A 227,063-nucleotide genomic window follows, 5' to 3' on the forward strand; every position below is an offset into this window, starting at 1 on the left:
AACGCCTTCTGCAGCAGCAGCACCACGGCACCTCCCACCCGAGGACAACGTCACGACAGACGTTGCCCCTCGGGTGGGTCGAGATCTATCAGCTGTCGGCGCCGGGCACCTTGTCGGTGACGTCCTCGTACGTCTGGGTGCCGGGCAGCTCGCTGGGCGCGTAGACGAGGCGTGCGACACCCGTGGGGAAGATGTCGGAGCGCAGCAGCCGCAGGGGGTAGATGGGCTCGCCCTCGTCGAACAGCCGCTCGCCGTGGCGGGCGGCGACGGGGTGGACGAAGAGGCTGAGCTGGTCGACGAGCCGGGCGGCGAGCAGCTGCCGGACGATCGAGATCGACCCGGCGACGAGGATCTTGCCGATGGTCGGGTCCGCCTTGAGCGCGGTGACGGCCTCGACGAGGTCGCCCTGGACGGCCTCGGCGTTCCGCCAGCCGAGGTCCTGGCTGCCGCGGGTGGCGACGACCTTGCGGACGTCACCGAGCTGGGCTGCGAACGTCGCGTCCTCCCCGCCGGCGGCCTCACGGTCGGGCCACGCGCCGGCGAAGCTGTCGTACGTCACGCGCCCGAGGATCATCACGTCGACGTCCTCGTAGTCCTCGCCGACCGCGGCGCCCATGTTCTCGTCGAAGTACGGGAAGTGCCAGGCCGGGTCGATCTCGGCCACGCCGTCGAGCGAGATGAACAGGCTGGAGACGATCGTCGCCATCGGGGTCCTCCAAGGCTCGGGGCCGCGCACGAGCCGCGCGGTCGCTCGACACGATCAGACCGCACACCACCCACATCCGGCCACCCCGGCTCAGCCGACGGGCACCGCCGCGAGGAACGCGCGGATGTCCCCGGCCAGCTCGTCGGGTCGTTCCATCGCCGGGAAGTGCCCTCCCCGGGGGTGCTCGGCCCAGAACGCGAGGTGCCCGTCGGGGTCGAGGATGCGTCGCATCAGTGGCTCCTCGCCGAACGCGACCATGCCCTGGGGGCGGTCGTGCGCGCGGCCCCAGGCGACGGACGCGTGCGCGGCCTCGTAGAGCAGGTTCGCGCCGCCGTCGCCGCCCCGCCCGAACCACGCCACGGAGACGAGCGTGAGGAGGTGGTCGAGGTCGACGGCGTCCTCGGGCAGCGCGCGCTCCGGGTCGGTCCACTCGCGGACCTTCTCGACGATCCACGTCAGCTGCATGACGGGGGAGTCGGTGAGGCCGTACGCGACGCTCAGGGGCCGGGTCGTCTGCACCTGGAGGTACCCGAAGTCCTCCGCGCGGGCCGCCTTCAGGCTCTCGTGCCGGGCCTTCTCCTCGTCGGTCAGGTGGTCCGTGGGCGGGGTGTACGCGGTCGCGATGGCGCCCGGGTCGGTGGTGACCAGCGAGGCGATCACCCGGTCGCCCGCGTCGAGGCACAGCTGCTCGCTGATCCCGGCGCCGACGTCCCCGCCGACCACGGCGTACCGCTCGTAGCCGAGCGCGCGCATGATCCGGTCGAACGCCTCGGCGGTCCGGGCGATGCCCCAGCCGTGGCCCGTGAGCGGGGTGGAGAACCCGAAGCCGGGGATCGACGGCGCCACGACGTGGAACGCCGGACCGTCCTGCGGGTCGGCCAGCGCGGGCGCGAGCGCGGCGAACTCGACGAACGACGCGGGGTAGCCGTGGCACAGGAGCAGCGGTGTCGCGTGCTCGTCGCGGGACCGCACGTGCAGCCCGTGGACCGGCTGGCCGTCGACGTCGGCGAGGAACTGGGGCATGCGGTTGAGGCGTTCCTCCTGGGTGCGCCAGTCGAAGCCCGTGCGCCAGTGCTCGGCGAGACGTCGCGCGTAGGTCACCGGGGTCCCGCGCTCCCAGCCCGACGTGAGGTCGGCGGGCCAGCGGGTGCGGCCGAGCCGCTCGGCCAGGTCGTCGACCTGCGTGGTCGGGATCGCGATCTCGTACGGTCGGATGTCCATGGCGTCGGTCCTCTCCGTCGGCGTGGTGCGTGCGGTCCGAGCCAACCGGAGCGCCGACGGGGTGTCTTGAACGGGGACGACACCGTCAGACGGGCTCGTCGCGGCCCTGCGACTGACCGGGTGTGAACCCCGTCAGCCGTTTGAGCTCCCGTGTCAGGTGGGACTGGTCCGCGTACCCGAGCCGGTGGGCGACGTCCGCGATCGCCTCGCCTCGCTGCAGACGCGCGACGGCCTCGCGGGCCCGGGCGATCCGCCGCACCTCGCGCGGGCTCATCCCGGTGGCGTGCGTGAAGTGCCGCTCGACCGAGCGGGGCGACAGCGGCACCGGGCCGCCGTCGAGCGCTGCCTCCACGACGTCGTCGCGGGAGAGAAGCCCGTCGTGGGCGAACGACTCGACGAGGGCGTCGACCAGCGTGTCGTCCGTCCCGGGGAACGGCCACAGCGACCCGCCCAGGAGGAACAGGCCGGGCGAGGGCATCGGCAGCCGCTCGGTGCGGTCGCGCATCGTGCCGACGGGGACGTGCGTGAAGTAGGCACCGGGGGCGAACCGGATGCCGACGTTCCTGTTGCCGGCGGTGTAGGGCACCGGGGTGGGTTGCGTCGACGGGCCGCTGAGCAGCACGCGGTGGCCGTCGGCGGTGAGGCTGAAGATCAGGTCCCAGCGTGCGTCGGCGGACGCGAGGTACGTCCCGTCGCTCGTGTCCTGGGTGTGCCACACGACGTCGACGAACACCGACGCCGAGGCTCGCTCCTCGTAGCGGAAGCTCATGCCCGTCGAGCGTAGACCGGGCGCCGGATCCGCCCCTGTCCGCGCCTGGGGACCTGGTCTACGGTCGATATCGCACCACACCGGACATCGACTCTGCAGACCAAGGAGCTCTTCATGTCGGACGACCAGCCCACCGACGTCGTCGCCGCCCTCTCGGACGGTGCGTACACCCTCTTCGTGGCCGACTTCGCGGACACCGACACCGCTCTGGCGGCGTACGAGGCCCTCAAGTCGATCGAGGACGGCAGGACGCTCGAGATCGACGGTGTCATCGTCGTGTCGCGTGCCGCCGACGGGACGCTCGAGATCCAGAAGGCGACCGACCACAGCACCCGGCACGGCCTGACGTGGGGCGTCGTCGGGGGCGTCGCGCTCGGTCTGATCTTCCCGCCGTCGATCATCGGGAGCGCTGCGGTCCTGGGTGCCGTGGGTGCGGCGACCGGCAAGGCGCGTGAGCTCAAGCACCGCAAGGGGCTGGCGGAGGAGCTGCAGGACGCGATCCCCCCGGGGCACTCCGGCCTCCTGGCGCTGGTCTCCGACCCGGGCGCGGTCGAGATCCGCAAGGCGCTCGACAAGGCGGACGCCATCGTCGAGAAGGCGATCGACAAGGTCGAGGCGGACGAGATCAAGGCAGCCGCGGAGGCGGCCAAGGCCGAGGCCGGCTGAGTCTAGGCCGCGGTCCCGAAGTCCGTGCTGGACGACCGTCGGCGGTCACCCAGCACGACGTCGCGGTCGGCGACCCGGGCGTCGACGGCGACCCGGGCGCCGGCGGCGACGACCACGCCCGCGCCGATCCGGGCGTTCGCGCCGATCCGTGCGCCGTCGCCCACGCGTGATCCGGATCCGAGGTGCACGTTCTGGCCGATGGTGACGTCGTCGCCGATCGTCACGCCGGACTCGATCCAACAGCCGGCGCCCACCCGGGTGGCGTCGCCGAGCACGGCGTCGGCCTCGACGTACGCGGACTCGTGCACCGCCGCACCGTCGGCCACCGTCGCGGTGGTGTCGACCAGACCGCCGCCGTTCCGGTGGCGCCGGTACAGGCGGACCTCACCGTCGGCACCCTCGATCGGGACGGTGCGTCCTTGCACGTCGTCGACTGTCACGTCACGCTCCTGGTCTGCTTGTTCGCCGGTCCTGCCATCATCCGAGGCGGCCGGCCGGCCGGCCAGTGACCAAAGGCCCGCTGGCGACCGGGCGGGTCGCGGGTGACGATCGAGTCGTGCCCAAGACGACACGATCCGGAGCCGCCAGGCAGAGCGAGCTGCCGAGCACGCTGCAACGCTCCGACGAGCTCGCGCAGCGCACCTTCGCGCACGCGTACGACGCGGCGATCGAGCAGTACGACGGCGACGAGGAGCGCGCGCACCTCGTCGCCTTCGCCGCCCTCAAGCACTCCCACGAGAAGGTCGGCGACAGCTGGCGCCCGAAGGTGGAGTACGGGCCGTCGGACCAGCACGCCGAGGAGGGGTACGGCTCGGACGCGCCGACGGCCGGCGGGGTCGACGCGAACGCGAGCAAGGCGCACCTGTACGACGTCGCGACGGAGCTCGGCATCGCGGGGCGCTCGCGGATGCGCAAGGAGGAGCTCGTCGTGGCCATCGCGCAGGAGAACGACCGCCGGAGCCGGGAGGCGCTCCGGTGACGGAGCGGATGGTCGAGGTGGCCGACGGCGTCCGGCTGTGCGTCGACGTCTCCGGTGCCGGGGAGCCGTTGGTGCTCGTGCACGGCGCGGGGTGCTCGTTGGTGGCGTGGCCGGACGGTCTGGTCGACCTGCTCGGGCGGCGCCACCGGGTGCTGCGCTACGACGCGCGCGACCAGGGTCGTTCGACCACGTGGCCGGTGGGGGAGCCGGGGTACGGGATGAGCGACGTGGTGGCGGACGTGCTCGCCCTCCTGGACGACGAGGGTGTGCCGTCGGCGCACGTGCTCGGGGTGTCGGGCGGCGGGATGGTCGGGCAGCTGCTGGCGCTCGACCACCCGGCGCGGGTGGCGACCCTGACGCTGGTCAGCAGCACGCCGGGCTCGGCGGACCTGCCGGGGATGTCCGACGACCTGCGCACGTTCTTCGACGGCGGTGCCGACGAGCCCGACTGGGCGGATCGCGAGGCGGTCGTCACGTACCTGACCGAGCTTGAGCGGCCGTTCCAGCGCGGCGGCTTCGACGAGGCGCTCCAACGGGTGATCGCGGTGCGGACGGAGCGCCGGTCGAACGACCTGCGGGCGGCGACCACGAACCCGTTCCTCGTCGACCCCGGTCCACCGTGGCGGGACCGGCTCTCGGACCTCGCCGCGCCGACGCTCGTCGTCCATGGCGCGGACGACCCGCTCTTCCCCCTCGCGCACGGGGAGGCGCTGGCGCGCGAGATCCCGGACGCCGAGCTCGTGGTGTTCCCCGACGCCGGCCACGGGGTGCCGCCGCGGCGCGCGTGGCCCGAGCTCGTCGCTCGGGTGGAGCGACTCACGAATCAGTCACGATAAGGTGACATCGGTCCGATGTAACGATAGTGTGCCATGGACGCCATGACACGATATCCGCACACGGAGGACCGATGGAGACCACTCCCACCGCCTGGGCCTGGGTCACCCGCCCCACCGACCTGGGCGACTTCCTGCGCGACCGACGACAGCAGCGCGGACTGACCCAGGCCGAGCTCGCCGACGAGCTCGGCATCTCCCGTCGCTACGTCGTCGAGATCGAGCAGGGCAAGCCCAGCCTGTACACCGACCGACTCTTCGCCGTCCTGCGCGAGCTCGACATCGTGCTCAAGGCCGAACAGCGATGAACCATGCCCTCGACCTCTGGCTCTACGGCACCAGAGCCGCGACCGTCACCAGCCACGACGACCGGCTCCACCTCGTCTGGTCGGACGCCGCCGTCCAACGATGGGGGGTCGGGTCCCGCGTCGCCTCGCACCTGCTCCCGCTCGCCACCGCCGACGGGACCCACCCCGCACGCGTCAGAGCCTGGCTGGAAGGACTGCTCCCCGAAGGGCGCACGCGCACCGCGATGGCCGTCGAGCACCGCATCGACCCCGACGACACCCTCGGCGTCCTCGGCGTCTACGGCAAGGACACCGCCGGCGCACTCGTCTTCGTCGACGAAGGAGCACCCGACCCCGCCACGACCGCGCACCTCGAGCCGATCGACCGGGACCAGGTCGCCGAGATGCTGCGCCGTTCGGCGTCCTACGGGACCGCGGACGGCCGCCTCGACTCCTTGACCTCCCTCGCGGGCATGGAACCCAAGGTCGCCCTCGCCCGGCACGCCGACGGCTGGGCGCGCGTCCGCGCAGGAGCCGCGTCGACCCACATCATCAAGCTCTCCCGCCCGGCGCAGTCCCCGACCCACGACCTCATCGACACCGAGGCCGCGTCGCTCGACCTCGCCCGGCGCATCGGCCTGACCAGCGTCGACGCCACCATCGAGCAGTTCGACGACGTGCGCGCGATCGTCGTCTCGCGCTATGACCGCGTCGTGTCCGACGGGCCGACCGACCGGATCCACCAGGAGGACCTCGCCCAGGCGCTCGGGATCAGCACGTCCGACCCCGAGCGCAAGTTCCAGCGCGGACGCGCGCTCCCGTCGTACACCGCCGCCGCCCGCGTCCTCACCGACGGCGGCGCCCGCACCGACGACCTCCTGCGCCTCGTCACCTTCACCGTCGCGATCGGCAACACCGACGCGCACGCCAAGAACCATTCGTTCGTCCGGCACCCCGACGGTGCACGCCTGCACCTCGCCCCGGCCTACGACGTCTCGATGCACGAGCACACCACCGTGTCCTCCGGACGCCTCGCCCTCGACGTCGCAGGCAAGAGCACCATCGCGTCCATCACGGCCGAGGACCTCGCCGACGAAGGACGGTCCTGGGGGATGGCGCCCCAGCGGGCGCGACGGGTCGTCGCCCAGACCGTGCAGGCGCTCGACGACGCGCTCGCGGTCGTCGACCGGGACGCCCATCCGGGGGTGTCGTCCGCGGCGTGGGAGAACGTCCAGCGCCGGGCCGGGCGGCTAGCGGGGCAGCTCGCGCGTCTCTGACGTCAGGGCACCGCCGGCGTCGCCGGTGTTCTGCGTCCCGGCGAGCTCCACCAGCAGCGCCGACACCTCCTCGTCGGCCCGGGGACAGTGCTCGACGCCGCGCGGGACGACGTAGACGTCCTGCGGACCGAGCACGACGTCGCCGTCGCGCAGCTGGAGGGTCAGGACCCCGGAGACGACCACGAACATCTCGTCGGTGTCCGGGTGGGTGTGCCAGACGAACTCGCCGTGCAGCTTGACCACCTTGACCTCGTGATCGTTGAGCCGGGCGAGCAGGTGGGGCTGCCAGGGCGCGGGAACCTGGTCCAGGGCGGTCTGGATGTTGCGCAGCGTCATGCGTCGAGCGTAGGAGTCAGCGGCGGGACGAGCAGCAGCGGGTCGGTGGCCAGGTCGACCACCTGGGAGCGGGCGGGCGGGGTGTCCACGCTCTCGAACCTGACCGTCGCCTGCCGTCCCCGGACGTGCACCACCCAGCCCCGACCGAGGGTGTCGTGCTCGACGTCGAGGCCGGGGCGCGCGTTCTCCTCGGTCAGCAGCCCGAGCGCGAGCGGCACGTCGGGCACGTCGTCGACGGCGGCGGCGGGTGCGGGCTCGTCGTCGTCCCAGGGCAGGGTCAGCTGCGCATGGGGTGACAGGTTGTGGAACGAGACGCCCAGCAGCCGGACCGAGTCGTTGATGCCGGCCGCGCGTGCGGCCTGGTGCGCGGCGGCCCGCAGCTCGGCGGGCTCCGCGGTCGGCTGCGCGAGCGTGACCGACCGCGTCAGCGTCGTGAAGTCGGCGAACCGCACCTTGGCGACGACCGTCCGGGCGCCGCCCCCGTGCGCGGTCAGCCGGCGCAGCGCCTCGTCGGTGACCCGGTCGACGGCCGCGGCGATCAGGTCGGCGCCGAAGATGTCCTGCGCGAACGTCCGCTCCGCACCCACCGACTTGCGCTCCGTGCTGGGCGCGACCGGCCGGGGGTCGATGCCGCGGGCGAGGCGGAACAGGTTGACGCCCGACGACTCGCCCACCGTCATCGTGAGGATGTCGAGCGGCTGCCGCCGCAGGTCCGCGACCGTCCGGACGTCCAGCCGCTCCAGTGCCGCCGCCGTCGCCGGACCGATGCCGGGCACCGCGCGCACCGGCAGGGGCAGGAGGAAGTCGTCCTCGTCGGCGGGCTCGACCACGAGCAGGCCGTCCGGCTTGCCCGCGTCGGACGCCAGCTTCGCGACGAGCTTGGTGCGGCCGATCCCGATGGAGACCGCGAGGCCGGTGACCTCGCGGATCCGCGCGCGCACCTCGGTGGCGGCGCGGGCAGGATCGTCGGCGAAGGGGCCGGCCTCCAGGTCGACGAAGGCCTCGTCGATGCTGAGCGGCTCGACCAGCTCGGACAGCGTCGCGAGCGTGGCCATGATGAGGCGGGAGTACGCCGAGTACGCCTCGAACCGGGGGAACAGGACGGCGGCCGCGGGACTGAGCCGACGCGCACGGCTCATCGACATCGCCGAACGCGCCCCCGCCCGGCGTGCCTCGTAGGACGCCGTCGAGACGACGCCGCGCGGGCCGGTCCCCCCGACGAGCACCGGCCGACCGCGCAGGGACGGCTTGTCGCGCTGCTCGACGGCGGCGAAGAAGGAGTCCGCATCGGCGTGCAGCACGGTCGCGCGGGTCCGCAGCCGGGAGGCGTCGGCGAGCTGTGCGGGGTCCACGCCCCTACTGTGCCTCCCCGGACGGCCAGGTCACGCGAGGGCGAGGCCGCCGCGGTGCCGCAGCTCGTGCAGGGCGTCGAGCAGGATGCGGTTGAAGGCGACCGGTGCGTGGGCGTTGACGTCGTGACCCGCGCGCGGCACGACCATGAGCCGCGTGCCGGGACGGGCCTCGAGGTAGCGGCGCTCGTCGAGCCGCAGCGGGTCGCGACGACCGTTCACCAGCCAGACGGGCACCGCGGTACCGCGCAGGTCCGCCAGCGGCGAGTAGCCCGCGAGCGCGGTCAGCATGTCCGTCACCACGTGCCAGTCGGGGCCGCCGAGGCGCAGCGCCCGCGCGAGCACGCCGGAGGCGCGTCGGTAGGCGGCGAGGGGCTTGCCCTTGATCTCCGTCGAGCAGCCCGCCAGGACGACGCCCGCGATCCTGTGCTCGTTGCGGCGCGCGTACGCGAGGCTCGTGTAGCCGCCCAGGGAGAGCCCGACCAGCAGCGGGGGCTCGGTGCAGGACCGGACGGCGTCGTCGATGGCGGCCATGGCGCCGTCGAGGCTGAAGCGTTCGTGCGACCGTCGGCCGTGTCCCGGCAGGTCGATGGCCACGGTGAGGTGACCGGATCGCTCGAGCGCGTCCACCTGCCGGCGCCAGATCACGGACGAGGTCCGGGTGCCGTGCACCAGGACGATCGGGCGACGGTGGATGACGGCTCCTGACAGGGTGGCGGTGGCGACGTGCAACGGTACGTCGTCCGCCGGGGAGTTCCGGGGTGAACTCTGCGGACCGGGTGTGAAGGCTTCGGTCAGACGTCCGGTGCGCACTCGCCCGCGCCGAGAGCCGCGAGCCCGGCACGGTCACCGGTGCCGAAGACGGTCCGGGTGACGTTCGTGCTCGGGTACATGAGCTGCGTCGGGTCGTCGACGTGGTCGAGGCCGACCAGGTGGGCGACCTCGTGCGTGACGATGCCGAGCGCGGTCGCCCGGGTCTCCGGACGGGCGGCGAGCGCACCGATGTCCTCGGCGTCGAGGGTGACGGACCCGGTGACGTAGACGCTCCGTCCGGCGCGCGTGACGGAGGCCGAACCGGCGATCCCCGCGACGTCGGCGGCGAGCTCCGGGGTCTCGGCCGCAGTTGACCACACGACGAGCACGGGTGCCCAGCGGCGTCCGTACACGTCGGGCTGGTAGGCATCGCGTTCCGTGTCAGGGGCTTCCTGCGTCGGGCCGTCCTCCACGAACTGCAGACCGGTCGCGGCGGACACCTGGGCGACCGCGGTCCGGATCAGCTCCGCACCGCCGACGGGTTCGCCGTCGGGCCGGACGACGTAGTGGATCGGTCGGCACGGGCTGTAGGCGACCGGTCCGGCGCCGTCGGGCTGCATCGCGGTGAACGTGAATCCCGTGGTCGCGGTCTGACCCAGCGGCGGCGCGCCCAGGGGCGCGGCCGCCTCTTCCCGACCTGCCGGCGGACCGAGCTGGCCCGACGACCACATCCATCCGTAGGCCGCCGCGGCGACGAGCCCGGCCAGCAGCACCGTCAGGAGGACGACGCCCGGCCGCGGCCCGCGGCGCACCCGGACCGCGGGGCCGAGGAACCGCACCGCGGCCTCCTCGGCGGGGGTGCGCGGGTGCGGCAGGAGGAGGGGGTGCGGGTGGGCTCCGCGCGCGTCGACCCAAGGGTTCAGGCCCTGGGGGTCACCAGCGCTCACTGCTCCACCCCCTGCGTCCGACGTCGGTCGCCGCAGGATCGCATACGCTGCCGCGAATCCGGAACGAGCATGCGAGTGAGTGGGGGCGATCGGTGCCGGGTGTGGTCGTCCCCGCGATCCTGCGCGACGGCGTCGGCCGGACGCGCGGCGGAGCCGAGTGGATCGACCGGCTCCCGACCCTGGTCGCCGACGCCACGCGGCGGTGGGGGCTGCGTCTCGGTCCACCGTTCACCGACGGCGCTGCGTCGTGGTGCGCACCGGCCACCCGGGTCGACGGCCGACCGGTCGTCCTGAAGCTCTCGTTCCCGCACGACGAGGCGCGGCACGAGGGGGCGGCGCTGCGGGCGTGGCACGGGCACGGCGTCCCGCAGCTCCTCGCGGCGCACGAGGAGGACTGGGCGCTGCTCCTCGAACGCATCGACCCGGGCACGCCGCTGTCGCGCGCGCCGGGGAGCCCGCGCGAGCGCCTGACGGCGGCGGCGGACGTCGCCCGGTCGCTGTGGTCCGTCGGGGACGAGGTCGAGGTGCCGGCGATGGCCGACGTGTGCGCCGGCTGGGCGGACCTCCTGGAGGACCGCGGGTCGCGACGCAGGATCGACGTCGCCGATGCGGCGGACCTGCTGCGGACGCTGCCGACGTCGACGGGCGTGCTCGTCCACGGTGACCTCAACCCCGGGAACATCCTGGCGGCGGGAGGTGGGCGGTGGCTCGCCATCGACCCGAAGCCGATGCGCGGCGACCGCGCGTACGACCTGTGGCCGCTGCTCGAGCAGGTCGACGACCCGTTCGAGCACCCGGACCCGGAGGTCGTGCTGCGTGACCGTGTGGTCCTGCTCGCGGGGCTGCTCGACCTCGACCCCGGCCGGGTGGCCGCCTGGGGCTTCGCGCGCTGCACCGAGTCCGCCTTCTCGGTGTGGGACCGGCTCGGCGACGAGGCCGGCGCTCGGGCGGTCCTCGGGCAGGCCGCGGTCTGGGCGCGGGTGGCCGGCTGATCAGATCGACGCGGTCCCGGGGGCGTGCACGTGCTCGAACACCAGGCTGGTCTGCGTGTGGGCCACCTCCGGGCGGGTGCTCAGGTGTTCCAGCACGAACGCACGCAGCTCCGGCGAGTCGCGCACCGCCACGTGCACGAGCACGTCGTCGACCCCGGCGAGCAGGTACACGTCGCGCACCTCGGGCCGCTGCGCCAGCCGGTGCGCCACCTCCGTGAGGCGGGCACGCGCGGACGGCTGGAGCCGCACCGCGATCATCGCCTGCAGCCCGCGTCCCACCGCCTCCGGGTCGACCTGCGCGTGGAAGCCGCGCAGCACGCCCGACTCGCGCAGGGCCCGGACCCGGGCGTGGCACGTCGACGGGGCGATGCCGGCGAGCGCGGCGAGGTCCTTGTTGGAGATCCGCCCGTCCCGCTCCAGCTCGCCCAGCAGGCGCCGGTCGACGTCGTCGAGCTCCACCGCCCCGAACGCCATTCGGCGCGAACCGGCTGGGACGGCCTTCGACGAATCTGCGACGGACATGACGCGAATCTAGCGAATCATCCGTCATTGTCATCCGTTCGCAACACAGGAAGTTCAGAATGGTGAGATCTGCCGAAGCCCAGCCCGGACGGAGACCACCATGAAGGTCGGCATCCCCAGCGAGGTCAAGAACCACGAGTACCGCGTCGCGCTCACCCCGGCGGGCGTGCACCAGCTGGTCGGTTCCGGGCACCAGGTGCTGGTCCAGGCCGGCGCCGGGACGGGCTCGGCCATCACGGACGAGCAGTTCGCCGCCGCAGGTGCGACGATCCTCGCCGACGCCACCGAGGTGTGGGGGAGCGCCGACCTCGTCTGCAAGGTCAAGGAGCCCGTCGCGTCCGAGTACGGCCACCTGCGCGACGACCTCGTCCTGTTCACCTACCTGCACCTCGCCGCGGACCGGCCCGCGACCGACGCGCTGCTCGCGGCCGGGACCACCTCCATCGCGTACGAGACCGTGCAGCTCCCCGACGGGTCGCTGCCGCTGCTCGCCCCCATGAGCGAGGTGGCCGGGCGCCTCTCCACCCAGGTGGGCGCCTACCACCTCATGAAGAACGAGGGCGGCACCGGGGTCCTCCTCGGCGGCGTCCCCGGTGTGGACGCCGCGAAGGTGGTCGTCCTGGGCGGCGGGGTCGTCGGCCGGCACGCCGCCGAGATCGCCGTCGGGATGCGCGCCGACGTCGCCGTCCTCGACCTGTCGATGCCGCGGCTGCGGGACACGGACTCCGCGTTCGGCGGCCGCGTCCGCACCATCGCGTCCAGCGCCTACGCCATCGAGCGCGAGGTGCTCGACGCCGACCTCGTCATCGGCGCGGTGCTGGTGCCGGGGGCCCGCGCGCCGCACCTCGTCACCAACGAGCTGGTCTCCCGCATGCGACCGGGGTCCGTCCTGGTCGACGTCGCGGTCGACCAGGGCGGCTGCTTCGAGGACACCCGCGCCACCACGCACGACGACCCCACGTTCCTCGTGCACGGCTCCGTCTTCTACTGCGTCGCCAACATGCCCGGAGCCGTCCCGGTCACCTCCACGCGGGCCCTGACGAACGTGACGCTCCCGTACCTCACCGCGCTGGCGAACCTGGGGTGGACGGCGGCGACCGCGGCCGACCCGGCCCTCGGCGCGGGGCTGACCACGCACGACGGGCAGCTGTACAACCTCGCGGTCGGCCAGGCCCACGGGTACCCGACGCACGCGACCGCGGCGAGGGCCCTCGCCTAGCCTCGTCCCATGGCGACGGCACTGGTGATCGGTGGCAGCGGGCAGATCGGCCGGGCCGTGGTGCCCGCCCTGCTCGACGACGGCTGGGACGTGCGGGTGCTCGCCCGGCACGACGCGGACGTCGGCGGCGCGCGGCTCGTGCGGGGGGACCGGGAGGACCGCGACGCGCTCGACGAGGCCCTCGCGGGTGGGGTGGACGTCCTGGTCGACGTCGTCGCGTACGACGACCGGCAGGCCACCGCGCTGACCGAGCGGGCCGACCGGATCGGCTCGGCGGTCGTGATCTCCACCGCGGGCGTCTACGTCGACGACGCGGGCGACGGGTTCGAGTCCGACGAGTTCGGGTCGTTCCCCGTCCCGCTCACGGAGGACCAGCCGACCGTCGGACCGGGCCGCGACTCCTACGCCACCGGGAAGGTCGCCCTCGAGCAGGCGTGGGCGGCGTCCCCCGTGCCGACCACGGTCCTGCGCCCGGGCGCCATCCACGGCCCCGGGTGCGTCCAGCCGCGGGAGTGGACGTTCGTGAAGCGGGTGCTCGACGGTCGCGACGTCCGCGTGCTCGCCTACGACGGCCTCAGCCGCTTCCACACGACCTCGACCGCGGTCCTGGGCGAGCTGGTGCGCCTGTCCGCCCGGCAGCCGGGGGACCGGGTGCTGAACGCCGCCGACCCGCAGGCGCTCACCGTCGCCGAGATCGCCGCGGCGGTCGACGCGGTCATGGGCGTGACGTCGCGTCTGGTCACGGTGCCGGGCGGCCCGGTGGACGGGGTCGGGCTGACCCCCTGGTCGGTACCCCGTCCGCTCGTGCTCGACATGCGGCGCGCGCAGGACGAGCTCGGGTACGTCGCCCCCGGTGGGTACGCGGACACGGTCGGCGCCTGCGTCGAGTGGCTGGTCGAGGCCGCGGCCGCCCGCGACTGGCGCGAAGCCTTCCCCGGGTTCGTCCGGATGGAGGCGATGGGCGACTTCTTCGCGTACGGCGCCGAGGACGCGTTCCTCGCCCGCACGTCGTGAGGCGCGGACGACCGACCCGTCGGCGATGATGTCGGGCATGCACCCGACCGACCTCCCCGCCGACAACCCCTTCGGCGTCCCGTCCACCCTGCCCTACGGCCTCCCGGACTTCACCACGATCCGTGAGGAGCACTACCGCCCGGCCCTGCTCGCCGGGATGGCGCAGCAGCGCGCGGAGATCGACGCGATCGCGTCCGACCCCGCCGCGCCGACCGTCGAGAACACCCTGGAGGCGCTCGAACGCTCCGGCCGCCTGCTGCACCGCGCGGTCGAGTGCTTCTACAACCAGTCGAGCGCCGACTCCACCCCGGGGCTGGAAGCGATCGAGCAGGAGCTCGCGCCGCAGTTCGCCGCCCACCTCGACGCGATCTACCTCGACGCCCGCCTGTTCGCCCGTGTCTCCGCGCTGCAGGCCGACGTCGACTCCGGTGCGCTGGAGCTCGAACCGAACACGGCCTGGCTGCTGCACCGCACCCACACGAGGTTCGTGCGCTCCGGCGTCGGGCTCGACGACGCGTCCCAGGAACGGCTGCGCGCCCTGAACGCCGAGATCATGAGCCTCGAGGCCGAGTTCGGTCGCCTCCTGCTGGCGGCCACCAACGCCGCGGGCGTCCTGGTGACGGACGAGCACGAGCTGGACGGGCTGCCCGAGGACGCGCGGGACGCCGCCGCTGCCGCCGCCCGCTCGCGCGGCCACGAGGAAGGCTGGTTCCTCGAGCTCGCGCTGCCCACCCAGCAGGCCCCGCTGGCCGCGCTGCGTGACCGCGGCCTGCGGGAGCGGGTCTTCCGCGCGTCGGCCGGCCGGGGGGCGTCCGGCCCGCACGACACGCGGTCGACGCTGCTGAACCTGGCCCGCACGCGTGCCGAGCGAGCCCAGCTCCTCGGGTACGCGCACCACGCGGAGTACGTGGCCGCCGACGCGACCGCGACGACCGCGCAGGCCGTCTCGGACATCCTCGAGCGCCTCGCCCCCGTGGCCGTGGCCAACGCCCGCGCGGAGGGCGCCGACCTGGCCGAGGCGCTCGGTCGCGACCACCCGGACGCCCGCCTCGAGCCGTGGGACTGGCAGTTCTACGCCGAGCAGGTCAAGAAGGAGCGGCGTTCGCTCGACGACGCGATCCTGCGGCCGTACCTGGAGCTGGAGCGCGTGCTGGCCGACGGGGTGTTCCGCGCGGCGTCCGAGCTGTACGGGCTGACGTTCGCGGAGCGCCACGACCTGGTGGGCTACCACCCGGACGTGCGGGTGTTCGAGGTGTTCGACGCGGACGGCAGCGAGCTCGGCCTGTTCCTGGGCGACTTCTGGACCCGGGAGTCCAAGCGTGGCGGCGCGTGGATGAACAGCCTCGTGGACCAGTCGACGCTGCTCGACGAGCGGCCCGTGGTGGTGAACAACCTCAACATCCCGAAGCCGCCCGAGGGTGAGCCCACGCTGCTCACGTGGGACCTCGTGATCACGCTGTTCCACGAGTTCGGCCACGCCCTGCACGGCCTGCTCTCCGCCGTGCGGTGGCCCTCGCAGTCCGGGACCGCCGTCCCGCGGGACTTCGTCGAGTACCCGTCGCAGGTCAACGAGATGTGGGCGTGGGACCCGTCGATCCTCCGGTCGTTCACGCTGCACCACGAGACGGGCGAGCAGATGCCGTCGGAGTGGGTGGACACGCTGCTCGCGGCCCGCCAGGACGGCGAGGGGTTCGCGACCACCGAGTACCTCGCGGCCGCCCTGCTCGACCAGGCCTGGTACCGGCTGTCCCCCGAGGAGGTGCCGCGGGACGTCGACGAGGTCGAGGCGTTCGAGGCGGCCGCCCTGCAGCGCGCGGGGGTCGACTACGCCCCGGTGCCGCCGCGGTACCGCTCCACCTACTTCAACCACATCTTCGCGAGCGAGTACTCGGCCGGGTACTACTCGTACATCTGGTCCGAGGTCCTCGACGCCGACACGGTGGAGTGGTTCCGGGAGAACGGGGGACTCGACCGGACGAACGGTGACGTCTTCCGTGCGCGGCTGCTGTCGCGTGGCGGGTCGCTCGACCCGATGGCGGCGTTCCGCGACCTGCGCGGCCGTGACCCGCTGATCGACCCGCTGCTGGCCCGCCGGGGCCTGCTGGGAGCGTCCACCGGCTGACGTTCCGCCCGCTCCGGGGGCCGGTACGGTGGACGGCATGCCCGTCACCCACCCGGCCTCCGGCGCGCCCGGCAACGGTTCGCTCTCCGCGCAGGACGAGGTCGTGCAGATCTGCCGCGACCTCATCCGCTTCGACACGTCGAACTACGGCGACGGCTCCGGGCCGGGGGAACGGGCCGCCGCCGAGCACGTCATGGGGCTGCTCTCCGAGGTGGGTCTGGACCCTGAGCTCGTCGAGAGCGCGCCGGGCAGGGCGAGCGTCGTGGTGCGGCTGGAGGGTGAGGACCCGTCGCGTCCGGCGCTCGTGCTGCACGGTCACCTGGACGTCGTGCCGGCGCGGGCCGACGACTGGTCCGTGGACCCGTTCGGCGCCGAGGAGGTCGACGGCCTGGTCTGGGGCCGCGGTGCCGTGGACATGAAGGACATGGACGCGATGATCCTGTCGGTCGTGCGACAGATGGCCCGGGAGGGGCGCAAGCCGGCGCGGGACGTCGTCGTGGCGATGTTCGCGGACGAGGAGGCCGGCGGCGCGTTCGGGGCGCGATGGGCGGTCGACCACCGACCGGACCTGTTCGAGGGGGCCACGGAGGCGATCAGCGAGGTCGGCGGGTTCTCGGTCGACGTCGACGGCCGTCGGGCGTACCTGCTGCAGACCGCCGAGAAGGGCCTGTCGTGGATGCGGCTCGTCGCCGACGGTCGCGCGGGGCACGGCAGCCAGGTCAATGCCGACAACGCCGTGACGCACCTGGCCGAGGCGGTGGCGCGGCTGGGTCGGCACGCGTGGCCCTTGCAGCTGACGCCCACGGTCCGTGCGCTCCTCGACGGGGTCGCCCAGCTCACCGGGCTGCCGTTCGACCCGGAGGACCCCGAGGGTGTCGACCGGCTCGTGGCCGCTCTCGGCCCGGCGTCGAAGTTCGTCGGCGCCACCCTGCGGCACACCACCAACCCGACCCAGCTGACCGCGGGCTACAAGGCGAACGTCATCCCCGGCTCGGCGGAGGCGACGGTCGACGGCCGCTACCTGCCCGGCCTGGAGGACGAGTTCGTGCGGACCGTCGCCGAGCTGGCCGGTGGGCACGTGCGCATCGAGCGGATCCACCACGACACGGCGCTCGAGGTGCCGTTCAGCGGTGACCTCGTCGACCGCATGGTCGACTCGCTGCTGGCCGAGGACCCCGACGCGACGGTGCTCCCTTACACGCTGTCGGGGGGCACGGACAACAAGTCGCTGTCGCGGCTCGGCATCCGCGGCTACGGCTTCGCGCCGCTGCGCCTGCCCGCCGACCTCGACTTCGCCGGCATGTTCCACGGTGTCGACGAGCGCGTCCCCGCCGACGCCCTGCGCTTCGGCACCCGCGTCCTGGACAGGCTCCTGCGCACCTGCTGACCCAGCCGGACCACCAGCGCCGCGTGCTCGTCGGACGGCACAGGGAGCCGCCCGGCCGGCGGACGAGGACGTGCCGCTCGACGCGCTCTAGCCCGAGGTCTCCGCCAGGGTGCTACGCACGCGGATGATCTTGCGCCGCAGCCAGACCTTGCGCTCACCGCCGGCGAACAGGAGCGTCCGCGACAGCTCCCAGCGGCCCAGCTCGGCCTGCTCGGTCAGCATGCGGCGCGCATCGTTGCGGGACGTCGCCGCCGGGATCCGCAGCACGCGGTACTCGTACTGACCGCCTTGCGCGACCCAGTCGGGCCGCTTCGTCCGTGTCTGACCGATTGCCATTCGCCACCCCGTCCCGTGACGGCGTTCGCGCCGCGACGATAGAGAGTCCGAGCCTCGTGCCGGAGAACCTTACGCGCTGCCATTGTGCCCCGTAGACGACTACGGTCGTCGCATGACCGTCGACCCGCGTGCCGCGCTGGACCGCCTGATCGCAGCCCTCGAGGCCCACTACACCGCCGTCGCCGCACCGCACGGCGAGGACGACCCTGCGGTCGACGACGCGTACGACATCCTGGCCGACGCCTTCGAGGTGTACGACGACGCGCTCGGCACCGTCCACGGCGAGGCCACGCCGTTCTACCTCGCCGAGGAGGACGACGGTGAGGACGACGACGAGGACGAGGACGAGGACGACGAGGACTACGACGACGCGGACGTCGACGACCTCGCCGACGAGGCCAGCCGGTAGCTAGAAGCGCTCGGGATAGCCGAGCGTCGGGGCGCTGACCTCGTCGAGCGCCCTGCGCAGCTCGTCGGGCAGCACCAGGTCCTGCGCCGCGATCGAGGCGCGCAGCTGCGTCGCCGTGCGGGCACCCACGATCGCGGACGCGACCCCACGTCCCTGCACCCACGCCAGCGCCACCTCGAGCGGGGTGCGCTCCAGACCGGTGGCCGCCGTCGCCACCGCCTCGACGATCGTCGCCGACGCCCGCGCGAGATAGGGCTCGACGAAACCCGCCAGGTGCGGTGACGCGGCCCGCGAGTCGGCCGGGATGGTCCGGCGGTACTTGCCGGTCAGCACCCCGCGACCCAGCGGCGACCACGCGAGCACGCCCACCCCGAGCGCGACGGCCGCGGGCACCACCTCACGCTCGATCCCGCGCTGCAGCAGCGAGTACTCGGCCTGCACCGCGGTCAGACCGACCTCGCCCTCGAGCAGGCTCGCCGCGCGGGCCACCTGCCAGCCGGCGTGGTTGGCGAGCCCCACGTACCGGGCGCGGCCGCTGGTGACGGCCAGCCGCAGCGCGGACACCGTCTCGTCGAGCGGGGTGCGCGGGTCGGGCGTCTGCACGAGCCACAGGTCGACGTGGTCGGTCTGCAGGCGACGCAGGGACCCGTCCAGGGACGCCAGGAGGCCGCCGCGCGAGGCGTCGACCACACCGCCCGTGCTGGTGCGCCGGATGCCGGCCTTGGTGCACAGGACGACCTCGTCGCGCGGGACGACGTCGTCGAGGAGCTCACCGAGCAGCTCCTCGGCGCCCCCGTCGGCGTAGGAGGCGGACGTGTCCACCAGCGTTCCGCCCGCGTCCGTGAAGTCGCGCAGCTGCTCCGTCGCGTCGTGCGCGTCCGTGTCGCGGCTCCAGGTCATCGTGCCGAGCCCGAGCCGGGAGACCCGCAGACCCGTGCGGCCCAGGTGGCGCTGTTCCATGAGGCGCAACACTAATCGGCGCGCGCAGGTCTGCTGCGGCAACGCACCCGGCTATCGTGTCCGCTCGTGACAGAGGCCATGGGACTGGGCGAAGCGATCCTTCTGGGGCTCGTCCAGGGGTTGACCGAGTTCCTCCCGGTGTCGTCGAGCGCGCACCTGCGCATCGTCGGCGACCTGTTCGGCTCCGACCCGGGCGCCGCGTTCACCGCGATCACGCAGCTCGGCACCGAGACCGCCGTGATCCTCTACTTCCGGCGGGACATCGCCCGGATCGCCACCGCCTGGTGGCGCGCGATCCGGGGGGACCACGGCACCGACTGGCGCTCACGCGCGGGCATGCCGGTGGGGCGGCGGGCCGACCACGACGCGCTCATGGCGTGGTTCATCGCGCTCGGCTCGCTCCCGATCGTCATCCTCGGCCTGGCGTTCCAGGACGCGATCGAGCAGACGTTCCGCAACCTGTGGCTCGTCGCCCTGACGCTCGCCGGCTTCGCGCTCGTGCTCGGCTGGGCGGACGGCAGGGGAGCCAAGCAGCGCGAGCTCACCGAGCTGACCGGCAAGCACGCGCTCCAGTTCGGGTTCTGGCAGGCGCTCGCGCTCGTCCCCGGCGTGTCGCGGTCGGGTGGCACCATCACCGGCGGGTTGCTCATGGGGTACACACGCGAGGCCGCTGCGCGGTACTCGTTCCTGCTGGCGATCCCCGCCGTGTTCGGGTCGGGGCTGTTCCAGCTGGCCAAGAGCGTCGACGACTTCGGGAAGGGCGGCACCCCGGGCTTCGCTGCCACGCTCGTGGCGACGCTCGTCGCGTTCGTCGTCGGGTACCTGGTCATCATCGTGTTCCTGAAGATCGTCTCCACGTTCAGCTACAAGCCGTTCGTGTACTACCGGCTCGGCCTCGCCGCGCTCGTGGTGCTCCTGCTGCTCACGGGCGTGCTCGACGCCAACAGCGCACCCGTCACGACGTAGCGCCCGTCGCGCTCAGAGCCAGCCGGACCGCCGGAAGAGCCGGTACAGCGAGTAGCAGACGGCGCCCATCGCCGCGATCGCCAACGGGTACCCGTACGTCCACGTCAGCTCCGGCATGTGCTCGAAGTTCATGCCGTAGATGCTGGCGACCAGGGTGGGTGCCGCCGCGATGGCCGCCCAGGACGAGATCTTGCGGACGTCCTCGTTCTGCCGCACCGACACCTGCGCGAGGTGCACCGAGAGCATGTCGCTGAGCAGGTCGTCGTACCCGTCGAGGTGCTTGTCCAGACGGTCGACCCACGCCTCGGCCCGGCGCAACCACGGCTGCGAGCTGCGACGGCCGGACCCTTCCTCGGCCTCCGCCATCAGCTCGGGCAGCACCGACGTGACCGGACTCAGCGCACGACGCGCCTCCGCGATCTCGCGCTTCAGGTCGTAGATCTCCTCGACGGGACTGCTGTGCCGGCTCGTGGAGAACACCAGCCGCTCCGCGTCCGCGACGGCGTCGCCGAGGCCGATCTCGACGTCGGAGGCCTCGGCGACGAGCGTGAGGACGACGACGGCGAGGACCTGGTGGACGCCCTCGTCTGGGACTGGGAACCCGCCGGTCAGCTTGGCGAGGGCGCGGTCGAGCACGTGCGCGGCGCCGATCTCGGCCATGAGGACGACGTCGGTGCCGATGACGGTGGTCAACGCACCGGTGTGCACGTCGTGCGTGTCCTCGACGTACGACAGGGTCGGTGTCGTCAGGATCAGCTCCCCGTCCGGGGACCGGTCGAGCCGGGCACGCTGCGCGTGGTTCGGGGCCGGCGGGTGCGCACCGGGGATGCGGTGCTCGAGGAGCGTGATCGCGCGCTCGCTGATGCCGTACCGGCGCGAGGCGTCCGACAGGTCGTCCATCGAGTCCACGACCACCCACCGGGCTCCGTCGGTCCGGGCACCGTCCCCGGCGAGCTCCCACCCGTCGGACGTCTCCACGCAGACCCGCTCGCGGTGGGCGTCGGTCGATGTCTGGTGCGTCACCTGGGCATTGTGGACCTCGGAGCCCGGTTAGGCTTCCGGCGTGCTCACCTGGCCACCCCCGTACATCCCGCAGCTCCCCGGACGTGGCCTCCCGGTCCAGGTGCGGGACTCCTCGACGGACCAGCTGGTCGTCGCTGCGGCAGGCCCCGACGCCACGCTCTACGTCTGCGGGATCACGCCGTACGACGCGACCCACCTGGGACACGCCGCGACGTACGTCGCGTTCGACATCCTGGGGCGGGCGTGGCGCGACGCGGGCCACACGGTCCGGTACGCGTCCAACGTCACGGACGTCGACGACCCGCTGCTGGAGCGCGCGGCGGCGCTCGGGATCGACTGGCGGGACCTCGCCGCCGAGCAGACCCAGCTCTACGCCGAGGACATGACCGCGCTGGCCGTCATCCCGCCCGACGTCTACTCCGGCGTGGTCGAGGTCATCCCCGCGGTCGTCGAGGCCGTCGAGGTGCTGCTCGCCGCCGGTGCCGCGTACCGCGTGCCGTCGCCCGACGCGCTCGCCGACGACGGCCTGGGTGACGTCTACGCCGACCTGACGGCCGACATCGACTTCGGCGCGGTCGCTGGCCTCGACGACGACACCATGCGCACGCTCTCGGCGGAGCGCGGTGGAGACCCCGAGCGGGCCGGCAAGAGAGCGCCCCTCGACCCCTTGCTGTGGCGCCGTGAGCGCGCGGGCGAGCCCGCCTGGGACGGTGGTGCGCTCGGCCGAGGTCGTCCTGGCTGGCACATCGAGTGTGCGGTCATCGCCCGGGACGCCCTCGGGCTGCCGTTCGACGTCGAGGGCGGCGGGTCGGACCTGCAGTTCCCCCACCACGAGATGAGCACGTCGCACGCCCGGCTGCTCGACGAGGGCCGCGGGGCGCGGGTCCATCTGCACACCGGCATGGTCGGCCTCGACGGGCACAAGATGAGCAAGTCGCTGGGCAACCTCGTGCTCGTCTCCCGGCTGCGTGAGCAGGGCGTGGACCCGATGGCGGTCCGGCTGGCCATCCTGGCGCACCGCTACCGCGACGACTGGGACTGGACGGACGAGGGCCTGCGCGCCGCGCAGGAGCGCCTGGAGCACTGGCGCGCGGCCGTCTCCGGCAACGGTGGCCCCGACGCCGACGACACGCTCGCCGCCGTGCGGGCGGCGCTGGCCGACGACCTCGACACGCCCGCCGCACTGGCCGCGATCGACGCGTGGGCAGACCTGTCCCTGGCGGGCACGGCGAACCCGGTGGAGGGCGCCCCCGGCGTCATCGGCCGCACCCTCGACGCCCTCCTGGGCATCCGCCTCTGACGGGTCAGCCGCCGGTGCCCTTGTCGCGGCGGCGCAGGTAGCGCTCGAACTCCTGGGCGATGGCCTCGCCGCTCGCCTCCGGGAGGTCGGCCGTGTCCTTGGCCTCCTCCAGCTGGTGCACGTACTCGCCGATCTCGGCGTCCTCGGAGGCCAGCTCGTCGACCCCGTGCTGCCACGCGGCCGAGTCGTCGGGCAGCTCGCCCAGCGGCACCGGCTCGCCGAGCAGCTGCTCGATCCGGTGCAGGATCGCGAGCGTGGCCTTGGGCGACGGCGGGTGCGCGACGTAGTGCGGGACCGCCGCCCACAGGGACATCGCGTGCATCCCGCGCGCCGCGGCCTCGTGCTGGAGCACCCCGACGATGCCCGTCGGTCCTTCGTACGTGTTGGGCTCGAGCCGGAGGAGGTCGCGGACGCCCGCGTCCTCGCTCGTCGTGTTCACGGGGATGGGGCGCGTGTGCGGGACGTCCGCCAGCAGGGCGCCGACGGTGACGACGGTGTCGACCCCGAGCCCCGCGGCGATGTCCAGCAGCTCGGTGCAGTACCGGCGCCACCGCATGGACGGCTCGATGCCGTGCACCAGGACCACCCGCCTGCCGCTCACCGGCGCGGTCGCGACCGCGACCGCCGTCGTCGGCCAGGTGATCTCGCGACGGCCGTCGGCGCCGGGACCGACCACCGGCCGGTTGACCTGGAAGTCGTGGTACTCCTCCGGGTCCAGCTCGTCCACCTGCTCGGCGTCCCAGACCTCGTGCAGGTGCTCGAGCGCCTGGGTGGCGGCCGACCCCGCGTCGTTCCAGCCCTCGAACGCCGCGAGCAGCACGGTCTCGCGGACGGGGAGGTCGGCCGGGGAGGTCTCACTCATCGGCCCAGCGTAAGGCGCGCCGTCGCAGCGACAGCGGACGGGCCCGCCCGCGCGCGTCGGGAGGTCGTGACGGTCCCTCGTACGATGGACCGATGCCCAGCGCCTTCACCGACCTCGTCGCGCCGTCCGCCGTCCTGTGGGACATGGACGGCACCCTGATCGACACCGAGCCCTACTGGATGGCTGCCGAGACCGAGCTGGTCGAGGCGCACGGCGGTGTGTGGACGCCGCAGGACGGCCTCGCGATGGTGGGCAACCCGATGTCGGTGTGCGCCCCGATCCTGCGGGCTCGGGGCGTGGACCTGCCCGACGAGGAGATCGCCGACTTCCTCAACAGCCGGGTCGCCGCGGGCGTCGCGAGCGGGATCCCGTGGCAGCAGGGTGCGCAGGAGATCCTCGCCGCGCTGCACGACGCGGGCGTGCCGATGGCGCTCGTCACGTCCTCCTTCCGTCGGCTCGCCGAGCCGTTCGCGGCAGCGGTCGGCCTGTTCGACGTCGTCGTCAGCGGCGACGTCGTGACGCGGCCCAAGCCCGACCCGGAGCCGTACCTCACGGCGGCGCGGCTCCTGGGCGTCGACGTCGCCGACTGCGTGGCCGTCGAGGACTCGCACGCGGGCGTCGCGTCCGCCGTCGCGTCGGGCGCCCACGTCGTGGCCGTCGAGGTGATGCAGGCGCTCGCGCCGCGGCCCGGTCTGAGCCGCGTGGCGTCGCTCGCGGACCTGACCGTGCCGGACTTCGCCCGGATCGCCGGCGGTGTCGTGCTGGACCTGCGCCGCGCCAGCTGAACGCTCAGGCGGCCGGCACGACCCCGATCGACCGCTCGACCGCGCCCGCGGGGATCTCGGGCGGTGTGCCGCCGAACGCGGGGCACAGCGCCTTGAACGAGCACCAGTCGCACAGCTTCGAGGTGCGCGGTCGCCAGTCCCCGGACCTCGCCGCGTCCTCGATGCCGCCCCAGATCGAGCGCACCCGTGCCTCGACGGTCGCCATCTCCGCCTCGGTCGGCTCGTGCGTCAGGATCACGCCGTCGCCCAGGTACTCGAGCTGGAGCCGCTTGGGCAGCACGCCGCGGGTACGCCAGATGACGTACGCGTAGAACCGCATCTGGAACAGCGCGGAGCTCTCGAAGCCCGCCCGCGGTGAGCGGCCCGTCTTGTAGTCGACCACCCGGACCCACCCGTTGGGCGCGACGTCGACCCGGTCGATGATGCCGCGCAGCTGGGGACCGTCCTCGTCGAGCTCCGTGGACACCAGCAGCTCGCGTTCCCGCGGCTGGATGCGCGTAGGGTCCTCGAGCGTGAAGTACGTCGCGAGCAGCGCCTCCGCGCTGGTCAGCCACTCGGCGAGCTCCGTGGGGTCCGCGAACAGCTCGCCGATGGCGGGGGAGCGCTCGAGGAGCGTGGCCCACTGCTCGGGCAGGAGTGCGTGCGCCGCCGCCAGGGTCCGCTCGGGGGCGGGCAGGTCGAAGAGGTGCTCCAGGACCGCGTGCACGAGCGTCCCGCGCGCGGCGGCCGAGCTGGGCGGCTCGGGGAGGCGGTCGATCACCCGGAACCGGAACAGCTGCGGGCACTGCAGGAAGTCGTTCGCGCGCGACGGGGACAATCCGGGTCGCGACGGAGGTCGCACCTCGGCAGCCGCCTCGACCGCGACCTCGACCGCCTCCTCCACCGCGTCGTCCGCGAGGGTGGCCGACGGGAGGTCGGGGGTGTCCTGGTCGAGGTGCTGCACTGTCACGCCTCGAGAGTAGGCGCGGGCGCCGACACGACCGGCCAGCGACCCACCTACTCTTGAGCCGTGAGCGCCACCCGACCCCCCGCACGACGATCCTCCGGCTGGGTGATCGGCCGAGCGGTCGGCGCCCCGATCATCCTGGCCCCCAGCTGGCTGATCGCCGCGGTCGTGCTCACCCTGATCTTCGCCCCGACCGTCCGCGCCCGGGCGGACCACCTGGGCGCGCTCGTGTACGTGGTCGCCCTGGGGTTCGTCATCCTGCTCTTCGCCTCCGTCCTGGTGCACGAGCTCGCGCACGGCCTCATGGCGCGCGCCCGCGGACAGCAGCCGCGCGAGTTCGTGCTCACCCTGTGGGGTGGGCACACGGCGTTCGGCGGCGCGACGCCGACACCCGCCAGCAGCGCGCTGATCGCGGTGGTCGGCCCCATCGCGAACCTCCTGCTCGCGGCCGGGTTCCTCGCGGTCGCGCAGGGCGTCGAGACGAACAGCCTCGTCGGGCTGCTCGTGTGGTCCGGGTGCCTGACCAACGCGTTCGTCGGGTTGTTCAACCTGGTCCCCGGCCTGCCGCTCGACGGTGGCTTCCTGCTGGAGGCCGCCGTCTGGGCGGCCACCAAGAACCGGCACACCGGCACCGTGGCGGCCGGGTGGGTCGGACGGGTCGTCGCCGTCGGCGTCTTCGCGTGGGCGCTGCTCCTGCCGCTGGTGCAGGGCCGCCAGCCCGAGATCTACGACGTGGTCTGGGCTGCCCTCATCGGGGCGTTCCTCTGGTCCGGCGCCTCCGCGGCCGTGCGCGGCGGCCGCACGCAGAAAGCGGTCGGGCTTCTCACGGTGGCCTCGGTCGGCCGCCGGGCGACCGGGGTGGGGCACACCGAGTCCCTCGCGCACGCCGGGGCGCTCGCCGCAGCGGCCGGCGCGGAGGAGGTCGTCATCCTGTCGCCCGACGGCCGCCCTGCCGCGTACGTCGACCGCGCCGCCGCGGCCTCGGTCCCCGCCGACGTCGCCGGGGCGACCCCGGTGACCTCCGTGGCCGTCCCGCTGCCCGGCGGTGCGGTGGTCGACGGGCTGCTCACCGGCCAGGAGCTGGTGGCCGCCGTCGCCCGCGCCACCGAGCACTCGCCCGTCGTCGTCGCGGTCGTGGACGGCCGCGTGGTCGGCCTGATCCGCGCGATGGATGTCGTCACCGCCATCCGCTCCTAGACTCGGGCACCGTGAACCCCGACCAGCCGTCCACCGGGGCCGCGCAGCGCCGCGGCCTCTTCCGTGCGGGCGACCGCGTGCAGCTCACCGACCCGCGGGGTCGGCTGCACACGATCACGCTCGCCGAGGGCGCCTCGTTCCACACGCACCGCGGCTACCTGAACCACGACCAGCTGCTCGGCGCGCCCGAGGGGTCCGTCGTGCGCAACACGGCTGGGATCGAGTACCTCGCGGTGCGGCCGCTGCTCGCCGACTACGTGCTGTCCATGCCGCGCGGCGCCGCCGTGGTCTACCCCAAGGACTCCGGCCAGATCGTCGCCATGGCGGACATCTACCCCGGCGCGCGGGTCATCGAGGCGGGCGTCGGGTCCGGTGCGCTGACGATGTCGCTGCTGCGCGCGGTCGGCGACGGCGGCTCGTTGCACTCCATCGAGCGGCGTGAGGACTTCGCGGCGATCGCCCGCGGCAACGTCGAGGGGTTCTTCGGCGGGCCGCACCCGGCGTGGCAGCTGTCCGTCGGCGACCTCTCCGACGTGCTGCCGACCGTGGCGGAGCCCGGCTCCGTCGACCGCGTCGTGCTCGACATGCTCGCGCCCTGGGAGAACCTCGACGCCGTCGCCGAGGCCCTGGCGCCCGGCGGCGTGTTCATCTCGTACGTCGCGACGACCACCCAGCTGTCCCGGCTGGCCGAGGACATCCGCACCGACGGCCGCTACACCGAGCCCGAGGCGTGGGAGTCGATGGTGCGCGGCTGGCACCTCGAGGGGCTCGCCGTGCGCCCGCAGCACCGCATGATCGGGCACACCGGCTTCCTGCTCACCACGCGCCGGCTCGCCGACGGGGTCGAGGCACCGCAGCGCCGTCGTCGACCCGCGAAGGGCGCCTACCCGGTCGCGCCCGACGGTGCGCCCGCCGTGGACGACGCCGAGCTGTGGTCGCCCGAGGCGATGGGGGAGCGGCTCGTCTCCGACAAGAAGCTGCGCCGCGCGCGCCGCGACGTCGGTCAGGCTCCGACGCCTCCTGCGCCGGCCGACTGACGTGTGTCCGCTGGTCGAGAACGCTCCGCGCGCGTCGGCGGCCCTGTGTTGACACTGGTGGTTAGGGTCGTCGGACCAGCAGGCACAGAGCCGTGCACGGTGGGGACGGAGTGACGACCACGCGCGACGCGGAACGGAGGCCGACGAGATGACCGATTCGGCAGCCCCTGGACGGGACCTGCACCGAGAGCTGACCGTGCTCGCTGCCAAGAACGAGCGGCTCAGCGACGCGCTCGTGGCGGCGCGCGAGCAGATCGTGGACCTGAAGCGCCAGGTCGACGACCTGGCCAAGCCGCCCGGCACCTACGCGACGTTCCTCGGCGCCCGCGCCGACGGCACCGTCGACATCGTCTCGTCGGGACGCAAGATGCACGTGGGCGCCAGCCCGTCGCTCGACGTCTCGCGCCTCCAGCCCGGCCAGGAGGTCATGCTCAACGAGGCCCTGACCGTGGTCGAGGCGGGCGGCTACGAAGAGGTCGGCGAGCTGGTCACCGTCAAGGAGCTGCTGGGCACCGACCGCGCGCTGGTGGTCGGCCGTGGCGACGAGGAGCGGGTGGTGCGCTTCGCCGGGCAGGTCCGGGACGCGCACGTGCGCATCGGCGACGCCCTGACCATCGACTCGCGCAGCGGCTTCGTGTTCGAGGTCATCCCGCGCGCCGAGGTCGAGGAGCTGGTCCTCGAAGAGGTGCCGGACATCGACTACGAGGACATCGGCGGGCTCGGACCGCAGATCGAGGCGATCCGCGACGCCGTCGAGCTGCCGTTCCTGCACCCGGAGCTGTTCCGCGAGCACGGCCTCAAGCCACCGAAGGGCGTGCTGCTGTACGGCCCGCCGGGATGCGGCAAGACGCTCATCGCCAAGGCGGTCGCGCACTCCCTGGCGGCCACGGCCGCGGCGGCGCGCGGCGAGACCACGGCCGACACGAAGAGCTTCTTCCTCAACGTCAAGGGTCCGGAGCTGCTCAACAAGTACGTGGGAGAGACCGAGCGGCACATCCGGCTGATCTTCGCGCGAGCCCGGGAGAAGGCGTCGCAGGGCCACCCCGTCGTCGTGTTCTTCGACGAGATGGAGTCGCTGTTCCGCACCCGTGGGACCGGCGTCTCCAGCGACGTCGAGACGACGATCGTTCCCCAGCTGCTGAGCGAGATCGACGGCGTCGAGCGGCTCGAGAACGTCATCGTCATCGGTGCCTCGAACCGCGAGGACATGATCGACCCGGCGATCCTGCGGCCCGGCCGCCTCGACGTGAAGATCAAGATCGAGCGTCCGGACGCCGAGGGCGCGCGGGAGATCTTCGGCAAGTACCTGGTCCCCACGCTGCCGATCCACCCGGACGACATCGCGGAGCACGGGGGCTCCGCCTCGGCGGCCGTCGAGGCGATGATCACGCGGGTCGTCGAGCGGATGTACACCGAGAGCGACGAGAACCGGTTCCTCGAGGTCACCTACGCGAGCGGTGACAAGGAGGTCCTGTACTTCAAGGACTTCAACTCGGGCGCGATGATCCAGAACGTCGTCGACCGTGCGAAGAAGTCGGCCATCAAGGACTTCCTCAGCAGCGGTCAGCGCGGCATCCGCGTCGACCACCTGCTCACGGCGTGCGTCGACGAGTTCCGTGAGAACGAGGACCTGCCGAACACGACCAACCCCGACGACTGGGCGCGCATCTCCGGCAAGAAGGGTGAGCGCATCGTCTTCATCCGGACCATCGTGCAGGGCAAGAAGGGTGCGGAGGGTTCGCGCACCATCGAGAACGTCACGAGCACCGGGCAGTACCTGTAGCCGGACACCGGGACAGGCGCGCGGTCGCGGGACCCTAGGGTGGGTCTCGTGACCGTGCGCCGTGTGATGGGGATCGAGACCGAGTACGGGATCCTCCAGCCCGGACGCCCGCTGGCCAACCCGATGCTCCTGTCGAGCCACGTCGTCGCGGTGCACGCCGCGGCCCGCGAGGGCACGCGGGCGAAGGCGCGCTGGGACTACGACGACGAGGACCCGCTGCACGACGCCCGCGGGTTCCACCTGCAGAGGGCGTCCGCCCACCCGTCGCTGCTCACGGACGACCCCGAGAAGCCGGCGCCGTCGGGCGACGGGCCGCAGGCGCTCCCGCGAGCGACCACCGAGGAGTACGAGGACCCGGGCGCCGCCAACGTCATCCTGACGAACGGCGCTCGCCTGTACGTCGACCACGCGCACCCGGAGTACTCCTCGCCGGAGGTCACCAACCCGCTCGATGCCGTCCGCTGGGACCGCGCCGGCGAACGCGTGATGCTCGCATCGGTCCGGGCCCTCGCGTCGACCGCCGCGCTGCCGGACGTCGCGCTCTACAAGAACAACGTGGACGGCAAGGGCGCCACCTACGGCATGCACGAGAACTACCTGGTGGACCGGGCGGTTCCCTTCCACGACCTGGCCGCGCGGCTGATCCCGTTCTTCGTCACCCGTCAGGTGTTCACCGGTGCGGGCCGGGTCGGTCTGGGCCAGCGCGGCGAGGAGCCGGGCTTCCAGCTGTCGCAGCGCGCCGACTACATGGAGGCGGAGATCGGCCTGGAGACCACGCTGCGTCGCCCGATCATCAACACGCGCGACGAGCCGCACGCCGACCCGGACAGGTGGCGACGGCTGCACGTGATCATCGGCGACGCGACGATGCTCGAGGTCGCCACGTACCTGCGGCTGGGCACCACGTCGCTGGTCCTCTGGCTGATCGAGCGCGCGGTCGCCGAGAGCGGCTCCGGGGGTGCGCTGGCGACGATCGACCGGCTGACGCTGCGCGACCCCGTGCAGGCCGTGCACGTGGTCAGCCACGACGTGACCCTCACCGCCCGGCTGGAGCTCGCGGACGGGCGCCGCCTCACCGCGCTCGAGGTGCAGCGCGAGTACCTCGACGCGGTCCTCGCGACGCTGGAGCACTCCGGCGACGAGCCCGACGAGCAGACCACCGACGTGCTGGCCCGCTGGGGCTCGGTGCTCGACCGGCTCGGGTCGGACCCGGCGTCGTGCGCACGCGAGGTCGAGTGGCTGGCCAAGCTCCGCCTGCTCGAGGGCATGCGGCGCCGCGACCGGCTGGCGTGGGACCACCCCCGCCTGGCGGCGATGGACCTGCAGTGGTCCGACGTGCGCCCGGAACGCGGCCTGTACCACCGGCTGGTCCAGGCGGGTGCGGTCGAGCTCCTGGTGAGCGCCGACGACGTCGCCGACGCGGTCGTGCACCCACCCCGGGACACCCGGGCGTACTTCCGCGGCGAGGCGGTGGCGCGGTACGGCGGCGAGATCTCGGCGGCCAGCTGGGACTCGGTCGTGTTCGACGTGCCCGGGGCGGCGACGCTCCAGCGGGTGCCGATGCGCGACCCGCTGCGGGGGACGCACGCGCACGTGGGCGACCTGCTGGACCGCAGCCCCGACGCCACCGCGCTGCTGGACGCGCTCGGGGCGTAGTCGTCACCCGTCGGTCGTCCGCCGCAGTCCGTACTGCGGGCGCGGGGGCCGGGACCGTCGGAAGATGGGCCTAGGGTGGGCGACAGCAGGTCGGCTCGGCTCTTCGGGAGGTCACCATGGCTGGTCAGGAACACGTACGCCCGCGTCGCGAGGACGCGGAGCCGGACGACGGACCGGAGACGCCCGCCCCCGTCGCGCCGGCCGCCCAGGCGCGCGACGCGGAGGTGGACGCGCTGCTCGACGAGATCGACGACGTCCTGGAGTCCAACGCCGAGCAGTTCGTGCGCGGCTTCGTCCAGAAGGGCGGTCAGTGACCGCCGATGAGCTCATCCGACACGTCCGCTTCCGGGCGGCTGCCGCACGCGTTCACCACCCCGGGTTCGTCGTCGTTCATGGAGTTCCTGTCCAGCCACGCCCCGCAGCTGCTGCCGGGTAACCGGCCCGCCTCGGACGTGCACGCACCGCACGGCACCACGATCCTCGCGCTCGCGTTCGAGGGCGGGATCGTCATGGCCGGGGACCGCCGCGCGACCATGGGCTCGATGATCGCGAGCCGGGAGATCGAGAAGGTCTTCCCCGCGGACGAGTACTCGGCGGTCGGCATCGCGGGCACTGCTGGCCTCGCCGTGGAGCTGGTCCGCCTGTTCCAGCTCGAGCTCGAGCACTACGAGAAGATCGAGGGCAGCCTGCTCTCGCTCGACGGCAAGGCCAACCGGCTCGCGACGATGATCCGCGGCAACCTCGGCATGGCGATGCAGGGGCTCGCGGTGGTGCCGCTGTTCGGTGGCTTCGACCTGGACCGCCGCATCGGCCGCATCTTCTCCTACGACGTCACGGGCGGCCGCTACGAGGAGCACGACCACCACGCGGTCGGCTCGGGGTCGGTGTTCGCGCGCGGCTCGCTCAAGAAGCTGTGGCGCCCCGGCCTCGACGCCGACGCCGCGGTGAAGGTGGCCGTGGAGGCGCTCGTCGACGCCTCCGACGACGACTCCGCGACCGGCGGCCCGGACCACACCCGCGGGATCTGGCCGGTCGTCGCGACCGTGACGGAGTCGGGGTACCTGCGCGTCAGCGACACCGACCTCGCTGCCGTGGCCGAGACGATCGAGCAGGAGCGCCGACGCGGCCACGCGGGTCACCGCGACTCGAATGGTGGTGCGCGATGAGCATGCCGTTCTACGTCTCGCCCGAGCAGCTGATGAAGGACCGGGCGGACTACGCACGCAAGGGCATCGCCCGCGGCCGGTCCGTCGTGGTCCTGCAGTACGACGACGGGATCGCGTTCGCCACGGAGAACGCGTCGCGTGCGCTGCACAAGATCTCCGAGATCTACGACCGCATCGGCTTCGCGGCCGTCGGCAAGTACAACGAGTTCGAGAACCTGCGCGTGGCCGGCGTGCGCTACGCCGACCTGCGCGGCTACTCCTACGACCGCGAGGACGTCACCGCCCGCGGGCTGGCCAACGCGTACGCGCAGACGCTCGGGACGTCGTTCACCACGGAGTCCAAGCCGCTCGAGGTCGAGATCGTCGTCGCCGAGGTGGGCCGCGCGGCCGCGGGCGACCAGATCTACCGGCTCGCGTACGACGGCTCGGTCACCGACGAGCACGGCTACGTCGTCATGGGCGGCCAGGCGGACCGGCTGGGCGGCCTGCTGGCCGAGCAGTGGCGGGCGGGCCTGACGCTGCCCGAGGTGCTGGCGCTGGCCGTGCGGACGCTCGGCGCGGCGGAGGACGGCGGTGAGCCGCGCGCGATCCCCGCCGCCCAGCTGGAGGTCGCCGTGCTGGACCGCACGCGTCCCCGCAGGACGTTCCGGCGGCTCGCCGGTGCACTGCTGGAGGACCTGCTCGACGCAGACTGAGCACACGGCACGGGGGCGAGGGAGGAGCACGGCGATGGACAGACGGATCTTCGGTCTGGAGACGGAGTACGGCGTCACGTGCGCCGCCCAGGACGGTCGAGGGCTCTCCGCGGACGAGGTCGCGCGGTACCTGTTCCGCAAGGTCGTCGCGTGGGGGCGCTCGTCGAACGTGTTCCTGCGCAACGGCTCGCGGCTGTACCTCGACGTCGGCTCCCACCCCGAGTACGCCACCGCCGAGTGCGACGACGTCCGGCAGCTGGTCACGCACGACCGCGCGGGCGAGCGCATCCTCGAAGGGCTGGTGGCGGACGCCCAGCAGCGGCTCGAGCACGAGGGCCTGCCGGGCACGATCCACCTGTTCAAGAACAACACCGACTCCGCGGGCAACTCCTACGGTTGCCACGAGAACTACCTGGTCCGCCGGCAGGGTGACTTCTCCCGGCTGTCGGACGTCCTGGTGCCGTTCCTGATCACCCGCCAGATCCTCACGGGTGCGGGCAAGGTGCTCACCACGCCGCGGGGAGCGGTGTACTGCCTGTCGCAGCGCGCGGACCACATCTGGGAGGCGGTCTCCAGCGCGACCACCCGGTCCCGGCCCATCATCAACACGCGCGACGAGCCGCACGCCGACGCCGAGCACTACCGACGGCTGCACGTGATCGTCGGCGACTCCTCGATGTCCGAGGCGACGACGATGCTCAAGGTCGGCACGACAAACCTGCTGCTGCGGATGATCGAGGCAGGGGTCCCGATGCGGGAGATGGCCCTGGAGAACCCGATCCGCGCGATCCGGGAGATCAGCCACGACCTCACCGGCATGCACCCGGTCACGATGGCGAACGGCCGGACCGTCACAGCGATCGACCTGCAGGAGGAGTACCTCACGCGGGTGACCGACTTCCTGGCCTCCGAGGGTGGTCCGAGCCCGGAGAACAAGCAGGTGCTCGACCTGTGGGAGCGCGGGCTGCGGGCCATGCGCACCGGGGACCTGTCGCTCGTGGACCGCGAGCTCGACTGGGTGATCAAGTACCGCTTGATCGAGCGGTACCGCGCCAAGCACGGCCTGGAGATGTCCGACGTCCGGGTGCAGCGCCTGGACCTGGCGTACCACGACATCTCCCGCACGGAGGGTCTGTACAACCTGATGGCCGCCAAGGGGCTGGTGGAGCGGGTCACGACGGACCTGGAGATCTTCGAGGCGACGGCGGTCCCGCCGCAGACCACGCGAGCCAAGCTCCGGGGCGACTTCGTGCGGGCCGCACAGGACGCGCGGCGCGACTACACGGTCGACTGGGTGCACCTCAAGCTCAACGACCAGGCCCAGCGCACGGTCCTGTGCAAGGACCCGTTCCGCAGCGTCGACGAGCGGGTGGACCGGCTCATCGAGTCCATGTAGGACGAGCTCGACAGCGTCGCGCCGTACAGTGTGGCCCGACTTGCAGTCCCACAGGACTGCGGACCGAGGTCCGGGGGGACGACCCACGAGCTGGAGGAACGACGTGCGACGAGTGCAGGGCCGTGCCCTGGTGGCCGGTCTGGCGACCGCACTGCTGGCCCTTGCCGGGTGCAGCGAACCGGTCTCGGAGCCGGCTGCGGTGACCGTGTCGGGGGAGCCCGGCGAGGCGCCGACGATCACGTACGTCACCCCGCTGCAGGTGGACAAGACCCGGACCGAGCAGATCTGGCCGGGCACGGGGGACCAGCTCGTCGAGGGTGCGCCGGTGCTCATCGACTTCCGGCTGGAGGATGCGACGGACGCGACCCTGGTCAAGGAGAGCTACTCGACCAACCCGACCGCGATGCTCCTGACCGAGGAGGACCTCGGCACGGACCTGTACGAGACGCTGCGCGGCCAGCAGGTGGGCGCCCGGATGCTCCAGGTCAGCCCTGGCAGCGGTGCGGGTGCGACGGACTACCCGACGGTCACGGTGGTCGACGTGCTGCCCACCCGCGCGGACGGCGAGGTCAAGCCGCCGCGGGCCGACCTGCCCGCGGTCACGCTGGATGCGTCCGGCGCACCGACGATCACGCCCACGGGCACCGAGCCGCCGACGTCGCTCGTCGCGCAGCCGCTGATCCGCGGGAGCGGTGAGCAGGTGGCGGCGACCGACGTGGTGACCGTCCAGTACACGGGGTTCGCGTGGACGACGGGCGAGGCGTTCGACTCGACGTGGACGCACGGGCTGCCGGTGTCGTTCTCGCTGCAGGACGTGCAGGCGTGGGCCGAAGGTCTGGTCGACCAGCCGGTCGGCAGCCAGGTGATGCTTGTCGTCCCGCCCACGTACGCCCTGGGCGTCACCGAGAGCGAGGAGCTGGCCGGTCAGACGGTCGTCTTCGTGGTCGACATCCTCGCGACCGGGCACCCGGAGCAGGCGGCCGGCTAGCGGGAGGGGAGCACGGCCTCGATCGTCGCGACGTCGTCCGCGTCGCCCTCGACCCGGACGTCCGCCGCGGCACCCCGCCCGAGCAGGTACAGGACGAGCTCGCCCGTGTCGCCGCGGACGATGACGGTGCCGTGGTCGGCCTTCGGTGCCCGCAGGTGGTGCCGGATCCCGTCGTCCCGGACCAGCACCACGCCGACGGGGACCGGGCGCAGCCGTCCGGAAGCGGCGCGCGGCAGGTGCGACCACAGCGCCTCCACGAGTCCGGCGTCGAGCTCGCGTGCGGGGACCGGACCGGCGCCCCGGCGGACGTCCTCGGTGTGCACGAAGAACTCGACCACGTTCGCGGACTCCCCGACCCACGAGGCGGGGTGCCAGCGGGCGGGCCGGTCGGCGACCCGCGCCACCAGGTCCCGGTAGGCGCCCTCGGTCGCGGCCTGGTCGGCGAGCCTCGTGATGGCGGCCTCGGCGCGGTCCGAGAGGGCAGGGACGGCGATGCCCGCGCTCACCATCGGTGAGCGCTCCCGCAGCACGACGTGCGCGGCGAGGTGGCGCGCCTGCCAGCCCTCGCAGAGGGTGGGTGCGTCGGGCGTCACGTCCAGGAGGGCCTGCGCCAGCTGCGCGCGCTCGATCTCGTGCCAGGTCATGACCGCAGGATCCCATGCGTTCCCGTGGCCTGCGGCCCGACGGAGGTGCGGGTAAGCGCTCGCACCCACATGAGAGAATGAGGAGAACCCCACGAGCTCCACGGAAGGTCCTGTCGTGCCCACGCGAGACGAGTCGCCCCGGTCGATGGCGCTCACCGGTTCCGTGCCCCGCCGCGCGGTCCAGCTGCTCGGTCGAGGGCTGCGCTCGCATCCCCGCACGTACGCGCTGGCCATCGGGACGTCCGCGCTGTTCGGCGCCCTCACCGTAGGGGTCAGCCGGGTCCTCGGTGCCGTGACCGACCAGGTCGTCGTCCCCGCGCTGGCCGGCTCCAGCGAGGCCCGGGACCGCATCTGGCTCGCCGGGGGCGCGATCGCGCTGGTCGCCGTGACGCTCGCCCTGACGGTTGCCGCGCGCCGGATGTCCGCGGGCCGGGGGTTCGCGCTGATCCAGGAGGACCACCGCACCGCCGTCACCCGCCAGTACCTGCGGCTGCCGATGTCGTGGCACCGCGAGCACCCGACGGGCCAGCTGCTCTCGAACGCGAGCGCGGACGTGGAGGCGGCGACGTCGATCTTCAACCCGCTGCCGTTCGCGATCGGCGTCGTCGTGATGATGGTCGTCGCGACCGTCGAGCTGGTGCGCACCGACATCTGGCTGGCGCTCGCCGCGCTGGTCGTCCTGCCGCTCGCGGTCATCGCGAACGTCGTGTTCCAGAACCGGATGTCGCCCGCGGCGATCCGTGCGCAGCAGCTGCGCGCCGAGGTCGCGGACATCGCGCACGAGAGCTTCGAGGCCGCGGTCCTCGTCACGTCGTTGGGCACGGAGGCGCGCGAGGAGGCCCGGTTCGCCGAGCGGGCCACGCAGCTGCGCCACGCGAACGTCCGCGTCGGGGTGGTGCGTGCCTTGTTCGACCCGGTCATCGACCTGCTGCCGAGCCTCGGGACCCTGCTCGTCCTGGTCGTCGGGACCGTGCAGATCAGCGAGGGCCGGGTCGGCACCGGCGACGTCGTCGCCGCGGCCTACCTGCTGACCCTGCTGGCGGTGCCCGTGCGGGCGTTCGGCTGGGTGCTCGGTGAGCTGCCGCGCGCGCTCGTAGGCTACGACCGCATCGCCCGGGTGGTCGACTCGCACGGTGCGCTGAGCGTCGGGAGCGCCCCGTGGACGCCCGTCGGTGGCGCGCGGGTGGAGCTGCGGGACGTGGGTCGTTCCGTGGCGCTGCCCGGCGGCGGGGAGCTGGAGCTCCTGCACGGTGTCGACCTCGACGTGCCCGCCGGACGCACGATCGCGGTGGTCGGGCCGACGGGCGCCGGCAAGACGACGCTCGTCTCCCTGGTGAGCAGGCTGTACGACCCCTCCCACGGCTCGGTCCACGTCGACGGGCTCGACCTGCGGGACGTCCGACCGGCCGACGTCGCGCGCCACGTCGCGCTGGTCGCGCAGTCGACGTTCGTGTTCGAGGACACGGTGCGCTCCAACGTGACGCTGGCCGACGAGGGCCAACCGGGGTCGCCCGACGACGACGCCGTGTGGGAGGCCCTGCGCCTGGCCCGGGTCGAGGACGTCGTGCGTGCCCTGCCCGGCGGCCTGGACGCGCCCCTCGGCGAGCGGGGAGCCAACCTGTCGGGCGGCCAGCGCCAGCGCCTCGCGCTCGCCCGCGCACTGGTCCGGCGCCCGGCCGTCCTCGTGCTCGACGACGCGACCTCCGCCGTCGACCCCCGCATCGAGCAGGCGATCCTGCGCGGTCTGCGCGGCGACGGCACGTCGACCAGCCCGACGGTGCTGCTCGTCGCGTACCGGATGTCGTCCGTCCTGCTGGCCGACGAGGTCGTGCACATCGACGGCGGCCGCATCGTCGACCGCGGCACGCACGACCAGCTCCTCGCCCGCGACCCCGGCTACCGCGAGCTCGCGACCGCGTACGAGCAGGAGACCGCGCGCCGCGTGGCCGAGGCCGCGGACGAGGCCGCTCTCGAGGTCGTGGAGGACCTGGCATGACCGAGCCGAAGGGCGGGCACCGGTTCGCGCCCGCCAGCACCCTGGGGGTGCTCGCGACGCTGCGCCGCGGCGTCCAGGTCTCCCCGCAGCTGCTGGTCGGCTGGCAGCTCACCGTCCTGCTGGCGGTGGTCGCGTCGATCGGGCGCGTGCTGGTGCCGATCGCCGTGCAGCAGACCGTCGACACGGGGATCCTCGCGGACGGCGGCCCGGACATCTCCCGGGTCGCGGCGCTCGCCGGTCTGGCCGCGATCGGTCTCGTGATCGCCGCGGTGTGCTCGGCCTACGTCAACGTGCGGCTGTTCCGGTCGAGCGAGAGCGGGCTGCTGGCGCTGCGCACCCGGGCGTTCCGGCACGTGCACGACCTGTCCGTGCTGACGCAGAACACCGAGCGGCGGGGGTCGCTGGTCTCGCGCGTGACGTCCGACGTCGACACGATCTCGCTGTTCGTGCAGTGGGGCGGCATCATGCTGCTCGTCTCGGTGCTGCAGATCGGCGTGGCGACCGTGCTCATGGCGGTCTACTCCTGGCAGCTGACGCTCATCGTGTGGGCGGGCTTCGTGCCGCTGTTCATCCTCCTCCAGCCGCTGCAGAAGCGGGTGAACAGGCGGTACACCGCGGTGCGTGAGCGGGTCGGCGCCATGCTCGGCGCCATCTCGGAGGCCGTCGTCGGTGCCGAGACCATCCGGGCGTACGGGGTCGCCGAGCGCACGCAGCGCCGGATCGACGCCGCGGTCGCCGCGACCCGGGCGTCGATGGTGCGGGCGCAGAACCTGGTCGCGGCCGTGTTCTCCAGCGGGGTGCTCGTCGCGAACCTCGTCCTGGCGGTGGTCGTGGTCGCCGGGACGTACCTGGGCATCGCGGGGGAGATGTCGGTGGGCCGCCTCCTGGCCTTCCTCTTCCTCGTCCAGCTCTTCACCGGCCCCGTGCAGATGGCCACCGAGATCCTCAACGAGCTGCAGAACGCCGTCGCGGGGTGGCGTCGCGTGCTCGGGGTCCTGGAGACGCCGGTCGAGGTCGTCGACGCCGGCGCGGACGGCGTGCCCAGCCCGCGCGGCCCGGCGCACGTCGAGCTGCGGGGGGTGGACTTCTCCTACCCGGACGGCCCGCCGGTGCTGCGGGAGGTCGACGTCGCGATCCCCGCCGGCACGTCGGTCGCGGTCGTGGGTGCGACCGGGTCGGGCAAGACGACGATCGCCAAGCTGGTCGCGCGGTTCATGGACCCGACCGGCGGCTCCGTGCTGCTCGACGGGGTGGACCTGCGGGACATCCCCGTCGCCGACCTGCGACGCCGGGTGGTGCTCGTTCCCCAGGAGGGCTTCCTGTTCGACGGCACCCTCGCGCAGAACGTGGCCTACGGTCTGCGGCACGAGGACGGCACGACCGCGGCGGACGACGACGACGAGCGGATCCGCGCGGCCATCGAGGCGCTCGGCCTGGACGGCTGGGTCGACGAGCTCGCCGACGGGCTCGACACACCCGTCGGCCAGCGCGGCGAGTCCCTGTCGGCGGGAGAGCGGCAGCTGGTGGCGCTCGCGCGGGCCTACCTGGCCGAGGCGGACCTGCTGCTGCTCGACGAGGCGACCTCGGCGGTGGACCCGGCCACCGAGGTCCGGATCGCGCGCGCCCTGGACTCGCTCACGCGCGGTCGCAGCACCCTGACGATCGCGCACCGCCTGTCCACGGCGGAGGCCGCGGACACGGTGGTGGTGGTCGACGCGGGCCGCGTGGTCGAGGTCGGGCACCACGACGACCTCGTCGCACGCGACGGGCACTATGCGGCGATGCACGCCGCCTGGGTCTCGCAGACCCGCTGACGCCTGGTGGGACGGGTCCTTCCCGCCCGTGGCTGCGTGGCAGGATCGGTCCGTGTCTTCCAGCCCCGCACCGACCCTCGACCCCGCAGTCGCCGAGCTCCTCACGCACGACGACCACGGCCTGGTGGCGGCGATCGTGCAGCAGCACGACTCGCGCGAGGTCCTCATGCTCGGCTGGATGGACGACGAGGCGCTGCGCCGCACGCTGACCACCGGCCGCGTCGTGTTCTGGAGCCGGTCGCGCCAGGAGTACTGGCGCAAGGGCGACACGTCCGGTCACGCCCAGTACGTGAAGTCCGTCAGCATCGACTGCGACGGCGACGCGCTGCTCGTCGAGGTCGACCAGGTGGGTGCCGCCTGCCACACGGGTGCCCGCACGTGCTTCGACGCGGGCGGACCGCTCCCGGCCGCCGTCGGCTCCCGCCCGAACGAGAACGAAGGATCGTCATGACCGCCCAGACTGTGCCCACGGACGTCGCTGCGGCGGAGGTTCCCTGGGGCGCGACGTGGCCGTCGCTGGACGTGTTCCGCGGTCTGGCCCGGGACCGCCGGGTCATCCCGGTCGTGCGTCGGCTCCTCGCCGACGACGTCACGCCCGTCGGCCTGTACCGCACGCTCGCGGCGGGTCGCCCGGGCACGTTCATCCTCGAGTCCGCCGAGGCCGCCGGGAGCTGGGACCGATACTCGTTCGTCGGGGTGCGCTCCCGCGCGACCCTGACCGTGCGCGACGGGTCGGCCGTCTGGGTCGGTGACGTCCCCGTCGGCGTCCCCACCGACGGGGATGCCCTGGACGTGCTCGAGCGCACGCTCGACGCGCTCCGCACGCCGGCGGTCGCCGGGCTGCCGCCGCTGACCAGCGGGCTCGTCGGCGCCCTGGGCTGGGACATCGTGCGGCACTGGGAGCCGACGCTTCCGGCGAACGCCCCGGACGAGCTCGGCGTCCCCGAGCTGACGCTCCTGCTGGCCACCGACCTGGCCGTGGTCGACCACCACGACGGGTCGGTGTGGCTGGTCGCCAACGCCATCAACTTCGACGACACCGACGAGCGGGTCGACGACGCGCACGCCGACGCGGTCGCCCGGATCGAGGCCATGGAGGCGGCGCTGCTGCAGCCGGCCGAGTCCGCGGTCGCGGTCCTCGCGGACGTCGCCGAACCCGAGCTGGCGTTCCGGTCCACGCGCCAGGAGTTCGAGGACGCGGTGCGCACCGGCCAGGAGGCCATCCGCGACGGCGACGTGTTCCAGGTGGTCCTCTCGCAGCGCCTGGACCTCGACTGCCCCGCGGAGCCGATCGACGTCTACCGCGTGCTCCGCACCGTCAACCCGAGCCCGTACATGTACTACCTGCAGCTGCAGGACGCCGACGGTCGCGACTTCGCCGTCGTCGGATCGAGCCCCGAGACCCTGGTGAAGGTGACGTCGGGGCGCGTCGTGACGTTCCCCATCGCCGGCTCGCGCCCTCGTGGTGCGACGCCCGACGAGGACCGCCGGCTGCAGGACGAGGTGCTCGCCGACCCGAAGGAGCGGGCGGAGCACATCATGCTGGTCGACCTGTCCCGCAACGACCTGGTCAAGGTGTGCGAGCCGGCCAGCGTCGAGGTCGTCGAGTTCATGGCGGTCAAGAAGTACTCCCACATCATGCACATCTGCTCGACCGTCGTGGGTCGCCTGCGCGAGGGCGCGACCGCCCTCCAGACGCTCGTCGCGACCTTCCCCGCCGGGACTCTCTCCGGTGCACCCAAGCCGCGCGCGATCGCGCTCATCGACGAGATCGAGCCCGCCCGCCGCGGCATCTACGGCGGCACCGTCGGCTACTTCGACTTCGCGGGTGACATGGACATGGCCATCGCCATCCGCACGGCGCTCATCCGCGACGGGCGGGCGAGCGTCCAGGCGGGCGGCGGCATCGTCGCGGACTCCGTGCCCGCGCTGGAGTACGAGGAGTCGCGCAACAAGGCGGCCGCGGCCGTCCGGGCCGTGCAGATCGCGTCCCGGCTGCGCCGAGCGGGCGCGTGACGGTCCCGCAGCCGGTCGACCGTCGCCGTCCGGGCCGAGGTCGCGCGGCGGGCGTGCTGCTCGTCCTGGCGGGCGTGACGGCGGTCGTCGCGGTGCCCACCTGGTTCACGACGACGGGCACCACCGCTCTGCAGGGCGTGGTGACCGTGGAGGTGACCGGCACCCAGGCTGCCCCCGCGGTCCTCGCGGCCGCGGTCGCGGTCCTCGCGGCCGTCGCGGCCGTCGGGCTGGTCGGTCGGGTGGGCCGCTGGGTGGTGGCCGTGGTGGTGGTGGCGTGCGGCGTGCTCGTCGCGGCCACGGCGCTCGCCGTCACGGCGGACCCGGTCGCCGCGGTGACACCCGTGGTCGCCGCCGAAACGGGGGTGGGCACCCTCGCCGGACCGGTGGTGACGAGCGTCTGGCCGTGGGTCGCGGTCGGCGTCGGGGTCCTCGACGTCGTGGCCGGCGTCTGGTTCGTGCGCGCCTCGCGGGCGTGGTCCGGGCCCTCGCAGCGGCACGAGCCCGCGCCGGGTGGTGCCGCCGCGCCCCCTTCCGGCGAGCCCGACGAACGGTCCGACTGGGACGCGCTCAGCCGCGGTGACGACCCGTCCTGACGTGCGGCGGCACGTGCCTGGCCGCGTCGGGAGGGTCGGATAGGGTGAGCGCAGAACCGAGCACGAAGGGCACCCCACTGATGGCTGACAACACCCTCGCGCACCGCGCGCAGAACGCCACGACGACCGAGACGATGCACCTGCCGCCGACCGCGGCCCCGACCAACCACGGGAAGACGCTCGCGGCCTGGGTCACCACGTACTCGGTCGTGATCGCCTTCACCATCGCGGGTCTCGGCGTCCTGTTCGCCATGGTCTGGCTGTTCTGGGTCGGCATGGCGCTCGTCGTGGCCGGTCTGGTCGCCGGCAAGGTGCTGCAGGCCTCCGGGCACGGCCAGGGCGGCGACAAGACGCGTGCCCGCCAGGCACGCACCGGCGGGCACTGACCCGCACCAGCTCGACCGCCGCCCGGACCGGGTGAGCGCACGCGACCGAGGAGGACCGATGTCGACCCCCAACGAGCCGCAGAACCCGTACGGGAGCGGGGATCCACAGGATCCGAGCAGAGCGCCGCAGGACCCGAGCGGGGCCCCGCAGTACCCCGCCGCCCCGCCGCCGTACCCGCAGGAGCCTGCCGCTCCGTCGTACCCGGGCGCCGGCGGTGCGCCGCAGTACCCCGGCGCCGCGGCACCGCAGTACCCGTCCGCCGCGCCGTACGGCTCGGCTCCCGGCGGGTACCCCCAGCCGGGGCCGGGCTACGGTGCCGTGTACCCGAAGAACAGCCTGGCCGTGTGGTCGCTGGTGCTGGGCATCGTGTCCTTCGTGCTCTCGTGCGGGCTGCTGACCGGCATCCCGGCGGTGATCGTCGGCAACAACGCCAAGAAGGCGGTCGCGCGCGGCGAGGCGAACAACGGCGGCATGGCGACGGCCGGGATCATCCTCGGCTGGATCGCCATCGTGCTCTCGGTGCTCGGCGGCATCCTGTTCGCCATCCTTCTCGCCACCGGCGGGTGGGCGGCATTCATGGACGGCTGGAATGAGTCCTACGACTCGAGCTACTGACGCCCCCGACGGCCCGCTCACGTCCGACGCACCCGCGTCGGACGGGGCGGGCCGTCGTGCGTCGCTGACCGCTCCGCTGGTCACCGGTGGCGTCGTGGTGCTCGCGACCACCCTGCTCGCCGTGCGGGACCCGCACGTCACCGGGAGCTACGGCGCCTGCCCGCTGTACCTGCTCACCGGCCTGTGGTGCCCGGCGTGCGGTGGGCTGCGCGCTACGCACGACCTGGCGAACGGCGATCTCGTCGGGGCCTGGTCGATGAACCCCCTGTGGGTGCTCGCGGTACCGGTCGTGGTCGTGCTGTGGGGCCGCTGGGTCGCCCGCGCGTCGCAGGGGCGTCGCGCCAGGCCGGCACCGGCGTGGCTGGCCTGGGCCGCGCTGGTGGTGGTCGTCGGGTTCGGGGTGCTGCGCAACGTCCCGGCACTGGCCCCGTGGGTGCTGCCGTGACGCGGTCCGTCCCAGCCACCGACATGTGGTCGGGGTCACTCCTGGACCGTTCTACGATGGCTCACCGGACCGCCGCCACGATCCACGGCGAGCAGCAGGTCCGGAACCGACCGGGGGAGAAGGTGAGTTCTCGATGACCGTGCTGGACGACATCGTCGCGGGAGTCAGGCAGGACCTCGCCGTCCGGGAGCAGGCCACGCCGCTCGCGACGGTGAAGGAGCGGGCCCGCCGCCGGGAGTCCGCCATCGAGTGCGTGGGTCGCCTGCGCGCCGAGGACGCGGTCCGGGTGATCGCCGAGGTGAAGCGCTCGAGCCCCAGCAAGGGTGCGCTCGCCTCCATCAAGGACCCCGCCGCGCTGGCGGCCGAGTACGAGAAGGGCGGCGCCGCCGTCATCTCGGTGCTCACCGAGGAGCGCCGGTTCCACGGCTCGCTGGCCGACCTCGACGCCGTCCGCGCACGGGTGGACATCCCCGTGCTGCGCAAGGACTTCGTCGTCACGCCGTACCAGGTGTGGGAGGCCCGCGCGCACGGCGCCGACCTCGTGCTCCTCATCGTGGCCGCCCTCGAGCAGACCGTGCTCGAGTCCCTCGTCGAGCGCGTGCACTCCCTGGGCATGACCGCCCTGGTCGAGGTGCACGACGCCGAGGAGGTCTCCCGGGCCGCCGACGCCGGTGCCCGCGTGATCGGCGTCAACGCCCGCGACCTGCGCTCGCTCGAGGTGGACCGCACCACGTTCGCCCGGGTGGCGCCGGCGATCCCGTCGCACATCGTCAAGATCGCCGAGTCCGGGGTCCGTGGACCGCACGACGTCATGGACTACGCCCGCGCCGGTGCGGACGCCGTGCTCGTCGGCGAGGCCCTGGTCACCGACGACGCGCCGCGCGAGTCGGTCGCCGACCTCGTGGCAGCGGGTGCGCACCCGTCTCTGCGGGCGGTGCGCCAGTGACCGGTCGGCCGACCGTCGAGGCCCTGTCGGAGAAGCTGCTCGAGGCCACGGCGAGCGGACCGCTGTCCACCCACGCCGGGCCGTACTTCGGTGAGTTCGGCGGCCGGTTCGTGCCGGAAGCGCTGATCGCGGCGCTCGACGAGCTGGACACCGCGTACCACAAGGCGTTGACCGACCCCTCGTTCGGGCGCGAGCTGGCGCGGCTGCACCGCACCTACACCGGCCGGCCCAGCCCGCTGACGGAGGTGCCGCGGTTCGCGCAGCACGTCGCGCCGGGCGTGCGGGTGTTCCTCAAGCGCGAGGACCTCAACCACACGGGCTCGCACAAGATCAACAACGTGCTGGGGCAGGCCCTGCTGGTCAAGCGCATGGGCAAGACGCGAGTGATCGCGGAGACGGGAGCCGGTCAGCACGGCGTGGCGACGGCCACCGCTGCTGCTCTGCTCGACCTCGAGTGCGTCGTCTACATGGGCGAGGAGGACACGCGTCGGCAGGCGCTCAACGTCGCCCGCATGAAGCTCCTCGGAGCCGAGGTGGTCCCCGTGACCATCGGGACGCGGACGCTCAAGGACGCGATCAACGAGGCACTGCGGGACTGGGTGGCGAACGTCGACACGACGCACTACCTGCTCGGCACCGTCACGGGACCGCACCCGTTCCCCGAGATGGTGCGCGACTTCCACAAGATCATCGGCGAGGAGGCCAAGGCCCAGCTCCTCGAGGAGATCGGGCGGCTGCCCGACGCGGTCGCCGCGTGCGTCGGCGGCGGGTCCAACGCGATGGGCATCTTCAACGCGTTCCTCGACGACCCGGGCGTCCGGCTCTTCGGCTTCGAGGCGGGCGGCGCGGGGATCTCCTCGGGCCGGCACGCCGCACGGTTCTCGGGCGGGGAGCCCGGGGTGCTGCACGGCGCCAAGTCGTACCTGCTGCAGGACGAGGACGGGCAGACCCTGCCCAGCCACTCGGTCTCGGCCGGTCTGGACTACCCGAGCGTCGGCCCGGAGCACGCGTGGCTGCACGACATCGGGCGTGCGGACTACCGGCCGGTGACGGACGACGAGGCCATGGAGGCCTTCCGGCTCCTGTGCCGGACCGAGGGGATCATCCCCGCCATCGAGTCGGCGCACGCGTTGGCCGGTGCGGTCCAGCTGGGCGCCGAGCTGTCCGGCTGGACCGGCGACGACGGCCACGATCCGGTGCTGCTGATCAACCTGTCGGGGCGCGGGGACAAGGACGTGGCCACCGCCGCGGCGTGGTTCGACCTCATCGAGCCCGAGCCGGTGCTGCTGGCGGACGAAGGAGAACAGCTGTGAGTACGGTCGCGGTTCGCTCCCAGGTGGCGGAGCACCTCGGCTCGCTCGGCCGTGCGGCGCTCGTCGGGTACCTGCCCGTGGGCTACCCGTCGGTCGACGGGTCCGTGGCGGCGGTCCGCACGATGATCGACGCCGGCGCCGACGTCGTCGAGCTGGGCGTGCCGTACAGCGATCCCGTCATGGACGGTCCGACCGTCCAGCGCGCGGTCGACGCGGCTCTGGCCGGTGGGACCCGGGTGGGCGACACGATCCGCGCGGTCGAGCAGGTGGCCGGTCGCGGTGCCCCCGTCCTGGTCATGACGTACTGGAACCTGGTGCTGCGCTACGGCGTCGACGCGTTCGCGCGGGACCTCGCCGCGGCCGGCGGCGCCGGGCTCATCACACCCGACCTCATCCCGGACGAGGCGGTCGACTGGATCGCCGCCTCGGACACGCACGGCCTGGACCGCGTGTTCCTCGTCGCACCCAGCTCGACGCCCGAGCGTCTGGCCTCCACCGCGTCCGCCTCCCGTGGGTTCGTGTACGCGGCGTCCACGATGGGCGTGACGGGCGAGCGCGCGACGGTCGGTTCGAAGGCGGAGGAGCTCGTCGCGAACACCCGCGCAGCCGGAGCCGAGCGCGTGTGCGTCGGTCTCGGTGTGTCCCGTCCGGAGCAGGCCGCCGAGATCGCGCGGTACGCCGACGGCGTGATCGTCGGCTCGGCCCTCGTGCGGACGCTGCTGGACGCGGCCGACGACGCTGCCGGGCGGAGCGCGCTGGCCCGCCTGACGGCCGACCTCGCCGAGGGTGTGCGGTCCGCCGCCCGGAGCGACCGGTGAACGCCCTGCTGCCGCTCGCGATCCCGAGCCCGTCGACCGGCGTCTGGCACCTCGGGCCGTTCCCGCTGCGCGCCTACGCGTTCGCGATCCTGCTCGGCATCGTCGCCGCCCTCTGGTTGACACGGCGTCGGTGGGTCGAGCGCGGTGGTGACGCGGACACGACGCTCGAGGTCGCGTTCTGGGCCGTGCCGTTCGGCATCGTCGGCGGTCGGATCTACCACGTCATCACCTCGCCCGACGCGTACTTCGGCGTCGGCGGGGACCCGATCCGCGCCCTGTACATCTGGGAGGGCGGCCTCGGCATCTGGGGAGCCGTCGCGTTCGGTGCGGTCGGCGCGTGGATCGGCTGCCACCGGCAGGGAGTCCGGCTCGCCCCGTGGGGTGACGCGTTGGCCCCCGGCCTGCTCGTGGCCCAGGCGATCGGCCGGCTCGGCAACTGGTTCAACCAGGAGCTCTTCGGCGGACCGACGACGCTGCCCTGGGGTCTGCGCATCGACGCGGCTCACATGCCCGTCGGGGACCCCGCAGGCACGCTGTACCACCCGACGTTCCTCTACGAGATGCTCTGGTGCCTCGCGGGGGCCGCGCTGCTCGTCTGGATCGACCGCAGGTTCCAGCTCGGACACGGGCGCGTGTTCCTGCTCTACATCGTCGTCTACACGACCGGGCGGCTCTGGATCGAGCTTCTCCGCATCGACCCCGCGGAGCTGATCCTGGGCCTGCGGATCAACGTCTGGACGTCCATCATCGTCGGCCTCGGAGCGCTGGTAGCGTTCGTGGTGGTCGGGCGCCGGCACCCAGGACGTGACACGACCCTCCTGCTGGCACCCCCCACCGTGCAGGACGACGAGGAGATCGCGACCGATTCCGCCCGCTGACCCGCGGGCGAGCGGTCACCCTGCTCCGCACTCGATGCGGGCGGTCCATCCACCGCGCTGTATCGTCACCATGACTGGGCCGACGACGTCCCCGTTCCCCCCTTGTTCGTGCAATTCCCCGACCCGTCGGGGACCGTGAGGACGGTGCAGATGTCGACGTCGCCCGCGAGCCTTGGCGCAGTACGCGCGCCGCTGCCGCAGGGTCTCTACGACCCCGCTGCCGAGCACGACGCGTGCGGATTCGCTTTCGTCGCCACGCTGCGCGGCACACCCGGGCGGGACATCGTCGACGCGGGCCTGACCGCGCTGCTCAATCTCGACCACCGCGGCGCCGTGGGCGCCGAGGAGGACAGCGGCGACGGCGCCGGCATCCTCACGCAGATCCCCGACGCGTTCCTGCGCGACGTGGTGGACGCCGAGCTCCCGCCCGCGGGCTTCTACGCGATCGGCATGGCGTTCCTCCCGGTCGACGAGACGGAGCAGCGCCTGGCCGTCACGGCGCTGGAGTCCATCGCCGCCGAGGAGAAGCTCGACGTGCTCGCGTGGCGGGAGGTCGTCGTGACGGCGGATCTCGTCGGGCCGACCGCGCGCGCGTCCATGCCCGTCTTCCGCCAGCTGGTGGTCGCCGACCCGTCACGTGAGCTGTCAGGCATCGACCTGGACCGCCGTGCGTACCGCCTGCGCAAGCGCGCCGAGCGGGAGCACGGTCTGTACTTCGCGTCGCTGTCCGCCCGCACCATCGCCTACAAGGGCATGCTCACCACCGGGCAGCTCGAGCCGTTCTTCGCGGACCTGTCCGACCCGCGGTACGCCTCCGAGATCGCGCTGGTGCACTCGCGCTTCTCGACGAACACGTTCCCGTCCTGGCCGCTCGCGCAGCCGTTCCGGATGATCGCGCACAACGGCGAGATCAACACGGTCCGCGGCAACCGCAACTGGATGGCGGCCCGTGAGGGCACGCTCGCCAGCGACGAGCTCGGTGACCTGACGCCGCTGCTCCCGGTCTGTACGCCGGGCGGCTCGGACTCGGGCAGCTTCGACGAGGTGCTCGAGCTGCTGCACCTGTCGGGGCGGACGCTGCCGCACGCGGTCATGATGATGATCCCGGAGGCGTGGGAGAACCACGCCCAGATGGATGCGTCCCGCCGCGCGTTCTACGAGTACCACTCGACGCTCATGGAGCCGTGGGACGGCCCCGCGGCGATCACGTTCACCGACGGGACGCTGATCGGCTCGGTGCAGGACCGCAACGGGCTGCGTCCCGGCCGGTACTGGGTCACCGAGGACGGACTCGTCGTGTGCGCGTCGGAGGCCGGGGTGCTGGACATCGACCCCGCGACGATCGTCGCGAAGGGTCGGCTCGAGCCCGGTCGCATGTTCCTCGTGGACACCGGCAAGGGCAGGATCATCGACGACCAGGAGATCAAGTCGTCCCTGGCGGCGCAGCGTCCGTACGCGGACTGGGTGCGCGACAACTCCGTCTACCTCCAGCAGCTGCCCGAGCGTGAGCACGTCGCGCACTCGGCCGCCTCGGTGCGCCGTCGGCAGCGTGCGTTCGGGTACACCGAGGAGGAGCTGAAGATCCTGCTCAGCCCCATGGCCGCCGCGGGCGCGGAGCCGCTGGGCGCGATGGGCTCGGACACCCCGGTCGCGGTGCTCTCCACCCGGCCGCGGATGCTCTTCGACTACTTCACGCAGATGTTCGCGCAGGTGACCAACCCGCCGCTGGACGCCATCCGCGAGGAGCTGGTGACCGCGATCGGTGGTGCGATCGGCCCGGAGCCGAACCTGCTGGAGGACGGCCCGGGGCACGCGCGCAAGCTGATCCTGCCGTTCCCCGTGATCGACAACGACCAGCTCGCGAAGATCGTGCACGTCGCGAAGGAGCCCTCGCTCGGGTACCGGTCGACGATCATCCGGGGGCTCTACAAGGTCGGCGGCGGGGGTGAGGCGCTCGAGGCGCGTCTCGAGGAGATCTTCGCCGAGGTCGACGCAGCCGTGGCCGACGGCGTCAGCTTCCTGGTCCTGTCGGACCGGCACTCGGACGCGGACCTCGCGCCGATCCCGTCGCTGCTGCTGCTCAGCGCGGTGCACCACCACACGCTGCGGCGCCACACGCGCACGCAGATCTCGCTGGTCGTCGAGGCCGGCGACGTGCGCGAGGTGCACCACGTCGCGCTGCTGATCGGCTACGGCGCGGCGGCCGTCAACCCGTACCTCGCGATGGAGACGGTCGAGGACCTCGCGCGGTCGGGCTACCTCCCCGGTGTCGGCCCCGAGAAGGCCGTCGCGAACCTCATCAAGGCCCTCGGCAAGGGCGTGCTCAAGGTCATGTCCAAGATGGGCATCTCCACGATCGCGTCCTACCGCGGCGCGCAGGTCTTCGAGGCCATCGGGCTGTCGCAGCCGTTGGTGGACAAGTACTTCACGGGCACGACGAGCCGCCTCGGTGGCATCGGCCTGGACGTCATAGCGGCCGAGGTCGCGGCGCGCCATGCGGACGCCTACCCGGCCAGCGGCAACCGGCAGGCCCACCTGCGGCTCGCAGTCGGCGGCGAGTACCAGTGGCGCCGCGACGGCGAGGACCACCTGTTCGACCCCGAGACGGTGTTCCGGCTCCAGCACTCGACCCGGACGCGCCAGTTCGACGTCTTCCAGCAGTACACGACCCGGGTCGACGAGCAGTCGTCGCGCCTGATGACACTGCGGGGCCTGCTGGCGTTCAAGGAGGGCGAGCGCACGCCCGTCCCGCTGGACGAGGTCGAGCCGGTCAGCGAGATCGTCAAGCGGTTCAACACGGGCGCCATGTCCTACGGGTCGATCTCGATCGAGGCGCACGAGACGCTCGCGGTCGCCATGAACAGCATCGGCGGCAAGTCGAACACCGGCGAGGGCGGCGAGGATCCCGAGCGCCTGCACGACCCGGTGCGACGTTCGGCGATCAAGCAGATCGCGTCGGGCCGGTTCGGCGTCACCAGCGAGTACCTGACGAACGCCGACGACATCCAGATCAAGCTCGCCCAGGGCGCCAAGCCCGGCGAGGGCGGGCAGCTGCCCGGCAACAAGGTGTACCCGTGGATCGGGCGGACCCGGCACTCGACGCCGGGCGTCGGGCTCATCTCGCCGCCGCCGCACCACGACATCTACTCGATCGAGGACCTGGCGCAGCTGATCCACGACGCCAAGAACGCCAACCCGCGGGCGCGGATCCACACCAAGCTCGTCAGCGAGTTCGGGGTCGGGACCATCGCGGCGGGTGTCGCCAAGGCGCACTCGGACGTCGTGCTCATCTCGGGTCACGACGGTGGCACGGGCGCGAGCCCGCTGACGTCGCTCAAGCACGCGGGCACCCCGTGGGAGATCGGCCTCGCGGAGACGCAGCAGACGCTCGTGCTGAACAACCTGCGCGACCGCGTGGTGGTCCAGGTCGACGGCCAGCTCAAGACCGGCCGCGACGTCGTGATCGGCGCGCTGCTCGGTGCCGAGGAGTTCGGCTTCGCCACCGCGCCGCTCGTCGTGTCCGGTTGCGTCATGATGCGCGTCTGCCACCTCGACACCTGTCCGGTGGGCGTCGCGACGCAGAACCCGGAGCTGCGCGCCCGGTTCACCGGCAAGCCCGAGTTCGTCGTGACGTTCATGGAGTTCATCGCCGAGGAGGTCCGGTCGCTGCTCGCGCAGCTGGGGTTCCGCACGCTGCTCGAGGCGGTCGGCCACGTCGAGCTCCTCGACACGCGCGCGGCGATCGACCACTGGAAGGCCGAGGGTCTCGACCTCACGCCGGTGCTCGCCGTCCCGTCGCCGGTCGCCGGCACGGAGCTGCACCACACCAAGGACCAGGACCACGGTCTGGATCGCGCGCTCGACAACCGCCTGATCGCGCTGGCCGGTGACGCGCTGGAGCGCAGCGAGCCGGTCCGGATCGACCTGCCGGTGCGCAACGTCAACCGGACCGTCGGGACGATGCTCGGTCACGAGGTGACCAAGCGGTTCGGCGGAGCAGGGCTGCCCGACGACACCATCGACGTCACGCTCACGGGCTCGGCCGGGCAGTCGTTCGGCGCGTTCCTGCCGCGCGGCATCACGCTGCGGCTGTTCGGGGACGCCAACGACTATGTCGGCAAGGGGCTGTCCGGCGGGCGCATCGTCGTGCGCCCCGACCGCAACGCCGCCCTGTCGAGCGAGCACAACGTGGTCGCCGGCAACGTCATCGGCTACGGCGCGACCACGGGGCAGATCTTCCTGCGCGGCCTCGTCGGCGAGCGCTTCGGCGTCCGGAACTCCGGCGCGACGCTGGTCGTCGAGGGCGTGGGCGACCACGGGTGCGAGTACATGACGGGCGGCACGGTGCTGGTGCTCGGCCGGACCGGCCGCAACTTCGGTGCCGGCATGTCGGGCGGCACGGCGTACGTGCTCGACCTGGTCCCGGCCCTGGTGAACGTCGACGCCGTGCGGACGAAGGAGCTCGCGCTCGACCCGCTCGACGACGAGGACGCCGCGCTCGTGCAGTCGCTCCTGCGCGCGCACCACGACGAGACCGGTTCGCCGGTCGCCGCCCAGCTGCTCGAGGACTTCCCCTCGACCCGGGCGCGGTTCACGCGCCTGCTGCCCACCGAGTACGCCCGCGTCCGCCGCGCGCTCGCGCAGGCCGAGGCCGATGGCCTCGACCCCGCCGCGCCCGGCGTGTGGGACCAGATCCTGGAGGTGGCCCGTGGCTGACCCCCGCGGTTTCCTCAAGGTCCGCGACCGTGAGCTCCCGCCCAACCGGCCCGTCGAGGTCCGGCTGCGGGACTGGAAGGACGTCCACGAGCACCTGCAGGACGGCCAGCCGTACCTCAAGGAGCAGGCGGGCCGCTGCATGGACTGCGGCATCCCGTTCTGCCACAACGGCTGCCCGCTCGGGAACCTCATCCCCGAGTGGAACGACCTGGTGTGGCGCGGTCAGTGGTCCGACGCCATCGACCGGCTCCACGCGACGAACAACTTCCCGGAGTTCACGGGCCGCATCTGCCCGGCGCCGTGCGAGTCGAGCTGCGTGCTGGGCATCAACCAGCCCGCCGTGACGATCAAGAACGTCGAGGTCTCGATCATCGACGAGGCGTTCGAGCGCGGCTACGTGACCCCGCAGGTCCCGCAGCGTCTCACCGGTCACACGGTCGCCGTCGTCGGCTCGGGTCCGGCCGGGCTGGCTGCCGCGCAGCAGCTGACCCGGGCGGGACACACCGTCGCGGTCTACGAGCGGGACGACGCCATCGGCGGCCTCCTGCGGTACGGCGTGCCGGACTTCAAGCTGGAGAAGATCCACATCGACCGCCGTCTCGTGCAGATGGAGGGCGAGGGCACCCGGTTCCGGCCGGGCGTCGAGGTGGGTCGCGACGTCACGTGGCCGCAGCTGCAGGCGCGGTACGACGCGATCGTGATCGCCACCGGTGCGACCGTGCCCCGCGAGCTGCGGGTGCCGGGCAAGGAGCTGGGCGGCGTCCACGTCGCGATGGAGTTCCTGCACCAGGCCAACGCGGTCGCGGCGGGGAAGCCTGTGGCCGACCAGATCACGGCGACCGGCAAGCACGTCATCATCATCGGCGGCGGCGACACGGGTTCGGACTGCCTCGGCACCGCGCTGCGTCAGGGTGCGGCGTCGGTGACGACGCTCGCCATCGGCAAGCGCCCGCCGCTGGAGCGTCCCGAGCACCAGCCCTGGCCGACGGACCCGATCCTGTTCGAGGTCTCGTCCTCGCACGCCGAGGGCGGCGACCGCGACTACCTCGCGTCCACGGTCGAGTTCGTCGGCGACGAGTCCGGCACGGTGCGCGCGCTGACGCTGGCGACGACGGAGTACCTGTCCGACGGTCGCCGCGTGCCGACGCCCGGCACGGAGCGCGAGATCCCGGCGGACCTGGTCCTCGTGGCGATGGGCTTCACCGGCCCCGAGGTCGACCCGCTCACGGAGCAGATCGGCATCGAGCTGACCTCCCGCGGGCTCGTCGCGCGCTCCGACGACTACGCGACGACCGTCCCCGGCGTGTTCGTCGCGGGTGACGCCGGTCGAGGTCAGTCGCTCATCGTGTGGGCGATCGCCGAGGGCCGCGCAGCAGCGGCGGCCGTCGACACGTACCTGTCCGGCAGCACCGAGCTGCCCGCCCCCGTCACCGCCAGCACCGTGGCGCTGCGCCCCTGAACCCACCCCCGACCGAGTCACGTACCGGGCCGGCCACAGGGCCGGATCGGGACTTTCGGTCCGTCCCCGTGAAAACACGAAAGGCATAGGCTCGCTGTCATGCGTAGAGCAAAGATCGTTTGTACCATCGGCCCCGCCACAGAGTCTGCCGAGCAGATCCAGGCCCTCGTCGACGCCGGGATGGACGTGGCACGGCTCAACCGCAGCCACGGCGACACCGAGGTCCACAAGCGGGTCTACGACAACGTCCGTGCGGCTGCGCAGGCGTCCGGCCGGTCCGTCGCGGTCCTGGTGGACCTCCAGGGCCCGAAGATCCGCCTCGGCCGGTTCACCGACGGCAAGCACGACCTCGCCGTCGGTGACACGTTCACCATCACGACCGACGACGTCGAGGGCACCAAGGAGCTCGTCTCCACGACGCACAAGGGCCTGACGGACGACGCGCGCGTCGGCGACCCGATCCTCATCGACGACGGCAAGGTCCTGGTCCGCGTGACCGCCGTCGAGGGCACCCGCGTGGTGACCCGTGTCGAGGTCCCCGGCACCGTCTCCAACAACAAGGGCCTCAACCTGCCGGGCGTGGCCGTCTCCGTCCCGGCGATGAGCGACAAGGACGCGGAGGACCTGCGCTGGGCCCTCACCATCGGCGCCGACATCATCGCGCTGTCGTTCGTGCGGTCCGCCGCCGACTACGACGACGTGCGCCGCATCATGGAGGAGGAGAACCGGGTCGTCCCGGTCATCGCCAAGATCGAGAAGCCGCAGGCCGTCGAGAACCTCGCCGAGATCATCGCGGCGTTCGACGGCATCATGGTGGCCCGCGGTGACCTGGGCGTCGAGCTGCCGCTCGAGCAGGTTCCGCTGGTGCAGAAGCGCGCGGTCGAGCTGGCCCGTCGCAACGCCAAGCCGGTCATCGTGGCCACGCAGGTCCTCGAGTCCATGACGACCAACCCGCGGCCCACCCGCGCCGAGACCTCGGACTGCGCCAACGCGGTGCTCGACGGTGCCGACGCGGTCATGCTCTCGGGCGAGACGAGCGTGGGCGACTACCCGATCGAGACCGTGCGCACCATGGCGCGGATCATCGAGGCGACCGAGGAGCTGGGCCGGGAGCGCATCGCGCCCCTGGGCTCGACGCCGCACACCCGCGGTGGCGCGATCACCCGCGCGGCTGCGGAGATCGGCGAGACCCTCGACGTCAAGTACCTGGTGACGTTCACGCAGTCGGGCGACTCGGCGCGGCGCATGTCGCGTCTGCGCTCGGCGATCCCGCTGCTGGCGTTCACGCCCGTCGACGACGTGCGCAACGTCCTGTCGCTCAGCTGGGGCGTGCAGACGTACCGCGTGCCGTCGGTCGAGAACACGGACGCGATGGTCAGCCAGGTGGACTCGACGCTGCGCGCCAACGGTCTGGCGGAGGTCGGCGACTACGTCGTCGTCGTCGCCGGTGCGCCGGTGGGCGTGGTCGGCTCCACGAACTCGATCGTCGTGCACAAGATCGGTGACGAGGAGAACGCGAGCGGGCGCATCGCCTGACGCCTTCTCGTTCGCCGCACGACCCGTTCGGCCCCGCGCCCTGCACGCGGGGCCGAACGTCGTCTCAGACCTGCACGGGGAACGTGAGCAGGACGCCCAGCGTGGCGAGCAGGACGACCCCGCCGATGGCGATCATCGTGGTGCGCTTACGGGGGGAGCCCAGCTTCGAGCCGATGCCGGAGAAGAAGAGCACCGACGCGCACAGCACGGTGGCCAGCACGTAGCTGTCCTTGCGCTCGATGGCGATTCGGGCCTCCGCCGCGGAACGCTCGGACGCCTCGTCGAGCCGCACGGACTCGGTGGTCGAGGCGAGGACGTACTCGTCCATCGCGAAAGGGCTCGGTGGCGCGCCGGGGCTGGTCAGCGGGTCCTCCGCCAACCACGCGTGCACGGCGGGCTTGAACTCGGGCCGGAACCGTTCGAACAGGAACCCGGAGTACTGGTCCGGATCGGGCACGTAGGGCTCGGGCAGGACCGCGTCGCCTTCTTCGTGCAGGGCGGCGAGCCAGTCGGTGAAGAGCATCACGTCGATGGTCGTCTGCTGACCAGCGAGCGTCGCCGCCTGGTTGGACTCGGCGCGCTCGCGCGAGGCTGCGCTGTAGGCGATGGCCTGGACGCCGCCCCACTGGCTGCTCTGGAACGCCGACCACGCGGTCAGCACCGTCGCGACGGCGAGCAGGATCGTCGCGATCAGGTCGAGGTGGCGGTACCAGCCGGACTCCGTGACGCCCACCGGCTCAGCCGTCTCGCCCACTGCCCACCCCCTCGGTTTCTCGGCAGCGTAGCGCCTGGTCGTAGCGGTGACCGGGTCGGTGGTGGTACCTCTGGTGTCCGGTCGTCCGGGCACGGAGGACGTGGTGCGATGAGGAGCGGTGCCCGATGACCCAGAAGTCCGGTGGAGCGGCAGGGCTGGTCCTGTTCACGCTCGCGACGGCGCAGTTCCTCATGACGCTCGACAGCTCGGTGATGAACGTGTCGATCGCCCAGGTCGCCGCAGACGTCGGGACGACCGTGACGGGCATCCAGACGGCGATCACGCTCTACACCCTCGTGATGGCCAGCATGATGATCACCGGGGGCAAGGTCGGCAGCCTGATCGGGCGGCGCCGGGCGTTCGCCATCGGGTGCGTGATCTACGCGTGCGGCTCGTTCGTGACGTCGATCGCGCAGAGCCTCACCGTGCTGATCATCGGCTGGTCGGTGCTGGAAGGGCTCGGTGCCGCGCTGATCATGCCGGCGATCGTCGCGTTGGTGGCGTCGAACTTCGCCTCCAAGGACCGTCCGCGGGCGTACGGGCTGGTGGCCTCCGCGGGGGCCATCGCGGTGGCGGCCGGGCCGCTGATCGGCGGGTTCGTCACGACGTACTGGACCTGGCGGTACGTGTTCGCCGGTGAGGTCGTCCTGGTCATCGGCATCCTCGCGCTCACCCGCAAGCTGGCCGACGCCGCGCCCGAGGCTCGGTTCCGCCTCGACTACGTGGGTTCCGTGCTGTCCGCCGCGGGACTCGGACTGGCGGTCTTCGGTGTGTTGCGGTCGGGGGAGTGGGGGTGGGTGCTGACCCGCCCCGGCGGTCCGTCCTGGCTCGGTCTGTCACCGACCATCTGGCTGATCCTCGCGGGCATGGTGGTGCTGCGGCTGTTCTTCTCCTGGGAGAACCGGATGGTCGCCGCCGGTCGGGAACCGCTCGTGCGGCCCGCGATGCTCCGGAACGCCCGGCTGGCCGGCGGCCTGACGATGTTCTTCTTCCAGTTCATGATCCAGGCGGGGCTGTTCTTCGTCGTGCCGCTGTTCCTGTCGATCGCGCTCGGTCTGACCGCCCTGCAGACGGGTGTGCGGCTGCTCCCGCTGTCGGTCTCGCTCCTGATCGCCGCCGTGGGCATCCCACGGTTCTTCCCGACCGCCTCCCCGCGCGAGGTCGTGCGCTGGGGCCTGGTGAGCATGCTGCTGGGCATCGTCGCGCTCATGGGTGCGCTCGAGGTGGGGGCGGGTGCGGAGATCGTCGCCGTGCCGCTGCTGCTGGCCGGGTTCGGGGTGGGGGCGCTGTCGTCGCAGCTCGGTGCGATCACCGTCTCGGCGGTCGCGGACAAGGACGCGGGTGACGTCGGCGGGGTGCAGAACACGATGACCAACCTGGGGGCGTCGCTGGGCACCGCGGTCGCCGGGTCGATCCTCATCGCGACTCTGACCTCGACCCTGCTCGTCGGCCTCGGCTCCAACCCGGAGGTGAGTGCGGAGGTCTCGGAGACCGCGAGCGTGCAGCTGGCGTCGGGGGTGCCGTTCGTCTCGGACGTCCAGCTGGAGTCGGCGCTCGAGGAGGCCGGGCTCCCCGCCGAGGAGGTCGAGGCGGTGGTCGCCGAGAACGAGTCCGCCCGGATCGACGCCCTGCGCGCGAGCCTCGCGGTCCTCGCGCTGATCGCGGCGCTCGCGCTCTACTTCTCCCGACTGCTGCCCACCGCACCGGTGGGGTCGGAGCCGTCGGGCGCGGACGGACCGGTGGGGGAGACGCCGTCAGAGGTGGAGCCGGTAGAACCGGAACATCTCGTGCTCGACGGGAAGGATCTCGACGCGCGAGAACCCGGCTGACGCGGCGTACCCGGCGAGCACGGCCGGGCGCATCACCGTTCCCGTGCCGACGCCGCCCGGCGTCGAGAGACCGTCGGGGAGGCAGCACACGATCGAGTACCCGTAGAGCAGTCGCTCGACCGGGTCCGCGGGTGCCGCGAAGGACTCCGCGGTGCGCTCGTCCATGACGAGCACGTAGCCGTCGTCGTGCGCGATCGCCCGCATGGCCGCGAGGACGCCGACGGGGTCCGGCATGTCGTGGACGCACTCGTAGGCCATCACGACGTCGAACGCGCCTGTTCGGCTCTCGCTCAGGGCGGCGGCGTCGACGGCAGCGAAGGAGACGCGGCCGTCGAGCCCCCGGTCGGCGGCGTGCCGGCTCGCAGCCGCCACCGACGGCTCGTCGACGTCGAAGCCCTCGAACGTGGACGTCGGGAACGCGGCTGCGAGGCCGATCGACGACCAGCCCTCGCCGGTGCCGATGTCCGCCACACGTGCGCCTCCCTGCAGGGCGGTGTGCAGCTCGGGGATCGCCGGCACGATCTGGTCGGGCAGCTCGTCCAGGAAGAGCGGGCGGTTGAGCGCCGCCTGGGCGGTGCGGGCGTCGTCCCCGAACTGGGACCAGCTCACGCCGCCGCCGGACCGGGAGGCGGCGACCAGGTCGTCGATCCGGCGGCACGCCGCGATGACGAAGCCGGCCACCGGTGCCACGTGCAGCGCGCTGTCGGGGTCGGTGAGGACGGCGACCGCCCCGGGCGCGACCTGGTACCGGCGTCGGGTCGCGTCGTCGTGGTCGTCCACGAGCAGCCACCCACCGACGGCCTGCTGCTCCAGCCACTCGCGTGCGTAGCGCTCCTGGGTGCCGGTCCGGGCGGCCAGGTCGACGGACGTGAGCGGCCCGTCGTCGACGAGCGCCTGGTACCAGCCAAGGGTGCGGCCCAGGTGGATCGCGACCAGGTCGATCCCGCCGAGCGTCGCGGCCATGATCCGGTCCGCGAAGGCGGCGGGCGCCGCATCGGCGGCCGGTGTCTCGAAGAGGTCGGTGCTCATGGTTCCTCCAGACTCGGTGGCGCAGGTGTCCCTGAGTCTGGCCCTGTGCAGGGTGCCGCGTCAGCCCACGACTCTGCGCAGTGCGCCGAGGACGACCGGCCAGGCGGTGGATGCCGGGTCGACGAGCTCGAAGTGGTCCGTTCCGGGCAGCTCGACCAGGTCGGCGCCGGTGCGGGCGCAGTAGCTGCGCGCCACCTCGACGGGCACGATGTCGTCGAGCAGGCCGTGCACGACGACGGTGTCGGCGCCAGGGCTACCGAGCACGGCCGGGTCGGTGCTCGCGAAGCGTTCCGGCACCGCGCGCGGGCCGCCGCCCAGCAGCTCACGGACCGCCCCGCCGCTCAGGCCGAGCCGGTCCACCGCCGCGAGGTCGGCGGCGGGCGCCAGTGCTACCACCCCACGGACCAAGGGCGCCCTTCCCGTGCGACCGGGTGCGCCCACCGGGAGCCGGTCCCGCGCGGCGGCCCAGAGTGCGAGGTGCCCGCCGGCCGAGTGGCCGACGTAGGCGACGGACCCCAGGTCCGCACGGTCGACGAGCGCGACCTCCACCGCATCGACGGCGTCCCCGACGTCCGTGAACGTGGACGGCCAGCCCCCGCCACCCCCGACCCGGCGGTACTCCACGTTCGCGACGGCGAAGCCCTCGGCGGTCAGTGCGTCGGCCACGACGCGCAGGTGCACCCGGTCGTACGCGACCCTCCAGAAGCCGCCGTGCAGCAGCACGACGAGCGGCGGCCGCGTCGCGCCCGGCGGGAAGGTGAGATCGACGACCTGGTCGGGGTCGGTGCCGTAGCGGAGGGTCTCCACACCCGGACAGTACGCACCGCGCACGGCATAGTGGCGGCATGGACGAGAAGGACACCCTGCTCCGCCACCTGCGAGACCTGCGCGCGAGCATGCTGGGCAAGCTCGACGGTCTCGGCGAGTACGAGATCCGTCGACCGATGACCCCGACGGGCACCAACCTGCTCGGGCTGGTCAAGCACGTCGCCAGCGTCGAGCTGGACTACTTCGGCGTGGTGTTCGGACGTCCGAGCGGGCGGCAGCTGCCGTGGCTGGCCGACGACGCGGAGGTGAACGCGGACATGTGGGCGACCGCCGACGAGACGCGTGACCAGATCGTCGAGCTCCACGAGTTCTCCGCCGCGCACTCCGACGAGACGATCGAGCTGTTGCCGCTGGACGCACCGGGACAGGTGCCGTGGTGGCCGGAGGAGCGCCGAGACGTGACGCTGCACCAGATCCTGGTGCACATGAGCGTCGAGAGGGCTCGGCACGCGGGCCACGCCGACATCGTGCGCGAGCTCGTCGACGGCGCGGTGGGCAGCCGTCAGGACGACCCGAACATCCCGACGATCGACTGGCCGACCTACCGCGAGCAGCTCGAGGCGGCGGCACGACAGGCGTCAGGCCGGTGAGGCCGGGATCGGGTCGGGACGGCTGCGCCCCGGCGTGAGCAGGATGGCGACGCTGAGCACGAGCACCCAGGCGGGGAAGAGCAGCTGCGCCCACTTGTGCTCGCCGGCGACGAGGAGGAGCACCAGCGCGACCGCGTAGCCGCTGAAGGGCACCCAGCGCGGAACGGCCGCGGTCCGCAGCGCGACAGTGCTCACGGACAGGGTGAACACAGCTGCCATCCGCATCGCGTACACCGAGACCAGCGCCTCCGTGGTGCCGCGGCCGAACGTCCATACGCCGGCGTCGAGGTCCTCCCCGGACACCATCGCGACCAGGCTCGTCGCGGTCACCGCGCCCTGGAACAGCATCGCGAGGAAGAGCAGACCGCTGCCCAGGAAGACCGTCGAGAAGAGCCGGTCCTCGACCTCACCGAGCTGGTCGCGCACCACGCCGATGAACCAGAGGAACGCGATCCCCGCGAACGGCACGAGGTTGAGGGCGAGGCGGACGAGGCGGCGTCGACCGGCGTCGAGCTCGATCTGGCCGACGCTCTCCCCGGCGACGGCCAGCCGCATCATCGTGAGTGCCGCGATGAGCAGCACCGCGAACACGATGCCTGCCACCGCAGCGGACCGTCTGCTGCGCCAGCGTCGGGCGACGAGGCCCGTGGCCTGTGTGGTCACGGGCCCATCCTGGCAGGGCGGGTCTACCGGGGCGCCCCGCCGCGCACGAACGCCTCCCGCGGGTGCTGCACGCTCGCCAGCGAGACGATGTCCCGCCCGAAGACGCCGGCGGCCAGCCAGACGGCCAGCACCCTGATCTTGCGCTCCCAGGTCGGGACCGCCAGCACGTGGTAGCCGCGGTGCATCACCCACGCGGGGAAGCCCTTGACGACCAGGCGGCGGTACTGGAACACGCCCTGACCCAGGCCGAGCGTGGCGACGACGCCGAGGCTCTGGTGCACGTAGTCCTTCGGGGTGCCGCCACGCAGGACCGCGGTGATGTTCGCGGCGAGGTGGCGGCCCTGGCGCACGGCGTGCTGGGCGTTGGGGACGGTGCGCGCGCCGGAGCCGACGGCGATGTCCGGGACGGCGGCGTCGTCCCCGGCGGCCCAGGCGTCCGGCACGAACGCCTCCACCGTGCCGATCCGCAGGTCGGCGCGCACCCGGAGGAACCCGCGGTCGTCGACCGGGAGGTCCGTGTGCTGGGCGACCACCGGGTTCGCGGCGTTGCCCGCGGCCCAGACGATCAGCTCGGAGTCGAACGCCTCGCCGGTCGAGAGCACGACGTGACCGCCGACGGCGGAGACGAGCTGCGTGTTCAGGTGCACGTGCGCCCCACGATCCTCGAGCGCCCGCACCACCCAGCGTCCCGGCTCGTCGGTGACCTCCGGCAGGATGCGGCCCGCCGCCTCGACGAGGTGAAAGCTCAGGTCGGCAGGCGAGAGCTCCGGGTAGGAGCGCAGCAGCGAGGTGGCCAGCGACAACAGCTCGCCGAACCCTTCGACCCCCGAGAAACCGCCGCCCACGAACGTGACCGTCAGGAGACGCTGCCGCTCCGGTCCCGGCGGTAGGACCGAGGCGCGGTCGAACGACGTGAGGAGCTTGTCGCGGATCGCGACGGCCTCCTCGACGTGCTTCATCCCGATCGCCTGCTCCGCGATGCCCGGGATGGGGAACGTGCGGGTGACCGCCCCGGCGGTGATCACGACGACGTCGTACTCGATCTCGACGTCGTCGCCGTCGGCGGGCCTGACCTGCAGCGCCCGGCGCGCGTGCTCGACGCGGGTCACCTCGCCCGCGACCACCGTGGTGCGGCGCAGGTGCTTGCGCAGCGAGACGGCGGCGTGCCGGGCCTCGACCGACCCGGCCATCACCTCGGGCAGGAACGGCTGGTAGGTCATGTACGGGCGCGGGTCGATCACGGTGATCTCCGCCTCGTCCGGACGCAGCTTCTTCTCCAGGTTCCAGGCGGCGTAGAAGCCCGCGTAGCCACCGCCGACGATCACGATCCTCTGCATCTGTGTCACACCTCCTCGACCACGCAGGACCCCGGAACGTGACACTCCTCAGGCGTCGGGCGCGAACTGCCGCATCTTGCTCGGGGTGACCTGGATGTAGACGTGCTCGATGCCGCGGTCGGAGCCGTCCAGGGCGAGGATCGCCTGCGGCTCACCTGCGCGCGACGTGACCAGCAGGGCGGTGCCGCCGTTCGCCTCCACGATCCGCAGCGTCGAGTCCTGCCAGTACTTGCGCAGGATGTTGTCCAGGAACGTGACGGTGCGCGCGGCGCCCACCAGCTCGACACGGGACGCGTGCACCTCACCGCCGCCGTCGGGCCGCACGACGACGTCGTCGACGAGGAGGCGTTCCAGTCCGTCGAGGTCCCCGACCCGGGCGGCCGCGACGAACGACTCGAGCAGACGCCGCTGCTGCGCGGGCGACGCGGGCGCCGACCGCTCGGACTCCAGGTGCTCGCGCGCCCGCCGGGCGACCTGACGGGCGTTGACCTCGGTGGTGTCCAGGACCTCGGCGATCTCCCGGTAGGAGTAGGCGAACGCCTCGTGCAGCACGTACGCCGCGCGCTCGGGCGCTGTGAGCTTCTCCAGCAGGAGCAGCACCGCCAGCTCGAGCGCCTCCGCCCGCTCGGCGCCCAGCGCGGGGTCCGCGCTGGTGTCCACCGGCTCGGGCAGCCACGGACCGATGTACGTCTCGCGCCGGGCGTGCGCGGAGGTGGTCGCGTTGATGGCGAGCCGGGTCGTCGTCGTGGTGAGGAACGCCGCAGGGTTGCGCACCACGGCGCGGTCGGTGCCCTGCCAGCGCAGCCACGCGTCCTGCACCACGTCCTCGGCCTCCGCGACGCTGCCCAGCATCCGGTAGGCGATGCCGAACAGGCGGGGACGCACGTCCTCGAACGCGGCCACGTCCGTGTCCGGGACGTTGGCGTTCCACCCCGCGCTCGGCGCGGTCGGGTTGTCGGCGGTGTCGCTGGTCACCGTCACAACATAAAGGTCAGCGTGCCGACCAGTCCTCGAAGCTGGTGGTCCCGAGGGTCGCCTCGCCCAGCGGGACGAGCGTGTCCTCCTCCAGCGCGGCACCGAAGTAGGTCGCGGCGGGGTCCGTGACGACCTCGCGTGCGTCGCCGTGGGCGACCAGGTAGCGACGCCCGAGGTCGTCGAGGCGGAACTGCTCCGGACCGGCGATGTCGACCCGGGTGTTCGTGGGCGCTCCCACGGCGACGCTCCGGAGCGCTGCGGCGACGTCGTCGGCGGCCATCGGCTGGATCAGCACGTGCGCCAGCCGCACCGTCGAGCCGTCCGTCGCGGAGTCGACGATGCCGCCGACGAACTCGAAGAACTGGGTCGCGTGCACCAACGAGTAGGGGATCGGGGAGTCCTCGATGAGCTGCTCCTGCGCGATCTTGGCGCGGAAGTAGCCGCTCTCGGGCAGCCGCTGCGTGCCGACGACGGACAGCGCGACGTGGTGCCGGACGCCGGCTTCGGCCTCGGCCGCCAGCAGGTTCCCGGTCGACGTCCGGAAGAACTCCAGGACCGCGGCCGCCTCGAACGACGGCGAGTTCGACACGTCGACCACGACGTCGGCCCCGGTGAGCACGTCCGCCAGTCCGTCGCCGGTCAGGGTGTTGACGCCGGTGCCGGGCGACGCGGCGACGGCCTCGTGCCCGTCAGCGGCCAGCAGCGCGACGAGCTTGGAGCCGATGAGCCCCGTGCCTCCGATGACGACGATCTTCATGGGTGTACCTCCTGTGTCTGTGACCAGCGACGCGCTGGACACCACCTTCGACCACGCGGCGCGGACAGACGTGACACTGGGCGCGTGACCGTGGACTGGAACGACGTCTCGGCCTTCGCCGACACCCTGGTGCCGCAGGACGAGTACCCGTCCGCGTCGCAGGCGGGCGTCGTCGACCGGTTGCGTGCCGACGCCGAGGGCCTGAACCGCGCGCTGTGGTCGTCGCTGCTGGGCCCCGGCATGTCGTGCCTGACCGACGAGATCGCCGTCCGGGGCGCGGAGGGTCTCGTCCCGGACCTGCTCGCGGGACGCACGACCGTGCCGTGGACCGTCGACAGCGCACTGTTCGTGGAGACCATGACCAGGCTCTGCGCGGAGCAGTACTACGGCGCACGTGACGCTCCTGGCTGGGCGATGGTCGGGTACCGGGCAGGTCCCCGACGCGGCCCCGACCTCCTCGGCCCCGGCCCGGCACCGCTGCGCACCCGGCGCCTGGCGGACGCCACCGACCGGTACGACGCGGTCGTCGTCGGATCGGGTGCCGGCGGGGGAGTCGCGGCCTCCGTGCTGACGCGTGCGGGGCTGCGGGTGCTGCTCCTGGAACGTGGTGAGGCGCTGTCCTCCGAGCAGGTGGGGAACGACCACCTGCGCAACTTCCGGATCAGCCGCTACGGGCACAACGTGCCGCCGTACCTCGGCGACGGGGGCGTCCGCGTCGTCGTCGACCCGGACGGGACCGAGCGGGTCGAGCCGCCGTGGGGACCGGGCTACGGCGCCTTGCCGTACACGCTGGGCGGAGGGACGCGGCTCTACCAGGGCATGGCGTGGCGGCTCACGCCGGAGGACTTCCACCTGGCGACCACGCACGGGGTGCCGGACGGCAGCTCGCTGAGCGACTGGCCGCTGACGTACGCCGACCTGGAGCCGTTCTACACGCGCGCCGAGCAGGAGATCGGCGTCTCGGGGGACGGCACGGCCCACCACAACCAGGGCGCACGCTCGGCCGGCTACCCGATGCCGCCGCTGCCGGACAACACCGAGGCGCAGATGCTGCGGCGCGGCGCCGAACGGCTGGGGCTGACCACCGGGCCGGTGCCGATGCTCATCAACTCGGTCCCGCGGTCCGGCCGCGGACGGTGCGTGCAGTGCGGCGAGTGCGTCGGGTTCGCGTGCCCCAGCGACGCCAAGAACGGTCCGTACAACACGGTCCTGCCCGATGCGGTGGGCGCCGGGTGCCACCTCGTGACCGGCGCCAGAGCCCTCGAGGTGCGCAGCGACGCGGCGGGGAGGGTCACCGGGGTGCTCGTGGTCGACGAGGCGACGGGGGAGCGGCGGACGGTCTCCGCGGCCCACGTGGTGCTCGCCTGCGCCGCGGTCGAGACCGCGCGGCTGCTGCTGGCCAGCCGGTCCGACGCGCACCCCGACGGACTCGGCAACCACTCCGACCAGGTGGGCCGCCACCTGCAGGGACACGTCTACGTCGGCGGGTTCGGCCTGTTCGACGACCCGGTCATCGACGGGCCCGGACCGAACGTCCGCATCGCGACCTGCGACTACGTCAACCGGCTCCCGGGCGCGATCGGCGGCGGGGTGCTGGCGAACGAGGTGCTCAAGCTCCCGATCGCGCACTGGTCCGGCGCCCTGCCGCCCGAGACGCCGCGGTGGGGGCTCGCGGGCAAGCACGCGATGCGCGACCTGTACCGGCGCACCAGCCACGTGTTCGGCCCTGTGCAGGAGATCCCGGTGCCGGACCTGCGCGTCACGCTCGACCACCGGCACGTGGACCGCCACGGGATGCCGGTCGCCCGGCTCGCCGGCCGGCAGCACCCGCTGACGCTCGTCGCGGCCGGCCTGCAGTCGGAGCGGGCGCTGGAGTGGCTCGACGCCTCCGGTGCCTGTCGCGTCTGGTCGACCGGACCGGTGTGGGACGGCGTCTCCGCGGGCCAGCACCAGGCGGGCACGTGCCGGATGGGGAACGACCCGGCGACGTCGGTCACCGACCCGTTCGGTCGCGTGCACGGGCACGACAACCTGTGGGTCATGGACGGGTCGGTCCACGTGACCAACGGCGGGTTCAACCCGGTCCTGACGATCCTGGCCCTGGCCTACCGGAGCGCGGAGCACCTCGCGGCGCGCTGACGGCGTGTCCGCGTCCCGCACGCGCGCCCGTCCACGGATCCTGGTCCGATGAGCGCGCACACCCACGACGTCACACCCGCCTCACCGCAGGTTCGTCGGCACGCGCGCCGGATCTTCACCGCGATCCTGGTACCCGCGCTGCTGGTCACCCTGGTGGGTGCGTGGGTGCTCTGGCCCACCGGGGAGCGACCCGTGCTGGAGACCTCCCCGCCAGGCATGACGTTCCCCACGGTCACCGTGGCCGAGGTGTTCCCCGACGCCTCCGACCCGTTGCGCCAGGTCCGCGCGACCACCGCGGACGGGTCGAGCGCGTGGGTCCAGGTCCCGCCCGAGTACCTGCCCGAGATCGATCCGGGCGACCGGATCATCGCCGCCGACCTCGGCAGCCTGGGCACCCCGGACTCGGGTCTCGTCTTCACGGACTTCGTGCGCGGCCCGCCGCTCGGCCTGCTCGCCGCGGTGTTCACGGTGCTGGTGGTCGCCGTGGCCCGGTGGCGGGGCTTCGCCGCCCTGCTCGGGCTCGGCATCTCGATGGCCGTCATCGGGGCGTTCATGCTGCCCGCGCTGCTCGAGGGCAAACCGGCTCTGCCCGTGGCGCTGGTGACGTCGTCGGCCATCATGTTCGTGGTCCTCTACCTGGCGCACGGCTTCTCCCTGCGCACGTCCACGGCCCTCGTCGGCACGCTGCTCGGCCTGCTCGCGACCGGGTTCCTCGCGACGTGGGCGAGCGGTGCGGCACACCTGACGGGCCTGTCGGGGGAGTACGCCCTCGACCTGCTGTCCTACGCCCCGCAGGCGCGGATGAGCGCGGTGCTGCTGTGCGGCATGGTCATCGCAGGGCTCGGCGTGCTGAACGACGTGACGATCACGCAGGCGTCCGCGGTGTGGGAGCTGCACGGCAGCTCACCGGACGCCGGCTGGCGGGAGCTGTTCGGCCGCGGCATGCGGATCGGTCGCGACCACATCGCGTCGACGGTCTACACCATCGTGTTCGCGTACGTCGGGGCGACCCTGCCGCTGGTCCTGCTGGTCAGCATCTCCGACCGCGCGATGCTGGACGCCCTGACCAGCGGGGAGCTGGCCGAGGAGGTGGCCCGGACGCTGGTCGGGTCGATCGGGCTCGTGCTGGCCATCCCGCTCACGACGGCGATCGCCGCGTGGGTCGTGCGGGCCACCCGGTCGGCGCAGGCGACGCAGGGGGAGCCCGAGCTAGTGGACGTGACTGTGCCCTGAGGTCCGGCCCAGCCGCGCCGGCTCCTGCCCGTGGGCGACGACGGCCGCGATCGCGGTGGTGAACGGGATCGCGAGGATGAGCCCGATGGCGCCGGCCAGCGTGCGGACGATCTCCTGCGCGAACTGGCCGCTGGTCAAGGTCTGGCCCAGGGGCAGCTCGTAGATCTGCAGGAGCAGCAGGACCGGGAGCGAGGCGCCCGCGTAGGCGAAGGCGATGGTGTAGATGGTCGACGCGATGTGGTCCCGGCCGATCCGCATGCCGCCCGTGAACAGTCCGCGCCAGGTCGCGTGCGGGTCGACGGCGCGCAGCTCCCAGACCGCTGACGCCTGCGTGATGGTGACGTCGTTCAGCACCCCGAGACCGGCGAGCACGACGCCGCAGAGGAAGACGCCGCGCAGCGCCGCCGCGCCGTTGTCGCCGAGGAGGGCCGCCAACCGGTAGTCCTCCTCGGTCGTCGCGCCGGTCAGGTGCGCCGCATCCGCCCCGAGGGCGCCGAGCGCCCCGACCAGCAGGAGCCCGGTGAGGGTGCCGAGCAGCGCCGTGCTGGTCCGCAGGGAGAACCCGTGCGCGAGGTACAGCACGACGGCCATGATCACCGCCGACCCGCACAGGGCGAGCACGACGGCGTTCTCCCCGGCGATCAGCCCCGGCAGGACGTACTGCCACAGCACGACGAACGCGAGGGCCAGCCCGACGATCGCCCGCAGGCCACGCCACCCGGCGACCAGGGCCGTGATCAGCACGAACGCCAGCGCGAGGGTGGCGAGCGGGACGCCGCGGGCGAAGTCCGACCAGGCCCACGTCTCAGGGGCGCCGTCGGCCGCCGGGTAGTGCTGGACGACGATCCGGGTCCCCTCGGGGACGTCGGTGGCCGTGAGCGTCGCGGTAGCCCACACCTCGATGTCGGTCCCGGCCTGCGCGCCGGACGTGACGGTGGCAAGGACGAGGAGGCACGGGACCTCCTCCGGCTGCGAGCCGTCCGGGAGACGGTCCTCGACCGTCGACTCGCACTGCTCCGTCCGGGTGCCGGTGACCTCCGCCGTGACGTGCTCGACGCCGACGTCGACGAGCCCGGCCCGCTGCCCGCTCCCGCCGTCGTCGTGCGGCCACGTCAGGATCATGCCGACGACCGCGGCAAGCAGCAGGGGCGCGAGGACCAGTCCGAGCACGAGGGTGGACCGGGACGACCGGCGCTGGCGAGGGCGGGTGGTCTGCTCGTCCGGTGCGATCACGGGGTCGATTGTGCATGAGCGAGGCGCCGAGCCTGTTCGGCTGCGGCGCCCCGGCTGTGCAAGGTCCTAGCGGGGGTCGACGTTCTGCTCGTCGATCCCGTCGGCCTTGATCTTCTCGGCGTCGGTCAGCTCCGCCTCGGCCTCGGCCTTGACGTCGTGGACCACCGGGCTGTCGTCTCCGGTGTCGTGGACGATCCTGTCGTCGGTGTGCATCTCGACCTCCTCGTCGTACAGCTTCGTGCGAGAGGCGAGCGTAGGTCCGGCTCGTCGTCCGCGCGCGGCGAGCGGCGGACACGCAGGTCAGGCGCCCAGGAGCTGGCGCAGCGTGCGGGCGTTGCGCACCGCGTTCCCGTCCCCGTCGTTGTTGAGGTAGAGCAGGACGTCGTGGCCGGCGCCGGACCACTCGCGGACCCGGTCCGCCCACCAGCGCAGGTCGTCGTCGGAGTAGGAGCCGCCGTAGAGGTGGTCGTGGTCGGGGCCGTGCAGCCGCACGTACACGGTGGACGCGGTCGCCCGCAGCACGCACGGCAGGTGGGCGCCGCTCATGACGACGTTGGCGGCCCCGTGGCGCTCCAGGATCGCGAACACGTCGTCGTGTTGCCACGACGGGTGCCGCAGCTCGACGGCCACCCGCACCCAGCCGGGCAGCGTCCGGAGGAACCAGTCCAGCCGGGCGTCGTCGCGCTCCTGGTCCGGCCGCAGCTGGACGAGGAGAACCTCGCGCCGGTCCCCGAGCTCGTGCCACGAGCGCGCGATCCGGTCCGACCAGGCCTCCGGCCCGTACAGCCGCTTGGCGTGGGTCAGGCCGCGCGACGCCTTGACGGACATGCCGAACCCGGGCGGGAGCCGGCGTCGCCACCCGGCGAACGTCGAGTCGCGCGGCCAGCGGTAGAAGCTGGCGTTGAGCTCGACCGTGTCGAACTCCTGGACGTAGCGACCCAGCCGCTCCCCGGAGGGGAGCCCCGGCGGGTAGAGGACGTGCTCCCAGTGGTCGTACGACCACCCCGACGTACCTATGCGGATGCTCACACCCGGACAAACCTCTCGTCTCAGCGCGCGGAGTTGGCGAATCGCCCCTAGATTCACTCGTCGCCGTACCCGGCGCACCATCACCGTGAGGAGCCTCATCATGACCCCCGCAGGCATCATCTCCGCGATCATCATCGGCGCCATCATCGGCGTCCTCGGCCGCCTGGTCGTCCGCGGAAAGCAGAACATCTCCATCCTCGTCACGATCATCGTCGGCATCGTCGCGGCGCTCCTGGGCACCTGGCTGGCCGGCCTGGTCGGCGTCCAGACGACGGACGGTATCGACTGGATCGAGCTGCTCTTCCAGGTGGTCCTCGCCGCGATCGGTGTGGCGATCGTCGCCGGCTCCGGCCGCCGTCGCTGACCGGACGACGGGAGCGGTCCACCTGGTTGGTGGGCCGCTCCCGTCGCGTCGAGATGCGGGCGGGGTCCCCGCGGCCGACGATGAAGCAGCCGAAGAAGCCGGCGACGCGACGGACGCACCTCGCAGGAGCACCCGTGCCAGACCAGTTCCCCGCACAGCAGCAGCAGCCCCCCGGGCTCACGGAGCCCATGACCCCGACCCCCGACCACGGGGAGTCCAGCTACGAGGGCCACGGCTCCCTGACCGGCCGGAAGGCCCTGATCACCGGCGGCGACTCGGGCATCGGCCGGGCGGTCGCCATCGCGTACGCCCGGGAGGGCGCCGACGTGGCGATCGTGTACCTCCCGCAGGAGCAGGAGGACGCCGACGAGACCGCGCGCTGGGTCGAGGAGGCCGGTCGCCGGTGCGTGCAGATCCCGACCGACCTGACGGACGAGCAGTCCGCGCGCGCAGCCGTGCGGACGGCGGTGACCGAGCTGGGCGGGCTCGACGTCCTGGTGAACAACGCCGGGTTCCAGATGGCGCGCCGCGAGTCGATCGCGGACATCTCCTCGGAGGACCTGGACCGGACCTTCAAGACGAACCTGTACGCGCTGTTCTGGGTCACCCAGACGGCGCTGGAGCACATGGGCGAGGGCGGCGTGATCCTCAACAACTCGTCGATCCAGGCGTACCAGCCGTCCGAGACGCTCCTGGACTACGCCTCGACCAAGGCGGCGATCAACAACGTGACCGTCAACCTGGCCGCGGAGCTGGGACCGCGGGGGATCCGCGTGAACGCCGTCGCACCGGGACCCATCTGGACACCGCTGCAGCCGGCGACGCAGTTCACGGAGAAGGTCGAGAAGTTCGGCTCGGACACCCCGCTCGGGCGTGCGGGACAGCCGGCCGAGGTCGCGCCCGCCTTCGTCTTCCTCGCGGCGGACGCGACCGCGTCCTACGTGTCCGGCACCGTCCTGGGGGTCACGGGCGGCAAGCCGGTCTTCTGAGAGCTACCCCTGGTTCACGACGGGGTGGCCCTCGGAGGCCTGCACGACCACGAAGCCCTGCCCGACGAGCCCGAGCTGGTAGGCCTCGCCGGAGCCGCGCCCGATGACCGCCCCGATCTTCGCGGTCTTGCGGACCGTCGACTGCAGCGACGTCGACCACAGCACGGCTGCCTGCATGTCCACGTAGGTCGGCACGTCGACCTGCAGGACGACCGGGGTGCCGTACGCGGTCACGGCCAGCGCACCGGTGCCGGTGAAGGTGGTGTTGAACAGACCTCCGCTGAGCATCGAGGCGCCTTCGACCCGGTTGATGTCCCAGGTCAGGGTGCTCTCGAACGCGAGGATGGCGGAGCCGCTGACGGTCACGCTCTCGCCCTCGAGGTGGATGATGAAGATCTCGTCGGCGTCCTGGGCCAGGAAGACGTCGCCGCTGCCCGAGACCTTCATCAGCGACATGCCCTCGCCGGTGAAGGCCTTCTTGAACATCTTGGCGACGCCGCCGCTGCCCTGGTAGTTGAAGTCGACGTCGCCCTGGTAGGCCACCATCGACCCCTGCTTCGCGTAGAAGAACCCGCCCGTTCCGGCGAGGTCGACCTTGAGCATCCGCTCGTTCTGGAGCACGAAGCTGCCGGGCTCGGTGGACCGTTCGGCGTTCTGCATGAGTGAGCTGCGCATCGACGCATGCTAGCCGTCGGAGCACACTGGTCAGGTGGTCGACAGACCGGTCCCACCGCCGCCCAGCTGCCCGATCGGGTGGCAGCCGCAGGCGCTCGCGCCCGTGTTCTGGGGCGTCCGCTCCCTCGGACCGGCCGACGGTGCTCCGGTCGACCTGCGGATCTTCTTCCCCAGCCTTGACGGAGCGGTCGAGTCCGCGCGTCTGCTCGAGGGCTGCGGGCGGTACCCGGTGGTGCTGTTCGCGCACGGGCACTGCCACCAGGACACCGACCACTACCGACGCTGGTTCCTCGTGCCCGCGATGCTCGCGCGCAGCGGGTACGTGGTCGTCGTCCCGCGTCTGGCCGGCAACGAGGGTGGCCAGAACCCGTCCGTGCCCGACCACCCGGACGAGGCCACCCTGGACGCGGTGCTCGACTGGGTGCGGACGGGGTGGGAGCACGCGGACGTGCTCCTGCCGCCCCCGGCGACCGGTGTGGTCGGGCACAGCTTCGGCGCGATGCTGGGTGCCCGGTTCGCCGTGGGCCGCGAGATCGGTGCGTTCGCCGGGCTGAGCGGCGGGTGGCAGGACTGGTACGGCGGGTCACTCTTCCCGCTGCCGCTGCTCGACCTTCCCACGCTGCTGGTGTGGGGCATGGACCTGGACCTGTTCAGCCAGCTCACGGAGGCGCAGTGGCAGGCGATGCACCGGCCGCGGCACCGCGTGGTGTTCGACGAGGGCACGCACTGGGACTACCTCGGGGACGTCGACCTCCCGTGCCGGCCGGGACGCGGCGCGTGCACGCAGATCGCGGGGGCGACCGCGGACCTGGTGACGATGTTCTTCGCCCGGTACCTCCCACCCGAGCTGGCGACGAACCTCGCGGTGGAGGTGCCGTCGTCGCTCGTCCCGCCCGAGCTCGACCTCACCTCGGAGCAGGAGTTCTTCGCCGGCGGGTTCCTCGGTGGCTTCCACCGCCTCGGCAGCGAGCCGCGGTGCGGCGTGACGGTGTCGTCCGACAGCGAGCGCCTGCTCGCCAACCGCCGGACGCGGGAGACGCACTCCCTCGACCACCCGTGCGTGTGGGTGTCGAGGATCGCGACCCGGAACCGGCAGCCCGTCGGTGCGCGCCCGGCCGGGTACCACTGGTGCGACGTGTGCTTCCCCAGCCGGGCGGACGGTTAGCGGGCCGACGCCTGCCCGGTCAGGCCGCGGGAGTGCAGGACGTGACGTTCCAGCGGCGCGAAGACGACGAGCTCGATCACGATGCCCACGAGGAAGATCAGCCCGATCGACGCGATGACCAACGACATGTCGCTGGTGACCCGGCCGAGGTCGAGGATCTGCCCGAGCCCGGTGCCGAGGCCGGTCTGCACGATGAGCTCGGCGGCCATGAGCGAGCGCCACGCGAACGCCCACCCCTGCTTGAGCCCGCCGAGGAACCCGGGCAGCGCGGCGGGCAGCAGGACGAACCGGATCCGCGTCCAGCCCGTCGCGCCGAGCACCCGGCCCACGCGCAGGTACAGCGGAGGCACCTGGTCGGTCCCGGCGAGGAGGCCGTTCACGATCGACGGCACTGCGCCGAGCAGGATGACCGCGTACATCGTCGCGTCGGTCAGCTGGAACCAGATGATCGCGGCCGGCACCCAGGCGACCGACGGGAGCGACTGCAGGCCGGTGATGATCGGCCCGAACGCGCGGCGCAGGAGCGGGGACGCGGCCAGCGCGACACCGATCGCGACGCCGACGACGACCGACATCGAGAAGCCGACCGCCGCGCGCTGCACGCTGAGGGTGACGGCGCGCCACGCCGAGCCGTCCTGAATGGTGCCGAGCAGGGTATGCCAGGTGTCCGCCGGGCTGGGCAGGGCGTAGGGCGGCTTGAGCTCCAGCAGGTAGGCGACCTGCCACACGACGAGCAGCGCGCCGAGGGCGGCGAGCACGGGCCAGACCGCCCGCCACGCGGCCCGCCAGACGGAGCTGCGGGGTGCGGCGATCGGTGTCTCGAGCGCATCGAGGCCGGCCGCGAGGTCGTCGTCCGCCGTCCTGCGGGTCGGGGGAGCCGAGGTGTCAGTGGCCATGGCGGGCGATCTCCTGTCGCAGGTCCTCGGTGATCTCGGCGCTGAGCCGGGACACGTCGGGGTCGTCGATGCGGCGCGGCTGGGGGATGTCGACCGACCACTCGCGGGCGACGCGTCCGGGGCGCGAGGAGAGCAGCACGACGCGCTGCCCCAGCCGGACCGCCTCGCGCACGTTGTGCGTCACGAAGATGACGGCCCGTCCCGTCTCGGTCCAGATGCGGGTGAGCTCCTCGTGCAGGACGTCCCGGGTGATGGCGTCGAGCGCCGCGAACGGCTCGTCCATGAGCAGGAGGTCGCCCTCCTGGGCCAGCGCGCGGGCGAGGGCGACGCGCTGCCGCATCCCGCCCGACAGCTCGTGCACGCGCTTCGGGCCGGAGCCCTCCAGCCGGACGAGGGTGAGCAGGCGCTGCGCCTCCTCGCGGCGCTCCGCCCGGGCGACGCCCCGCAGGCGCAGCGCGAGCTCGACGTTCCCCGCGGCGGTGAGCCACGGGTAGAGCGCGGGCTCCTGGAACATGAGCGCCGGCCGGCCGCCGGGGACCTCGACGGTGCCGGAGACCGGCTGGTCCAGGCCCGCGACCAGCGAGAGGAGCGTCGACTTGCCGCAGCCCGACGCCCCGAGCAGGCAGACGAACTCGCCCGGTGCCACGGTCAGGTCGATGCGGTCGAGGACCGGGGGTCGCGACGCCTCGCCGAAGTGGTGCGTCACCCCGGTCAGGCGCGCCGCGACGGCGGCCGGGGCCGTGGAGCCCTGGCCGTCGACCGCCGTCACGGTGGTGGTCACGTGCCCGACGCCCCGAGGCCGCCGTCGGAGACCGGCTCCTGGTCGTTCTCGGCGAGCACCTCGTTGAGCAGGGTCAGGTCGTAGATGCCCTGCAGGTCGGTCTTCTTGGAGGTGCCTGCCTCGACAGCGTGGTCGGCCGATGTCTGCAGGCTCGCGGCGATCGGGTCGAGCGTGATCCGCAGGTTGCCCCACGCGCGGTCCAGCACCTCGGCGGAGAGCGGCTTGCCGCTGAGCTTCTCGATCACGGTGTTCGACAGGGTCTTGGCCTCGTCGGGGTTCGCCGCGATCCACTCGGACGTGGCGTACTCGGCCTCGAGGAGCTTCTTGACGGTGCCCGGGTACTTGGACAGGTACTCCGTGGCGACGATCAGGTGCGTGGTGACGAAGTCGCCGTCGGGCCACAGCTCCAACTCGTCGAGCAGGACGTGCGCACCGGCGTCGACGACGAGCCGCGACGCCCACGGCTCCGGTAGCCACGCACCGTCCAGCTGCCCGGCCTTGAACAGGTCGAGCGTCTGCGAGTTCTCCTGCGGCGCGATCGTCACGTCGCTGGCGCCACCGGTGAGCGAGGTCTCGAGCCCCTCCTCGGCGAGCCAGGCGCGCAGCGCGACGTCCTGGGTGTTGCCCAGCTGCGGGGTGGCGAGCGTGGCACCGACGAGGTCCTCGGGGGAGTCGATGCCCTCGCGGACGACCAGCTGCGCCCCGCCGGAGGTCGCACCGGAGACGATGCGGACGGCCTCGCCGTTCGACTGCGCGAACGCGTTGATGGCCGGGTTGGGGCCGATGAACGTCGCGTCGATCGCGCCACCGAACAGGGCCTCGACCGCAGCCGGACCGGCGTTGAAGATCGAGGTGGTGAGCGTCGTGTCGCCCAGCGCCTCCTGGTAGGTGCCGTCGTCGACCCCGACGAGGGCGACGGCGTGCGTGAGGTTGGCGAAGTAGCCGAGGCGCAGCTCCGGTGCCTCCGCGAGGTCCGCGGGTGCCGCGGACGAGTCGGCTGTCGTGTCCGTGCCGGGCTCCTCGGCGGCGGAGGAGGCGCACGCACCGAGGGACGCGAGGAGGCCGGCGGCGAGGAGGGCGGCGGTCAGACGGGCGGGACGGGCGGTCATGTCAGGTCCTTGGGGGTCGCGGGTCGAGTGGGCGGGCGGTCGTCGACGACGACATCGCCGCGCAGGCTCGGTGCGCGCGTGCTGAGCGAGATGGGGCCGGCTGGGCGCCATGGGGTGGGTCCTCCGCGGGGGACGGGGTGGAGGCGCACGCGTCACGCCGAGTCGTCGTGGGGATCGACGAGGGCCGGGCGTCGGACGCGCGGCCGGGGGACGGTGCCGCGTTCAGACGTTCCGCGGACAGCAGGGGCGCGCGGAAGCCAGGACGGCGTGACAGCACGTCGAGGCGGCGCGGCGGGTCTGCATGGGATGAGGATGGCCGTCTGCGGGCCCCGGCAACAGCACCGTCTCTTAATGTGGACACGGCAGGTCGGAATACGAGACTTTACAGCGAGACGGCCGCGCCCGGGGCTCGGTGCCCCGGACGCGGCCGACTCGGGTCCTGCTACTTCGCCGGCTTCTTCTCCGGCGGGACCGGCCCGTACAGCGGCGGCGCGGGCTCGGCCATCTCCAGGTCGGCCGTCGCCTGGATGAGCGCGAGCAGATCGGTGTCGAGGCCGGGGGAGAACTCCTCGAACCGCTCGTCGGCGATCTCCGACGGCACGCCGGCGGGCGCCTGCTCGGTGCCGTCGAGCTCGGTGCCGTCCTTCGAGGGGGACATCCCCTGGAAGATCCGGCCCGCCTCCGAGGACGCGGTCAGGTCGAATGTGTACTGCTTGCTCTGCAGCCCCAGATCGACCAGCTTCTTGACCTCGGGGAACTTCTCCGCGTTGGTCTTCGGGATCGGCAGCAGCGACGCCCAGTTCACGCCGAGGGTCTCCAGCGCGCGGGCGTACGCGTTCTCGTGGGCCTGGTCGCGCACGATCAGGTACGAGATGGTCGAGCGGGCCGTCTTGTTCTCGGTCATCTCGTAGATCCGGCACTTCTGCAGGCGGCCCGTGGACTCGAGCATCAGGTTGTAGAGCAGGTCGAGCACGAGGTTGCCCGAGTTGTAGACGTAGGACCCGGACCACGGGTTGCCCGCGGCGTCCACCGGTAGTGCGCCTTGGGCGGCGACCAGGTAGTGGTGGATGTTGCCCGCGTCCAGCGCGGACTCCAGCGGGGTGGCACCACCGGCGCCGGGCGTGTCCAGCGGGTCGGTCTTCTTGCCGTTGTACCGCGGGGAGCCGTCGAGCAGGCGCGCGATGGTGGTGCCGATCAGCTCGACGTGGCTGATCTCCTCGGTGCCGATGCCCTGGAGCAGGTCCCGGTACGGCTTCCCGCTCTTCCCGCGGAAGTTGATGCTCTGGAACAGGTACTGCATCATCGTGCGCATCTCGCCGAACTGGCCGCCGAGACCCTCCTGCAGGGCGTTCGCTGCTGCCGGGTCCGGCTCGTCCGCCTCGATGTCGTTGATGAGTCGCTGCACGTGCAGGTACATGGCGTTCCCTCCGGGTCAGGCGTCGTCGTCCTTGTTCTCGGCCCCGCGCGACTGGCGCAGAGCACGGCCGAGCCGTACGTCCTCCTCCTGCTTGGCCTGCTTCTTCTCGCTCGCACGCGTGTCCCGCGGCGGGAGCTGGATGGTCTTCTCGGCCTCGATGCCGCCCTGCAGCTGGCGGCCCCGCTCGACCTCCGCGTCGAGCTCCGCCCCGAAGAGCAGGGCGAGGTTGGTGATCCACAGCCAGAGCAGGAACACGATCACCCCCGCCAGCGAGCCGTACGTGTCGCCGTAGCTGGCGAAGTTCGCGACGTAGAAGCCGAACCCTGCCGACGCGAGCACCCACACGACCAGCGCCACGATCGCCCCGAGGCTGATCCACCGGAACTTCGGCTGCTGCACGTTCGGCGTCGCGTAGTAGAGGACAGCGATCGCGACCACCACGAGGGCGATGATCACCGGCCACTTCACGATGCTCCAGGCCGTGACTGTGACGTCGCTCAGGCCGAGGGCCTCGCCGACCGAGCGGGCGACCCCACCGGACAGCACGACGGCCGTGACGATCACGACGGCGATCAGGACCAGGACCACGGTGACGGCGAGGAGCGCCGGCCGCAGCTTCCAGATCGGGCGGCCCTCGTCGACCTCGTACACCCGGTTCATGCCCCGGCTGAACGCCGCGACGTACCCCGACGCCGACCACAGGGCCAGCACGAGACCGAAGACCAGCGCGAACCCGGCAGCGGGCGCCTCCGTCAGCTGCGTGAGGATCGGCTTCAGCGTGTCGTCGACCGAGGAGACGCCGACGTCCCCGGCGATCGTGAGGACGTCGGCGACCATCTTCTCCGGGTCGCCCACGAGGCCGAGGATCGAGATGACGGCCAGCAGGGCCGGGGCGATCGCGAGGACCGCGTAGTACGTCAGGGCGGCCGCGAGGTCGGTGCACTGGTCCTTGCCGAACTCGCGCAGCGTCTTGCGCAGGACGTAGAGCCAGGACCGCTTCGTCATGTCGTCGGGGGAGTCGGGCTTGCGCGGGTCCTCCGGCGCCGGGGCGGCGGCCTTCTCGGTGCTGCGGGTGCTGGACGTGTCGTGCATGCGGTCGGTCTCCCCATGGGTGTGGTTCGGTCCTGCGCCGCGTGGCGGGGCGCTGGGCCCCGCCACGCAGGCTCCTAGATGCCGGGCTGGTCGCTGCTCGCGGCGTGGGCGCCACGGACGTCGTCCGCTGCCTGGGTGGCGTCGGAGCGCAGGTCGGACGCGGCGGACCGCCCCTCGTCCTTCAGGGACGCGCCGGCCTCGGTAGCACGGTCCTTGACCGCGGCCGCGGCCCCCAGGGCGGGCTCGCGCAGGTTCTCCGCGAGGCCCTGGGCTGCGTCCTTCGCCTCCTGGACCAGCGGGGCCGCCTGCTCCTTCGCCGCCGTGGCCAGCTGCTGCTCCTGACGGGTGGCGGGCAGCAGCGAGGCGATCAGCCAGCCGGCACCGAACGCGACCAGACCGGCGGCGAGCGGGTTGCCGCGGGCCCTGTCCTTCGCGGCGTGCGGCAGCCCGGCAGCCGTCCCACCGAGGCTCGACGCTGCGGAGCCGGCGCCGTCGACGCCGTCGGAGACGCCGCCCATCACCTTCTCCTTGACGTCCGAGACGGCCGAGCGGACCTTGTCGGCCTGCCGCTGCGCGACCTGGGTGGGGCTGACCTTGTCGGTCAGGGCGTCGACGTCCGAGCTCAGCTCGGCACGCGTGCGCTCGATGTCCTCGCGGATCTGGTCCGGGTCGGTGCTCATGCGTTCTTCTCCTCGTGGCCGTGCAGTGCGTGGGGGATCTTCTTGACGGTGTCGGTGGTCTGGGGGAGCCCACCCACCCGCGTGGTCTCGGCCCTGCCGCGGGCGGCCAGGACGGCTGCGACGATCGCCCAGATCACGGCGACGATCACGGCCGACCAGCCCATCGAGTCCATCGCGTCGCCGAGCGCCCACCACAGGGCGATCGACAGGAAGAGCAGGACGAAGTGCCCGGCGACGGCGGCACCGGCGAACATCGATCCGCCCTTGGCGGCCGCCTTCGCCGACTGGGTGGCCTCGGCCTTGGCGAGGGCGACCTCCTGGCGCATGAGCGTCGAGAGGTCGCGGGTCACCTCACCGAGCAGGTCACCCACCGACTGGCGCGGCGGAGCGTCCAGCGGGTCGCTCATCGCTGGTCCCAGCCGGTCGAGGGCACCGGCGAGGCGAGCTCGTCCGTGAACCGCGGGCGCTCCTCGACCACGTCCGCGTACACCGGCAGCGGCTCGGAGACAGGCTCGGGCATCACCGAGGTGCGCACCGGGACGGTCGGGGCCGAGGTCGGTGCTGCCTGCTGCGGCGAGGACGGGGCGTCCTTCAGTCCCCGGGTCAGGCGGCCCAGGACGATGCCTGCGCCCGCCGCGACCAGGAGGAAGGTGCCGGGACGGCGCCGGGCGAAGCTGCGGACCTCGGCCAGCACCTCGTCCGGTCCGTGGTTCTCGAGCCACTGGCCCAGACCGTCCACCCGCTGCCCGACCTCGCGCACGATGTCGGTGGCGAGGTTCTGCTCGTCGGGCGCTGAGGCCATCTGGGAGAACTGGGAGCCCACAGCGGTCAGGCCGCCGGCGATCCTGCTCTGCTGGGTTCGTGCCTGCTCGGAGACCTCCGTGCGGGCCTGCGACCACAGGTCGTCCAGCTGGCGGCGCGCCTCCTGGGTGACCGCGGCGGCCTCACCCTTGGCCTCGCCGAGCAGGTGCCCACCGGCGTCGGTGGCCTTGTCCTTCAGGGTGCCGGCCTGCTCCTTGGCCGCGTCGGCTGTGCTCGGCGGCGGCGCGCCGTGCTGGGGGTAGGGGCTGGTGTGGTCGCTCATGAGGGTGCCTCGTCTCGCTCTGTCGGGTCGGCGGACGGGTCCGCGACGACCGGGGCGCGCGGGGGCGCACAGGTCGAGGGACCGACGTGACGCGAGGCTGCTTTCGCGCGATCGTCCGCATGGGGTGCAGGGCGCCGCTGCGGCGTCCTGCTGCCAGCTGTCGTGGTGCGTGAGCGCGTCGGCTCCGCACGGAGTCCCCTGTCCGGCGACGTGTCCTGTCCCGGGCGACGGTGCGCGGGACCGACCGTGCCGGTCCAGCACGAGGGACGTTAATTCCGTTCGGGCGACCCCGCCACCCGAGCCGACGGATCCGTCAGACGCGGGCCCGGAAGGCCCCGAGGTTCTCCGGCGGGCTGCCGGTGACGGCCTCGACGATCGAGGCGGCGACCTCACGGAGCTTGACCTTGCGGTGCTGGGCCGCGCTGCGCAGGATCGCCAGGGCGTCCTGCGCGGTGCACCGGTTCTCCGCCATGATCACGCCGATCGCCTGGTCGATCACGGCCCGCGACACCAGCGCGGCGCGCAGGTCGGCGTTCATCTCGGCCTGGTCGGCGCTGCGCAGGAACAGCTCGACGGTGCGGGCGATCTCGTCGGCGTACATGTCCGCCACGGCGATGGCGTCGTCGTCCCAGGCGTACGCCCCCACCGCATAGAGGTTCAGCGCGATCTGCACCCCGGGGCGGACGTCGCGGGGCAGGGCGGCGGCGGATCCGTACCCATGCTCCTGCGCCGCGGAGCGCCACGCCGGCCACCGCGTCTCCTGCGCGACGTCGGGCACGTGGACGGTGCTGCCCACCTCGATCGCGGTCAGGCAGGGGCCGTCGGCCGCGGCGTACTCGACCTCGTCGCACACGGCGGCGTGCGGGTCGCTCGCGGCGACCAGTGTCGGCCGCTTGTCGCGGCGCAACGTGATCGTCGCCGAGCTGGCCGCGCCGACGTGCCGCGCGGCCGCGCGGGCGACCCCGTCGACGAAGTCGTCGACACCGGGCGTGGTGAGCAGCAGCGACTGCAGCTCGGTCATCGCGGCGGCTCGGGCGCTGTCGTTCATGGGGTCTCCTCGGTCGTGCTCACGGACGGACCAGCGCACGCGCGGCGTCGACGTCCTCGATGCCGGCGCGTTGCGCGCTGAGGTGCAGCAGGGCCCGGGCCTCGTCGATGCCGAGGCGCTGCGAGTGGGCCAGGACGCCGACCGCCTGGTCGACGACAGCGAGGTCGTCGAGCCGTGCAGGTGCGGCGAGCGCGTCGTCGCGCGACCGGAACGACAGGTCCGCGTTCGTGATGGCGACCCCGGCGCTGGCACCCACGATCGCCGCGAGCCGGACCTCGTGGCCGAGGAACGCCCCGGGTGCAGCGGCGTAGAAGTTGACCGTGCCGACGAGCGCACCGTCGTCGAGCACGGGCAGCGACAGCGAGGAGCGGACACCACGCGCCGCCGCCGTCCGCGCGAACACGCGCCACCGGTCCTCGTCGAGCACGTCCTCGACGGAGACGACGGTCCCGTCGCGGCCGGCCTCGAGGCACGGTCCGTCCTCGACGTACTGCGCGGCATCCAGCACGGCGGAGTCGGCCGAGGTGGCGACCACGGTGAACGTGAGGTCCTCCGACCCCAGGCAGTAGCTGAAGCCGACGCACGACGGGACCTCGGCGGCGACGCGGGCGCCGGCGTCGGCGACGAGCGCGACGAGGTCGACGTCGCTGGACTCGCCGAGCCGCCTCAGCGCCTCGGCCGTCTCCGGGAGGAGCTCCATCGGACCCCGATCGCTGGGTACCCGGTCTGCGCGCGCCTGCATCACGCTCGCTGACCGTACGTCGGGCGTGTCGCCGCCGCGCGCCGGCAGACCGGTTGCGCCACGGCTGCCGGCACGTACGGTCGGGACTCGTGCACGTCCTCCTGCTCGCCGACACCCACGTCCCCCGCCGGGCCCGCGACCTGCCCGCCGAGGTGTGGTCCGCGGTCGAGCGCGCCGACGTCGTCCTGCACGCCGGCGACTGGGTCGGCGAGGACCTGCTCGACCGCCTGGACGCCCGCGCCCGTCGGCTCGTGGCGTGCGTCGGCAACAACGACGGAGCAGGGCTCCGCGCGCGGCTCCCGCTCGTCGCGCACGTCGAGCTGGACGGGCTGCGCGTCGGCGTCGTGCACGAGACGGGCCCGGCCGCCGGCCGCGAGCGGCGGTGCGACGTCGAGCACCCCGACCTGGACCTGCTGGTGTTCGGTCACAGCCACATCCCGTGGGACACCGTCACGCCTGGCGGGATGCGGTTGCTCAACCCGGGATCGCCGACCGACCGGCGCCGGCAGCCGTTCGCGACCTACATGACGGCGACGGTCGTCGACGGTCGTCTCGACGACGTGGCCGTCCATCGCGTGACCCGGCACTGAGGACCCACCTCCGGTTGCGCATCGGTCAGCGCGTGCGACCGTGAGTCCGAAGAGCTTGCTCCAGAACCGGGCGGGTGCACGCACCAGGACGGATCCCGATCATGAAGCTCCCCTCCCCGCGCGGACCCCTCGGGGCGTCCCTGACCGACCTGCTCGTCCACCCGTCGCGGGACGTCGACCACCTCGACGACGAGGTGCTCACGCGCTGGCGCAACGCCGCGGCGACCGCCGACGCGCTGACCGACGACGATCTCCAGCTCACGCTGTGGACGCTCTACGCCTTGCACTACCGCGGGTTCGAGGGCGTGGACGAGGCGTGGGAGTGGCACCCGGACCTCCTGCGCCTGCGTCGCATCCTCGAGGTCGCGGTCGAGGCGGCGCTGCGCGACCAGGTCCCGGACCACGTCGAGACACCCGCCGAGCGGGAGGCCGTCGCGGCCGCGCTCTTCGCGATGACCGCTCCGGGACCCGGACCGAGCGTCGCCCGCTACGTCGCCCGGTCGGCCGACGCGACGCAGGCCGAGGAGTTCCTCATCCACCGGTCGCTGTACACGCTGATGGAGGCCGACCCGCACACGTGGGCGGTCCCGCGGCTGACGGGGGCGCCCAAGGCGGCGCTGGTCGAGGTGCAGTCCGACGAGTACGGCGGCGGTCGGCCCGAACGGATGCACAGCGCCCTCTTCGCCCGGACGATGCGCGGTGCCGGGCTCGTCGACGAGTACGGGTACTACGTGGACCGGCTGCCCGCCGTCACGATCGCGGCGCTCAACCTGATGTCGCTGTTCGGGCTGCACCGCCGCTGGCGCGGGGCGATTGCCGGGCACCTCGCGGCCTTCGAGATGACGTCGTCGTTGCCCAACCGCCTCTACGGGGACGGGTTCCGCCGCCTCGGCCACGACGGGGGCACGACCGACTACTTCGACGAGCACGTCGAGGCGGACGCCGTGCACGAGCAGATCGCCGGCCGGGACCTGGCGGGGCGGCTCGCGGAGCAGGAGCCCGAGCTGGTGGACGACATCCTGTTCGGTGCGGCGGCCTGCCTGTACCTCGACGAGCTCGTCGGACGGCACCTGCTCGACGCGTGGACCGCGGGGGCCTCCTCGCTGCGTGCGGCATGACCGGCCGCGCACCGCAGCGGGCCACGATCGAGGCGTGCCCGAACGGCCCGCTCCTCGTCCGCGGCGACGTGGAGCTGGTCGACTCCGACGGCAACCCGATCGAGCGGCACCGACGCACGGTCGCGCTGTGCCGGTGCGGGACGTCCGCCATCGCGCCGTTCTGCGACGGGAGCCACAAGGCGATCGGCTTCGTCACCCCCTCATGAGAGCGGCGACCGGACAGGTGACGAGGCTGGTGCCGGGCGATGTCGTCCGCGTGCTGGCGCTGGTCAGCGTCGTCGTCGGTACCTGGCGGTCCGGTCCGGTCGCGGCGGCCTTGTTCCTGCTGGTGCTCGGCGGCGTGATGGTGCCGCGGGCGATCGCCGCCCCGACCTGGCTCGACGTCACGTACAGCAGCACGATCCTATTCGCCGCGTGGGCCGCGCAGCTCGACTGGTACGTGGCGGTGAGCTGGCTGGACGTCGCGGTGCACGCGGTCGCGACGGGCCTGGTCGCCGTCCTGGGCGTGCAGGCGCTGCATGCCTGGGGGGTCGTCGGTCGCGGCGGGTCACGCACGGAGGTGGCCCTGCTCGTCGTCGGGCTCGGTGCGGTGCTCGCGGTGCTCTGGGAGCTGGGGGAGTGGGCCGGCAACGCGTGGTTCGACCGCAGGATCCAGGTGGGGTACGACGACACGATGGGCGATCTCGCCGCGGGGCTCGCCGGTAGCGTCGTCGTCACGGGCGTCGTGGTGCGGCGCCCGTGATCGCCGGGCCGGGGGTCAGCGTCTCGGTGGTCATCCCCGCCCGCGACGACGCGGTCGCCCTGGCGGAGTGCCTCGCGCGGCTCCGCCGGCAGACGGTCGCGCCGTACGAGGTGCTGGTCGTCGACAACGGCTCGACGGACGACACCGCGGCGGTCGCAGCGTCGTGGGGTGCGCGGGTGGTGGCGGAGCCGCGGGTCGGCATCCCCGCCGCGGCAGCGACCGGGTACGACCACGCGCGCGGCGACGTGATCGCCCGGCTCGACGCGGACTCCCGTCCGGACGAGCGGTGGGTGGAGCGCATCGTGGACTGCATGCTCGCGGACCCGCGGCTCGACGCCGTCTCGGGCACCGGGCAGTTCTTCGACCTCCCGGTGGCCCTGCGGGCCGGCGTCTCGGGGGTCTACCTGGGTGCGTACTACCTCCTCGCGCACCTCGCCCTCGGGCACACCGCGCTGTGGGGCTCGTCGATGGCGGTGCGCCGCGAGGCGTGGCTCGCCGTCCGCTCCCGGGTGAGCCGGGACGACCCCGAGGTGCACGACGACCTCGACCTCGCGTTCGCCCTCGGACCCGGGCGGCGGATCCGGTACGACCCGTCGCTGCGCGTGGGGGTGTCGGCACGGTCCCTGCGTGGGCACGCCCAGCGGGTGCGTCGCTTCGACCGGGCGTGGCGCACGCTGCGCGTCAACTGGCGGGTTGCGCCGCCCTGGGACCGGTGGCGGGCACGGTTGGCGCGCTGAGCGTCAGCCGGTAGAAGACGCTGTGCGGGTCGAGGACGTAGTCGGCGAACGGGGGGCTCTCGACGAAGCCGGCGCGCTCGTACAGGCGGCGGGCGGGGGCGAAGTAGCCCTCGGTGCCGGTCTCGAGGTGGACGGTGCCGATGCCCCGGGCCGCTGCGGCGCCGAGCACGTGCGCGAGCATCGCGGCGCCGACGCCCTGCCCGCGGGACGCGGCGGTGGTCCGCATCGACTTGAGCTCGCCGTCGGCCGGCCCGAGCTCCTTGAGCGCCGCGCACCCGAGCAGCACGCCGGTGCCGTCGCGGGCGGTCCAGAACGTGATGCCCGGCGCCGCGAGCGCCGACGGGTCGAGGGCGTGCACGGACTCGGCGGGCGAGGTCGCGTACATGTCCGAGAGGTGCTCGCCGAGGAGGTCCAGCACGTCGGGGGCGGTCGGGTCGTCGATGGCGATCGTCACGGTCACGGTGCTCATTCTTCCTCAGCGGGCGGGATGTCCCGTCCCATCATCTGGACTTTCCCCTCGGATCATTGACTCGCTCCTCGTTTATGTCTACTTTCCCGACCTGTTAGGTCATGAATTCCAGCGACAAGCCCCGGCTCGCTGGGTGGCAACCCTCCTGCGTGTGGGGTGCCCCGGGTGACGACCTGGTCCTGTGCGAGCACCCGCTCGTGCCCGACAACGACGCAGCGCCCGCCCGGCGGGCACGAAGGGACGCACGATGAGCACGGACGGACAGCCCGCGGCGATCGCCGACGGCCTCTCTCGCGTGTCCTCCTGCTGTCCCGGCGCCGGCTCCGGCGCGCTCAGCACCTGGTGTTGCTGACCCGTCTCCTGGCCTGACCGGCCGCTGACGAGCCCCTGCGATCGACGGCTCCGCCGTCTCGCGCCCGCACCCCACGCACCGTCCGTCGCACCTCTGTGTGCGCGCGGCGCGTCCGCGACTCCTGAACGGACACCCCCATGGCACACCCCACATCGTCCCCCCGGCCGCTGCACCTCGGCGTCGACCTCAGCGACGCCGGAGCCCACCCCGCCGCCTGGCGCACCCACGGCTCCCAGGCCCAGCGACTCTTCGACGCCGAACGGCTCCAGCACCTGGTCGACACCGCCCAGCGCGGCACGCTCGACCTCGTCGTCATCGACGACTCCTTCTCGCTGCAGCCCACCCGCTCCACCACCCTGCGGGGCAGGCTCGACGCAGCTCTCGTCGCGGCGCGGCTGGCGCCCCGGTCGCGGGGCATCGGCCTGGTGCCGACCGTCGCGACGACGCACACCGAGCCGTTCCACGTGTCCAAGGCGATCGCGACGATCGACCACGTCAGCGGCGGCCGTGCGGGCTGGCAGCTCGGCTGGTCCTCGGACGACGCCGACGCCGGCCACTTCGGCCGCGGGGCCGCGCTGTCCGAGGCAGCGGCCGTGGCCGAGGCCGAGGAGGCCGTCGAGGTCGTCTCTGCGCTCTGGGACAGCTGGGAGGACGACGCGGAGATCCGCGACCGGGAGACGCACCGCTACGTCGACCGCGCGAAGCTCCACTACGTCGAGCACGACGGCGTGCACTTCGCGGTCAAGGGGCCGTCGATCACCCCGCGCCCCCCGCAGGGGCAGCCGCCGATCGTGGTGCGCGTCGGGTCCGACGAGTCGTTCGGCCTCGCCGCCCGGCACGCCGACCTGGTCCGGATCAGCGCCACCAGCCGCGACGAGGCGCTCGACCTGCGGCTGCGGTTGCGCGCCGCGGCCGCCGCGGCGGGCCGCGAGCCCGGTGACCTGCGGGTGCTCGTCGACGCGTTCGTCGTGACCGGGCCGGACCAGGCGAGCGCGCGTGCGCGCCTCGACCTGCTCACCGAGCTCGAGGGCGTCCGGTGGGACACCGACTCGCTCACCCACGTCGGCACCGCCCGCGAGCTGACCGACACGTTCCTGTCGTGGTGGGAGATCGGTGCCGTGGACGGGTTCGTCGTGCGGCCCTCCTCGCTCCACACCGACCTCGACGTGCTGGTCGACGGCGTCGTCCCGATGCTGCGCACCGCGCGGGCGTTCCGCGAGCACTACAACGGCCCCACGCTCCGCGACCAGCTGGGCCTGCGCAACCCGGCCAACCGCTACGCCGCGATCGCCTGAGCCCCGCGATGACCACCCCCCGCAAGCAGGTCCACCTCGGCGCACACTTCCCCGGCGTCAACAACACGACCGTCTGGAGCGACCCTCGCTCCGGGAGCCAGATCGACTTCGCGTCGTTCGAGCACCTCGCCCGTCGCGCGGAGGCCGCGCACCTCGACTTCTTCTTCCTCGCCGAGGGCCTGCGCCTGCGCGAGCACAAGGGGCAGATCCACGACCTCGACGTCGTCGGTCGGCCGGACACGCTGCCCGTGCTCGCGGCGCTCGCCGCGGTCACGGACCGGATCGGGCTGGCGGGCACGATCAACACGACCTTCAACGAGCCGTGGGAGCTGGCCCGGCAGTTCGCGACGCTCGACCTCCTGTCCGGCGGTCGCGCGGCGTGGAACCTGGTGACCAGCTCCGACGCCTTCACCGGGGAGAACTTCCGTCGCGGCGGGTTCCTGCCGCACGAGCAGCGCTACGAGCGGGCGGCCGAGCTGGTCCAGGTCGCGCGGGCGCTGTGGGACTCCTGGGACGACGACGCGGTCGTCGCGCACGCCCGCACCGGGCAGTTCGTGCGGCCCGGGTCGGTGCGCGAGGTCCGGCACGAGGGACCGCACTTCCAGGTGCGCGGGGAGTTCACCACGCCGCGCGGGCCCCAGGGGCACCCGGTGCTGTTCCAGGCCGGAGACTCGGCCGACGGGCGCGACTTCGCGGCGGCCACGGCCGACGTCGTCTTCTCGGCGCATTCCACGTTCGAGGCGGGCAAGGCGTTCTTCGCCGACGTGAAGGGCCGGCTCGCCGCTCACCGGCGGACGCCGGACCAGCTCCTGATCCTGCCCGCGACCACGGTCGTGCTCGGCGCGACCGCGCAGGAGGCGGCCGAGCGGTCCCACGAGATCCGGCTCCAGCAGGTGCCCGGGCCGACGGCGATCGCGTTCCTGGAGCAGGTCTGGGGTCGGGACCTGACCGACCACGACCCCGAAGGTCCGCTACCGCGGATCGAGCCTGACGTCGAGAACCTCGACATCACGCGAGGGCGGGTGCGGCACGTCAAGGACCCGCGTGCGATCGCCGGTGCGTGGCGCGCGCAGGCCGACGCGAACGGCTGGTCGATCCGCCGGCTCGTCATCGAGGTGACGTCGCGCGGCGGGTTCGTCGGCACGGCCACGCAGGTCGCGGACGCCATCGACCGGCACGTCCAGGAGGACGCGTCCGACGGGTTCATCCTCGTCCCGCACCTGACCCCCGCCGGCCTGGACGACGTGTTCGACCAGGTGGTCCCGCTGCTCCAGGAACGCGGCTCGTTCCGCACCGAGTACGCCGGGACGACGCTCCGCGACCACCTCGGCCTGACCCGACCGGCACCCCGGAACACCCGCTCATACGCCGACCGTGCCCTCGTCGGCTGACCCGCCCCCACCCACCCCTGACCGAAGGACCCCCGTCATGCTCCGCTCGACCCGTGCCCGGTCCGTGCTCCTGACCACCCTCGTCGTCCCCGGCCTCCTGCTGACCGCGTGCAGCTCCGGCGGTGCCCCGGCCGCGTCCCCGACGGCCGACCAGAGCGCGACCGCGACCCCCGGTGGCACGCTGCGGTTCGCCCTCGGCGCGTCACCGAGCGGCGTCGACCCCCAGCAGGTCGGCTCGAACGTCAGCATCTACATCGCCCGCCAGCTGGCGGACTCGCTGACCGACCAGGACACCGAGACCGGCGAGATCGTGCCGTGGCTCGCGACGAGCTGGAAGGTCAGCGACGATCTGACCCGGTTCACGTTCCACCTGCGTGACGACGTGACGTTCTCTGACGGCACGCCCCTGACCGCGACGACCGTCAAGGCGAACTTCGACGCCCTCGTCGGCCCCCTCGCCGCCACGGCACCCCTGGCCGGGTCCTACCTCTCGGGCTACCAGGCCACGACCGTCGACGACGAGCACACCGTCACGGTCGCTTTCGCGACGCCGAACGCGCAGTTCCTGCAGGCGACCTCCACGGTGTCGCTGGCGATCCTGTCCGACGCGACCGCGACGACGGACCCGGCGGCACGTCTCCAGGGCGAGGTCGTCGGATCGGGCCCGTTCGAGCTCGAGGAGTACACGCAGGACCAGGGGGCGACGATCGTGCGCCGCGACGGGTACGCGTGGCCGTCGGACGTCTCCGAGAACCCCGGCGAGGCGTACCTCGACCAGATCGACTTCTCGATCGTGCCCGAGTCGGGCGTGCGGTCCGGCGGGCTGGCCTCCGACCAGTTCGACGCGGTCGGCGACGTGCTGCCGCAGGACGTGCCGCAGGTCGAGGGTTCGGGCGGTTCCGTGCTCACCCGCACCAACCCGGGTGTCGCCTTCGTGCTCCAGCCGAACGTGAGCGCCGGTCCGCTGGCCGACCCTGACGTGCGCGCCGCCGTGCAGGTGGCGATCAACCGCCAGGAGCTCGTGGACACGGTGCTCAGCGAGGCGTTCAAGCCCGCGACGAGCGTCCTGGCCAGCACGACGCCGGGCTATGTGGACCTCTCAGACGAGCTCGCGTTCGACCAGGACGGTGCCGCGGACGCGCTCGACGACGCCGGCTGGACGCTCGGTGCCGACGGGATCCGCGAGAAGGGCGGCGAGAAGCTGTCGTTCGACGTGGTGTACGCGCCGCTCTTCACCGGCAGCCAGGCCGTGCTGGAGCTCACGCAGCAGCAGCTCAAGGCCGTCGGGGTCGACCTCCAGGTCCGCCAGCAGACGCCCGCCGAGCAGCAGGCGGCTCTCGCAGCCGGTGACTACGACACGTACTACTACAACGTCACGCGCGCCGACGGCGACATCCTGCGCACACAGTTCTCCTCGAAGTTCCGCAACATCAACAAGCGACCGGCCGACACGGTCCTCGACCCGCTGCTCGACGAGCAGCTGGCGCAGGGCGACCCGGCGAAGCGGGCGGACGACCTGGCCACCGCGCAGCAGACCATCCTCGACGAGGGCCTGGCGATCCCGCTGTTCGAGCTCGCACAGTCCATCGGCGTCGGCCCCGACGTGCACGGGCTCGCGTTCGACGCCTCGTCCCGGCTGCTGTTCCACGACACCTGGATCGGCGGCGACCGGTGACGGGCTACGTCCTGCGCCGGCTCGGCGCCGCGGTCCTGGTGCTCTGGGCGGCGTTCACGGTCTCGTTCGCGGTGCTGTACCTGCTGCCCAGCGACCCGGTGAGCATCATGCTCGACGGGGCCAACCCGGGCGGCACCGTGGACCCGGAGCAGGTCGCGGAGCTGAGTGCCCGGTACGGGTTCGACCGCCCGCCGCTCGAGCAGTACGTCGTGCTGCTCGGGCGGGCGCTGACCGGTGACCTCGGTGTGTCGGTGACGTCCGGCGCCCCCGTGTCGCAGCTCCTCGCGGACGCGTTCCCGCAGACGCTGGCCCTGACCAGCTTCGCCCTCGGGATCGCCTTGCTGCTCGGTGGGGCGATCGCCGCGGTCTCCTCCTGGTCGCGGTCCACCCGCCTGCGCGGGGCGCTGCTGGCGCTGCCTCCGCTGGGCGTCTCGATGCCCACGTTCTGGATCGGGCTGCTGCTCCTGCAGCTGTTCTCGTTCCGGCTCCCGCTGTTCCCGGCGGTCGGCAACCAGGGCTTCGGCAGCCTGGTGCTCCCGGCGGTCACGCTCGCCATCCCGCTGTCCGCGGTCATCGCGCAGGTACTGGCCCGGTCCATGCGGACCGCCTGGGACGCGCCCTACGTGGAGACCGCGCTGGCCAAGGGCGCCAGCCGGGGGCGGGTGCAGTGGCGGCACGTGACCCGCAACGCCGCGCTCCCGGCGCTGACGCTGCTGGGCATCGCGGTGGGCAACCTGCTCGCCGGGGCCGTGGTCGTCGAGACGGTCTTCTCGCGGGCCGGGTTCGGCGGCCTCGTCGAGAAGGCGGTCCGCGCTCAGGACATCCCCGTGGTCCAGGGCGTCGTGGTCGTCGGCGCGCTCGTGTTCGTGGTCGTCAACCTCGTCGTCGACCTCGCCTACCCGGCGCTCGACCCCCGGATCGCCCGCACCCCGGCCACGGCCTGACGCAGGGAAGGAACCGTCATGACAGTCGTCTCGCAGGCACCGACCGCCGTCGCCGCACCCAGCGTCGTCCTGGCACGTCCGGTACCCGGCCGCCGCCGACGCCACCCCCTGGCGACGCCCGGTGTGCTCGCATCGTTCGCGGTCGTGCTCGTCGTCCTCGGCTGGGCGCTCGTGCCCGGGCTGTTCACGGCGGCGGACCCGCTCGTGGGCGTCCCGGCCGACAAGCTGAGCGCGCCGAGCGCGGAGCACTGGTTCGGCACCGACAACCTGGGCCGCGACCTGTACGCCCGCACCGTGCACGGCACCAGCCTGTCGCTGCAGGCGGCGCTGCTGGCGCTCGGCCTCGGGCTGGTCGTGGGTGCCCTGGTGGGGCTCGTCGCCGGGTACCTCGGGGGAGCGGTCGACGCCGTGCTCATGCGGACGACCGACGTGCTGCTGGCGATCCCCGGCCTGCTGCTGTCGCTCGCGGTCGTCACGGCGCTCGGCTTCGGCACGCTGAAGGTCGCCATCGCGGTCGGGGTCGCGGAGGTGGCGACGTTCGCCCGCGTCATGCGCTCCGAGGTGCTCCGGGTGCGGACGACGACCTACGTCGAGGCCGCCGTCCTGGCCGGCGCGCGGCGTCCGGCGGTCCTCGCCCGGCACGTGCTGCCCAACGCCGCGGCGCCGATCCTGGTGCTCGCCACCGTGCAGCTCGGCGTGATCGTGCTCGCCGTGTCCTCGCTGAGCTTCCTCGGCTTCGGCGCCGTGCCGCCCACGCCCGAGTGGGGGTCGCTCGTCGCCGAAGGACGCAACTACCTGTCGGTGGCCTGGTGGTTCACCACGCTGCCGGGGCTGGTCATCGCCGCACTGGTCCTGGCTGCCAACCGGCTGGGTCGACTCCTCGAAGGGAGGGCGCACCGATGAGCGCCCCGACAACCCCCGTCCTGCAGGTCCGCGACCTGGTCGTCGAGTACGAGGTCCATCGCAGCAGCAGTGAGCGGGTCCAGGCCGTGCGCGGGGTGAGCTTCGACGTGCACGCCGGCGAGGCCGTCGCGCTCGTCGGCGAGTCCGGCTCCGGCAAGTCGACGACCGCGCACGCGGTGGTCGGCCTCCTGCCCGGCGGTGGCCGGGTGGTGGGGGGCAGCGTCCGCCTGCACGGCGGGGAGCTCGTCGGCCTGGGCGCCAAGGCGTGGCAGCAGGTGCGGGGCGCGCGGATCGGCCTGGTCCCGCAGGACCCGGGCATCGCACTCAACCCGGTGACCCGGATCGGCGACCAGGTGGCGGAGGTGCTGCGCATCCACGGCCGGGTGCGCCGGGCCGCCGCCGCTCAGCAGGCGGTCGAGATCCTGCGGTCCGTCGGGCTGAGCGACCCGGAAGCCCGTGCCCGCCAGTACCCGCACGAGCTGTCCGGCGGCATGCGGCAGCGCGTCCTCATCGGCATCGCGCTCGCGCTCGAACCCGCCCTGGTGATCGCCGACGAGCCCACCAGCGCGCTCGACGTCACGGTGCAGCGCCGGGTGCTCGACCTGCTCGACGACCTCACGTCGCGCACCGGATCGGCCGTCCTGTTCATCACGCACGACCTGGCGGTCGCGGCCGACCGCGCCGACCGTGTGGTGGTGATGAAGGACGGCGAGATCGTCGAGCAGGGACTGACGGCTCAGGTGCTCGGTGCGCCGCGCCACCCGTACACGCGGTCCCTGCTGGCCGCCGCGCCGCAGCTGTCGGTCCGCGAGCGGGTCGCGGACCCGGCACCGCCCGTCGGCGAGACGCCGCTCCTCGACGTCCTGTCCGTCAGCAAGGCGTTCCGGCTCCCGGGCGGACGCACCGTGCAGGCCGTCGACGACGTCAGCGTGTCGATCCCGCGCGGTGGAGCGTTCGGGCTCGTCGGGGAGTCCGGCTCGGGCAAGTCGACCGTCGCGCGGCTCGTGCTGCAGCTGACCTCGCCGGACTCCGGGACCGTGCTCCTCGACGGTGCCCCCGTGTCCGACGCCGCCGGCCGCGCGGTCCTGCGTCGCCGGTCGCAGCTGGTGCACCAGAACCCGTTCGCGTCGCTGGACCCCCGGTTCACGGTCGCGAAGATCATCGACGAGCCCCTGCGGTCCCACCGCGTGGGCTCCCGGTCGCAGCGGCGGGACCGGGTCGACGAGCTGCTGGAGCAGGTCGCTCTCGGTGCGGCGTACGCGACCCGGCGGCCCGGCGAGCTCTCCGGTGGGCAGCGGCAGCGGGTCGCGATCGCCCGGGCGCTCGCCCTCGAGCCCGACCTGCTCGTCCTCGACGAGCCGACCAGCGCCCTCGACGTCTCGGTCCAGGCCCAGATCCTCGCGCTGCTCGACCGGCTGCGGCGCGAGCGCGACCTGACCTACCTGTTCATCTCCCACGACCTCGCGGTCGTGCGTCAGGTGGCCGACCGGGTCGGGGTGCTGCACGACGGCCGGCTGGTCGAGGTCGGACCGACCGCCGACGTGTTCGACGACCCGCACGACCCGTACACCGCCGAGCTGGTCGGCGCGATCCCCGGCCACCGTGCCGACGTCTTCACCGACACGCTCGAGAGGAGCACCCGATGACCACGCTCGCCATCGACCCGACCGCCGACCTGCTGCGCTGGCGCAGCGACCGCGAGGAGACGCTGCGCCAGCCGCACGGCTGGCTCAGCCTGGTCGGCCTGTACGCGCTGACCGCGACCCCGCGCCCGGTCCCGGGGGTTCCCGGCCGGTGGTCGACCGACGGCGCCGACGCGCTGGTCGAGACCGACGCCGCCGACGGCGTGACCGACCCCCAGTCGCGCGAAGCGCTCGTGGGCGTCTGGCGACGGACGGTCAGGGAGGGCCGGTCGACGCTCGTCGCGGCGTACGTGCCGGCGGGCCGCGACGACGAGGACCGCCTCGTCGTCGAGCTGCTCCGCCGCACCGGTCGGCTGTACCTGCGCGTCCGCGACCCGCGCGCCGCAGCGCGCACCGGCTTCGACGGAGTCCCGACGCACCCGTACGACCCGTCGTGGGTCCTCGACGTCCCCGTGCGCTGGTACGACGAGCCCGTCGAGGTGACGGTCGGCGCGGCGCAGCACGGGCTCGTCCACCACGTCCGGCTGGTCGGGGAGATCGACGTCGAGCGCGACGGTGTGCGGCACACGCTGCGACTGTCCGGTGGGCACGTCCCACGATCGGTCGCCGTCCTGTTCAGCGACGAGGCCGAGGACCTGGCGCCCTGGCGCATGCTGACCATCGACGTCGCCGACCGCAGCGCAGGCCCGCTGAGGATCGACCTCAACCGGACCCTCAACCTGCCGTACGCGTTCAGCGACTCCGGCACGTGCCCGGCACCCGTCGAGGGCAACCATCTGCCGTTCGCCGTGTCGGTGGGGGAGCGCGACCCGCGCGGGAGCGCGTCGTGACGACCTCGACCCTGACGGTCCGCTGGACCGACCTCGCCGACCCGCTGGTGCAGCCGCTGCTGGACGAGCTGGCCGACGAGTACGCCACCCGGTATCAGGGCATCCTGGCCGTCGACCAGATCCGTGCCGAGCTGGAGCACTACCCGGCGGCGGAGTTCGCGGCGCCCGACGGTGCGCTCGTCCTGCTGCTCGAGGCCGGCGTCCCGGTCGCAGGCGGCGCGTTCCGTCGACGGATGGAGCCGGAGCTCGGTGACGCCGACCGCCGCCCGCGCGCCGAGGGGCGCGACGAGGCCGGCCTGCCGACCGTCCCCACAGCCGAGCTCAAGCGCATCTGGACGCACCACGCGCACCGTCGTCGGGGCCTGGCCGCGCGCGTCGTCGCCGAGCTGGAGCAGCGCGCCTCCGACCTCGGCTACCCGCGGCTGTACCTGACGACCGGGCCGCGGCAGCCGGAGGCCGTCGGCCTCTACCTGCGCGCCGGCTACACGCCCCTGTTCGACCCGGCGGCCGAGGCGACCGGGCCGCTCCCGTTCGAGAAGTGGCTGGGGGCGACGTCGTGAGCGTCTTCCAGGACGAGTCGCGCCTGCTGGCACCGCCGCCGGTCCAGCCCGAGCGCGGGGGCGACGCCGCGACGCTCGCGTGGCTGCGCGTCGTGCCCACCCGGCACCCGGGGCGCTGGCTCGCCACCGCCGTGGTCGCGGTGCTGCTCGCGATGGTCGTGAGCTCGTTGGTGACCAACGACCGGTGGCAGTGGTCCGTCGTGGCGCAGTACCTGACCTGGCCGTCGGTTCTCACGGGGTTGTGGGGCACCCTGCGGCTCACCTTCGCCGCCGCCGTCATCGGGTTCGGGCTGGGCACGGTGCTCGCCCTGATGCGGCTGTCGCGCTCGCCGTTGCTGCGCAGCGTCGCGTGGGGCTACACCTGGGTGTTCCGGTCGGTGCCGCTGATCCTGCAGCTGCTGCTCTGGTACAACCTCGCGTACCTGTACCCGGAGATCTCGTTCGGCATCCCGTTCGGCCCGGCGTTCACCGAGGTGGACACCCTGTCGATCGTCGGCAAGTTCGGCGCCGCGGTGCTCGGGCTCGGGCTCTCCCAGGCGGCGTACTCGGCCGAGATCGTCCGCGCGGGGATCCTCGGTGTCGACCAGGGCCAGCACGAGGCCGCCGCCGCGCTCGGGATCCCGCGCGCGCGCCAGCAGCTGCGCATCGTGCTCCCGCAGGCGATGCGGACGATCGTGCCGACGTCGATCAACGAGATCATCGGGCTGGTCAAGGGCACGTCGGTCGTCTACGTGCTGGCCTACGGCGAGCTCTTCTACACGGTCGGGGTCATCTACGGCCGCAACCTCAAGGTCGTCCCGCTGCTCATGGTCGCGGCGATCTGGTACCTGATCATCACGACGGTCCTCACCGTCGGGCAGTACTACCTGGAGCGCCACTACGCGAAGGGCGCCCTGCGCACGCTGCCCCCGACGCCGGTGCAGCGGCTGCGCTGGACCGCGGTCTCGCTGGTCAGCCGGGTCAGCGGCCGGCCGCTGCCCGCGAGCGTGCCCCCGGCCTACGCGGCGCGCTCCACCCTCGGTGGCCACCTGTTCCGGACGGGGTCGACAGTCCCGCCGCGCGACGACGTCGGGAGCGGGCCGTGAGCGCCGGCCTGGTCGAGGTGCACGGCGTGCACAAGAGCTACGGCACGCTCGAGGTGCTCGCGGGCATCGACCTCGTGGTGCAGCCGGGTGAGGTGACCGTCGTGATCGGCCCGTCGGGCTCCGGCAAGTCCACCCTGCTGCGCGTCATCAACCACCTGGAGCGGGTCGACCGCGGGTTCGTCGCGGTCGGCGGGGAGGTCGTCGGCTACGAGCGTCGCGGCGACACCCTGCGCGAGCTGCGCGAGAAGGAGGTGCTCCGGCAGCGCACCCGGATCGGCTTCGTGTTCCAGAGCTTCAACCTCTTCCCGCACCTGACCGTGCTCGAGAACCTCCTCGAGGCGCCCGTGCACGCGCAGGGCCGCCCGCGGCGCGAGGTCGAGGCCGAGGCGCGCGTGCTGCTCGAACGCGTCGGCCTGTCCGACAAGGCCGACGCCCGGCCCCGACAGCTGTCGGGCGGTCAGCAGCAGCGTGTCGCGATCGCCCGGGCGCTCGCCACGAAGCCCGAGGTCCTCCTGTTCGACGAGCCGACGTCCGCCCTCGACCCGGAGCTCGTGGGTGAGGTGCTCGACGTCATCAAGGACCTCGCGCACAGCGGCACGACGCTGGTCGTCGTCACGCACGAGATGGGCTTCGCCCGGGAGCTGGCCGACACCGTCGTGTTCATGGACGGCGGCCGGATCGTCGAGCAGGGGCCTCCCGCGCAGGTCCTCGACCACCCGCAGCAGGCCCGCACCCGCGCGTTCCTCGACAAGGTCCTCTGAACCACCCCACCCCGAAGAGAGAAGATGATGTCCACCACCACCCGCTCGTCCCGCACCCGGCTGCTCGCCGCGCTCGTCCTGACCCCCTTGCTCGCTGGGCTCGCGGCGTGCTCCTCGAGCGCCGAGGCCGAGCCGGGTGGCGGTGACCTCCAGGAGGCGGCCAAGGCCGCCGGACTCACGGTCAACACCACCGCGGACCAGGACCGCATCCGCACGACCGAGTCGGCCGAGGCGATCGCGCTCCTGCCGGCGGAGGTCAAGGAGAAGGGCACGCTCACGGTCGCCGTCAGCGCCTACGTGGCGCCGCTGGCGTTCCTGGCCGACGACGAGAAGACGCCGATCGGCAACGAGACCGACATCGCCCAGCTGGTGGCCGATGCGCTCGGTCTGGAGCTGAAGCACGAGGTCAAGGCGTGGGCCGACTGGCCGCTCGCCGTGCAGTCCGGCGCCGTCGACGCGGTGATCTCGAACGTGACGGTCACCGAGGAGCGCAAGGAGCTCTACGACTTCTCGTCCTACCGCAACGACCAGCTCGGCTGGCTCGTGCGCGCCGACAACGACGACCTCACGGAGATCTCCGAGCCGAAGGACATCGCCGGCCTGACGGTCGCGGTGGGCTCGGGCACCAACCAGGAGAAGATCCTGCTCGCCTGGGACGAGGAGAACCGGGCGGCCGGGCTCGAGGCCGCCAAGGTCGAGTACTTCGAGAACGACGGCGACACGATCCTCGCGCTGCAGTCGGGTCGCATCGACGTCTCGTTCGGCCCGAACGCGACCGCTGCCTACAAGGCCGCCGTCTCGCCGGAGGACTTCAAGGTCATCGGCACGCTCAACGGCGGCTGGCCCGCGACCGCGCAGATCGCCGTCGGCACCCTCAAGGGCAACGGTCTGGCACCGGCCGTCACCGCGGCGCTCAACCACGCGTTCGAGGACGGCACCTACGCCGGGGTGCTGGAGCGCTGGGGCCTGCAGGACGAGGCCATCGACGCGTCCGAGCTGAACCCGCCCGGTCTGCCCAAGACGGACTGACCCCACAGACGGGGCGGCTTGGGGAGTCGCCTCACACGGCCGGCTGGGTGGACGGGGGTCGCCCAGCCGGCCGACCCACACGCGCAGGAGGAACAGATGAGCGAGCACGTGGACCACGTCGTCGTGGGCGGCGGGGTCATGGGCGCCGCGGCCGCGTGGCAGCTGGCCCGGCGCGGAGCGCAGGTGGTGCTGCTCGAACGGTTCGGCCGCGGGCACACCTGGGGTGCGTCGCACGGCGCGTCCCGGATCTACCGGAACACCTACGCCCGCGCGGAGTACCTCGACCTGGTGCAGGAGGCGTTCGACCTGTGGCGGGTGCTCGAGGACGAGGCGCCCGCGGTCGGGGAGCTGCTGACCATCACGGGCGGGGTCAGCCAGGGCTCGCTCGCGTCGCGCGAGGTGGCGGACGCGTTCGTCGAGCGGGGCATCCCGCACGAGTGGCTGTCCGCCGCCGACGCGCACGCACGCTGGCCGGGCCTCGCGTTCGAGGGTGACGTCCTGCACGAGACGAGCACCGCCGGACGGCTGTACGCCGACCGTGCGGTCGAGGCGTTCCTCCAGGCCGCGACCGGTGCGGGCGCGCGCGTGCTGCACGAGACCCCGGTGCGGGCGGTCGAGCAGACGGGCGACGGCGTGCGGGTGGTCACCGACACGGGCACGTGGCACGCGACGAGCGCCGTCGTGGCGGTCGGCGCCTGGACCTCCGGCCTGCTCGCCGGGATCCCCGAGCTCGCCGACCGGCTGGTGGTGACGCAGGAGCAGCCCGCGCACTTCGCGCTGCTCCCGGACGCACCCGTCGCCGACCTCTGGCCGTCGTTCACGCACGACCCGCCCGCACCGCACCCGTGGCCCAGCGGCGTCTACGGCCTGGCCACTCCCGGAGAGGGCATCAAGGTGGGCTTCCACGGCGTCGGCCCCCGGACCGACCCGGACCGACGGTCGTTCACCGCGGAGCCGGGACAGCTGCGGCAGCTGCGCGACTACGTGGACCGCTGGGTGCCCGGCGCAGACCCGGACCACCTCGTGCCGATCTCGTGCACGTACACGACCACGCCGGACCACGACTTCGTCCTCGACCGCCGCGGACGCGTCGTCGTCGCGGCCGGGTTCTCCGGGCACGGATTCAAGTTCGCCCCTGCCGTCGGACGCGTGCTGGCGGACCTCGCGGCCGAGCCGGCATCTGTGCCGCACCCGGCCTTCGCCGCCGCCCGGCTCGCGGCCCTGCCCGCCTGACCCTGACTCCCACGGAGGACCCCCATGACCACGAACGTCCCGCTGTCCATCCTCGAGCTGGCGACCGTCGGTGTCGGCCAGACCGGCGCCGACGCCCTGCGCGCGACGCTCGACCTCGCGGTCGCCGCAGACCGGCTCGGCTACCGCAGGCTCTGGTTCGCGGAGCACCACCTCGCGCCCGGGGTGGCGTCGGCCTCTCCCGCGGTCCTCGCGGCCCTCGCCGCCGAGCGCACCCGCCGCTTGAAGGTCGGCTCGGGTGCCGTGCTGCTGGGGACCACGAGCCCGCTGATCGCCGCCGAGCAGTTCGGCACCATCGCGGCGCTGCACCCCGGACGCGTGGACCTGGGACTCGGCCGCGCGTTCACGCCGCCGTCCGAGGGGTTCGTCGCGCCTGCGCGCACCGAGGCGCGTGACGTCGACGGCTTGCACGTCCCGGGCACGCCGCCGATCGACTTCACGGACTCCGCCCTGCGGGCCCGCATCCTCGCGCAGAAGGAGGTCATCGGTGCCAGTCGCACGGGTCAGGACTTCCGCGCCGAGCTCGAGCTGGTGCTCGGTCTGCTCGCCGACTCCTGCGTCGACAGCGCCGGCAACGCCTACGTGAGCCCGCCGGTCGCGGGTGCGGCGTTCGACCTGTGGGTGCTGGCGTCCAGCGGCGGCGAGAGCGCGCGCGTCGCCGGTGCCCTCGGCCTGCCGCTCGCGGCGAACTACCACGTGAGCCCGTCGAACGTGCTCGGCACGGTCGAGGCGTACCGGTCGGCGTTCCGCCCCGGCGTGCTGGCCGAGCCGTACGTCGTGGTCTCCGCGGACGTGCTCGCCGCCGAGACGGCCGAGCGCGCACGGCACCTGGCCGACCCGTTCGCCGAGTGGGTGCTGTCGATCCGTCGCGGCGCCCAGGGCGCGATCGCCTACCCGGAGCCGGGCACGACGACGCCGTGGGAGCAGCGCAGCGCCGCCGACCAGGACGTGCTGCGCGACCGGATCGACACCCGGATCGTCGGCACCCGCGACGAGGTCGCGGCCGGCCTCGCGACCCTGCAGCGCGTGACCGGGGCCGACGAGCTCCTCGTCACGACCGAGACCCACGACCCCCGCGACCGCGTGCGCTCGTTCGAGCTGCTCGCCGACGCCTGGGGGTTGCACGCCGACGTGTCCGACCTCGCCTACGACCTGGTGCCCTCGGGCGCCTGACCCCCACCACGAGAAGGAGCCCCCCGTGCCTGTCGACTTCCTCGGCATCGCCACCACCAGCAACGCCTCGGAGACGCAAGCTCCCACGACGGCGCCGTTCGACCTGCGCTACCTGGAGCGCATCGTCCGCGCCCACGAGGACAACGGCTGGACCCGCGTGCTGTTCGCGTACGGCTCCAGCGGTCCGGAACCGTCGGTGCTCGCCGCCCACGCCGCTGCCCGGCTCGACTCGATCGAGCTGCTGCTCGCGCACCGCCCGAACGTCTCGTACCCGACGTTCGCCGCCAAGTCCTTCGCGACGCTCGACCAGCTCTCCGGCGGACGCCTCTCGGTGCACTTCATCACCGGCGGCAACGACCACGAGCAGCAGCGCGAGGGCGACACGCTGACCAAGGACCAGCGGTACGCGCGGACCCAGGAGTACATCCAGATCGTCAAGAAGGCGTGGACCAGCGCGGAGCCGTTCGACCACGACGGCGAGTACTACCAGTTCCGCGACTTCGTCCTCGACGCCAAGGCGGTCGACGGGCGCTCGCCGACGATCTCGTTCGGCGGGTCCTCCGACGCCGCGTACCGGGTCGGTGCCGCGGAGGCGGACATCTACGCCGTGTGGGGCGAGCCGCTGGACCGCACCGCCGAGCAGATCGCGCGGATCCGCCGCGAGGCCATCGCCGCAGGTCGGACCACGCCACCGCGCATCCACGCCGCGTTCCGGCCGATCATCGCGCCGACCGAGGAGCTGGCCTGGGAGAAGGCCCACCGGGTCCTCGGGGCGATCGAGGCCCGCAAGGCGGCCGCAGGCGGCGTGCTGAGCCGACGGCACCCGATCGACAAGCCCGAGAACGCCGGGTCGCAGCGGCTCCTGGAGATCGCCGCAGAGGGTGACCGGTTCGACTCCGTGCTCTGGACGGCGCCCGCGAAGGCCACCGGCGGCGCCGGCAACTCGAACGCGCTCGTCGGGACGCCCGAGCAGGTCGCCGAGGCGCTCCTGGCGTACTACGACCTCGGCGTGAGCGTGATCTCCGCGCGCGGGTACGACCTGCTCGACGACGCGATCGACTTCGGCCGCTACGTGATCCCGCTGGTCCGTGAGGGCGTCGCCGCCCGCGACGCCGCGCGCACCGCGGCCTGAGAGGGACGGCCATGCGCTTCCAGGTCCTCGACATCGTCTTCAACCCGCCGCACCCCGTCACGGGGGAGGCGGTCCCGCCGGCCGACCGGCTCACCCGGGTGGTCGAGACGGCCGTGCTCGCCGAGCAGCTCGGGATCGACGCGTTCGCGGTGGGGGAGCGGCACGCCGGTGAGGTGCTCTCCTCGTCGCCCACCGTGCTGCTCGGCGCGCTCGCCGCGAGCACGTCCCGCATCCTGCTCAGCACCGGCGTGACCGTGCTGTCGCTGCTCGACCCGATCCGGGTCGCCGAGGACTACGCCACGATCGACCAGCTCAGCCGCGGTCGGCTCGAGATCGTCATCGGCAAGGGCAACGAGGCGCTCCAGTACCCGCTGCTGGGGCTCGACCTCGACAAGCAGTACGAGTACCTCGAGGAGAACTACGAGCTGCTCAGCCTGCTGCTCAGCCGCGAGGACGTCGAGTGGGTGGGCCGCCACCGTCCCGACCTGCACGGTGCGACGACCCTGCCCCGGCCGTTCTCCGGGCCGTTCCGGATCTGGCACGGGTCGGCCACCTCGCAGTTCGCGGTCGACCTCGCGGCCAGGCACGGCGACCCGATCGTCAGCGCCAACGCGCTGCAGCCGCGGGAGAACTACCAGGTGCTCATCGACCGGTACCGCGAGCAGTACGCGGCCCACGGGCACGACCCGGCGTACGCGTTCGTGGGCTCCGGCTCCGGCGGGCTGTTCCTCGCCGACACCACCGAGCAGGCCGTCGCACAGTACCGGCCGTTCTACGAAGGAGCCGTCGCGCGGCAGGACCTGCGCAAGCACGACCCCGCGGCCGTGGGCAAGGTGACCAGCTTCCGGACCATCGAGGACGCCGTCGAACGTGGGCCGGCGCTCGTCGGGTCACCCGAGCGCGTCGCGGAGAAGATCCTCGACTACCACGCCAGCTACCGGCACGACCTGCAGTCGGTGTCGATCAACCACGTCCTCGACCCCGAGCAGCAGCACGACGTCCTGCGCCGGTTCGCCGAGGAGGTCGTCCCGCTGGTCAAGGCCGAGGTGAAGACCGACCTGTGGGGCCCGGCCGACGCCCGGCGTCCGGCAGGGTTCACCGCCGTCGACTGAGACGCGCAGAAGCCCCCCGCCCGAGAGGCGGGGGGCTTCTGTGTCGGTACCTGCCCGACCCCGGCTGCATGCGCGACGGCCGGGGTCGGAGCGTCAGATCGCCGTGTGCGCGCCGATCCGGTGGTAGCTGCGGTCGTGGTAGACCAGCGGCGTCGAGTCGGCGGACGTGCCGTGCTCGAGCGCCCGCAGCGAGACGAGGTAGCTGTCGCCGACCGGCGTGCGCTGCAGGACGCGCCCACGCACCCAGGACACGGAGCCCTCGATGACGGGCTCCCCGGTGCCCAGGTCGTACCAGCCGCCGGCCGCGAACCTGTCGATCCCGCTCGTGGCGAAGCGCGCCGAGACGTCGTCCTGGTCCGCGGACAGGAAGCTGACCGTGAGGGTGCGGACCCGGGACAGCGCGTCCCACGACGAGGACGTCGAGGCCAGCGAGAACGCCAGCAGCGGGGGAGCGGCGGACACGGAGATGACCGAGGTCGCCGTGAACCCGATCCGGCGCTCGCCGTCCCGCAGCGCGACGACCGCGACGCCCGCGGGGTGCTGGCGGAAGACCTCCTTGTACTGCTGCGGCGAGAGCTGCGGCTCGTCCTGGTCCCGGAGCAGGCGGTCCAGCGCCTGCAGCGTCTCGGCGGTCATGCGTTGGCCTCCGCCAGCTCGGGCGTGACGACGACCAGGGCGCTCAGGGCGCGGCCGCCCTCGGCCCACCACCGCTCGACCACCGGGTCCGGGTCTGCGAGCTGCGACTCGACCAGGGTGAGCGCCCGCGTGGGCACGACGGCACCGAGCTCGACGAGCAGGGGCCGCAGGTGCACCTCGCCGACGAGCGCGTGCGCGGGGTTGCCCGACACGACGAGAGGGACCGCGACGACCCCGGCGAGCCCGCCGGGACCGTACAGGTCCAGGAACGCCTTCAGCAGGCCGGTGTAGGACGCCTTGTAGACGGGCGTCGCGACGACGAGCACCGTGGCGTCGGCGACCGTGCGCAGCGCCACGTCGGCGGCCGGGTGCGTGTCGGCGAGGATCTCGGCGGCGAACCGTGCGAGCTCGACGGTCTCGACGGGCTCCGTGGAGCCGAGGAGCCGTGCGGTCTCCTCGCCGACCCGGACCGCGGCGGCGGTGGTGCGCGAGCCCGCCCGCGGGTTGCCCGACAGCACCACCACGCGGGCTCTGGGGTTCTCGGACGACGTCTGATGGGTCATGGCTGGGTCCTCGATCTCCGCTCCGGTGAACCCGCCGCACGGTCCGGGCGGGTTCGCTGGGACGGGTATAACAACAATCCCGACTGGTCCAGCCGGTTTGGTTGACTTTCTCGCATGCCGGACGGACGTCGTGGTCCAGCCGGGCCGACGGGACGCGGACGGCCCCGACGCGTGTGCGTCGGGGCCGTCCGGTCGTGCAGGGGGAGCGGTGCGCGTCAGGCGGCGGCGCGGCCGAGCCCACGGAAGGACCAGCCGGCCTCGCGCCAGCGCGCCGCGTCCAGCTTGCCTCGCGCGTCGATCACGCTCGGCTGGTGGGTCAGTCCGGCGAGCCGGGCGGGCTCCGCGTCGACGAACTCGTCCCACTCGGTCAGGACGAGCACCACGTCGGCACCCTCGACGGCCTCGTCCACGCTCGTCGCGTAGCCGAGGGTCGGGAAGCTGGACCGTGCGGTGTCGCCTGCCTGCGGGTCGTAGACCGTGACCTGCGCACCGCGCAGGTGCAGGGCCGCCGCGACGTTGAGCGCCGGGGAGTCCCGCACGTCGTCGGTGTGCGGCTTGAACGCGGCACCGAGGACGCCGACGCGCCGGTTGAGGACCGAGCCGCCGCAGGCCTCGAGCGCGAGGTCGATCACCCGCGAGCGCTGGCCCATGTTGATCTCGTCGACCTGCTGGAGCAGTGCCGACGCCTGGTGGGCGCCCAGCTCGTTGGACCGGTGCATGAGGGCGCGGATGTCCTTGGGCAGGCACCCGCCACCGAACCCGAGGCCGGCGTCGAGGAACTGCCGACCGATCCGCACGTCGTGCCCGAGCGCGTCGGCCAGCACGGTGACGTCCGCGTCGGCGGCCTCGCAGACACCGGAGATCGCGTTGATGAACGAGATCTTGGTGGCCAGGAACGCGTTGGCGCTCACCTTGACCAGCTCGGCGGTCGGCAGGTCGCACACCACCACGGGGCTGCCCTCGGCGATCGGCCCGGCGTAGACGCGGCGCAGGAGGGCCTCGGACTCGGGTGTCGTGCCGCCCAGGACGATCCGGTCGGGGTGCAGGGTGTCCTGCACGGCCTTGCCCTCGCGCAGGAACTCGGGGTTCCAGACGAGCTCGGCACGGACCCCCGCAGGGGCAGCAGTGGCGACGAGCTCGCGCAGACGCGCTCCCGTCCCGACGGGCACCGTGGACTTGCCCACGATGAGCGCGTCGTGCGTGAGGTTCTGCGCGATGGACGTGGTCGCCGCCTCGACGAAGCGCAGGTCGGCGGCGTGGCTGGTCTTCGACTGCGGGGTGCCGACGCAGACGAAGTGCACGTCCGCCCAGCCCACCGCCTCGGCGACGTCGGTGGTGAACCGCAGGCGTCCGGTGGCCAGCTGCTCGGTGAGCAGCTCGGGCAGGCCGGGCTCGTAGAACGGCACCTTGCCGGCGGTCAGCATCGCGACCTTGTTCGGGTCGGTGTCCACGCCGACGACATCCATGCCCAGCTGGGCCATGGCCACGGCGTGGGTGGCGCCGAGGTAGCCGGTGCCGAGGACGGCGATCCGGGGAGCCGGTCCGTCGGGGTCGAAGGTCGAGCGGGGGAACAGGTCGGTCAGGTCGTTCGTGCGGGTGCTCATCACGGCTCCTGGGTGGTGGTCGGGGTGGGGACGAAGCCGGCGGCCGGGTCCTGGACGCCGTCCACGAACGCCTGCAGCGAGTCCGCGCGGGACTCGATCCGCCAGTCGTTGGTGACGACCTCGCCGCGGCTGGTGCTGGTGACGGTGTGGTTGAACCAGGCGAACCCGCGGATGTCCGCGTTCTCGGGCCGGGCCAGGGCGTCGAACAGGTCGGCGACCCAGGCGGGCTTGTTGCCGCCGACCTCCGACGCCCCGATCTCCGCGAGGAAGATCGGCTTGCTGGTGATGGACCGGAGCTGGTCGAGGGAGCGGCCGAACGTGTAGTCGAACGTCGGCGTCTGGTCGTCCTTGTACGGCGGCCGGAAGTAGCCGGACAGGCCCACCCAGTCCACGTACTCGTCGCCGGGGTACAGGCTGCGCATGTACGACGCGTCCTTCTTGGCGTAGTCCGCCAGCGAGTTGACGATGTTGGGTGCCCAGATCCACAGGACGTACTGGTTGGCGCCCTCGGCCTCGAAGATGTCGTGCACGTGCTGCCACATCCGCACGTAGTCACCCTCGCCGTTGCCGTTGAGCGGGTCCCCGCCCCAGGTGCGCTCGCCCCACGGGTACCAGTCGCCGTTCATCTCGTGGTCGAGCCGGATCGCCATCGGCAGCCCCAGCGCGGTCACGTCGCGGGCGTACTGCCGCAGGTAGTCGTCGTAGCCGCCCCCGATGATCGTCGGGAGCGAGAACGCGGGGTCCTCCGACTGGTTGTTGGCGGCCTTGAGCGGACGCGACTCCCACGTGAGCAGCGGGAGCATGCCCCGCTCCCAGGAACGTGTCACGGCGTCGGCCCGGAACGGTCCGTCCCAGCCCTGGAAGTAGCCGGCGATGGTCGGCGTGGTGCCGACGTTCGCCGCGACGCTGTCGAGCTCGGCCCAGTTGAAGGGCGACTGCGGCGTGTACAGCCCCAACTGGCGCTGCTCGGACGCGAGGAGCTCGGACAGCGCCGGGGCGGTGGGCTTGACCGCGGGTGCCGGGGATGTCGGCTGCGGGGCGCTGGCCTGGGCGTTCGCCCGGGCTCGTGCCGCGTCGGCCTCGGCCTGGTCCGCCCGGGACGCGGCGGAGCGCGCCTTGCCCCGGGCGGCTGCGGCCGCCTTCTCGGCGGCGACCTTGGCCTGGGTGCGGGCAGCGGCCTCGGCGCGCTCGGCCTCGGCCTTCTGGGCGCCCTCCGCCGCGGCCGCTTCCTGCTCGGCGGCGGCCTTGGCCTTGCCGGCCTCGGAGGCGGCCTTGCGCTCGGCCGCGGCCTTGGCCTGCGAGCGCTCCAGGGAGTCGACCTCGTCCTCGCGCGCCTCGAGCGAGTTCTTGAGCTTCTCGTTCTCGGCGGCCAGCCGGAGCTCGGCGGGGCTGGCCTTCGCCGACTCGGTGACGGCGACGGACGGCGACAACCACACCCCCGCCGTCACCGCGACCAGGGCGATCGCGACGCCGGCAGCAGCGAGCCGCTTGCGGGGGGACGGGCGGATGGCGCGGGACCACCAGTGGGTGTTCTCGATGTGCTCAGACATAGACGAGGGCCTCCAGGGCGAAGATGACCAGCGCGATCCCGTAGGGGATCGCGGCCAGCGGGTTCAGGCGGCGGCGTCGGGCGGGTGCCGCCGGTGCGGGAGCCACGGCGCGACGGGCACGCACGGGTGCCGGTGCGGCGGTCAGGACGGTTCCGTCGGGTGCGGTGCGCTGGGTGGGCAGGACGCCCGTGGGCGCCGCCCGGTCGACCACGTCGGCCGGCCCGTCCGGTGCCTTCTCGAGCTCGGCGATCAGGTCGTCGCCGCCCCCCGAGTAGGCCCCGGAGCGCGTGCCCCAGCCGCTCGCGTGCGCCATGCGCAGGAAGCCGAGCAGCCGGATCGGCATGAGGAAGAGCGTCGAGACGATGATGAAGACGGGCAGCCGCAGGAAGTCGGACGGCTTCTCGTGGAGGTGCCGGATCTGGCGGATGGCCATCGACAGGACGGACGACACGATCATCGTCGCGACGACCCACACCCAGCCGCTCAAGCCCGTGTAGGTCTCGAGGATCGCCTGGTAGAGGTTGATGCCCGTGCCGGAGACCGCCCGGTAGATCCAGCCCGCGATCGTCCCGAACAGCAGGAACGGCAGGATGATGTCGGCGACGAAGAAGATCGCCAGGACCGGGGCGTGCCCGACCATCCAGGGGAGCATGCGCAGGGTGTTGTACTGGCTCCCGCGGGCCCACCGCAGCTGCTGCTTGGCCAGCTTCTTCACCTGCAGCGGGGCGTCCGTGTAGACGAGGCTCGTGTACTGGTAGACCGACCGGTAGCCCGCCTTGAGCGTGAGGTTGGTCAGCGTGCGGTCGTCGGAGACCTCGAGGAAGACACCCAGGAACTTCTGGTGCATGAAGTCGTCCATGACCTGGACGAGGATGTGCCGGCGGAATGCGATGGTGCGCCCGGGGAGGCAGCCCACCTGGCCGAGCGCGGACTGCGCGGGCATCGAGTAGAGCGCCCGGGTGTTCTCCAGCCAGTCGGCCCAGCGCGTGATCCAGGACCGCTCGGGGTCGAGGATGCGCTGCCGGGTGGTCACCCCGCCGACCGAAGCGTCGGCGAACGGCTTGACCAGCTCGGGCAGCGTGCCGTCGGTCCAGACGGTGTCGGAGTCGACGAGCACCGTGATCTCGCCGCGGGACAGCTCGGTGCCGATCTTCACGGCGTTGCGCTTGCCGGGGACGGGGGTGTGCACCCAGCGGACCAGCGGGGCGAACTCCTCGCTGACCTCCTGGAGGGCCGGGTTGACCGCGCCGTTGATGACGACGATGACCTCGTCGGGGCGCTGCTCGACGATGCGGGTCAGCACGTCACGGAACAGGTCGAGCGGTTCGTCGACGACGGGAATGACCACGCTCGTGGTGCCGTGGTACTCGCCGGTGTAGGGCTTGTAGCGCCGTGACAACAGCACCTTGAGCAGCCACAACGCCCAGATGATGACGGAGAAGAATGCGAACAGGTAGAACTCGGACTGGCCCTCGAACATTTGCCGGAGCTGCAGGACGAAAACGAACATGGCGGTACCCCGCTTTGTACGGTCAACGGAACTTCAGGGCTGACCGGCGTCGTCGGCGATACAGCGAGAACGTCGAGGAGGTCGCTCTGGTAGGCGCTTTCCTCGCGTCGAACAGTCACGAAGCACGTCTGAGGGAGCTGGGTGACGGGGGGCTCTGCCCCTCACGTAGAGGGTGCACGGAAAGGAACGGCTGCCGCTCGCCAACCTCGTCAGGAGGCCACGGGCTCGCTCGATGAAACGAACGTACCAGGCAGTAACGGACGATTCAGTCGGACGCGCGTCCAGGTGTGACAGCGGTCACCGACATTGTTGCTGCCTCGTCCCGTAATGGTCCGAATTGCCCCGTCGCGATTTACCGGAACTTTACATGGAATTCATAGGGGTCACGGGGCGCCGAGGCTTGTCCGGGTGTGGTGCACGCCTCAGCTGCCGTGCACCACCACCGCCGCGCTCCCGCCGCCCCGCCGCGTCGGCTCGGCGACCGCCTGCATCGCGCCGCCGTCGAGGAACTCGATCCCGGTCGCCGCCCCGATCTCGGGGTTGTCCGCGAAGGTGTGCCCGAGCGCCTGCAGCGCCGTCCGGTCGAACCCGGGCTCGGCCTGCACCGCGGCGGTGTTGCGCTGGGTCGCGCGGGGCGCCGCGACCGCGGCCGGCAGGTCCATCCCGAGGTCCAGCCGGTTCACCAGGATCTGCAGGACGGTCGTGATGATGGTCGAGCCACCCGGGGACCCCAGCGCCAGGAACGGCGTGCCGTCGGCCAGGATGATCGTCGGCGCCATCGAGCTGCGCGGCCGCTTGCCAGGGCCGGGCAGGTTCGGGTCGGCGCCGCCCTGCGTGTCCGTGAAGTTGAAGTCGGTCAGCTCGTTGTTCAGCAGGAAACCACGCCCCGGCACGACGATGCCGTTGCCGCCGAGCGACTCGATGGTCAGCGTGTACGCCACCACGTTGCCCCAGCGGTCCGCCGTGGTCAGGTGCGTCGTCGACTGACCGTCCGAGCCTTCCGTGCCGACGGCAGCCGTCTCGCACTCCGCCGAGTAGTCGCCGTCCGGGACACCCGGGGAGACCGGCTTGGTGAGGGCGACCTCCGGGTCGATGAGGCACGCGCGCTCCGCCGCGAACTCGTCGGACAGGAGCTCCTCCAGCGGCACGTCCACGAAGGCGTCGTCGCCGACGTAGCGGTTCCGGTCGGCGAACGCCAGGGCGCTCGCCTCCAGGTAGTGGTGGAGCGTCTGCGTCGTGTCCCCGAGGTCGGAGGCCTCCAGGATGTTCAGCGCCTCGCCCACCGTCGAGCCGCCGGACGAGGGCGGCGCCATCCCGTAGACGTCGAGCCCGCGGTAGGTCACGTGCGTCGGCTCGCGCAGCGGGGCCTGGTAGGCCGCCAGGTCACCGAGCTCCAGGAGCCCCGGACGCACGACGAGCGGGCTGTTCCGGCGGACCGGGGGATCCTGGACCGTCCGGACGATCTCCTGCGCCAACCGGCCGGTGTAGAGCGCGTCGGCGCCCTTGCGGGCGAGCAGGTCGTACGTGTCCGCCAGGTCGCGGTTGCGGAAGACCGAGCCGACGGCGGGCGGTGCGCCGCGGCGCAGGAACAGGTCCGACGAGGACCGGAAGGCGGAGAACCGGGCGACGTTGGCCGTCGTCTGGTCCACGAACGTCTGGTCCACCACGAACCCGCGACGCGCGACGTCCGTCGCCCCCCGCAGGGCGCGGCGCAGGTCGAGGGACCCCCACTGCTCCAGGGCCGTCGCCCACGTCCGCGGGGTGCCGGGCACCCCGACGGACAGGCCGGACGTCACGGCGTCGGCGAACAGGAGCGGCACACCGTTCTCGAGGAACGAGTCGCTGCGCATCGTCATCGGTGCGGTCTCACGGCCGTCGATCGTGTGGACCTTCCCGGTCGCCGCGTCGTAGTAGACGAAGAAGCCGCCACCGCCGATGCCCGACGAGAACGGCTCGGTGACCCCGAGGGTCGCCGCGGCCGCGACGGCGGCGTCGACCGCGTTCCCGCCCTTGCGCAGCACGTCGAGACCGACTCTCGTCGCGTCGGCGTCCACGGTCGCGACAGCGCCTCCGTAGCCGGTGGCCTCGGACACCTTGCCCCCGTGGCCCGGGTGCGGCGGGTGCGCCGAGGCGGGCGTGACGCCCACCCCGAACGCGAGAGCAGCGGCGGCGACGAGCGCCACCAGCGAACCGGTCGGCCTGGACGATCGCATGAGATCTCCTCGGGCGAGGGAGCGGGTGAGACCCGGTCTACCACTCGCCGGAGCCCGGCGCTCCCGGGGTCAGACGCGCGCGTGCACCCCGGGCCCTACCAGCGCGCCGAGACCGGTGCCTCCGGTCACGGGCAGACCCGCCGCGGCCCACGCGTGGAACCCGCCCACGACGTCGGTCGCGCGGTGCAGCCCGAGGTCGGCCAGCGCGGCCGCCGCCAGGCTCGACGTGTACCCCTCGGAGCAGAGCACGATCACCTGCAGGTCGTAGCCGGTCGCGGCAGGGATCCGGTGGTCGCTGGCCGGGTCCAGCCGCCACTCGAGGACGTTCCGCTCGATCGCGACCGCCTGCGGCACCTCGCCCTCGGCCGCACGTTGCGCCGCAGGACGGATGTCGACGAGCAGGGCGCCCGCGGCGAGGGCGTCCCACGCGTCGACCGGGTGGAGCCGGTCCAGCCCGGCGCGGGCCTCGGCCAGGACGTCGTCGATGGTCCGGCGGCGGGTCACTTGTCGGACTCCGGCTCGTCGGTGTCGACGGTGCGCGACGGGACGAGGGTGCCGTCCGGTGCGGTCGCCCAGTACGTCATCCGGGTCAGCGGCGGGGAGTAGGCGTGGATGCTCACCGCCGGCGCGGTCCCGGTGTTGAGCACGTCGTGCCGGTCGCCGGGGTCCACGGTCTGGGTCCGGTCCGCGGGGAAATCCTGCGGGACCAGCTCACCGTCACGGGTCGGTCGGACCTCCGTGAGGGTTCCGGCGACGATGGTGAAGGCTGCGGCGGAGTCGCCGTGGTCGTGCAGCTCGGTGCCCTGCGACGGCAGCCAGGACAGCAACCAGACGTCGACCCCGGGAGGGCCGTCGAGGCGGGTCCACCAGCGGCCGCTCTCCTGGAACTGGACCAAGGGCTGCCAGAGGTCGGGCTGCGCGGCGAGCGAGCGCGTGAGCGCACTGAGCTCGTCGACATCGAGCGTGCGGGGGGACAGGGCGATGCTCATGGTGATGCCTCTCGGGTGCGTCTGCGGGCCGACCCGGACGCGTCGAGGCGTGGGGTCGGACGGGGCCTGCTGCCGGCGGGGGCCGGACGGGTGCGTCAGTGCTGACAGCGGGCCGGACAGGAACGCAGCGCGAGGGCGGCGCGACGGGACGGGAGCGCGGTGACGATGGTCATCGGGTGCTCCTCCCAGGTCGGCTCGGTCGCGGCGGGCACAGAGCAGCACGCGCCCGTGGGGCCGGTCAAGAGTTCGGCCAGGACTCTCGCATGGTGGACGAGGTCAGATCCGGCCGCGCACCGGGGTCCGGTCGGCCGGGTCCGCGTCGTCGGGCATCGCCATCTCGGCACGCACACCGAGCAACCGGATCTCCCGGTCCTCGACCTTCTCCAGGAGCGCCAGCACCGCGTCGACGATCGTCGCGGGGTCCCGGGTGGCCTCCGGGAGCTTGCGGCTCGTGCTCGTCGTCACGAACGGTGCGTACCGCACCTTGAGGGCCACCCGGACGACCGGGCGGTCGTCCTTCGCGGTGTCGTCGACGACCTCGAGCGCCATCGCCCGGACCGCGTCGCGCACCTGCTCCGGCGTCGTGAGGTTCTGCTGGAACGTCGTCTCGCGGCTGTGCCCGCGCGGCACCCAGGGGGCGTCGTCCACGGCGGTCGGCCCGAGGCCCTGACCGAGCTCGTGGTACCAGACGCCCATCCGCGGCCCGAACTCGGCGACCAGGGGGTCGGCGGACGCGTCGGCCAGCTCTTGGACGGTGGTGACCCCCAGCCCGGCAAGGCGACGTGAGACCTTCGTCCCGACGCCCCACAGGTCGATGGTCGGGCGGTGCCCCATCACCTCGAACCAGTTCTCGGCGGTGAGCCGGAAGACTCCCGCGGGCTTGCCGAACTCGGTGGCGATCTTCGCGCGGACCTTGTTGTCGCCGATGCCCACCGAGCAGTGCAGCAGCGTCTCCCGCAGGACCGCTTCCTGTGCGAGCCGGGCCAGCGCCTCCGGGTCGTCCGTCTGCGCGCCCAGGAACGCCTCGTCCCAGCCGAGCACCTCGACGACGACGTCGAGCGAGCGCAACGTCGCCATCACCCGCTCGGACACCGCCTCGTACTCCGGACCGTCCACGGGCAGGAACACGGCGTCGGGGAGCTTGCGCGCGGCGGTCCGCAGCGGCATCCCGGAGCGGACCCCGAAGACCCGCGCCTCGTAGGAGGCCGTGGAGACGACGCCGCGCTCGGTCGGGTCACCGCGCCCACCGACGACGACCGGCCTGCCCGCCAGCTCGGGCCGGCGCAGCACCTCGACGGCCGCGACGAACTGGTCGAGGTCGACGTGCAGCACCCACGCGGTCTGCGAGCCCATGGTCCGAGTCTGCCCGACGGGCCCTAGGTGAGCCGTGCGACGAGGGTCGCCGTGTCCTGCCGGTGCCGCGCGGTGTCCACGTCGTACTCCAGGCACCACAGCAGCTGGTAGACCCTCGCCCGCTGCTCCCACCCGTCCAGGGCCGGCATCTCCGCGCGGTAGACCGACCAGAAGTCCGGGCCGGTCATGTCGTCCCAGAAGGCCATGCGGGCGACGTCCGACTCGGCGGACCCGGCCCACGCCTTGTCCCAGTCGAGGACGCCCGCCAGCGTCCAGCCGCCGGCGCCCTGCCGGAAGAGCAGGTTGGCGTGGTGGAGGTCGTCGTGCGTGAGGGTCGGCCGTCCCGGTGTGGTGAACAGACCGGCATGGCGCTGCAGGACGTCGTGCGCCCGCCGCCGTCGTGCGCCGTCGGGGACCCGCAGGCCGACGCGCGCGTGCAGGGCGTCCACCAGGCTCTGCGGCGCAGGGTCGTCCAGTGCGCCGAACGACGGGAGGACGACGGACTGGAGGGCGAGGACCGCCCCGGCGATCTCCGCCGCGGCACGGGCATGCTCCGCGGGCCGCAGGTGCGGCCGCACCGTGCGCCACTCGATGCCCTGGACCTCCTCCTGGAGCAGGTACTGGACCGTGGGCAGCTCGGTGTCCACGCCCGCGGCGACGACCGTGCCGACGGGGACACCCGCTCGCCGGGCCAGCTCCTGCGCGGCGGCGGACCGTGCGAGGTCGACGCCCGGGCGGGCGCTGCTTGCCGCGATCTTCAGCACCAGGCGCGTGGCGCCGGCCCGGACGAGCAGGACGGCGTGCGTCGCGCTCGAGCCCAGCAGGTCCAGCTCGGCGTGCCCGACGTGCCGGTGGGCGAGCGTGCGGGCGGCCGGCAGCCACGACTCCGGACCGCCGTGGCTGTCGGGCACGGTTCGCCCCCTGCGGCTCGTCGGGTCACCTCGTCGTCAGCATCCTCCCCGGCCACGACGCGGCGCATCAGCTCTCCTGGTGGGGACTTCCCGCGAGCGCCTTCTCGACGGCCGGCAGGAAGTCGTCCAGGTCGTCCGGCCGGCGCGAGGTGACCAGGGTGAACGGACCGTCGTCGTCGACCGAGACGGACCGGTCCACCCAGGTGGCCCCGGCGTTGCGCAGGTCGGTGCGCAGCGACGGGTACGACGTGACCGTCCTGCCCTCGACCACGCCCGCCTCGGCGAGCGCCCACGGACCGTGGCAGATCGCGGCGATCGGGCGGCCGGACGCCGCGAAGGCGCGGACCGTGTCGACCGCACCGTCCTCCAGGCGCAGCGCGTCGGCATTCAGGGTGCCGCCGGGGATGAGGAGCAGGTCGAAGTCCGAGCCGGCGTCGGCGAACGTGGTGTCGGGCTGCACGGTCCGTCCGGGGGCCTTGTCGCCGACGAGGGTCTGGATCGCGTCCCTGGCCGCGGCCGCGACCACCACCGTGGCTCCGCGTTCACGAAGGTGCTCGACCGGCACGACGAGCTCGTCCTGCTCGACGCCGTAGTTGGTCACGATCGCCAGGACGCGGTAGCCGCTCAGCGTTGTCTCGCTCATGGGAGGTCCCTCGTGGACTGCTCGACGGTCAGCGCGGCTGCCTCACGACTGACGTGACGACGCTACGCCGCGGGCGATCCGAACGCGCGTTCGCCCCACGCGAACAGCCCTCCTCCACGGCTGGCACTCTGCGGGCGAGAGTGCTAATTCTTTGTCCTGTAGCCAGTCCGGCCACGGGGGCCGGACAGCACCCGAGGCCCGGACGGTCCGGCGCCTCGCCGTGAAGGAGGTGACGGTCATGGCTACGCGATTCGACCCGTTCCAGGAGTTCGACCGCCTGTTCGCCCAGGTCGCGTCGGCGGAGCGCGCCGCAGCGACGATGCCGATGGACCTGTACCGCTCCGGGGACCACTACGTGCTGCACGTGGACCTGCCGGGTGCCGACCCGGGCACGATCGACGTGAACGTCGAGGACCGCACGCTCACGATCAGGGCGCAGCGGACGCCGCGCACCGAGCAGGACGTCCAGTGGCTGGCCAAGGAACGGCCCGTCGGCACGTACGCACGACAGCTCACGGTGGGCCGGGGCCTCGCGCTCGACGCCATCTCGGCCACCTACGCCGACGGCGTCCTCACGTTGAGCATCCCGGTCGCCGAGGAGGCCAAGCCGCGGCGCATCGAGGTGCAGCACGCCAGTGACACCAACCAGATCACGGCGGAGGCGCGCGCCGACGGGTGACGGACGACGGTGGGGGCGCGCGCCGTGCGAGAGCACGGTCAGGACCCTCGGGACGCCCTGTGCGGGCGAGCCGACCCCGTGCCCCCACCGGCCGCCGGCGGTCGTCAGGACGGCACGTGGCGCCAGTCGGCCGAGCGGGCACCCGGCCGGTAGGGCGCCGCGCGCCGCTTCGCCACGATCCCGTCGAGGCCGTTGTCCGCAGCGGCCGCCAGCACCGCCGCGCCGGGCCCGTCGAACGTGGGCGGCACCCGCCACGAGCGGCCGGACAGCTCCAGTCCGTCCAGCAGGGCCCGTCGCTCGTCGTACGGGCGTCCCACGGTCGAGCGGCCCTCCAGGTGCAGCACGTCGTGGACGAGGTAGGTCACCGGGTGGGTGCGAGCGAGACGCCGTGCGGAGCCGCCGGTGACGCCCTCGCGCTCGCTCAGCCGCTCAGGATCGGGGGCACCGGTGGCGTCGAGGGCGACGAGCTCCCCGTCGAGCGCGACGACCGTGGAACCGAGCTGCTCGCCCAGGCCGGTGATCTCGGGGTAGGAGCCGGTGACGTCGTCGCCACCGGACCACATCCGCACCCGCCCGCCGTCGACGAGCGCGAGTGCGCGCACCCCGCCCCAGGCCATCTCGAAGGCCCACGTCCCGTCGTCCGGTGGTAGGTCGCCCCGCTGGGCGAGCATCGGGCGAAGGTCGGTGGGCAACGGGGTCCACGCGGGATCCGTCGGCGGGTCCATCCGGTGGACCATCCAGCTCCGGCCGTCGTCGGCGGCGCCCTTCGAGCGCGTCGCGAACAGCACGTACCGGCCCTGGACCCGCTCGCCGTGCAGCACGACCTGGACCTCGCGGTCCGTCCACTTCAGCTCCTCGTAGGTGCCGTGGTCCCAGACGGTGACCTGGCCGCCGCCGTACTCGCCCGCGCCGATCTCGCCCTCGAACGTCGCGTACTCGAGCGGGTGGTCCTCGGTGTGCACCGCGAGGTGGTTGACCTTCGGGTCGGGCGGCAGGCCCTTCGGCACCGCCCAGGACACCAGGACGCCGTCCCGCTCGAGCCGGACGTCCCAGTGCAGCGCGCGGGCGTGGTGCTCCTGGACGACGAAGGTCCGGCCTTCGACCTCCGGCGTGTCGGGGTCGGTGGCGGGGACGGGCTCGGGCGTGCGCGCGGGGTCGCGCTTCGCCCGGTACGCGGCGAGGCGCTCGGGGTCGGGCACGTGCCGAGTGTCCCGCCGACGCGGCGCCGGTGCGCGCCGGACGGGTTGCCGATCGGCCCCGGGTGGCTACCGTCGGGTGATGGCGACCGTCACCCGCGACCTGAGCTGCCCGCCGTCGGCCGTGCTGGCGGTGCTCGCCGACGGCTGGAGCTACGCCACGTGGGTCGTCGGGACGTCCCGGATCCGCGCGGTCGACCCCGCGTGGCCCGCCCCGGGCTCGACGATCGCGCACTCGGTCGGGATCTGGCCCGCGCTCCTCGACGACGTGTCGGTGTCCCGTGGCTGGGACCCGGGGCTCGGTATCGACCTGCAGGCGCGCGGCTGGCCGGCCGGTGAGGCCCACGTCAGGGTCGGGGTGCGACCGCGTGCCGGCGGAGGGTGCACGGTGACGATGTCGGAGGACGCCGTGCGCGGACCGGGGTCCCTGGTTCCCCGGCCGTTGCGCACGGCGGTCCTGGTCCCGCGCAACACCGAGTCGCTGCGGCGGCTCGCCTACCTCGCCGAGGGCCGCCCCGCGTAGTCCGCCCCCAGGGTGCGGCGAGGCCGTGCCTCGCGGACCATGGAGGCCCGGCGTCGTGCAGCGTGCGCCGGTGGCTGACCGGACTCCCGGAGGAACTGATGTGGGCCCTGCTGTTCCGTCGTGTACGGCTGATGGTCGTCGTGGTCGTCCTGCTCCCCGTCGTGGCGTCGCTCGCGCGCCGGCTCGCCGAACGGGTCGAGCGTCAGCAGGAGCACCCGACGTTCGGGTCGCGCGGTCTGCGCATCGTGGAGTCGACGGCGACGCGGGCCCGGTCGTTCCTGCGGTGAGCGCCGCGAGGACGGCCGGGCCGCGTCACCGGGTCACCGTCCGGCGCGTGCTCCCGTCCGCAGGGTGCCGGTCAGGTGGAGGTCGGTCGACGACGAGCCGACGTACACGGGGATGTCACCGCGGGGCGTGCGCCACCGGTCACGGTCGACGTCCCAGTAGGACACCGACTCCGGGCTGAGCGCGACGGTGACCTGCTTGCGCTCGCCCGGCTGGAGCGTCACCGTCGCCCAGCCCGCCAGCACCTTCGGGGCGCTCTGCACCTGCCGGGTCGGCAGGTTGCCGACGTACACCTGCACGGTCTCGGTCCCGGCGACGGCCCCGGTGTTCCGGACGGCGACCTTCACCTGGAGCGCGCCGTTCGCGGCCGGTGCGGTGCGCAGGTTGCGGTAGTCGTACGTCGTGTACGACAGCCCGTGCCCGAACGGGTACTGGGGTTCGATGCCGAACTCCTCGTACCCGCGGTAGCCCACGTAGATGCCCTCGGTGAAGAGCTGGTCGAGCCCGTCACCGGGGTACTGCTCGGGGCTGCTCACCGGCGTGCTGTCCTCGTCGACGGGCAACGTGATCGGCAGCCGGCCGGACGGGTTGACGTCACCGAACAGGATGCCTGCCAGCGCGTTGCCCTGCTCCTGGCCGCCGAACCACGAGTGCACGATCGCCGGGACCCCCTGCTCCCAGTCGGACGTCTGCACGGCACCTCCGGCGACGAGCACGACGACCGTGCGGGGGTTGGCTGCGGCGACCTGGCGGACGAGCTCGGCCTGACCGTTGGGCAGGTCGAGGTCGGGCTTGTCGCCGCCCTCGCTGGAGTAGTCGCGGACGAGCACCACGGCGGCCTGCGACGAGCGCGCGAGGTCGGCCGCGGCCTGGGCCTGCGGCGCGACGACGCCGGCCGGTGTGGTCCAGCCGAGCTGGAACACCGCTCCCGCATCCGTGCCGCCGGGTCCGTCGTTGACGTACTCGACGAGCAGCTCGTGCGTCTCACCGGCCGCCAGGTCGACGTCCACGGAGGTCGTCGAGACCTCTCCCGTCGGGTCCGCGGTGAGCACCGCGACACCGTCCAGGGTGACCGTCGCACTCCCCGTGGTGGTGACCGCGATGCCGTACGTCCCGTCGACCGGAGCGGTCAGCGTGCCGGTCCAGCGGATGGACCCCGCCATGTCCCGCGTCTGCAGCGGGAAGTGCGGCGACTGCGCGTTGAACCCCTGGAACAGGAAGAACCCCGCGTTGATCGCGGCGTAGGGGTCGGTGCGGTCCGCGATCGGCCCGGTGAAGTCCGGCTCGGCGAAATACTCGGCCCGCAGACCGTTCTCGGTGCCGGTCGACAGGAAGTCGGACGGGATCGGGTCCGGGCCGGGGATGAGCGACGCGGACGTCACGGGGTCGGCGCCGGCGACGTGCCGGACGAGGACCCCCGCCCCCGCACGTGCCTGGATGCCCTCGAGCGGGCTCACCGTGTACGTCGGCTTGACCAGCGAGCTGCCGCCCCCGGCCACGACGGTGTCGGCGTCCGCGCCGATGACGGCGATCGACCCGACGTTCGCCTGCAGGGGCAGTGCCGCCGACTGGTTCTTGAGCAGCACGGCCGACCGCTCGGCCACCTGCCGCGCGAACGCACCGTGCTCGGCCTCGGGCAGGGCCGAGACCACGGGCGGGTTGTCGAACAGCCCGAGCGCGAACATGGGCCGCAGGATCCGCAGGACGGCGTCGTCGATGCGGGAGACCGGAACCTGACCGGCGCGGACGGCGTCGAGGAGCGGCCCGCAGAAGAAGCACGCGCCCGGACCGGTCTGCGGGGTCGTGTTGCCCGGCATCTCCTGGTCGAGGCCGCCGAGGATCGACTGGACGGTGCTGTGCGTGGCGCCGTAGTCGCTCATCACCCAGCCCTCGAAGTCGAGCTGAGCCTTGAGGATCCGGTTCATGAGCTCGTCGCTCTCGCACGCGTACACGCCGTTGACCTTGTTGAACGCGCACATCGCGGAGCCTGGCCGGCCCTGCTCGACACCGATCGCGTACGGGCGCGTGTAGATCTCCTGCAGCGTCCGCTCGTCGAGGACGGCGTTCCCGCCGCTGAGCCGGTTCTCCTCCTGCGTGTACACGTTGTAGTGCTTGATGTCCGCGACGACCGGGTGCGACTGGATGCCCCGGATCTCGGCAGCGCCGATCGTGCCGGACAGCAGCGGGTCCTCGCCGAGGGCCTCGAACGCGCGACCGGCCTGCGCCACGCGGGCGATGTCGACGGCGGGGGAGAGCAGGACGTTGTGGCCGGTGCGGAAGGCCTCGTCCCCGGCGACCTGCCCGTACTGCTCGGCGAGCGCCGTGTCCCACGTGGCCGCCAGGGCGATCGGGGCCGGCAGCTGCGTGGCCTCCTGCTCGTTGACGTCGGGGTTCGCGATGCGCACCCCGGCAGGCCCGTCGGCCATCGTCAGCGCGGGGATGCCCAACCGCGCGATCGGACCGTTGTAGAAGCCGTAGAAGTTGTTCAGCTCCCCGTGGAGCATGTCCACCTTCTCGTCGAGGGTCATCTGCCGCAGCAGCGCCCTCGCGCGTCGGGTGTCGGGACCGGACTCGTCCCACCACCACTGCGACGGCAGCGACTGCACCTCGGCTTCCTGGAGGCGTTGCGTGACGGCAGCCTCGCCGTCGGGATCGTCCGGGGCCGCCGATGCGGCGCCGGCGGGGACGGCGAGCGCGAGAGCGCAGAGTACGACGAGCGCGGAACGGGACCGCGCGCGGTGGAGTCGAGAACGCATGGGACACCCCCTAGCAGTGCAGAGGTGCCTGCGAGCGTCGTTGCCGTTCGGCGGTCCTCTGCCGAACGGCCCAGTCTTCACCCGCTCCGACAGGCCGCAACCCCGAGGGGCCACAGGGCGGACACCGGTCCCACAGAGTGTCCGCGGGTCAGTCCTCGGTCGAGGGTGACGGCTCCGGCTCCTCGGTGGGCACCTCGGTGGGCTCCTCGGCGGCGGCCGCCTTCGCGTCGGCGAGGGCGCGCTGGAACGCAGCGAGCGTGGCGGCGTCGACCGTCCCCGTGACGGGGACGGCCAGGTCCGTCTGGGCAGTCCCGACCGCCGCGGTCAGGGCGTCCGTCCACTGCCCGTCGACCGGCCCGTCCCAGTACCCGGCGAGCTTGAGGGTCTGCTGGAGCGCGGCGGTCGACGCCAGGCTCGCCTGCGCGGCCGCACCGCCGGCCGCCTCGAGCTGAGCCCGCAGCGCGGCCTCGGTGGCCTTGTCCATCGTGCCGGTCTCCGGGAGCCCGGCGGCGTTCTGCAGGGCCTCGACGGCCGCGACCGTCAGCGGGCCGTAGATGCCGTCGACCTCGCCCGTGTAGTACCCCGCATCGGTCAGCTGCTGCTGGAGCGCCGCCGTGTAGGCGCTCACGGCGGCCGCCGCCTCCGCCTGCCGCTCGTCGGAGAGGCACCCGGACTGGACGAACAGCTGGATCCAGGCCATCTCGAGCGCGACGACGGCGGAGTTGAACTGCTCGGCCGCCTGGACGAGCGGGGTGTCGTCGCTGAGGCCGCCCCGAGTGGCGTCGAGGTCCTCCTGCGCCTCCTGCACCCGGGCCACGGTGGCCGGTGGCAGCGTGGCGGGTGCGTCGGTGGGCTCGGCGGGCGCCGGCTCCGGGGGCTCCTGGCCCGCGACGGTCGCCTCGGCCGCCGCGAGCGCGGCCTGTGCGTCGACGAGGTCCTGCTGCGCGTCGGTGAGCGCCTCGCGGGTGCTGACCACGGCCTCCGCCGCGTCCGTCGTCTCCGCACCGGGCGCGGTGAGGTCCTCGCCCGCGACGCGGACGTCACCGACGGTGACCGCCGTGTCGTCGAGGACGTCGCCGTAGCGGTCCAGGGCGGTGATGTAGGCGGATCCCGCGGTGCAGAACTGCGCCTCCGCGTCCGTGGCCGCGGTCTGCGCCTCGGCGAGCGCCTCCTCCTTCTCCGCGACGTCGGCCTGCGCGAGCTCCACCGGAGACCGCTCGGCCTCCGCCGTGCAGCCTGACAGGGCGACCAGGAGGCCGGCGGCGACGACGCCCGTTGCTGCCCGCCACTGACGTCGGTGCTGGTCGGCCGTGCTGATGGTCCGGTCCACGGTCCTCGTCCTCTCGATGGAGCGGCGGCTCGGAGGGCCTAGATGCGTCGGCGCCGGCCCGGTGTCACCGCAGCGGCCACCACCGCGGTCTTGGCGATCGGGGCGGGCCCCGGTGTGACTGCCTTGGCGACGACGGCGGTCTTGGCGACGGGGTGGCCGATCACGCCGACCCGCCCGATGCGTGCTGGCCTCAGTGGCATGTCAGACCTCCTGCGCTGCGAGCGCCACGTCGGCCTCGATCGAGGCGAGGATCGCTTGGATGGGGATGCGGCCGTCGGCGATCAGCTGCCCACCGGACCGGCGTGCGGCGGAGGCGAATCCGGCCGCCCAGAGGTTCTCCCAGATGAGGACCCCGGCGGTGCTGCCCGGGTCCATCGCGGCGGCGAGGTGCTCGACGTCGTCGGCCGCCAGGAGCTCCGCCAGCTCGGCCTCGAGCTTCTGCAGCTCGCCCAGCTGCGGGACGTCGGACAGCTCCAGGGCGTCGACGGAGCCGTCCTCGTTCTTCGTGAGGATCAGCACGTCGATCACGCGGATCGTCCCCGCGTCGACGAGCTTGATCAGCTCGTCGACCATCTCGCCGGTGAAGCTGCTCTGCCCCGCGGGGAACTCGACGACGACGTAGTCGACAGGCCCCAGCTGGTCCAGTGGTGTGTCAGTCACGTGCTGGCCTTCCGTCGTGCGGCCCTCAGGCGAGGGCCGCGGCCTTGAGCTTGGCGAACTCGGCCTGGTCGATCGCACCGGAGTCGAGCAGGGACTTCGCCTGCGCGATCTGGTCGGCCGGCGACGACGACGAGGTCGCGCTGCGGATGCGGTCGTCGAAGGCGGACTGTGCGGCCTGCATCTGCGCGGCCTGGCGGGTTCCCATGCCCTTTCCGCGCACGATCAGGTAGAGCAGGATCCCGAGGAACGGCAGCAGGATCAGCAGCACGACCCACAGGGCCTTGACCCCGCCGCCCGTCTCGGAGTCGCGGAACAGGTCGCTGAAGATGGCGATGAGCAGCCAGAACCAGATGACGAACAAGAAGAACTCGAGCATCCAGAGCAGGACGTCGCCGCTCCCGAACGTCGCAGAGATACCCATGACGGCCTCCTTCGTCGTGACGTGACCGTGCGGGCGTGGTGCCCGGGAGGTCGCGGGTCCGCTGTCGGGGGCCCGAGGTGATCGTGGGTCGACGCAGCAGGCCGCGGGATCACCCCTTCCTCTGATCACCCGGGTGAGCGTGTCCGGGATGACCGGTGTGTCCCCGTCGGTGTCGTGGGGTCTAGGGTGCGAACAAGCGGCCCTGGGGAGAGTTCGTGACGTACGACATCGGCTCTGAGCAGGCACGACCCGTCCGGCCGGTGTCGGACTGGGGTGTCATCCGGGCCAAGCTCGCACCGCCGCGGCTGCCGCGCGGCGTCGTCGTCCGGCCGGGCCTGCTGGACACCCTGCGCGAGGGTCGTGGACGGCGGCTGACGCTGGTGTCCGCACCCGCCGGGTTCGGCAAGACGACCCTCCTCGCGCAGTGGGTCCAGGCCGACCTCCCCGGCCGGTTCGCGTGGGTGTCGCTCGATGCGGGGGACTGCGAGCCGGAGCGCTTCTGGGCCCACGTCGCCGCCGCGCTGGCGGTCGTCGAACCCCGGGTCACGGACGTCACGGTCGCCGGGCTGCGTGCGCGTCCCCAGCGCACCGGCGACGTCGTCCTCCCGCTGCTGTACGAGGCGCTGGCCGGCGGCGGCGAGGACCTGGTGCTCGTCCTCGACGACTACCACCGCGCGGAGACCCCCGAGATCGGTGCAGCGCTCGCCGAGTTCATGCGGTACCGCCCGGAACGCGTCCAGCTGGTGGTCTCGACCCGGTCGGACCCCGCTCTGGGGGTGGCGCGGCTGCGTGCCGGCGGGGAGCTGGTGGAGGTCCGGGCGGACGCGCTGCGCTTCGACGAGGCGGAGGTGGCGAGCTTCTTCGACGGGATCGGGCTCGCGGGACTGACCCCGGCGGAGGGTCACCAGCTGGCGGAACGCACAGGTGGTTGGCCGGCCCCGCTGCGGCTGGCCTCGCTGCTCATGCCGGAGCGCGGGCGGGCCACGTTCATCGAGCAGTTCTCCGGGGCGAGCCGGCACGTCGTCGACTACCTCGCGCAGGACGTGCTCGACCTCGTCGACCCGGCCACCCGTGACTTCCTGCTGCAGGTCTCCATCCTCGGGCGGTTCACCGGGGCGCTGTGCGACGCGGTCGCCGGGACCACCGGCTCGGGCGCGCTGCTGGCCGACCTCGAACGGGCGAACCTGTTCATCTCGGTGGACAGCACGGGGGAGTGGTACCACCCCCACCAGCTGTTCACCGAGGCGCTGCGGGTCGAGCTGACGCGGACCCGTCCCACGCTCGTGCCGGTGCTGCACGCGCGCGCCGCGGCGTGGCTCGAGGCGGCCGGCGACCTCGAGGCCGCGACGGACCACGCGATCGCGGCGCACGACGTTCGCCTCGCGTCACGTCTGGTTGCCGGGCAGGTCCAGCCGATGTCGGCGGGCGGGCGCAGCGCGGGCATCCGGCGGTGGCTTGCGGCGCTCTCCTGGCCCGAGGCGCTCCGTGACCCGGAGCTCGCGTTCGTCCGGGCCGTGGCAGCAAGCCTGGCGAACGAGCTCGACGAGGCGACCCACTGGCTCGACGTCGCCCGGTCGGGCGACCCGCTGGCCCTGGACGCGGGCGGGCTGCCGCTCGGGTTCCGGGTGGACTTCCTGACCAGCGTCATGGGCGTCAACGACGTGGAGCAGGCCCGGGCCGCGGCGCAGCGGGCGATCGACGCCGCACCGAACCCCAGCTGGCACGGCATCGCGCTGGCCTGCCTCGGGCAGGCGCAGTACCTGGCGGGCCAGGGGCCGGAGGCGGTCGCGACGCTGCGGGTCGCGGTGGGGGGGATCTCCGACGCGAACCCGATCATGCTCGCGTTCGCCGTCGGGAACCTCGGCCTGGCGGAATCCGCGGCGGGCGCCGAGCCGCACGCGGACCCGCTGCTGGACCGCCTGACCGACGTGCTCCGTGCGGCGGGCGCCGACCGGTCCGTCCCCGCCGCCCTCCTGCTGCTCGCGCAGGGTGAGCGGTCCCGCCGGCTGGGCGACCCGCAGGGTGCACTGGGCGGGCTGCGCCGCGCGATCGACATCCTGGAGGACATGCCCCGCAGCGCGTGGCTCGCCAACGCGTTCCTCCTGCTCGCCGCTGTGGAGCGCCTCGTCGGCCACGGCCCGGACGCGCTCGAGGCGGTCGACCGCGCGCAGGGGATCCTCGACCGGCTCCCCGACCCCGGCGCACTCGTCGCGCGTTCGACGGAGCTGCGTGCCGCCCTGGCGGCACCGGTCCGGCACGCCGCGGAGTTCGGCGAGGAGCTGTCCGAGCGGGAGGTCGTCGTACTGCGCCTCGCGGCGGACGGGCTCCAGCAGCGCGAGATCGCCGACCAGCTCTTCATCTCCTACAACACCGTGAAGTCCCACCTGAAGGCCGCCTACCGCAAGCTGGGCGTCGCGTCCCGCGAGGCAGCGATCGCCCGGCTGCGGCAGCTGGACGGCGCTCCGGCTCCCCGCTGACCACCCGGGTGAGCGGCCGGGCGGGTGGTCCCTCCTCGGCCCGCGGGTGCGCACGATGTCCGGGTGATGCTCTGCACGATCGTCGTCGCCGGTGAGCTCGACCCCCGGTTCGGCGACGCCGTGGAGGGGATGACGCTCACCGCCGCCGAGGGCCGGACCGAGCTCGTCGGCACCCTGACCGACCAGGCGCACGTCCAGGGGGTCCTCCACCAGCTGTTCGACCTGGGGCTCGAGGTGCTCTCGTTCTCGACCGCCCCGGCGAGCGCTGCCGACGGCCCAGTCCCGAAGGAGAGTCATGAGCGCTGACCGGCACGCACGGACGATGCTGCCCATCCCGGACCGGCCCGCGCCGGGGCTGACCACGTACGACGCGAAGGACCCGGACACGTCGTACCCGCCGATCGAGCCCCTGCTGCCACCCGAGGGTGCGCCGAACGTGCTGATCATCCTGCTCGACGACGTGGGCTTCGGGGCGTCCAGCGCGTTCGGCGGCCCGTGCGCGACACCGAACGCCGAGCGCCTCGCGGCGCGCGGGCTGAAGTTCAACCGGTTCCACACCACGGCGCTGTGCGCGCCGACCCGGCAGGCCATGCTGACCGGTCGCAACCACCACTCGGTCGGCATGGGCAGCATCACGGAGACGGCGACGTCGGCGCCCGGGAACAGCTCCCTGCGGCCGAACACCAAGGCGCCGCTGGCGATGACGCTCAAGCTCAACGGGTACTCCACCGCGCAGTTCGGCAAGTGCCACGAGGTCCCGGTCTGGCAGTCGTCCCCGATGGGGCCGTTCGACGCGTGGCCGTCGGGCGGTGGCGGCTTCGAGACGTTCTACGGCTTCATCGGCGGGGAGAACAACCAGTACGACCCGGCCCTGTACTCCGGGACCACCCCGGTGGAGCCCCCGCGGTCGGCCGAGGAGGGCTACCACCTGACCGAGGACCTCGCGGACCACGCGGTCGGCTGGGTGCGCCAGCAGAAGGCGCTGATGCCTGACCGGCCGTTCTTCCTGTACTTCGCACCCGGCGCCACGCACGCCCCGCACCACGTCCCGGCGGAGTGGATCGAGAAGTACGCGGGCCGGTTCGACGAGGGCTGGGACGTGGAGCGGGAGCGCACGTTCGCGCGCCAGAAGGAGCTCGGCGTCGTCCCGGCGGACACCGTCCTGACCGAGCGGCACGCCGAGATCCCGGCGTGGGCGGACATGCCCGACGAGCTCAAGCCGGTGCTGGCCCGGCAGATGGAGGTGTACGCCGCGTTCCTGGAGCACACCGACCACCACGTCGGTCGCCTGCTCGACGCCATCGAGGACCTCGGGGTGCTCGACGACACGCTGATCTACTACGTCATCGGCGACAACGGCGCCTCGGCCGAGGGCACCGTGAACGGTGCGTTCAACGAGATGGCCAACTTCAACGGCATGGCCGCGCTGGAGACGCCGGAGTTCCTGGTCTCGAAGATGGCCGAGTTCGGCTCGCCCTCGTCCTACAACCACTACTCGGTGGGCTGGGGGTGGGCGATGAACTCCCCGCTGCAGTGGACCAAGCAGGTGGCCTCCCACTGGGGCGGCACGCGCAACGGCACGATCGTGCACTGGCCGCGGGGGATCACCGAACCAGGCGGGTTGCGGTCGCAGTTCACGCACGTCATCGACGTCGCCCCGACGATCCTGCAGGCCGCGGGTCTCCCGGAGCCGACCGTGGTGAACGGCGTGCAGCAGTCGCCCATGGAGGGCACCTCCATGCTCTACACGTTCAACGAGCCCGACACCCCGGAGCGGCACGACCTGCAGTACTTCGAGATGTTCGGCAACCGAGGCATCTACCACCGTGGCTGGAGCGCGGTCACGAAGCACAAGACCCCGTGGGTGATGGTCGGTGGCACCGTGCCGGAGTTCGACGACGACGTCTGGGAGCTGTACGACGGGCGCACGGACTTCAGCCAGGCGCGCAACCTCGTCGCCGAGCACCCCGACAGGCTGGCCGCGCTGCAGCGGCTGTGGCTGATCGAGGCCACCAAGTACAACGTCCTCCCGCTGGACGACCGCACCGGGGAGCGACTCGAGGCGAGCATGGCCGGGCGGCCGACCCTGATCCGAGGGACGTCCCAGCAGTTCTTCGCAGGCATGGGACGCCTCTCGGAGAACAGCGTGGTGAGCGTCAAGAACCGGTCGTTCTCGGTGACCGCCGAGATCGAGGTGCCGGCGGGCGGGGTGCAGGGTGTGCTGATCGCCCAGGGGGGCCGCTTCGGCGGGTGGAGTGTCTACGTCACCGGCGGCAGGCTCAGGTTCTGCTACAACGTGCTCAGCATCCACGAGTTCACCGTCACGGCCGACGTGCCGGTCCCCGCGGGCACGCACCAGGTCCGCATGGAGTTCGCCTACGACGGCGGTGGGCTGGCCAAGGGCGGCGACGTCACGCTCTTCCACGACGGTGCGGCCGTCGGCACGGGGCGGGTCGCCATGACCCAGCCGATGGTGTTCTCCGCCGACGAGACGACCGACATCGGCTACGAGTCCGGGACCACGGTGAGCCCCGACTACACGAACGCGACCAGCAGGTTCACCGGCCGGATCCACTGGGTCCAGGTCGACGTCGGCGACGACGGCCACGACCACGTCATCGACCCTGAGGAACGGATGCGGATCGCGATGGCGCGGCAGTAGCCGGGACCCGTCAGGTCGAGGTCCGCACCACCGTCAGGTCCGGTCCCGGGTAGACGAGCGACTCGTGCCCGTCGTCGAACCGCACGACGTACGGGCCGTCCGCGCCGCGGGCCTCGATCACCGTGCCACCGCGATCCGCCGCCCCGACCGTCCGGCCATGGATGACGACCTTGTCCCCGACCTCTGCGTGCATCGTCGATCACCTCCCGACCCAGGCTAGGACTACTCCCGCCCGTGTGCTCGGCGCATCTCCTCGGCCAGGGCCGGGTGGGTGGGGTCGAGGTGGGCGATCACGTTCCGGACCACGTCGGGCGGCTTGTTCTGGCTGAGCTTGGCCCGGGCGTCGAACCGGGTGACGCGCAGGCGCAGGCCGACCGTTCCCTTCGCGATGCGGCGGGTGCCCTCCTCGTCCTCGTCGAGGCTGCGGCCGCCGGGCCGGCCGTGCTCGAAGTGGTCGGTGAGCAGCGCCAGCATCGCGTAGTTCTCGTCGTCACCCAGGATCTCCGGCGTGCCGTACAGGTGCGCCGTGACGTGGTTCCAGGTGGGCACGAGGTCGCCCGGCGGGTACCAGCTCGGGGAGACGTAGTCGTGCGGACCCTGGACGATCACCAGGACCTCGTGCTGCCCGAGCTCGTGCAGGGTCTCGTCGGGACGGCCGAAGTGGCTCACGAGCGTGATGCCGTCGGCGTCGCCCTCCTCCACCAGCACCGGGTAGTGGGAGGCGACCAGCCCGGTCGACGCCGGCGAGACGAACGTGGCCCACGGGTGCTGGCGGACCAGCCGCTTGACCTCGCCCTGGTCGGTCAGGAGGAACCGCGGGGTGTGGCGCATCAACGATCTCCCTGTGGTGGTGCCGACCGGCCGCGACCAGTATGGGGTCGTCGGTTCCGAGCGAGGAGAGGCCATCACCATGAGCGTGTACCGAGTGATCGACGTCATCGGGACGAGCACGTCGTCCTGGGAGGCCGCCGCGGCCGAGGCGATCAGCACGGCCGGGGGATCGCTGCACGACCTGCGGGTGGCGGAGGTGACCAAGCAGGACGTCGTCGTCGGGGAGGCCGGGGACCTGTTGTACCGGACGCGGCTCCAGCTGTCGTTCAAGTACAAGCCCGAGTAGGCCGACCGTCAGACGTACTCGTTCCGGCGCAGCCAGCGCATCGCGGCCGCCCCCCAGATCGGGGGGAGGTAGAACGTGATGAGCCGGAACGTGATCGCCGTGGAGACGGCGATCGCGCTGGGCACCCCGATGGCCTGCAGGCCGACGGTGAAGCCCGCCTCGGTGACGCCCATGCCCCCGGGTACGGGCATCAGTCCGGCGAACAGGCTCACCGCGGTGTTGATGAGGATCAGCTGCGAGAAGTGCGCGGTCTGCCCGAACGCCTGCAGGCACAGGGCCAGGACGCCGGCCTGGAGCAGCTGTGCCCCGAGGTTGCCGCCGAGCATCGCGGACACCTTCGCCGGCTTGCGCAGCACCCCGAGCGCGGAGTGGGCCGCGCGCGCCTGCTCCGCGATCGCCGCGCGGATCTTCGGGATCCGGGCGGTGACCCGGTGGCGGAGCCGGGGCACGGCCAGGGTGATGAGCACGGTGAGGACGACCAGCGCGATCAGCACGACGAGCAGCGAGGGGCTCGTGGAGCCGGAGTCGCCGCTGGTCGACCCGGTCGAGAGGCTCGACGTGAACCCGGGCAGACCGCTCACGACGATGATCAGGATGAGGGACGCCTGGACGACGAAGCCCGTGACGCTGTCGATGAGCCCGAACGACAGCGCCGACCCGGCGGGGATCCCGAACTTCTGGAAGAAGCGGACCTCCAGCGCGAGGCGGGCGGCCGACGACGGGAGCACGAGGGAGATGAACTGGATGGAGTACTGCAGCATCAGGACCGGGACGTACCGCAGCCGCGCGAGCGCTGCGCCGAGGGTCGCGCCGGCGAGCGCCGTCTGGATGAACGGTGAGAGCAGCAGTGCCGCGACGAGCCACACCCAGTCCGCGGACGCCAGCGCGTCGGCGACGCTGGCCAGGTCGACCCCGGCGAGCATCGTGACGACGACGTACACGATGAGCGCGGTCAGGAGCAGGGTGCCGACCGACCTCGGCGTCACGCGCCGCAGGCGCTCCAGTGGTGGCTCCTCGACGCCCGCGGCGGCGACCGCCGCCGCGCGCAGCTCGTCGAGGGTCCAGGTCCCCGCACGGACGTCCGCGCGTGTCCCGCGACCGAGCGCCGCGGACTGCAGGTAGGGCAGCACGTCCGCGAGCCCGTCCGTGCCGACGGCGGTGACCGCCGCGGCGAGCGCCCGGTCCGGTCCGACGACGAGGGCGGTGCAGACGAGGAGCCGCGCCTGGTCGGTGCGGACGTCACCCTCGTCGGCGGCCCGGCCGGCCGCGTCGAAGTCGGCCAGCGCGGGGGAGCCGTCGAGCCGGACGACCACCCGGCTGCTGTCGATCCGCCCGTGCGCGATCCCGGCGCGGTTCAGCCCGACGACTGCTCGCCACATCCCGGCGAGCAGCTCGTCGTCGAGCGTGCCGGCATCGAGGTCGCCCAGGGACGCACGCGGGCTGGTGGTGACGAGCAGGGCGTCGCCCTGGTCGGCCACACCGACCGCGACGACGTCGAGCGTCGGCACCCCCGCCTTCGCCGCCAGCAGCGTGAAGAGGGCCTCGTGCTCGACCCGGGAGCGTCGCGTGCCCCAGATCTGCGCGCGCTCGCCGCGGCGGGTCAGGGCCGTCCACAGCGAACCGACGAGCTGGCTGTCCCACGCGTCCCGTCCGTAGACCGTGACCCTCAGCTCGGCGTCCTGCTCCGTGCGGGCGACCAGCAGGTCCACGGCTGTCGGGTCCGGGGACGCCGAGACCGAGGTCGTCGGCACGCCGAGGTCGGCCAGCGCGACCTGGACCTGCGCGTCGGTGAGGCGCCCCTGCGGCGACCCCAGGACCAGGTGGGTGATGGCCGCGGCCGCGATCCCGACGGCGATCGCGGCACTGGCCCCGATGAGGTTCGTCGCGTTCAGCCCGATCGCCGCCACGGCACCCAGACCGATGACGACGCGGCTCGCGTACCGCCAGGGCCGGGCGAGGTGCGGGGACGCCGTGACGATGATCGCCGTGAGGATCGCGACCCGGCTCGCGACGTACACGACCGGCGGGCCCGACGACACCAGCCCGTCGACGATGGCGGACGGATGCGTCCCGGCGAGGGCACCGACGCCGATCGCGGCGCCGAAGGCGAGGGCGGACGCGGTGGCCTGGTCGACCAGGAGCCGGCGCCGGCCCCGGCTCGCCGCGGCGAGCGCGACGACCCCGACCGCCCACAGCGTCATGACGGCGTAGACGACGCTCCACAGCCAGCCGAACAGCGGCTGCAGCCACGCGAGCAACGTGTCCAGCGCTGCGTCGGCGCCCGACGGCCCCGGCGCGGCGAGCGCGAGCACCCCGAGGGCGAGGATCGAGACGACGAGCAGGAGGATGTCGGTGGGCCGGCGCAGCCGCGGGGCGCCCGCGGCGGACGACCAGACGCGAACGAATCCGTTCAGTCGCGTGCGGGTCCGTTCCGCTCGGTCAGCCATCGAGCCTCCTGGGCACAACGACGAAAGGGGACCTTGGCCTTCGGAGGTCTGCACCGTGCGGACCTGCGGTGAGCGTACCGCGGCGCTGACCAGCAGGTTCGTGTTTCGCCACCGATCCGGGCCACGTGCCGTGCGACATCGTTCGCACGACCTCCACGCCCGTCCTACCGTGGTCGGGTCAGCCCTCTCCACGTCGACGTCGGCGGCCGGGCTCACGACTGCGGTCGCCGGGATCGGAAGAGCCATGTCGCGCAGCTACACGGTCGGGTACTTCGTCGGGAGCCTCTCGTCCACGTCCATCAACCGCGTCCTGTCCCGGGCGCTCATCGCGCTCGCACCCGCCGATCTCGAGTTCGTCGAGCTGCCCATCGGGAACCTCCCGCTGTACAGCCCCGACTACGACGCCGACTACCCTCCCGAGGCCCGCGCGCTGAAGGAGGCGATCGCGGGTGTCGACGCGGTCCTGTTCGTGTCCCCGGAGTACAACCGGTCCATCCCGGGCGCCCTCAAGAACGCCATCGACTGGGCGTCTCGACCCTGGGGGCAGAACTCGTTCGACCACGTGCCGGCCGCCGTCATCGGGGCGTCCGTCGGGGCGATCGGCACGGCCGTCGGCCAGCAGAGCCTGCGCGCCGTCCTGAGCTTCTGCAACGCGCGCCAGATGACGTCGCCCGAGGCCTACATCCAGTACTCGCCCGACGTGTTCGCGCCCGACGGCAGCGTCGGCGACGACGCGACGGCCGAGTTCCTGCGGACCTACATGCAGGAGTTCCACGACCATCTGGTGCGGGTCCTGACGGTCCTGCCGCGCGGTTGAGGCCGCTCAGCGCATCGGCTGGAGCGCGAGCTCGACGACCTGGTACGGCTCGTGGCCGGGCACGACGTTGTGCATGGTGAGGACCGCGTCGCCCGGCCGGACGTGGATGTGCCAGCCCCAGTCCGGACCCGACTCCGCGGGGTAGGAGCCCCGGAGCCGCAGCTCGCCGTCCTCGATGCCGCCGGTGAACGTCATCCAGGTCGGCCCGGTGTGCCACGAGTCCACCCAGACGCCGGCCGCGTCGTCGTCCCCGCCCAGCAGCAGGAGCCCGTCCTGCGGGGCGTCGCCGTCCGACCATGTGTACGCGATCGAGACGAACCGGGCCGCCGTCACGCCGATCGTCGCGGTCGCGGTCGAGGACCGGAACTCGTCGGTGGGCATGAGACGGAGGCGGTTCGTGCCCTGCCAGCGGCCCAGCAGCGGCGTGAGGTGGTCGACGACGCCCATGCCTGACAGTAGCGAGCCCGGCCGTCCGACCACCCTCCCGGGCCCGATCTGCGGGGTCGTGACGGCGGGGTGACGCCGGGTTGACGCACGGTCGCGAGTCTCGTCAGCGCGGGGACGTACCGCGTCACGAAGGAGCACTCCATGACCATCACACCCACCTACCCCGGGGTCTACATCACCGAGGTGCCGAGCGGGAACCGCACGATCACGGGTGTCGCGACCGCCATCACGGCGTTCGTCGGTGTCGCGGCCCGTGGACCCGTCGACGAGCCCGTGCCCATCTCGAGCTTCGCCGAGTTCGAGCGAGTGTTCGGCGGCCTGTCGCGGGGTCGCGGGCTCGGCTACGCCGTCCGGGACTTCTACCTCAACGGAGGCGGTCCCGCGCTCATCGTCCGGGTCGTCGCCGCGGATGCCGCGGTGGCGACGTTCGACGTCGACGGTCTGGGGCTCGAGGCGAGCGGGCCGGGAGCCTGGGCCAACACGCTGCAGATCGCCGTGTCCACGCTCCCGGCGGGGGAGGCGGCCGAGGTCGCCGACGCCCAGGGCGTCACCGCGGCAGACCTGTTCACGCTAGCGATCCACGACGGGGACCCGGCGTTGACCGACCCCGTCGAGGTGTTCCGCAACGTCACGGTGGTCGACGGTCCTCAGCGCGTGGACCGCGTGCTCGACGCCTCCCAGCTGGTCACGGTCGACGGTGCGCTCCCCGCCGCCGCCCCCGGAGCGGCGAGCTACGCGGTGGACGTCGTGGGCGCCGACGGCGCGGCCGTCGACGCGGACGACTACGTGGGCGCCGGTTTCCAGGCGGCCAAGCGTGGCCTGTACGCGCTCGAGCTGGCCGACCTGGTCACGATCGTCGTGATCCCCCCACCGACGCCGACCGGTGACCTGCCGGACGGCGTGTGGGCACCGGCCCTCGCGTACGCGCAGGAGCGTCGCGCGTTCCTCGTCATCGACCCTCCCGCGGCGCTCGTCGCCGAGGACGCCACGGACTATGCCGCCGGCACCCTCGGCCTCGTCGGCACCGTGACGCGCAACGCAGCGCTGTACTTCCCGCGGATCCGGCACGCCGACCCGCTGCGCAACGGCGCGATCGACACGTTCGCGCCGGGCGGCGCGATCGCGGGCGTCATGGCGCGCACGGACGGCTCACGCGGCGTGTGGAAGGCCCCCGCGGGCCTCGAGGCCGGCCTCACCGGCGTCGTCGACCTCGCCGTCAGCCTCACGAACGACCAGAACGGCACGCTCAACCGAGCGGGCGTCAACGCGCTGCGCACCTTCCGCGAAGCCGGCTCCGTGGTCTGGGGCGCACGAACTGTCCGCGGCGCCGACTCGCTCGCCGACGACTACAAGTACGTCCCGGTCCGCCGGCTCGCCCTCTTCCTGGAGGAGAGCCTGTACCGGGGCACCCAGTGGGTCGTCTTCGAACCGAACGACGAGCCGCTGTGGGGCCAGATCCGCATGTCCGTCGGCGCGTTCCTCCAGGACCTCTTCCGCAAGGGCGCGTTCCAGGGGGCGACGCCGCGTGACGCGTACTTCGTCAAGTGCGACGCGGAGACCACCACGCAGTACGACATCGACCGCGGCATCGTCAACATCCAGGTCGGCTTCGCGCCGCTCAAGCCGGCCGAGTTCGTCCTCATCTCCATCCAGCAGAAGACAGCCGCGGCGGCGGCGTAGGAGGCCTCTCGTGGCTGAGTTCACTGTGAACGCCGGCCGTTTCGACCCGTACAAGAACTTCAAGTTCCGGGTGAAGTGGGACGGCAGGTACGTTGCGGGCGTCGCGAAGGTCGGCGCCCTGAAGAAGACCACCGAGGTGGTCAAGCACCGCGCGGGCGGTGATCCGTCGAGCTCGCGCAAGTCGCCCGGACGCACCGAGTTCGAGGCGATCACCCTCGAACGGGGCGTCACGCACGACGTCGAGTTCGAGGCGTGGGCCAACAAGGTGTGGAACTTCGGCTCCGGGCTCGGTGCGGAGGTCTCGCTGAAGGACTTCCGCAAGGACGTGATCGTCGAGGTCTACAACGAAGCCGGCCAGCTCGCCCTCGCCTACCGGGTGTTCCGGTGCTGGGTCTCGGAGTTCCAGGCCCTGCCGGACCTCGACGCCAACGCCAACGCCGTCGCGATCCAGACGATCAAGCTCGAGAACGAGGGCTGGGAACGCGACTACGCCGTCACCGAGCCCACTGAGCCGACGTTCGTCGAGCCGTGATGCACGCGCGGGCGGTCGAGGCAGCGCCTGCGCACCTGACGTCCGCGCACGCGACGCTCACCCTGTGGGAGGCGCTGACCTCGACCGTGCCGGCGGCACGTGGCGCCGTCGTGCTGACCGCGCGCGGCACCGTCGCGGACGTGGCCTCGGCGTGCGACGCCCCGTTGGCCGCCTCGGCCGCGGCAGCGCTCGACGAGCTGCGCGAGCGGAGCGGGCCGACTCTCGCCACCGTGCTCGGGTGCCCCACCTGCGGGCAGGTGCTCGACGTCCCGCTCGACCTCCGGGCACTGGCCGACTCGGCGCAGAGCGCCCACGACGAGTCGGACCCGCTCGAACGCCGCGTCGCCTGCGCGTCGGGCGAGGTCGTCGTCCGCGCACCGACGACGAGCGACGTCCTCGACGCGATCACGTCGTCCGACCCCGCACGACACCTGCGGGAACGCTGCGAGACCTGGCCCCCCGGCGCCGGCACCACCGACGACGACCTCGCGCAGGTCGCCCGCGCAGCCGACGACCTCACGGGACTCGCGGCCGCCACCGTGCGCGCCTCCTGCCCCGGGTGCGGTCAGGACGTCACGGCCGACGTCGACGTCGTCGACCTGCTCACCGACCAGGTCACCGAGCAGGCACGCACGCTGCTCGCCGACGTCGCCGAGCTCGCCGCCGCGTACGGCTGGTCGCAGGACGCCGTGCTCGCGATGACGCCCGTGCGGCGACGCGCCTACCTCGACCTCGTACGAGCGGAGTGGTGACGGACCGTGGGCGACGTGTTCGACCGGCTCGCAGCCCGCGCGGCGGGGACCGCCCCCGCGCTCGCGTTCCGGCGCGCGTCGCGGTTCGAGCCCGGGCGGGGCCGCGAGGCTGCGGGCACCCCGTCCGCCGGGGTCGTCCCGCTCGAGGTGGAGCGGTTCGACGTCGCGCCACGCGACGGCCGGGCGCCGAAGTCGCCGAGGCCCGACCCGCCGGTGTCGTTCCCCCCGGAACCGCCGGGCAGGGACGTCCTGCCGGCGGTGGGCCGGCGGACGACGGCACGGCGGGTCGTCGCCCCGCTCGTCCCGGCTCCGGACGTGGCTCCGCTCGAGGACCTCGTGGGTGCGGCACCGCGCACGCCCGCCGTGCCCGCGACGGGCACGCCGCCGCTGGATCCCGTCGCGGCGCGACCGGCGACCACCCGACCCTCTGCTCGTCCCGAGCAGCCCGGGACCGAGCCGGACCACCCCGCGGTGGCGGCGGACGTCCCGCCGCTCCGACCCGCCGCTGCGGCGACCGGGCTCCCGCCGGCGCCGGACCGACCCGGCGACGACCCGGGCGAGACCACCCCGACGGCGTCGCGCGGAGCAGACCGGCCCCGTCGCGAGGAGGCCGCGGCCACCGGGCAGCCGGGCTCCCGGACCGTCCCGGCCGCCCTCCTGCTCGACCAGCTCGCACCCGCGCTCCTCGATGCCCGGGCGCTCACGCGTCGTGAGGCCGAGCGGCTCGTCGCCGTCCCGACCACGAGCCCGCGGCGCGTGCGCCCCGACGGGCGCGGCCAGGTCCGTCTGGACGACGTCCGGGTGGGCGCGGGTGAGGTGCACGTGCACGTCGACCGCATCGAGGTGAGCCGCGAGCCGGCACCCGTCCCGGCCCCGGCCCGGCCGGCCGCGTCGTCCCCCGCGATCGACCACGCGGCGTACCTGGCACGCCAGGACCGGAGGTGGGCGCGGTGAGCAACGTCCTGGCGATCGCCGCGGTCACGACGACCATCCGGCACGTCCTGCACGAGTCGCTGTCCTGGCTGCCGGACCCGGTCGGCGGCGCCGACGTCACCACGCTCCGGCCGGCCCAGCTCGTCGCCGACGACGGGCCCGGGACGGACTCCGCCGGGCTGAACGTGTACCTCTACCAGGTCACGCCGAACCACGCGTGGAACCTGTCCGACCTGCCGACGCGTACCCCCGCGGGCGCCCTCACGCGCCGGCCCGTGGCCGCCCTCGACCTGCACTACCTCGTCACGGCCTACGGCGACGAGACCGCGCTCGAGCCGCAGCGGCTGCTCGCCCGCAGCGCGCTGGCTCTGTCGGTGACACCGGTGCTCACCAAGGACGTCATCGAGCACGCGATCGACAAGTACGGGTCGGGCTCGACCGCGTTCCTCGACCACGCCGACCTCGCCGACCAGGCCGAGCTGGTCAAGCTGTCCTCGACACCGCTGACGCTCGAGGAGATCTCCAAGCTGTGGGGCGTGCTCGGCGCGTCGTACCTGCTGTCGCAGACCTACACCGCGACGGTCGTGCTGCTGGAGGCCGACGTGCCGGTGCGCAGTGCGCTGCCGGTCCGGCAGCGGGACCTCGACGTGCGGACCTTCACGCAGGCGCGGCTCGAGCAGGTGGTCGTCGACGGCACCGGTCCCGCGGTCACGGGCGCGACGCTCCGCCTCCTCGGCGCGGGCCTGCTCGGGGCGCGCTCGACCGTCGTCACGATCGGGGGTCGGCGGCTGGTTCCGGAGGCCGGGTCGACCGGCAACCAGGTCGTCGTCGCGCTCAGCGACCGCGTGCCCGCAGGCCCGCATCGGCTGCAGGTGGCCCACGTGCAGCCCGAGGACCCGGTCAGCGGCGAGCCGGAACGCGTGACCGGACGGTCGAACGGGGTCGCCCTCACCGTGGTCCCACGCATCACCAACGTGACGCGTCCCGCGGGCCTCGTGCGGGTCCGGGTGGTGCCCGCGCTGCACGAGGGGCAGCGCGCGACCGTCACGTTCGGCCGGCTCACCGGAGGGCTGCCCGACGACCCCGGCGTGGTGACCGTGACGTTCCCGCCGGCCCCGGTGCTGGTCGAGCCCGCCGACCCGGGCGACCCCGTCCCGCCGTCGACCCTCGACGTGGTCGAGACCGCGCTCACCGCCGGCACGTGGCTCGTGCGCGTGAGCGTCGACGGCGCCGAGTCGGTGCCGTCGGCGACCGGCGACGAGTACGACACCCCGGCGGTGACGGTGCCGTGACCGCGACCTCGACGGCGACACCGCCGGCAGGTGGGCAGGCGCGGTCGCCGACGGCGGACCGCGACCTCGTCGTCGCCGAGCTCGACGTGCTGCGCGCGCTCGTCACGGGCCAGGACCCCGCGCCCGCCCGCGACCGGCTCGAACGGCTCCGCGCGCGCAGCCCGGGCGCCAGCCGGCTCGACGAGGTCGCGGTCGCGTTCGACCTGTCCTCGTTCGAGCGGGCGACGCTGCTGCTCGCGTACGGGCCGGACCTCGTGGGGGACGTCGGACGCGAGCTCGCGGAGCGCACCGGGCAGCCGTTCCTCACCTTCGCCGCCGCGCTCGCGATCCTGCCGGACCCGCACTGGGACGCCCTGACCCATACGGCCCCCTTGCGGGCGTGGTCGCTCCTGCGCCCGCAGGACCCGACCGCGCTGCTGGCGACGCCGCTGCTGCCCGACGAGCGCGTCGTGCACCACCTGGTCGGCGTCGAGACGAGCGACGAGCGCCTCGACGGGCTCAGCCGACCGCTCGAGGCGCCGCCCGACCTGCCCCCGACGCACGCCGCGGTGGCCGCCGAGGTGGTGCGACGGTGGGCGGCGGACGGTCTCGTCGTGCTGCGCGGCCCGCAGCCGCGCTCGACCCGGGAGATCGCCGCGGCCGCGTGCGCGACCGTGGGGCTCGAGCCCCGGCTCGTGGCGGCGTCCGACCTGCCGACCAGCGGCCCGGAGCTCGCCGCCCTCGTGCGGCGGATGGCCCGCGAGTCCGTGCTCGGCCGGGTCGGGTGGGTGCTGGACCTCGAGCAGGCACCGCCCGGGCTCGTGCCTGCGGTGGGCCGCGTCGTCCCGACGAGCGAGGTCCCGTTGGTCATGACGGTGTCGGACCGGCCGGGCGGGGCCGTGGCCGGCGGTCTGGACGGGCTCGCGGTGCCGGTGCTGCGGGTCCCGCGGCTCGGCGCGGGCGAGCGCTCCGGGACGTACGCGCGTGCTCTGCGCCGAGCCGGTGCGCAGGTCCCGGAGCAGGAGGTGGCCGCGGCCGCGGGGACGTTCGACCTGGCGTTGCCCGACGTGCGTGTCGCCGCCGACGAGGTCGCTCGCGGGGTGTCGCTGTGGACCGCGTGCCGCCGCCGGCCGCGCGCCGACGTCGGAGGGCTGGCACGGGTCCGGAGCACCACTGTCGGCTGGGACCGGCTCGTGCTGCCCGACGAGCAGCTCGCCCAGCTGCGCGCGCTGGTGGCCGCGGCCCGGCACCGCACGACCGTGCTCGACGCGTGGGGGTTCGCCGCGGCGAGCGAGCGTGGGCGCGGCACCGCGGCGCTGTTCGCGGGGGACTCCGGGACGGGCAAGACGTTCGCGGCGGAGGTGGTCGCGCACGACCTCGCGCTGGACCTCGTGCACGTGGACCTCAGCCAGGTGGTCGACAAGTACCTGGGGGAGACGGAGAAGCGCCTCGCGCAGCTGTTCGACGCCGCGGAGGACGGCGGCATGGTGCTGCTCTTCGACGAGGCGGACGCCCTGTTCGGCAAACGCTCGGAGGTCAAGGACAGTCATGACCGGTACGCGAACGTCGAGGTCGGCTACCTGCTGCAGCGGCTCGAGTCGTTCGGCGGCCTCGCGGTCCTGACGACGAACGCGCGCTCGGCGCTGGACGTCGCGTTCACCCGGCGGCTGTCGACGATCGTGACGTTCCCGTACCCGGACCGCCCCGCCCGGCTGCGCATGTGGCAGCAGTCGTTGCCCGCCGCGCTGCCCACGGCGGACCTCGACCTGGGCCGGCTCGCGGAGGCGGACCTGTCCGGTGGGGCGATCGCCGCCGCCGCGCTGCAGGCGGCCTACCTCGCGGCCGACGACGGGGGCGTCCTGACCATGTCGCACCTGGCGCAGGCGGTGCGCTGGGAGCTCGCGAAGAACGGCCGCGTCGCCAACCGGGGCGCGACCGGACCACGGCGACAGGCGTGACGTCCCGGGGCAGGGAGCCGCGGCGCAGCGTCGAGCAGGTCGCGGCGGACACGGTGACGGGCGCCGCGACGGGCGGGCTGCCGCACCGCGCGCGGCTCGAGCACGCGTTCGCCGGGCACGACCTGTCGTCGATCCGGGTGGCCGACGCCGACGCCGGCGCGGACGGTCGTCGGCGCGTCCGGGCGCACGCGTTCACCTACGGCGACGCCATCTCGCTGCCGGCCGACGCAGCTCCCCGGCTCGTGGCGCACGAGGTCGTGCACGTCCTGCAGAACCGGGCCGGCACGGGCGGGGGCGGGGCCGCGGCGGAGGCGCAGGCGGGCCGTCTGGCCGAGCGGGCGGCGAGCGGGCAGACCGTCGGGCACGAGCTCGCGCCGGCCCGTCGGGGGACTGGCGCGCTCGTCCTGCACCGTGCCCCCAACCAGGCGGGCACGACCGACCCGTCGCACGTGCTCGACTGGGTCTCGGCCCACGAGGGCGACGGCTCCGTCATCGCCGTGCTGAACGCACTCAGCGACGCGCATGCGGGCAACACGGACCGGTACTTCTTCACCGACACCTACGGGTGGGTGGACATCCGGCACTTCGCCGCAGCGGCGCGCATGGCGGTCTCCGCGGGGAGCGTCGTCGCGGAGGGGCTCGGGCTCGGGAACGAGATCGCGCAGTGGCTGGGCGAGTGGGGCGACTCGTACCGCAGCGGCTTCTCGCCCGAGGACATTCCGAGCAACGCCGCAGGTGGGGAGTTCGGCGACGACTTCGTCGGGAGCGTCGAGGGCGAGTCGCTCCACGACGCGCTGCAGCGGTGGATGACCCACGCGGGCGCCCGACCGGCGTCCGACGCGGCCGCCCACCGCGATGCGCTGCCCGCGACGGACCCCTCGGAACGCGGCGGTGCGGCACGCGGCTCCTCGAACGCGTCCCGCACGCAGTCCACCGCGTCGGGTGCGGCGCAGGGGAGCGTCGACACCGCGGAGCAGGGCTTCATGTCCTTGTTCGACTGGCGCAACTACGCACGGATGTACGGGATGCAGGTGCCGTAGTCGTCAGAACATCTTCTTCAGGGCGTCGCCCACGGTGGGCAGCTTGAGCAGGTCGATGTTCAGCATGATGCGGGTGTCGGGGATCTTCGGCGCCTCGCCGAAGTCGAAGCGGCTCCGCCCGATGCCGGGCAGCTCCGGCGGCGCGAACGCCGGCTGGAGCTGGAGCAGGGACGGGAAGGTCCCGCCCGAGACGCTCAGCCCCGGCAGCAGCCCGAGCTTCGCGGTGCCGCCGGCCAGCGAGAGGCGTTCGGCGGCGGGGTCCCACGACCAGGACAGGTCGGCCGTCAGGCTCAGGCCCTTCCAGCCGCGAGAGAGCTTGATCAGGTCACCGAGGTCGAACGCCGTCCGGAACCGCAGGTTCGGGTTCGTCGCGTCGGGCAGCTGGAAGTCGAGCTTCGTGAGCGTCGCGTACGGGACGAGCGTCAGCGGGGTCGCGAGGTTGAACCCCTGGAGCTTCTGGCGGCCTGACGGGTCGGCGAGCAGAGACCCGATGCCCAGTCCGTAGGTTGCTGCGCCGAACCCGATGAGCGCACCCTTCTCGCCGCCCGACAGCGCAGAGAACGGGCCGGTGACCAGCTCGGTCGCGGGTTCGATGATCTCCTTCCTGATCTTGGGGTCGTCCTTCGCCTTGTCGACGAGCTTCGACAGACCCTTGACGACCTCCTCGCCCGCCCCGGGCTGCTTCTCGGCCTCGTCCTCGCACTGCGCACCGGCGGGTGGCCGTTCGTGCACGACGAACCGGCCGCCGGCGAGCACGGTCGCGGCGGCGGTGTCCGCCTCCCGCTCCGACGGGTGGCCGCGTCCCGTCGCCCTCGTGACGGGTGACCGGGCGACGCCGGCCGGGCCGGCCGCCTGCTGCGCGACGTGCGCGAGCTCGTGCGCGACGAGCCTGCGACCCTCGGCCGTCGCGGGCCGGTACGCCCCGGGCGCGAACACCACGTCGGTCCCGACCGTGAACGCCCGTGCGCGCAGTCCCCGCGCGGCCGTGCCGGCCCGTTCGTCGGCATGCACCCGCACGGTGGAGAAGTCGTGCGAGAACCCGGCCTCCATCGCGCGGCGCGTCGTGCTGTCCAGGGCTGCCCCGCCGGCGGCGACGGAGCCCGCACGCCGGTCGGGACCCGACATGCCGGGCTCGCGCTCGGCCAGCGCCCGCGGGCTGCTCATCCGCTCGCTCCCCGGGCGACCCGGACGACCAGGTGCTCGCCGCCGAGCAGCGTCTCGCCGGCAGGCACGTCCGTGCCGAGGACCGTCCCGCCGCGCACGCCGGCGGCGTCCTCCTCGACGAACGTCACCTCGACGCCGGCCTCCGCAGCGTGCCGCGTGACGAACCCGCGGGTGCGACCCAGCAGGTCGTCCACGGCGAGCCGCGGCACCGGGTTCACCGGTGCGATGGTGGCACCGGGCGGCCGGAGCAGTCGTCGCGGGTCGATGTCGAGACGCCCGAGGTCGATCCGGCCCGGGACGAACACGTCCCGACGAGGGGGCCCGACGTCGCGCTGCTCGTCGAACCAGAACCACGTCTCGAACCGTCCGCCCGTGACCTCGTCGGTCGTGGGCAGCTCCAGGTCCGTCCGCCTCTCGGTCATGACCGTGGTGGCGTGCCCGTTGAGGTGCAGCCTCGGGTCCTCCCCGATGATCGCCCACCCGTCGAGCTGCAGCCGCAGGAGCAGCGGCAGCGGGGGCTCGCCGAGCTGCTGCTCCGCCGCGAGCTGGCGCAGCTGCCGGATGACGCGCTGGAAGAGCTCGTCGAGCGGCTGCTGCGGCGTCCAGATGATGAGGGCGCCGTCCGCATTGAGGTTCCCGGCGATCTCCACGGTCCGTCGCGCCCACGCCGGCGGCGCAGCCCACATCTCGGACTCGGGGGGGACGGGCCAGGGCAGCTCGAGCAGCACGCGCCCGACCGGCTTGCCCTGGACGCTCTCCTGGAGCACGGGGGCGTCGAGCAGCACGGCGATCCCGGGGAACTGACCGCCCAGCTCCTCGAAGCTGTACACCTCGTCGTTCTCGAGGTCCTCGCCGGAGAAGAACCGCACGGCCGTGACGTGGACGCCGGGGGTCCGACCTCCGGGCGGGTCGAGCTGTGCGGTGACCCGGACGGGTGCCTCGTCGGGCTGAACGGGGCCGGGCACCTCCTCGAGCACGATCGTCAGCACGTCGCTGGTCTCGCCGGCGCCCGTGTCGCGCTGGAGGAACCCGGGCTGCCACACGAACGCCGCGACGCCCTGCTCGTCGGTCTGCGTCACGACGCGCTGGTCGGCGCCGGGGGTGTTCGCGAGCGTCGGCGGGACGGGCGAGCCGTCCGCCACGCCGAGCACGAGGCCGGTGCGCGCGACCGTCGCGGAGACGGTCGCCCTGCGGACCGGGCCGCACGGGGTGTCGACGGCGACCCGGATCAGCTGGGGCACGGTCGAGCCGCGGTCGGCGACCTCCTGCCCGTCGCCGCCGACGAGCGCGAGACTCGGGGTCTCGACGAGACGGGCGAGCGCGTCCTGGACGGTGCGTGTCTGCGCGAACCCCTCGCACACCGGTGCCCATGCGACCTGGCTCGCGACGGAGAGCCGGCCCGTGACGACCACCGGGACGTCCTCGACGCCCAGGGTGTCCGTGAGGCGCTGGGCGGTCAGGGTCTGCGTGGTCGCACCGCCGAGGTCGAGCGTCCACCGCACGGTGGCGAGGCCGTCCGGGCCGGTCGTGACGACGAGCGGGTTGGCGGAGCCCCCGTCGCCGGAGCGCAGCGTGCCACCGGCGGCGGTGAACCGCACGTCCTCGCCGGCGACGGGGATGGCACCGCGCCGGACGACGACACGGACGGGCTCGGGCAGCTCGTCGCCCGGCATGGCCTCCTGGCCGTCGCCGCCGACCAGGTCGATCGACGTCATCGCCGTCAGCGGCGGGAACAGGGAACGGCAGTCGGCGACGAGGGTCCAGCCGTCCGCGGTGCGCTCCAGGATGCCGAGCTGGGCGCGGTGCGTGCTCGGGCCGTGCGGTGCCAGGGCGAGAGGAGCGTCCGGCAGGCCGGGCCACTCGATGGTGCCCTGGCGGGCCGTCACGCCGTACGCGAGCCGGACCGTGCGCGCGGGGATGAGCCAGTGGTCGCCGACGTCGGGGGTGCCACCTGCCGGGAACGTGACCGTGATGCCACCCTCGAGCGGCTGCGGCGCCGCGCTCAGCGGCGTCGGGCCGCCGTCCCAGCGGCGCACGACGGGCGTCCCGCCGAGTGCGGCCACGCTGGTCACGGCGGTGTCGAGCCACGCGACGTGCACGACGTTCTCGGCGACGGAGTCGACCGTCGAGCCCACCCGCGCGAGGAACCCCGGCCGGTGCTGCAGCTGCAGGGCGACGCTGGTGACCTCCACGAGGTCGCCCGGCAGGATCGACAGCTCCTCGTCGCGCCCGACCCGGTCCAGCTCGAGCGCGTGGTCCATGCCGGTGACGATCGACGGCTCGACGGAGACCAGCTTGGCGACGACGGAGCCGTTCTCGCGCGACCACACGAACCGCGCGGCACCGTCGACGTCGTGCACCTCGACCCGGTAGAGCTGGTTCTCGAGCAGCTCGTAGCCGCTGCCAGCGGTGATCGAGCAGGGGTCGGTCTGCGCCTCGGCGTCCGCGACCCCGGCGACCATGAGCCGCGGGACGCGCACCGGCAGCGCGCCGGCGACCTGCGAGCAGACCTCGTCGCCGGGCAGCGTCTCGAGCCGTACCTGCCAGACGGTCTGCGCACGTGCAGCGGTGTCGGGCCCGCCGAGGGCCGACTCGAGCAGCTCGGGCCGCTCGTCGGCGGTCACCAGGCGGTCGAACACGTCGAGGAAGACCGCGTACCGACCGTTCGCCGCGGGCTGGCCGAGCGCGGGCTCGTCCGAGACCTGCGGCAGGTACGGCTGTTCGGTCAACGGCCACGCCGTCGCGGCTCCGGGCGGCTCCGGCGACTCGACGAGCTCGCCGTCGACGTAGTAGCGCCCGGGTGTCACCCCGAGGTCCTCCCACGGCACCTCGCCGTCGTCGGGCACGTCACCGGTGCTCAGCGACACGATGGCGAACGGCCCGGGGGAGCCGTCGCCGGGGTCCACGCCGCCGGCCGGCCCGACGATGTCCGCGGTGCGCACCTCGTCGTGGTGCGCGGTGATGTCGGCCTGCTCGTTCCACTCGGCGTCGAGCAGGACGCGGCCTTGCTGCATGACGACGGACCGGAACCCCAGCGCGGGGTCGAAGGTGCGGCGGGTGAGGTCTGCGTGCATGTCAGCTCCCGAACAGTCCGAACTGCATCCCCGCCGGCACGTAGGGCTCGACGAGACGACGTGCTGCGTCCGCCCGCAGGGGGCGGCGCAGGTGGTGGTGGACGCCCATCTCGGCGCCGTCCTCGCCGCCGCGGCGCACCGAGCCCGGTGCGGCGGGGGACAGCGACGGGTAGAAGGGCGAGCCGAGGCTCGTGGCCCCCGGTCCGCCGGCGAGGAACGACGGCCAGTCCGCGCCGGCGGCGTCGGGGTGCGGCACGCAGCGGAACCGGCGCGGTGTGCGCGAGCCGGGGGCCAGGTAGCTGAACCGCGCGCAGCCGCGCTGCCGGTCGACGACGGTGACGACGTCGGTGCACAGGCTGGACGTCACGTCGAGGATGCGCGCGTCGAGGGTGCCGAACAGCGTCGACCCGTCGACGGTGACGTAGGTGCCGGTGGCCGTGACCGCGGGGCCCTGCGGTGCGGGGTCGGCGAGCGCGTCCGTCAGGGCCGGGTCGACGACGCAGTCCAGCACGGTCAGCGCCGGCACGGTCCCGGCCAGCTCGATCCCGCCGACGAGGCTGCGTCGCACCGTCACGGCGAGCTCGCGGTTGCCGTCGGCGGCCGTGCCCTCGACGACGACGCGTCCCGCGACCGTGCACTGGCTCAGCGTCAGCGACCGCAGGTCACCGGCGCGCACGACCACGTCACCCTCGACCACGAGCCCGTCCAGGAGCAGGGCGGACCCCGTGGCACCCGTGACGAGGACGTCGCCGACGATGCGCGGACGCAGACCGTCCGGGGAGTACACGCCCGGCACGGGGGCCTCGACGTCGCCGTTGAGCAGCTGCCGCCCGCGCCACGTCGCCGCCACGAGCACGAGCCGTGACTCCGCCGGGACCTCGATGTCCAGCGCCCCGGGGTACGCCTCGCTGTCCGCGACGGAGAGCACCTGCGTGCCGCCGGTGAGGTCCGGCGTGGTTGCCGCCCACCGCGCCGCGATCTCGGCGAGCCCGTCCACGACGGTGGTCCGCAGACCACCGGCGGGTGGTCCCGTCCGCACCAGGACCTGCGACTCCACCCGGTCGCCACCCTCGTCGGTGTCGCCCGTGAACGGGTCGTCGGCGAGCGCCTCGGCATGCCCGGGACTGCGGTCGTACGTGCCGGCGCCCACGTCCGCGACCGCGCCGTACGCATGGCGCACGAGCACCGAGCCCGGGAGGGTCGCGACGCCGTCGAGGTACGTGCGCACCACCCCGCACACCGGGTCGACCGTGACCTGCCAGCCGAGCGACGGGTCGCCGGACGGGTCCTCGGTGGCGAGGTCCTCGAGGCCGCGCACGCGCACCCGCCAGGGCGCGAGGGGTTCGTCGCCGTCGATCCGCACCGCGACCGGCAGGGTCGGGGGTTCCGTGTCGGCACCGCGGGCTCGCGCCGCACGCAGCAGGGCGAGCAGACGCCGTGGCCGCAGCGGTACCGGCAGGTCGGCCTCGCCGGCGAGGTGCTCGATCGTCGTCTCCGTCCCGGGGACCGCGAACCAGGGCTCGCGCACACCGAGCGGGTGCGTCGCCCAGCCGGCCCCGGGACCCCCCAGGGTGCGCGCAGCGATGTCGACGGCCTCGTACACCTGCACGGGGAAGACGAACACCGCGACGGTCTCGATGCCGTAGCGACCGCGTCCGCCGTGGCGACCGGGGTCGACCCGCCGCACGTGGGCGGTGTGGGCGAACCGGGTGAGCGCCCCCTGGGCCAGCCGCGGCGAGCCGAGCTCGGCGGTCGCGGCGTCGCGCAGGCTCGCCCACGTGGGACGCTCCGGGCGGACGTGGTTGACGTGGGTCGTGGTGCCGAGCAGGCGGTACGTCTCGACGGTCTTCGTCGGCCAGCCGGTCACGTCCCGCACGACCTGCTCGACGACCGCGACGGTGCCCTTGCGCTGGCGGTAGGAGACGGTGTTGGCCACGACCCCGCGCCGCGAGACACCCGCTCCGGTGCCCGACCCGAGGTCCGACGGGAGCCCGTCGAGACCGACGAGGTCCGCGAGGTACGGCAGCACCCACTCGGGCGCCGTCTCGACGAACCACGAGTCGTACAGCGACTGCAGGTCGTCCTCGACGGTCGCGAGCTCGGCGGCCACGGCGCCCAGGAGCGCGTGCAGCAGACCGCCGGACTCGGCGTCGCGCTGCAGGACGTGCGCCGGGAGCAGCGACTCGAGGTACGCGGTGCGCTCGTCGCGCCGCAGGTCGGAGACGGTCATGCGAGCACCTCCACGAGGGCCGTGACGTGCAGTGCCTGCGCGGGCAGGAGCTGCAGGTCGGCGTCGGACCACGGCCGGTCCCAGCGGGCCGGTGCGGCGACGAGCAGGTCGTCGGACGAGTCGGCGAGGCCTGTCGCGGAGAGCGTCGGCATCGTCACCGACTCGACACCCTCGACGCCGGCCGCGGTCACGAGCACCGACGACGCGGCGAGCGACGTCGCCAGGTCCATCGCGGCGTACTCGGTGACCAGTGCGGCCTGGACCGCGGCGAGCACGGGCGCGACCTCGTAGCGGGGGTCGACATGGATCCCCAGGCGCGCGACCGCGGGGACGACCTCGCCCGGCAGCACCACGCGCTGCCCTCGCTGCTCACGGGCGTCGTCGAGCGTGTCCTGCAGGTCGGACAGCAGGTCCGTCGTGGCCGGGTCGCCCGTGACGCCCAGCACCGAGACCACGATCGTGCGCGTCCGGCCGTCCCACACGAGGTGCGCGCTCGCACGGCCGACCCGCGCGTACCCGCGCGCGAAGTCGGCGTAGTCCGCGACGGACACCGCGCGGTCGAGCGTGCGGATCCGTTGCGGGGCGTTGGTGCGCGCACCGTCGAGGTCCTCCGGGGGTGCCCAGTCGTGCGTCGCGGCGGGGTTCGTGACCGTCGCGATGCCGCGCGGCCGCCGCACGGGCAGCATCACCGCACCCGCGTCCGCGACACCGGCCGCACCGATGCCCGCGCGGTACGTCGCCCGCACGTTCTCCGCCCCGGACGGCAGCCGGGAGCCGTGCAGGCCGTCACCGAACACGACCGTCGAGACACCGTCCTCGGACTGCCGTACGACGTACACCTGGTCGGTCGGCCCTGCGTCGAGCAGCGACTCGACCTGCGCCCACGCGACGTCCTCGACCCGCACCTCGAGCTCGGCCACGACACCCGCGGCGTTCGCCGTGGTGGACACGTAGGTCAGCGGCGCCTTGCGCAACGTGAACCGGGGGAACGCGACGGCGCCGTCGCCGCTGCCGAGCACCTGCTCGGTCGTCTCGCCGTGCGTCGCGTCGGCGACGTTCGCGTGCAGGACCACCGAGCCGGCGCGGTACTCCTGCTGGAGGGGCGGATCGAGGGTCAGTCGCTGCGCGCCGCCCGCGGGCACCGTCTCACCGGAGCGCTGCTGGACGGCGATGACCGTCGCCGCCTCCACGACCTCCTCGTCGTCGGGGGTGACGCCGACGACGAGCACCCGCAGGTCCACCTCGAGCGGCGGGACGGTCGGGAGCACGTCGAGCGTCGTCGCGGGTGCGCCCACCGGGTCCGCCGCGGGCATCCACACCGTCGGGAGCTCCTCGCTCACGGCATGCACGAGGGTGCTCTCCCGGTCGAAGTCCACGACCCGCTTGCTGTCGTCGTCGACGTCGACACGCGTCACCTTGTTCGCGACCGCGAACCGGCGCGCACCACCCGCGGAGACCCCCGTGACCTCGAACGCCTCCACGTGGTCGCCGCTCTCGAGCGCGAGCCACGAGCCCGGGACCAGCTCGGGCACGTCGCCGTCGATCTCGAGCTCGCTCAGCGCCCACCCGGGCCAGAGCTCGTCGGGGATGCCCGTCGTGACGAAGGCGACACGCTTGTCCTCGTCCTGGAGCAGCTCCGTGCGCGGCGCGTTGTGGCCGAACAGGCTGAGCCGCCGGGTCAGGCGCAGCACGCGCACGTCGCCCAGCGTGCGCTTCTCGGCCGCGGCGAACGTCACGGGTTCGTGGAGCGTCACCCGCGTCCAGCCCGTCGCCCACGGCGGGTCCACCTCGACCGCGGTGACGCGGCGCAGCGCCCACCGCTCCGTGTCGTCGTCGCGACGGGGACGCTCGCGGCGCGGCGGGCGGACGACGGGCGGGCCGACGAGGAGCACGCGGTCGTCGACCTCCACCACCGGTGCCGTGGAGTCCAGCCACACGACGTCCGTCGGGTCGGTGAACGTCTGCCGGATCCGGTCGAGCCCGGGGACGGCGTTCCACGCGACGCGCGCGACGAGGTCCGCGGTCGTCTCGAACGTCTGCGGGAGCTTGCCGGGCGGGGGCACCGACTGCACGGGGGTGCCGGCGGGGACGTCCACGCTCAGCGGGGCGGTGGGTGCGGACTCCACCGCGAACGCCAGCTCGACGCGCGCCGCGGCACCGGGCCGCAGCTCGTAGCCGAGGGTGCGCGCGAGCTGCCGCACGCTCGCCGTCTCGGTCGCCGTCCGCAGGAACCCTTCCTGCGCGATGCGCTCGGTGTAGAACGACACCACGTCCGTGACGACGGCCCACGTGTCGAGCAGCGCGACCGTCGGGTCGGCGGGCGGCTGCGTCGCCAGGGAGCGCACCGCGAGGTCCTGTGCGGGCTCCGCGAGGTGCTCGCGCATCCGGGCCAGCGCCGTCCCGTGCGGTGCCACCCGCCACCGCAGGGCACGCTGACCGGGCAGGTTCCCCTCGGGCGCCGTCGGGCCACGGCCCGCGCACGCCCCGCCGCACGCCCCACCGCAGTCGCAGCCCGTCCGGGTCGTCATGTCCCGCCTCCCAGCCTGACGTCCACCCGGCCCGCCTCCGGGTCGTTCGGGTCCGAGTCGCACCGCAGCAGCTCGCGCGGCGACATGAGCAGCTCGCCCGCCGCCAGGGTCGCGGCCGCCTGGGCGTCGCTCGCGTCCGCCCGCGCGAACCGCGTCACCTCCACCCACGCGACACCCTCCACCGTCATGGCCTGGCCCACGACGTCCGACAACCGCACGGGGTCGCCGAACGTGAAACGGTCCGGGTGGAAGAACGCGCGCTGCCCGTCGCGGCGCGTGCCCGAGCCGAGGACGTCACGCAGACCCGCCTCGACGTCGGCGGCGTCGTGCTCGGGTCGCACGCACGCGAACAGGGCGATCGTCAGCGGCACGACGACGGGCCGCTCCAGCTCGACGTCGATGCCCGCCATGCGGCGCACCTCCAGCGACGCGACCAGCTCGTCGGCCAGCGTGTCGTCGTCCGCGAACGCCGCGATCGGGTCGACGGTGACCTCCTGGGCGTACCACGACCCCGTCCAGCGCCGCCGGGCGACGGCCCGCTGCACGCCCGGGTGCTGCTCGGCGACCGTCGCGTAGTCCGGCGAGGTCACGGCACGCAGCTGGGTGCGCAGCGCCGCGGGGGCCAGCTGACGCACCTGCTCGAGGCGTTCCGGGTCCGTCCCGCCCGTCGCGGGCAACGGGTTCCAGACCTCGACGCCCGCGGGCGGCGCGAGACGGTCCGCGCGCGGCAGCAGCCGGACCAGCCGGTCCGGCGCAACCCCACCGAGGCTGCCCGTGCCGATCCGGTACGACGCGAGCGGCGTCGACCCGACGGACGGCTCCCGGCCCGTCAGCCCGTCACCGAACCGCAGCCGGGACACCCCGCCGGGCTCCGGCTCGACGACGACGTGCGTCGCCAGCCGCCCGCTCGCCAGCAGGTCCGGCCGGGGCAGCCAGGTGCGCTGACCGTCGTACAGGGACAGGGCCGCCCCGGCACGCCGCGGGTCGGGGCGCAGCAGCGCACCGGCGGCACCCGTCGTCGGGACCGTCGGGTCCGTGTACGTCAGGTCCGGACGCTGCAGGCGTGGGCGGAACGCGCCGTCGGCCGGCACCGTCGGCGGCACGAGGGTCTCGTCGAGGAGGGTCGCACCGTGGTCGGCGACGACGACGTTCGCGAGCGCCACCGCCCGGGCGTCATCCGTGCCCGGCGTGCTGACCTGCAGCGGAGCCGGCAGGGCGTCGGCCGCGTGCCAGCGCAGCTCCCAGACGCGCACCGTGGGCTCCAGCGGGTCGGCGTGCTCGCGCGCGTCCTCCACCAGCCGCACCGGGAACCGGCGCCCCGGGTCACCCTCACGGGCGACGCCGTTGACGGGCGCGTCGACGAGCACGAGCACGTCGCCCTCCCGCAGTCGAGGATCGTCCGCGGCTCCCGTGCCGCTCGCCACGAACGCCGCGGTCGTGCCCGCCGGCAGGCAGTGGTCCGGGTCGCCCCACGCGTACAGCGGCAGCGCGTTGCGCGCCGGGGTGATCTCGACCGCCGCGACCGTCTCGAACACCGTGCCGCCCAGGTCGGTCGCGTCGACAGGCACGCCGACGTCCTGGCCGGCCCGCGCCGGCAGGTCCGTCACCGGGGTCCGCTCCGGCACCGTCAGCGTCCCCGCACCCGTCGTGAACGCCAGCAGCGTCCGCGCCGAGCAGCCCTCGTGCACCGCATAGCCCAGCAGCCGCGCATGCCGCCGCACCGACGTCCGGCGCCGCGCCGTCCCCAGGTACGCCTCCACGGCCACCGCGTCCTGCCAGTACGCGAGCCGGTCGCCCACCGCGGAGAACAGCTCCACGAGCATGACCGCGGGGTCCGCCGGGTTGCGGTCCGTCCAGTCCGGCAGCAGCGTCGCCAGCCGGTCCAGCAACCGGGTGCGCAGCGCCTCGTAGTCACGCGCCAGGTAGTCACCGGGCAGCAGGTCCACCTCGCCGTCCGCCGGGACGCACTCCGCACGGCAGTCCAGATCGGTCGGGCAGTCCACCGAGAACGCGAACGGCGCGGTCGACAGCGGCAGGTCCACCCCGTCCGGAGCCCCGAGGCCACCCGGCCCCGCGAGCCGCAGCGTGTACGTCGACCGGTCGCCCCACGACGAGGTGCGCACCACGAGCACCCGACGCGCCAGGTCGTCGTGGCCCGGGTCCGCAGGGTCGGGCAACGCCTGCTCGACGAGCGTCCGGTCGGCCGCGCCCACCCCGTCCGGGAGGACCACGACCGGGTCGCTCACCGTCCCCACGATCGCGTCCGCACGGAACGCCCACACCGCGCGCACCGGGTTCAGCGCCGGGTCGGGACGCACCCCGCCGACCACGCGCACCGTGTCCGCCGTCCAGGTCGTCGGTACCGGCCCGTTGAGCAGGTGCATCAGCAGCGTGCTCTGCCGCGGCGCACCGGGGACCTCGCCCGGTGTGCCCTCATGGTTCGAGAGCACCTCGACGTGGTCGATCCCGTCGATCCCGTCCGGCTCCCCGATGCCCGGCCGCCCGCGCACCAGGGCCCGGCGCGACTCCAGGTCGATCGCGGCCGCGAAGGGGAGCGTGCCGGACGTCATGGCGTCACCCCGGCGGTCGGCCCACCCGTGACGGTCACCGTGCGGCGCTGGTCCGGGTGCGTCGCGTACAGCGGCGCGTAGACCACGACCACCTCGAGCGCCGAGTCCACCGCGGTGACCTGCACGTCCTCCACCCGGACCAGGTCCGCGAGCCACTGCTGCAGCGCACCCTGCACCAGCGCCCGCGTCGTCTCCGCGAGCGCGTCGTCCAGCGGAGCGAACACCAGGCGGGCGACCCCGCTGCCGAAGTCCGGGCGGTTGACCCGCTCACCCGGACCCGTGAACAGCACCTGCTCGACGAGACCCGCCACGTAGACCGAGTCGTCGACCAGCGCGGTGCGCCCCCGCGCGTCCAGGCGCAGCGGGAACCCGACGTGACGCGGCGGGACCGACCGGCGCGGCGACGCGGTGCTCATGTGGCACTCACCCGGGTCTGCGTGACCGTGCACGTCAGGGGCACCCCCGTGGGCAGGCACGAGCCCGAGCCGCCCTGGATCGCGAGCGGCTGCTGCAGGGAGGTGACCCGCGTCGTGCCGCTGCTCCACTGGGCGGTCGCGTCCGGACCGCCCGACTGCGGCGGGTACGCGCAGCCCGACACCGTGTACGGCGTGGGCAGCAGGACGACTCCCTGCCCGCCCGCGGTGACCCGCGGGGACGCGCTCGCGGGCTTGGCCTGGCCCTGGTGGGCGCACGTCACCGTGGCGGACTGCGTGACGAGGTTGCCGGGCATCACTTCACCTCCAGGGCACCGTTGTTGATCGACACCGACGACATGGAGACGGCGATCTTGTTGCTGCCCATCGCGACGGTGAACCCGCTGCTGGTCGCCTCGATCGTGATCGTGGTCGAGACCGCGGGGGACCCGACGGAGACCTTCACGCCGCCCGCGCCGGGCAGGTCGGACAGCTCGACGGAGATCGCGTCGGTCTTCAGCATCTTGACGTCGGCGACCGCGGGCGAGGCGGGCACCTGGCCGGTGCCCCAGAAGCAGCCCGCGAGGATCGGGGAGTTCGGGTCGCCGCCCTCGAACTCGACCCACACGTTCGCGCCGACGGGGGGGACCAGGAACAGCCCCACCTTGTCCCCGGCGTACGGCGTGCACGGCATCGCCCAGCTCATGCGTCCCTGGCCGAGCACCGCGGGGCACTCCACCTGGACGCGCCCGAGCTGCATGACGTCGGTGTTGCTCGCGACCGTCCCGCGGTACTTGCCGTAGAACCGCGCCGGACCCGGGGGAGCGAACTCGTTCATCGTCGCCCCTCAGACCATGACCACGGGAGTCAGGGCGCCGCTGCCCTCGCGCTGCAGCGTGAACGACGCGGTGTAGGCCTCCCGGCTGATGTGGTGCACGACCTGCTGCACGTACCAGAGGCCGTCTGCGGACCACCCCGCGCCGCGCATCCCGACGAGCATGCGGGGCCGCAGGACCGAGCCGTACGCGCTGCCGTCGAGCGTGCCCGACGCCGTCACCGCGTCGACGCTGGCGTCGAGCACGCCCTGCGCCCGCGCGAACGCCGCGGCCGCACTGATGCCGGTGCCGCGGAACTGCCTCGACCGCAACGACGCCTGGTGCTCCACCCACACCGGCAGCGCACTGAGCGGCGGCCGGGTCGGCGCGACCGTCCGCACGGGCATCGTCTGCCCCGAGCGCGCGTCCTGCACCTGCCCCTCGACGTTCTCCGGTCGCTGCACGTCCGTCATGAACGACACCTGGCCCTGCACGTTCGTCGCCGGCCCGAGGTCCACCGAGATCGCCGGCTGCGGCAGCCCCGCCCGCACGGCCGGCCCCCAGTACAGGGAGCTCATGCCGCGGACCGGCCCCGGGATCATGCAGCAGACGTAGCCGTGCCACTGGGCGAGGTCCGAGATGTGCCGCCAGTCCGTGGCCTGCTGCGTGGGCGTGCGCTCCATCGGCAGCGGCGGGTCCATCGTGGGCGGCGGTATGACCGTCGGGAGGATGCCGTGCTGCGCGTACCGGGCGGCGATCGCGAGCACCTGCAGCGAGTCCTCGAGGGCCACGTGCTCGTCCGAGACCTCCGTGCGGTTCAGCAGCACCGACAGGTCCTGCCCGGTGAGGGTCAGCTCGGCCCGCTGCCCCTCACCACCGGGGACGAGGGTCGTCTCGGTGACGATCCCGTCGACCAGCACCTTCGGCAGCACCCCCATGGTCAGCTCGACGACGACCCGGGCGTTCGCCCGCAGCGGCGAGGTCGTCAGCACGGGGGAGTCGAGGGCCGCCGTCGGGCCGGAGCGACCCGCGTCGAGCACGATGCTGAAGACGGTCGGGCGGGAGTCCGACTCGGTGACCTGGACGGACCGCACGCGCTGCGCGACGTCCGGCGGCACCGGCAGCGGGACCGTCGGGCCGGCGGACAGCGCCATGTGCACCCCGAGCAGGCTCACGACGACGCCGCCCTCGGCAGCGGCACGACCAGCTCCGTGCCGACGGCCTCCGCGTCGACGAGGGCGTCCGGGTCGAGCGCGTCGTTCGCGTCGCAGACCCGCCAGAAGCCCAGCGGGTCACCCGTGTACCGCGCGCTGACCAGGTCCAGCCGGTCGCCGGGCGTGACGAGGTGCACCGCGAGCGTCGCCTGCGCCGTCGGGTCGGGTGGGAACCGTCGCCGCAGGTACCGCACCAGGCGGCGCGCACCGTCGGCGGTCGTGACCTCCAGGACAGTCGTCTCGACCTCGTCGTACCGCGCCACGTCAGCCCCCCACCGAGACGGAGACGCCGGCCGAGCCGGCCACGGCGGCCGCGATGCCCGCGAGACCGCCGACGGTCGCGCGGACCTCCTGCTGGACCTGGTGCACCAGGGACATCGCGAACCCGACATCCGTGGGCGAGAAGTCGTCGTAGGTCAGGACCGTCAAGGACAGGTCCACGGCGGCACGGATCGGGTTGAGGAGCGTGTCGAACGCCTGCTCGCGGATCGTCAGCGAGTCGACGCGCACGGGCACCACCCGCCCGGGACCCCAGACGAGGACCGTGAGGGGTGCCGTCGGCGGGAGCACCTCGATCACCCCGGCGGCGGTCAGCGCGGTGCGCGCGATGACCTGGGCAGTCGTCGGGTACAGCTGCATCTCCAGCACCGCGAGCCGCCCCGCGACACCCATGACCTGGGTGATCGCGTCGCCTGCCTCGAGGCCGTCGGTCGCGTCGAGGTCGATCGTCATCGTGACGGTCTCGGTCGCCGCCCCCCACACGCGCAGCGCGTCCGACGCGGACGCCGTCCCCGCCGCCGGCCCGCGCGGGCGCAACGACCGCGTGACCTCGTCGGGGTTGTACTGGAACACCGCGATCCGCGCCAGGGGCGCCGTCGGCTCGACCGAGACGATCGCCCCGGCCATGACGCGCGGTGACCCCGGGAAGCTGCTCATCCCGCGATCGTGGACGGACGTCGTCACGCCTGTGTCACGGGCCTGTCACGCCGGACGGACGAGCCCCGGATGTATCTGCGCGGCACGTGGGCGTCTCTCTTCTTGCAGCACGATCCGTACTAAGCGGATGATTCGGACAGTGACCGGCCATCGCGCGACGGGGCACTTCGGGGCCCCGGTAGGGGGTCCTCGATGTCGCTGCAGTCAGCCACGCTCAGGCCGCCCTTCGTGGACGGCCCCCAGGTCTCGATCCGGCTGCTCGGGGCGTTCGCCATGAACGTCGACAGCTGTCCGGTCGAGCTCCCCGCAGGGGTCCAGCGCCTGGTCGCGCTCCTCGCGCTGCGTGGCCGGACGGGACGCAGCCGGCTGGCCGGGCTGCTGTGGCCCGACACGGAGGAACGTCGCGCGCTCGCGAGCCTGCGCACCGGGATCTGGCGGGTCAACCAGGCCGCACCCGGGCTCGTGGTCTCCGCGCACGGCACGATCGAGCTCGGGCTGACGCCGGCGGTCGACGTGCAGCAGCTCATCGACCACTCGCGTGCCCTGCTGCGCGGCAGCCCCGACGACGACGCCCCGGCCGACCCGGGTGACGGCGAGCTCCTGCCCGACTGGGACGACGCGTGGCTCGACGCCGAGCGTGAACGCCTGCACCAGCTGCGCCTGCACGTGCTGGAGGCCACCGCCCGGCTGCTCGCGGACCACGGCCGGTTCGGCCTGGCCCTCGAGTTCGCCCTCGCCGCGCTGCGTGCCGACGAGCTGCGCGAGAGCGCGCACCGCGCGGTCATCGAGATCCATCTCGCCGAGGGCAACATCGTGGAGGCGCGCCGCGCGTACGACGCCTGCAGCCGCACGATGCGCGACGAGCTCGGCATCGACCCGTCGCCGACGCTGGCCGCCCTCGTCCGACCCGGCGGCCACGCGCCGCTGCACGTCGTGACGGCACGTGACCCGGCCGCGATCGTCCTGACGTGACCCGGCGGGAGGTCACTGACCCGCGCCGGGCGCGAGTCGCTCGGCGAGCTCCTCCGATCCCCGCGCGAGCAGCGTCACGTCGGCCCCGACGAGCACGAAGGAGGCTCCGGCGTCGAGGTAGGAACGTGCCAGGTCCGCGTCGAACGCGTTGACGCCGACCGGCTTGCCCGCCGCACGCACGGCGTCGAACGTGCGGTGGACGGCGGCGACGACGTCCGGGTGGGTCTGCCGGCCGAGCAGCCCCATCGAGGCGGCGAGGTCGGACGGGCCGACGAAGACGCCGTCGACGCCGTCGACGGCCGCGATGGCGCCGGCGGCGGCCACGCCCTCGACGGTCTCGACCTGCACGAGCAGCGACACGTGGTCGTCGGCCCGCTCGAAGTACCCGTCGACCCGGTTCCACCGGGCCGACCGGGACAGCGCCGACCCGACGCCCCGACGCCCCCGTGGCGGGTAGCGGACGGCCGCGACGACGGCCTCGGCCTCGGCGGCCGACGACACCATCGGCACGAGGAGGTTCTGCGCCCCGAGGTCGAGGACCTGCTTGATCGTGACGACGTCGCCGGTGGCCACCCGGACGACCGGCGTGACCGCGTAGCCGGCGACCGCTTGCAGCTGCGCGAGCACCGACTCGAGCCCGTTGGGCGAGTGCTCCATGTCGACGAGCAGCCAGTCGAGCCCGGAGCCCGCGCAGATCTCCGCGACCAGCGGGCTGCCCGTGCACACCCACATGCCGACGAGTGGCCGGTCGGCTGCCGTGAGGGCGTCGCGGAAGGTCGGGATCAGGTGAACCGGCATGTGATCGTCCCCAGGTCGCGGTAGTCGGCCAGCACGGTGTCACCGGGGTGCACCCAGACCGGACGGGTGAACGAGCCCGCGAGGACGAGCTCGCCGGCCTCGAGGCGGTCGCCGTGCTGGGCCAGCTTGTTCGCCAGCCAGGCGACACCCCGGGCGGGGTGGTCGAGCACGGCGGCTGCGACGCCGGACTCCTCGATCGTGTCGTTGCGGTACAGCAGCGCGGCGACCCAGCGCAGGTCGACGTCGTCGGGCGCGACGGGCGTGTCGCCGAGGACCATGGCACCCATCGCCGCGTTGTCGCTGATGGTGTCGACGATCGTGCGCCCCTCGAGCGCGATGCGGGATGACAGGATCTCCAGGGCGGGCACCACGTGCTCGGTGGCGCGCAGGACGTCCGCGAGGGTGGCGTCGGGACCGTCGACGGGTTCGGCCAGCCGGAAGGCGAGCTCGACCTCGATGCGGACGTTGGAGAACCGGCCGTGCTCGATCACCGAGCCGCTCGGGTAGACCATGTCGGCGAAGATCGCGCCGTAGTCCGGCTCGTCGATGCCGGTCGCGACCTGCATGACCTTCGACGTCAGGCCGATCTTGCGGCCGACGTGCTGCCGACCGGCCTCCACGCCCCGGCGTCGCCACTCGCGCTGCACCGCGTACGCGTCCTCGACGGTCATGCCTGGGTGGCGCGCGGTCAGGAGCGGCACGGTCGTCCGGTCGCGCTCTGCACCGGCGAGCTCGTCGGCGATGGCGGTCAGCGTCTCGGGTCTCACAGCTGGTGCCCCAGCTTGTACTCGCCCTGCTTCCAGCTCGGGAGCTCCTCGGGGTCGTCGCCCTTGCGGGTGTAGGAGAACCCGTCGGCCCCGATGGTGACCTCCATCTCGCTGGTGTCCGTGCGCGCGACCACCGGCTGCGGGACGCCGTCGAGGTCGAGCACCAGGGACGCCTCGGTGTACCAGGACGGGACCACCGGGTTGCCCCACCAGTCACGACGCTGGTTGTCGTGCACGTCCCACGTGACGACGGGGTTGTCGGGGTCGCCGGTGTAGTAGTCCTGCGTGTAGATCTCGATGCGGTGCCCGTCGGGGTCGCGCAGGTACAGGTAGAACGCGTTGGACACCCCGTGGCGGCCGGGCCCGCGCTCGATGCAGTCGGACCGCCGCAGTGCGCCGAGCTTGTCGCAGATGGCCAGGATGTTGTGCTTCTCGTGGGTCGCGAACGCGACGTGGTGCAGACGTGGGCCGTTGCCGCCCGTCATCGCGGTGTCGTGGACGGTGGGCTTGCGGCGCATCCACGCGGCGTAGGTGGTGCCGGCCTCGTCCTGGATGTCCTCGGTCACCCGGAACCCGAGGTCCTCCAGGTGCGCCACCGCCCGGGGCACGTCGGGGGTGACCTGGTTGAAGTGGTCGAGGCGCACGAGCGTGCCCGGGGAGTGCAGGTCGTAGCGCCACGCGAGCCTTTCGACGTGCTGGACGTCGTGGAAGAACTCGTAGGGGAACCCGAGCGGGTCCACGACGCGCACCGAGTCGCCGACGCCCGTCGCGAAGCCGTCCGCCCGCCGTTCGACGCGGCACCCGAGCTCGCCGTAGAAGGCGACCGCCCTGTCGAGGTCCGCGGGGGAGCGGACCCGGAAGGAGAGCGCGGCGACCGCGGCCACGGGGCCTGTGCGCAGGACGAGGTTGTGGTGGATGAACTCCTCGAAGCTGCGCAGGTAGACGGTCTCCTCGTCCTCCTCGGTGACGACGAGGCCCAGCACGTCGACGTAGAAGTTCCGCGATGCCGCGAGGTCGGTGACGACGAGCTCTATGGAGGCGGCCCGCAGGATGTCCGGCGGAGGGCTCGACGGCGTCGGGACGGGGTCGGCGGCGTGGATGGGGTCCTCGTCGGTCACGACGGGCTCCGGCCCGCCGGGGGTGATCGCGCTCACGTCAGACTCCCTTGCCGAACGTCGGGTGGTGCGCGTCGCCGAGCGTGACGTGCACGGCCTGCTGGTGCGTGTAGAAGTCGATCGAGCGGTACCCGCCCTCGTGGCCGAGGCCGGAGGCCTTGACGCCGCCGAACGGGGTGCGCAGGTCGCGGACGTTGTTGCTGTTCAGCCACACCATGCCCGCGTCGACGGCCTGCGCGAAGGTGTGCGCTCGCTTGAGGTCGTTGGTCCACACGTAGGCCGCTAGCCCGTACCTCACACCGTTGGCGAGTGCGAGCGCCTCCTCGTCGGTGTCGAACGGGGTGATCGCGACCACCGGCCCGAAGATCTCCTCCTGGAAGATCCGGGCGTCGGACGGGACGTCGGCGAACACGGTGGGGGCCACGTAGTTGCCGGTCGGGAACCCCTCGGGACGCCCGCCTCCCGCGACGAGCCGACCCTCGGCCTTGCCGAGCTCGATGTAGCCCATGACCTTCTCGTAGTGCTCCGGGTGCACGAGCGCGCCGACCTCGGTGCCGGGCTCGTGCGGGGGGCCGACGACGACCCGCTGCGCCTGCGCGCCGTAGCGCAGGACGAACTCGTCGTAGATCTCGCGCTGCACGAGGATCCGGCTGCCCGCCGTGCAGCGTTCGCCGTTGAGCGAGAACACCCCGAAGATCGTCGCGTCGATCGCCGCGTCGAGGTCGGCGTCGGCGAACACCACGGCGGGGGACTTGCCCCCGAGCTCCATCGAGAGCCCCTTCAGGTGAGGCGCGGCGTTCGCGAAGATGAGCTGCCCGGTCCGGCTCTCGCCCGTGAACGAGATCAGCGGCACGTCCGGGTGCTTGACCAGCGCGTCGCCCGCCTGCTCACCGATGCCGTGGACGAGGTTGAACACGCCGACGGGCAGGCCGGCCTCCTCGAAGATCCCGGCCCACAGCGACGCCGACAGGGGCGTGAACTCCGCGGGCTTGAGCACGACGGTGTTCCCGGTGGCCAGCGCGGGGCCGAGCTTCCAGGACTCGAGCATGAACGGCGTGTTCCACGGCGTGATGAGGCCGGCGACGCCGATCGGCTTGCGGTTGACGTAGTTGAGCTGCCGGCCGGGCACCTTGAACGCGTCGTCGGTCTGGGCGACGACGAGGTCCGCGAAGAACCGGAAGTTCTCTGCGGCGCGCCGCGCCTGGCCCAGGGCCTGCGTGATCGGCAGGCCCGAGTCGAAGCTCTCGAGCTCGGCGAGCCGGGCGTCGCGCGACTCGACGAGGTCGGCGACGCGGTGCAGGATCCGGGACCGTTCGCGCGGCAGCATCCGCGGCCACGGCCCCTCGTCGAACGCGCGCCGCGCCGCCGTGACGGCCCGGTCGACGTCCGCCGCCCTGCCCGCGGCGGCGTGCAGGTACGTCTCGTTCGAGACCGGGTCGAGGACCTCGAACGTCGCGCCGTCCGCGGAGTCGACGTGCTCGCCCCCGATGTAGTGCTGGAGGCGCTCGGGAAGGTCGGCTGGCATGCGGGTCACCTCTCGTCAGGGTGCTCGTGGCTCAGGTAGGCGGCGAGCGTGGCCGAGCGGTGCCCGCGGGCCGCGCGCTCGATGTCCGCCAGAGGTGCGCCGGCCTCGACGAGACCGAGGAGCGTCTCGTGCTCCCGGACCGACTCCTGCGCGCGGCCGGGCACGAAGCTGAACGTCGAGTCGCGCAGGTGACCCAGCCGGACCCACTCGGACTCGACGATCGCGAGCAGCCGCGGGTTCGGGCACGCGGCGAAGAGCACCGAGTGGAACTGCTGGTTCAACGACGTGAAGCGGCGGGGGTCGAAGTCGTCGAGCGACTCGACGAGGCGGGTGTTCAGCTCGTGCGCCTGCCGCAGGTCGTCGGCCGTGAGGTGCCGGGCCGCGAGCGCTGTGGCGGCACCCTCGAGGATGGCGAGCGTCTCCATGCTGTGCCGGTACTGGGAGTCGTCGATCATCGACACCCGTGCGCCGACGTTCCGCTCGAAGGTCACGAGCCCCTCGGCCTCGAGCCGACGGATCGCCTCGCGCACGGGCACCACGCTCATGCCGAGGTCGTTCGCGACGGACGCGAGGACCAGGCGGTGCCCCGGCGCGAGCTCCTCGCCCGCGATCCGCTCCTTGAGCGAGTGGTAGGCGCGCTGCGACTTGCTCCGCGTCGCCGCGTCGGTCAGCGGGTCGCGCGCCATGCGTCGAACCTCGCTCTCCACCGGGCGTCCATCGGGAAGAGGCCGTCGATCGGGTGCCCGGCGGCGACCTGCTGCGCGATCCAGCCGTCCTCCTCCTCCTGGGCGAGGGCGGCGTCGACGACCTCCTCGACCAGCCCCGGCGGGATGACGACGACCCCGTCCCCGTCGCCGACGAGGACGTCCCCGGGCTCGACGGTCGTCCCCCCGCACGCGACGGCCACGTCGACGTCCCACGGCACGTGCAGGCGGCCGAGGACGGCGGGGTGCGCGCCGGCGGAGTAGACGGGGATGCCCACGGCGGCCACGGCGGCGTGGTCGCGGACACCGCCGTCGGTCACGATGCCGGCCGCGCCGCGGGCGTGGGCGCGCAGGGCGAGGATGTCGCCGAGCGTGCCGGACCCGGTCTCGCCGCGGGCCTCGATGACGATGACCTCGCCCTCGCCGACGGTGTCGAACGTGCGCTTCTGCGCGTTGTAGCCGCCGCCGTGGCGGGCGACGAGGTCCTCGCGGGCCGGCACGAACCGCAGCGTGCGGGCCGTGCCGACGAGCTTGGCGTCGGCGTGCACGGGCCGGACGCCGTCGATCGTCACCTGGTTGAGGCCACGTCTGCGCAGCTGCGCGCTCAGGGCGGCGACCGGGGTGCGCAGGAGCTTCTCCCGCAGCTCCGCCGAGAGCCGGGCGCCCGGTCGGACACCCCACGCCTCCGCGCGCTGGACGTCGTCGACGGCGGGCTGCGACCCGAGCGAGCCGTCGAACTCGTGCTCGCCCTGGACGACGGTCGTGACGAGCCTGCCCGACGTCGGCGCCCCGTGCGCACTGGGTGCGTCGACCTCGACCTCGACGACGTCGCCGGGGACGACGACGGAAGAGCCGGCGGGGGTGCCCGTGAGGATGACGTCGCCGGGTTCCAGCGTGAGGTGCTGGGAGAGGTCGGCGACGAGCCGGGGGAGCGTGAAGAGGAGGCCCGCGGTCGTGTCGTCCTGGCGCAGCTCGCCGTTGACCCAGGCGCGTACGCGCAGTGCACCCGGGTCGACCGTGCGGGCGTCGAGGAGTGCGGGTCCGACGGGCGTGAACCCGTCCCCGCCCTTGGAGCGGACGTTGGAGCCCTTGTCGTTGGCGCGCAGGTCGTACAGCCCGAGATCGTTCGCGGCCGTGACCCAGACGACGTGGTTCCACGCCTGCTCCAGGGGCACGCGCCGGGCCGGCCTGCCGATGACGAGCGCGATCTCGCCCTCGAACGCGAGCAGCTCGGTGCCGTGCGGCCGTTCGACCGTGCCGCCCGACGGTGCGACGGAGCTGGACGGCTTGAAGAAGTACGACGGGTGCGCGGGACGGCGGCCGCGCTGGTCGGCGCGCGAGGCGTAGCTGAGGTGGATCGCGACGATCTTTCCCGGCCGTCCGGGCAGGCCGGAGAACCTCGGGTCCGTGCTGTCGTCGGTCATGAGCTCCCTCACAGTCGAAAGTCAGTCCGTGGTCAACCGCTCGCCCTCGAGATCTCCTCCCAGAACGGTGCGACGACGGTGCCGGAGACCCGCAGGTCGAGGAGCAGGAACGGGCGCTCGTCCGCCGGGCGGGTGCTCCACTCCCTCAGCACGTCGAGGTCCTCGACGGTCCGGACGGCCACTCCCTGCGCGCCGAGCGCGGTGGCGACGCCGGCGAAGTCGACGTCCGGGATGAGCATCGGCTCCTGCGCCAGTCCCTTGCGCCCGTAGAGGTGCATCTCCGCGCTGTACGCGCCGTCGTTCCACACGACCGCGATCCCGCGCCCGGCGGCGACCCGCACGGCCGACTCCAGGTCGGACAGGGCCATGAGCCCGCCGCCGTCGCCGGTCGTCAGGACCACGGTCGCCTCGGGGCGGGCGAGCGCCGCGCCCATCACGCTGGGGAAGCCGAGCCCGATCGCCTGGAACGCGGTGCCGACCATCACCATCCGGTCCGGCGAGGACACCGGCCAGTACATGTTCGACCAGCCGAGGAAGTGCCCGCCGTCCGAGACGACCACGCGGTTCTCGGGCAGCAGCTCGGCGAGGCGCGCCGCGGCTGAGCGCGGGTCGAGCCGCCCGTCCGCGGCGGTCCCGTCCCCGGGTTCGTGCCGTCTCGCGGTCGACAGGTCGACCGACTCCCGCCACCCGCTGGGCACGACGTCCGAGAGCTCCTTGAGGATCGACTCCGCGACGACGCAGGCGTCTCCGCGCACGTACCCGCCCACGTGCGGGTGGGTCGCCGCGGGCGCGACGTCGACCTGGAACACCCGGCACCCGGGCGCGAACAGCTCGCCGAACCGCATCGTGAACTGGTTGAGGGAGGCGCCGACGACCACCGCGACGTCGGCCTCGCGGACGAGCGCCATCGCGCCCTCGGTCCCGAACCCACCGGCGACGCCCAGGTCGAACTCGCGGCGGGGGAAGATCCCGCGGCCGAGCGCCGTCGTCACGGTCAGCGCACCGGTCGCGTCGGCGACGGCCCCGAGCGCCTCGCCGGCGCCGGCCACCCAGGCGCCCCGGCCGGCGAGGAGCAACGGTCGGCGGGCGTTCGCGAGGGCGGCGGCGATGTCCCGCACGACGCCGTCGGCGAACGCCCCGCGGACGGCGAGCGGCGCGGGCAGCCGGGGGGCGGGCGTCTCGGGCACCGGGCCGGTGTCCAGGGTCGCGACGTCGTAGGGGATCGCGAGCACGGTGGGCACGCGGTAGGTCAGGGCGTGCTCGACGGCGATGACGGTCGTGGCGGCGGCGTCCGCGCGGCCCACGGTGTAGGTGCGGGCGCCGACGGCCGACGCCATCGCGATCTGGTCGACGTCCCACGGCCGGGGGCCTGACGTCGGCTCGTCGCCGACGACGAGCACGAGCGGCACGTGGGCCTGCACGGCCTCCGCGAGGGCGGTGAGGGTGTTGGTGAACCCGGCGCCGTAGGTCGTCGTGGCCGCGGCGAGCCTTCCTGAGGCGCGGTGGAACGCGTCGGCGGCGACGACGGCACCGGCCTCGTGCCGCACCGCGGTGAAGAGGGCGTCGGTCTGCCGTGTCAGCGCGTCGAGGAAGTACGCGTTGCCGTTGCCCATGACGCCGAAGACGTGGTCGACGTGAGCGGCGAGCGTGACCGCGACGTGCGCGGAGACCGTCGGCATGGAAGGGGCCTCTCGGACCGGTTCGACCGCGTCGTTGCGGCTCGGTAGGGATAATATACGATCCGCACCACCTCGACATCGGCGTCAGGGGAGTGGGTCCCATGCAGTTCCACCACCACGGGTACGTCTCCGGCGACCCGCGCGTCCAGCCCGCAGCGGGCGTCGGCATCGACCGGCCGGACGAGCTCCCGGACGAGGTCGACGTCCTCATCGTCGGCACCGGACCGGCGGGGATGATCGCGGCGGCGCAGCTGTCCCAGTTCCCCGACGTCACCACCCGGATCGTCGAACGTCGCGAGGGCCGGCTCCCGATCGGGCAGGCGGACGGCATCCAGGCACGCAGCGTCGAGACGTTCCAGGCGTTCGGGTTCGCCGGGCGGATCGCCGAGGAGGCCTACCGGATCACCGAGATGTGCTTCTGGCACCCGGACCCGGCCGACCCGTCGCGCATCGTCCGCGGCGAACGACCGGCCGACGATCCCGGCGGCATCAGCGAGTTCCCGCACCTCATCGTCAACCAGGCACGCGTGCTCGACTACTTCGCCGAGTACATGGCCAGCTCGCCCACCCGGATGGTGCCCGACTACGGATACGAGTTCGCGGGTCTGGTGCGGTCCGACGACCACGTCGACGTCACCCTCGTGCGAGCCGGGCAGCGCAGGGTCGTGCGAGCCAGGTACGTCCTGGGCGCGGACGGCGCTCGGAGCAAGGTCCGCACGGCGATCGGCTGCACGATGGAGGGCGACTCGGCGTTCCACGCGTGGGGCGTGATGGACGTCCTGGCCGTCACCGACTTCCCGGACATCCGGCTGAAGTGCGCGATCCAGTCCGGCACGGGCGGCAGCATCCTGCTCATCCCGCGCGAGGGCGGCCACCTGTTCCGCATGTACGTCGACCTCGGCGAGACCGATCCGGACGCCCACCACGACGTCCGCAGCACGACGATCGAGCAGATCATCGCCAAGGCGAACGCGATCCTGCACCCGTACACGCTCGACGTGCGCGACGTCGCGTGGCACAGCGTGTACGAGGTGGGGCACCGGCTGACCGACCGGTTCGACGACGTCACCGCCGAGGAGACGGGCATCCGCGCACCCCGGGTCTTCATCGCCGGGGACGCCTGCCACACCCACAGTGCCAAGGCCGGCCAGGGCATGAACGTCTCCATGCAGGACGGATTCAACCTCGCCTGGAAGCTCGGGTACGTGCTCACCGGCCGCAGCCCCGAGAGCCTGCTCGCCACGTACTCGGCCGAGCGTCAGGTGGTCGCGCAGAACCTCATCGACTTCGACAAGGAGTGGTCGTCGCTGATGGCGAAGACGCCGGAGGAGCTGGGGGACCCCGGCCGACTGGCCGACTTCTACGTGCAGACCACCGAGTTCCTGTTCGGGTTCATGACGCAGTACCCGCCGTCGATGGTCGTCGCGGAGGCGACCCACCAGTCGCTCGCGACGGGCTTCCCGGTCGGCAAGCGGTTCAAGTCCGTGCCCGTCGTCCGGGTCGCCGACGCGAACCCTCTGCACCTCGGCCACCAGCACCGCGCCGACGGCCGCTGGCGGGTCTACGCGTTCGCCGACCGTGCTGCGGCAGCCCTCACGCAGTGGGCTGAGTGGATGTCGACCTCACCCGACGCCCCCGCGCACGACGTCCTGGACCTCAAGGTCGTCTACCAGCAGCGGCATGTCGACGTGGACATCTCAGCCGTGCCGGAGCTCTTCCTGCCGCGCACAGGCCCGTTCGAGCTCGTCGACTACGAGAACGTCTACGCGACGCACCCGGACGAGGACATCGTCGAGCTGCGCGGAGTCGACCGCGGCGGCTGCGTCGTCGTCGTCCGGCCCGACCAGTACGTCGCGGCGGTCCTGCCCTTCGACGCGACGGACGAGCTCGCCGCGTTCTTCCGGCAGCACCTCCTCTAGACGGACCTCCGTGCTGCGAGCCGGGCCGCCACGTCGTCGTCGAACCCGGCGAAGAACTCGCCCACCCGGTCGGTGAGCTCGCTCATGCCGTCGCACGCGAACAGGATCGGCTGGTAGTGGCTGATGTCGTACGCCAGGGTGGCCATCTGGTCGAAGTCCACGGGCCGGATGTCGGCCCCGCGGAACTCCTCGATCTCGCCGTAGGAGGAGAGCAACCCGGCACCGTAGGCGCGCAGCTCGCCGTGCTCGTACATGACCCCGAACTCGATGGTGAACCAGAAGACGTCGGCCACGTACTGCAGGCCCTCGGCCGTCTCGCACCGGCGCGCGGCCTCCCCGGCACGGCGCTTGACCTCGGCGATCGCGGGGTTCGCGAGCAGATTGCAGTGCCCCACGACCTCGTGGATGATGTCCGGCTCCGGCGTGTAGAGCGGTTGCGACGGGTGCCGCAGGTACTGCGTCGAGTGGAACACCCCGTCCGCGAGCGACCCGTAGAACACGTCGAGCGGCACCAGTCCCGCCGCCGGGTGGAGCCGGAACCCGCTGAGCGGGTCGAGCCCCGCACTGACCTCGTCGAGCTGGGGCACGTGGTCGGTGGGCAGCGCGAGGGCTTCCTTGCCCTCCAGGTAGCCGCGGATCGCGAGCCGCTCGTGCTTCGGCGCGAGCTCGCGGCACACGGTCGCCCAGATCTGGTTCTCGGAGTCGGTGTAGTCGACGGTCGGCACGGGTTCGCCGGGCTGCCACGCGAGCGCCGGCGCGGCGATCTCGTTCCGGCGACGGCGGTAGGCGTCGTCGTTGGCGCCGGGGTGGTCGTCCGCGAGGTGCACGGTGGCCTTGCCGTCCTCGTCCGCGGTGACGGGAGCGTAGAGCTGGCCTTCGTCGAACATGCGATCCGTTCTACGCCACAAGCGTGACCGACGCATCCCCCACACGGGTCAGGAACCCGCTGCCGCCCCCGTGACCGCCTCGTGCTTCTCGGCGTCCGTCGGCGGTTCCCACTTCTGGAGCGTCTGGATGAGCCAGAACGCGACGAACAGCCCCAGCTCCCACAGCTCCGCGACGATGCCGGCGTACGGGGAGTGGAGCACGAGGTCCAGGACGGCGGCGATGAAGATCCCGCCACCCACCATGAGCCAGAAGATCCACTGGTAGATGCCGGTGCCGTCGCCGCCCTTCCCGGACTCCGCGCGTCTCCGCGAGGCCGCCGTGGGCGGTCGCAGGGAGCCGGTCCTCGCCGGCCAGGCGTAGCTGGCGACCGCGGTGGCCATGCTCACGATGAGCAGCAGCGTCGCGGCGAGGTGGACGTTGTCGAACGACGTCCCCTCGAACGCCCTCCACACGACCAGCGCGACGAACGCGATCGCGAACAGCGTGGAGACCAGGAAGAACCACCTGGCCACGGCGTTCCTCCGCAGCTCCCGGTACGCCCAGTGACCGGTCGTCGCCTCCACGACGAGGAAGGCGGCGGTGACGATCAGCACGGCCGCGATGGTGACGCGCAGGGACGCGACGACGTCGGCCCGCTCCTGATCCGTCCCGAGCTGCGCGAGGGACCGGGCCAGCTGCGTCGGGACGAACGCCACGAACAGCGCGTAGAAGCCGGCGAGGTTCAGCGCGTAGTCCTCGAGCGCCTCGCCACGGTAGGCGACGAGGCACACCGCGATCCCGACCATGCAGCCGACGAACACGTCCCGCATCGGGCCCAGGTAGTAGGCGCTGATGGAGCCCTGGATGGAGTCGAGACCGAAGGCGAACGCTGCGCCGAGCAGGCCGGCCAGCAGGAGCAGGGGGAGCGCGACGAGCATGGTGCGCAGGTGGCGGTAGGTCTCGTGGGCGAAGTACGGGTCACCCGAGGACGTGAGCTGTTCGTGGGTCGCCATGCCCGTGATGTTCCCCGCTGGTGGTGATGCTCGCCAGGCGTGTCCGTCTGGCAGCCCTGAGCGACCGGGCTGCCGGGCAGGTCAGCGCGTCGCGTGCTCGCCCTTCCCCTGCGCGGTGGACGCCATGGTGAAGGCGCACCCAACGCGCTCAGAACAGCTTCGAGTCGGCGACGATGGCCTTGTCTCGCAGGATCCACCGTTGCCCCCCGGTGTCGACGGCGGCGAATCGGTCCTCGAGCTTCCCGCCTCCCCACCCGAGCTTGGCGGCCGCCATCCACGCCGCGGTGAGCTCCGCCGACGACGAGTCGGCCTGCACACGAGCGAGAAAATGCTGCTTGTCGGCCATGAATCCGGCGCCGAGCATCGCGTCGACCACTTTCCATCCGGTCACACCGCGGAACCCGAGCATGGTGCCCGCGCCGAAGAGGGTGTGGAGGTCGCGCACGAGGTCGTTGTCACCCAGCGTGCTGCAGCCACCCCAGAGCACCAGGGTCGGGCGAAGGCCGAGCTCGGCCGATCCGCGTTTGAGGGTCTTGGTGTCGCTGCCGACCTCGAGAGTGACCGCGTCAGGGCCGAACCGGACGCCGACGTCGCCGGACTCGTTGTACAACCGCCGCGAAGCGAAGTGCCCGCCGAAGAAGACCCAGTCGAACGAGCGGCCGAAGAAGCCAACGAGCTCGTCCATCGTCGGTGCCGGTTTCTTGATGGGGAGGGGCACGTCGAAGCCCAGGCTCTTGCAGCCCTTCTCCCAGGTCGAGGCGTCGGGCCGCGTTCCGAGGCACAGGATGCCGGTCGACTGGGTCATGACCGCTCCGATCTGCTGACGAGCTCCCGCCCGGACACGTTCCGCCGTTCCACCCAGCCTGCGGAATCCAGGCTCTGCAGTGCAGCAAGCAGCTCTGCGCGGGAGAGCTTGAGTGAAGCCCGGAGCGACGTCGACGACATCGGGCCCGCGGAGGCGTCGAGCGCTCTCAGGACCGCTGCGGCGACCGAGCCCTCGGCCGGTGCGGACGAGGGCGCCGGCGCAGAAGGCGCCGCGACGCCCGCGCGCCGACGAGTCGACCTCTCGCTGTCGGCCGAGGGGGAGAGGTCGCCGGAGCTTTCGGTGTCACCGATCAGGGAAGGCGCCGCGAGCACCGCGAGCCTGCCGAAGGCCTCCACGTACGGGAGCATGAGGGCGTGAATGGCGCGAGCACGTGCGCCGACGGCGGCGAACGGGGCGTTGTCGGCTGTTCCGCTGGCCTCTGCCCAGAGCCGTTGGCCGATCAGGGTGTCAGCGAGGCGGGTGTACGACTCGGCGCCCTCGGCGAACCCTGCCTCGACGAGTGACCGCTCGAAGTGCACCAGCACCGCCTCGGCCGTCGACACGGTGGCCACGATGTTGCCCTCGAGCTGGCGGGCTGCCTGCTCGGCCATGGTCAGTCGCCGGGTCCCGCGAGCTTGTGTTCGCTCGCAGCCACCTCGAGGATGTCGAGCGACCTCGCGAGCGCGGGCGGGAGGTCCGCCTTCTCGACCTCGACGGACACCTTGATCGACCCGCGTTCGTCCGTCGACCGCCTTCCGGTCAGCAGCTGGCCCCTGATCACGGGAACGGCACGGCCGGGCAGCATCGGTCGTGAGTCGGTCTCGGCAGGCTCCTGGACGGTGCTGACCTGGAACTCCAGATCGATCTTCGCGCGCTTGATGGCGATGAGCGGAATGTCCACCATGCCGAGGAGCGGGAGGCCCACCCTGAACGACGCCTCGTTGTCGTTCTCGTCCCGCTTGCGGTAGGTGAACTCGACGACGCGGAGAGATGGTGGTCCACCTTCCTTCTCCGCAGGCTGGAATCCCACCTCGTCGATGAACTCGACCGTCGCACGGGCCGCCCGGGCCTGGGCGTCCACGAGTGCCGAGAGGATGTTGCCGACCGCCTGCCCGAGCGTCAGCGACGCCTGCGGATCGATGAGGATCGCCATGTCAGTCAACCGCTCTCGTCGGGTTCGACACGTTTCCTCCGAGCTGGATCTCCTCCATGCTCACCGTGAGGACGAGCTCACTGATCTGACTGTCCGGGACGCCCGCCAACGCCTCGGCGGTGACGGACACGTCGAGATCGGCCTGTGACGCCTTTCGTGCGTCTTCCAGCCTGCGGGCAGCGGCGCGCAGCTCACCGACCTCGGCACGCACGGTGCGCTCGAGCGACCCGGCGAGGTCGAGGCCCTCCAGGGCCCGTCGTGTGCTGACGGGCAGCGAGTCCACCAGCTTGGTGAGGTATCCGATCGTCGACCGGACCAGCTCCGGCTCGCCCCCCTCCGCGAGCAGGGCCCCCGGATCGATCACTGATGTCGGGTCGGTGACGGCGAGCCGTCGTTCGAAGGCGCCGACGACCCGCTCGTTGTCGAAGCGGCCGACGTCCTGGAGCACTCTCGGGACGACCCTCTCTCGGATCGAGCGCAGCCAGAACTCGCCCAGCTCGGCCGGCTCGAGAACGGCGACCGGCTCCTGCACGGTCAGGACGGCGAACCGCATCGTCAGCTGCGCGCTGCGGATCGACACCCGGGGCAGCGGCAGCTGGGACAGTGTCGGTTCGCGCCTGTACGCGTCGAGGAGGTCGACGGTGAACGCGTCCGAGATGGTGTGGCTCTGCGCGAGGTCACGCATCAGACCACCGACGACGCTGCTCAGCCTGGTCATCGCGGGAGCGCCGACGCTGTCGTCAGGCTGTCTTGGACTCGGTGATCGCGCTCTCGAGCATGTCGAGGATCCTGGAGAGCCCACCGGGCATGTCGTCCTGGGTCGCACGCACGTGGATCTCCATGGAGTAGTCGCGCGTCGAGCTCGTCTGGTTCGACGTGGACGTCTTGAACGCGGCATTGACCCGGAAGTCGAACTTCACCGGGGACCAGAACGCGCTGTAGCTCCCGCCGATCGAGGTGTCGAGCGAGAAGCTCGTGTTGGTGTTGCGCACGATGCTGTCCGTCAGCTTCGCCTTGAAGTCGATCGTCATCTCGTCAATCCGCAGGTAGGGGATCGGGACGATGGAGAGAAGCGGAACCGTCAGCGAGAAGTTTGACTTCGTATTGTTCTCGTCGAGCTTGGTGTACTCCAGAGTCACGTTGCGGATCTCGCCCGCATCGGCGTCCTGGTCGGGGTTGGTGAAGAGTGCGTCCGCCGCGCCGGCCGCCGGCTGCTTGAAGCCCACCTTCTGGATGAACTCGACGGTGCTCTGGGCTGCGAGCGCCTGCGCCTCGATGGCCGCCTTCATCGGCGCGCCGATGAGATGGCTGAACGGGATCTGTGACAGTTCCTCGACGGCTCTCGTCATGACGGCACCTCTGCTTCTCGCTCGTTCGTGAACTGCTGAGGTTCGCCCCAGCCCGTGTCATCTCACGTAGGAGGGTCGACCCGCTCGGCAGCGTCCTCGTCGAGAACCTCGAGCCGGACGGCAGGAACACGCCGAATGACGGCCCGTTTCGCGAGCAACGTGACCTTGGAACCGACGTTTGCGGGCAGCGACTCGGCCAGGGCGCGCGCCTCCTGCTCGCTCTTCGCGACGCCGAGAAGCAGGTATGTCTTGCCGACCTTCATGCGGGCGGAGTCGTCCCCGATGTTGAAGATCAGCACTTCCTCTGCCATCGCTCCTCCTCGTCGAGGATGGGGCGGTAGTGGCTGCAGTCCAAGGCGCAAGCGGCCCCCCACAGGCCACAACAGCCACGCTCGCCACCGTCCACGATGGCCCTGTCCGGTTCGGGTGTCAATATCCGATATGTGCCGGACGCGCAACACGTGGGCGCCATTCATCCGGAGTTCCGGGGACGGGCTGCCGTACCGAGTCAGCCGATCACACGTACTGCTGCTGGTTCGCGTCGCCGTGGCAGCCCCACAAGGTTCACGCGCTGTCCGTGTGCGCGGGCGCGCCGCGCGGGTGCCCCAGTCGTCCGACCACCTCTGGCGCTCCTTGAATGGCAGGAAAATCGGGACCCTAAACGATTGAACGATAAATGTTAGCGATAACATCGCCCCGTCGCGCCGGCAACGACGCCACGACCGGGACCCGACCGGTGCGCGACGACGGTGACACCGCGACCCGGCGACCCGTCACCAGGCAGGGGTGTGCCTTGCCTGAGGACCATGCGCACGCCAGCTGCCGAGGGCACGACGGGCGCGATCCGCAGGACGTCGTGCCGGCGAGTGCCGGCAGCTCTCACGTCCCTGACCAAGGAGATGCACGTGCGCACATCGAAGAGATGGTTCACGGCCGCCCTGGCCGTCCTGGCACTCACGCTCGTCACGGTGACGACCGACGCGGTCGCTCCACGACCCGCCCAGGCGCTCGACAACGGCGTCGCCCGGACACCGCCGATGGGCTGGAACACCTGGAACACGTTCGGCTGCAACATCAACGAGACGCTCATCCGCCAGATGGCCGACGCGATCGTGAACACCGGGCTGCGCGACCTGGGCTACAAGTACGTCGTCGTCGACGACTGCTGGTTCAACCCGAACCGCGACGCGCAGGGCAACCTGCAGGGAGACCCGCAGCGGTTCCCGAGCGGCATGAAGGCGCTCGGCGACTACTTGCACGCCCGGGGCCTGCTGTTCGGCATCTACCAGGGCCCGCTGGACCAGACGTGCGCGCAGTACTTCGACAGCTACCCCGGGTCCACCGGCAGCCTCGGCCACGAGTACCAGGACGCCCGGCAGTTCGCCGCCTGGGGTGTGGACTACCTCAAGTACGACTGGTGCTCACCCACCGGCAGCATCTCCGAGCAGGTCGCCAGGCTCAGCATCATGCGGGACGCGCTCAAGGCCACGGGCCGGCCGATCGTCTACAGCATCAACTCGAACAGCATCCACGAGAAGACGGGCCCCCAGCGCAACTGGAGCGACGTCGCCAACCTCTGGCGGACCACGGAGGACATCACCAACGCGTGGGACACGGGCCAGACCAACGGCTACCCGATGGGCATCCAGAACATCGTGAACGTCACCGTGCCGATGGCCGGCTACGCGGCGCCCGGCGGGTTCAACGACCCGGACATGCTCGAGGTCGGCAACGGCGGCATGACCGACACCGAGATGCGCAGCCACTTCGCCCTGTGGGCCGTCCTGGCTGCGCCGCTCATGATGGGCAACGACGTGCGCTCGGCCAGCTCGGGGACGCTGGACATCCTCAAGAACGCGAACCTGATCGCGATCAACCAGGACACCCTCGGCCGGCAGGCGGTCCAGGTGTCCCACGACGGAACGCGTCGTGTGCTGGCCAAGCGGCTGGCCAACGGTGACGTCGCGGTCGCCCTGTTCAACCAGGGCAGCTCCACCACGACCGTCTCCACCACGGCGGCGGCCATCGGCAAGAGCGGCACCTCGTTCGGGCTGCGCGACGCGTGGACCAACGGCACCTCCACCACCACCGGGACGATCTCTGCGAGCGTCCCGGCGCACGGCACGGTCGTGTACCGGGTCAGCGGAGGCACCACCACCGACCCGTCGACCCCCACGACGTTCCGGCTGCGCAGCGCGTCGGCCGGGCGGTGCGTCGACGTCGACCGCGGCACCAGCACCAACGGCACCGGCATGTTGATCTGGGACTGCCACACCAACGCCAACCAGCAGTTCACGCAGGACGGCCAGACCCTGCGGATCCTCGGCAAGTGCCTCGACGTCCCGCCGAGCTCGACCAACGGCACCCGGGTGCAGATCTGGGACTGCAACGGCGGCACCAACCAGCAGTGGACGTTCAACGGCAACGGCACGGTGAGCAACGGCCGCTTCCCGTCGCTGTGCCTGGACGTCAACAACAGCGGCACCGCGAACGGCACGCCCGTGATCCTGTGGTCGTGCCACGGCGGCACCAACCAGCGCTGGGCCCGGTCGTGACGCGCCGTCGTCGCTCGCTCGTCGCCCTGGTCGTCGCCTTCGTCTGCGGCGTGACCCTGCTGCCGGCGCCCGCGCAGGCGGACAACCCGATCGTCCAGCACCTCTACACGGCCGACCCGGCACCACTCGTCCACAACGGCCGGGTGTACCTCTACACCGGGCACGACGAGGACGCCTCGACGTACTTCACGATGAAGGACTGGAGGGTCTTCTCGTCGGCCGACATGGTCAACTGGACGGACCACGGCTCCCCGATGTCGCTCGCGACCTTCGCCTGGGCGGACGCGAACGCCTGGGCGGGGCAGGCCGTCGAGCGCAACGGGAAGTTCTACTGGTACGTCCCCGTGCGGCAGCGGTCCACCGGCCAGATGGTCATCGGCGTGGGCGTCGGCGACAGTCCGACGGGCCCGTTCCGCGACGCGCTCGGCCGTCCTCTCGTCGGCACCAACGAGATCGACCCGTCCGTCATGATCGACGACGACGGGCAGGCCTACCTGTACTGGGGCAACCCCAACCTCTGGTACGTCCGGCTGAACGCCGACATGATCTCGTACTCCGGCAGCCCGACGAAGATCCCGCTCACCACCGCGGGGTTCGGCTCGCGGACCGGTGACGCCAACCGCCCGACCCTCTACGAGGAAGGTCCGTGGGTCTACAAGCGCGGCGGGCAGTACTACAACGTGTTCGCGGCGAAATGCTGCTCCGAGTTCCTCGGCTACTCCACGTCACCCGGGCCGACCGGGCCCTGGACCTACCGGGGCACGGTCATGCCCACGCAGGGCAGCAGCTTCACCAACCACGCCGGCATCGTCGACTTCCGGGGTGGGTCGTACTTCTTCTACCACAACGGCGCCCTGCCGGGAGGTGGCGGGTTCACGCGGTCCGTGGCCGTCGAGAAGTTCAGCTACAACGCCGACGGCACCATCCCCACCCTCACCATGACGGCGACGGGCGCGCCGCAAGTCGGCACGCTCGACCCCTTCGTCCGGCAGGAGGCCGAGACGATCGCGTGGGGCTCCGGCATCGAGACGGAACCGTCCACGGAGGGCGGGATGAACATCGGCTGGCTCGAGAACGGGGACTACGTCAAGGTCAAGGGCGTCGCGTTCGGCACCGGCGCCTCCTCGTTCTCCGCGCGGGTGGCCTCCGCCACCGCGGGCGGCCGGATCGAGGTGCGGCTGGACAGCACGAGCGGTCCCGTCGTCGGCACCTGCACCGTCGGTGGCACCGGGGGGTGGCAGGCCTGGACGACCACCACCTGCGCGGTGAGCGGGGCCACGGGTACGCACGACCTGTACCTGCGCTTCGTCGGGGGGAGCGGCAACCTGTTCAACGTGAACTGGTGGCAGTTCAGCGGCGGCGGGAGCACCCCGACGGCGTACCGGGTCACCAACCGCAACAGCGGGCAGGTGATCGACGTCCAGCAGCCCAACACCTCCGACCTCGCGGTGATCGGCCAGTGGCCGAGCAACGGCACCGCGTGGCAGCAGTGGCGCTTCCTCGACGCCGGCAACGGCACCGTGCGGCTGCAGAGCGTGCACAGCGGCAAGTGCGTCGACGTCAGCGGTGCGTCCACCGCTGACGGGGCGGCCGTGATCCAGTACACCTGCCACGACCGCCCCAACCAGGTGTTCACCTGGCGCTCGACCGGTGACGGGTACGCCACCCTGGTCAACCTCAACAGCGGCAAGTGCCTCACCGTGGTCAACGGGTCCATCGCAGCAGGAGCAGCGCTGGAGCAGCGGACCTGCACCACGGCGACCAGCATGCAGTGGTCACGCTGACCTGACGCTCGGGGGCGACGGAGCAGTCCGTCGCCCCCGAGCCGCGGGTCAGGGTCGGTGCGTCACAGGTACCACTGCTGGTTCGCGCCGCCGTGGCAGTCCCACAGGTTCACGCGCTGGCCGTCGTGGACGGGCGTGCCACCGACGGCGTCGAGGCAGCGCCCCGACTGCGGGTTCTTGAGCGCGCGTGTGCCCGAGTCGTACGTCCACTTCTGGGCGCCCGTGCCGTTGCACGTCCACAGCTGCACGACCGTCCCGTTGGCCGTCCCGCCACCGCTCACGTCGAGGCACTTGCCCAGCGCACGCACGGTGCCGTCGGACCCGCGGGTCCACTGCTGGGCGGTGTTGCCGTTGCAGCCGACGACCTGGATCGGGTTGCCGTCGTGCGTCTGCGCCCACGGCACGTCGAGGCACAGCGAGTTCGCGACGCGGATCGTGCCCGTGCCCGTCGGGAGCGAGCCGCCCCCTCCGCCGCCGCCGGAGCCCGAGCCGTTGTCGTAGACGCGGACGTAGTCGACCTTCATCTGCTGCGGGAACTGGGTCGATCCGTCGGGGTAGCCGGGCCACTGGCCGCCGACCGCGACGTTGAGGATGAGGAAGTAGGCCTTGTCGAACACCCAGGGGTTGCCCCCGACGCGCGAGGTCGTGACCTGGTGGAACACGTTCCCGTCGACGGACCACGTGATCGAGCCGGGCTTCCAGTCCACGGCGTAGGTGTGGAAGGTGTCCGCGAAGGACCAGTTCTGCGGGTGCTGGTACGCGCCGGTGATGCCGCCGCCGCCCGAGTAGCCGGGACCGTGCACCGTGCCGTAGATGCGGTGCGGCTCCTTGCCGACGTTCTCCATGATGTCGATCTCGCCCGACGACGGCCACGCGTTCTGCGGGAAGTCACCGCCGAGCATCCAGAACGCCGGCCAGATGCCCTGGCCGCGCGGGATCTGGATGCGGGCCTCGACGCGGCCGTACTTCACCTCGAACTTGTTGTTGCTCTGCAGCCGCGCTGACGTGTACGACCCGTCGCCCTCGCGCCGGGCGGTGATCACGAGGTTGCCCTGGCCGTCGAGCGCGGAGTTGTTGCGGGACGTCGTGTAGTTCTGCAGCTCGGCGTTGCCCCAGCCGCCTGCTCCGGTGTCGTAGCTCCAGACCGCGGAGTCGGGGGCGCTGCCGGCGGAGCCGTTGAACTCCTGCGACCACACGACGTCCCCGATCGCCGCCTCGGCGGGGGTGGACGTCGAGGCCACGAGCCCGGCGGCGACGAGCGCGGCAGCTCCGAGCGCCGCGGCGATCCCGTGTGCTCGTTGGGTGGCGGTGCGTGGGCGTACGGGATGCATCGTTGCCTCCTGGAACCTCGGCGAACGGACGGGGCCGGGGGTCGGCATCGCCCGGTGACACGTGTCACGACGCTGCGCACGTGTGCGGGCGACCTGTCCGTTCTGCGGCACAGTAACGGGGAGTGTTACTGACTGGCAAGTAACTGTTACCGGACAGCGTTGTCCTGGGTTGCTTGTCCGCTGCACCCGTCGGTGCGAGGGTGACCCGATGGCACACCCCGAGGGGATCGTCGGCGTGTTCGACCGGGCAGCGGACGTCTACGACAACGTGGGGGTGCCGTGGTTCGGCCCCATCGCCGCGGGGCTGGTCGCGGAGCTCGACGTCCGGCCGGGGGAGCGCGTGCTCGACGTCGGCTGCGGCCGCGGGGCCGCACTGCGACCTCTGGCGCTCGCCACCGGCCCGACCGGCCGCGCCGTCGGCATCGACCTGGCGCCGCGGATGGTGGAACGGACCGCACGCGACCTGGCGGGCCTCCCGCAGGTCGAGGTCGCCGTCGGGGATGCCCGCGCTCCCCGCTTCCCCGTCGCGTCGTTCGACGTCGTCGCCGCCTCGCTGGTCCTCTTCTTCCTGCCGGACCCGGCGGCGGCCCTCGGCGCGTGGTCCGCGCTGCTCGCCCCGGGAGGCCGCTTGGGGGTCACGACGGTCGGCGCTCAGGACGAACGCTGGCGCCGCGTCGAGGAGGTGTTCCTCCCGTACCTGCCACCCGCCGCGGTCGACGGTCGGGCCAGAGGACTGGGCGGCGCCTTCGCGTCCGACCTGGGGATGGAGGACCTGCTCCGCGGGGCCGGCCTCGCGGGCGTCCGGACGGTCAGCCTGACGGTCGAGGCCGTCCTGCGCGACGCCGACCACCTCGTCGAGTTCTCGTGGTCGCACGGGCAGCGTGCCCTGTGGGAGCTCGTCCCACCCGACGCGCGCGACGACGTCCGCGACCAGCTCGTCGCGCTCGCCGCCTCGATCACCGACTCCTCCGGACGCCTCGGCCTGGGTGGGGAGATCCGCTGCACGGTCGGTGCACGGCCCGCGGCCACCTGACCCCGTCGTCGACGAACCCGCCCGCCGACGGTCAGCTGGACGTCTCGTCCCGGTCGGCCCGGGGGAGCAGGCGTCGGCGGACGAGGATGGCGGCGAGCACCACGACCCCACCGATCACGAGAGCGGTGGCGATGCCGCGCGGCTGGAGGATCGCCGAGTCCGGCACCAGGACCTGCGTGCCGCCGGCCTGCGACGAGGTGGGGTCGCCCGTGGCGTCCACCCCCGCGAGGTGCGCCGCGAGCGACTGTCCGTACTCCGCGACCGAGAGCTGCGAGCCGTCCAGCCCGCGCAGCTGGTCGCCGTCCAGCGTGAACCACTGGTTCGCCTCGGCGACGTGGATCAACGGGTCGGCGGGAGCAGCGGCGAGTCGTCGGGCCAGCTGCGGGTCCCACTCGACGACGGCGACCTCCGGGTCAGGCTGACCGTCGGGGTACCACACCAGCGCCGTTCCGAGGCTGCGCCCGTCCGCCGCGAACGCCGGGGCGATCCAGGTGCCGTCCGGCTCGAGGACATCTCCCCGTGCGTCGCCGCGGGTGTACGCGTGAGTGAACCGGTGCACGGTGCGGGGTGTGCCGAACGTGATCTCCGTAGGCGCCGCGCCGTCCGTCGTGAACGCGGCCGCTGCCCCCTCGTCGAAGAGCGCCAGCACCTCGTCCGGAGGCGTTGTGCCGTACGACTGGGCGGCTGCAGCAGTCGGGGTCAGGAGAAGGACGAGCAGCGCGCCCACCATGAGCAGACGCGACGCGCGCGTCGTTCGCGTGACTCGTCGTGACTCCTGCTGCATCGACTTCCCCGTCGCGTCGGACCCTGCCCGCAACCCACGAGGTGCGTGCCACGCCGGACGGTACCCCGACACGAGCACCCTCGTGCCGGGACGCGTCAGACGAAGTCGAACAGAGGGGGGAACACGATCACGACGAACGCGGCCCAGGCGGCGTAGACCGGCAGGTACCGCGTCTGCCAACGCTCGAGCTCCGAGAACGTGCCACGACCGCGCAGGAACCGGGCGCTGCGCCACGCCGAGACGCCGAGGTGCACGAGGAGCAGCAGGTTGAGGCCGAGTGCGGCGACCTTGTTGGGGCTCGTGCCGAACTCGGCGATCCGCGTGAGCATCGCGGTCAGCATCACGGCGTCGACCGCGAGGGCTGCCCCCACCATGACGAGCTGGAGCCAGTCGGCGAGCGCGGGCGGTGCGACCGGGTCGCGCGCGGAGATCGAGTAGAGGAGCAGCGCCAGCACGAGCACGAGGATCGCGTCCATGAGGATGAGCAGGTCGCGGTCCACCTCGACGAAGCCCCCGGACGCGGTCAGCGCCACGAGGACGGCCACGAGCATGACGATCGTCAGCGGCGTGAAGATCCGGGTGAGCACGGGCGCGATGTTCTCGACGACGTCCTGCTTGGCCTCGACGAGCCAGGCGGCGACGACGAGGGCGCCCGGGACGGCGAACGGCAGCACCCAGCCGGTGATCACCGGTTCGGGGTCGACGCCCACGAGCTGCAGCACGGCGGCGGTGAGGCCGACGAGGACCCCGCCACCCAGCGCGAGCAGCGTGTAGTAGATGGCGAGCTCACCCGTGAACCGCACGAAGTCCATGCGCCGGGCGTCGGAGCGCCACGAGCCCGCGACGTACGCGAGCCCCACCAGCAGCCACAGGACGACCGGGGCGTGGATGATCGCCAGCACCTCGGTCGCGCCCTCGGGGACGAACGGGTACACGTTCAGCACGACCGCGAGCACGACGAACGGCACGGCGATCGCCGCGACGGTCCGCACGCCGACCCGCCGCTTCCAGCCGAGGTACGCCGCGAGGAACGGCACCACGAGCAGGGCGACGTTGCGCACGAGCGCGAGCTCGTCGTCGAACCAGGCGATCCCGGCCCGGACCGCGACGCCCGCGCCGACCGCGAGCGCCAGAACGACCGTGAGCTCGCGCCACCGCGGAGCCGGTGAGCCGGGGGAGTCGTCGGGCACGAGCGCGAGCTGCTTCCACAGCCGGTCCGAGTGCTCACGGGCGTACTCGCGGGAGACGGCATCCAGGTTGCCGAGGCGCTTGATCGCGACGAGGAACGCCTCGTCGTCGTCGAGCCCGGTTGCCTGCAGGTCGGCGACCTGGCCCCGCAGGTGGTCCTCGAGCTCGTCGACGTCGGCCGACGAGATGACCTGGCGTCGGTGCACGTACCCACGCCACCTGTCGATCTGCGCCTCGAGCTCGATGTCGGCCGCCATCACGCCCACCCCTCCACGACGGTGGCGGGCCGCGGTGCCGACTCCCAGACCTGCCGGAGCGCGTCCGCGACGACGTCCCACTGCGCCTGCCGTTCGGCGAGCGCCGCCCGGCCGGTCGAAGTGATCGCGTAGTGCTTGCGGCGCCGACCCGCCTCGGACGTGCCCCAGGACGACGAGACGTGGCCGAGCCGCTCGAGCCGGTGCAGGAGCGGGTAGAGCATGCCGTCCGTCCACTGCATGCGACCGCCGGAGAGCTCGCCGACGCGCTTGAGGATCGCGTACCCGTAGAGGTCGCCGTCCACGAGGATCCCGAGCACGAGCGGTGTCGCCGAGGCGGCGACCAGGTCCTTGTCGATGCGCACGGCGTCTCCTCTACCTTGATGTGCTAGGTATTAAACCCTAGCGGATCTAGGTATGCAGGGACGCGCCGGTCACGGTGTCGTCGCGGGCCACGGACCACTCGTTCGCTGAGAAGTCGCCCTGCTCGTCTTGTGGAGACAGCGACGAGGAAGGCCCCTGACCCTTTCCGGTCAGGGGCCTTCCTCGTCGTCATGTCGAGTCAGCTGGACGTGTCGCTCGACCATGCCGCGATCAGGGCCTCGGCGTGGGCGCTGAGCCGCAGCCGGGCCTCCGGGGAGACCGTGCTGTGCCGGCCCGGGGACTCGAGGTGCTGCACGAAGCGTTCGAGCTGGTCGACGGCCTGCCGCAGGCGTCCCCGGTCATGGTGACGGGCCGCCTTGTCCAGGTCGTCGGAGAGGCGGCGCAGGACCGGGCCGGTGATCTCCCCGGCGTCCTGCGCCGCGGCGAGGTCCGCCCGCAGGGTCTCGATGCTGGGAGCGGGCTGCTCGCCCGAGAGCAGCACCGTGCCGTAGAGCGCCGGGACGGTCAGCGTGATCGTCCCGTCGACGGGTGCGACGACGGCCCCGGTGAACGCGTCGGTGAACGTCTGCCCCGCGTCGCCCGCCGGGACCTCGACCGTGACCTCGTGCGCCTCGGTGTCGTTGTTGTACGCGGTGACGGCCTGGACGCCCTCGTGCTCGCGCAGCAGGACGACGAGGTGCTCGTCGGTGTGCAGCGGAGCGCCCAGGGATCCCCGGCGGAGCACCGCGTGGTCGTTGCGCAGTGCGATGAGACGCGTGACGTCGTCGAGCAGCGCCGCATCGGGGTCGCCGCCCTCGTCCGCCCACGGGTACGTCGCGCGGTTGAACGGGTCCTCGCCGCCGGTGAGGCCCACCTCGTCGCCGTAGAACACCGTCGGGGCGCCGGGGAAGGTCATCTGGAACAGCACGGCGAGCCGCAGCCGCTGCTTGGCCTCGGCCTCCTCCTCCGCCGTCGACGACTCGCCCGTGTACCCGAACTGGTGGAGCGCCCGGGCGGAGTCGTGCGTCGACAGGAGGTTCATCAGGGCGCCGAACGCCTGTGGCGGGTACTGCTCCCGCATGTGCTCGATGTTCAGGTAGGCGGCGCCGGCGTCGCGACCGTCGGCGTAGTCCAGCACCGCGTTGCGAAAGATGTAGTTCATCGTGGTGTCGAAGGTGTCCCCGAGGAAGTACTTCGAGGAGTCGAACCACGTCTCGGCGATGGTCAGCGCCTCGGGGTCCTCGGCCTTGACCGACGTCCGCCACTCGCGCCAGAACTCGTCCGTGACCCACGGCGCCACGTCCATGCGCCAGCCGTCGACACCCCGCTCCTGCCAGGTGGTCATGACGGAGTCGGGCGAGCGGAACGCGAAGTCCTTGAAGCTGTCGGACTCGGTCAGCTCCGGCAGCGTCGACACCCCTGCCCACCCGGCGTACTGCCGGTCGGGCTCGGTCTCCTCCGGGAAGAAGCGGTACCAGTCCGCGTAGGGCGACCCGGGCGTGATCGTGGCGTCCTCGAACGCACCGAGCTCGTCGAAGTTGGCGTAGCGGTCGAAGTACGCGGAGTCGCTGCCCGTGTGGTTGAGCGAGGTGTCGAGCACCACGCGCATCCCGCGGGCCTCGGCCTCCTGCGTCAGCCGGGACACGTCCTCGTCGGTGCCGAAGGCGTCGTCGACGTGGAGGTAGTCCGCTGTGTCGTACTTGTGGTTGCTGCCCGCCTCGAAGATCGGGTTGAGGTACAGCGTGTTGACGCCCAGCGTGTCGAGGTAGTCGAGCTTCTCGATGATCCCGGCGAGGTCCCCGCCGAAGAAGTCGTTGTTGTAGAAGGCGTCGTCTGTCGTCGACCCGTCGGTCTCCCCGGGCACCCACGGGGTGTCCGTCCAGTCCTCGTGCACCTCGACGGGCTCGTCCAGGTAGGTGTCCTGCGCGGGGTCCGGGTCGTTGGCGTCGTCGCCGTTGCGGAACCGCTCCGGGAACACGTAGTAGTAGACGGCGTCGGCGGCCCAGTCCGGGACCACGAAGTCCGGGCTGAAGGTCGTGTGGCGGTACCGGCGGACGTCCGTGCGGTCCTCGGGCAGGAAGTCGACGTGCCCGACGCCGCCCGAGCCCCGTTCGAGCGTCCAGTAGATGGTGTCCGAGTTGTTCTCGTAGACGTAGGTGCGCTCGCCGTTGACGAGCTCGAGGTAGTACCCGGAGACGCTCGCGGTCTCGAAGGTGTGCGATGCGGTCCAGCGCTCGACGTCGGCGGCCGGATGGCGGGTCATCGGGACCCGGACCGGGTCGCGGTACTCGAGCACCTCCTGGTTGCCCTCGAGCACGCGGGTCTCGACGACCAGGGTCGCGGAGTCCAGCCCCGCGGGTGCCTCGATGGCGAGCTCGATCGGCGTCCCGGTCTGCTGGGCTCCGAACGGTGCCTTGAACGCCGTGTCCCGCGAGTCGAAGCGGACGCCGCGGAGCACGGGGTCGGTCACGGGCAGCGGGATGCCGGGGTTGACGAAGGACAGCGCGCCGATCGTCAGCGTCGGCGTGGCGTCGTCTCCCTCGAGGGCCAGCCGCATCGTGTGCTCGCCGGTGAAGTCGAAGCTGAGCGGCTGCACCACCTCGACGTCCTCGCCCGAGGCCAGCTCGAAGGGCTCGTCCGCGGTGACGACGTCGTTCTCGCTGTCGGGCGCGCCCAACGTCGTCGCGGCCGTGCCCAGGGGGTCCGCGATCGTGAACGTCTGCGTCCCGGTGACGTCGACGTTGAGGTAGTACGCGTCGCAGCTGTAGAGGAAGTAGTCGGACGCGGCGGGCCTGCCGTCGTTGAGGGACCCCGACACGGCGAGGAGGGCGTCGCCCAGCGGGGGCGGCGGGCACTGCGTGATGGTGAGCGTCGGTGTCTGCGCGGAGGCGGAGACGTCGAGCACGACGCGCTGGGTGCCGTCGAACGCGAACGTCAGGTTGGAGCCCTGCAGGGCGAGCGGCAGCGGCTCGCCGGCCGTGAGCTCTCCGCCCTCGGCTCCGCCGCCGAAGTCGGCATCGGAGGACCAGGTCGCGTCGGCGACCTTGAACGAGCTCGTGCCGCTGAGATCGAGCAGAACCTCGAAGCGGTTGCAGTCGTAGACCAGCTCGTACTCGGGCAACGCGTTCCAGCTGCTGAAGCCGCCTCGAAGATAGATCGAGCGGTCGCCGAACGGGTTGTCGACGCAGGCGCCGTCGACCGCGGACGCCGGAGCTGGTCCGGCGACGACGCCGTTCACCACGCCGGCGAGCGCGAGCGTGACGACGAGAGCCGCCGACCTCACGCGTAGGGACCTTCGCATCGAGTGCCTCCTGAGTGGTGTGAACCGAACGGCGTCGCCGACCGGAGGGTCGCTCAGGAGCACCCGGGCGCGGCGCTGCGCCGGCGCGCGGCCGTGGGGGCTGCGCGCGATCCTTCCCCTTGTTCCACTGGGGCCGCTTTGGCGTGACGACGGATCCGTGGGGCGGAGCCGAGGCTACGTAAGCGCTTACGTTCAGACTCGCCGCGTCGAGCGGGTGATGTCAACACTTTCGGCAGCCCGTCTCGGCACGGCGTCGCGTCGGTGGCCGCCCGGCGCGCAGGGCACGGTCGTTGCTGGGGTATATCGTCGCGCTGTGCCGCCCAAGGGCTCCCTCAACATGGCGGACCTCGCCGAGCGCGCAGGCGTCTCGATCGCCACCGTCTCCCGCGCCCTCAGCGGTGCCACAGGGGTGTCCGACGCGACGCGGGAGCGGATCAGGACCCTGGCGCAGGACCTGTCGTACACGGTCTCGCCCGACGCGGCGCGCCTCGCGCGCGGCTCGAACGGACGGATCGCCGTCGTCACACCGGACGTCGCGCACTGGTTCTACGCGTCCATGCTCGACGGCATCGTCACGGCCCTGCACGACTCGGACCTCGACGTGCTGCTCTACGAGGTCCAGGAGGAGCGCGAGCGGCGGCGCTTCTTCGACGACCTCCCCGCACGCCGGCAGGTGGACGCGCTCGTGCTCATCGCGCTGCCGATCAGCGACGACGAGCGTCGCCGGCTGGACCTCATGGGCGTGCCCGTCGTCATGGCGGGCGGGGTCCTGGGGGAGCACCCGCACGTCCGCATCGACGACGAGGCGGCCGGACGTCAGGCCGCCGCGCACCTCGTCCACGCCGGGCACGAGCGGATCGCGATGATCAACGCGAAGGGCCACTGGACGCTCGAGTACGCGGCGCCCGGCGCGCGCGTCCGCGGATTCCGCAGCGCGCTGGAGGAGGCGGGTCTCTCCGTCGATCCCGCACTCATGCTTCTCGAGCCGTGGGGGAGCACGGGTGGCGCGGAGGGCATGAGTCGCCTCCTCGACCTTCCGCAGCCGCCGACCGCGGTCGTCGCGTTCTCCGACGAGATGGCCTTCGGCGCGCTGCGCACGCTCCGGCGCGCCGCAGTCCCGGTTCCGGACGCCGTGTCCGTCGTCGGCATCGACGACCACGCGGTCTCGGAGATGCTCGACCTCACGACCGTTCACCAGCCCGTCGTCGACCAGGGGAGGGCGGCCGGGAACCTCGTCCGGCAGGTCGTCCACGAGGACAGCGTCCCGTCGCCCCACCTCACGCTGCCCACGCAGCTGATCGTCCGCGGGACCACGGCACCCCCACGGCTCTGAGCGGCCGCGGCAGGGGCCTCTCAGTCGCGCCGTGACCGAACGGCCGACCTCTGATGGCACGCACGTGCAGGTGATCACGTTCTAGCAGGTCACAGGTGCCCCGAGTGGGATTCGAACCCACACTGGATCGGGTTTGAGCCGAACGCCTCTGCCGGTTGGGCTATCGGGGCCGTGCAGCAGGATAGCCCGACCGGCCGGTCACCTCGGTGCGCGGACGCGGCTCACGGTGAACGGTCCGGGCGCCTCGCCGGCGGCGCGTTCCCCGAACTGGCTGTTCACGACGAGCAGCGAGCGCCCGACGAGGGCGGCGGTGGTCGGGTCGTCGAAGCCGGGGTCGGTGGTGCGGGAGAGGACGGTGCCGGCGGTGAGGTGCCGGTCGAGCGCGATGGTCACGATGTACCCGACGTCGCCTTGGCGTTCGACGGCATACAGGGTGCGCCCGGCCAGGACGAGCCCGTCGCCGGCGACGGTGACGCCGTCGACGGGTATGACGCTCCGGTCGCGCAGCCCCACGCGGTACAGCGTCGCCGTGTTCGACTGCGCGACGACGGCGTACCGGCCGTCCTGCGAGATCACGATGCCGTTGACGTTGAACCCGGGGGCGTAGGTCAGGGCGGTCCCCGTGAAGTCGAGGAAGGTCGGCAGGGTCTCGACGGACGGCGTACGGCGGTCGGCACGGTCGATCCGGTAGAGCGTCGGGCGGAGGGAGTCGGTCACGTAGACGTCGCCCCGCGGGCTGATGGCGATGTCGTTGAGGAAGGTCGGCGCACCGGTCTGCTCGACCTGCCAGGTGCCGGTGAGCTCGCGGGTGCGCACGTCGTAGGCGAAGACGCGGCCGGTGGCCCCACCGGCGACGAACAGGGTGCGTCCGTCGACCTTCATCCCGACGGCGGACGTGCGGCCGTCGGCGCCTCCGGGCAGGAAGGGGGTCGCGGTGGGGGAGCGGAGGTCGCCGCGGTAGACGGTCCCGTCGGTGGTGCTGCCGACGTAGAACGTGTCTCCGCGAGCGGTGATGCCTTCGGGGAAGATCGCCGCGGCGGCGGTGGTGCCTGTCGGGTCGAGCAGGTACTGCGTAGGTGTGTCGTGCGCGCTCGCTGCGGGGACGGAGATGGCGAGCAGGAGCAGGGCGGCGAGGGCCGCTCGGGCGGATCGGTGGCTGCGCATCGCTGGGCCTCCTCGGACGTGTCCGGTTCCCTCGAGGCTACGTCCAGAAACGCCCGCGTGGGCTGCCTCACAGGGCAACCACCGCGAAGCGAGCGACCCCGCCCACTACTCTGTGCACGTGAGCACCGACGCGACCCCCGAACCCACCGAGGCGGCACCTGACGCCCTCGACCTGAGCACTCCGGCTCCGACGGGCGAGCCGACGACCCCCGCCCCGGCGCGAGCGCCACGGCGTGCTGTCGTCGCCGAGGACGAGGCGCTGATCCGCATGGACGTCGTCGAGACGCTGCGTGATGCGGGTTTCGACGTGGTCGGCGAGGCCGGCGACGGCGAGCAGGCCGTGCAGCTGGTCACGGAGCTGAAGCCGGACGTCGTGGTGATGGACGTGAAGATGCCCGTCCTCGATGGCATCTCGGCGGCCGAGCGCATCGGCAAGCTGCACCTGGCGCCGGTGGTCCTGCTGACGGCGTTCTCCCAGAAGGAGCTCGTCGAGCGTGCGCGCGACGCCGGAGCGATGGCGTACGTGATCAAGCCGTTCAGCCCGGCGGACCTGCTGCCCGCCGTGGAGATCGCGATCTCGCGGTACGCGCAGATCAGCGCGCTGGAGTCCGAGGTCGCGGACCTGGCGGAGCGTTTCGAGACGCGCAAGCGCGTGGACCGGGCCAAGGGCCTGCTCATGACCAAGATGGGCCTGACCGAGCCGGAGTCGTTCCGCTGGATCCAGAAGACGTCGATGGACCGCCGTCTGACCATGCGTGAGGTGGCCGACGCGGTCATCGAGCAGGTCGGAGGCGCGTCGTCCTGACGCGCACCTGACGAGGCCGGCCAGCTGTACAGCGGGCCGGCCTTCGTCGTGTCCGGACCCTCGTTTTGTCGGTCAAGCGTCCAGTTCGGGGGTTACTGGTTGGTCACAACTCGGCAACAACACGCCCTGAGACATGTCGATTCACATCGCGGACACAAACAATGAGTACTTTCGCGCCACACCTGCAGGATCCCTACCGGGCTCCGCGGATCGAAGTACTTCACAGAGGGGTACCACGCATGATTCGTTCGACACACGCAGTTCGGGCCGCGGCCCTGGCCGGCGCAGCAGCGCTGGTTCTCGCCGCCTGCAGCTCCGGCGACAGCGGCGACGACGCGACAGACGGCGCCAGCGCCGACTCGGGCAGCCCGCTGATCATCGGCACGCTCCTCCCGCAGACCGGTTCGCTCGCCCAGCTCGGCCCGCCCGAGATCGCGGGCGTGGACCTTGCGGTCCAGGACATCAACGCCGCGGGCGGTGTCCTCGGCCAGGATGTCCAGGTCGAGCACACGGACTCCTCGGACGCCGAGCACGCTGAGGTCGCCACCCAGTCGGTGCAGGACCTCATCAGCCAGGACGTCTCGGTCATCATCGGTGCGGCGTCGTCCTCGGTGACCCGCAACGTGATCGACGACATCACGGGCGCGAACATCGTCCAGATCTCGCCGGCCAACACCGCGACGGACCTCTCGGGCTACAGCGACTTCTACTTCCGGACCGCTCCGCCGGACACGGTCCAGGGTGCGGCGCTCGCCAACCTCATCCTCGGTGACGGCGCGGTGAACCCGGGCGTCATCGTCTTCAACGACGACTACGGCACATCGCTGCGCAACGTCGTCGAGCAGGTCGTCACCGACCAGGGTGGCACGCTCTCCTACGGCACCGCCGGTCAGGAGTTCGACCCGAACGAGACGAACTTCAACACGATCGTCAGCGGTGCGCTCGCCACGAGCCCCGACGCGATCGCGATCATCGCGTTCACCACGCAGACGCCGCTGATCGTCTCCGAGCTCGCCGCTCAGGGGTACGACATGTCGAAGGTCTACTTCGTCGACGGCAACCTCACGCAGTTCGGTGAGGAGTTCCAGGCGGGACTGCTCGAGGGCGCGCAGGGCACGCTGCCGGGCGCCTTCCCGAGCGACGAGTTCCAGGCCCGCCTCCTCGAGGTGAACGACGGTCTGACGGACTTCTCGTACGCGCCGGAGTCCTACGACGCGACGATCCTCGCGGCCCTCGCGGCCGTGAAGGGTGGAGCCACGGACGGCGAGACCATCCAGGCCAACATGGCTGCGGTCTCCGGTGCCGACGGCGGCGAGAAGTGCGCCACGTTCGAGGAGTGCGTCGAGCTGCTCGACGCCGGCGAGGACATCGACTACGAGGCCCAGTCGGGTGTCGGTCCGTTCAACGCGGACAACGACCCGTCGAACGCGTACATCGGCGTCTACACGTTCGGTGCCGACAACAAGTACACGTTCACGAAGTCGGAGTTCGGCGAGGTCGGCTGACCCCGCCTGAACGACGGACCGGAGGCCGGCGCGGAGGATTCCGCGCCGGCCTTCGGCGTACCCGCTCAGTACGTGACGTCGACGACGAGCGCCCGGTGGTCGGACAGGCCCGTGTCGACGGCGCGACCGGCCCCCACAGCCTCCACAGGGCCGTCCGCGAGGATGTGGTCCAGCTGCCGCAGCGGGTGCGACACGGGGAACGTGGCAGCCGTCGCGAGCGGGCGCATGCCGGACACGCGGGCCGGGCGGTCGCCGCCGATGTTGAGGTCACCCATGAGGACCAGCGGCCGGGGGAGTCCCGAGACGTACGACACGAGGGTGCGCAGCTGGCGGGTGCTCCACCCCGGGATGAACGTCAGGTGCGTCGCCACCACGGTCAGCTCACCCTCGGGCGCCTGGATGACAGCTGCGAGGGCCGCGCGGGGCTCGTCGCTGACCAGGGCCGGCCAGCGGTTGCCGGGCCACAGCACGGGCGCCCGTCGGCGCAGCACGGGCAGCTTGAGGACCCGCCACTCGCGCACCGGGTGACGGCTCAGGAGGGCGATGCCGTAGGACGCCGTCGCCGGCTGGTGGTCGCCCGTGGCGGCCGTCCAGAGCCCGGGCTCGCCGTGCAGGACAGCCGCGAACCTGTGCTCCGGAGCACCCATCGCCTCGGCCGCCAGGACGGTCAGGTCGGCGCCGTGCGACCGGGGCTGGTCGCGGTCGACCTCCTGCAGAGCGAGCACGTCGGCGTCGAGGTCGCGGACCGCGGCCGCGAACCGGTCGAGGTCGACCTGTCCGTCGCCGAGCGAGCGCGCGTGCAGGATGTTGAAGGTGGCGAGGCGCATCCCGTCGATTGTTCCTGCCGACCTGCGAGCGCGCCCGTCGGCGTGTAGACACTGGACCCATGACGCAGCAGGGCGCCCTCGCCGATCCTCCCGACGACCGCACCGCGCTCCAGAACGGGCTCCGCCTGACGGCGGTCGCCCTGATGAAGGCGGAGATCCCGTTCGCCCTCGTCGGCGGCTACGCGTCGTGGGCGCGCGGTGCACCGGAACCCAGCCACGACGCCGACTTCGCGGTGACCGAGAAGGACGTGGACCGGGCCAAGGAGGCCATCGCCGCCGCGGGGCTCGACGTGGAGCAGCCGGCCGAGAACTGGCTGTTCAAGGCGTTCCATCACGGCCAGCTGGTCGACGTGCTGTTCCGCATGGTGGGGGAGCCCGTGACCGAGGAGCTCCTCGCCCGCGCCGACGAGCTCGAGGTCCTCGCCGTGCGCATGCCGGTCCTGGCCGCGACCGACATCGTCTCGGCGAAGATGCGGGTCCTGGGGGAGCACGCCTGCGACTTCGGGCGCCTCCTGGCGATCGTGCGCGCGCTGCGCGAGCAGATCGACTGGGAGGTGATCCGTCGTGACGTGCAGGGGCACCCGTACGCCAAGGCGTTCCTCTACCTGGCGGACGAGCTGGGCATCACCGACGCCGCGCGCCCGGCCGACGTCGACGTCGAACCCGGCCGGGCCACAGCACCGACCGGGTCCGACGGCGACTAGGACGTCGAGGTGGGCGGGAGCAGCGGAGGGTGGCTCGCCGCTTCCACGTCCGTCGCGAGCGTGCCCAGGTAGAGCTCGATCACCTTGGGGTCGTGCATCAGCTGCCGGCCCGGGCCCGAGTAGGCGTTGCGGCCCTGGTCGAGCACGTAGCCGCGGTCGCAGATCTGCAGCGCGCGGCGGGCGTTCTGCTCGACGATCACGACGGACACGCCGGCCTTGTTGATCTTGCGCGTCCGCAGGAACGTCTCGTCCTGCTTCACCGGTGACAGGCCCGCGGAGGGCTCGTCCAGCAGGAGCACGGACGGCTCCATCATGAGCGCCCGGGCCATCGCGACCATCTGACGCTCACCACCGGACAGCGAGCCGGCGCGCTGGCGGCGACGTTCCGCGAGGGTCGGGAACAGGTCGGCGACGAACGCGAAGCGCTCCGCGAACTTCCGCGGTGCCTGGAACGCGCCCATCTGCAGGTTCTCCTCGATGGTCAGCGTGGGGAACACGTTGTTGTTCTGCGGGACGAACCCGACCCCGCGCTGCACCAGGTGGTCGGCACGCAGGTTGGTGATCTCCTCGCCCGCCAGCGTCACCGAGCCGGAGCGGACGTTGACCAGGCCGAACAGGGCCTTGAGCAGCGTCGACTTGCCGGCGCCGTTCGGGCCGATGATCCCGATCAGCTCACCGGGGTGCAGGACGAGGTCGCACCCGTTGAGGATGTTCACCCCGGGCAGGTACCCGGCCACGAGGTCGGTGGCCGCCAGGAGCGGCTCGCCCTCGGGTGCCCCGCGGTGCAGACCGGCGCGGTCGCCGACCGAGACGGACGTCGACCCTGTCGTCGACGCCGGCGTGCCGTGGTCGTCGCGGGTGACCGCCTCCATCGCCTCGTCGCTCATCGGGCCTCCTCGTCCTCGGTGCGCAGCTGCTCGAGCACGGCGTCGTCCAGCAGTGCGTCGTCGCCCAGGTCGGTGTCGTGGTGCGCACCCAGGTACGCGTCGATCACCGCCGGGTTGTTCATCACCGAGTCGGGCGGCCCCTCGGCCACGATCCGGCCCTCCGTCATGACGATCACCCAGTCGGAGATGTGCCGGACCATGTGCATGTCGTGCTCGACGAACAGCACGGTCGTGCCGTCGTCGCGCAACGCCTGGATGTGCCCGAGGAGCGACTGCGTCAGCGCGGGGTTCACCCCGGCCATCGGCTCGTCGAGCATGATCATCTGCGGCTTCGCCATGAGTGCGCGGGCCATCTCGAGCAGCTTGCGCTGACCACCGGACAGGCTGCCGGCGAAGTCGTCGCGCTTGGTGTCGAGCTTGAAGCGCGCGAGGAGCTCCTCGGCCTGCTCGGTGATCGCCTTCTCCCGCGGACGCCACACCGCGGGCACGAGCGCGGCGAAGAGGTTCTCGCCGGGCTGGGCGGTCGCGCCGAGCCGCATGTTCTCCATGACGGTCATGCGGTTCAGCGCCTTGGTCAGCTGGAACGTGCGGACCATCCCCGCGCGGGCGACCCGGGCGGCGGCGACACCGCCGAGGGAGCGGCCGTCGAACGTCCACTTCCCGCTGTTGGGCTTGTCGAACCCCGTCAGCAGGTTGAAGAACGTCGTCTTGCCCGCCCCGTTCGGTCCGATGAGGGCGGTGATGGCACCGCGTTGCACCTCGACGTGGTCGACGTCGACGGCGTTGACACCACCGAACATCCGGCGGACGTCGTCGGCGATGAGGACCGGGTCCGGCTTGGGCGCTCCGGGGACGTGCGGGACGTCGCGGAGCGCTGCCGCGACGGCGGCGCGGGCGTCGGTGGCGGCGGGCGAGGGCTCAGTGGGCATTGATCGCCAGCTCCTTCTTGTCGCCGAGGATGCCTTGTGGTCGGAAGATGATCAGCACCATCAGGGCGACTCCCACGATGATCCAGCCGAACTGCTCGATCTGCTCGCTCCGCAGGATGGTCGTCGGCACGACGTCGCGCAGCGTGAGCTTCACGACGGCGAGCACGGCCCAGAAGATGATCGAGCCGAGCACCGGACCGAACACGGTCGCCGCCCCACCGAGCAGCAGGATCGTCCAGATGAAGAACGTCATGGATCTGCCCATGGAGTCGGGTTGGACCGCTCGTGGCAGCACGTAGAGGATCCCGGCGAGGGACCCGATCACGCCACCGAGCACGAGCGCCTGCATCTTGTAGCTGTAGACGTTCTTGCCCAGCGAACGCACGGCGTCCTCGTCCTCGCGGATCCCCTTGAGCACCCGGCCCCACGGACTGCGGATGAGGAGCCAGACGAGCAGGCAGGCGAGTGCGACGACGAGCCAGCCGACGATCCGGATCCACCAGCTGTTCGACGCGTTCACGGCGTACTCGAACGGTCCTAGCGCCCAGGTGCCGTCGTCGAACGGTGAGGCGTCCTGGAACGTGTCCTTGTACTGGTTGCCCCGCAGGCCGCTGGAGGCGCCCGTGAGCTCGGTCAGGGCCGTCGACCGGCCGACGAGGCGGACGATCTCGGCGGCGGCGATCGTGACGATGGCCAGGTAGTCCCCGCGCAGCTTCAGCGTCGGGATGCCGAGGATGAGCGCGAAGATGGTCGCCGCCGCGATGGCGATGAGCACCGCGGCCCACAGGGGCCAGCCGGCGATCGTCGCGATGGCGAAGCCGTAGGCGCCGAGCAGCATGAAGCCGGCCTGGCCCATGTTGAGCAGGCCCGTGAGCCCGAAGTGGATGTTGAGCCCGATCGCGGCGAGCGCGTAGGCGGCGGTCGTCGGGGCGAAGAACTCGCCGGCGACGTTGGTGAGGATGCGTGTCCAGTCCATGAGTGGTCTCCGTTATCCGACGCGCGTCGCTCGGCCGAGGATGCCCTGCGGTCGTACCAGCAGGACGAGGATGAGGATCACCAGCGCGGACGCGTACCGCATGTCCGTCGGGATCCAGAGGCTCGACAGCTCGACCACGAGGCCGATGACGATCGAGCCGGCGAGCGCCCCGAACGCGGCACCGAGGCCACCGAGCGTCACGGCCGCGAACATCAGCAGCAGGAGCGCACCTCCCGAGTACCAGGACGTGGCGCCGAAGTAGAGGCCGATGAGGACACCGCCGAGCGCGGCCAGCCCGGCCCCGAGCGTCCAGACGATCCGGATCATGCCGTTCACCGAGATCCCCGACGCAGCGGCCAGCGCGGGGTTGTCCGCGACCGCCCTCGTCGCGCGTCCGGCCCGGGTCCCGAGCAGGAAGAACGCGACCCCGCCGAGCACGATGGCGGCGATCGCCAGGGACCACAGCGTGGTCGTCGTGATCCGGACCGGGCCGATGGAGACCGAGGTCGGGGTGTCCGTGACGATGCGCAGCGGTCCGGCGCCGAAGAAGAACTGGAACACGTACGAGATGGCCATCGACAGACCGATCGTGACGATCATCTGCTGGATCATCCCGACACCGCGTCGCCGCAGCGGCTTCCACAGCCCCGCGTCCTGCAACCACCCGGTGGCCGCGCCGAGCGCGACCGCGATGATCGCCGACGGGATCAGCGGCAGCCCGACGACCTGCGTGCCGACGTAGGCGAGGATGCCGCCGAGGGACACCTGCTCGCCGTGCGCGAAGTTGCTCAGGCCGGTCGTGCCGTAGATCAGCGAGAGCCCGACGCTCGCGAGAGCGAGGAGCGTGCCGAACACCAGGCCGTTCACCGTGAGCTGGGCGACGCGCGCGGCGGTCACGCCCGAACCGGTGGACCCGGGGGTCTCGGGGACGGCTGCGCCGCCCTCCGTGTCGGTCGTGGGCGAGTCGCTGGGCTCGTCGTCGGTGTCACCGCCGCCGCCACCGGCGGGAGCGCCGAGCGGGAAGAGCGCGGCTTGCGACGCTCCCAGGCCGACCGCGACGGTGCGCGGGTTGTTCCCGGGGTCGCGCAGCGTCTCGCCTGCAGGGATCGTGGCGACGTCGAGCGTGACCTCGTACTCACCCGCCTCCGTGACGGCGACCGACCAGCGGCCGGTCGCGTCGCTCGTCGCGGTGAGCTCGCCCGTCGGTCCGGTGACGTTCACGACGGCGCCGACCACGGGTTCTCCGGCGGCGGTGCGCAGCGTGCCCACGATGCAGCCGGTCGCGGCGTCCGCGACGCACGCCGCGGTGGCCGACGCGACGGGACCCTGCGCGCGCGCAGGGGTGGCGACGAGCAGCAGGGTCACGGACGTCAGGGCGAGCAGGAGCAGGGCAGCGATGCGTCGGGCAAGTGGCGGCGTGGTGGTGCCGCCGGGGTCCAGGACGGCTGATCGCACCTGGGACCTCCGTCCGTCTGTTCGGGTGTGGCGGTGTCGTGCGCAGCGGCGTCGTTGCCGCACACGTTCGACGTCTGCCGGGTGGCAGGACGATAGGCAGGGATTGTGTCGCGTTCATTTCGTGAACGCGAGGCACGGAGGCGCGAGAGACCCGCGTGTCGGAGTTTACTGGTCGTTCGTCCAGATTGAGGGCCCGTCATTCGGATGAGGGATGGCTCAGGACTAGCACCACAGAGCAGGCTGGTCCATGATCGAGGACGGCGACATCCTCGGCGAGGTGACGTCATCCTGACCGGATCCCCCTCGTCCCGTCTGGAGGTACCGCTGCCGTGCGACTCGGAGTGCAGGTCCGCGAAGCCCTGCCGGGCGACATGGAGAGCCTCGTCGCGCTCTGCCTCGCTGCGCGGCGAGAGGCTGCCGTCGGTGCTCAGCTGTGCACCGACGACGCCGACCGGCTCCGCGACCAGCTGGGAGCGCTCCTGGCCGTCCGGGGCGGACGTGTGCTGGTGGCCCTGCTCGACGACGAGCCGTCGGGTCTGCTGCTGGCCCGGGTGGTCGGCCCCGGACCCTTCACCGACCTGGTCAGCCTCGACATCGAGGCCGTGTACGTGCTGCCGGCAGCCCGCCGCCGCGGTCTCGGTCACGCGCTTCTCGTCGGCGCGACGACGGTGGCCGACGAGGCCGGCGCGACCGAGATGTACTCCTCGCCCCTGCCGGGTGCCCGGGGGATGCAGCGATTCCTCGCGCGGCTGGGCTTCGCCCCCGCGGCATCCCACCGCGTCGTGACCACGGCGGCGCTGCAGCGCAAGCTCACGCACGAGCACGGCCACTCCGGTGCCCCGGGATCGGTGCGTCGTTCGGGTCCGCGCGGGCTCGAGGACCTGATCGCCCGGCGGCGGCAGGCTCGCGCTGCGCGCCAGCCCGTCGTCGACGAGCCCGCGACACCCGCGCGGGCGTCCGGAGCGGATCAGGGTCGGGCGTCGATCACCATGCAGGTCAGCCGCGCCGTGCAGAGCGGTCGGCCGTCCTCGTCCTCCACCACCACCTGGTAGCTCGCCAGGCGCCCGCCGAGGTGCAGCGCGGTCGCAGTGCCGGTGACGATCCCGGAGCGGGCGGCCCGGTGGTGCGTCGCGTTGAGCTCGATCCCGACCGCGGCGCGGCCCTCCCCGGCATGAGCCATCGCGGCGATCGAGCCCAGCGTCTCGGCCAGGACGGCCGACGCGCCGCCGTGCAGGAGGCCGTAGGGCTGGGTGTTCCCGGCCACGGGCATCGTGCCGACGACGCGCTGTGCGGAGGCCTCGAGCACCTCGATGCCCATGCGCTCGATGAGGGTGCCTGCGTACTGGGGGACCGGTGCAGTCGTGTCGGACATGGCAGATAGGTTGGCACCCGTGAGCGACGCACTGCCAGCGGTTCCGCCGGCCACCCCCGGAACGCCTGCCCGACTTCTCCTGATCGACGGCCACTCGATGGCCTACCGGGCGTTCTTCGCGCTCCCGGTGGACAAGTTCGCGACGTCCGCCGGTGAGCCCACGAACGCCGTCTTCGGGTTCTTCTCGATGATCGCGAACCTGCTCCGCGACGAGGAGCCGACGCACGTCGCCGTCGCGTTCGACGCCGGCCGGACCACGTTCCGCACGGAGGTCTACGAGGCGTACAAGGGCAACCGGGACGCGACGCCCGCTCCGTTCAAGGGGCAGGTGGCGGTGATCGAGCGGGTCCTGGAGACCATGCACATCCCGTCGCTGAGCAAGGCGCAGTTCGAGGCCGACGACATCCTGGCCACGCTGTCCGTCCAGGCGCGTGCGCAGGGCATGCAGGTCCTCATCTGCACGGGCGACCGCGACGCGCTCCAGCTGGTCAACGACGACGTGACGGTCCTGTACCCCGTCAAGGGCGTCTCGGAGCTCGCACGGATGACGCCGGCCGCCGTGGAGGCGAAGTACGGGGTTCCGCCGCACCGCTACCCGGACCTCGCGGCGCTCGTCGGCGAGTCCAGCGACAACCTGCCGGGCATCCCGGGGGTCGGCCCGAAGACGGCCGCCAAGTGGATCGGGCAGTTCGACGGGCTCGACGGGATCCTCGCCGCCGCGGACCAGGTCCCCGGCAAGGCGGGGGAGTCGTTGCGCGACAACCTCGACCAGGTGCGCCTCAACCGGCAGCTCAACGCGCTGCTGACGGACCTCGAGCTGCCGCTCGGCCCTGAGGACCTCGCGGCGCGGCCCTGGGACCGCCCGGCACTGCACGCGATCCTGGAGGAGCTGGAGTTCCGCGCGATCCGGGACCGGCTGTTCGCGATGCTGCCCGACGAGAAGGGCGAGGGGCCGGGGACCGTCGCGGCGGCGCAGATCGACCACACGGTGCTCGGTGCCGGGGAGCTCGGCGGGTGGCTGTCGGAGCGCGCAGGGCGTCCGCTGGGGGTCGACGTGCGTGGCTCGGGAGCGCCCGCGAGCGGCGACGCGTGGGGGATCGCCCTGGCGGACCCCGACGGCCAGGCGGCGTCGTTCGACCTCGCCGAGATCCAGCCCGCGGACGAGGCGGCGCTGGCGGCGTGGCTCGCGGACCCGGCCGCACCCAAGATCGTGCACGCGGCGAAGGAGGCGTGGCACGCGCTGGTCGGGCGCGGGCTGCCGATCGCCGGCGTCGTGCTCGACACCGAGCTCGCGGCGTACCTGTGCCAGCCGGACCGGCGCGCGTACGACCTGACGGACCTCGCCATCGGCTACCTGCACCGGGAGCTGGGTGCCGACGAGGTGTCGAGCAGCGGCCAGGGCGCGCTGGACCTCGAGCTCGACGGCACCGACGAGGGCCGACGCGCCGCCGTCCGGGCCGCCGCCGTGCGCGACCTCGCGGACGTGCTCAGCGGCGAGCTGTCCGACCGCGGCGCCACGGGTCTGCTCGAGAACCTGGAGCTCCCGCTGGTCGACGTGCTGGCCCGCATGGAGCGCACGGGTATCGCGATCGACTCGGGCTACCTGTCGAGCCTGGAGAAGTCGTTCGACGGCCAGGTGCAGAACGCCGCCGCCGAGGCGTACGCCGTGATCGGGCGGGAGGTGAACCTCGGCTCGCCCAAGCAGCTCCAGGAGGTCCTGTTCGACCAGCTGGGCATGCCGAAGACGAAGAAGATCAAGACGGGCTGGACCACCGACGCGGCGGCTCTCACCGACCTGTTCGCGCGCACGCAGCACCCGTTCCTCGAGCACCTGCTCGCGCACCGTGACGCCATCCGCCTGCGCCAGACGGTCGAGGGCCTGCTCCGGTCGATCGCGCCGGACGGCCGCATCCACACGACCTTCCAGCAGACGATCGCGGCGACCGGTCGGCTCTCGTCGGCGGACCCGAACCTGCAGAACATCCCGATCCGCACCGAGGCCGGCCGGCAGATCCGCCGCGCGTTCGTGGTCGGCGACGGCTACGAGACGCTGCTGACGGCCGACTACTCGCAGATCGAGATGCGGATCATGGCGCACCTGTCGGGCGACGAGGGCCTGATCGAGGCGTTCCGCTCGGGGGAGGACCTGCACAGCTACGTGGGTTCCCGTGTCTTCGGCGTGCCGACGGACGAGGTGACGCCGGCCATGAGGTCCAAGATCAAGGCGATGAGCTACGGCCTGGCCTACGGGCTGTCGCCGTTCGGCCTCTCGCAGCAGCTCTCGATCGAGGTGTCCGAGGCGGCCGTGCTGATGCAGGACTACTTCTCGCGGTTCGGCGGGGTGCGCGACTACCTCACGGGCGTGGTCGACGTCGCCCGGCAGACCGGCTACACCGCGACGATCCTGGGCCGTCGCCGGTACCTGCCGGACCTGACCAGCGACAACCGCCAGCGCCGCGAGATGGCCGAGCGGATGGCCTTGAACGCACCGATCCAGGGCAGTGCCGCGGACCTGATCAAGGTCGCGATGCTCGGCGTGGACCGCGAGCTCACGCGCCGAGGGCTCGGCTCGCGCGTGCTCCTGCAGGTGCACGACGAGCTCGTGCTCGAGGTGGCGCCCGGGGAGCGGGACGAGCTGGAGGCGCTCGTGCGCGAGCAGATGGGGGCGGCGGGGGACGCGGCGGCGGACGGTCCGCTCGACGTGCCGCTCGACGTGACGGTCGGCGCCGGAGGCTCCTGGCACGACGCCGGGCACTGACCGGTGTCGCTCGATCGCGCGAATTGCCTGGGTATCGGCCAGTTCGTCGTAAGTATCGGGTGCGCTTTGGGGTGATCTAGGCCACAGTGTCGGGCACACAGTGGCGACGGAGCCGCTGACATCCCACCCGGGAGGCGCTTGTGACCGACACCTTCGGAGAACCTGAGACCGACTACCAACGAGTGCAGAACAGCGAGGAGTTCAAGGCGCTCAAGCGCCGGTTCCGTCGCTTCGTCTTCCCCATGACGGCCTTCTTCCTGGCCTGGTACTTCCTGTACGTCCTGCTCGCCGACTACGCCCACGACTTCATGTCCACCAAGGTCTGGGGCAACATCAACGTCGGGCTGCTGCTCGGGCTGGGCCAGTTCGTCAGCACGTTCGCGATCACGATGATCTACGCGCGCTGGGCCAACAACCGGCAGGACCCGGTGGCGGAGCAGCTGCGTCTGCACATCGAGAACGGCGACCCGCTGGACGGTGGTCGCGCATGACCGCCGCGCTGCCGGTCCTGCTCCGCGCTGCCGAGTCCGAGGACATCGGCAACCCGTGGGTCAACATCGCCATCTTCGGCGGCTTCGTCGCCATCACCCTCGTCATCGTGTTCCGGGCCTCCCGGAACAACAAGACGGCCGCGGACTACTACGCGGCCGGGCGCTCGTTCACCGGCCCCCAGAACGGCACCGCGATCGCGGGCGACTACCTGTCGGCGGCATCGTTCCTCGGTATCTGCGGCGCGATCGCGATCAACGGGTACGACGGCTTCCTGTACTCCATCGGCTTCCTGGTCGCGTGGCTCGTGGCCCTCCTGCTGGTGGCCGAGCTGCTGCGCAACACCGGCCGCTTCACCATGGCCGACGTCCTGTCGTTCCGGCTGAAGCAGCGCCCCGTGCGCATGGCCGCGGCGCTGGCGACCCTCACGGTCGTGTTCTTCTACCTGCTCGCCCAGATGGCGGGCGCCGGTGGTCTCGTGGCCCTCCTGCTCGGCGTCGACGGTGCCGCGGCGCAGGGCCTCGTCATCGCCGTCGTCGGCGCGCTGATGATCCTGTACGTCCTGGTGGGCGGCATGAAGGGCACCACCTGGGTCCAGATCATCAAGGCGGTGCTGCTGATCGCCGGAGCAGCCGTGATGACGATCTGGGTGCTGGCCCAGTTCGGCTTCAACTTCTCCGACCTCCTGCAGGGCGCCATCGACATGGCGGGTGAGGGCGGCGAGGCGGTCATCGAGCCCGGCAAGCAGTACGGCGTCAGCGCGATGAGCCAGCTCAACTTCCTCTCGCTCGCCCTCGCGCTGGTCCTCGGCACCGCCGGTCTGCCGCACGTGCTCATGCGCTTCTACACGGTCCCGACCGCCAAGGAAGCGCGTCGCTCGGTCGTCTGGGCGATCTGGCTGATCGGGATCTTCTACCTGTTCACGCTCGTGCTCGGGTACGGCGCAGCGGCGCTGGTCGGTCCGGAGGCCATCAAGGCGGCACCCGGCGGCGTCAACTCCGCGGCCCCGCTGCTCGCCTTCGAGCTGGGCGGCACGATCCTGCTCGGCCTCATCTCGGCGGTCGCGTTCGCGACGATCCTCGCCGTGGTCGCCGGTCTGACCATCACGGCGGCGGCGTCGTTCGCGCACGACATCTACGCGTCGGTGATCAAGCACGGCGAGGTCAAGCCTGACGGCGAGGTGCGCGTCGCGCGGATCACGGTGGTGGTCATCGGGATCCTGGCGATCATCGGCGGCATCTTCGCCAACGGGCAGAACGTGGCGTTCCTCGTCGCGCTGGCCTTCGCGGTCGCCGCGAGCGCCAACCTGCCGACGATCCTCTACTCGCTGTTCTGGAAGAGGTTCAACACCTCGGGTGCGCTGTGGAGCATGTACGGCGGACTGATCTCCTGCCTGGTGCTCATCACGCTCTCGCCGGTGGTCTCGGGCAAGGTCGACCCGGTGACGGGAGCCAGCCTGTCGATGATCAAGAACACGAACGTCGACTTCAGCGTGATCCCGTTGGAGAACCCCGGGCTCATCTCGATCCCGCTCGCGTTCCTCCTCGGGATCCTGGGCACGTTCCTCAGCAAGGACGGGAGCAGCCCCGAGAAGTACGCGGAGATGGAGGTCCGGTCGCTGACCGGTGCCGGCTCCGAGAAGGCGACGGTCGCGCACTGACGCCCTGATCTCGGGCGGCCACTCAGCCGGGTGGCCGCCCGAGGTGCGTCAGGAAGATCGCCGTCCCCGGCAGGCGGGCACCCCGCACGGGTCCCCACCCGCCCCAGGTCCGGTCGTGCCCGGTGGGCCACTCGGGCTCGACGAGCCGGTCGAGGACGAAGCCGGCCGCGACCAGCTCGCCGACGTGGTCGCCCAGCGTCCGGTGGTACTCGGCGTACAGCACGGCCCCTGACTCGCCGAGCTCGGCGTAGGGCGTGCGGTCGAAGTACGACCGCGTCGCGGTCAGGCCGGCCTCGCCGGGATCGTCGGGGAAGGCCCAGCGCACGGGATGCGTCACGGCGAACACCCACCTGCCGCCGGGACGCAGGACCCGGGCGACCTCCGCGTGCACCCGGTCCGCGTCCGGGACGAACGGGAGCGCGCCGAACGCCGTGAAGGCGACGTCGAACGTGTCGTCGGCGAAGGGCAGCACGCGGGCGTCCGCCTGGACCAGCGGTGTCTTGTGTCCCACGGCGGCGTCGTAGCGGGCGCCGGCCGCGAGCATGCCGCCGGACACGTCCGTCGCCACGACGTCCACACCCTCGCCCACGAGCCAGCGCGCGCACTGTGCCGCCCCGGCGCCGACCTCGAGGACGCGGCGGCCTGCCACGTCGCCGAGCAGGCGGGCGTCCTTCTCGCGCAGACCCTCCGGGCACCAGCAGAAGTCCGCGGGCCCCAGGAACGTGCCGTGCTCGTCGAGGTACTCGTCCGCGTTGGCGTCCCACCACCCACGGCTCGCCGATCCGCCGGCCGACGCCGGCACGTCCAGGTAGCCGGCCTCGGCCAGGGGATCGTCAGACACAGGACCAGTGTCCCTTCCGCGGGCCGTGCGCGCCGATACGCTGGGACGACGGCAGCCCGACGACGCGCTCCGATCCCCTGTCAGAGCGATCAAGGAGTGCCAGCGTGCGAGTCGGTCTGCTCACGGGCGGCGGCGACGTCCCCGGTCTGAACGCCGCGATCCGCGCCGTCGTCAAGCGCGGTGAGGGTGAGTACGGGCACACGATCATCGGGTTCCGGAACGGGTGGCGCGGGGTGGTCGACGGGTTCAGCCTCCCGCTCACCCGCCAGCACATCCGCAACCAGCTCGCGGTCGGCGGCACGCTCCTCGGCACCGCGCGGTACCACCCGCACGCGGACGACGGCGGCCTCGACGCCGTGCTGTCCACGCTGGAGTCCGAGCGCATCGAGGCGCTCATCTGCATCGGCGGCGACGGCACGCTGCACGCCGCGAGCAAGGTCGCCGAGGCGGGCGTCCGGATCGTGGCGATCCCCAAGACGATCGACAACGACGTCTGGGGCACCGACCAGTCCATCGGGTTCGACACCGCCGTCGCCATCGCGACGGAGGCCATCGACCGCATCCACACCACGGCGGAGAGCCACAACCGCGTGATGATCGTCGAGGTGATGGGCCGGCACGCGGGCTGGATCGCCGCGACGTCCGGCATCGCCGGGGGAGCCGAGCTCGTCCTCGTCCCCGAGGCACCGTTCGACATCGACAAGATCGAGCGGTTCCTCAAGCACCGCCACCGCGCGCACGCCAGCTTCTCGATCATCGTCGTCGCCGAGGGTGCGATCCCCGCCGAGGGGACGTCGATGCACTACGAGACGCCGGTGGGGAAGTTCGGGGACATCGTCGCCGGCGCCATCGGCGAGCGGCTCAAGGCAGAGGTCGAGAAGCGGACGGGCTTCGACACCCGGGTGGTCGTCCTCGGGCACGTCCAGCGCGGCGGCATCCCGACGCACGTCGACCGGATCCTCGGGTCGCGGTTCGGGGTGGCGGCGATCGACGCCGCGAGCGGGGGGCAGTCGAACGTCATGACGGCGCTGCGTGGCGAGCGTGTCGAGATGGTGCCGCTCAGCGAGGTGGCGGGGAAGGTGAAGTACGTGCCGGACGAGCTGCTCTCCGTGGCGCGTGCTCTTGCCTGACCGACAGCCCGACCGGCTTTGACCTGCCCATCGTCGCCCCGATAGGGTAGACGGCGGTGCCGCGCGCCTTGTTGCGTCGGCGTGTCCTGTCTCGTACTCGTGTCTCGCACTCGTCGAGGACCTTCCCCGGAGGGTCGGGGACGTCCCATCAGATCGCGGTCACCACACGCATGTCATGTGCCGCCGGCACACACGTTCAGTCCTTCAACTTCCCTGTCCGCAACGGAGCCCATCCCTACATGAGCATCACCACCCCCGCGAAGCCCGCCACCCCGCAGGTCGCGATCAACGACATCGGCTCGGCCGAGGACTTCCTCGCCGCGATCGACGCCACCATCAAGTACTTCAACGATGGCGACATCGTCGAGGGCACCATCGTCAAGGTCGACCGCGACGAGGTCCTGCTCGACATCGGTTACAAGACCGAGGGCGTCATCCCCTCCCGTGAGCTGTCCATCAAGCACGACGTGGACCCCGGTGAGGTTGTCAAGGTCGGCGACGCAGTCGAGGCCCTCGTCCTCCAGAAGGAGGACAAGGAAGGCCGGCTGATCCTGTCCAAGAAGCGCGCACAGTACGAGCGCGCCTGGGGCACGATCGAGAAGATCAAGGAAGAGGACGGCGTCGTCACCGGCACCGTCATCGAGGTCGTCAAGGGCGGCCTCATCCTCGACATCGGGCTGCGCGGCTTCCTGCCCGCGTCGCTGGTGGAGATGCGTCGCGTCCGCGACCTCCAGCCGTACGTCGGCAAGGAGATCGAGGCCAAGATCATCGAGCTCGACAAGAACCGCAACAACGTGGTCCTGTCGCGCCGTGCCTGGCTCGAGCAGACGCAGTCCGAGGTGCGCTCCACCTTCCTGCAGACGCTGCAGAAGGGCCAGGTCCGCCCCGGCGTCGTGTCCTCGATCGTCAACTTCGGTGCGTTCGTGGACCTGGGTGGCGTGGACGGGCTCGTGCACGTCTCCGAGCTGTCCTGGAAGCACATCGACCACCCGTCCGAGGTCGTCGAGGTCGGCCAGGAGGTCACCGTCGAGGTTCTCGACGTCGACTTCGACCGCGAGCGTGTCTCCCTGTCGCTGAAGGCGACGCAGGAGGACCCGTGGCAGGCGTTCGCCCGCACGCACGCCATCGGCCAGGTCGTCCCGGGCAAGGTCACCAAGCTGGTTCCGTTCGGTGCGTTCGTGCGCGTCGAGGACGGCATCGAGGGCCTGGTCCACATCTCGGAGCTGGCCGTGCGCCACGTCGAGATCCCGGAGCAGGTCGTCCAGGTCGGCGACGACGTCTTCGTCAAGGTCATCGACATCGACCTGGAGCGTCGCCGCATCTCGCTGTCGCTCAAGCAGGCGAACGAGGGCTTCGACCCGGCCAGCGAGGACTTCGACCCCGCGCTGTACGGCATGGCGGCGGAGTACGACGAGGCCGGCAACTACAAGTACCCCGAGGGCTTCGACCCGGCCACGAACGAGTGGCTCGAGGGCTTCGAGGCTCAGCGCGAGGTGTGGGAGGCGCAGTACGCGCAGGCCCACGAGCGCTGGGAGGCGCACCGCAAGCAGGTCTCCGACGCCGCGAAGGCCGACGCGGAGGCCGCCAGCGGCGCCGCCGAGGGTGCCACGGCTTCGTCCTCGTCGTCGAGCTCGTCGGCCGGCCCCGTGCCGTCGTCGTACTCGTCGTCCACCGAGGAGGCCGCGGGCACGCTCGCGTCCGACGAGGCGCTCGCCGCTCTGCGCGAGAAGCTCACGGGCAACTGATCCACGCCTGACGCTCGAAGGCCGGTCACCCTCGCGGTGGCCGGCCTTCGGCGTTCCCGGCCTCTGCGCCGCGGTGCGCGACAGGGCAGGATGGTCGGATGCAACGCATCGGTCTGACAGGCGGGATCGCGGCCGGCAAGTCCGTCGCGGCACGGCGACTGGCGGAGCTCGGGGCGGTGGTGATCGACTCGGACGTCCTGGCGCGCGAGGCCGTGGCTCCCGGGTCCGTCGGGCTGGACGCCGTGGTCGAGGAGTTCGGTTCCGGGGTGCTCGCCGGGGACGGGTCGCTGGACCGTGCGGCCCTCGCCTCCATCGTGTTCGCCGACGACGCGGCGCGTGCCCGGCTCGACGGGATCGTGCACCCGATCGTGCGCCGCCTGTCCGCCGAGCGCGAGGCCGCGTCCGCGACGACCGACCACGGCGCCGTGGTCGTGCACGACATCCCGCTGCTGGTCGAGACCGGACAGGCCGACGCGTTCCACGTCCTCGTGGTCGTGCACACTCCTGCGGTCCTGCGCGTCGAGCGCCTGGTGCGCCTGCGGGGCATGGACCGGCCAGAGGCGGAGGCGCGGGTGTCCGCGCAGGCGAGCGACGACGAGCGGCTCGCGGTCGCCGACGTCGTGCTCGACGGAGCCGGCAGCGACGACGACCTGCGCGCCCAGGTGGACGACCTCTGGGACCGCCTCGCGGTCGAGCGTGCCGACGAGCTCGCCGCGGAGACCCCGTGACGCGGGTCCTGGTGACGGGCTTCGGACCCTTCGACGGTCAGACCGTCAACGCGTCGTCGCTCGCGGTGCGCGAGCTCGCCGCACGGTGGACCGGTCCGGATGAGCTCGTCGTGCGGGAGCTCCCGGTGTCGTTCCGGGGCGCACGTCAGCAGCTGCGGGTGGCGGTCGGCGAGGTGGAGCCCGATCTGGTGGTGTGCGTCGGCGAGGCGGACCAGACCTCCGCGGTCGCTGTGGAGCGCGTGGCCGTCAACGTGATCGACGCGCGGATCCCCGACGTCGACGGGTCGGCACCGGTCGACGTCCCGGTGATCGCAGGTGCCCCGGCCGCGTTCTTCTCGACCCTCCCCGTCAAGGCGTGCGCCGCCGCCGTGCGCGACGCAGGCGTGCCGGTCGAGGTGTCGAACACGGCCGGTCTGTACGTCTGCAACGCCACGTTCTACGCGCTCCAGCACCTGCTGGCATCACGTCCGGAGGTCCGCAGCGGGTTCGTCCACGTGCCGCGCACGCCGGCTCAGGTGGGCGTGGGCGCACCGGCGATGGAGGTCGACGACGCTGCCACGGCCCTGGAGGCCGTCCTGCGTGCCGCGCTGGTGACCACCGTCGACGTGCGGGAGTCCGCGGGCACTCTCGCCTGACCCGCACGTGTCGGTGGTGCCACGTACGGTTGTGGCATGCGTCCAGTCACCGATCTCCAGCGGACCGTCGCGCCCTTCGAGGTGATCTCCGAGTACACGCCGTCGGGGGACCAGCCGAAGGCGATCAAGGAGCTGACGGCGCGGATCCAGGCGGGGGAGAAGGACGTCGTCCTGCTCGGTGCGACCGGGACGGGCAAGTCCGCGACGACGGCGTGGCTCATCGAGCAGGTGCAGCGGCCGACGCTCGTGATGGCGCCCAACAAGACGCTCGCCGCGCAGCTGGCCACGGAGTTCCGGGAGCTGCTGCCCAACAACGCCGTCGAGTACTTCGTCTCCTACTACGACTACTACCAGCCTGAGGCGTACATCGCGCAGACGGACACCTACATCGAGAAGGACTCCTCGATCAACGACGAGGTCGAGCGGCTGCGGCACTCGGCCACCAGCTCGCTGCTCACCCGACGCGACGTGATCGTCGTCGCGTCCGTCAGCTGCATCTACGGTCTGGGCACCCCGCAGGAGTACGTCGACCGCATGGTGACGCTGTCTGTGGGCGACCAGGTGGACCGTGACCAGCTGCTGCGCAAGTTCGTCACCATGCAGTACACCCGCAACGACATGGCGTTCACGCGCGGCACCTTCCGCGTGCGCGGGGACACGGTCGAGATCATCCCGGTGTACGAGGAGCTGGCCATCCGGATCGAGTTCTTCGGCGACGAGATCGAGGCGATCGCCACGCTGCACCCCCTCACGGGTGACGTCGTCCACTCCGAGCAGCAGATGCACATCTTCCCGGCCACGCACTACGTCGCCGGTCCGGAGCGCATGGAGCGCGCGATCATGGGGATCGAGCTGGAGCTGGAGGACCGGCTGGCGGAGCTGGAGCGGCAGAACAAGCTGCTCGAGGCGCAGCGCCTGCGCATGCGCACCACGTACGACATCGAGATGATGCGGCAGATCGGCTCGTGCTCCGGCATCGAGAACTACTCGCGGCACATCGACGGACGCAGCGCCGGCACCGCACCCAACACCCTGATCGACTACTTCCCCGAGGACTTCCTGCTGGTCATCGACGAGTCGCACGTGACCGTCCCCCAGATCGGCGCCATGTTCGAGGGCGACATGTCGCGCAAGCGGGCGCTGGTCGACCACGGCTTCCGCCTGCCGAGCGCGACCGACAACCGCCCGCTGCGCTGGGAGGAGTTCGTCGAGCGGATCGGCCAGACGGTCTACCTGTCGGCGACGCCCGGCAACTACGAGCTGTCCATCTCCGACGGGGTGGTCGAGCAGATCATCCGCCCGACGGGTCTGGTGGACCCCGAGGTCGTCGTCAAGCCGACGACCGGCCAGATCGACGACCTGCTGGGGGAGATCCACGACCGCGTCGAGAAGGACGAGCGCGTCCTGGTCACCACGCTCACCAAGAAGATGGCCGAGGACCTGACGGACTACTTCCTGGAGAAGGGCGTCCGGGTCCGCTACCTGCACTCCGAGGTGGACACGCTGCGCCGCGTCGAGCTCCTGCGCGAGCTGCGGATGGGCGAGTACGACGTGCTCGTCGGCATCAACCTGCTGCGCGAAGGGCTCGACCTGCCGGAGGTGTCGCTCGTCGCCATCCTCGACGCCGACAAGGAAGGGTTCCTGCGCTCGGGGCGCTCGCTCATCCAGACGATCGGCCGCGCCGCCCGCAACGTCTCCGGCCAGGTGCACATGTACGCGGACCGGATCACCGACGGCATGGCTCAGGCCATCGACGAGACCGCACGCCGCCGCGAGAAGCAGGTCGCCTACAACCTCGAGAACGGCATCGACCCCACCCCGCTGCGCAAGAAGATCGGTGACATCACCGACCTGCTGGCCCGCGAGGACGCGGACACCGCCGAGCTGCTCGGCGGCGCCGGACGGCAGTCCAGTCGCGGGAAGGCGCCTGTACCCGGGTTCGGCTCGAAGAAGGGTGCCCCCCGCGACGAGCGGACGCGGCTCACGGGTGCCGCCGCGGGGGAGCTGGCGGACCTCATCCAGCAGCTGTCGGACCAGATGCACGCGGCGGCGGGCGAGCTCCAGTTCGAGCTCGCCGCACGGCTGCGCGACGAGATCTCGGGGATGAAGAAGGAGCTGCGGCAGATGCAGGCCGCGACCGCCTGAGGCGTCGGCATCGTGGACACGACACGAGGTGGACACATGCGTGGCTTATGCTTGCGCGCGTTGAAGGGGAGTACCCCAGTCACGATCCTGTCGTCATCACGGACCCGCTAGCGCGGTGCCCGGTGGGATCGGTCCGCAGCGGCACGCCGCGCGGGCGGGGGAGACCTTCGGTACCGAAGCACATCTCGTACCGGAGGTTTCTGCATGGACGTGTCCGGCCTGGTCTGGGCTGCGACGGCGGTCTTCGTCGTCGGTCTGATCTTCTTCGACTTCTTCGCGCACGTGCGCACGCCGCACGCCCCGACGTTCCAGGAGTCGGCGCGCTGGTCGATCTTCTACATCGCCCTCGCGCTGATCTTCGGCGTGGTGGTGGGCATGGCGTGGGGCTGGGGCCCGGGCACCGAGTACTTCGCCGGGTACGTCACGGAGAAGAGCCTCTCGGTCGACAACCTCTTCGTCTTCCTCATCATCATGACGAAGTTCGCGGTGCCGCGTGAGTACCAGCAGAAGGTGCTGCTGGTGGGTGTGGTCATCGCGCTGATCCTGCGGACCGTGTTCATCCTGGCGGGTGCCGCGGCCATCGAGCAGTTCTCGTGGGTCTTCTACATCTTCGGGCTCTTCCTGGTCTACACGGCGGTCAAGCTCGCACGCGAGCACCACGACCCCGAGCACCTCGACACCGAGGAGCGGCCCGACGGCATCGCGGTCCGCATGCTCAAGCGGCTGCTGCCGACGACGGACGAGTACCACGGCGACCGCCTCACGGTGAAGATCGACGGCAAGCGGTTCCTCACGCCGATGCTCGTGGTGATGGTCGCGATCGGGTCGACCGACATCCTGTTCGCGCTCGACTCGATCCCGGCCATCTACGGCCTGACCGAGGAGCCGTACATCGTCTTCACCGCGAACGCGTTCGCCCTGCTGGGCCTGCGTCAGCTGTACTTCCTCATCGGTGGTCTGCTGGAGCGGCTGATCTACCTGTCGCAGGGTCTGGCCGTCATCCTCGGCTTCATCGGCGTCAAGCTCGTGCTGCACGCCCTGCACGTGAACGAGCTGCCCTTCATCAACAACGGGGAGCCCGTCGAGTGGGCCCCCGAGATCCCCATCTGGCTGTCGCTCACCGTCATCCTCGGCACCCTCGCCGTGGCGACGGTGGCCAGCCTCCTGAAGACCCGCCACGACAAGACGCGCGACGAGGTCGCCCCGTCGTCGAACGAGAACTGAGGACACCCCGGTGAATGTCGACCCCCTGGTCTGGATGGTCTCGCTCGGCCTGGCCGGCGCGCTGCTCGTGGTCGACGTCGCCGTCGTCGCCCGCCGTCCGCACGTGCCGTCCACGGCGGAGTGCGTCCGGTACCTGGCCTTCTACATCAGCCTCGCGGTCCTCTTCGGGATCGGGGTGTGGGCGACGTCGGGTGCCGAGTTCGCGGGTCAGTTCTACGCCGGCTGGCTGACGGAGTACTCGCTGTCGGTCGACAACCTGTTCGTGTTCCTGCTGATCATGGGCAAGTTCGCGGTCCCGAAGGCGTACCAGCAGACGGCATTGCTGGTCGGGATCATCCTGGCCCTGGTGTTCCGCGGTCTCTTCATCTGGGCGGGTGCCGCGGTCATCGACGCGTTCAGCTGGGTGTTCTACCTGTTCGGGGCGTTCCTGGTCTGGACGGCGTGGAAGGTCGGTCGGGAGGGCGAGGCGGGCGAGGACGACGAGTTCCACCCGCCGCTGATCCTGCGCCTGGTGCAACGGTGGTTCCCCGCGACGCAGCAGTACCACGGCGTGAAGCTCACGGTCGTCGAGGGCGGCCGCCGGCTGATCACCCCGATGTTCGTGGTCCTGGTCGCCCTCGGTGCGACGGACCTGCTGTTCGCGTTCGACTCGATCCCGGCGATCTTCGGGCTCACCAGCGAGCCGTACCTGGTGCTCATGGCCAACCTGTTCGCACTCATGGGTCTGCGCCAGCTGTACTTCCTGCTGGGTGACCTGCTCAAGCGCCTGGTGTACCTGAACATCGGGCTCGCGGTCCTGCTCGGGTTCATCGGCGTCAAGCTGGTGCTGCACGCGCTGCACGAGAACGAGGTGCCGTTCATCAACGGGGGAGAGCCGGTCGCGTGGGCCCCCGAGATCCCGATCTGGCTGTCGCTGAGCGCGATCGTCCTGATCCTCGGGGTGACCGCGATCGCGAGCATCGTGAAGGTGCGGCACGACCAGCGGCGCGCGCTGACGGCTGTCGTGGCCGACGAGCCGGTGGCCGAGCCGACCGACTGACGCGTCAGCTGCTCCAGGGGCCGAGCACGACGTCCCACGCACGGACGTCGCTCTGCGCGACGACCCCTTCGCGGACGAACGGGTCGTCCGCGAGGATCGCGGCGACGACCTCGGGGGAGGCTGCGCGGAAGACCAGCAGGGCGCCGGGGTCGCCGTCGGTGAACGGGCCGGAGCCGAGGAGCGTGCCGTGCTCGGCCAGTGCGGCCAGGTAGGTGCGGTGCTCGGCGCGGAAATGGTCGCGCACGTCGGTGCGCTCGTCGTAGGTGTAGCGGACGGCATAGGTGGGCATGGCGCCATCCTGCCCGAGCCGGTGGCAGAGTGCTGACATGGCTCGGATCCTGCGGACGCTCCTGACCGACGACGTCCTGGCCCGCATCCACGAGCGGGCGCCCGTGCACGACCGGGAGAACACGTTCCCGCACGACGACCTCGCGGACCTGGTCGCACTGGGGTACCTGACCGCGTTCGTGCCGGAGCGCCTGGGTGGTGCGGGGCTCTCCCTCGAGGAGGTCGCACGCGAGCAGGTCCGGCTGGCGGCGGCCGCTCCGGCGACCGCGCTGGCGGTGAACATGCACCTCGTGGTCACCGGGCTGGCTGCGCTCCTCGTCGGCCGGGGCGACGAGTCGGTGGAGTTCGTCCTGCGCGACGCGGCCGCGGGCGAGATCTTCGCGTTCGGCAACTCCGAGCCCGGCAACGACCTGGTCATGTTCGGCTCACGGACGCGCGCGGAGCGGCAGCCCGACGGCTCGTACCGCTACACCGGCACGAAGATCTTCACGTCGCTGTCCCCGGTGTGGACGCGGCTGGCCACGTTCGGGCGGGATGACGCCGACCCGGACGACCCGCGCCTGGTGCACGGCGTGGTGTCGCGGGGGGACGGTGGCGTCGAGGCGCGCGACGACTGGGACACGCTCGGGATGCGCGCGACGCAGTCGGCCACGACGGTGCTCGACGGCGCTCTCGCGCCGGCCGACCGCGTGTACCGGTCCCTGCCGCCGGGACCCAGCGCGGACCCGTTCGTGTTCGCGCTCTTCGCGGTCTTCGAGATCCTGCTCGGTGCGGTGTACACGGGCATCGGCCGGCGGGCGATCGAGCTCGGCGTCGAGGCTGCACGGCGGCGGACGTCGATGAAGTTCGACGGCCGTGCCTATGCCCAGGATCCCGACATCCGCTGGCGGGTCGCCGACGCGGTGCTGGCGCAGGACGGGGCGGAGCTGCAGGTGTTCGCCCTGGCGCGGGACGTCGACGAGCAGGTGGACCACGGCGCGCGCTGGTTCGCGCAGCTGGTCGGGCTCAAGGTCCGCGCGACGGAGTCCGCGCGGGTGGTCGTCGACAACGCGATCCGCGTGTCCGGGGGCGGGTCGTACTTCTCCGGGAGCGAGCTGGGGCGGCTCTACCGGGACGTGCTGGCGGGGATCTTCCACCCGTCGGACGACGAGTCGGCGCACGCGACGCTCGCGACGTCGGTGCTGGGTCCCCCCGAGGTCTGACGTGGAGCTGCCCGACGAGCTGGCCCTGCCCGGGGCCCGGTTGCGCGCGCTGCGGGAGGACGACTGGCTGCTCGACCACGCGCTGTCCCGCGTCGTGGACGTGCCGCGGTGGACGTACTACCCCGCGGACGTCGATGAGCTGGAGGCGCGCGAGCGGGTGGGTCGGAGCCTCGCCCAGCGTGCCGAGGGCCGGGGCGGGCGGTTCGTCGTCGAGCGGTCGGGGGAGACGCTCGGCACCATCGGGCTGGGGCTGCGCGACGACGGCCCGCACCTCTACTACGCGTTCCTCCCAGCGGGTCGCGGACTCGGGCTGGCCACCGAGGCAGTCCGTGCCCTGACGCGTTGGGCTCTGGAGCACGGCGCGGACGTGGTGAGCGCCCGGACGATGGTCGGGAACACGGCGAGCGAGCGCGTCCTCGAGCGGGCGTCGTTCCGGCGTGGACCACTCGAGGTGGAGCCCGACGGCGTCTCGGTGGTCCGGTGGTCCTGCGTGCCGATCCCACAACCTACTCTCGAGTAACTTACGCTTCCGTAGGTTACGATCGGGGGATGACGACCGTGGGACCGAGCCGACCGACCGCCGCCCCGCGAGACGTCGCGATCCCCGACGAACCGCTCACCGCGGCGCTCGACCGGGCGGCGCAGCGATGGCCCGATCGGACCGCGGTCGACTTCCTCGGAGCGTCGACGACCTACGCGGAGCTGGCCGACGCCGTCGCACGCGGGGCACAGGTTCTGCTCGACCTCGGGGTCAAGCCCGGTGACCGGGTCGCCCTCGTGATGCCGAACTGCACGGGGCACGTCATCGCCTTCTACGCCGCCCTGCGGATCGGTGCCGTCGTCGTCGAGCACAACCCGACGTACACGACCGGCGAGCTCGCGCACCAGCTTGCCGACTCGGGCGCCGTCGTCGCGCTCGTGTGGGAGAAGGCCGTGCCGCGCGTCCTGGAGTCGCTGCCGCGGACCGCGCTCAAGGCCGTCGTCGCCGTCGACCTGTCCGCGGACCTGTCCCGCGGCAAGCGGCTCGCGCTGCGCCTCCCGGTGCCGAGTGCGCGTCGCGTGCGGGAGGCCATGTGCGGGAAGGTGCCGCCCGCCTTCCCGATGTGGCACCGGCTCGTCGCCAAGGCCACCGCGCTCGACCCGGCGCACCCCGCGCCGTCGGCGTCGGAGGTCGCGCTGCTCCAGTACACCGGCGGAACCACGGGCACGCCGAAGGGTGCGATGCTCACGCACCGCAACCTCGTCGCGAACGCCGTCCAGGGGCACGCGTGGACGGGCACCCAGCCGGGCACCGAGGTCGTCTACGGCGTGCTGCCGTTCTTCCACGCCTTCGGACTGACCTTGTGCCTCAGCTACGCGATCCGCGTCGGCGCCACCCTCGTCGCCTTCCCGTCCTTCGACCCCGAGCGCGTGCTCGACGCCCAGCGCCGCCTCCCGGGGACATTCCTGCCTGCCGTCCCGCCGATGCTCGACCGGCTCGCGGCCGCTGCCGAGACGTCGGGCGCGGACCTCACGTCGTTCCGGTACGCGATCTCCGGTGCGATGGCCCTCCCGGCGGCCACCGCGCAGAGGTGGGAGCAGGTGACGGGCGGCCTGGTGGTCGAGGGGTACGGCCTGACCGAGACCTCACCGGTCGCGCTGGGCAACCCGCTGACCGACGCGCGCCGCCCGGGCACGCTCGGTCTGCCGTTCCCGAGCACGAGCATCCGTGTGGCCGACGTCGCGGACGTCACCCGCGACGTCGAGCAGGGTGAGCGCGGTGAGCTGCTGATCCGGGGCCCGCAGGTCTTCGCCGGCTACTGGGGTCGGCCCGACGAGACCGCGGAGCAGCTCCTCGACGACGGCTGGCTGCGCACCGGCGACATCGTGACGGTCGACGAGACCGGCTGGGTGGAGCTGGTCGACCGCATCAAGGAGGTCATCGTCAGCGGAGGGTTCAAGGTCTACCCGTCGCAGGTCGAGGACCACCTGCGCACCATGCCGGGTGTGGCGGACGTCGCCGTCGTCGGGATCCCCGGGGGCGACCTCGGAGAGACCGTCGTGGCCGCGATCGTGCTCGAGCCGGGTGGCGGTGGGGTGGACCTCGACGCCGTGCGTGCGTGGGGCGAGCGGCACCTGGCGCGTTACGCCCTGCCACGTCGGCTGGTCGTCCTCGACGAGCTGCCGCGGTCGCAGGTGGGCAAGGTCCTGCGGCGCGTCGTCCGGGAGTCGGTGCTCGCGGGCTGAGGCTCACCAGCCGCGGCTGCGCCACTCCGGCAGCTGCGCTCGTTCGGCGCCCAGCGTCGTGTCGCGGCCGTGGCCCGGGTAGATCCACGTGTCGTCGTCGAACCGGTCGAAGACGCGTTCCACCACGTCCCGGTACAGCTGCTCGAACGCCTCCGGGCCCTGCGTCGCACCGACCCCGCCCGGGAACAACGAGTCGCCGGTGAACAGGTGCGCGCGACCGCCCGGCTCGCGGTAGGCGAGCGCGACCGAGCCGGGGGTGTGGCCCCGCAGCGCGACGACCGTCAGGGTCGCGTTCCCCACCCGGACCGTGTCACCGTCGTGGAGGCGCTGCGTCACGGCGATGTCCGTGGCCTCGGCGATGGCGTCGGCGTCGTCCGCGCCGGCCGCGACCCGCGCCCCGGTGACGGCGACCACCGACGCCAGTGCCCGGCTGTGGTCCGCGTGCCGGTGGGTGGTCACCACCAGGTCGAGCTGGGTCGTGCCCTCCTGCAGCAGCGCGAGGAGGCGGTCGGGGTCGTCGGCGGCGTCGACCAGCAGCTGGGCGCCGACGACCCGGCAGGTCAGCAGGTAGGTGTTGTTCTGCATCGGCCCGACGGCGGTCTTGCGGATCTCGAGCTCGTCGAGCATCCGCAGGTCGCTGGGACCGCCCACGCGCACGTCGCCGGTGTACGTCATCGGGCTTGTCGCTCCAGGGCGAGGTCGTGGCTGTGCACCGCACGGACGAGCGCGAGGTGTGACAGTGCCTGCGGCACGTTGCCGGCCATCCGACCGCCGACGGGGTCGTACTGCTCCGCCAGCAGACCGACGTCGTTGGCCAGACCGACGAGGATGTCGAGGACCTTCGTCGATCCCTCGACGTCATCGGTGCGGGCGAGGGCGTCGGCGAGCCAGAACGAGCAGGCGAGGAACGCGTGCTCGTCGCCGGCGAGGCCGTCGTCCGTGTGCTCCGTCCGGTAGCGGAGCAGCAGGCCGGGGGCGATCTCCAGCTCAGCGCGGATCGCCGCGAGGGTCGAGAGGACCCGCGGGTCGTCCGGCGGCAGGAAGCCCACCTGCGCGATCTGCAGCAGGGAGGCGTCGGTGTGCTCGGCTCCGTACGACTGCACGAACGTGTTTCGTGCCGCGTTCCAGCCGTACGCCAGGACGTCCGCGTGGATGGCGTCCCGCTCCGCGCGCCAGCGGTCCACCGGCGCATCCAGGCCGTGCTTCTCGGCGGCCCGCACCGCGCGGTCGACAGCCGCCCAGGCCATCACCTTCGAGTGCGTGAAGTGGCGCGGATCGCCCCGGACCTCCCAGATGCCGCGGTCGGGCCGCCGCCACCGCCCGAGCAGGTCGTCGACGAGGTGCCGCTGGAGCGACCAGGAGTCGTCCGTCTCGCGCAGTCCCGCCTCGCGCGCGAGCTCCAGGGCGCACATCACCTCGCCGAGCACGTCGTTCTGCACCTGGCCGACGGCTGCGTTCCCGACGCGGACCGGTCGCGACCCTGCGTAGCCCGCCAGGTGGTCGAGCTCGCGCTCGGGCAGGTGACGACCGCCGTCGACGCGGTACATGATCTGCAGGTCCGACGACCGGCCGGCCACGGCGCGCAGCAGCCAGTCCCGCCACTCCGTCGCCTCCCCGCGGTACCCGTGCTCGAGCAGCGCCTCCAGCGTCATCGCGGCGTCGCGCAGCCAGCAGTACCGGTAGTCCCAGTTGCGCTCGCCGCCGAAGTCCTCGGGCAGGGACGTCGTGGCGGCGGCGACGATGCCGCCGGTCTCCGAGTCGGTCAGCAGGCGCAGGACGAGCAGCGACCGGATGACGGCCTCCCGGTACGAGCCCTCGTACGCGCAGCCGCGGGCCCACAGGCCCCAGCTGATCCGGGTGCTGTCGATCCGGTCCGCGATCGTCAGGCGCGGCGGCACCGGGTCCCAGGACCGGGTCCACGTCAGCGCCAGCTCCACCGACTCGCCCTCGTGCAGCGTGAACCGGTCGGCGTGCCGGTGGTCGATCGGCCGGGGCAGCCGGTCGCCGCGCAGCAGCAGCGAGTCCGGGCCGGCGATCGCCTGGATCGCGTCGTCCCCGGCGTCGTCCGTGATGTGCCGCACCCACGGCACGACGGCGCCGTACCCGAAGCGCACGACCCACTCGTGCTCGACCTCGACGCTGCCTCGGGTGCAGACGAGCCGGCGCACCAGGTCGGCGCGGCCGTCGTTGAGCGGCATGGTGTCCTGCGCTACGGCGGTGCCGTCGGGCGTCTGGTAGGTCGTCTCGAGCACGAACGACGTGTCGAGGTAGCGGCGGGTGACGGTCGTCGCGTCCCGGACCGTGAGGAGCCAGCGACCGTTGTCCGGCGTGCCGAGCAGGCGGGCGAAGCTGGCGGCCGAGTCGAACGTGGGCAGGCAGAGCCAGTCGATCGAGCCGCGCAGGGAGACGAGCGCTGCGGTCTTCCCGTCCCCGAGGACGGCGTAGTCCTCGACGGGCACCAGCGGGGGGTCGACGACGGCGTCAGGTCTCTCCACGAGCCGAGCATGACTCGACCCCGGGACGGCGGCACCTCGACGCGATGTGGGTTCGCTCACGTCGAACAGATGTGCGATTGTCAGTGGGGCCACGTAGACTCCCCGCGTGAACGAACGACTGGTGGTGCAGGGCGCCCGCGAGCACAACCTCCGCAACGTCGACCTCGATCTCCCGCGTGACAAGCTCATCGTGTTCACCGGTCTGTCCGGGTCCGGGAAGTCGTCGCTGGCCTTCGACACCATCTTCGCGGAGGGTCAGCGGCGGTACGTCGAGTCGCTCTCCGCGTACGCGCGGCAGTTCCTCGGGCAGATGGACAAGCCCGACGTCGACTTCATCGAAGGCCTCTCGCCGGCCGTGTCCATCGACCAGAAGTCGACCAACCGCAACCCCCGGTCGACGGTCGGCACCATCACCGAGGTCTACGACTACCTGCGGCTCCTCTACGCGCGAGCGGGCACGCAGTACTGCCCGATCTGCGGCGAGCGCGTCACCGCACAGACGCCCCAGCAGATCGTGGACCGGCTGCTCGAGCTGCCGGAGGGCACCCGGTACCAGGTCCTCGCGCCCGTCGTCCGCGGCCGCAAGGGCGAGTACGCCGACCTGTTCAAGGAGCTGCAGAGCAAGGGCTTCGCGCGCGCCCGGGTGGACGGCGAGGTCGTCCAGCTCACCGAGCCCCCGACGCTCGAGAAGAAGCTCAAGCACGACATCGAGGTGGTCATCGACCGCCTGGTCTCCCGCGAGGGTGTCAAGCGCCGCCTGACCGACTCGGTGGAGACCGCGCTCGGGCTGGCGGGCGGCCTGCTCGTCGTCGAGCTGGTGGACGCCGACATCGACGACCTCAACCGTGAGCGGCGGTTCTCCGAGCACCGGGCGTGCCCGAACGACCACGTGCTGACGCTCGACGAGATCGAGCCCCGCACGTTCTCGTTCAACGCGCCGTACGGCGCCTGCCCGGAGTGCACCGGCATCGGGTCCCGCCTCGAGGTGGACCCGGACCTGGTGGTACCCGACGAGGACCTCTCGCTCGACGACGGTGCGATCGCCCCGTGGTCGCAGATCTCCAGCGAGTACTTCGCGCGTGTGCTCAGCGCCCTGGCCTCGGACATGGGCTTCTCGACGTCCGTGCCGTGGCGGGCGCTCCCGCAGCGGGCCAAGGACGCGGTCCTGCACGGCCAGAACCACGAGGTGAAGGTCCGGTACAAGAACCGCTGGGGTCGCGAGCGGCAGTACTCGACAGGGTTCGAGGGCGTCATCACGTTCCTCGAGCGGCGGCACACCGAGACGGACTCGGACTGGAGCAAGGAGAAGTACGAGGCCTTCATGCGCGAGGTCCCGTGCCCGGTGTGCGAGGGTGCGCGGCTCAAGCCCGAGGTGCTCGCGGTGCGGGTCGGCGGGAAGTCGATCGCCGAGGTCTGCACGCTGCCCATCCGCGAGGCGCGCGCGTTCCTCGACGGCCTGGAGCTGGGGGAGCGGGAGCGCGCGATCGCCGCGCAGGTGCTCAAGGAGATCCAGGCACGGCTCGGCTTCCTGCTCGACGTCGGCCTCGACTACCTCTCGCTGACCCGGCCGGCGGCCACGCTGTCCGGCGGTGAGGCCCAGCGCATCCGGCTCGCCACCCAGATCGGCTCCGGCCTCGTCGGGGTGCTCTACGTCCTCGACGAGCCCAGCATCGGCCTGCACCAGCGGGACAACCGCCGCCTGATCGACACGCTCACGCGCCTGCGGGACCTCGGCAACACGCTGATCGTCGTCGAGCACGACGAGGACACCATCCGCACGGCGGACTGGATCGTCGACATCGGACCGGGTGCCGGCGAGCACGGCGGCCGCGTGGTCCACTCCGGCGACCTGGCGGGGCTGCTGTCGTCCGCCGAGTCGGTGACGGGCGCCTACCTGTCCGGTCGACGTTCCATCCCGATGCCGCAGATCCGTCGGCCGATCGACACGACCCGTCAGCTCACGGTCGTCGGCGCACGGGAGCACAACCTGCAGGGCATCGACGTGACGTTCCCGCTGGGCGTGCTCACCGCCGTCACCGGGGTGTCCGGGTCCGGGAAGTCGACCCTGGTCAACGCGATCCTGTACACGGTGCTCGCCAACGAGCTCAACGGGGCGCGTCAGGTGGCCGGCCGGCACAAGCGCGTGACCGGCCTGGAGCACCTCGACAAGGTCGTGCACGTCGACCAGGGCCCGATCGGCCGCACCCCTCGGTCGAACCCCGCCACGTACACCGGGGTCTGGGACCACGTCCGCCGCCTGTTCGCGGAGACCACCGAGGCGAAGGTCCGCGGGTACACGCCGGGCAGGTTCTCGTTCAACGTCAAGGGCGGCCGCTGCGAGGCCTGCTCCGGCGACGGCACCCTGAAGATCGAGATGAACTTCCTCCCGGACGTCTACGTCCCGTGCGAGGTGTGCCACGGCGCGCGCTACAACCGCGAGACGCTCGAGGTGCACTTCAAGGGCAAGACCGTCGCCGACGTGCTGAACATGCCGATCGAGGAGGCCGCGGAGTTCTTCGCCGCCGTCCCCGCGATCTCCCGGCACCTGCGGACGTTGGTCGACGTCGGGCTCGGGTACGTGCGGCTCGGCCAGCCTGCTCCGACGCTCTCGGGCGGCGAGGCGCAGCGCGTGAAGCTCGCGGCGGAGCTGCAGCGGCGCTCGACCGGCCGGACGATCTACGTCCTGGACGAGCCGACCACCGGCCTGCACTTCGAGGACATCCGCAAGCTGCTCGGGGTGCTCCAGTCGCTGGTGGACAAGGGCAACTCCGTCATCGTGATCGAGCACAACCTCGACGTGATCAAGAACGCCGACTGGGTCATCGACATGGGACCCGAGGGCGGCAGCGGCGGCGGGCTCGTCATCGCGGAAGGGACGCCGGAGCACATCGCCTCCGTCGAGGCGAGCCACACCGGCCGGTTCCTCGCCGAGGTGCTCGAGCCGGAGCCCCAGCCTGTGAAGCGCAAGCGTGCCGTCAAGCAGCCGATCCCGGCCTAGCGGTCACGTGCGCCTACCGACGGCCGGTGCGGACCGGGTGACGTGCTAGCGCGAGACGGACTGCGCCGTGCGTACCGGGACGGGCTCGTGCCGGACGGGGAAGTTCACCGACCGCGCGATGAAGCAGTGCTCGTGGGCCTGGTGGTGGATGCCGGCGAGCACGCCGTCGGTGATCGCGGCGCCCGTCGGCAGGTGAGCGCCCGCCGCCACGGTCACGCGGGGACGCAGCACGACCTCGCGGAACTGCCCCTGCCCCGCGGCCTCGATCCGCATGGTGCCCACCGCCTGGTCCTCGTAGGCCACCACGACGATGCCGGCCGCGGAGGCGAGGTGCAGGAACCAGAGCATGTGGCACTGCGCCAGCGCGCTGACCAGCAGCTCCTCGGGGTTGTACCGCGTCGGGTCGCCGCGGAACGCCGGATCCGACGAGCCCAGCAACGGCGGCTTCGAGCCGATCCTGACCTCGTGGTCGCGGCTGTACGCGGTGTAGCTGGAGGTGCCGGTCCGGCCGGCGCCGGTCCAGGTGACGTCGACGGAGTACGTGTGGAGGGGGCCCATCCGCCCACGGTAGCGGCGTCTGTCGGCCCCTGTGCGGTCCGTGGCGTCGGCGGCGCGAACTACGCTCGAGAACATGGCTGATCCCGCCACGTACCGGCCCGCGCCGGGCGAGATCCCCGACTCGCCAGGGGTCTACCGCTTCCGCGACGAGCACGGCCGCGTCATCTACGTCGGCAAGGCCAAGAGCCTGCGCTCCCGCCTGTCCAGCTACTTCCAGGACCTGTCCGGGCTGCACCAGCGGACCCAGCAGATGGTCACGACGGCCGCGTCGGTGCAGTGGACGGTGGTCGGCACCGAGGTCGAGGCGCTGGCGCTGGAGTACTCCTGGATCAAGGAGTTCGACCCGCGGTTCAACGTGAAGTACCGCGATGACAAGTCCTACCCATACCTCGCGGTGACCCTGGCCGACGAGTTCCCGCGCATCCAGGTGATGCGGGGCGCCAAGCGCAAGGGCACGCGCTACTTCGGTCCGTACGCGCACGCGTGGGCGATCCGGGAGACCGTCGACCTGCTGCTGCGCGTGTTCCCGGTGCGGACCTGCTCGGCGGGGGTGTTCAAGCGGGCGCACCAGCAGGGCCGGCCGTGCCTGCTCGGCTACATCGACAAGTGCTCGGCTCCCTGCGTCGGGCGGATCTCACCGGACGACCACCACCAGCTCGCGATGGACTTCTGCGACTTCATGGCCGGCGACACCGCCAAGTTCACGCGCCGGCTGACCGTCCGCATGAAGGAGGCCGCCTCGGAACTGGACTACGAGCGGGCGGCGCGGCTGCGGGACGACATCGCGACGCTCGAACGGGCCACCGAGAAGAACGCGGTCGTGCTGGCGGACGGGACGGACGCGGACATCTTCGCCCTGGCCGGCGACGAGCTCGAGGCCGCGGTGCAGGTCTTCCACGTGCGCGACGGGCGCATCCGGGGGCAGCGCGGCTGGGTCGTGGAGAAGGTGGAGGACATCACCGACGCCGAGCTGGTCGAGCACCTGCTCCAGCAGATCTACGGAAGCGAGGCGGAGGCGGGCGGCCGTGCTGAAGGAGCAGGAGCCGGGTCGTCGGCGGTGCCGCGCGAGGTGCTCGTGCCGGTGCTTCCACCGGACGTCGACCAGGTGCAGGCGTGGCTGACCGGCCTGCGCGGCAGCAGGGTGTCGGTGCGCATCCCGCAGCGCGGGGACAAGCGCGAGCTCGCCGCGACCGTGCACCGCAACGCCGAGCACGCGCTGGTGCTGCACCGCACCCGACGAGCGGGGGACCTCACCACCCGCAGCCAGGCGCTGCAGGAGATCCAGGAGGCGCTCGACCTGCCGTCGGCACCGCTGCGGATCGAGTGCTACGACGTGTCGCACAACCAGGGGACGTACCAGTCGGCGTCCATGGTGGTGTTCGAGGACGGCCTCGCCCGAAAGAGCGAGTACCGCCTGTTCACCATCCGCGGGCCCGAGGGCCAGGGCGCCCGCGACGACACCGCGGCGATGCACGAGGTGATCACCCGGCGGTTCCGGCGCTATCTGGCGGAGCGGTCGGACGCGCGTGACGTCGAGCTGGGCATCGGCGAGGACGACGACGGCCAGCCGCTGCGGTCGGGACCCATCGACGAGGTGACCGGCAAGCCGGTGCGGTTCGCGTACCCGCCGAACCTCGTCGTCGTCGACGGCGGCCCGCCCCAGGTCGCCGCGGCGAAGGCCGCGATGGCGGAGCTCGGGATCGACGACGTCGCGCTCGTCGGGCTGGCCAAGCGGCTGGAGGAGGTCTGGCTGCCGGGGGAGGAGTACCCGGTGATCCTGCAGCGCAGCTCGGAGGGGCTGTACCTCCTCCAGCGGCTGCGCGACGAGGCCCACCGGTTCGCCATCACCGCGCACCGCAAGCGCCGGAGCAAGGGCATGACGACGTCGGTGCTCGACGGCGTCCCGGGGCTCGGACCTGCCCGTCAGGCTGCGCTGCTACGGCACTTCGGGTCGGTCAAGCGGCTGCGCGCCGCGTCGGTGGAGGAGATCGCGTCGGTGCAGGGCATGGGGGACCGGACGGCGGCGGCGGTCGTCGCCGCGCTGGCTGCCCCGGGAGTGGCGACCGACCCGGTACCCGAGTCGGCTGGCATGCTGGAGGCATGAGCGACGAGCCTTCGCCGATCACGGTGCCCGCCGGGATCCCTGCCCTCGAGGCGGCCACGGAAGCACCCCACCTGAGCCAGCCGCAGGTCCTGATCATCACCGGCATGTCCGGGGCGGGTCGCACCCGGGCGGCCGCGGTGCTGGAGGACCTCGACTGGTACGTCATCGACAACCTGCCGGCCCAGATGCTCACGCACCTGGTCGGGATGCTGACCAGCGGGCCCGCGGGTGCGCGCGCGCAACGGCTCGCGGCCGTGATCGACGTCCGCGGGCGCGAGTTCTTCCGGGACCTCGCACCTGTGCTGGCCGGGCTGCGGGAGTCCGGGGTGGAGTACCGCATCCTGTTCCTCGACGCGTCGGACGAGGTCCTGGTCCGCCGGTTCGAGCAGGTCCGTCGGCCGCACCCCCTGCAGGGTCAGGGGCGCATCCTCGACGGCATCGCGGAGGAGCGCGCCATCCTCGCCGACCTGCGGGAGCGCGCCGACACGCTCATCGACACCTCCGAGCTGAACGTGCACGACCTCGCGCGGGAGGTCCGGGCGGTGGTCGCGAGCGGCGCCGAGGACGCGCTGCGGATCTCGATCGTGTCGTTCGGGTTCAAGTACGGGATCCCGCTGGACGCCGACCACGTCGTCGACATGCGGTTCCTGTCCAACCCCTACTGGATCACCGAGCTGCGGCACCTGACGGGTCGCGACGCCCCCGTGCGCGACTACGTCCTCGGCCTGCCGGGTGCGGTCACGTTCATCGACCGCTACGTCGACACGCTCGAGCCGGTGCTGGCCGGGTACCTCAACGAGGAGAAGCGCTACGTGACGATCGCCGTGGGCTGCACCGGCGGCAAGCACCGCTCGGTCGCCGTCAGCGAGGCGATCGCCGCGAGGTTGCGGGAGCGAGGGCACCTCGTGGCCGTGTCGGCCCGCGACCTCGGCAAGGAATGAGGGCGGTCGCGCCGGCGGTCGTCGCCCTCGGTGGTGGGCACGGCCTGTCGGCGTCGCTGTCCGCGCTGCGCCTGATGACGGACCGGATCACCGCGGTGGTCACCGTCGCGGACGACGGGGGCTCGTCCGGCCGGCTCCGCAACGAGCTCGGGGTCCTGCCACCGGGGGACCTGCGGATGGCGCTCTCGGCGCTGTGCGACGACTCCGACTGGGGCCGGACCTGGCGTGACGTGCTCCAGCACCGCTTCAGCTCGTCGGGGGACCTGGACCAGCACGCGGTCGGCAACCTGCTGATCGTGGCGCTGTGGGAGCTGCTCGGGGACACGGTCGAGGGTCTCGACTGGGTGGGCAGGCTGCTGGGCGCGCGTGGACGTGTCCTGCCGATGGCGGCCGTCCCGCTGCGCATCGAGGCGGACGTCGTCGACGCGGCGGGAACGGCCACCTGCGTCGTCGGGCAGAGCGCCGTCGCGGTCACCACCGGGACGATCTCGCAGGTCCGCCTGGAACCGTCCGACCCGCCCGCCTGCCCGGAGGCCGTCTCGGCGATCGAGGCAGCGGACTGGGTCGTGCTCGGACCGGGGTCCTGGTACACGTCCGTGCTGCCGCACCTGCTCGTCCCCGGGCTGCGGGACGCGCTGCACCGCACGAGCGCGCGGACGATCGTGACGCTCAACCTCGCGTCGGGTGAATCGGGGGAGACCGCGGGCATGCGGGCGGACCAGTACCTGGAGGTCCTGCACACGCACGCACCGGAGCTGCGGGTCGACGCCGTCGTCGCGGACCCGACGGCCGTCGAGGACGTCGCAGCGCTCGCCGCGCGGTGCGCGGACCTGGGGGCCCGTCTCCTGCTGCGGCAGGTCAGCCGCGGTGACGGGACCCCGCGACACGACCCGCTGCGGCTCGCCGGGGCCTACTCGGACGTGCTCGACGGGTTTCTCGGGGACGTCGGCAGGCGCGAGAAGCCACCCGAGTAGGTGACCAGTCCGGTCCCGGACACGTGTCCCGCAATGGCAGGATGCACCCCATGGCGTTGACGGCACAGGTGAAGGACGAGCTCGCCCGTCTGAAGGTGGACAAGACGTCCTCACGGAAGGCCGAGGTCTCGGCCACCCTGAGGTTCGCCGGGGGGCTGCACATCATCTCGGGTCGGATCGTCATCGAGGCAGAGCTGGACACGGGCATCGCGGCCCGCCGGCTCCGGCAGGCGATCGCGGAGGTCTACGGGCACGAGAGCGAGATCATCGTCGTGTCCGGCGGCGGTCTGCGCCGCGGCAGCCGGTACGTCGTCCGGGTGGTGAAGGACGGCGAGTCCCTGGCCCGGCAGACGGGTCTGCTGGACAACCGGGGGCGCCCGGTGCGCGGGTTGCCGCCTCAGGTGGTGTCCGCCGGGGTGGCGGAGGCCGAGGCCGCGTGGCGTGGTGCGTTCCTCGCGCACGGGTCCCTCACCGAGCCCGGCAGGTCGTCGGCCCTCGAGGTCACCTGCCCGGGTCCGGAAGCGGCGCTCGCGCTCGTCGGAGCTGCGCGACGGCTCGGGATCGCGGCGAAGGCACGCGAGGTGCGCGGCATCGACCGTGTCGTCATCCGCGACGGTGACGCGATCAGCGCGATGCTCGCCCGGCTGGGCGCGCACGAGACGATGCTCGTCTGGGAGGAGCGCCGCGTCCGGCGCGAGGTCCGCGGCACGGCCAACCGCCTGGCGAACTTCGACGACGCCAACCTGCGCAGGTCCGCGCGCGCCGCTGTGGCGGCCGGTGCGCGGGTCGAGCGGGCGTTCGAGATCCTGGGCGACGAGCTCCCCGAGCACCTGCGTGAGGCGGGGGAGCTGCGCCTGGCGCACAAGGAGGCGTCGCTGGAGGAGCTCGGCAAGCTCGCCGAGCCCACGCTGACCAAGGACGCGGTCGCGGGCCGGATCCGGCGTCTGCTGGCGACCGCGGACAAGCGTGCGGTCGAGCTGGGCATCCCCGACACCGAAGCCGGTCTGAGCCCCGACCTGCTCGACCTCTGACGGAGCCGGGACCTTCGTCCTGACTCCGTGGACGCTGTCCGCGTGACCGTCGTCACGGGTATAGGCTCGGGTCATCCGACCGCCTGACGTGCGTCCGTGCTGTGCACGGGAGCCGGTGAGACGGTTGGAACGCACAGCGGCGTGCGTGACCCCATCACCAAAATGTGTGCGCCGACCCCCCGTCGGCGCTGCCGAGGAGGGCAAGTGACCATCCGCGTCGGTATCAACGGCTTCGGCCGTATCGGGCGTAACTTCTACCGGGCCATTCTGGACTCCGGTGCCGACATCGAGATCGTCGGCGTGAACGACCTCACGGACAACAAGACGCTCGCGCACCTGCTCAAGTACGACACCGTGCTGGGCCGTTTCCCGCTGAGCGTGGCTTTCGACGACGAGAACATCATCGTCGACGGCAAGCCGATCCGTGCCCTGGCGGAGCGGAACCCCGCTGACCTGCCGTGGGCCGAGCTGGGCGCCGACATCGTCATCGAGTCGACCGGCTTCTTCACCGACGCGACCAAGGCCAAGGCGCACATCGACGCCGGTGCCAAGAAGGTCATCATCTCCGCGCCCGCCTCCAACGAGGACGGCACGTTCGTCGTCGGCGTCAACCACGAGCAGTACGACGCCGCGACGCAGCACATCATCTCCAACGCGTCGTGCACGACGAACTGCCTGGCCCCCGTGGCCAAGGCGCTCAACGACGCCATCGGCATCGAGCGTGGCCTCATGACCACGATCCACGCCTACACGGGTGACCAGAACCTCCAGGACGGGCCCCACAAGGACCTGCGTCGTGCGCGCGCCGCCGCCGCGAACATCGTCCCCACCTCGACCGGTGCGGCCAAGGCCGTGGCGCTCGTGCTCCCGGAGCTGAAGGGCAAGCTCGACGGCTTCGCGCTGCGCGTCCCCGTCATCACGGGCTCGGCCACGGACCTCACGTTCACGGCCTCGCGCGAGGTCACGGTCGACGAGGTCAACGCTGCGGTCAAGGCCGCTGCCGAGGGTCCGCTCAAGGGCATCCTCGAGTACGTCGAGGACGACATCGTGTCCTCCGACATCGTGACCAACCCGCACCAGAGCATCTTCGACTCCAAGCTCACCAAGGTGAGCGGTGACCTGGTCAAGATCATCGCCTGGTACGACAACGAGTGGGGCTACTCGAACAGCCTCGTCGCGCTCACCAAGTACGTCGGCGAGCGTCTCTGACGGTCTCGTTGCACCAGTCGTGACGGTCATGCGTCCGCGTGCGCCCCGGCCCCTGTGGCCCCGGCGCACGCGGACGCAGCCGTGTCAGCCCCTGCTCGAGTCACGGGAAGAAGACGCATGAAGACCATCGAGGACCTCGGCGACCTGCGCGGCAAGCGCGTGCTCGTCCGCTCCGACTTCAACGTGCCGCTCGACGGCACCACCATCACGGACGACGGCCGCGTGCGCGCGGCCCTCCCGACGCTCCAGGCGCTCCTCTCCGCCGGTGCGCGCGTGGTCGTGACGGCCCACCTCGGCCGCCCCAAGGGCGCTCCGGAGGACAAGTACTCGCTCAAGCCCGTCGCGGACCGCCTCGCCGAGCTGCTCGGCCAGCCCGTCGCCCTGGCGACCGACGTCGTCGGAGACTCCGCCAAGGCCACCGTGGCCGGGCTGGGCGACGGCGAGATCGCGCTGCTGGAGAACATCCGGTTCGACGCCCGCGAGACGTCGAAGGTCGACGCCGAGCGTGCGGAGCTGGCCGGTGAGCTCGCCGAGCTCGCCGACGTGTTCGTGTCCGACGGCTTCGGTGTCGTGCACCGCAAGCAGGCGTCCGTCTACGACGTCGCGCAGGTGCTCCCGCACGCGGTCGGCACGCTCGTCCTCAAGGAGGTCGCGTCGCTGCGCAAGGCGACCGACGACCCGGCGCGGCCGTACGTGGTCGTGCTCGGCGGCTCCAAGGTGTCGGACAAGCTCGGCGTCATCGCGAACCTGCTGACCAAGGCGGACCGCCTGCTCATCGGCGGCGGCATGCTCTTCACGTTCCTCGCCGCCAAGG

General features: G+C 72.4%; 211 protein-coding genes, 1 tRNA gene and 1 riboswitch (1 of these 213 running past the window's edge). Of the genes, 110 read left to right on the plus strand and 102 right to left on the minus strand.

Annotation, left to right across the window (positions count from 1 at the left end; all coding sequences use genetic code 11):
• Window positions 1-88 precede the first annotated feature (88 nt).
• From ASF78_RS00005 to ASF78_RS00015, 3 genes are all read right to left on the minus strand, one after another.
• A complete protein-coding gene (locus tag ASF78_RS00005) occupies window positions 89-706 on the minus strand; it encodes a dihydrofolate reductase family protein (RefSeq protein WP_056583429.1) in 618 nt (205 codons plus the stop codon).
• Window positions 707-796: 90 nt separating this feature from the next.
• Window positions 797-1,927 (minus strand): epoxide hydrolase family protein, encoded by a 1,131-nt coding sequence (locus ASF78_RS00010; protein WP_056583432.1) that lies wholly within the window; start codon window positions 1,925-1,927, stop codon window positions 797-799.
• An 85-nt stretch (window positions 1,928-2,012) separates the two neighbouring features.
• Complete coding sequence (locus ASF78_RS00015) at window positions 2,013-2,696, minus strand: AraC family transcriptional regulator (RefSeq protein ID WP_056583434.1); 684 nt, start codon at window positions 2,694-2,696, stop codon at window positions 2,013-2,015.
• A 114-nt stretch (window positions 2,697-2,810) separates the two neighbouring features.
• Here ASF78_RS00015 and ASF78_RS00020 point away from each other — a divergent pair, with 114 nt between their 5' ends.
• Complete coding sequence (locus tag ASF78_RS00020) at window positions 2,811-3,362, plus strand: DUF1269 domain-containing protein (protein WP_056583437.1); 552 nt, start codon at window positions 2,811-2,813, stop codon at window positions 3,360-3,362.
• A 2-nt stretch (window positions 3,363-3,364) separates the two neighbouring features.
• Here the strand turns inward: ASF78_RS00020 and ASF78_RS00025 are convergent, their stop codons facing one another.
• The gene (locus ASF78_RS00025; protein ID WP_235518318.1) at window positions 3,365-3,802 is read right to left on the minus strand and encodes a DapH/DapD/GlmU-related protein; all 438 of its coding nucleotides are present in this window, start codon (window positions 3,800-3,802) and stop codon (window positions 3,365-3,367) included.
• Between the two features lie 116 nt (window positions 3,803-3,918).
• Here ASF78_RS00025 and ASF78_RS00030 point away from each other — a divergent pair, with 116 nt between their 5' ends.
• The 4 genes from ASF78_RS00030 (at window position 3,919) to ASF78_RS00045 (ending at window position 6,738) form a co-directional block, all read left to right on the plus strand.
• On the plus strand, window positions 3,919-4,341 hold the full coding sequence (locus ASF78_RS00030; RefSeq protein ID WP_056583440.1) for a ChaB family protein: 423 nt from the start codon (window positions 3,919-3,921) through the stop codon (window positions 4,339-4,341).
• Entirely contained in the window at window positions 4,338-5,177 is an 840-nt protein-coding gene (locus ASF78_RS00035; RefSeq protein ID WP_200940496.1) for an alpha/beta fold hydrolase, read from the plus strand. Before ASF78_RS00030 ends, ASF78_RS00035 begins: the two co-directional genes overlap by 4 nt.
• Window positions 5,178-5,248: 71 nt before the next feature.
• On the plus strand, window positions 5,249-5,482 hold the full coding sequence (locus ASF78_RS00040; protein ID WP_056583445.1) for a helix-turn-helix domain-containing protein: 234 nt from the start codon (window positions 5,249-5,251) through the stop codon (window positions 5,480-5,482).
• Window positions 5,479-6,738, plus strand: coding sequence for a HipA domain-containing protein (locus tag ASF78_RS00045; protein ID WP_056583448.1), 1,260 nt, complete (start codon window positions 5,479-5,481; stop codon window positions 6,736-6,738). The genes ASF78_RS00040 and ASF78_RS00045 overlap by 4 nt, the downstream gene beginning before the upstream one ends.
• Here the strand turns inward: ASF78_RS00045 and ASF78_RS00050 are convergent.
• The 4 genes from ASF78_RS00050 to ASF78_RS00065 form a co-directional block, all read right to left on the minus strand.
• The gene (locus ASF78_RS00050; RefSeq protein WP_056583451.1) at window positions 6,712-7,074 is read right to left on the minus strand and encodes a cupin domain-containing protein; all 363 of its coding nucleotides are present in this window, start codon (window positions 7,072-7,074) and stop codon (window positions 6,712-6,714) included. The genes ASF78_RS00045 and ASF78_RS00050 overlap by 27 nt on opposite strands.
• Window positions 7,071-8,426, minus strand: a complete 1,356-nt coding sequence (locus ASF78_RS00055) for a DNA polymerase IV (RefSeq protein WP_056583455.1) — start codon at window positions 8,424-8,426, stop codon at window positions 7,071-7,073. Before ASF78_RS00055 ends, ASF78_RS00050 begins: the two co-directional genes overlap by 4 nt.
• Window positions 8,427-8,456: 30 nt before the next feature.
• Window positions 8,457-9,155: an alpha/beta fold hydrolase gene (locus ASF78_RS00060; RefSeq protein ID WP_235518319.1), complete on the minus strand. Its 699-nt coding sequence runs from the start codon at window positions 9,153-9,155 to the stop codon at window positions 8,457-8,459.
• A 62-nt stretch (window positions 9,156-9,217) separates the two neighbouring features.
• The gene (locus ASF78_RS00065) at window positions 9,218-10,123 is read right to left on the minus strand and encodes a matrixin family metalloprotease (RefSeq protein WP_056583461.1); all 906 of its coding nucleotides are present in this window, start codon (window positions 10,121-10,123) and stop codon (window positions 9,218-9,220) included.
• Between the two features lie 101 nt (window positions 10,124-10,224).
• Here ASF78_RS00065 and ASF78_RS00070 point away from each other — a divergent pair, with 101 nt between their 5' ends.
• Window positions 10,225-11,115 carry an aminoglycoside phosphotransferase family protein gene (locus tag ASF78_RS00070; protein WP_056583463.1) on the plus strand — a complete coding sequence of 297 codons (891 nt, stop codon included), beginning with the start codon at window positions 10,225-10,227 and terminating at the stop codon, window positions 11,113-11,115.
• Here the strand turns inward: ASF78_RS00070 and ASF78_RS00075 are convergent, their stop codons facing one another.
• A complete protein-coding gene (locus tag ASF78_RS00075) occupies window positions 11,116-11,637 on the minus strand; it encodes an Lrp/AsnC family transcriptional regulator (RefSeq protein ID WP_082494719.1) in 522 nt (173 codons plus the stop codon).
• 100 nt (window positions 11,638-11,737) lie between these two features.
• Here ASF78_RS00075 and ald point away from each other — a divergent pair, with 100 nt between their 5' ends.
• From ald to ASF78_RS00095, 4 genes are read left to right on the plus strand one after another with little or no spacing between them, the layout of a single operon-like run.
• Window positions 11,738-12,856 carry an alanine dehydrogenase gene (ald, locus tag ASF78_RS00080; protein ID WP_056583469.1) on the plus strand — a complete coding sequence of 373 codons (1,119 nt, stop codon included), beginning with the start codon at window positions 11,738-11,740 and terminating at the stop codon, window positions 12,854-12,856.
• A 9-nt stretch (window positions 12,857-12,865) separates the two neighbouring features.
• A complete protein-coding gene (locus ASF78_RS00085) occupies window positions 12,866-13,870 on the plus strand; it encodes an NAD(P)-dependent oxidoreductase (protein WP_156373985.1) in 1,005 nt (334 codons plus the stop codon).
• Between the two features lie 37 nt (window positions 13,871-13,907).
• Window positions 13,908-15,992, plus strand: coding sequence for a M3 family metallopeptidase (locus ASF78_RS00090; protein ID WP_056587783.1), 2,085 nt, complete (start codon window positions 13,908-13,910; stop codon window positions 15,990-15,992).
• A 37-nt stretch (window positions 15,993-16,029) separates the two neighbouring features.
• The gene (locus ASF78_RS00095) at window positions 16,030-17,379 is read left to right on the plus strand and encodes a M20/M25/M40 family metallo-hydrolase (protein WP_056587787.1); all 1,350 of its coding nucleotides are present in this window, start codon (window positions 16,030-16,032) and stop codon (window positions 17,377-17,379) included.
• A gap of 87 nt (window positions 17,380-17,466) precedes the next feature.
• Here the strand turns inward: ASF78_RS00095 and ASF78_RS00100 are convergent, their stop codons facing one another.
• Window positions 17,467-17,715: a DUF5703 family protein gene (locus ASF78_RS00100; RefSeq protein ID WP_055915272.1), complete on the minus strand. Its 249-nt coding sequence runs from the start codon at window positions 17,713-17,715 to the stop codon at window positions 17,467-17,469.
• 112 nt (window positions 17,716-17,827) lie between these two features.
• On the opposite strand from ASF78_RS00100, the gene ASF78_RS00105 reads away from it, so the two are divergent.
• A complete protein-coding gene (locus ASF78_RS00105) occupies window positions 17,828-18,124 on the plus strand; it encodes a hypothetical protein (protein ID WP_056583472.1) in 297 nt (98 codons plus the stop codon).
• Here ASF78_RS00105 and ASF78_RS00110 read toward each other — a convergent pair whose 3' ends face one another.
• The gene (locus tag ASF78_RS00110) at window positions 18,125-19,084 is read right to left on the minus strand and encodes an aldo/keto reductase (RefSeq protein WP_056583475.1); all 960 of its coding nucleotides are present in this window, start codon (window positions 19,082-19,084) and stop codon (window positions 18,125-18,127) included.
• 78 nt (window positions 19,085-19,162) lie between these two features.
• On the opposite strand from ASF78_RS00110, the gene ASF78_RS00115 reads away from it, so the two are divergent.
• A complete protein-coding gene (locus ASF78_RS00115) occupies window positions 19,163-20,050 on the plus strand; it encodes an undecaprenyl-diphosphate phosphatase (protein WP_056583478.1) in 888 nt (295 codons plus the stop codon).
• 12 nt (window positions 20,051-20,062) lie between these two features.
• On the opposite strand, the gene ASF78_RS00120 is transcribed toward ASF78_RS00115, so the two are convergent.
• Window positions 20,063-21,073 (minus strand): CorA family divalent cation transporter, encoded by a 1,011-nt coding sequence (locus ASF78_RS00120; protein WP_235518320.1) that lies wholly within the window; start codon window positions 21,071-21,073, stop codon window positions 20,063-20,065.
• Between the two features lie 40 nt (window positions 21,074-21,113).
• On the opposite strand from ASF78_RS00120, the gene mshC reads away from it, so the two are divergent.
• Window positions 21,114-22,373, plus strand: coding sequence for a cysteine--1-D-myo-inosityl 2-amino-2-deoxy-alpha-D-glucopyranoside ligase (gene mshC, locus ASF78_RS00125; RefSeq protein ID WP_056583482.1), 1,260 nt, complete (start codon window positions 21,114-21,116; stop codon window positions 22,371-22,373).
• Window positions 22,374-22,377: 4 nt separating this feature from the next.
• Here the strand turns inward: mshC and ASF78_RS00130 are convergent, their stop codons facing one another.
• Entirely contained in the window at window positions 22,378-23,235 is an 858-nt protein-coding gene (locus ASF78_RS00130; protein ID WP_056583485.1) for a PAC2 family protein, read from the minus strand.
• Window positions 23,236-23,327: 92 nt separating this feature from the next.
• Here ASF78_RS00130 and ASF78_RS00135 point away from each other — a divergent pair, with 92 nt between their 5' ends.
• Window positions 23,328-24,020: an HAD family phosphatase gene (locus ASF78_RS00135; RefSeq protein WP_056583488.1), complete on the plus strand. Its 693-nt coding sequence runs from the start codon at window positions 23,328-23,330 to the stop codon at window positions 24,018-24,020.
• Between the two features lie 4 nt (window positions 24,021-24,024).
• Here the strand turns inward: ASF78_RS00135 and ASF78_RS00140 are convergent, their stop codons facing one another.
• Window positions 24,025-24,903 (minus strand): PD-(D/E)XK nuclease family protein, encoded by an 879-nt coding sequence (locus ASF78_RS00140; RefSeq protein ID WP_056587793.1) that lies wholly within the window; start codon window positions 24,901-24,903, stop codon window positions 24,025-24,027.
• A 126-nt stretch (window positions 24,904-25,029) separates the two neighbouring features.
• Here ASF78_RS00140 and ASF78_RS00145 point away from each other — a divergent pair, with 126 nt between their 5' ends.
• From ASF78_RS00145 to ASF78_RS00185, 9 genes are all read left to right on the plus strand, one after another.
• On the plus strand, window positions 25,030-26,163 hold the full coding sequence (locus ASF78_RS00145) for a site-2 protease family protein (RefSeq protein WP_056583491.1): 1,134 nt from the start codon (window positions 25,030-25,032) through the stop codon (window positions 26,161-26,163).
• 11 nt (window positions 26,164-26,174) lie between these two features.
• The gene (locus ASF78_RS00150; protein ID WP_056583494.1) at window positions 26,175-27,200 is read left to right on the plus strand and encodes a tRNA (adenine-N1)-methyltransferase; all 1,026 of its coding nucleotides are present in this window, start codon (window positions 26,175-26,177) and stop codon (window positions 27,198-27,200) included.
• 148 nt (window positions 27,201-27,348) lie between these two features.
• Complete coding sequence (gene arc, locus ASF78_RS00155) at window positions 27,349-28,983, plus strand: proteasome ATPase (RefSeq protein ID WP_056583497.1); 1,635 nt, start codon at window positions 27,349-27,351, stop codon at window positions 28,981-28,983.
• 48 nt (window positions 28,984-29,031) lie between these two features.
• On the plus strand, window positions 29,032-30,639 hold the full coding sequence (gene dop, locus ASF78_RS00160; RefSeq protein ID WP_056587796.1) for a depupylase/deamidase Dop: 1,608 nt from the start codon (window positions 29,032-29,034) through the stop codon (window positions 30,637-30,639).
• Between the two features lie 116 nt (window positions 30,640-30,755).
• Entirely contained in the window at window positions 30,756-30,953 is a 198-nt protein-coding gene (locus ASF78_RS00165; protein ID WP_056583500.1) for a ubiquitin-like protein Pup, read from the plus strand.
• A 6-nt stretch (window positions 30,954-30,959) separates the two neighbouring features.
• Window positions 30,960-31,805 carry a proteasome subunit beta gene (prcB, locus tag ASF78_RS00170; protein WP_056583503.1) on the plus strand — a complete coding sequence of 282 codons (846 nt, stop codon included), beginning with the start codon at window positions 30,960-30,962 and terminating at the stop codon, window positions 31,803-31,805.
• Window positions 31,802-32,500 (plus strand): proteasome subunit alpha, encoded by a 699-nt coding sequence (gene prcA, locus ASF78_RS00175; protein WP_056583506.1) that lies wholly within the window; start codon window positions 31,802-31,804, stop codon window positions 32,498-32,500. The genes prcB and prcA overlap by 4 nt, the downstream gene beginning before the upstream one ends.
• Before the next feature lie 34 nt (window positions 32,501-32,534).
• Entirely contained in the window at window positions 32,535-33,896 is a 1,362-nt protein-coding gene (gene pafA, locus ASF78_RS00180; RefSeq protein ID WP_056583510.1) for a Pup--protein ligase, read from the plus strand.
• Window positions 33,897-33,999: 103 nt separating this feature from the next.
• The gene (locus ASF78_RS00185) at window positions 34,000-34,884 is read left to right on the plus strand and encodes an FKBP-type peptidyl-prolyl cis-trans isomerase (protein ID WP_056583512.1); all 885 of its coding nucleotides are present in this window, start codon (window positions 34,000-34,002) and stop codon (window positions 34,882-34,884) included.
• Here the strand turns inward: ASF78_RS00185 and ASF78_RS00190 are convergent.
• Window positions 34,881-35,528 carry a TIGR03085 family metal-binding protein gene (locus tag ASF78_RS00190; protein ID WP_056583514.1) on the minus strand — a complete coding sequence of 216 codons (648 nt, stop codon included), beginning with the start codon at window positions 35,526-35,528 and terminating at the stop codon, window positions 34,881-34,883. The genes ASF78_RS00185 and ASF78_RS00190 overlap by 4 nt on opposite strands.
• Window positions 35,529-35,673: 145 nt before the next feature.
• Here ASF78_RS00190 and ASF78_RS00195 point away from each other — a divergent pair, with 145 nt between their 5' ends.
• From ASF78_RS00195 to pyk, 15 genes are all read left to right on the plus strand, one after another.
• On the plus strand, window positions 35,674-37,524 hold the full coding sequence (locus tag ASF78_RS00195; RefSeq protein WP_056583517.1) for an ABC transporter ATP-binding protein: 1,851 nt from the start codon (window positions 35,674-35,676) through the stop codon (window positions 37,522-37,524).
• On the plus strand, window positions 37,521-39,338 hold the full coding sequence (locus ASF78_RS00200) for an ABC transporter ATP-binding protein (protein WP_056583520.1): 1,818 nt from the start codon (window positions 37,521-37,523) through the stop codon (window positions 39,336-39,338). Before ASF78_RS00195 ends, ASF78_RS00200 begins: the two co-directional genes overlap by 4 nt.
• Window positions 39,339-39,390: 52 nt before the next feature.
• Window positions 39,391-39,789, plus strand: coding sequence for a phosphoribosyl-AMP cyclohydrolase (hisI, locus tag ASF78_RS00205; RefSeq protein WP_056583524.1), 399 nt, complete (start codon window positions 39,391-39,393; stop codon window positions 39,787-39,789).
• On the plus strand, window positions 39,786-41,354 hold the full coding sequence (locus tag ASF78_RS00210; protein ID WP_056583527.1) for an anthranilate synthase component I: 1,569 nt from the start codon (window positions 39,786-39,788) through the stop codon (window positions 41,352-41,354). The genes hisI and ASF78_RS00210 overlap by 4 nt, the downstream gene beginning before the upstream one ends.
• On the plus strand, window positions 41,351-41,947 hold the full coding sequence (locus ASF78_RS00215) for a Trp biosynthesis-associated membrane protein (RefSeq protein ID WP_056583530.1): 597 nt from the start codon (window positions 41,351-41,353) through the stop codon (window positions 41,945-41,947). Before ASF78_RS00210 ends, ASF78_RS00215 begins: the two co-directional genes overlap by 4 nt.
• An 80-nt stretch (window positions 41,948-42,027) precedes the next feature.
• On the plus strand, window positions 42,028-42,333 hold the full coding sequence (locus tag ASF78_RS00220) for an HGxxPAAW family protein (RefSeq protein WP_056583533.1): 306 nt from the start codon (window positions 42,028-42,030) through the stop codon (window positions 42,331-42,333).
• 58 nt (window positions 42,334-42,391) lie between these two features.
• Window positions 42,392-42,949 (plus strand): DUF4190 domain-containing protein, encoded by a 558-nt coding sequence (locus ASF78_RS23255; protein WP_056583536.1) that lies wholly within the window; start codon window positions 42,392-42,394, stop codon window positions 42,947-42,949.
• Window positions 42,924-43,394 carry a DUF2752 domain-containing protein gene (locus ASF78_RS00230; protein WP_082494721.1) on the plus strand — a complete coding sequence of 157 codons (471 nt, stop codon included), beginning with the start codon at window positions 42,924-42,926 and terminating at the stop codon, window positions 43,392-43,394. Before ASF78_RS23255 ends, ASF78_RS00230 begins: the two co-directional genes overlap by 26 nt.
• 133 nt (window positions 43,395-43,527) lie before the next feature.
• On the plus strand, window positions 43,528-44,340 hold the full coding sequence (trpC, locus tag ASF78_RS00235) for an indole-3-glycerol phosphate synthase TrpC (RefSeq protein ID WP_056583539.1): 813 nt from the start codon (window positions 43,528-43,530) through the stop codon (window positions 44,338-44,340).
• Between the two features lie 35 nt (window positions 44,341-44,375).
• Window positions 44,376-45,653, plus strand: coding sequence for a tryptophan synthase subunit beta (gene trpB / locus ASF78_RS00240; protein ID WP_200940542.1), 1,278 nt, complete (start codon window positions 44,376-44,378; stop codon window positions 45,651-45,653).
• Window positions 45,650-46,471 carry a tryptophan synthase subunit alpha gene (gene trpA / locus ASF78_RS00245; protein WP_056583542.1) on the plus strand — a complete coding sequence of 274 codons (822 nt, stop codon included), beginning with the start codon at window positions 45,650-45,652 and terminating at the stop codon, window positions 46,469-46,471. The genes trpB and trpA overlap by 4 nt, the downstream gene beginning before the upstream one ends.
• Complete coding sequence (gene lgt, locus ASF78_RS00250; protein WP_056583545.1) at window positions 46,468-47,349, plus strand: prolipoprotein diacylglyceryl transferase; 882 nt, start codon at window positions 46,468-46,470, stop codon at window positions 47,347-47,349. Before trpA ends, lgt begins: the two co-directional genes overlap by 4 nt.
• 150 nt (window positions 47,350-47,499) lie before the next feature.
• A complete protein-coding gene (gene gltB, locus ASF78_RS00255) occupies window positions 47,500-52,065 on the plus strand; it encodes a glutamate synthase large subunit (RefSeq protein ID WP_056583548.1) in 4,566 nt (1,521 codons plus the stop codon).
• Window positions 52,058-53,524: a glutamate synthase subunit beta gene (locus ASF78_RS00260; protein WP_056583550.1), complete on the plus strand. Its 1,467-nt coding sequence runs from the start codon at window positions 52,058-52,060 to the stop codon at window positions 53,522-53,524. The genes gltB and ASF78_RS00260 overlap by 8 nt, the downstream gene beginning before the upstream one ends.
• A gap of 99 nt (window positions 53,525-53,623) precedes the next feature.
• Window positions 53,624-55,060, plus strand: coding sequence for a pyruvate kinase (pyk, locus tag ASF78_RS00265; RefSeq protein ID WP_056583553.1), 1,437 nt, complete (start codon window positions 53,624-53,626; stop codon window positions 55,058-55,060).
• A gap of 64 nt (window positions 55,061-55,124) precedes the next feature.
• Here the strand turns inward: pyk and ASF78_RS00270 are convergent, their stop codons facing one another.
• Window positions 55,125-55,814 (minus strand): hypothetical protein, encoded by a 690-nt coding sequence (locus ASF78_RS00270; protein WP_056583556.1) that lies wholly within the window; start codon window positions 55,812-55,814, stop codon window positions 55,125-55,127.
• A gap of 125 nt (window positions 55,815-55,939) precedes the next feature.
• Between ASF78_RS00270 and ASF78_RS00275 the strand changes: the two genes are divergently transcribed.
• Complete coding sequence (locus ASF78_RS00275; protein WP_082494722.1) at window positions 55,940-57,643, plus strand: MFS transporter; 1,704 nt, start codon at window positions 55,940-55,942, stop codon at window positions 57,641-57,643.
• Here the strand turns inward: ASF78_RS00275 and ASF78_RS00280 are convergent.
• Window positions 57,569-58,672, minus strand: coding sequence for a bifunctional 2-polyprenyl-6-hydroxyphenol methylase/3-demethylubiquinol 3-O-methyltransferase UbiG (locus ASF78_RS00280; RefSeq protein ID WP_056583559.1), 1,104 nt, complete (start codon window positions 58,670-58,672; stop codon window positions 57,569-57,571). The two genes, ASF78_RS00275 and ASF78_RS00280, sit on opposite strands and share 75 nt — an antisense overlap.
• 60 nt (window positions 58,673-58,732) lie before the next feature.
• Window positions 58,733-59,479 (minus strand): S9 family peptidase, encoded by a 747-nt coding sequence (locus tag ASF78_RS00285; RefSeq protein ID WP_200940497.1) that lies wholly within the window; start codon window positions 59,477-59,479, stop codon window positions 58,733-58,735.
• Between the two features lie 38 nt (window positions 59,480-59,517).
• Between ASF78_RS00285 and ASF78_RS00290 the strand changes: the two genes are divergently transcribed.
• Window positions 59,518-60,090 (plus strand): DinB family protein, encoded by a 573-nt coding sequence (locus tag ASF78_RS00290; protein ID WP_056583566.1) that lies wholly within the window; start codon window positions 59,518-59,520, stop codon window positions 60,088-60,090.
• Here the strand turns inward: ASF78_RS00290 and ASF78_RS00295 are convergent.
• From ASF78_RS00295 to ASF78_RS00310, 4 genes are read right to left on the minus strand one after another with little or no spacing between them, the layout of a single operon-like run.
• The gene (locus tag ASF78_RS00295) at window positions 60,079-60,753 is read right to left on the minus strand and encodes a hypothetical protein (protein ID WP_082494723.1); all 675 of its coding nucleotides are present in this window, start codon (window positions 60,751-60,753) and stop codon (window positions 60,079-60,081) included. The genes ASF78_RS00290 and ASF78_RS00295 overlap by 12 nt on opposite strands.
• A gap of 23 nt (window positions 60,754-60,776) precedes the next feature.
• A complete protein-coding gene (locus ASF78_RS00300; RefSeq protein ID WP_056583571.1) occupies window positions 60,777-62,090 on the minus strand; it encodes an NAD(P)/FAD-dependent oxidoreductase in 1,314 nt (437 codons plus the stop codon).
• Between the two features lie 48 nt (window positions 62,091-62,138).
• Entirely contained in the window at window positions 62,139-63,065 is a 927-nt protein-coding gene (gene sigJ, locus ASF78_RS00305) for an RNA polymerase sigma factor SigJ (protein ID WP_082494908.1), read from the minus strand.
• Between the two features lie 16 nt (window positions 63,066-63,081).
• On the minus strand, window positions 63,082-63,822 hold the full coding sequence (locus ASF78_RS00310; protein WP_056583574.1) for an SDR family oxidoreductase: 741 nt from the start codon (window positions 63,820-63,822) through the stop codon (window positions 63,082-63,084).
• Between the two features lie 84 nt (window positions 63,823-63,906).
• Between ASF78_RS00310 and ASF78_RS00315 the strand changes: the two genes are divergently transcribed.
• Both ASF78_RS00315 and ASF78_RS00320 read left to right on the plus strand, forming a co-directional pair.
• Window positions 63,907-65,961 carry a GMC oxidoreductase gene (locus ASF78_RS00315; protein ID WP_156373986.1) on the plus strand — a complete coding sequence of 685 codons (2,055 nt, stop codon included), beginning with the start codon at window positions 63,907-63,909 and terminating at the stop codon, window positions 65,959-65,961.
• A gap of 48 nt (window positions 65,962-66,009) precedes the next feature.
• Complete coding sequence (locus ASF78_RS00320; protein ID WP_056583575.1) at window positions 66,010-67,194, plus strand: YibE/F family protein; 1,185 nt, start codon at window positions 66,010-66,012, stop codon at window positions 67,192-67,194.
• Here ASF78_RS00320 and ASF78_RS00325 read toward each other — a convergent pair.
• From ASF78_RS00325 to ASF78_RS00330, 3 genes are all read right to left on the minus strand, one after another.
• A complete protein-coding gene (locus ASF78_RS00325) occupies window positions 67,171-68,427 on the minus strand; it encodes a YibE/F family protein (RefSeq protein WP_235518322.1) in 1,257 nt (418 codons plus the stop codon). The two genes, ASF78_RS00320 and ASF78_RS00325, sit on opposite strands and share 24 nt — an antisense overlap.
• A 66-nt stretch (window positions 68,428-68,493) precedes the next feature.
• Window positions 68,494-68,640, minus strand: a complete 147-nt coding sequence (locus ASF78_RS22200) for a hypothetical protein (RefSeq protein WP_156373987.1) — start codon at window positions 68,638-68,640, stop codon at window positions 68,494-68,496.
• An 87-nt stretch (window positions 68,641-68,727) separates the two neighbouring features.
• Window positions 68,728-69,456 carry a DUF72 domain-containing protein gene (locus ASF78_RS00330; protein ID WP_056583579.1) on the minus strand — a complete coding sequence of 243 codons (729 nt, stop codon included), beginning with the start codon at window positions 69,454-69,456 and terminating at the stop codon, window positions 68,728-68,730.
• 100 nt (window positions 69,457-69,556) lie between these two features.
• Here ASF78_RS00330 and ASF78_RS00335 point away from each other — a divergent pair, with 100 nt between their 5' ends.
• Complete coding sequence (locus tag ASF78_RS00335; RefSeq protein WP_055915150.1) at window positions 69,557-69,820, plus strand: GlsB/YeaQ/YmgE family stress response membrane protein; 264 nt, start codon at window positions 69,557-69,559, stop codon at window positions 69,818-69,820.
• A gap of 80 nt (window positions 69,821-69,900) precedes the next feature.
• On the plus strand, window positions 69,901-70,809 hold the full coding sequence (locus tag ASF78_RS00340; RefSeq protein ID WP_056587815.1) for a glucose 1-dehydrogenase: 909 nt from the start codon (window positions 69,901-69,903) through the stop codon (window positions 70,807-70,809).
• Between the two features lie 3 nt (window positions 70,810-70,812).
• On the opposite strand, the gene ASF78_RS00345 is transcribed toward ASF78_RS00340, so the two are convergent.
• Window positions 70,813-71,484 carry an AIM24 family protein gene (locus tag ASF78_RS00345; protein ID WP_056583582.1) on the minus strand — a complete coding sequence of 224 codons (672 nt, stop codon included), beginning with the start codon at window positions 71,482-71,484 and terminating at the stop codon, window positions 70,813-70,815.
• Between the two features lie 34 nt (window positions 71,485-71,518).
• On the opposite strand from ASF78_RS00345, the gene ASF78_RS00350 reads away from it, so the two are divergent.
• Window positions 71,519-72,649 (plus strand): S9 family peptidase, encoded by a 1,131-nt coding sequence (locus ASF78_RS00350; RefSeq protein ID WP_056583584.1) that lies wholly within the window; start codon window positions 71,519-71,521, stop codon window positions 72,647-72,649.
• Here ASF78_RS00350 and ASF78_RS00355 read toward each other — a convergent pair.
• From ASF78_RS00355 to ASF78_RS00400, 10 genes are all read right to left on the minus strand, one after another.
• Complete coding sequence (locus ASF78_RS00355) at window positions 72,646-73,545, minus strand: ABC transporter permease (protein ID WP_056583587.1); 900 nt, start codon at window positions 73,543-73,545, stop codon at window positions 72,646-72,648. The two genes, ASF78_RS00350 and ASF78_RS00355, sit on opposite strands and share 4 nt — an antisense overlap.
• Window positions 73,535-74,260 carry an ABC transporter ATP-binding protein gene (locus ASF78_RS00360; protein WP_235518476.1) on the minus strand — a complete coding sequence of 242 codons (726 nt, stop codon included), beginning with the start codon at window positions 74,258-74,260 and terminating at the stop codon, window positions 73,535-73,537. Before ASF78_RS00360 ends, ASF78_RS00355 begins: the two co-directional genes overlap by 11 nt.
• 62 nt (window positions 74,261-74,322) lie before the next feature.
• Window positions 74,323-75,435, minus strand: coding sequence for an ABC transporter substrate-binding protein (locus tag ASF78_RS00365; RefSeq protein ID WP_056583595.1), 1,113 nt, complete (start codon window positions 75,433-75,435; stop codon window positions 74,323-74,325).
• Between the two features lie 442 nt (window positions 75,436-75,877).
• Window positions 75,878-76,852 carry a manganese catalase family protein gene (locus ASF78_RS00370; protein WP_056583597.1) on the minus strand — a complete coding sequence of 325 codons (975 nt, stop codon included), beginning with the start codon at window positions 76,850-76,852 and terminating at the stop codon, window positions 75,878-75,880.
• A 15-nt stretch (window positions 76,853-76,867) separates the two neighbouring features.
• A complete protein-coding gene (locus tag ASF78_RS00375) occupies window positions 76,868-77,944 on the minus strand; it encodes a YihY/virulence factor BrkB family protein (protein ID WP_056583599.1) in 1,077 nt (358 codons plus the stop codon).
• A gap of 74 nt (window positions 77,945-78,018) precedes the next feature.
• Window positions 78,019-78,624, minus strand: coding sequence for a DUF3618 domain-containing protein (locus ASF78_RS00380; RefSeq protein WP_056583601.1), 606 nt, complete (start codon window positions 78,622-78,624; stop codon window positions 78,019-78,021).
• Entirely contained in the window at window positions 78,621-79,031 is a 411-nt protein-coding gene (locus ASF78_RS00385; RefSeq protein ID WP_056583607.1) for a phage holin family protein, read from the minus strand. Before ASF78_RS00385 ends, ASF78_RS00380 begins: the two co-directional genes overlap by 4 nt.
• Window positions 79,028-79,708, minus strand: a complete 681-nt coding sequence (locus tag ASF78_RS00390) for a hypothetical protein (protein ID WP_056583609.1) — start codon at window positions 79,706-79,708, stop codon at window positions 79,028-79,030. Before ASF78_RS00390 ends, ASF78_RS00385 begins: the two co-directional genes overlap by 4 nt.
• 313 nt (window positions 79,709-80,021) lie before the next feature.
• Window positions 80,022-80,756 carry a GAF and ANTAR domain-containing protein gene (locus tag ASF78_RS00395; RefSeq protein WP_156373988.1) on the minus strand — a complete coding sequence of 245 codons (735 nt, stop codon included), beginning with the start codon at window positions 80,754-80,756 and terminating at the stop codon, window positions 80,022-80,024.
• Window positions 80,757-80,775: 19 nt separating this feature from the next.
• Window positions 80,776-81,456, minus strand: a complete 681-nt coding sequence (locus ASF78_RS00400) for a GAF and ANTAR domain-containing protein (RefSeq protein ID WP_056583615.1) — start codon at window positions 81,454-81,456, stop codon at window positions 80,776-80,778.
• Between the two features lie 131 nt (window positions 81,457-81,587).
• On the opposite strand from ASF78_RS00400, the gene ASF78_RS00405 reads away from it, so the two are divergent.
• From ASF78_RS00405 to ASF78_RS00425, 5 genes are all read left to right on the plus strand, one after another.
• Entirely contained in the window at window positions 81,588-82,088 is a 501-nt protein-coding gene (locus tag ASF78_RS00405; protein ID WP_056583616.1) for a metallophosphoesterase, read from the plus strand.
• 101 nt (window positions 82,089-82,189) lie between these two features.
• On the plus strand, window positions 82,190-83,206 hold the full coding sequence (locus ASF78_RS00410) for an iron-containing redox enzyme family protein (protein ID WP_082494725.1): 1,017 nt from the start codon (window positions 82,190-82,192) through the stop codon (window positions 83,204-83,206).
• Window positions 83,203-83,412, plus strand: a complete 210-nt coding sequence (locus tag ASF78_RS00415) for a CDGSH iron-sulfur domain-containing protein (RefSeq protein WP_056587824.1) — start codon at window positions 83,203-83,205, stop codon at window positions 83,410-83,412. The genes ASF78_RS00410 and ASF78_RS00415 overlap by 4 nt, the downstream gene beginning before the upstream one ends.
• A gap of 29 nt (window positions 83,413-83,441) precedes the next feature.
• Window positions 83,442-83,948 carry a hypothetical protein gene (locus ASF78_RS00420; protein ID WP_235518324.1) on the plus strand — a complete coding sequence of 169 codons (507 nt, stop codon included), beginning with the start codon at window positions 83,442-83,444 and terminating at the stop codon, window positions 83,946-83,948.
• Window positions 83,945-84,685 (plus strand): glycosyltransferase family 2 protein, encoded by a 741-nt coding sequence (locus ASF78_RS00425; RefSeq protein ID WP_056583620.1) that lies wholly within the window; start codon window positions 83,945-83,947, stop codon window positions 84,683-84,685. The genes ASF78_RS00420 and ASF78_RS00425 overlap by 4 nt, the downstream gene beginning before the upstream one ends.
• On the opposite strand, the gene ASF78_RS00430 is transcribed toward ASF78_RS00425, so the two are convergent.
• Window positions 84,630-85,154 (minus strand): GNAT family N-acetyltransferase, encoded by a 525-nt coding sequence (locus ASF78_RS00430; RefSeq protein WP_056583621.1) that lies wholly within the window; start codon window positions 85,152-85,154, stop codon window positions 84,630-84,632. The genes ASF78_RS00425 and ASF78_RS00430 overlap by 56 nt on opposite strands.
• A 97-nt stretch (window positions 85,155-85,251) precedes the next feature.
• Window positions 85,252-85,371: riboswitch (SAM riboswitch) on the plus strand.
• 272 nt (window positions 85,372-85,643) lie between these two features.
• Between ASF78_RS00430 and ASF78_RS00435 the strand changes: the two genes are divergently transcribed.
• From ASF78_RS00435 to ASF78_RS00505, 15 genes are all read left to right on the plus strand, one after another.
• Complete coding sequence (locus tag ASF78_RS00435) at window positions 85,644-86,801, plus strand: LLM class flavin-dependent oxidoreductase (RefSeq protein WP_056583624.1); 1,158 nt, start codon at window positions 85,644-85,646, stop codon at window positions 86,799-86,801.
• 8 nt (window positions 86,802-86,809) lie between these two features.
• Window positions 86,810-88,192 (plus strand): NtaA/DmoA family FMN-dependent monooxygenase, encoded by a 1,383-nt coding sequence (locus ASF78_RS00440; RefSeq protein ID WP_056583626.1) that lies wholly within the window; start codon window positions 86,810-86,812, stop codon window positions 88,190-88,192.
• A 37-nt stretch (window positions 88,193-88,229) separates the two neighbouring features.
• Window positions 88,230-89,867, plus strand: coding sequence for an ABC transporter substrate-binding protein (locus ASF78_RS00445; RefSeq protein WP_056583629.1), 1,638 nt, complete (start codon window positions 88,230-88,232; stop codon window positions 89,865-89,867).
• Entirely contained in the window at window positions 89,864-90,811 is a 948-nt protein-coding gene (locus tag ASF78_RS00450; RefSeq protein WP_056583631.1) for an ABC transporter permease, read from the plus strand. The genes ASF78_RS00445 and ASF78_RS00450 overlap by 4 nt, the downstream gene beginning before the upstream one ends.
• Before the next feature lie 18 nt (window positions 90,812-90,829).
• The gene (locus tag ASF78_RS00455) at window positions 90,830-91,714 is read left to right on the plus strand and encodes an ABC transporter permease (RefSeq protein WP_056583633.1); all 885 of its coding nucleotides are present in this window, start codon (window positions 90,830-90,832) and stop codon (window positions 91,712-91,714) included.
• Window positions 91,711-93,360 carry an ABC transporter ATP-binding protein gene (locus tag ASF78_RS00460; protein ID WP_056583635.1) on the plus strand — a complete coding sequence of 550 codons (1,650 nt, stop codon included), beginning with the start codon at window positions 91,711-91,713 and terminating at the stop codon, window positions 93,358-93,360. Before ASF78_RS00455 ends, ASF78_RS00460 begins: the two co-directional genes overlap by 4 nt.
• Window positions 93,357-94,187, plus strand: coding sequence for a DUF1684 domain-containing protein (locus tag ASF78_RS00465; RefSeq protein WP_056583637.1), 831 nt, complete (start codon window positions 93,357-93,359; stop codon window positions 94,185-94,187). The genes ASF78_RS00460 and ASF78_RS00465 overlap by 4 nt, the downstream gene beginning before the upstream one ends.
• Window positions 94,184-94,747 (plus strand): GNAT family N-acetyltransferase, encoded by a 564-nt coding sequence (locus ASF78_RS00470; protein WP_056583641.1) that lies wholly within the window; start codon window positions 94,184-94,186, stop codon window positions 94,745-94,747. The genes ASF78_RS00465 and ASF78_RS00470 overlap by 4 nt, the downstream gene beginning before the upstream one ends.
• Window positions 94,744-95,832 carry an amino acid ABC transporter permease gene (locus tag ASF78_RS00475; protein WP_369816291.1) on the plus strand — a complete coding sequence of 363 codons (1,089 nt, stop codon included), beginning with the start codon at window positions 94,744-94,746 and terminating at the stop codon, window positions 95,830-95,832. The genes ASF78_RS00470 and ASF78_RS00475 overlap by 4 nt, the downstream gene beginning before the upstream one ends.
• Complete coding sequence (locus ASF78_RS00480) at window positions 95,829-96,593, plus strand: amino acid ABC transporter ATP-binding protein (RefSeq protein WP_082494726.1); 765 nt, start codon at window positions 95,829-95,831, stop codon at window positions 96,591-96,593. Before ASF78_RS00475 ends, ASF78_RS00480 begins: the two co-directional genes overlap by 4 nt.
• Window positions 96,594-96,620: 27 nt before the next feature.
• A complete protein-coding gene (locus ASF78_RS00485; RefSeq protein ID WP_369816292.1) occupies window positions 96,621-97,622 on the plus strand; it encodes an ABC transporter substrate-binding protein in 1,002 nt (333 codons plus the stop codon).
• A 96-nt stretch (window positions 97,623-97,718) separates the two neighbouring features.
• Window positions 97,719-98,855, plus strand: a complete 1,137-nt coding sequence (locus tag ASF78_RS00490) for an FAD-dependent oxidoreductase (RefSeq protein ID WP_056583644.1) — start codon at window positions 97,719-97,721, stop codon at window positions 98,853-98,855.
• Window positions 98,856-98,879: 24 nt separating this feature from the next.
• Window positions 98,880-100,046 carry an LLM class flavin-dependent oxidoreductase gene (locus ASF78_RS00495; protein ID WP_056583646.1) on the plus strand — a complete coding sequence of 389 codons (1,167 nt, stop codon included), beginning with the start codon at window positions 98,880-98,882 and terminating at the stop codon, window positions 100,044-100,046.
• Between the two features lie 25 nt (window positions 100,047-100,071).
• Window positions 100,072-101,178, plus strand: coding sequence for an LLM class flavin-dependent oxidoreductase (locus ASF78_RS00500; protein ID WP_056583648.1), 1,107 nt, complete (start codon window positions 100,072-100,074; stop codon window positions 101,176-101,178).
• 11 nt (window positions 101,179-101,189) lie between these two features.
• On the plus strand, window positions 101,190-102,290 hold the full coding sequence (locus ASF78_RS00505) for an LLM class flavin-dependent oxidoreductase (RefSeq protein WP_056583651.1): 1,101 nt from the start codon (window positions 101,190-101,192) through the stop codon (window positions 102,288-102,290).
• 93 nt (window positions 102,291-102,383) lie between these two features.
• Here ASF78_RS00505 and ASF78_RS00510 read toward each other — a convergent pair whose 3' ends face one another.
• From ASF78_RS00510 to ASF78_RS00560, 11 genes are all read right to left on the minus strand, one after another.
• Complete coding sequence (locus ASF78_RS00510; RefSeq protein ID WP_056583652.1) at window positions 102,384-102,926, minus strand: flavin reductase family protein; 543 nt, start codon at window positions 102,924-102,926, stop codon at window positions 102,384-102,386.
• On the minus strand, window positions 102,923-103,489 hold the full coding sequence (locus tag ASF78_RS00515) for an NADPH-dependent FMN reductase (protein WP_056583655.1): 567 nt from the start codon (window positions 103,487-103,489) through the stop codon (window positions 102,923-102,925). The genes ASF78_RS00510 and ASF78_RS00515 overlap by 4 nt, the downstream gene beginning before the upstream one ends.
• Before the next feature lie 215 nt (window positions 103,490-103,704).
• Complete coding sequence (locus ASF78_RS00520) at window positions 103,705-105,093, minus strand: UDP-glucose/GDP-mannose dehydrogenase family protein (protein WP_082494727.1); 1,389 nt, start codon at window positions 105,091-105,093, stop codon at window positions 103,705-103,707.
• Complete coding sequence (locus tag ASF78_RS00525; protein ID WP_056583657.1) at window positions 105,093-106,643, minus strand: glycoside hydrolase family 26 protein; 1,551 nt, start codon at window positions 106,641-106,643, stop codon at window positions 105,093-105,095. Before ASF78_RS00525 ends, ASF78_RS00520 begins: the two co-directional genes overlap by 1 nt.
• Window positions 106,636-108,153 carry a glycosyltransferase gene (locus ASF78_RS00530; RefSeq protein WP_056583660.1) on the minus strand — a complete coding sequence of 506 codons (1,518 nt, stop codon included), beginning with the start codon at window positions 108,151-108,153 and terminating at the stop codon, window positions 106,636-106,638. Before ASF78_RS00530 ends, ASF78_RS00525 begins: the two co-directional genes overlap by 8 nt.
• Before the next feature lie 422 nt (window positions 108,154-108,575).
• On the minus strand, window positions 108,576-110,366 hold the full coding sequence (gene ggt / locus ASF78_RS00535; RefSeq protein ID WP_056583675.1) for a gamma-glutamyltransferase: 1,791 nt from the start codon (window positions 110,364-110,366) through the stop codon (window positions 108,576-108,578).
• Between the two features lie 69 nt (window positions 110,367-110,435).
• Window positions 110,436-110,870 (minus strand): rhodanese-like domain-containing protein, encoded by a 435-nt coding sequence (locus ASF78_RS00540; RefSeq protein WP_082494728.1) that lies wholly within the window; start codon window positions 110,868-110,870, stop codon window positions 110,436-110,438.
• Entirely contained in the window at window positions 110,867-111,355 is a 489-nt protein-coding gene (locus tag ASF78_RS00545; RefSeq protein ID WP_056583676.1) for a cysteine dioxygenase family protein, read from the minus strand. Before ASF78_RS00545 ends, ASF78_RS00540 begins: the two co-directional genes overlap by 4 nt.
• 276 nt (window positions 111,356-111,631) lie before the next feature.
• Window positions 111,632-112,708: a DNA polymerase IV gene (locus ASF78_RS00550; protein ID WP_056583677.1), complete on the minus strand. Its 1,077-nt coding sequence runs from the start codon at window positions 112,706-112,708 to the stop codon at window positions 111,632-111,634.
• Between the two features lie 23 nt (window positions 112,709-112,731).
• Window positions 112,732-113,619 (minus strand): phosphotransferase family protein, encoded by an 888-nt coding sequence (locus tag ASF78_RS00555; protein ID WP_056583678.1) that lies wholly within the window; start codon window positions 113,617-113,619, stop codon window positions 112,732-112,734.
• 67 nt (window positions 113,620-113,686) lie between these two features.
• A complete protein-coding gene (locus ASF78_RS00560; RefSeq protein WP_056583679.1) occupies window positions 113,687-114,262 on the minus strand; it encodes a DJ-1/PfpI/YhbO family deglycase/protease in 576 nt (191 codons plus the stop codon).
• A gap of 238 nt (window positions 114,263-114,500) precedes the next feature.
• Here ASF78_RS00560 and ASF78_RS00565 point away from each other — a divergent pair, with 238 nt between their 5' ends.
• The gene (locus tag ASF78_RS00565) at window positions 114,501-114,941 is read left to right on the plus strand and encodes an Hsp20/alpha crystallin family protein (RefSeq protein WP_056587838.1); all 441 of its coding nucleotides are present in this window, start codon (window positions 114,501-114,503) and stop codon (window positions 114,939-114,941) included.
• Between the two features lie 104 nt (window positions 114,942-115,045).
• Here ASF78_RS00565 and ASF78_RS00570 read toward each other — a convergent pair whose 3' ends face one another.
• Entirely contained in the window at window positions 115,046-116,140 is a 1,095-nt protein-coding gene (locus ASF78_RS00570; protein ID WP_056583680.1) for a DNA polymerase ligase N-terminal domain-containing protein, read from the minus strand.
• Between the two features lie 79 nt (window positions 116,141-116,219).
• On the opposite strand from ASF78_RS00570, the gene ASF78_RS00575 reads away from it, so the two are divergent.
• Both ASF78_RS00575 and ASF78_RS00580 read left to right on the plus strand, forming a co-directional pair.
• On the plus strand, window positions 116,220-116,660 hold the full coding sequence (locus ASF78_RS00575) for an SRPBCC family protein (RefSeq protein ID WP_056583681.1): 441 nt from the start codon (window positions 116,220-116,222) through the stop codon (window positions 116,658-116,660).
• A gap of 98 nt (window positions 116,661-116,758) precedes the next feature.
• Window positions 116,759-116,947, plus strand: a complete 189-nt coding sequence (locus ASF78_RS00580) for a hypothetical protein (protein WP_056587842.1) — start codon at window positions 116,759-116,761, stop codon at window positions 116,945-116,947.
• Window positions 116,948-116,980: 33 nt separating this feature from the next.
• Here the strand turns inward: ASF78_RS00580 and ASF78_RS00585 are convergent, their stop codons facing one another.
• The 5 genes from ASF78_RS00585 to ASF78_RS00600 form a co-directional block, all read right to left on the minus strand.
• Entirely contained in the window at window positions 116,981-119,701 is a 2,721-nt protein-coding gene (locus tag ASF78_RS00585) for a glycoside hydrolase family 3 C-terminal domain-containing protein (protein ID WP_056583682.1), read from the minus strand.
• A 148-nt stretch (window positions 119,702-119,849) separates the two neighbouring features.
• Window positions 119,850-121,031: a peptidoglycan-binding protein gene (locus ASF78_RS22645; RefSeq protein ID WP_235518326.1), complete on the minus strand. Its 1,182-nt coding sequence runs from the start codon at window positions 121,029-121,031 to the stop codon at window positions 119,850-119,852.
• A 38-nt stretch (window positions 121,032-121,069) separates the two neighbouring features.
• Window positions 121,070-121,231, minus strand: coding sequence for a hypothetical protein (locus ASF78_RS22650; protein ID WP_200940499.1), 162 nt, complete (start codon window positions 121,229-121,231; stop codon window positions 121,070-121,072).
• 1 nt (window position 121,232) lies between these two features.
• The gene (locus tag ASF78_RS00595; RefSeq protein ID WP_056583683.1) at window positions 121,233-121,691 is read right to left on the minus strand and encodes a DUF6325 family protein; all 459 of its coding nucleotides are present in this window, start codon (window positions 121,689-121,691) and stop codon (window positions 121,233-121,235) included.
• 25 nt (window positions 121,692-121,716) lie between these two features.
• Window positions 121,717-122,112: an SHOCT domain-containing protein gene (locus tag ASF78_RS00600; RefSeq protein WP_056583686.1), complete on the minus strand. Its 396-nt coding sequence runs from the start codon at window positions 122,110-122,112 to the stop codon at window positions 121,717-121,719.
• Window positions 122,113-122,327: 215 nt separating this feature from the next.
• On the opposite strand from ASF78_RS00600, the gene ASF78_RS00605 reads away from it, so the two are divergent.
• The 3 genes from ASF78_RS00605 to ASF78_RS00615 all read left to right on the plus strand — a co-directional run bounded on the left by ASF78_RS00605 (window position 122,328) and on the right by ASF78_RS00615 (window position 127,251).
• Window positions 122,328-124,589, plus strand: a complete 2,262-nt coding sequence (locus ASF78_RS00605; RefSeq protein WP_156373990.1) for a LuxR C-terminal-related transcriptional regulator — start codon at window positions 122,328-122,330, stop codon at window positions 124,587-124,589.
• 63 nt (window positions 124,590-124,652) lie between these two features.
• Complete coding sequence (locus ASF78_RS00610; protein ID WP_056583690.1) at window positions 124,653-124,895, plus strand: hypothetical protein; 243 nt, start codon at window positions 124,653-124,655, stop codon at window positions 124,893-124,895.
• Window positions 124,885-127,251: an arylsulfatase gene (locus ASF78_RS00615; protein WP_056583692.1), complete on the plus strand. Its 2,367-nt coding sequence runs from the start codon at window positions 124,885-124,887 to the stop codon at window positions 127,249-127,251. The genes ASF78_RS00610 and ASF78_RS00615 overlap by 11 nt, the downstream gene beginning before the upstream one ends.
• 10 nt (window positions 127,252-127,261) lie before the next feature.
• On the opposite strand, the gene ASF78_RS00620 is transcribed toward ASF78_RS00615, so the two are convergent.
• Both ASF78_RS00620 and ASF78_RS00625 read right to left on the minus strand, forming a co-directional pair.
• A complete protein-coding gene (locus tag ASF78_RS00620; protein ID WP_056583694.1) occupies window positions 127,262-127,444 on the minus strand; it encodes a DUF1918 domain-containing protein in 183 nt (60 codons plus the stop codon).
• 29 nt (window positions 127,445-127,473) lie between these two features.
• The gene (locus tag ASF78_RS00625) at window positions 127,474-128,082 is read right to left on the minus strand and encodes an FMN-binding negative transcriptional regulator (RefSeq protein WP_056583695.1); all 609 of its coding nucleotides are present in this window, start codon (window positions 128,080-128,082) and stop codon (window positions 127,474-127,476) included.
• A gap of 79 nt (window positions 128,083-128,161) precedes the next feature.
• Here ASF78_RS00625 and ASF78_RS00630 point away from each other — a divergent pair, with 79 nt between their 5' ends.
• Window positions 128,162-128,368 carry a dodecin family protein gene (locus ASF78_RS00630; protein WP_056587849.1) on the plus strand — a complete coding sequence of 69 codons (207 nt, stop codon included), beginning with the start codon at window positions 128,162-128,164 and terminating at the stop codon, window positions 128,366-128,368.
• 8 nt (window positions 128,369-128,376) lie between these two features.
• Here ASF78_RS00630 and ASF78_RS00635 read toward each other — a convergent pair whose 3' ends face one another.
• Complete coding sequence (locus tag ASF78_RS00635) at window positions 128,377-130,815, minus strand: lysylphosphatidylglycerol synthase transmembrane domain-containing protein (RefSeq protein ID WP_056583697.1); 2,439 nt, start codon at window positions 130,813-130,815, stop codon at window positions 128,377-128,379.
• A 244-nt stretch (window positions 130,816-131,059) separates the two neighbouring features.
• Between ASF78_RS00635 and ASF78_RS00640 the strand changes: the two genes are divergently transcribed.
• Entirely contained in the window at window positions 131,060-131,632 is a 573-nt protein-coding gene (locus ASF78_RS00640) for an NADPH-dependent FMN reductase (protein ID WP_056583699.1), read from the plus strand.
• 6 nt (window positions 131,633-131,638) lie between these two features.
• Here ASF78_RS00640 and ASF78_RS00645 read toward each other — a convergent pair whose 3' ends face one another.
• Window positions 131,639-132,079, minus strand: coding sequence for a DUF1579 family protein (locus tag ASF78_RS00645; protein ID WP_056583700.1), 441 nt, complete (start codon window positions 132,077-132,079; stop codon window positions 131,639-131,641).
• 141 nt (window positions 132,080-132,220) lie between these two features.
• Between ASF78_RS00645 and ASF78_RS00650 the strand changes: the two genes are divergently transcribed.
• From ASF78_RS00650 to ASF78_RS00680, 7 genes are read left to right on the plus strand one after another with little or no spacing between them, the layout of a single operon-like run.
• Complete coding sequence (locus tag ASF78_RS00650; protein ID WP_056583701.1) at window positions 132,221-133,759, plus strand: phage tail sheath subtilisin-like domain-containing protein; 1,539 nt, start codon at window positions 132,221-132,223, stop codon at window positions 133,757-133,759.
• A gap of 10 nt (window positions 133,760-133,769) precedes the next feature.
• Window positions 133,770-134,291, plus strand: a complete 522-nt coding sequence (locus ASF78_RS00655) for a phage tail protein (RefSeq protein WP_056027931.1) — start codon at window positions 133,770-133,772, stop codon at window positions 134,289-134,291.
• Window positions 134,291-135,043, plus strand: coding sequence for a hypothetical protein (locus ASF78_RS00660; protein ID WP_056583704.1), 753 nt, complete (start codon window positions 134,291-134,293; stop codon window positions 135,041-135,043). Before ASF78_RS00655 ends, ASF78_RS00660 begins: the two co-directional genes overlap by 1 nt.
• A 6-nt stretch (window positions 135,044-135,049) precedes the next feature.
• A complete protein-coding gene (locus ASF78_RS00665) occupies window positions 135,050-135,997 on the plus strand; it encodes a hypothetical protein (protein WP_056583712.1) in 948 nt (315 codons plus the stop codon).
• Complete coding sequence (locus tag ASF78_RS00670; protein ID WP_162243334.1) at window positions 135,994-137,268, plus strand: DUF4255 domain-containing protein; 1,275 nt, start codon at window positions 135,994-135,996, stop codon at window positions 137,266-137,268. Before ASF78_RS00665 ends, ASF78_RS00670 begins: the two co-directional genes overlap by 4 nt.
• A complete protein-coding gene (locus ASF78_RS00675) occupies window positions 137,265-139,205 on the plus strand; it encodes an ATP-binding protein (protein WP_056583714.1) in 1,941 nt (646 codons plus the stop codon). The genes ASF78_RS00670 and ASF78_RS00675 overlap by 4 nt, the downstream gene beginning before the upstream one ends.
• A complete protein-coding gene (locus ASF78_RS00680; protein ID WP_056583717.1) occupies window positions 139,202-140,245 on the plus strand; it encodes a DUF4157 domain-containing protein in 1,044 nt (347 codons plus the stop codon). The genes ASF78_RS00675 and ASF78_RS00680 overlap by 4 nt, the downstream gene beginning before the upstream one ends.
• A gap of 3 nt (window positions 140,246-140,248) precedes the next feature.
• On the opposite strand, the gene ASF78_RS22655 is transcribed toward ASF78_RS00680, so the two are convergent.
• From ASF78_RS22655 to ASF78_RS00735, 11 genes are read right to left on the minus strand one after another with little or no spacing between them, the layout of a single operon-like run.
• On the minus strand, window positions 140,249-141,409 hold the full coding sequence (locus tag ASF78_RS22655; RefSeq protein ID WP_056583720.1) for a DUF4157 domain-containing protein: 1,161 nt from the start codon (window positions 141,407-141,409) through the stop codon (window positions 140,249-140,251).
• Window positions 141,406-144,483: a DUF6519 domain-containing protein gene (locus tag ASF78_RS22215; RefSeq protein ID WP_056583721.1), complete on the minus strand. Its 3,078-nt coding sequence runs from the start codon at window positions 144,481-144,483 to the stop codon at window positions 141,406-141,408. The genes ASF78_RS22655 and ASF78_RS22215 overlap by 4 nt, the downstream gene beginning before the upstream one ends.
• Window position 144,484: 1 nt before the next feature.
• The gene (locus tag ASF78_RS00695; RefSeq protein ID WP_056583722.1) at window positions 144,485-146,713 is read right to left on the minus strand and encodes a phage tail protein; all 2,229 of its coding nucleotides are present in this window, start codon (window positions 146,711-146,713) and stop codon (window positions 144,485-144,487) included.
• The gene (locus tag ASF78_RS00700) at window positions 146,710-149,241 is read right to left on the minus strand and encodes a hypothetical protein (RefSeq protein ID WP_056583723.1); all 2,532 of its coding nucleotides are present in this window, start codon (window positions 149,239-149,241) and stop codon (window positions 146,710-146,712) included. The genes ASF78_RS00695 and ASF78_RS00700 overlap by 4 nt, the downstream gene beginning before the upstream one ends.
• On the minus strand, window positions 149,238-151,811 hold the full coding sequence (locus ASF78_RS00705) for a hypothetical protein (protein ID WP_056583726.1): 2,574 nt from the start codon (window positions 151,809-151,811) through the stop codon (window positions 149,238-149,240). The genes ASF78_RS00700 and ASF78_RS00705 overlap by 4 nt, the downstream gene beginning before the upstream one ends.
• Entirely contained in the window at window positions 151,808-152,227 is a 420-nt protein-coding gene (locus ASF78_RS00710; RefSeq protein WP_082494731.1) for a GPW/gp25 family protein, read from the minus strand. The genes ASF78_RS00705 and ASF78_RS00710 overlap by 4 nt, the downstream gene beginning before the upstream one ends.
• On the minus strand, window positions 152,224-152,541 hold the full coding sequence (locus ASF78_RS00715; RefSeq protein ID WP_056583729.1) for a hypothetical protein: 318 nt from the start codon (window positions 152,539-152,541) through the stop codon (window positions 152,224-152,226). Before ASF78_RS00715 ends, ASF78_RS00710 begins: the two co-directional genes overlap by 4 nt.
• Window positions 152,541-153,062 (minus strand): phage baseplate assembly protein V, encoded by a 522-nt coding sequence (locus tag ASF78_RS00720; RefSeq protein ID WP_056583731.1) that lies wholly within the window; start codon window positions 153,060-153,062, stop codon window positions 152,541-152,543. The genes ASF78_RS00715 and ASF78_RS00720 overlap by 1 nt, the downstream gene beginning before the upstream one ends.
• Window positions 153,063-153,071: 9 nt before the next feature.
• Window positions 153,072-154,214, minus strand: coding sequence for a hypothetical protein (locus ASF78_RS00725; protein WP_056583733.1), 1,143 nt, complete (start codon window positions 154,212-154,214; stop codon window positions 153,072-153,074).
• Window positions 154,211-154,516, minus strand: coding sequence for a hypothetical protein (locus ASF78_RS00730; protein ID WP_056583735.1), 306 nt, complete (start codon window positions 154,514-154,516; stop codon window positions 154,211-154,213). Before ASF78_RS00730 ends, ASF78_RS00725 begins: the two co-directional genes overlap by 4 nt.
• Before the next feature lies 1 nt (window position 154,517).
• Window positions 154,518-155,189: a hypothetical protein gene (locus tag ASF78_RS00735; RefSeq protein WP_082494732.1), complete on the minus strand. Its 672-nt coding sequence runs from the start codon at window positions 155,187-155,189 to the stop codon at window positions 154,518-154,520.
• Between the two features lie 192 nt (window positions 155,190-155,381).
• Here ASF78_RS00735 and ASF78_RS00740 point away from each other — a divergent pair, with 192 nt between their 5' ends.
• On the plus strand, window positions 155,382-156,161 hold the full coding sequence (locus ASF78_RS00740) for a BTAD domain-containing putative transcriptional regulator (RefSeq protein ID WP_156373991.1): 780 nt from the start codon (window positions 155,382-155,384) through the stop codon (window positions 156,159-156,161).
• A 12-nt stretch (window positions 156,162-156,173) separates the two neighbouring features.
• On the opposite strand, the gene ASF78_RS00745 is transcribed toward ASF78_RS00740, so the two are convergent.
• From ASF78_RS00745 to ASF78_RS00775, 7 genes are read right to left on the minus strand one after another with little or no spacing between them, the layout of a single operon-like run.
• The gene (locus ASF78_RS00745) at window positions 156,174-156,959 is read right to left on the minus strand and encodes an aldolase/citrate lyase family protein (protein WP_056583737.1); all 786 of its coding nucleotides are present in this window, start codon (window positions 156,957-156,959) and stop codon (window positions 156,174-156,176) included.
• On the minus strand, window positions 156,944-157,726 hold the full coding sequence (locus ASF78_RS00750) for a 2-keto-4-pentenoate hydratase (protein WP_056583740.1): 783 nt from the start codon (window positions 157,724-157,726) through the stop codon (window positions 156,944-156,946). Before ASF78_RS00750 ends, ASF78_RS00745 begins: the two co-directional genes overlap by 16 nt.
• Window positions 157,723-158,880, minus strand: a complete 1,158-nt coding sequence (gene hpaD, locus ASF78_RS00755; RefSeq protein WP_082494734.1) for a 3,4-dihydroxyphenylacetate 2,3-dioxygenase — start codon at window positions 158,878-158,880, stop codon at window positions 157,723-157,725. Before hpaD ends, ASF78_RS00750 begins: the two co-directional genes overlap by 4 nt.
• 1 nt (window position 158,881) lies before the next feature.
• On the minus strand, window positions 158,882-160,366 hold the full coding sequence (gene hpaE, locus ASF78_RS00760; RefSeq protein WP_056587855.1) for a 5-carboxymethyl-2-hydroxymuconate semialdehyde dehydrogenase: 1,485 nt from the start codon (window positions 160,364-160,366) through the stop codon (window positions 158,882-158,884).
• Between the two features lie 5 nt (window positions 160,367-160,371).
• Complete coding sequence (locus ASF78_RS00765) at window positions 160,372-161,052, minus strand: GntR family transcriptional regulator (RefSeq protein WP_056583743.1); 681 nt, start codon at window positions 161,050-161,052, stop codon at window positions 160,372-160,374.
• Window positions 161,034-162,494, minus strand: coding sequence for a fumarylacetoacetate hydrolase family protein (locus ASF78_RS00770; protein ID WP_056583746.1), 1,461 nt, complete (start codon window positions 162,492-162,494; stop codon window positions 161,034-161,036). Before ASF78_RS00770 ends, ASF78_RS00765 begins: the two co-directional genes overlap by 19 nt.
• A gap of 32 nt (window positions 162,495-162,526) precedes the next feature.
• Window positions 162,527-164,173 (minus strand): thiamine pyrophosphate-binding protein, encoded by a 1,647-nt coding sequence (locus ASF78_RS00775; RefSeq protein WP_056583749.1) that lies wholly within the window; start codon window positions 164,171-164,173, stop codon window positions 162,527-162,529.
• A gap of 101 nt (window positions 164,174-164,274) precedes the next feature.
• Here ASF78_RS00775 and ASF78_RS00780 point away from each other — a divergent pair, with 101 nt between their 5' ends.
• A complete protein-coding gene (locus ASF78_RS00780; protein ID WP_056583752.1) occupies window positions 164,275-166,092 on the plus strand; it encodes an FAD-binding monooxygenase in 1,818 nt (605 codons plus the stop codon).
• Here the strand turns inward: ASF78_RS00780 and ASF78_RS00785 are convergent.
• The 8 genes from ASF78_RS00785 to ASF78_RS00820 all read right to left on the minus strand — a co-directional run bounded on the left by ASF78_RS00785 (window position 166,089) and on the right by ASF78_RS00820 (window position 171,590).
• Complete coding sequence (locus tag ASF78_RS00785; protein ID WP_056583755.1) at window positions 166,089-166,979, minus strand: phenylalanine 4-monooxygenase; 891 nt, start codon at window positions 166,977-166,979, stop codon at window positions 166,089-166,091. The two genes, ASF78_RS00780 and ASF78_RS00785, sit on opposite strands and share 4 nt — an antisense overlap.
• A gap of 48 nt (window positions 166,980-167,027) precedes the next feature.
• Window positions 167,028-167,972 (minus strand): hypothetical protein, encoded by a 945-nt coding sequence (locus tag ASF78_RS00790; RefSeq protein WP_056583758.1) that lies wholly within the window; start codon window positions 167,970-167,972, stop codon window positions 167,028-167,030.
• 148 nt (window positions 167,973-168,120) lie between these two features.
• Window positions 168,121-168,777, minus strand: coding sequence for a hypothetical protein (locus ASF78_RS00795; RefSeq protein ID WP_056583761.1), 657 nt, complete (start codon window positions 168,775-168,777; stop codon window positions 168,121-168,123).
• Window positions 168,774-169,388, minus strand: a complete 615-nt coding sequence (locus ASF78_RS00800; protein WP_056583766.1) for a hypothetical protein — start codon at window positions 169,386-169,388, stop codon at window positions 168,774-168,776. Before ASF78_RS00800 ends, ASF78_RS00795 begins: the two co-directional genes overlap by 4 nt.
• A 2-nt stretch (window positions 169,389-169,390) precedes the next feature.
• Window positions 169,391-169,930, minus strand: a complete 540-nt coding sequence (locus ASF78_RS00805; protein ID WP_056583769.1) for a DUF2589 domain-containing protein — start codon at window positions 169,928-169,930, stop codon at window positions 169,391-169,393.
• A gap of 1 nt (window position 169,931) precedes the next feature.
• Window positions 169,932-170,648: a hypothetical protein gene (locus ASF78_RS00810; RefSeq protein ID WP_056583772.1), complete on the minus strand. Its 717-nt coding sequence runs from the start codon at window positions 170,646-170,648 to the stop codon at window positions 169,932-169,934.
• Between the two features lie 22 nt (window positions 170,649-170,670).
• Window positions 170,671-171,279 (minus strand): DUF2589 domain-containing protein, encoded by a 609-nt coding sequence (locus ASF78_RS00815; protein ID WP_056583773.1) that lies wholly within the window; start codon window positions 171,277-171,279, stop codon window positions 170,671-170,673.
• Between the two features lie 62 nt (window positions 171,280-171,341).
• Window positions 171,342-171,590 carry a hypothetical protein gene (locus tag ASF78_RS00820; RefSeq protein ID WP_056583774.1) on the minus strand — a complete coding sequence of 83 codons (249 nt, stop codon included), beginning with the start codon at window positions 171,588-171,590 and terminating at the stop codon, window positions 171,342-171,344.
• Window positions 171,591-172,178: 588 nt separating this feature from the next.
• On the opposite strand from ASF78_RS00820, the gene ASF78_RS00825 reads away from it, so the two are divergent.
• Both ASF78_RS00825 and ASF78_RS00830 read left to right on the plus strand, forming a co-directional pair.
• Complete coding sequence (locus ASF78_RS00825) at window positions 172,179-173,834, plus strand: ricin-type beta-trefoil lectin domain protein (protein ID WP_056587857.1); 1,656 nt, start codon at window positions 172,179-172,181, stop codon at window positions 173,832-173,834.
• On the plus strand, window positions 173,831-175,618 hold the full coding sequence (locus tag ASF78_RS00830) for a family 43 glycosylhydrolase (protein ID WP_082494912.1): 1,788 nt from the start codon (window positions 173,831-173,833) through the stop codon (window positions 175,616-175,618). The genes ASF78_RS00825 and ASF78_RS00830 overlap by 4 nt, the downstream gene beginning before the upstream one ends.
• Window positions 175,619-175,680: 62 nt before the next feature.
• On the opposite strand, the gene ASF78_RS00835 is transcribed toward ASF78_RS00830, so the two are convergent.
• Window positions 175,681-176,949 carry a glycoside hydrolase family 16 protein gene (locus ASF78_RS00835; RefSeq protein ID WP_056583778.1) on the minus strand — a complete coding sequence of 423 codons (1,269 nt, stop codon included), beginning with the start codon at window positions 176,947-176,949 and terminating at the stop codon, window positions 175,681-175,683.
• Between the two features lie 208 nt (window positions 176,950-177,157).
• On the opposite strand from ASF78_RS00835, the gene ASF78_RS00840 reads away from it, so the two are divergent.
• Entirely contained in the window at window positions 177,158-177,982 is an 825-nt protein-coding gene (locus tag ASF78_RS00840; RefSeq protein WP_056583780.1) for a class I SAM-dependent methyltransferase, read from the plus strand.
• A 31-nt stretch (window positions 177,983-178,013) separates the two neighbouring features.
• Here ASF78_RS00840 and ASF78_RS00845 read toward each other — a convergent pair whose 3' ends face one another.
• From ASF78_RS00845 to ASF78_RS00860, 4 genes are all read right to left on the minus strand, one after another.
• Window positions 178,014-178,712, minus strand: coding sequence for a hypothetical protein (locus tag ASF78_RS00845; RefSeq protein ID WP_056583784.1), 699 nt, complete (start codon window positions 178,710-178,712; stop codon window positions 178,014-178,016).
• A gap of 149 nt (window positions 178,713-178,861) precedes the next feature.
• Window positions 178,862-180,211 (minus strand): permease prefix domain 1-containing protein, encoded by a 1,350-nt coding sequence (locus ASF78_RS00850; RefSeq protein ID WP_056587860.1) that lies wholly within the window; start codon window positions 180,209-180,211, stop codon window positions 178,862-178,864.
• Window positions 180,211-180,573, minus strand: coding sequence for a PadR family transcriptional regulator (locus ASF78_RS00855; protein WP_056583785.1), 363 nt, complete (start codon window positions 180,571-180,573; stop codon window positions 180,211-180,213). The genes ASF78_RS00850 and ASF78_RS00855 overlap by 1 nt, the downstream gene beginning before the upstream one ends.
• Window positions 180,574-180,770: 197 nt before the next feature.
• Complete coding sequence (locus ASF78_RS00860; RefSeq protein ID WP_056583786.1) at window positions 180,771-183,854, minus strand: glycoside hydrolase family 13 protein; 3,084 nt, start codon at window positions 183,852-183,854, stop codon at window positions 180,771-180,773.
• Between the two features lie 331 nt (window positions 183,855-184,185).
• On the opposite strand from ASF78_RS00860, the gene ASF78_RS00865 reads away from it, so the two are divergent.
• Window positions 184,186-185,205: a LacI family DNA-binding transcriptional regulator gene (locus tag ASF78_RS00865; protein ID WP_056583787.1), complete on the plus strand. Its 1,020-nt coding sequence runs from the start codon at window positions 184,186-184,188 to the stop codon at window positions 185,203-185,205.
• Between the two features lie 96 nt (window positions 185,206-185,301).
• On the opposite strand, the gene ASF78_RS00870 is transcribed toward ASF78_RS00865, so the two are convergent.
• Together ASF78_RS00870 and ASF78_RS00875 are read right to left on the minus strand one after the other, a co-directional pair.
• A tRNA-Leu gene (locus ASF78_RS00870) sits at window positions 185,302-185,375 on the minus strand.
• Window positions 185,376-185,403: 28 nt separating this feature from the next.
• The gene (locus ASF78_RS00875) at window positions 185,404-186,369 is read right to left on the minus strand and encodes an SMP-30/gluconolactonase/LRE family protein (RefSeq protein ID WP_056583790.1); all 966 of its coding nucleotides are present in this window, start codon (window positions 186,367-186,369) and stop codon (window positions 185,404-185,406) included.
• 118 nt (window positions 186,370-186,487) lie between these two features.
• Here ASF78_RS00875 and ASF78_RS00880 point away from each other — a divergent pair, with 118 nt between their 5' ends.
• Window positions 186,488-187,174, plus strand: coding sequence for an ANTAR domain-containing response regulator (locus tag ASF78_RS00880; protein WP_056587864.1), 687 nt, complete (start codon window positions 186,488-186,490; stop codon window positions 187,172-187,174).
• Window positions 187,175-187,413: 239 nt separating this feature from the next.
• Window positions 187,414-188,679: an ABC transporter substrate-binding protein gene (locus ASF78_RS00885; RefSeq protein ID WP_056583791.1), complete on the plus strand. Its 1,266-nt coding sequence runs from the start codon at window positions 187,414-187,416 to the stop codon at window positions 188,677-188,679.
• 65 nt (window positions 188,680-188,744) lie between these two features.
• On the opposite strand, the gene ASF78_RS00890 is transcribed toward ASF78_RS00885, so the two are convergent.
• A complete protein-coding gene (locus tag ASF78_RS00890) occupies window positions 188,745-189,506 on the minus strand; it encodes an endonuclease/exonuclease/phosphatase family protein (RefSeq protein WP_056583792.1) in 762 nt (253 codons plus the stop codon).
• Window positions 189,507-189,565: 59 nt separating this feature from the next.
• Here ASF78_RS00890 and ASF78_RS00895 point away from each other — a divergent pair, with 59 nt between their 5' ends.
• Window positions 189,566-190,210 (plus strand): hypothetical protein, encoded by a 645-nt coding sequence (locus tag ASF78_RS00895; RefSeq protein ID WP_056583793.1) that lies wholly within the window; start codon window positions 189,566-189,568, stop codon window positions 190,208-190,210.
• Here ASF78_RS00895 and ASF78_RS00900 read toward each other — a convergent pair.
• From ASF78_RS00900 to ASF78_RS00915, 4 genes are read right to left on the minus strand one after another with little or no spacing between them, the layout of a single operon-like run.
• The gene (locus ASF78_RS00900; protein ID WP_082494736.1) at window positions 190,207-191,097 is read right to left on the minus strand and encodes an ABC transporter ATP-binding protein; all 891 of its coding nucleotides are present in this window, start codon (window positions 191,095-191,097) and stop codon (window positions 190,207-190,209) included. The genes ASF78_RS00895 and ASF78_RS00900 overlap by 4 nt on opposite strands.
• Entirely contained in the window at window positions 191,094-192,026 is a 933-nt protein-coding gene (locus ASF78_RS00905; RefSeq protein WP_056583796.1) for an ABC transporter ATP-binding protein, read from the minus strand. The genes ASF78_RS00900 and ASF78_RS00905 overlap by 4 nt, the downstream gene beginning before the upstream one ends.
• Window positions 192,016-193,002 (minus strand): branched-chain amino acid ABC transporter permease, encoded by a 987-nt coding sequence (locus ASF78_RS00910; protein ID WP_056583797.1) that lies wholly within the window; start codon window positions 193,000-193,002, stop codon window positions 192,016-192,018. Before ASF78_RS00910 ends, ASF78_RS00905 begins: the two co-directional genes overlap by 11 nt.
• A gap of 12 nt (window positions 193,003-193,014) precedes the next feature.
• On the minus strand, window positions 193,015-194,457 hold the full coding sequence (locus ASF78_RS00915; RefSeq protein WP_056583798.1) for a branched-chain amino acid ABC transporter permease: 1,443 nt from the start codon (window positions 194,455-194,457) through the stop codon (window positions 193,015-193,017).
• Between the two features lie 329 nt (window positions 194,458-194,786).
• Between ASF78_RS00915 and ASF78_RS00920 the strand changes: the two genes are divergently transcribed.
• Window positions 194,787-195,509 (plus strand): GNAT family N-acetyltransferase, encoded by a 723-nt coding sequence (locus tag ASF78_RS00920; RefSeq protein ID WP_235518329.1) that lies wholly within the window; start codon window positions 194,787-194,789, stop codon window positions 195,507-195,509.
• Here ASF78_RS00920 and ASF78_RS00925 read toward each other — a convergent pair.
• Entirely contained in the window at window positions 195,425-195,829 is a 405-nt protein-coding gene (locus ASF78_RS00925; RefSeq protein ID WP_056583799.1) for a PaaI family thioesterase, read from the minus strand. The genes ASF78_RS00920 and ASF78_RS00925 overlap by 85 nt on opposite strands.
• On the opposite strand from ASF78_RS00925, the gene polA reads away from it, so the two are divergent.
• From polA to ASF78_RS00940, 3 genes are all read left to right on the plus strand, one after another.
• Window positions 195,828-198,587 (plus strand): DNA polymerase I, encoded by a 2,760-nt coding sequence (gene polA / locus ASF78_RS00930; RefSeq protein WP_082494737.1) that lies wholly within the window; start codon window positions 195,828-195,830, stop codon window positions 198,585-198,587. The genes ASF78_RS00925 and polA overlap by 2 nt on opposite strands.
• A gap of 140 nt (window positions 198,588-198,727) precedes the next feature.
• Window positions 198,728-199,078: a DUF485 domain-containing protein gene (locus tag ASF78_RS00935; protein ID WP_082494738.1), complete on the plus strand. Its 351-nt coding sequence runs from the start codon at window positions 198,728-198,730 to the stop codon at window positions 199,076-199,078.
• Window positions 199,075-200,736 carry a cation acetate symporter gene (locus tag ASF78_RS00940; RefSeq protein WP_056583802.1) on the plus strand — a complete coding sequence of 554 codons (1,662 nt, stop codon included), beginning with the start codon at window positions 199,075-199,077 and terminating at the stop codon, window positions 200,734-200,736. Before ASF78_RS00935 ends, ASF78_RS00940 begins: the two co-directional genes overlap by 4 nt.
• A gap of 22 nt (window positions 200,737-200,758) precedes the next feature.
• Here the strand turns inward: ASF78_RS00940 and ASF78_RS00945 are convergent, their stop codons facing one another.
• Complete coding sequence (locus ASF78_RS00945) at window positions 200,759-201,577, minus strand: class I SAM-dependent methyltransferase (RefSeq protein ID WP_056583803.1); 819 nt, start codon at window positions 201,575-201,577, stop codon at window positions 200,759-200,761.
• 104 nt (window positions 201,578-201,681) lie between these two features.
• Here ASF78_RS00945 and ASF78_RS00950 point away from each other — a divergent pair, with 104 nt between their 5' ends.
• The 7 genes from ASF78_RS00950 to ASF78_RS00980 all read left to right on the plus strand — a co-directional run bounded on the left by ASF78_RS00950 (window position 201,682) and on the right by ASF78_RS00980 (window position 210,223).
• The gene (locus ASF78_RS00950; RefSeq protein ID WP_056583806.1) at window positions 201,682-202,707 is read left to right on the plus strand and encodes a 6-phosphofructokinase; all 1,026 of its coding nucleotides are present in this window, start codon (window positions 201,682-201,684) and stop codon (window positions 202,705-202,707) included.
• A gap of 239 nt (window positions 202,708-202,946) precedes the next feature.
• On the plus strand, window positions 202,947-204,452 hold the full coding sequence (gene rpsA / locus ASF78_RS00955; RefSeq protein WP_056583809.1) for a 30S ribosomal protein S1: 1,506 nt from the start codon (window positions 202,947-202,949) through the stop codon (window positions 204,450-204,452).
• A gap of 98 nt (window positions 204,453-204,550) precedes the next feature.
• Window positions 204,551-205,180, plus strand: coding sequence for a dephospho-CoA kinase (coaE, locus tag ASF78_RS00960; protein WP_056583812.1), 630 nt, complete (start codon window positions 204,551-204,553; stop codon window positions 205,178-205,180).
• Complete coding sequence (pcp, locus tag ASF78_RS00965) at window positions 205,177-205,815, plus strand: pyroglutamyl-peptidase I (protein ID WP_056583813.1); 639 nt, start codon at window positions 205,177-205,179, stop codon at window positions 205,813-205,815. Before coaE ends, pcp begins: the two co-directional genes overlap by 4 nt.
• Before the next feature lie 36 nt (window positions 205,816-205,851).
• On the plus strand, window positions 205,852-207,960 hold the full coding sequence (uvrB, locus tag ASF78_RS00970) for an excinuclease ABC subunit UvrB (protein ID WP_056583814.1): 2,109 nt from the start codon (window positions 205,852-205,854) through the stop codon (window positions 207,958-207,960).
• Between the two features lie 204 nt (window positions 207,961-208,164).
• Window positions 208,165-209,184: a TerC family protein gene (locus ASF78_RS00975; protein ID WP_056583815.1), complete on the plus strand. Its 1,020-nt coding sequence runs from the start codon at window positions 208,165-208,167 to the stop codon at window positions 209,182-209,184.
• Window positions 209,185-209,194: 10 nt separating this feature from the next.
• Window positions 209,195-210,223, plus strand: coding sequence for a TerC/Alx family metal homeostasis membrane protein (locus tag ASF78_RS00980; protein WP_056583818.1), 1,029 nt, complete (start codon window positions 209,195-209,197; stop codon window positions 210,221-210,223).
• Window positions 210,224-210,227: 4 nt separating this feature from the next.
• Here the strand turns inward: ASF78_RS00980 and ASF78_RS00985 are convergent, their stop codons facing one another.
• Window positions 210,228-210,512 (minus strand): YciI family protein, encoded by a 285-nt coding sequence (locus ASF78_RS00985; RefSeq protein WP_056583821.1) that lies wholly within the window; start codon window positions 210,510-210,512, stop codon window positions 210,228-210,230.
• 37 nt (window positions 210,513-210,549) lie between these two features.
• Here ASF78_RS00985 and ASF78_RS00990 point away from each other — a divergent pair, with 37 nt between their 5' ends.
• Genes ASF78_RS00990 through ASF78_RS01000 form a run of 3 tightly spaced genes read left to right on the plus strand, consistent with a single transcriptional unit; the run spans window position 210,550 to window position 213,939 of the window.
• Window positions 210,550-211,713 carry an acyl-CoA dehydrogenase family protein gene (locus tag ASF78_RS00990; RefSeq protein ID WP_056583824.1) on the plus strand — a complete coding sequence of 388 codons (1,164 nt, stop codon included), beginning with the start codon at window positions 210,550-210,552 and terminating at the stop codon, window positions 211,711-211,713.
• A 1-nt stretch (window position 211,714) separates the two neighbouring features.
• Window positions 211,715-212,233, plus strand: coding sequence for a GNAT family N-acetyltransferase (locus ASF78_RS00995; protein ID WP_056583827.1), 519 nt, complete (start codon window positions 211,715-211,717; stop codon window positions 212,231-212,233).
• 29 nt (window positions 212,234-212,262) lie between these two features.
• Entirely contained in the window at window positions 212,263-213,939 is a 1,677-nt protein-coding gene (locus tag ASF78_RS01000) for an AMP-binding protein (protein WP_056583830.1), read from the plus strand.
• Between the two features lie 3 nt (window positions 213,940-213,942).
• Here ASF78_RS01000 and ASF78_RS01005 read toward each other — a convergent pair whose 3' ends face one another.
• Both ASF78_RS01005 and ASF78_RS01010 read right to left on the minus strand, forming a co-directional pair.
• On the minus strand, window positions 213,943-214,614 hold the full coding sequence (locus ASF78_RS01005; protein WP_056583833.1) for an MBL fold metallo-hydrolase: 672 nt from the start codon (window positions 214,612-214,614) through the stop codon (window positions 213,943-213,945).
• Window positions 214,611-216,434: a glycoside hydrolase family 15 protein gene (locus ASF78_RS01010; RefSeq protein WP_056583836.1), complete on the minus strand. Its 1,824-nt coding sequence runs from the start codon at window positions 216,432-216,434 to the stop codon at window positions 214,611-214,613. Before ASF78_RS01010 ends, ASF78_RS01005 begins: the two co-directional genes overlap by 4 nt.
• A 106-nt stretch (window positions 216,435-216,540) precedes the next feature.
• On the opposite strand from ASF78_RS01010, the gene uvrA reads away from it, so the two are divergent.
• A complete protein-coding gene (gene uvrA / locus ASF78_RS01015; RefSeq protein ID WP_056583840.1) occupies window positions 216,541-219,432 on the plus strand; it encodes an excinuclease ABC subunit UvrA in 2,892 nt (963 codons plus the stop codon).
• A gap of 45 nt (window positions 219,433-219,477) precedes the next feature.
• On the opposite strand, the gene ASF78_RS01020 is transcribed toward uvrA, so the two are convergent.
• The gene (locus ASF78_RS01020; protein WP_056583842.1) at window positions 219,478-219,990 is read right to left on the minus strand and encodes an OsmC family protein; all 513 of its coding nucleotides are present in this window, start codon (window positions 219,988-219,990) and stop codon (window positions 219,478-219,480) included.
• A 73-nt stretch (window positions 219,991-220,063) separates the two neighbouring features.
• Between ASF78_RS01020 and uvrC the strand changes: the two genes are divergently transcribed.
• The 6 genes from uvrC to pgk form a co-directional block, all read left to right on the plus strand.
• Entirely contained in the window at window positions 220,064-222,094 is a 2,031-nt protein-coding gene (gene uvrC / locus ASF78_RS01025) for an excinuclease ABC subunit UvrC (protein WP_056583843.1), read from the plus strand.
• Window positions 222,091-223,035 carry an RNase adapter RapZ gene (gene rapZ / locus ASF78_RS01030; protein WP_056583844.1) on the plus strand — a complete coding sequence of 315 codons (945 nt, stop codon included), beginning with the start codon at window positions 222,091-222,093 and terminating at the stop codon, window positions 223,033-223,035. Before uvrC ends, rapZ begins: the two co-directional genes overlap by 4 nt.
• Window positions 223,032-224,009, plus strand: a complete 978-nt coding sequence (yvcK, locus tag ASF78_RS01035; protein ID WP_056583845.1) for a uridine diphosphate-N-acetylglucosamine-binding protein YvcK — start codon at window positions 223,032-223,034, stop codon at window positions 224,007-224,009. Before rapZ ends, yvcK begins: the two co-directional genes overlap by 4 nt.
• Window positions 224,010-224,059: 50 nt before the next feature.
• Entirely contained in the window at window positions 224,060-225,040 is a 981-nt protein-coding gene (whiA, locus tag ASF78_RS01040) for a DNA-binding protein WhiA (RefSeq protein WP_056583846.1), read from the plus strand.
• 204 nt (window positions 225,041-225,244) lie between these two features.
• Entirely contained in the window at window positions 225,245-226,249 is a 1,005-nt protein-coding gene (gene gap, locus ASF78_RS01045) for a type I glyceraldehyde-3-phosphate dehydrogenase (RefSeq protein ID WP_056583847.1), read from the plus strand.
• Between the two features lie 117 nt (window positions 226,250-226,366).
• A protein-coding gene (gene pgk / locus ASF78_RS01050; protein ID WP_056583848.1) for a phosphoglycerate kinase crosses the window boundary here: on the plus strand, window positions 226,367-227,063 show its 5' portion. 503 nt of this gene lie beyond the right edge of the window; only the first 697 of its 1,200 coding nucleotides appear in the window; its start codon is at window positions 226,367-226,369; the stop codon falls past the right edge of the window.

Source organism: Cellulomonas sp. Leaf334, assembly GCF_001424195.1.
GTDB lineage: Bacteria > Actinomycetota > Actinomycetes > Actinomycetales > Cellulomonadaceae > Cellulomonas.

Bases quoted from the DNA above. Each gene is read 5' to 3' on its own strand.
- ASF78_RS00005 (WP_056583429.1), bottom strand. From the start codon at position 706: ATGGCGACGATCGTCTCCAGCCTGTTCATCTCGCTCGACGGCGTGGCC.
- ASF78_RS00010 (WP_056583432.1), bottom strand. From the start codon at position 1,927: ATGGACATCCGACCGTACGAGATCGCGATCCCGACCACGCAGGTCGAC.
- ASF78_RS00015 (WP_056583434.1), bottom strand. From the start codon at position 2,696: ATGAGCTTCCGCTACGAGGAGCGAGCCTCGGCGTCGGTGTTCGTCGAC.
- ASF78_RS00020 (WP_056583437.1), top strand. From the start codon at position 2,811: ATGTCGGACGACCAGCCCACCGACGTCGTCGCCGCCCTCTCGGACGGT.
- ASF78_RS00040 (WP_056583445.1), top strand. From the start codon at position 5,249: ATGGAGACCACTCCCACCGCCTGGGCCTGGGTCACCCGCCCCACCGAC.
- ASF78_RS00045 (WP_056583448.1), top strand. From the start codon at position 5,479: ATGAACCATGCCCTCGACCTCTGGCTCTACGGCACCAGAGCCGCGACC.
- ASF78_RS00050 (WP_056583451.1), bottom strand. From the start codon at position 7,074: ATGACGCTGCGCAACATCCAGACCGCCCTGGACCAGGTTCCCGCGCCC.
- ASF78_RS00075 (WP_082494719.1), bottom strand. From the start codon at position 11,637: ATGTCCGTCGCAGATTCGTCGAAGGCCGTCCCAGCCGGTTCGCGCCGA.
- ald (WP_056583469.1), top strand. From the start codon at position 11,738: ATGAAGGTCGGCATCCCCAGCGAGGTCAAGAACCACGAGTACCGCGTC.
- ASF78_RS00085 (WP_156373985.1), top strand. From the start codon at position 12,866: ATGGCGACGGCACTGGTGATCGGTGGCAGCGGGCAGATCGGCCGGGCC.
- ASF78_RS00090 (WP_056587783.1), top strand. From the start codon at position 13,908: ATGCACCCGACCGACCTCCCCGCCGACAACCCCTTCGGCGTCCCGTCC.
- ASF78_RS00095 (WP_056587787.1), top strand. From the start codon at position 16,030: ATGCCCGTCACCCACCCGGCCTCCGGCGCGCCCGGCAACGGTTCGCTC.
- ASF78_RS00100 (WP_055915272.1), bottom strand. From the start codon at position 17,715: ATGGCAATCGGTCAGACACGGACGAAGCGGCCCGACTGGGTCGCGCAA.
- ASF78_RS00105 (WP_056583472.1), top strand. From the start codon at position 17,828: ATGACCGTCGACCCGCGTGCCGCGCTGGACCGCCTGATCGCAGCCCTC.
- ASF78_RS00110 (WP_056583475.1), bottom strand. From the start codon at position 19,084: ATGGAACAGCGCCACCTGGGCCGCACGGGTCTGCGGGTCTCCCGGCTC.
- ASF78_RS00115 (WP_056583478.1), top strand. From the start codon at position 19,163: ATGGGACTGGGCGAAGCGATCCTTCTGGGGCTCGTCCAGGGGTTGACC.
- ASF78_RS00130 (WP_056583485.1), bottom strand. From the start codon at position 23,235: ATGAGTGAGACCTCCCCGGCCGACCTCCCCGTCCGCGAGACCGTGCTG.
- ASF78_RS00135 (WP_056583488.1), top strand. From the start codon at position 23,328: ATGCCCAGCGCCTTCACCGACCTCGTCGCGCCGTCCGCCGTCCTGTGG.
- arc (WP_056583497.1), top strand. From the start codon at position 27,349: ATGACCGATTCGGCAGCCCCTGGACGGGACCTGCACCGAGAGCTGACC.
- ASF78_RS00165 (WP_056583500.1), top strand. From the start codon at position 30,756: ATGGCTGGTCAGGAACACGTACGCCCGCGTCGCGAGGACGCGGAGCCG.
- prcB (WP_056583503.1), top strand. From the start codon at position 30,960: ATGAGCTCATCCGACACGTCCGCTTCCGGGCGGCTGCCGCACGCGTTC.
- prcA (WP_056583506.1), top strand. From the start codon at position 31,802: ATGAGCATGCCGTTCTACGTCTCGCCCGAGCAGCTGATGAAGGACCGG.
- pafA (WP_056583510.1), top strand. From the start codon at position 32,535: ATGGACAGACGGATCTTCGGTCTGGAGACGGAGTACGGCGTCACGTGC.
- ASF78_RS00190 (WP_056583514.1), bottom strand. From the start codon at position 35,528: ATGACCTGGCACGAGATCGAGCGCGCGCAGCTGGCGCAGGCCCTCCTG.
- ASF78_RS00195 (WP_056583517.1), top strand. From the start codon at position 35,674: ATGGCGCTCACCGGTTCCGTGCCCCGCCGCGCGGTCCAGCTGCTCGGT.
- ASF78_RS00200 (WP_056583520.1), top strand. From the start codon at position 37,521: ATGACCGAGCCGAAGGGCGGGCACCGGTTCGCGCCCGCCAGCACCCTG.
- ASF78_RS00210 (WP_056583527.1), top strand. From the start codon at position 39,786: ATGACCGCCCAGACTGTGCCCACGGACGTCGCTGCGGCGGAGGTTCCC.
- ASF78_RS00220 (WP_056583533.1), top strand. From the start codon at position 42,028: ATGGCTGACAACACCCTCGCGCACCGCGCGCAGAACGCCACGACGACC.
- ASF78_RS23255 (WP_056583536.1), top strand. From the start codon at position 42,392: ATGTCGACCCCCAACGAGCCGCAGAACCCGTACGGGAGCGGGGATCCA.
- ASF78_RS00230 (WP_082494721.1), top strand. From the start codon at position 42,924: ATGAGTCCTACGACTCGAGCTACTGACGCCCCCGACGGCCCGCTCACG.
- trpC (WP_056583539.1), top strand. From the start codon at position 43,528: ATGACCGTGCTGGACGACATCGTCGCGGGAGTCAGGCAGGACCTCGCC.
- gltB (WP_056583548.1), top strand. From the start codon at position 47,500: ATGTCGACGTCGCCCGCGAGCCTTGGCGCAGTACGCGCGCCGCTGCCG.
- pyk (WP_056583553.1), top strand. From the start codon at position 53,624: ATGCGTAGAGCAAAGATCGTTTGTACCATCGGCCCCGCCACAGAGTCT.
- ASF78_RS00275 (WP_082494722.1), top strand. From the start codon at position 55,940: ATGACCCAGAAGTCCGGTGGAGCGGCAGGGCTGGTCCTGTTCACGCTC.
- ASF78_RS00280 (WP_056583559.1), bottom strand. From the start codon at position 58,672: ATGAGCACCGACCTCTTCGAGACACCGGCCGCCGATGCGGCGCCCGCC.
- ASF78_RS00290 (WP_056583566.1), top strand. From the start codon at position 59,518: ATGGACGAGAAGGACACCCTGCTCCGCCACCTGCGAGACCTGCGCGCG.
- ASF78_RS00300 (WP_056583571.1), bottom strand. From the start codon at position 62,090: ATGCAGAGGATCGTGATCGTCGGCGGTGGCTACGCGGGCTTCTACGCC.
- ASF78_RS00310 (WP_056583574.1), bottom strand. From the start codon at position 63,822: ATGAAGATCGTCGTCATCGGAGGCACGGGGCTCATCGGCTCCAAGCTC.
- ASF78_RS00320 (WP_056583575.1), top strand. From the start codon at position 66,010: ATGAGCGCGCACACCCACGACGTCACACCCGCCTCACCGCAGGTTCGT.
- ASF78_RS22200 (WP_156373987.1), bottom strand. From the start codon at position 68,640: ATGCACACCGACGACAGGATCGTCCACGACACCGGAGACGACAGCCCG.
- ASF78_RS00335 (WP_055915150.1), top strand. From the start codon at position 69,557: ATGACCCCCGCAGGCATCATCTCCGCGATCATCATCGGCGCCATCATC.
- ASF78_RS00340 (WP_056587815.1), top strand. From the start codon at position 69,901: ATGAAGCAGCCGAAGAAGCCGGCGACGCGACGGACGCACCTCGCAGGA.
- ASF78_RS00345 (WP_056583582.1), bottom strand. From the start codon at position 71,484: ATGCGCAGCTCACTCATGCAGAACGCCGAACGGTCCACCGAGCCCGGC.
- ASF78_RS00355 (WP_056583587.1), bottom strand. From the start codon at position 73,545: ATGGCCACTGACACCTCGGCTCCCCCGACCCGCAGGACGGCGGACGAC.
- ASF78_RS00365 (WP_056583595.1), bottom strand. From the start codon at position 75,435: ATGACCGCCCGTCCCGCCCGTCTGACCGCCGCCCTCCTCGCCGCCGGC.
- ASF78_RS00370 (WP_056583597.1), bottom strand. From the start codon at position 76,852: ATGTACCTGCACGTGCAGCGACTCATCAACGACATCGAGGCGGACGAG.
- ASF78_RS00375 (WP_056583599.1), bottom strand. From the start codon at position 77,944: ATGCACGACACGTCCAGCACCCGCAGCACCGAGAAGGCCGCCGCCCCG.
- ASF78_RS00380 (WP_056583601.1), bottom strand. From the start codon at position 78,624: ATGAGCACCGACCCGGACCAGATCCGCGAGGACATCGAGCGCACGCGT.
- ASF78_RS00385 (WP_056583607.1), bottom strand. From the start codon at position 79,031: ATGAGCGACCCGCTGGACGCTCCGCCGCGCCAGTCGGTGGGTGACCTG.
- ASF78_RS00390 (WP_056583609.1), bottom strand. From the start codon at position 79,708: ATGAGCGACCACACCAGCCCCTACCCCCAGCACGGCGCGCCGCCGCCG.
- ASF78_RS00395 (WP_156373988.1), bottom strand. From the start codon at position 80,756: ATGAACGACAGCGCCCGAGCCGCCGCGATGACCGAGCTGCAGTCGCTG.
- ASF78_RS00400 (WP_056583615.1), bottom strand. From the start codon at position 81,456: ATGGAGCTCCTCCCGGAGACGGCCGAGGCGCTGAGGCGGCTCGGCGAG.
- ASF78_RS00410 (WP_082494725.1), top strand. From the start codon at position 82,190: ATGAAGCTCCCCTCCCCGCGCGGACCCCTCGGGGCGTCCCTGACCGAC.
- ASF78_RS00415 (WP_056587824.1), top strand. From the start codon at position 83,203: ATGACCGGCCGCGCACCGCAGCGGGCCACGATCGAGGCGTGCCCGAAC.
- ASF78_RS00430 (WP_056583621.1), bottom strand. From the start codon at position 85,154: ATGAGCACCGTGACCGTGACGATCGCCATCGACGACCCGACCGCCCCC.
- ASF78_RS00435 (WP_056583624.1), top strand. From the start codon at position 85,644: ATGGCACACCCCACATCGTCCCCCCGGCCGCTGCACCTCGGCGTCGAC.
- ASF78_RS00440 (WP_056583626.1), top strand. From the start codon at position 86,810: ATGACCACCCCCCGCAAGCAGGTCCACCTCGGCGCACACTTCCCCGGC.
- ASF78_RS00445 (WP_056583629.1), top strand. From the start codon at position 88,230: ATGCTCCGCTCGACCCGTGCCCGGTCCGTGCTCCTGACCACCCTCGTC.
- ASF78_RS00455 (WP_056583633.1), top strand. From the start codon at position 90,830: ATGACAGTCGTCTCGCAGGCACCGACCGCCGTCGCCGCACCCAGCGTC.
- ASF78_RS00460 (WP_056583635.1), top strand. From the start codon at position 91,711: ATGAGCGCCCCGACAACCCCCGTCCTGCAGGTCCGCGACCTGGTCGTC.
- ASF78_RS00465 (WP_056583637.1), top strand. From the start codon at position 93,357: ATGACCACGCTCGCCATCGACCCGACCGCCGACCTGCTGCGCTGGCGC.
- ASF78_RS00485 (WP_369816292.1), top strand. From the start codon at position 96,621: ATGTCCACCACCACCCGCTCGTCCCGCACCCGGCTGCTCGCCGCGCTC.
- ASF78_RS00490 (WP_056583644.1), top strand. From the start codon at position 97,719: ATGAGCGAGCACGTGGACCACGTCGTCGTGGGCGGCGGGGTCATGGGC.
- ASF78_RS00495 (WP_056583646.1), top strand. From the start codon at position 98,880: ATGACCACGAACGTCCCGCTGTCCATCCTCGAGCTGGCGACCGTCGGT.
- ASF78_RS00505 (WP_056583651.1), top strand. From the start codon at position 101,190: ATGCGCTTCCAGGTCCTCGACATCGTCTTCAACCCGCCGCACCCCGTC.
- ASF78_RS00510 (WP_056583652.1), bottom strand. From the start codon at position 102,926: ATGACCGCCGAGACGCTGCAGGCGCTGGACCGCCTGCTCCGGGACCAG.
- ASF78_RS00515 (WP_056583655.1), bottom strand. From the start codon at position 103,489: ATGACCCATCAGACGTCGTCCGAGAACCCCAGAGCCCGCGTGGTGGTG.
- ASF78_RS00520 (WP_082494727.1), bottom strand. From the start codon at position 105,093: ATGAGCACCCGCACGAACGACCTGACCGACCTGTTCCCCCGCTCGACC.
- ASF78_RS00525 (WP_056583657.1), bottom strand. From the start codon at position 106,643: ATGTCTGAGCACATCGAGAACACCCACTGGTGGTCCCGCGCCATCCGC.
- ASF78_RS00530 (WP_056583660.1), bottom strand. From the start codon at position 108,153: ATGTTCGTTTTCGTCCTGCAGCTCCGGCAAATGTTCGAGGGCCAGTCC.
- ggt (WP_056583675.1), bottom strand. From the start codon at position 110,366: ATGCGATCGTCCAGGCCGACCGGTTCGCTGGTGGCGCTCGTCGCCGCC.
- ASF78_RS00545 (WP_056583676.1), bottom strand. From the start codon at position 111,355: ATGAGCATCGCCCTGTCCCCCCGCACGCTCGATGTCGACGAGCTCAGT.
- ASF78_RS00550 (WP_056583677.1), bottom strand. From the start codon at position 112,708: ATGGGCTCGCAGACCGCGTGGGTGCTGCACGTCGACCTCGACCAGTTC.
- ASF78_RS00560 (WP_056583679.1), bottom strand. From the start codon at position 114,262: ATGAGCGAGACAACGCTGAGCGGCTACCGCGTCCTGGCGATCGTGACC.
- ASF78_RS00565 (WP_056587838.1), top strand. From the start codon at position 114,501: ATGGCTACGCGATTCGACCCGTTCCAGGAGTTCGACCGCCTGTTCGCC.
- ASF78_RS00575 (WP_056583681.1), top strand. From the start codon at position 116,220: ATGGCGACCGTCACCCGCGACCTGAGCTGCCCGCCGTCGGCCGTGCTG.
- ASF78_RS00580 (WP_056587842.1), top strand. From the start codon at position 116,759: ATGTGGGCCCTGCTGTTCCGTCGTGTACGGCTGATGGTCGTCGTGGTC.
- ASF78_RS00585 (WP_056583682.1), bottom strand. From the start codon at position 119,701: ATGCGTTCTCGACTCCACCGCGCGCGGTCCCGTTCCGCGCTCGTCGTA.
- ASF78_RS22650 (WP_200940499.1), bottom strand. From the start codon at position 121,231: ATGCCACTGAGGCCAGCACGCATCGGGCGGGTCGGCGTGATCGGCCAC.
- ASF78_RS00600 (WP_056583686.1), bottom strand. From the start codon at position 122,112: ATGGGTATCTCTGCGACGTTCGGGAGCGGCGACGTCCTGCTCTGGATG.
- ASF78_RS00615 (WP_056583692.1), top strand. From the start codon at position 124,885: ATGAGCGCTGACCGGCACGCACGGACGATGCTGCCCATCCCGGACCGG.
- ASF78_RS00620 (WP_056583694.1), bottom strand. From the start codon at position 127,444: ATGCACGCAGAGGTCGGGGACAAGGTCGTCATCCATGGCCGGACGGTC.
- ASF78_RS00625 (WP_056583695.1), bottom strand. From the start codon at position 128,082: ATGCGCCACACCCCGCGGTTCCTCCTGACCGACCAGGGCGAGGTCAAG.
- ASF78_RS00630 (WP_056587849.1), top strand. From the start codon at position 128,162: ATGAGCGTGTACCGAGTGATCGACGTCATCGGGACGAGCACGTCGTCC.
- ASF78_RS00635 (WP_056583697.1), bottom strand. From the start codon at position 130,815: ATGGCTGACCGAGCGGAACGGACCCGCACGCGACTGAACGGATTCGTT.
- ASF78_RS00640 (WP_056583699.1), top strand. From the start codon at position 131,060: ATGTCGCGCAGCTACACGGTCGGGTACTTCGTCGGGAGCCTCTCGTCC.
- ASF78_RS00645 (WP_056583700.1), bottom strand. From the start codon at position 132,079: ATGGGCGTCGTCGACCACCTCACGCCGCTGCTGGGCCGCTGGCAGGGC.
- ASF78_RS00650 (WP_056583701.1), top strand. From the start codon at position 132,221: ATGACCATCACACCCACCTACCCCGGGGTCTACATCACCGAGGTGCCG.
- ASF78_RS00660 (WP_056583704.1), top strand. From the start codon at position 134,291: ATGCACGCGCGGGCGGTCGAGGCAGCGCCTGCGCACCTGACGTCCGCG.
- ASF78_RS22655 (WP_056583720.1), bottom strand. From the start codon at position 141,409: ATGAGCAGCCCGCGGGCGCTGGCCGAGCGCGAGCCCGGCATGTCGGGT.
- ASF78_RS22215 (WP_056583721.1), bottom strand. From the start codon at position 144,483: ATGCACGCAGACCTCACCCGCCGCACCTTCGACCCCGCGCTGGGGTTC.
- ASF78_RS00695 (WP_056583722.1), bottom strand. From the start codon at position 146,713: ATGACCGTCTCCGACCTGCGGCGCGACGAGCGCACCGCGTACCTCGAG.
- ASF78_RS00700 (WP_056583723.1), bottom strand. From the start codon at position 149,241: ATGACGACCCGGACGGGCTGCGACTGCGGTGGGGCGTGCGGCGGGGCG.
- ASF78_RS00705 (WP_056583726.1), bottom strand. From the start codon at position 151,811: ATGACGTCCGGCACGCTCCCCTTCGCGGCCGCGATCGACCTGGAGTCG.
- ASF78_RS00710 (WP_082494731.1), bottom strand. From the start codon at position 152,227: ATGAGCACCGCGTCGCCGCGCCGGTCGGTCCCGCCGCGTCACGTCGGG.
- ASF78_RS00715 (WP_056583729.1), bottom strand. From the start codon at position 152,541: ATGCCCGGCAACCTCGTCACGCAGTCCGCCACGGTGACGTGCGCCCAC.
- ASF78_RS00720 (WP_056583731.1), bottom strand. From the start codon at position 153,062: ATGAACGAGTTCGCTCCCCCGGGTCCGGCGCGGTTCTACGGCAAGTAC.
- ASF78_RS00735 (WP_082494732.1), bottom strand. From the start codon at position 155,189: ATGAGCAGCTTCCCGGGGTCACCGCGCGTCATGGCCGGGGCGATCGTC.
- ASF78_RS00740 (WP_156373991.1), top strand. From the start codon at position 155,382: ATGTCGCTGCAGTCAGCCACGCTCAGGCCGCCCTTCGTGGACGGCCCC.
- ASF78_RS00745 (WP_056583737.1), bottom strand. From the start codon at position 156,959: ATGCCGGTTCACCTGATCCCGACCTTCCGCGACGCCCTCACGGCAGCC.
- hpaE (WP_056587855.1), bottom strand. From the start codon at position 160,366: ATGCCAGCCGACCTTCCCGAGCGCCTCCAGCACTACATCGGGGGCGAG.
- ASF78_RS00765 (WP_056583743.1), bottom strand. From the start codon at position 161,052: ATGGCGCGCGACCCGCTGACCGACGCGGCGACGCGGAGCAAGTCGCAG.
- ASF78_RS00770 (WP_056583746.1), bottom strand. From the start codon at position 162,494: ATGACCGACGACAGCACGGACCCGAGGTTCTCCGGCCTGCCCGGACGG.
- ASF78_RS00775 (WP_056583749.1), bottom strand. From the start codon at position 164,173: ATGCCGACGGTCTCCGCGCACGTCGCGGTCACGCTCGCCGCTCACGTC.
- ASF78_RS00780 (WP_056583752.1), top strand. From the start codon at position 164,275: ATGCAGTTCCACCACCACGGGTACGTCTCCGGCGACCCGCGCGTCCAG.
- ASF78_RS00785 (WP_056583755.1), bottom strand. From the start codon at position 166,979: ATGTTCGACGAAGGCCAGCTCTACGCTCCCGTCACCGCGGACGAGGAC.
- ASF78_RS00790 (WP_056583758.1), bottom strand. From the start codon at position 167,972: ATGGCGACCCACGAACAGCTCACGTCCTCGGGTGACCCGTACTTCGCC.
- ASF78_RS00795 (WP_056583761.1), bottom strand. From the start codon at position 168,777: ATGACCCAGTCGACCGGCATCCTGTGCCTCGGAACGCGGCCCGACGCC.
- ASF78_RS00800 (WP_056583766.1), bottom strand. From the start codon at position 169,388: ATGGCCGAGCAGGCAGCCCGCCAGCTCGAGGGCAACATCGTGGCCACC.
- ASF78_RS00805 (WP_056583769.1), bottom strand. From the start codon at position 169,930: ATGGCGATCCTCATCGATCCGCAGGCGTCGCTGACGCTCGGGCAGGCG.
- ASF78_RS00810 (WP_056583772.1), bottom strand. From the start codon at position 170,648: ATGACCAGGCTGAGCAGCGTCGTCGGTGGTCTGATGCGTGACCTCGCG.
- ASF78_RS00815 (WP_056583773.1), bottom strand. From the start codon at position 171,279: ATGACGAGAGCCGTCGAGGAACTGTCACAGATCCCGTTCAGCCATCTC.
- ASF78_RS00820 (WP_056583774.1), bottom strand. From the start codon at position 171,590: ATGGCAGAGGAAGTGCTGATCTTCAACATCGGGGACGACTCCGCCCGC.
- ASF78_RS00825 (WP_056587857.1), top strand. From the start codon at position 172,179: ATGCACGTGCGCACATCGAAGAGATGGTTCACGGCCGCCCTGGCCGTC.
- ASF78_RS00835 (WP_056583778.1), bottom strand. From the start codon at position 176,949: ATGCATCCCGTACGCCCACGCACCGCCACCCAACGAGCACACGGGATC.
- ASF78_RS00840 (WP_056583780.1), top strand. From the start codon at position 177,158: ATGGCACACCCCGAGGGGATCGTCGGCGTGTTCGACCGGGCAGCGGAC.
- ASF78_RS00845 (WP_056583784.1), bottom strand. From the start codon at position 178,712: ATGGTGGGCGCGCTGCTCGTCCTTCTCCTGACCCCGACTGCTGCAGCC.
- ASF78_RS00850 (WP_056587860.1), bottom strand. From the start codon at position 180,211: ATGGCGGCCGACATCGAGCTCGAGGCGCAGATCGACAGGTGGCGTGGG.
- ASF78_RS00875 (WP_056583790.1), bottom strand. From the start codon at position 186,369: ATGCGCAGCCACCGATCCGCCCGAGCGGCCCTCGCCGCCCTGCTCCTG.
- ASF78_RS00885 (WP_056583791.1), top strand. From the start codon at position 187,414: ATGATTCGTTCGACACACGCAGTTCGGGCCGCGGCCCTGGCCGGCGCA.
- ASF78_RS00890 (WP_056583792.1), bottom strand. From the start codon at position 189,506: ATGCGCCTCGCCACCTTCAACATCCTGCACGCGCGCTCGCTCGGCGAC.
- ASF78_RS00895 (WP_056583793.1), top strand. From the start codon at position 189,566: ATGACGCAGCAGGGCGCCCTCGCCGATCCTCCCGACGACCGCACCGCG.
- ASF78_RS00900 (WP_082494736.1), bottom strand. From the start codon at position 191,097: ATGAGCGACGAGGCGATGGAGGCGGTCACCCGCGACGACCACGGCACG.
- ASF78_RS00905 (WP_056583796.1), bottom strand. From the start codon at position 192,026: ATGCCCACTGAGCCCTCGCCCGCCGCCACCGACGCCCGCGCCGCCGTC.
- ASF78_RS00910 (WP_056583797.1), bottom strand. From the start codon at position 193,002: ATGGACTGGACACGCATCCTCACCAACGTCGCCGGCGAGTTCTTCGCC.
- polA (WP_082494737.1), top strand. From the start codon at position 195,828: ATGGCAGATAGGTTGGCACCCGTGAGCGACGCACTGCCAGCGGTTCCG.
- ASF78_RS00925 (WP_056583799.1), bottom strand. From the start codon at position 195,829: ATGTCCGACACGACTGCACCGGTCCCCCAGTACGCAGGCACCCTCATC.
- ASF78_RS00940 (WP_056583802.1), top strand. From the start codon at position 199,075: ATGACCGCCGCGCTGCCGGTCCTGCTCCGCGCTGCCGAGTCCGAGGAC.
- rpsA (WP_056583809.1), top strand. From the start codon at position 202,947: ATGAGCATCACCACCCCCGCGAAGCCCGCCACCCCGCAGGTCGCGATC.
- coaE (WP_056583812.1), top strand. From the start codon at position 204,551: ATGCAACGCATCGGTCTGACAGGCGGGATCGCGGCCGGCAAGTCCGTC.
- uvrB (WP_056583814.1), top strand. From the start codon at position 205,852: ATGCGTCCAGTCACCGATCTCCAGCGGACCGTCGCGCCCTTCGAGGTG.
- ASF78_RS00975 (WP_056583815.1), top strand. From the start codon at position 208,165: ATGGACGTGTCCGGCCTGGTCTGGGCTGCGACGGCGGTCTTCGTCGTC.
- ASF78_RS00985 (WP_056583821.1), bottom strand. From the start codon at position 210,512: ATGCCCACCTATGCCGTCCGCTACACCTACGACGAGCGCACCGACGTG.
- ASF78_RS00990 (WP_056583824.1), top strand. From the start codon at position 210,550: ATGGCTCGGATCCTGCGGACGCTCCTGACCGACGACGTCCTGGCCCGC.
- ASF78_RS01000 (WP_056583830.1), top strand. From the start codon at position 212,263: ATGACGACCGTGGGACCGAGCCGACCGACCGCCGCCCCGCGAGACGTC.
- ASF78_RS01005 (WP_056583833.1), bottom strand. From the start codon at position 214,614: ATGACGTACACCGGCGACGTGCGCGTGGGCGGTCCCAGCGACCTGCGG.
- ASF78_RS01020 (WP_056583842.1), bottom strand. From the start codon at position 219,990: ATGGGCCCCCTCCACACGTACTCCGTCGACGTCACCTGGACCGGCGCC.
- uvrC (WP_056583843.1), top strand. From the start codon at position 220,064: ATGGCTGATCCCGCCACGTACCGGCCCGCGCCGGGCGAGATCCCCGAC.
- rapZ (WP_056583844.1), top strand. From the start codon at position 222,091: ATGAGCGACGAGCCTTCGCCGATCACGGTGCCCGCCGGGATCCCTGCC.
- yvcK (WP_056583845.1), top strand. From the start codon at position 223,032: ATGAGGGCGGTCGCGCCGGCGGTCGTCGCCCTCGGTGGTGGGCACGGC.
- whiA (WP_056583846.1), top strand. From the start codon at position 224,060: ATGGCGTTGACGGCACAGGTGAAGGACGAGCTCGCCCGTCTGAAGGTG.